This is a genomic window from Plantibacter sp. T3, from assembly GCF_902506515.1.
In the GTDB taxonomy this organism is placed as follows: Bacteria; Actinomycetota; Actinomycetes; order Actinomycetales; family Microbacteriaceae; genus Plantibacter; species Plantibacter auratus.
This window is the reverse complement of record NZ_LR733286.1, coordinates 1,164,689-1,386,908: the sequence shown is the minus strand read 5'-3', so window position 1 is coordinate 1,386,908 and position 222,220 is coordinate 1,164,689. Positions and strand designations below refer to the sequence as shown.

At 69.8% G+C, this 222,220-nt stretch carries 225 protein-coding genes and 1 tRNA gene (2 of these 226 cut by a window edge); 96 read left to right on the top strand and 130 right to left on the bottom strand.

Translation table 11 applies throughout. The features are described from left to right. Positions 1–248 carry the end of a hypothetical protein gene (locus GV015_RS06795; RefSeq protein ID WP_159877521.1) on the top strand. It extends 1,225 nt beyond the left edge of the window, so the window shows 248 of its 1,473 coding nt (coding positions 1,226–1,473); its start codon lies off the left edge, out of view; its stop codon occupies positions 246–248. 90 nt (positions 249–338) lie between these two features. On the opposite strand, the gene GV015_RS06790 is transcribed toward GV015_RS06795, so the two are convergent. From GV015_RS06790 to GV015_RS06780, 3 genes are all read right to left on the bottom strand, one after another. Continuing rightward, positions 339–1,538, bottom strand: a complete 1,200-nt coding sequence (locus GV015_RS06790) for a methyltransferase (RefSeq protein ID WP_159877519.1) — start codon at positions 1,536–1,538, stop codon at positions 339–341. Between the two features lie 39 nt (positions 1,539–1,577). Then, complete coding sequence (locus tag GV015_RS06785; RefSeq protein ID WP_159877517.1) at positions 1,578–2,219, bottom strand: hypothetical protein; 642 nt, start codon at positions 2,217–2,219, stop codon at positions 1,578–1,580. A 93-nt stretch (positions 2,220–2,312) separates the two neighbouring features. Further along, on the bottom strand, positions 2,313–2,843 hold the full coding sequence (locus GV015_RS06780) for a hypothetical protein (RefSeq protein WP_079704953.1): 531 nt from the start codon (positions 2,841–2,843) through the stop codon (positions 2,313–2,315). Between the two features lie 275 nt (positions 2,844–3,118). On the opposite strand from GV015_RS06780, the gene GV015_RS06775 reads away from it, so the two are divergent. Then, positions 3,119–3,817, top strand: a complete 699-nt coding sequence (locus GV015_RS06775) for an FtsX-like permease family protein (RefSeq protein WP_159877513.1) — start codon at positions 3,119–3,121, stop codon at positions 3,815–3,817. A gap of 73 nt (positions 3,818–3,890) precedes the next feature. Here the strand turns inward: GV015_RS06775 and GV015_RS06770 are convergent, their stop codons facing one another. From GV015_RS06770 to GV015_RS06750, 5 genes are all read right to left on the bottom strand, one after another. Next, a complete protein-coding gene (locus GV015_RS06770) occupies positions 3,891–4,307 on the bottom strand; it encodes a heat shock protein transcriptional repressor HspR (protein ID WP_064297156.1) in 417 nt (138 codons plus the stop codon). A 30-nt stretch (positions 4,308–4,337) separates the two neighbouring features. After that, positions 4,338–5,339 carry a DnaJ C-terminal domain-containing protein gene (locus tag GV015_RS06765; RefSeq protein WP_079704948.1) on the bottom strand — a complete coding sequence of 334 codons (1,002 nt, stop codon included), beginning with the start codon at positions 5,337–5,339 and terminating at the stop codon, positions 4,338–4,340. Positions 5,340–5,341: 2 nt separating this feature from the next. Continuing rightward, complete coding sequence (locus GV015_RS06760; RefSeq protein WP_079704947.1) at positions 5,342–6,016, bottom strand: nucleotide exchange factor GrpE; 675 nt, start codon at positions 6,014–6,016, stop codon at positions 5,342–5,344. A gap of 2 nt (positions 6,017–6,018) precedes the next feature. Continuing rightward, entirely contained in the window at positions 6,019–7,881 is a 1,863-nt protein-coding gene (dnaK, locus tag GV015_RS06755; RefSeq protein WP_064297153.1) for a molecular chaperone DnaK, read from the bottom strand. A 345-nt stretch (positions 7,882–8,226) separates the two neighbouring features. After that, entirely contained in the window at positions 8,227–10,809 is a 2,583-nt protein-coding gene (locus GV015_RS06750; RefSeq protein WP_159877511.1) for an ATP-dependent Clp protease ATP-binding subunit, read from the bottom strand. A 160-nt stretch (positions 10,810–10,969) separates the two neighbouring features. Here GV015_RS06750 and GV015_RS06745 point away from each other — a divergent pair, with 160 nt between their 5' ends. From GV015_RS06745 to GV015_RS06730, 4 genes are all read left to right on the top strand, one after another. Continuing rightward, positions 10,970–12,436, top strand: coding sequence for an MFS transporter (locus GV015_RS06745; RefSeq protein ID WP_086473038.1), 1,467 nt, complete (start codon positions 10,970–10,972; stop codon positions 12,434–12,436). A gap of 74 nt (positions 12,437–12,510) precedes the next feature. Beyond that, positions 12,511–13,092, top strand: coding sequence for a winged helix-turn-helix domain-containing protein (locus tag GV015_RS06740; protein ID WP_159877509.1), 582 nt, complete (start codon positions 12,511–12,513; stop codon positions 13,090–13,092). A gap of 25 nt (positions 13,093–13,117) precedes the next feature. Further along, positions 13,118–14,215 (top strand): serine hydrolase, encoded by a 1,098-nt coding sequence (locus GV015_RS06735; RefSeq protein WP_159877507.1) that lies wholly within the window; start codon positions 13,118–13,120, stop codon positions 14,213–14,215. Further along, positions 14,212–14,622, top strand: coding sequence for a hypothetical protein (locus GV015_RS06730; RefSeq protein ID WP_159877505.1), 411 nt, complete (start codon positions 14,212–14,214; stop codon positions 14,620–14,622). The genes GV015_RS06735 and GV015_RS06730 overlap by 4 nt, the downstream gene beginning before the upstream one ends. Positions 14,623–14,644: 22 nt before the next feature. Here the strand turns inward: GV015_RS06730 and GV015_RS06725 are convergent, their stop codons facing one another. Genes GV015_RS06725 through GV015_RS06710 form a run of 4 tightly spaced genes read right to left on the bottom strand, consistent with a single transcriptional unit; the run spans position 14,645 to position 18,203 of the window. Further along, entirely contained in the window at positions 14,645–15,061 is a 417-nt protein-coding gene (locus GV015_RS06725; protein WP_124768569.1) for an RbsD/FucU family protein, read from the bottom strand. A gap of 43 nt (positions 15,062–15,104) precedes the next feature. Beyond that, on the bottom strand, positions 15,105–15,968 hold the full coding sequence (locus GV015_RS06720; protein ID WP_159877503.1) for an amidohydrolase: 864 nt from the start codon (positions 15,966–15,968) through the stop codon (positions 15,105–15,107). Beyond that, positions 15,968–16,921, bottom strand: coding sequence for an aldo/keto reductase (locus GV015_RS06715; RefSeq protein WP_159877501.1), 954 nt, complete (start codon positions 16,919–16,921; stop codon positions 15,968–15,970). The genes GV015_RS06720 and GV015_RS06715 overlap by 1 nt, the downstream gene beginning before the upstream one ends. Then, a complete protein-coding gene (locus GV015_RS06710) occupies positions 16,914–18,203 on the bottom strand; it encodes an L-fuconate dehydratase (protein WP_159877499.1) in 1,290 nt (429 codons plus the stop codon). The genes GV015_RS06715 and GV015_RS06710 overlap by 8 nt, the downstream gene beginning before the upstream one ends. Before the next feature lie 180 nt (positions 18,204–18,383). On the opposite strand from GV015_RS06710, the gene GV015_RS06705 reads away from it, so the two are divergent. After that, positions 18,384–19,286 (top strand): fumarylacetoacetate hydrolase family protein, encoded by a 903-nt coding sequence (locus GV015_RS06705; protein ID WP_159877497.1) that lies wholly within the window; start codon positions 18,384–18,386, stop codon positions 19,284–19,286. Further along, positions 19,283–20,053: an SDR family NAD(P)-dependent oxidoreductase gene (locus GV015_RS06700; RefSeq protein WP_159877495.1), complete on the top strand. Its 771-nt coding sequence runs from the start codon at positions 19,283–19,285 to the stop codon at positions 20,051–20,053. The genes GV015_RS06705 and GV015_RS06700 overlap by 4 nt, the downstream gene beginning before the upstream one ends. 141 nt (positions 20,054–20,194) lie before the next feature. Here the strand turns inward: GV015_RS06700 and GV015_RS06695 are convergent, their stop codons facing one another. Continuing rightward, positions 20,195–20,851, bottom strand: a complete 657-nt coding sequence (locus GV015_RS06695; RefSeq protein ID WP_159877493.1) for a MarR family winged helix-turn-helix transcriptional regulator — start codon at positions 20,849–20,851, stop codon at positions 20,195–20,197. A gap of 53 nt (positions 20,852–20,904) precedes the next feature. On the opposite strand from GV015_RS06695, the gene GV015_RS06690 reads away from it, so the two are divergent. Continuing rightward, complete coding sequence (locus GV015_RS06690) at positions 20,905–21,666, top strand: hypothetical protein (protein WP_159877491.1); 762 nt, start codon at positions 20,905–20,907, stop codon at positions 21,664–21,666. Between the two features lie 390 nt (positions 21,667–22,056). Here the strand turns inward: GV015_RS06690 and GV015_RS06685 are convergent, their stop codons facing one another. After that, positions 22,057–23,235 (bottom strand): glycoside hydrolase family 1 protein, encoded by a 1,179-nt coding sequence (locus tag GV015_RS06685; protein ID WP_124768561.1) that lies wholly within the window; start codon positions 23,233–23,235, stop codon positions 22,057–22,059. Positions 23,236–23,404: 169 nt separating this feature from the next. Here GV015_RS06685 and GV015_RS06680 point away from each other — a divergent pair, with 169 nt between their 5' ends. The 5 genes from GV015_RS06680 to GV015_RS06665 all read left to right on the top strand — a co-directional run bounded on the left by GV015_RS06680 (position 23,405) and on the right by GV015_RS06665 (position 28,280). Beyond that, a complete protein-coding gene (locus tag GV015_RS06680; protein WP_159877489.1) occupies positions 23,405–24,733 on the top strand; it encodes a carbohydrate ABC transporter substrate-binding protein in 1,329 nt (442 codons plus the stop codon). 70 nt (positions 24,734–24,803) lie between these two features. Continuing rightward, positions 24,804–25,712 (top strand): carbohydrate ABC transporter permease, encoded by a 909-nt coding sequence (locus GV015_RS06675; RefSeq protein WP_236555355.1) that lies wholly within the window; start codon positions 24,804–24,806, stop codon positions 25,710–25,712. After that, positions 25,712–26,662: a carbohydrate ABC transporter permease gene (locus tag GV015_RS06670; RefSeq protein ID WP_159877487.1), complete on the top strand. Its 951-nt coding sequence runs from the start codon at positions 25,712–25,714 to the stop codon at positions 26,660–26,662. The genes GV015_RS06675 and GV015_RS06670 overlap by 1 nt, the downstream gene beginning before the upstream one ends. Next, complete coding sequence (locus tag GV015_RS19025) at positions 26,659–26,829, top strand: DUF6903 family protein (RefSeq protein ID WP_167620520.1); 171 nt, start codon at positions 26,659–26,661, stop codon at positions 26,827–26,829. The genes GV015_RS06670 and GV015_RS19025 overlap by 4 nt, the downstream gene beginning before the upstream one ends. Continuing rightward, positions 26,826–28,280, top strand: a complete 1,455-nt coding sequence (locus tag GV015_RS06665; protein ID WP_159877485.1) for an alpha-L-fucosidase — start codon at positions 26,826–26,828, stop codon at positions 28,278–28,280. The genes GV015_RS19025 and GV015_RS06665 overlap by 4 nt, the downstream gene beginning before the upstream one ends. Before the next feature lie 195 nt (positions 28,281–28,475). On the opposite strand, the gene GV015_RS06660 is transcribed toward GV015_RS06665, so the two are convergent. From GV015_RS06660 to GV015_RS06635, 6 genes are all read right to left on the bottom strand, one after another. Beyond that, positions 28,476–28,805 (bottom strand): hypothetical protein, encoded by a 330-nt coding sequence (locus tag GV015_RS06660; RefSeq protein ID WP_159877483.1) that lies wholly within the window; start codon positions 28,803–28,805, stop codon positions 28,476–28,478. Positions 28,806–29,109: 304 nt separating this feature from the next. Further along, complete coding sequence (locus tag GV015_RS06655) at positions 29,110–30,879, bottom strand: ABC transporter ATP-binding protein (protein ID WP_159877481.1); 1,770 nt, start codon at positions 30,877–30,879, stop codon at positions 29,110–29,112. Beyond that, on the bottom strand, positions 30,876–31,796 hold the full coding sequence (locus tag GV015_RS06650; RefSeq protein ID WP_064297140.1) for an ABC transporter permease: 921 nt from the start codon (positions 31,794–31,796) through the stop codon (positions 30,876–30,878). Before GV015_RS06650 ends, GV015_RS06655 begins: the two co-directional genes overlap by 4 nt. Further along, positions 31,793–32,764: an ABC transporter permease gene (locus GV015_RS06645; protein WP_085512196.1), complete on the bottom strand. Its 972-nt coding sequence runs from the start codon at positions 32,762–32,764 to the stop codon at positions 31,793–31,795. Before GV015_RS06645 ends, GV015_RS06650 begins: the two co-directional genes overlap by 4 nt. An 8-nt stretch (positions 32,765–32,772) precedes the next feature. After that, entirely contained in the window at positions 32,773–34,449 is a 1,677-nt protein-coding gene (locus tag GV015_RS06640) for an ABC transporter substrate-binding protein (RefSeq protein ID WP_086473023.1), read from the bottom strand. Positions 34,450–34,636: 187 nt separating this feature from the next. Beyond that, entirely contained in the window at positions 34,637–35,746 is a 1,110-nt protein-coding gene (locus GV015_RS06635; RefSeq protein WP_159877479.1) for a LacI family DNA-binding transcriptional regulator, read from the bottom strand. 205 nt (positions 35,747–35,951) lie between these two features. Between GV015_RS06635 and GV015_RS06630 the strand changes: the two genes are divergently transcribed. Next, positions 35,952–36,752 carry an isocitrate lyase/phosphoenolpyruvate mutase family protein gene (locus GV015_RS06630; protein WP_064297138.1) on the top strand — a complete coding sequence of 267 codons (801 nt, stop codon included), beginning with the start codon at positions 35,952–35,954 and terminating at the stop codon, positions 36,750–36,752. Between the two features lie 99 nt (positions 36,753–36,851). On the opposite strand, the gene GV015_RS06625 is transcribed toward GV015_RS06630, so the two are convergent. From GV015_RS06625 to GV015_RS06600, 6 genes are read right to left on the bottom strand one after another with little or no spacing between them, the layout of a single operon-like run. Further along, complete coding sequence (locus GV015_RS06625) at positions 36,852–37,718, bottom strand: prenyltransferase (protein WP_064297137.1); 867 nt, start codon at positions 37,716–37,718, stop codon at positions 36,852–36,854. Then, positions 37,715–38,095, bottom strand: coding sequence for a lycopene cyclase (locus GV015_RS06620; protein ID WP_159877477.1), 381 nt, complete (start codon positions 38,093–38,095; stop codon positions 37,715–37,717). Before GV015_RS06620 ends, GV015_RS06625 begins: the two co-directional genes overlap by 4 nt. Next, positions 38,092–38,445 (bottom strand): lycopene cyclase domain-containing protein, encoded by a 354-nt coding sequence (locus GV015_RS06615; RefSeq protein WP_159877475.1) that lies wholly within the window; start codon positions 38,443–38,445, stop codon positions 38,092–38,094. The genes GV015_RS06620 and GV015_RS06615 overlap by 4 nt, the downstream gene beginning before the upstream one ends. Continuing rightward, entirely contained in the window at positions 38,445–40,025 is a 1,581-nt protein-coding gene (gene crtI, locus GV015_RS06610) for a phytoene desaturase family protein (protein ID WP_159877473.1), read from the bottom strand. Before crtI ends, GV015_RS06615 begins: the two co-directional genes overlap by 1 nt. Beyond that, complete coding sequence (locus tag GV015_RS06605; RefSeq protein ID WP_079704927.1) at positions 40,022–40,990, bottom strand: squalene/phytoene synthase family protein; 969 nt, start codon at positions 40,988–40,990, stop codon at positions 40,022–40,024. Before GV015_RS06605 ends, crtI begins: the two co-directional genes overlap by 4 nt. Further along, entirely contained in the window at positions 40,987–42,060 is a 1,074-nt protein-coding gene (locus tag GV015_RS06600; protein ID WP_159877471.1) for a polyprenyl synthetase family protein, read from the bottom strand. The genes GV015_RS06605 and GV015_RS06600 overlap by 4 nt, the downstream gene beginning before the upstream one ends. An 85-nt stretch (positions 42,061–42,145) precedes the next feature. Here GV015_RS06600 and idi point away from each other — a divergent pair, with 85 nt between their 5' ends. Further along, complete coding sequence (gene idi / locus GV015_RS06595; RefSeq protein WP_159877469.1) at positions 42,146–42,691, top strand: isopentenyl-diphosphate Delta-isomerase; 546 nt, start codon at positions 42,146–42,148, stop codon at positions 42,689–42,691. Positions 42,692–42,751: 60 nt separating this feature from the next. Here idi and GV015_RS06590 read toward each other — a convergent pair whose 3' ends face one another. Further along, a complete protein-coding gene (locus GV015_RS06590; protein WP_159877467.1) occupies positions 42,752–43,189 on the bottom strand; it encodes a YdeI/OmpD-associated family protein in 438 nt (145 codons plus the stop codon). Next, positions 43,186–44,136 (bottom strand): EamA family transporter, encoded by a 951-nt coding sequence (locus GV015_RS06585; RefSeq protein ID WP_159877465.1) that lies wholly within the window; start codon positions 44,134–44,136, stop codon positions 43,186–43,188. Before GV015_RS06585 ends, GV015_RS06590 begins: the two co-directional genes overlap by 4 nt. A 45-nt stretch (positions 44,137–44,181) precedes the next feature. Between GV015_RS06585 and GV015_RS06580 the strand changes: the two genes are divergently transcribed. After that, entirely contained in the window at positions 44,182–44,667 is a 486-nt protein-coding gene (locus GV015_RS06580) for a MarR family winged helix-turn-helix transcriptional regulator (protein WP_159877463.1), read from the top strand. 31 nt (positions 44,668–44,698) lie between these two features. Here the strand turns inward: GV015_RS06580 and GV015_RS06575 are convergent, their stop codons facing one another. Together GV015_RS06575 and dcd are read right to left on the bottom strand one after the other, a co-directional pair. Continuing rightward, the gene (locus GV015_RS06575; protein WP_071261813.1) at positions 44,699–45,226 is read right to left on the bottom strand and encodes a hypothetical protein; all 528 of its coding nucleotides are present in this window, start codon (positions 45,224–45,226) and stop codon (positions 44,699–44,701) included. A gap of 63 nt (positions 45,227–45,289) precedes the next feature. After that, on the bottom strand, positions 45,290–45,880 hold the full coding sequence (gene dcd, locus GV015_RS06570) for a dCTP deaminase (RefSeq protein ID WP_056009122.1): 591 nt from the start codon (positions 45,878–45,880) through the stop codon (positions 45,290–45,292). Positions 45,881–46,017: 137 nt separating this feature from the next. Between dcd and GV015_RS06565 the strand changes: the two genes are divergently transcribed. Next, on the top strand, positions 46,018–46,767 hold the full coding sequence (locus tag GV015_RS06565; protein ID WP_159877461.1) for a type 1 glutamine amidotransferase: 750 nt from the start codon (positions 46,018–46,020) through the stop codon (positions 46,765–46,767). 90 nt (positions 46,768–46,857) lie between these two features. Here the strand turns inward: GV015_RS06565 and GV015_RS19020 are convergent, their stop codons facing one another. The 5 genes from GV015_RS19020 to hxlB form a co-directional block, all read right to left on the bottom strand. Further along, positions 46,858–47,022, bottom strand: a complete 165-nt coding sequence (locus GV015_RS19020; protein WP_162852292.1) for a hypothetical protein — start codon at positions 47,020–47,022, stop codon at positions 46,858–46,860. A gap of 351 nt (positions 47,023–47,373) precedes the next feature. After that, positions 47,374–47,550 carry a hypothetical protein gene (locus tag GV015_RS06560; RefSeq protein ID WP_159877459.1) on the bottom strand — a complete coding sequence of 59 codons (177 nt, stop codon included), beginning with the start codon at positions 47,548–47,550 and terminating at the stop codon, positions 47,374–47,376. 104 nt (positions 47,551–47,654) lie between these two features. Beyond that, positions 47,655–49,190: a carboxylesterase/lipase family protein gene (locus GV015_RS06555; RefSeq protein ID WP_159877457.1), complete on the bottom strand. Its 1,536-nt coding sequence runs from the start codon at positions 49,188–49,190 to the stop codon at positions 47,655–47,657. A 270-nt stretch (positions 49,191–49,460) separates the two neighbouring features. Further along, positions 49,461–50,087 (bottom strand): 3-hexulose-6-phosphate synthase, encoded by a 627-nt coding sequence (hxlA, locus tag GV015_RS06550; protein WP_064297125.1) that lies wholly within the window; start codon positions 50,085–50,087, stop codon positions 49,461–49,463. Between the two features lie 70 nt (positions 50,088–50,157). Beyond that, positions 50,158–50,769 carry a 6-phospho-3-hexuloisomerase gene (hxlB, locus tag GV015_RS06545; protein WP_159877455.1) on the bottom strand — a complete coding sequence of 204 codons (612 nt, stop codon included), beginning with the start codon at positions 50,767–50,769 and terminating at the stop codon, positions 50,158–50,160. Between the two features lie 101 nt (positions 50,770–50,870). Between hxlB and GV015_RS06540 the strand changes: the two genes are divergently transcribed. Continuing rightward, a complete protein-coding gene (locus GV015_RS06540) occupies positions 50,871–52,160 on the top strand; it encodes a LuxR C-terminal-related transcriptional regulator (protein WP_159877453.1) in 1,290 nt (429 codons plus the stop codon). Between the two features lie 23 nt (positions 52,161–52,183). Here GV015_RS06540 and GV015_RS06535 read toward each other — a convergent pair whose 3' ends face one another. The 14 genes from GV015_RS06535 to GV015_RS06470 all read right to left on the bottom strand — a co-directional run bounded on the left by GV015_RS06535 (position 52,184) and on the right by GV015_RS06470 (position 64,641). Beyond that, complete coding sequence (locus GV015_RS06535) at positions 52,184–52,597, bottom strand: phage holin family protein (protein WP_137242431.1); 414 nt, start codon at positions 52,595–52,597, stop codon at positions 52,184–52,186. Between the two features lie 117 nt (positions 52,598–52,714). Beyond that, on the bottom strand, positions 52,715–53,308 hold the full coding sequence (locus tag GV015_RS06530; RefSeq protein WP_159877451.1) for a short chain dehydrogenase: 594 nt from the start codon (positions 53,306–53,308) through the stop codon (positions 52,715–52,717). 38 nt (positions 53,309–53,346) lie between these two features. Then, on the bottom strand, positions 53,347–54,000 hold the full coding sequence (locus tag GV015_RS06525) for a hypothetical protein (protein ID WP_159877449.1): 654 nt from the start codon (positions 53,998–54,000) through the stop codon (positions 53,347–53,349). Further along, entirely contained in the window at positions 53,997–54,758 is a 762-nt protein-coding gene (locus GV015_RS06520) for a hypothetical protein (RefSeq protein ID WP_159877447.1), read from the bottom strand. Before GV015_RS06520 ends, GV015_RS06525 begins: the two co-directional genes overlap by 4 nt. Further along, positions 54,755–55,132 carry a PadR family transcriptional regulator gene (locus GV015_RS06515; protein WP_159877445.1) on the bottom strand — a complete coding sequence of 126 codons (378 nt, stop codon included), beginning with the start codon at positions 55,130–55,132 and terminating at the stop codon, positions 54,755–54,757. Before GV015_RS06515 ends, GV015_RS06520 begins: the two co-directional genes overlap by 4 nt. Before the next feature lie 113 nt (positions 55,133–55,245). Continuing rightward, positions 55,246–55,857: a DUF1349 domain-containing protein gene (locus GV015_RS06510; RefSeq protein WP_159877443.1), complete on the bottom strand. Its 612-nt coding sequence runs from the start codon at positions 55,855–55,857 to the stop codon at positions 55,246–55,248. A gap of 85 nt (positions 55,858–55,942) precedes the next feature. Further along, the gene (locus GV015_RS06505; RefSeq protein ID WP_159877441.1) at positions 55,943–56,602 is read right to left on the bottom strand and encodes a YigZ family protein; all 660 of its coding nucleotides are present in this window, start codon (positions 56,600–56,602) and stop codon (positions 55,943–55,945) included. A 41-nt stretch (positions 56,603–56,643) separates the two neighbouring features. Next, the gene (locus GV015_RS06500) at positions 56,644–57,522 is read right to left on the bottom strand and encodes a CPBP family intramembrane glutamic endopeptidase (protein WP_124768542.1); all 879 of its coding nucleotides are present in this window, start codon (positions 57,520–57,522) and stop codon (positions 56,644–56,646) included. Positions 57,523–57,571: 49 nt separating this feature from the next. Further along, the gene (locus GV015_RS06495; RefSeq protein ID WP_159877439.1) at positions 57,572–58,273 is read right to left on the bottom strand and encodes a hypothetical protein; all 702 of its coding nucleotides are present in this window, start codon (positions 58,271–58,273) and stop codon (positions 57,572–57,574) included. Beyond that, entirely contained in the window at positions 58,270–59,232 is a 963-nt protein-coding gene (locus tag GV015_RS06490) for a carbohydrate ABC transporter permease (protein WP_159877437.1), read from the bottom strand. Before GV015_RS06490 ends, GV015_RS06495 begins: the two co-directional genes overlap by 4 nt. After that, positions 59,232–60,140, bottom strand: coding sequence for a carbohydrate ABC transporter permease (locus GV015_RS06485; RefSeq protein WP_124768540.1), 909 nt, complete (start codon positions 60,138–60,140; stop codon positions 59,232–59,234). The genes GV015_RS06490 and GV015_RS06485 overlap by 1 nt, the downstream gene beginning before the upstream one ends. 96 nt (positions 60,141–60,236) lie before the next feature. After that, a complete protein-coding gene (locus GV015_RS06480; RefSeq protein ID WP_159877435.1) occupies positions 60,237–61,505 on the bottom strand; it encodes an ABC transporter substrate-binding protein in 1,269 nt (422 codons plus the stop codon). Between the two features lie 104 nt (positions 61,506–61,609). After that, on the bottom strand, positions 61,610–63,622 hold the full coding sequence (locus GV015_RS06475) for a DUF2264 domain-containing protein (RefSeq protein WP_159877433.1): 2,013 nt from the start codon (positions 63,620–63,622) through the stop codon (positions 61,610–61,612). Beyond that, complete coding sequence (locus GV015_RS06470) at positions 63,622–64,641, bottom strand: hydroxyacid dehydrogenase (RefSeq protein ID WP_198425031.1); 1,020 nt, start codon at positions 64,639–64,641, stop codon at positions 63,622–63,624. Before GV015_RS06470 ends, GV015_RS06475 begins: the two co-directional genes overlap by 1 nt. 200 nt (positions 64,642–64,841) lie before the next feature. Between GV015_RS06470 and GV015_RS06465 the strand changes: the two genes are divergently transcribed. From GV015_RS06465 to GV015_RS06455, 3 genes are all read left to right on the top strand, one after another. After that, on the top strand, positions 64,842–66,734 hold the full coding sequence (locus GV015_RS06465) for a heparinase II/III family protein (protein WP_159877431.1): 1,893 nt from the start codon (positions 64,842–64,844) through the stop codon (positions 66,732–66,734). Next, positions 66,731–67,879, top strand: a complete 1,149-nt coding sequence (locus GV015_RS06460; RefSeq protein ID WP_159877429.1) for a substrate-binding domain-containing protein — start codon at positions 66,731–66,733, stop codon at positions 67,877–67,879. Before GV015_RS06465 ends, GV015_RS06460 begins: the two co-directional genes overlap by 4 nt. A gap of 109 nt (positions 67,880–67,988) precedes the next feature. Beyond that, a complete protein-coding gene (locus GV015_RS06455; RefSeq protein ID WP_159877427.1) occupies positions 67,989–68,864 on the top strand; it encodes an endonuclease domain-containing protein in 876 nt (291 codons plus the stop codon). A gap of 59 nt (positions 68,865–68,923) precedes the next feature. On the opposite strand, the gene GV015_RS06450 is transcribed toward GV015_RS06455, so the two are convergent. Continuing rightward, the gene (locus GV015_RS06450; RefSeq protein WP_159877425.1) at positions 68,924–69,418 is read right to left on the bottom strand and encodes an FBP domain-containing protein; all 495 of its coding nucleotides are present in this window, start codon (positions 69,416–69,418) and stop codon (positions 68,924–68,926) included. A 327-nt stretch (positions 69,419–69,745) separates the two neighbouring features. Between GV015_RS06450 and GV015_RS06445 the strand changes: the two genes are divergently transcribed. Beyond that, positions 69,746–70,954 (top strand): cysteine desulfurase-like protein, encoded by a 1,209-nt coding sequence (locus tag GV015_RS06445; RefSeq protein ID WP_159877423.1) that lies wholly within the window; start codon positions 69,746–69,748, stop codon positions 70,952–70,954. Positions 70,955–71,002: 48 nt separating this feature from the next. Here GV015_RS06445 and GV015_RS06440 read toward each other — a convergent pair whose 3' ends face one another. Both GV015_RS06440 and GV015_RS06435 read right to left on the bottom strand, forming a co-directional pair. Beyond that, positions 71,003–71,284: a hypothetical protein gene (locus GV015_RS06440; protein WP_159877421.1), complete on the bottom strand. Its 282-nt coding sequence runs from the start codon at positions 71,282–71,284 to the stop codon at positions 71,003–71,005. A gap of 97 nt (positions 71,285–71,381) precedes the next feature. Then, a complete protein-coding gene (locus GV015_RS06435) occupies positions 71,382–71,864 on the bottom strand; it encodes a MarR family winged helix-turn-helix transcriptional regulator (RefSeq protein WP_079001201.1) in 483 nt (160 codons plus the stop codon). A gap of 105 nt (positions 71,865–71,969) precedes the next feature. Here GV015_RS06435 and GV015_RS06430 point away from each other — a divergent pair, with 105 nt between their 5' ends. The 3 genes from GV015_RS06430 (at position 71,970) to GV015_RS06420 (ending at position 74,271) form a co-directional block, all read left to right on the top strand. Continuing rightward, positions 71,970–72,542, top strand: coding sequence for an NADPH-dependent F420 reductase (locus GV015_RS06430; RefSeq protein WP_159877419.1), 573 nt, complete (start codon positions 71,970–71,972; stop codon positions 72,540–72,542). A gap of 66 nt (positions 72,543–72,608) precedes the next feature. After that, on the top strand, positions 72,609–73,493 hold the full coding sequence (locus GV015_RS06425; RefSeq protein WP_159877417.1) for a PD40 domain-containing protein: 885 nt from the start codon (positions 72,609–72,611) through the stop codon (positions 73,491–73,493). A gap of 79 nt (positions 73,494–73,572) precedes the next feature. Beyond that, a complete protein-coding gene (locus GV015_RS06420; protein WP_159877415.1) occupies positions 73,573–74,271 on the top strand; it encodes an IclR family transcriptional regulator in 699 nt (232 codons plus the stop codon). A gap of 6 nt (positions 74,272–74,277) precedes the next feature. Here the strand turns inward: GV015_RS06420 and GV015_RS06415 are convergent, their stop codons facing one another. Next, positions 74,278–75,651, bottom strand: a complete 1,374-nt coding sequence (locus tag GV015_RS06415; protein ID WP_159877413.1) for an MFS transporter — start codon at positions 75,649–75,651, stop codon at positions 74,278–74,280. A gap of 157 nt (positions 75,652–75,808) precedes the next feature. Here GV015_RS06415 and GV015_RS06410 point away from each other — a divergent pair, with 157 nt between their 5' ends. The 7 genes from GV015_RS06410 to GV015_RS06380 all read left to right on the top strand — a co-directional run bounded on the left by GV015_RS06410 (position 75,809) and on the right by GV015_RS06380 (position 83,404). Next, positions 75,809–76,591: a 2-keto-4-pentenoate hydratase gene (locus GV015_RS06410; protein ID WP_159877411.1), complete on the top strand. Its 783-nt coding sequence runs from the start codon at positions 75,809–75,811 to the stop codon at positions 76,589–76,591. Then, positions 76,576–77,388: an HpcH/HpaI aldolase/citrate lyase family protein gene (locus GV015_RS06405; protein WP_159877409.1), complete on the top strand. Its 813-nt coding sequence runs from the start codon at positions 76,576–76,578 to the stop codon at positions 77,386–77,388. The genes GV015_RS06410 and GV015_RS06405 overlap by 16 nt, the downstream gene beginning before the upstream one ends. 59 nt (positions 77,389–77,447) lie before the next feature. Then, entirely contained in the window at positions 77,448–78,953 is a 1,506-nt protein-coding gene (locus tag GV015_RS06400; RefSeq protein WP_159877407.1) for a fumarylacetoacetate hydrolase family protein, read from the top strand. After that, positions 78,950–79,696, top strand: coding sequence for a GntR family transcriptional regulator (locus tag GV015_RS06395; protein ID WP_124768522.1), 747 nt, complete (start codon positions 78,950–78,952; stop codon positions 79,694–79,696). Before GV015_RS06400 ends, GV015_RS06395 begins: the two co-directional genes overlap by 4 nt. Beyond that, a complete protein-coding gene (gene hpaE / locus GV015_RS06390) occupies positions 79,693–81,207 on the top strand; it encodes a 5-carboxymethyl-2-hydroxymuconate semialdehyde dehydrogenase (RefSeq protein ID WP_159877405.1) in 1,515 nt (504 codons plus the stop codon). Before GV015_RS06395 ends, hpaE begins: the two co-directional genes overlap by 4 nt. Before the next feature lie 52 nt (positions 81,208–81,259). Beyond that, positions 81,260–82,399 carry a 3,4-dihydroxyphenylacetate 2,3-dioxygenase gene (gene hpaD, locus GV015_RS06385; RefSeq protein ID WP_159877403.1) on the top strand — a complete coding sequence of 380 codons (1,140 nt, stop codon included), beginning with the start codon at positions 81,260–81,262 and terminating at the stop codon, positions 82,397–82,399. Between the two features lie 156 nt (positions 82,400–82,555). Next, positions 82,556–83,404 carry an Ltp family lipoprotein gene (locus GV015_RS06380; RefSeq protein WP_236555353.1) on the top strand — a complete coding sequence of 283 codons (849 nt, stop codon included), beginning with the start codon at positions 82,556–82,558 and terminating at the stop codon, positions 83,402–83,404. A gap of 95 nt (positions 83,405–83,499) precedes the next feature. On the opposite strand, the gene GV015_RS06375 is transcribed toward GV015_RS06380, so the two are convergent. The 3 genes from GV015_RS06375 to GV015_RS06365 all read right to left on the bottom strand — a co-directional run bounded on the left by GV015_RS06375 (position 83,500) and on the right by GV015_RS06365 (position 85,494). After that, on the bottom strand, positions 83,500–84,387 hold the full coding sequence (locus GV015_RS06375) for an exonuclease domain-containing protein (protein ID WP_159877401.1): 888 nt from the start codon (positions 84,385–84,387) through the stop codon (positions 83,500–83,502). Between the two features lie 64 nt (positions 84,388–84,451). Further along, complete coding sequence (locus GV015_RS06370) at positions 84,452–84,961, bottom strand: RNA polymerase sigma factor (RefSeq protein WP_159877399.1); 510 nt, start codon at positions 84,959–84,961, stop codon at positions 84,452–84,454. An 11-nt stretch (positions 84,962–84,972) separates the two neighbouring features. Next, entirely contained in the window at positions 84,973–85,494 is a 522-nt protein-coding gene (locus GV015_RS06365) for a hypothetical protein (protein ID WP_159877397.1), read from the bottom strand. Positions 85,495–85,689: 195 nt separating this feature from the next. On the opposite strand from GV015_RS06365, the gene GV015_RS06360 reads away from it, so the two are divergent. The 3 genes from GV015_RS06360 to GV015_RS06350 all read left to right on the top strand — a co-directional run bounded on the left by GV015_RS06360 (position 85,690) and on the right by GV015_RS06350 (position 88,068). Beyond that, positions 85,690–86,127 (top strand): HIT family protein, encoded by a 438-nt coding sequence (locus GV015_RS06360; protein WP_159877395.1) that lies wholly within the window; start codon positions 85,690–85,692, stop codon positions 86,125–86,127. A 100-nt stretch (positions 86,128–86,227) separates the two neighbouring features. After that, positions 86,228–87,457 (top strand): GNAT family N-acetyltransferase, encoded by a 1,230-nt coding sequence (locus GV015_RS06355; RefSeq protein WP_159877393.1) that lies wholly within the window; start codon positions 86,228–86,230, stop codon positions 87,455–87,457. Continuing rightward, the gene (locus GV015_RS06350) at positions 87,454–88,068 is read left to right on the top strand and encodes a DUF6578 domain-containing protein (RefSeq protein WP_159877391.1); all 615 of its coding nucleotides are present in this window, start codon (positions 87,454–87,456) and stop codon (positions 88,066–88,068) included. The genes GV015_RS06355 and GV015_RS06350 overlap by 4 nt, the downstream gene beginning before the upstream one ends. 16 nt (positions 88,069–88,084) lie before the next feature. Here GV015_RS06350 and GV015_RS06345 read toward each other — a convergent pair whose 3' ends face one another. Beyond that, positions 88,085–88,663: a TetR/AcrR family transcriptional regulator gene (locus tag GV015_RS06345; RefSeq protein ID WP_159877389.1), complete on the bottom strand. Its 579-nt coding sequence runs from the start codon at positions 88,661–88,663 to the stop codon at positions 88,085–88,087. 46 nt (positions 88,664–88,709) lie between these two features. Between GV015_RS06345 and GV015_RS06340 the strand changes: the two genes are divergently transcribed. The 3 genes from GV015_RS06340 to GV015_RS06330 all read left to right on the top strand — a co-directional run bounded on the left by GV015_RS06340 (position 88,710) and on the right by GV015_RS06330 (position 92,699). Then, positions 88,710–89,906, top strand: a complete 1,197-nt coding sequence (locus GV015_RS06340; protein ID WP_159877387.1) for a DUF418 domain-containing protein — start codon at positions 88,710–88,712, stop codon at positions 89,904–89,906. 4 nt (positions 89,907–89,910) lie between these two features. After that, complete coding sequence (locus tag GV015_RS06335) at positions 89,911–91,308, top strand: alpha/beta fold hydrolase (protein ID WP_159877385.1); 1,398 nt, start codon at positions 89,911–89,913, stop codon at positions 91,306–91,308. Between the two features lie 155 nt (positions 91,309–91,463). Continuing rightward, a complete protein-coding gene (locus GV015_RS06330) occupies positions 91,464–92,699 on the top strand; it encodes an MFS transporter (RefSeq protein WP_159877383.1) in 1,236 nt (411 codons plus the stop codon). An 11-nt stretch (positions 92,700–92,710) separates the two neighbouring features. Here the strand turns inward: GV015_RS06330 and GV015_RS06325 are convergent, their stop codons facing one another. From GV015_RS06325 to GV015_RS06315, 3 genes are read right to left on the bottom strand one after another with little or no spacing between them, the layout of a single operon-like run. Further along, complete coding sequence (locus GV015_RS06325) at positions 92,711–93,352, bottom strand: ABC-2 transporter permease (RefSeq protein WP_159877381.1); 642 nt, start codon at positions 93,350–93,352, stop codon at positions 92,711–92,713. After that, a complete protein-coding gene (locus GV015_RS06320; protein WP_159877379.1) occupies positions 93,349–94,200 on the bottom strand; it encodes an ABC transporter ATP-binding protein in 852 nt (283 codons plus the stop codon). Before GV015_RS06320 ends, GV015_RS06325 begins: the two co-directional genes overlap by 4 nt. Next, complete coding sequence (locus GV015_RS06315) at positions 94,193–94,570, bottom strand: GntR family transcriptional regulator (protein ID WP_159877377.1); 378 nt, start codon at positions 94,568–94,570, stop codon at positions 94,193–94,195. The genes GV015_RS06320 and GV015_RS06315 overlap by 8 nt, the downstream gene beginning before the upstream one ends. Positions 94,571–94,678: 108 nt before the next feature. Here GV015_RS06315 and GV015_RS06310 point away from each other — a divergent pair, with 108 nt between their 5' ends. Together GV015_RS06310 and GV015_RS06305 are read left to right on the top strand one after the other, a co-directional pair. Further along, positions 94,679–95,284 carry a class I SAM-dependent methyltransferase gene (locus GV015_RS06310; protein ID WP_159877375.1) on the top strand — a complete coding sequence of 202 codons (606 nt, stop codon included), beginning with the start codon at positions 94,679–94,681 and terminating at the stop codon, positions 95,282–95,284. A 159-nt stretch (positions 95,285–95,443) separates the two neighbouring features. Then, positions 95,444–96,907 carry an FAD-dependent monooxygenase gene (locus GV015_RS06305; protein WP_159877373.1) on the top strand — a complete coding sequence of 488 codons (1,464 nt, stop codon included), beginning with the start codon at positions 95,444–95,446 and terminating at the stop codon, positions 96,905–96,907. 62 nt (positions 96,908–96,969) lie between these two features. On the opposite strand, the gene GV015_RS06300 is transcribed toward GV015_RS06305, so the two are convergent. After that, positions 96,970–97,953 carry an alpha/beta fold hydrolase gene (locus GV015_RS06300; RefSeq protein WP_124768512.1) on the bottom strand — a complete coding sequence of 328 codons (984 nt, stop codon included), beginning with the start codon at positions 97,951–97,953 and terminating at the stop codon, positions 96,970–96,972. Positions 97,954–98,082: 129 nt separating this feature from the next. Between GV015_RS06300 and GV015_RS06295 the strand changes: the two genes are divergently transcribed. Next, the gene (locus GV015_RS06295) at positions 98,083–99,291 is read left to right on the top strand and encodes an FAD-dependent monooxygenase (protein ID WP_159877371.1); all 1,209 of its coding nucleotides are present in this window, start codon (positions 98,083–98,085) and stop codon (positions 99,289–99,291) included. Then, positions 99,288–100,040 carry a YqjF family protein gene (locus tag GV015_RS06290; protein WP_159877369.1) on the top strand — a complete coding sequence of 251 codons (753 nt, stop codon included), beginning with the start codon at positions 99,288–99,290 and terminating at the stop codon, positions 100,038–100,040. The genes GV015_RS06295 and GV015_RS06290 overlap by 4 nt, the downstream gene beginning before the upstream one ends. Before the next feature lie 8 nt (positions 100,041–100,048). Here the strand turns inward: GV015_RS06290 and GV015_RS06285 are convergent, their stop codons facing one another. After that, complete coding sequence (locus tag GV015_RS06285) at positions 100,049–100,534, bottom strand: SRPBCC family protein (protein WP_159877367.1); 486 nt, start codon at positions 100,532–100,534, stop codon at positions 100,049–100,051. Positions 100,535–100,591: 57 nt separating this feature from the next. Between GV015_RS06285 and GV015_RS06280 the strand changes: the two genes are divergently transcribed. Both GV015_RS06280 and GV015_RS06275 read left to right on the top strand, forming a co-directional pair. Beyond that, on the top strand, positions 100,592–101,137 hold the full coding sequence (locus GV015_RS06280) for a TetR/AcrR family transcriptional regulator (protein WP_159877365.1): 546 nt from the start codon (positions 100,592–100,594) through the stop codon (positions 101,135–101,137). Positions 101,138–101,230: 93 nt separating this feature from the next. Further along, the gene (locus GV015_RS06275; protein WP_159877363.1) at positions 101,231–102,271 is read left to right on the top strand and encodes a medium chain dehydrogenase/reductase family protein; all 1,041 of its coding nucleotides are present in this window, start codon (positions 101,231–101,233) and stop codon (positions 102,269–102,271) included. A 68-nt stretch (positions 102,272–102,339) separates the two neighbouring features. Here the strand turns inward: GV015_RS06275 and GV015_RS06270 are convergent, their stop codons facing one another. Both GV015_RS06270 and GV015_RS06265 read right to left on the bottom strand, forming a co-directional pair. Beyond that, positions 102,340–103,038 (bottom strand): Pr6Pr family membrane protein, encoded by a 699-nt coding sequence (locus GV015_RS06270; protein ID WP_159877361.1) that lies wholly within the window; start codon positions 103,036–103,038, stop codon positions 102,340–102,342. A 59-nt stretch (positions 103,039–103,097) separates the two neighbouring features. After that, entirely contained in the window at positions 103,098–103,571 is a 474-nt protein-coding gene (locus tag GV015_RS06265) for a DUF2000 domain-containing protein (protein ID WP_159877359.1), read from the bottom strand. A gap of 106 nt (positions 103,572–103,677) precedes the next feature. Here GV015_RS06265 and GV015_RS06260 point away from each other — a divergent pair, with 106 nt between their 5' ends. Then, a complete protein-coding gene (locus GV015_RS06260) occupies positions 103,678–104,142 on the top strand; it encodes an Lrp/AsnC family transcriptional regulator (protein ID WP_159877357.1) in 465 nt (154 codons plus the stop codon). 18 nt (positions 104,143–104,160) lie between these two features. Here GV015_RS06260 and GV015_RS06255 read toward each other — a convergent pair whose 3' ends face one another. Continuing rightward, on the bottom strand, positions 104,161–104,793 hold the full coding sequence (locus tag GV015_RS06255) for an alpha/beta hydrolase (RefSeq protein WP_159877355.1): 633 nt from the start codon (positions 104,791–104,793) through the stop codon (positions 104,161–104,163). Then, positions 104,790–105,704, bottom strand: a complete 915-nt coding sequence (locus tag GV015_RS06250; RefSeq protein ID WP_124768503.1) for a VOC family protein — start codon at positions 105,702–105,704, stop codon at positions 104,790–104,792. Before GV015_RS06250 ends, GV015_RS06255 begins: the two co-directional genes overlap by 4 nt. 167 nt (positions 105,705–105,871) lie before the next feature. Between GV015_RS06250 and GV015_RS06245 the strand changes: the two genes are divergently transcribed. The 3 genes from GV015_RS06245 to GV015_RS06235 are packed head-to-tail and all read left to right on the top strand — an operon-like array spanning position 105,872 to position 107,632. After that, positions 105,872–106,327, top strand: coding sequence for a phage holin family protein (locus GV015_RS06245; RefSeq protein ID WP_159877353.1), 456 nt, complete (start codon positions 105,872–105,874; stop codon positions 106,325–106,327). Further along, the gene (locus GV015_RS06240) at positions 106,324–106,566 is read left to right on the top strand and encodes a DUF3618 domain-containing protein (RefSeq protein WP_064297084.1); all 243 of its coding nucleotides are present in this window, start codon (positions 106,324–106,326) and stop codon (positions 106,564–106,566) included. Before GV015_RS06245 ends, GV015_RS06240 begins: the two co-directional genes overlap by 4 nt. After that, on the top strand, positions 106,559–107,632 hold the full coding sequence (locus tag GV015_RS06235) for a YihY/virulence factor BrkB family protein (RefSeq protein ID WP_236555352.1): 1,074 nt from the start codon (positions 106,559–106,561) through the stop codon (positions 107,630–107,632). The genes GV015_RS06240 and GV015_RS06235 overlap by 8 nt, the downstream gene beginning before the upstream one ends. A 95-nt stretch (positions 107,633–107,727) precedes the next feature. Here GV015_RS06235 and GV015_RS06230 read toward each other — a convergent pair whose 3' ends face one another. From GV015_RS06230 to GV015_RS06220, 3 genes are all read right to left on the bottom strand, one after another. Continuing rightward, positions 107,728–108,624, bottom strand: a complete 897-nt coding sequence (locus GV015_RS06230) for an SDR family oxidoreductase (RefSeq protein ID WP_086472962.1) — start codon at positions 108,622–108,624, stop codon at positions 107,728–107,730. Positions 108,625–108,682: 58 nt separating this feature from the next. Then, entirely contained in the window at positions 108,683–109,591 is a 909-nt protein-coding gene (locus GV015_RS06225; RefSeq protein ID WP_159877351.1) for an SMP-30/gluconolactonase/LRE family protein, read from the bottom strand. 130 nt (positions 109,592–109,721) lie between these two features. Continuing rightward, the gene (locus GV015_RS06220; protein ID WP_159877349.1) at positions 109,722–111,506 is read right to left on the bottom strand and encodes a glycoside hydrolase family 15 protein; all 1,785 of its coding nucleotides are present in this window, start codon (positions 111,504–111,506) and stop codon (positions 109,722–109,724) included. Positions 111,507–111,692: 186 nt separating this feature from the next. On the opposite strand from GV015_RS06220, the gene GV015_RS06215 reads away from it, so the two are divergent. Next, entirely contained in the window at positions 111,693–112,532 is an 840-nt protein-coding gene (locus GV015_RS06215; RefSeq protein ID WP_159877347.1) for an SDR family oxidoreductase, read from the top strand. Positions 112,533–112,554: 22 nt separating this feature from the next. Here the strand turns inward: GV015_RS06215 and GV015_RS06210 are convergent, their stop codons facing one another. Further along, entirely contained in the window at positions 112,555–113,733 is a 1,179-nt protein-coding gene (locus GV015_RS06210; protein ID WP_159877345.1) for an FUSC family protein, read from the bottom strand. A 117-nt stretch (positions 113,734–113,850) separates the two neighbouring features. On the opposite strand from GV015_RS06210, the gene GV015_RS19225 reads away from it, so the two are divergent. Then, a complete protein-coding gene (locus GV015_RS19225) occupies positions 113,851–113,979 on the top strand; it encodes a hypothetical protein (RefSeq protein WP_255467562.1) in 129 nt (42 codons plus the stop codon). A 92-nt stretch (positions 113,980–114,071) separates the two neighbouring features. Here GV015_RS19225 and GV015_RS06205 read toward each other — a convergent pair whose 3' ends face one another. Further along, positions 114,072–114,635, bottom strand: coding sequence for a Dps family protein (locus tag GV015_RS06205; protein WP_086472957.1), 564 nt, complete (start codon positions 114,633–114,635; stop codon positions 114,072–114,074). Positions 114,636–114,823: 188 nt separating this feature from the next. Here GV015_RS06205 and GV015_RS06200 point away from each other — a divergent pair, with 188 nt between their 5' ends. From GV015_RS06200 to GV015_RS06190, 3 genes are all read left to right on the top strand, one after another. Then, the gene (locus GV015_RS06200; protein ID WP_064297077.1) at positions 114,824–115,144 is read left to right on the top strand and encodes a hypothetical protein; all 321 of its coding nucleotides are present in this window, start codon (positions 114,824–114,826) and stop codon (positions 115,142–115,144) included. Beyond that, entirely contained in the window at positions 115,141–115,407 is a 267-nt protein-coding gene (locus GV015_RS06195; RefSeq protein ID WP_086472956.1) for a hypothetical protein, read from the top strand. Before GV015_RS06200 ends, GV015_RS06195 begins: the two co-directional genes overlap by 4 nt. A 181-nt stretch (positions 115,408–115,588) precedes the next feature. Next, a complete protein-coding gene (locus tag GV015_RS06190) occupies positions 115,589–115,891 on the top strand; it encodes a hypothetical protein (RefSeq protein WP_086472955.1) in 303 nt (100 codons plus the stop codon). Between the two features lie 79 nt (positions 115,892–115,970). Here the strand turns inward: GV015_RS06190 and GV015_RS06185 are convergent, their stop codons facing one another. The 6 genes from GV015_RS06185 to GV015_RS06160 all read right to left on the bottom strand — a co-directional run bounded on the left by GV015_RS06185 (position 115,971) and on the right by GV015_RS06160 (position 123,742). Then, on the bottom strand, positions 115,971–118,283 hold the full coding sequence (locus GV015_RS06185) for a glycoside hydrolase family 3 N-terminal domain-containing protein (RefSeq protein WP_159877343.1): 2,313 nt from the start codon (positions 118,281–118,283) through the stop codon (positions 115,971–115,973). Then, positions 118,280–119,332, bottom strand: a complete 1,053-nt coding sequence (locus tag GV015_RS06180) for an ABC transporter permease (RefSeq protein WP_159877341.1) — start codon at positions 119,330–119,332, stop codon at positions 118,280–118,282. The genes GV015_RS06185 and GV015_RS06180 overlap by 4 nt, the downstream gene beginning before the upstream one ends. 1 nt (position 119,333) lies before the next feature. Next, a complete protein-coding gene (locus GV015_RS06175) occupies positions 119,334–120,317 on the bottom strand; it encodes an ABC transporter permease (RefSeq protein WP_079704856.1) in 984 nt (327 codons plus the stop codon). Then, on the bottom strand, positions 120,314–121,111 hold the full coding sequence (locus GV015_RS06170; RefSeq protein WP_056009243.1) for an ABC transporter ATP-binding protein: 798 nt from the start codon (positions 121,109–121,111) through the stop codon (positions 120,314–120,316). The genes GV015_RS06175 and GV015_RS06170 overlap by 4 nt, the downstream gene beginning before the upstream one ends. Beyond that, a complete protein-coding gene (locus tag GV015_RS06165) occupies positions 121,108–121,980 on the bottom strand; it encodes an ABC transporter ATP-binding protein (protein ID WP_201299368.1) in 873 nt (290 codons plus the stop codon). The genes GV015_RS06170 and GV015_RS06165 overlap by 4 nt, the downstream gene beginning before the upstream one ends. Positions 121,981–122,083: 103 nt before the next feature. Beyond that, complete coding sequence (locus tag GV015_RS06160) at positions 122,084–123,742, bottom strand: ABC transporter substrate-binding protein (protein WP_124768494.1); 1,659 nt, start codon at positions 123,740–123,742, stop codon at positions 122,084–122,086. Positions 123,743–123,874: 132 nt separating this feature from the next. On the opposite strand from GV015_RS06160, the gene GV015_RS06155 reads away from it, so the two are divergent. The 3 genes from GV015_RS06155 to GV015_RS06145 all read left to right on the top strand — a co-directional run bounded on the left by GV015_RS06155 (position 123,875) and on the right by GV015_RS06145 (position 126,962). Continuing rightward, positions 123,875–124,522 carry a TetR/AcrR family transcriptional regulator gene (locus tag GV015_RS06155; RefSeq protein WP_159877339.1) on the top strand — a complete coding sequence of 216 codons (648 nt, stop codon included), beginning with the start codon at positions 123,875–123,877 and terminating at the stop codon, positions 124,520–124,522. A gap of 142 nt (positions 124,523–124,664) precedes the next feature. Next, positions 124,665–125,096: a hypothetical protein gene (locus GV015_RS06150; RefSeq protein ID WP_071261750.1), complete on the top strand. Its 432-nt coding sequence runs from the start codon at positions 124,665–124,667 to the stop codon at positions 125,094–125,096. A gap of 594 nt (positions 125,097–125,690) precedes the next feature. Further along, positions 125,691–126,962, top strand: a complete 1,272-nt coding sequence (locus GV015_RS06145) for an HNH endonuclease signature motif containing protein (protein ID WP_159877337.1) — start codon at positions 125,691–125,693, stop codon at positions 126,960–126,962. Positions 126,963–127,356: 394 nt separating this feature from the next. Here the strand turns inward: GV015_RS06145 and GV015_RS06140 are convergent, their stop codons facing one another. Both GV015_RS06140 and GV015_RS06135 read right to left on the bottom strand, forming a co-directional pair. Continuing rightward, positions 127,357–127,962 (bottom strand): maleylpyruvate isomerase family mycothiol-dependent enzyme, encoded by a 606-nt coding sequence (locus GV015_RS06140; RefSeq protein ID WP_159877335.1) that lies wholly within the window; start codon positions 127,960–127,962, stop codon positions 127,357–127,359. Between the two features lie 20 nt (positions 127,963–127,982). Continuing rightward, positions 127,983–128,555: a YdeI family protein gene (locus GV015_RS06135; RefSeq protein WP_159877333.1), complete on the bottom strand. Its 573-nt coding sequence runs from the start codon at positions 128,553–128,555 to the stop codon at positions 127,983–127,985. A gap of 102 nt (positions 128,556–128,657) precedes the next feature. On the opposite strand from GV015_RS06135, the gene GV015_RS06130 reads away from it, so the two are divergent. Continuing rightward, entirely contained in the window at positions 128,658–129,620 is a 963-nt protein-coding gene (locus GV015_RS06130) for a proline dehydrogenase family protein (protein WP_201299367.1), read from the top strand. On the opposite strand, the gene GV015_RS06125 is transcribed toward GV015_RS06130, so the two are convergent. The 7 genes from GV015_RS06125 to GV015_RS06095 all read right to left on the bottom strand — a co-directional run bounded on the left by GV015_RS06125 (position 129,621) and on the right by GV015_RS06095 (position 135,759). Then, positions 129,621–130,160 (bottom strand): flavin reductase family protein, encoded by a 540-nt coding sequence (locus GV015_RS06125; protein ID WP_082916284.1) that lies wholly within the window; start codon positions 130,158–130,160, stop codon positions 129,621–129,623. Positions 130,161–130,219: 59 nt separating this feature from the next. Continuing rightward, the gene (locus GV015_RS06120) at positions 130,220–130,642 is read right to left on the bottom strand and encodes an HIT family protein (protein WP_159877331.1); all 423 of its coding nucleotides are present in this window, start codon (positions 130,640–130,642) and stop codon (positions 130,220–130,222) included. A 40-nt stretch (positions 130,643–130,682) separates the two neighbouring features. Further along, a complete protein-coding gene (locus GV015_RS06115) occupies positions 130,683–131,189 on the bottom strand; it encodes a DUF6328 family protein (protein WP_159877329.1) in 507 nt (168 codons plus the stop codon). A 70-nt stretch (positions 131,190–131,259) separates the two neighbouring features. Then, the gene (locus GV015_RS06110) at positions 131,260–132,594 is read right to left on the bottom strand and encodes an APC family permease (protein WP_371416539.1); all 1,335 of its coding nucleotides are present in this window, start codon (positions 132,592–132,594) and stop codon (positions 131,260–131,262) included. A gap of 64 nt (positions 132,595–132,658) precedes the next feature. Continuing rightward, on the bottom strand, positions 132,659–133,243 hold the full coding sequence (locus tag GV015_RS06105; RefSeq protein ID WP_159877327.1) for an SRPBCC family protein: 585 nt from the start codon (positions 133,241–133,243) through the stop codon (positions 132,659–132,661). 33 nt (positions 133,244–133,276) lie between these two features. Next, entirely contained in the window at positions 133,277–134,755 is a 1,479-nt protein-coding gene (locus GV015_RS06100; RefSeq protein WP_159877325.1) for an NAD(P)/FAD-dependent oxidoreductase, read from the bottom strand. A 5-nt stretch (positions 134,756–134,760) separates the two neighbouring features. Then, positions 134,761–135,759: an SDR family oxidoreductase gene (locus GV015_RS06095; protein WP_159877323.1), complete on the bottom strand. Its 999-nt coding sequence runs from the start codon at positions 135,757–135,759 to the stop codon at positions 134,761–134,763. Positions 135,760–135,967: 208 nt separating this feature from the next. On the opposite strand from GV015_RS06095, the gene GV015_RS06090 reads away from it, so the two are divergent. The 4 genes from GV015_RS06090 (at position 135,968) to GV015_RS06075 (ending at position 138,246) form a co-directional block, all read left to right on the top strand. After that, positions 135,968–136,672 carry a GAF and ANTAR domain-containing protein gene (locus GV015_RS06090; protein ID WP_159877321.1) on the top strand — a complete coding sequence of 235 codons (705 nt, stop codon included), beginning with the start codon at positions 135,968–135,970 and terminating at the stop codon, positions 136,670–136,672. Then, the gene (locus GV015_RS06085; RefSeq protein ID WP_137242494.1) at positions 136,669–137,409 is read left to right on the top strand and encodes a GAF and ANTAR domain-containing protein; all 741 of its coding nucleotides are present in this window, start codon (positions 136,669–136,671) and stop codon (positions 137,407–137,409) included. Before GV015_RS06090 ends, GV015_RS06085 begins: the two co-directional genes overlap by 4 nt. 170 nt (positions 137,410–137,579) lie before the next feature. After that, on the top strand, positions 137,580–137,780 hold the full coding sequence (locus tag GV015_RS06080) for a DUF2795 domain-containing protein (protein WP_158596586.1): 201 nt from the start codon (positions 137,580–137,582) through the stop codon (positions 137,778–137,780). A gap of 160 nt (positions 137,781–137,940) precedes the next feature. Then, positions 137,941–138,246, top strand: a complete 306-nt coding sequence (locus GV015_RS06075) for an ATP-dependent DNA ligase (protein WP_086472938.1) — start codon at positions 137,941–137,943, stop codon at positions 138,244–138,246. 28 nt (positions 138,247–138,274) lie between these two features. Here GV015_RS06075 and GV015_RS06070 read toward each other — a convergent pair whose 3' ends face one another. Further along, complete coding sequence (locus GV015_RS06070) at positions 138,275–138,616, bottom strand: hypothetical protein (protein WP_124768478.1); 342 nt, start codon at positions 138,614–138,616, stop codon at positions 138,275–138,277. 102 nt (positions 138,617–138,718) lie between these two features. Between GV015_RS06070 and GV015_RS06065 the strand changes: the two genes are divergently transcribed. Further along, on the top strand, positions 138,719–138,919 hold the full coding sequence (locus GV015_RS06065; RefSeq protein WP_159877319.1) for a hypothetical protein: 201 nt from the start codon (positions 138,719–138,721) through the stop codon (positions 138,917–138,919). A gap of 67 nt (positions 138,920–138,986) precedes the next feature. Here the strand turns inward: GV015_RS06065 and GV015_RS06060 are convergent, their stop codons facing one another. Together GV015_RS06060 and GV015_RS06055 are read right to left on the bottom strand one after the other, a co-directional pair. Then, complete coding sequence (locus GV015_RS06060) at positions 138,987–139,136, bottom strand: hypothetical protein (protein WP_159453395.1); 150 nt, start codon at positions 139,134–139,136, stop codon at positions 138,987–138,989. Between the two features lie 60 nt (positions 139,137–139,196). After that, a complete protein-coding gene (locus GV015_RS06055; RefSeq protein ID WP_064297054.1) occupies positions 139,197–139,478 on the bottom strand; it encodes a hypothetical protein in 282 nt (93 codons plus the stop codon). A 257-nt stretch (positions 139,479–139,735) separates the two neighbouring features. On the opposite strand from GV015_RS06055, the gene GV015_RS06050 reads away from it, so the two are divergent. After that, positions 139,736–140,053, top strand: coding sequence for a hypothetical protein (locus tag GV015_RS06050; protein ID WP_159877317.1), 318 nt, complete (start codon positions 139,736–139,738; stop codon positions 140,051–140,053). A 22-nt stretch (positions 140,054–140,075) separates the two neighbouring features. On the opposite strand, the gene GV015_RS06045 is transcribed toward GV015_RS06050, so the two are convergent. The 3 genes from GV015_RS06045 to GV015_RS06035 form a co-directional block, all read right to left on the bottom strand. Further along, complete coding sequence (locus GV015_RS06045) at positions 140,076–140,342, bottom strand: Rho termination factor N-terminal domain-containing protein (protein ID WP_159877315.1); 267 nt, start codon at positions 140,340–140,342, stop codon at positions 140,076–140,078. A gap of 102 nt (positions 140,343–140,444) precedes the next feature. Then, entirely contained in the window at positions 140,445–141,191 is a 747-nt protein-coding gene (locus GV015_RS06040; RefSeq protein WP_201299366.1) for a ThuA domain-containing protein, read from the bottom strand. Beyond that, a complete protein-coding gene (locus tag GV015_RS06035; protein WP_159877313.1) occupies positions 141,188–142,324 on the bottom strand; it encodes a Gfo/Idh/MocA family protein in 1,137 nt (378 codons plus the stop codon). The genes GV015_RS06040 and GV015_RS06035 overlap by 4 nt, the downstream gene beginning before the upstream one ends. 117 nt (positions 142,325–142,441) lie before the next feature. On the opposite strand from GV015_RS06035, the gene GV015_RS06030 reads away from it, so the two are divergent. Beyond that, the gene (locus GV015_RS06030) at positions 142,442–143,638 is read left to right on the top strand and encodes an ROK family transcriptional regulator (protein ID WP_159877311.1); all 1,197 of its coding nucleotides are present in this window, start codon (positions 142,442–142,444) and stop codon (positions 143,636–143,638) included. Between the two features lie 257 nt (positions 143,639–143,895). Here GV015_RS06030 and GV015_RS06025 read toward each other — a convergent pair whose 3' ends face one another. Next, a complete protein-coding gene (locus GV015_RS06025; protein ID WP_159877309.1) occupies positions 143,896–144,900 on the bottom strand; it encodes an SDR family NAD(P)-dependent oxidoreductase in 1,005 nt (334 codons plus the stop codon). Positions 144,901–145,071: 171 nt separating this feature from the next. Here GV015_RS06025 and GV015_RS06020 point away from each other — a divergent pair, with 171 nt between their 5' ends. The 3 genes from GV015_RS06020 to GV015_RS06010 all read left to right on the top strand — a co-directional run bounded on the left by GV015_RS06020 (position 145,072) and on the right by GV015_RS06010 (position 147,351). After that, positions 145,072–145,629 (top strand): TetR/AcrR family transcriptional regulator, encoded by a 558-nt coding sequence (locus GV015_RS06020; RefSeq protein WP_159877307.1) that lies wholly within the window; start codon positions 145,072–145,074, stop codon positions 145,627–145,629. Positions 145,630–145,754: 125 nt separating this feature from the next. Then, positions 145,755–146,381, top strand: a complete 627-nt coding sequence (locus GV015_RS06015) for an MSMEG_1061 family FMN-dependent PPOX-type flavoprotein (protein WP_071261734.1) — start codon at positions 145,755–145,757, stop codon at positions 146,379–146,381. A 25-nt stretch (positions 146,382–146,406) separates the two neighbouring features. After that, the gene (locus GV015_RS06010; RefSeq protein WP_159877305.1) at positions 146,407–147,351 is read left to right on the top strand and encodes a PDR/VanB family oxidoreductase; all 945 of its coding nucleotides are present in this window, start codon (positions 146,407–146,409) and stop codon (positions 147,349–147,351) included. A gap of 225 nt (positions 147,352–147,576) precedes the next feature. Here GV015_RS06010 and GV015_RS06005 read toward each other — a convergent pair whose 3' ends face one another. Both GV015_RS06005 and GV015_RS06000 read right to left on the bottom strand, forming a co-directional pair. Beyond that, positions 147,577–148,410: a MaoC/PaaZ C-terminal domain-containing protein gene (locus tag GV015_RS06005; RefSeq protein ID WP_236555351.1), complete on the bottom strand. Its 834-nt coding sequence runs from the start codon at positions 148,408–148,410 to the stop codon at positions 147,577–147,579. An 81-nt stretch (positions 148,411–148,491) separates the two neighbouring features. Next, a complete protein-coding gene (locus GV015_RS06000) occupies positions 148,492–149,766 on the bottom strand; it encodes a CaiB/BaiF CoA-transferase family protein (RefSeq protein WP_159877301.1) in 1,275 nt (424 codons plus the stop codon). 169 nt (positions 149,767–149,935) lie between these two features. Here GV015_RS06000 and GV015_RS05995 point away from each other — a divergent pair, with 169 nt between their 5' ends. The 5 genes from GV015_RS05995 (at position 149,936) to GV015_RS05975 (ending at position 155,598) form a co-directional block, all read left to right on the top strand. Further along, positions 149,936–150,946: an iron ABC transporter permease gene (locus GV015_RS05995; RefSeq protein WP_159877299.1), complete on the top strand. Its 1,011-nt coding sequence runs from the start codon at positions 149,936–149,938 to the stop codon at positions 150,944–150,946. After that, positions 150,943–151,998, top strand: coding sequence for an iron chelate uptake ABC transporter family permease subunit (locus GV015_RS05990; RefSeq protein WP_064297044.1), 1,056 nt, complete (start codon positions 150,943–150,945; stop codon positions 151,996–151,998). The genes GV015_RS05995 and GV015_RS05990 overlap by 4 nt, the downstream gene beginning before the upstream one ends. Continuing rightward, positions 151,995–152,846: an ABC transporter ATP-binding protein gene (locus GV015_RS05985; protein WP_085512078.1), complete on the top strand. Its 852-nt coding sequence runs from the start codon at positions 151,995–151,997 to the stop codon at positions 152,844–152,846. The genes GV015_RS05990 and GV015_RS05985 overlap by 4 nt, the downstream gene beginning before the upstream one ends. Before the next feature lie 60 nt (positions 152,847–152,906). Then, positions 152,907–153,905, top strand: a complete 999-nt coding sequence (locus tag GV015_RS05980; RefSeq protein WP_159877297.1) for an ABC transporter substrate-binding protein — start codon at positions 152,907–152,909, stop codon at positions 153,903–153,905. A gap of 328 nt (positions 153,906–154,233) precedes the next feature. Beyond that, on the top strand, positions 154,234–155,598 hold the full coding sequence (locus GV015_RS05975) for an MFS transporter (protein WP_137242510.1): 1,365 nt from the start codon (positions 154,234–154,236) through the stop codon (positions 155,596–155,598). A gap of 448 nt (positions 155,599–156,046) precedes the next feature. On the opposite strand, the gene GV015_RS05970 is transcribed toward GV015_RS05975, so the two are convergent. The 6 genes from GV015_RS05970 to GV015_RS05945 all read right to left on the bottom strand — a co-directional run bounded on the left by GV015_RS05970 (position 156,047) and on the right by GV015_RS05945 (position 164,172). Further along, positions 156,047–156,835: an ABC transporter ATP-binding protein gene (locus GV015_RS05970; RefSeq protein WP_159877295.1), complete on the bottom strand. Its 789-nt coding sequence runs from the start codon at positions 156,833–156,835 to the stop codon at positions 156,047–156,049. Continuing rightward, positions 156,832–158,652, bottom strand: a complete 1,821-nt coding sequence (locus GV015_RS05965; protein WP_159877293.1) for a dipeptide/oligopeptide/nickel ABC transporter permease/ATP-binding protein — start codon at positions 158,650–158,652, stop codon at positions 156,832–156,834. Before GV015_RS05965 ends, GV015_RS05970 begins: the two co-directional genes overlap by 4 nt. A gap of 4 nt (positions 158,653–158,656) precedes the next feature. After that, positions 158,657–159,709, bottom strand: coding sequence for an ABC transporter permease (locus tag GV015_RS05960; protein ID WP_137242513.1), 1,053 nt, complete (start codon positions 159,707–159,709; stop codon positions 158,657–158,659). Between the two features lie 2 nt (positions 159,710–159,711). Further along, positions 159,712–161,304, bottom strand: coding sequence for an ABC transporter substrate-binding protein (locus GV015_RS05955; RefSeq protein ID WP_079704786.1), 1,593 nt, complete (start codon positions 161,302–161,304; stop codon positions 159,712–159,714). A 130-nt stretch (positions 161,305–161,434) separates the two neighbouring features. Further along, the gene (locus GV015_RS05950) at positions 161,435–163,039 is read right to left on the bottom strand and encodes a hydantoinase/oxoprolinase N-terminal domain-containing protein (protein WP_159877291.1); all 1,605 of its coding nucleotides are present in this window, start codon (positions 163,037–163,039) and stop codon (positions 161,435–161,437) included. Beyond that, positions 163,036–164,172 carry a DUF917 domain-containing protein gene (locus GV015_RS05945; protein WP_159877289.1) on the bottom strand — a complete coding sequence of 379 codons (1,137 nt, stop codon included), beginning with the start codon at positions 164,170–164,172 and terminating at the stop codon, positions 163,036–163,038. Before GV015_RS05945 ends, GV015_RS05950 begins: the two co-directional genes overlap by 4 nt. Positions 164,173–164,245: 73 nt before the next feature. Between GV015_RS05945 and GV015_RS05940 the strand changes: the two genes are divergently transcribed. Further along, the gene (locus GV015_RS05940; RefSeq protein ID WP_159877287.1) at positions 164,246–165,745 is read left to right on the top strand and encodes a CdaR family transcriptional regulator; all 1,500 of its coding nucleotides are present in this window, start codon (positions 164,246–164,248) and stop codon (positions 165,743–165,745) included. 152 nt (positions 165,746–165,897) lie between these two features. Here GV015_RS05940 and GV015_RS05935 read toward each other — a convergent pair whose 3' ends face one another. Beyond that, positions 165,898–166,755, bottom strand: coding sequence for an alpha/beta fold hydrolase (locus GV015_RS05935; protein WP_159877285.1), 858 nt, complete (start codon positions 166,753–166,755; stop codon positions 165,898–165,900). A 202-nt stretch (positions 166,756–166,957) separates the two neighbouring features. On the opposite strand from GV015_RS05935, the gene GV015_RS05930 reads away from it, so the two are divergent. After that, a complete protein-coding gene (locus tag GV015_RS05930; protein ID WP_159877283.1) occupies positions 166,958–167,605 on the top strand; it encodes a pyridoxal 5'-phosphate synthase in 648 nt (215 codons plus the stop codon). Between the two features lie 258 nt (positions 167,606–167,863). On the opposite strand, the gene GV015_RS05925 is transcribed toward GV015_RS05930, so the two are convergent. Continuing rightward, positions 167,864–170,755, bottom strand: a complete 2,892-nt coding sequence (locus tag GV015_RS05925; protein WP_201299365.1) for an MMPL family transporter — start codon at positions 170,753–170,755, stop codon at positions 167,864–167,866. A gap of 63 nt (positions 170,756–170,818) precedes the next feature. Further along, positions 170,819–171,466, bottom strand: coding sequence for a TetR/AcrR family transcriptional regulator (locus tag GV015_RS05920; RefSeq protein WP_159877281.1), 648 nt, complete (start codon positions 171,464–171,466; stop codon positions 170,819–170,821). A 227-nt stretch (positions 171,467–171,693) separates the two neighbouring features. Between GV015_RS05920 and GV015_RS05915 the strand changes: the two genes are divergently transcribed. Continuing rightward, positions 171,694–172,920, top strand: a complete 1,227-nt coding sequence (locus GV015_RS05915) for an MFS transporter (RefSeq protein WP_124768453.1) — start codon at positions 171,694–171,696, stop codon at positions 172,918–172,920. Between the two features lie 25 nt (positions 172,921–172,945). Here GV015_RS05915 and GV015_RS19010 read toward each other — a convergent pair whose 3' ends face one another. The 3 genes from GV015_RS19010 to GV015_RS05900 form a co-directional block, all read right to left on the bottom strand. Continuing rightward, complete coding sequence (locus GV015_RS19010) at positions 172,946–173,812, bottom strand: AraC family transcriptional regulator (protein WP_201299364.1); 867 nt, start codon at positions 173,810–173,812, stop codon at positions 172,946–172,948. A 112-nt stretch (positions 173,813–173,924) separates the two neighbouring features. Further along, positions 173,925–175,091, bottom strand: coding sequence for a hypothetical protein (locus GV015_RS05905; protein ID WP_159877279.1), 1,167 nt, complete (start codon positions 175,089–175,091; stop codon positions 173,925–173,927). A gap of 50 nt (positions 175,092–175,141) precedes the next feature. Then, positions 175,142–176,812: a 2-isopropylmalate synthase gene (locus GV015_RS05900; protein WP_159880133.1), complete on the bottom strand. Its 1,671-nt coding sequence runs from the start codon at positions 176,810–176,812 to the stop codon at positions 175,142–175,144. A 138-nt stretch (positions 176,813–176,950) separates the two neighbouring features. Here GV015_RS05900 and GV015_RS05895 point away from each other — a divergent pair, with 138 nt between their 5' ends. Beyond that, positions 176,951–177,643 carry a FadR/GntR family transcriptional regulator gene (locus GV015_RS05895; RefSeq protein WP_159877277.1) on the top strand — a complete coding sequence of 231 codons (693 nt, stop codon included), beginning with the start codon at positions 176,951–176,953 and terminating at the stop codon, positions 177,641–177,643. 33 nt (positions 177,644–177,676) lie between these two features. On the opposite strand, the gene GV015_RS05890 is transcribed toward GV015_RS05895, so the two are convergent. Beyond that, positions 177,677–178,225, bottom strand: a complete 549-nt coding sequence (locus GV015_RS05890) for an ABATE domain-containing protein (RefSeq protein ID WP_159877275.1) — start codon at positions 178,223–178,225, stop codon at positions 177,677–177,679. Between the two features lie 53 nt (positions 178,226–178,278). On the opposite strand from GV015_RS05890, the gene GV015_RS05885 reads away from it, so the two are divergent. The 11 genes from GV015_RS05885 (at position 178,279) to GV015_RS05835 (ending at position 190,017) form a co-directional block, all read left to right on the top strand. Next, positions 178,279–178,701 (top strand): carboxymuconolactone decarboxylase family protein, encoded by a 423-nt coding sequence (locus tag GV015_RS05885; protein ID WP_236555350.1) that lies wholly within the window; start codon positions 178,279–178,281, stop codon positions 178,699–178,701. Continuing rightward, positions 178,698–179,783 carry a phosphotriesterase gene (locus tag GV015_RS05880; protein WP_159877273.1) on the top strand — a complete coding sequence of 362 codons (1,086 nt, stop codon included), beginning with the start codon at positions 178,698–178,700 and terminating at the stop codon, positions 179,781–179,783. Before GV015_RS05885 ends, GV015_RS05880 begins: the two co-directional genes overlap by 4 nt. A gap of 177 nt (positions 179,784–179,960) precedes the next feature. Then, positions 179,961–180,050: a K(+)-transporting ATPase subunit F gene (kdpF, locus tag GV015_RS05875; protein ID WP_056009336.1), complete on the top strand. Its 90-nt coding sequence runs from the start codon at positions 179,961–179,963 to the stop codon at positions 180,048–180,050. Next, a complete protein-coding gene (gene kdpA / locus GV015_RS05870; RefSeq protein ID WP_159877271.1) occupies positions 180,050–181,723 on the top strand; it encodes a potassium-transporting ATPase subunit KdpA in 1,674 nt (557 codons plus the stop codon). The genes kdpF and kdpA overlap by 1 nt, the downstream gene beginning before the upstream one ends. 187 nt (positions 181,724–181,910) lie before the next feature. Further along, positions 181,911–184,076, top strand: a complete 2,166-nt coding sequence (kdpB, locus tag GV015_RS05865) for a potassium-transporting ATPase subunit KdpB (RefSeq protein ID WP_159877269.1) — start codon at positions 181,911–181,913, stop codon at positions 184,074–184,076. Positions 184,077–184,137: 61 nt separating this feature from the next. After that, positions 184,138–184,746, top strand: coding sequence for a potassium-transporting ATPase subunit KdpC (kdpC, locus tag GV015_RS05860; protein WP_159877267.1), 609 nt, complete (start codon positions 184,138–184,140; stop codon positions 184,744–184,746). Positions 184,747–184,822: 76 nt separating this feature from the next. Then, entirely contained in the window at positions 184,823–187,318 is a 2,496-nt protein-coding gene (locus tag GV015_RS05855; protein WP_159877265.1) for a DUF4118 domain-containing protein, read from the top strand. After that, positions 187,315–188,001 carry a response regulator gene (locus GV015_RS05850; protein ID WP_159877263.1) on the top strand — a complete coding sequence of 229 codons (687 nt, stop codon included), beginning with the start codon at positions 187,315–187,317 and terminating at the stop codon, positions 187,999–188,001. The genes GV015_RS05855 and GV015_RS05850 overlap by 4 nt, the downstream gene beginning before the upstream one ends. Positions 188,002–188,155: 154 nt before the next feature. After that, positions 188,156–188,608, top strand: coding sequence for an SRPBCC family protein (locus GV015_RS05845; RefSeq protein WP_159877261.1), 453 nt, complete (start codon positions 188,156–188,158; stop codon positions 188,606–188,608). Beyond that, positions 188,598–188,738 (top strand): hypothetical protein, encoded by a 141-nt coding sequence (locus GV015_RS05840; protein ID WP_159877259.1) that lies wholly within the window; start codon positions 188,598–188,600, stop codon positions 188,736–188,738. Before GV015_RS05845 ends, GV015_RS05840 begins: the two co-directional genes overlap by 11 nt. A 43-nt stretch (positions 188,739–188,781) precedes the next feature. Continuing rightward, positions 188,782–190,017: an MFS transporter gene (locus GV015_RS05835; RefSeq protein ID WP_159877256.1), complete on the top strand. Its 1,236-nt coding sequence runs from the start codon at positions 188,782–188,784 to the stop codon at positions 190,015–190,017. 10 nt (positions 190,018–190,027) lie between these two features. On the opposite strand, the gene GV015_RS05830 is transcribed toward GV015_RS05835, so the two are convergent. Then, entirely contained in the window at positions 190,028–191,482 is a 1,455-nt protein-coding gene (locus tag GV015_RS05830; protein ID WP_086472904.1) for a threonine/serine exporter ThrE family protein, read from the bottom strand. 146 nt (positions 191,483–191,628) lie between these two features. On the opposite strand from GV015_RS05830, the gene GV015_RS19165 reads away from it, so the two are divergent. The 3 genes from GV015_RS19165 to GV015_RS05815 all read left to right on the top strand — a co-directional run bounded on the left by GV015_RS19165 (position 191,629) and on the right by GV015_RS05815 (position 196,023). Then, positions 191,629–193,050: an HNH endonuclease signature motif containing protein gene (locus GV015_RS19165; protein WP_236555347.1), complete on the top strand. Its 1,422-nt coding sequence runs from the start codon at positions 191,629–191,631 to the stop codon at positions 193,048–193,050. Between the two features lie 94 nt (positions 193,051–193,144). Then, positions 193,145–194,569 carry an APC family permease gene (locus tag GV015_RS05820; protein ID WP_159880130.1) on the top strand — a complete coding sequence of 475 codons (1,425 nt, stop codon included), beginning with the start codon at positions 193,145–193,147 and terminating at the stop codon, positions 194,567–194,569. Positions 194,570–194,652: 83 nt separating this feature from the next. Continuing rightward, positions 194,653–196,023, top strand: coding sequence for an LLM class flavin-dependent oxidoreductase (locus tag GV015_RS05815; RefSeq protein WP_159877254.1), 1,371 nt, complete (start codon positions 194,653–194,655; stop codon positions 196,021–196,023). 293 nt (positions 196,024–196,316) lie between these two features. Here GV015_RS05815 and GV015_RS05810 read toward each other — a convergent pair whose 3' ends face one another. Further along, the gene (locus tag GV015_RS05810) at positions 196,317–197,405 is read right to left on the bottom strand and encodes an alpha/beta fold hydrolase (protein WP_159877252.1); all 1,089 of its coding nucleotides are present in this window, start codon (positions 197,403–197,405) and stop codon (positions 196,317–196,319) included. 315 nt (positions 197,406–197,720) lie between these two features. Between GV015_RS05810 and GV015_RS05805 the strand changes: the two genes are divergently transcribed. Further along, a tRNA-Gly gene (locus tag GV015_RS05805) sits at positions 197,721–197,794 on the top strand. Between the two features lie 545 nt (positions 197,795–198,339). On the opposite strand, the gene GV015_RS05800 is transcribed toward GV015_RS05805, so the two are convergent. From GV015_RS05800 to GV015_RS05745, 12 genes are all read right to left on the bottom strand, one after another. Continuing rightward, complete coding sequence (locus GV015_RS05800) at positions 198,340–198,684, bottom strand: hypothetical protein (protein WP_159877250.1); 345 nt, start codon at positions 198,682–198,684, stop codon at positions 198,340–198,342. A gap of 54 nt (positions 198,685–198,738) precedes the next feature. After that, positions 198,739–199,281 (bottom strand): GNAT family N-acetyltransferase, encoded by a 543-nt coding sequence (locus tag GV015_RS05795; RefSeq protein WP_201299363.1) that lies wholly within the window; start codon positions 199,279–199,281, stop codon positions 198,739–198,741. 202 nt (positions 199,282–199,483) lie between these two features. After that, positions 199,484–199,687, bottom strand: coding sequence for a hypothetical protein (locus GV015_RS05790; protein ID WP_159877247.1), 204 nt, complete (start codon positions 199,685–199,687; stop codon positions 199,484–199,486). A gap of 73 nt (positions 199,688–199,760) precedes the next feature. Beyond that, the gene (locus tag GV015_RS05785) at positions 199,761–200,213 is read right to left on the bottom strand and encodes a VOC family protein (protein WP_159877245.1); all 453 of its coding nucleotides are present in this window, start codon (positions 200,211–200,213) and stop codon (positions 199,761–199,763) included. Between the two features lie 198 nt (positions 200,214–200,411). After that, complete coding sequence (gene manA / locus GV015_RS05780; RefSeq protein WP_159877243.1) at positions 200,412–201,617, bottom strand: mannose-6-phosphate isomerase, class I; 1,206 nt, start codon at positions 201,615–201,617, stop codon at positions 200,412–200,414. Further along, positions 201,617–204,337: a CIA30 family protein gene (locus GV015_RS05775; protein ID WP_159877241.1), complete on the bottom strand. Its 2,721-nt coding sequence runs from the start codon at positions 204,335–204,337 to the stop codon at positions 201,617–201,619. Before GV015_RS05775 ends, manA begins: the two co-directional genes overlap by 1 nt. Continuing rightward, a complete protein-coding gene (locus GV015_RS05770) occupies positions 204,334–205,332 on the bottom strand; it encodes an ROK family protein (RefSeq protein ID WP_159877239.1) in 999 nt (332 codons plus the stop codon). Before GV015_RS05770 ends, GV015_RS05775 begins: the two co-directional genes overlap by 4 nt. An 11-nt stretch (positions 205,333–205,343) precedes the next feature. Then, positions 205,344–207,830 (bottom strand): glycosyl hydrolase 2 galactose-binding domain-containing protein, encoded by a 2,487-nt coding sequence (locus tag GV015_RS05765; protein ID WP_236555345.1) that lies wholly within the window; start codon positions 207,828–207,830, stop codon positions 205,344–205,346. After that, a complete protein-coding gene (locus tag GV015_RS05760; RefSeq protein WP_236555343.1) occupies positions 207,827–208,747 on the bottom strand; it encodes a carbohydrate ABC transporter permease in 921 nt (306 codons plus the stop codon). Before GV015_RS05760 ends, GV015_RS05765 begins: the two co-directional genes overlap by 4 nt. Further along, the gene (locus tag GV015_RS05755) at positions 208,744–209,703 is read right to left on the bottom strand and encodes a carbohydrate ABC transporter permease (protein ID WP_159877237.1); all 960 of its coding nucleotides are present in this window, start codon (positions 209,701–209,703) and stop codon (positions 208,744–208,746) included. Before GV015_RS05755 ends, GV015_RS05760 begins: the two co-directional genes overlap by 4 nt. 82 nt (positions 209,704–209,785) lie before the next feature. After that, positions 209,786–211,084: an ABC transporter substrate-binding protein gene (locus tag GV015_RS05750; RefSeq protein WP_159877235.1), complete on the bottom strand. Its 1,299-nt coding sequence runs from the start codon at positions 211,082–211,084 to the stop codon at positions 209,786–209,788. 154 nt (positions 211,085–211,238) lie between these two features. Beyond that, positions 211,239–212,108 carry a LacI family DNA-binding transcriptional regulator gene (locus tag GV015_RS05745; protein WP_138946119.1) on the bottom strand — a complete coding sequence of 290 codons (870 nt, stop codon included), beginning with the start codon at positions 212,106–212,108 and terminating at the stop codon, positions 211,239–211,241. Between the two features lie 29 nt (positions 212,109–212,137). Between GV015_RS05745 and GV015_RS05740 the strand changes: the two genes are divergently transcribed. Next, positions 212,138–213,406 (top strand): ROK family transcriptional regulator, encoded by a 1,269-nt coding sequence (locus tag GV015_RS05740; RefSeq protein WP_236555341.1) that lies wholly within the window; start codon positions 212,138–212,140, stop codon positions 213,404–213,406. Between the two features lie 104 nt (positions 213,407–213,510). Here the strand turns inward: GV015_RS05740 and GV015_RS05735 are convergent, their stop codons facing one another. Then, positions 213,511–214,518, bottom strand: coding sequence for a glycosyl hydrolase (locus tag GV015_RS05735; RefSeq protein WP_201299362.1), 1,008 nt, complete (start codon positions 214,516–214,518; stop codon positions 213,511–213,513). Between the two features lie 246 nt (positions 214,519–214,764). Continuing rightward, positions 214,765–215,328: a TetR/AcrR family transcriptional regulator gene (locus GV015_RS05730; protein ID WP_159877231.1), complete on the bottom strand. Its 564-nt coding sequence runs from the start codon at positions 215,326–215,328 to the stop codon at positions 214,765–214,767. Between the two features lie 120 nt (positions 215,329–215,448). Between GV015_RS05730 and GV015_RS05725 the strand changes: the two genes are divergently transcribed. Together GV015_RS05725 and GV015_RS05720 are read left to right on the top strand one after the other, a co-directional pair. Beyond that, on the top strand, positions 215,449–216,114 hold the full coding sequence (locus tag GV015_RS05725) for an SDR family oxidoreductase (RefSeq protein ID WP_159877229.1): 666 nt from the start codon (positions 215,449–215,451) through the stop codon (positions 216,112–216,114). A gap of 26 nt (positions 216,115–216,140) precedes the next feature. Continuing rightward, a complete protein-coding gene (locus GV015_RS05720) occupies positions 216,141–216,773 on the top strand; it encodes an NAD(P)-dependent oxidoreductase (protein ID WP_159877227.1) in 633 nt (210 codons plus the stop codon). A gap of 79 nt (positions 216,774–216,852) precedes the next feature. Here the strand turns inward: GV015_RS05720 and GV015_RS05715 are convergent, their stop codons facing one another. The 3 genes from GV015_RS05715 to GV015_RS05705 form a co-directional block, all read right to left on the bottom strand. Then, complete coding sequence (locus tag GV015_RS05715) at positions 216,853–217,206, bottom strand: hypothetical protein (RefSeq protein ID WP_159877225.1); 354 nt, start codon at positions 217,204–217,206, stop codon at positions 216,853–216,855. A 126-nt stretch (positions 217,207–217,332) separates the two neighbouring features. Beyond that, complete coding sequence (locus GV015_RS19160; protein WP_079704758.1) at positions 217,333–217,629, bottom strand: hypothetical protein; 297 nt, start codon at positions 217,627–217,629, stop codon at positions 217,333–217,335. A 112-nt stretch (positions 217,630–217,741) separates the two neighbouring features. Beyond that, the gene (locus GV015_RS05705; RefSeq protein ID WP_079704757.1) at positions 217,742–218,023 is read right to left on the bottom strand and encodes a helix-turn-helix transcriptional regulator; all 282 of its coding nucleotides are present in this window, start codon (positions 218,021–218,023) and stop codon (positions 217,742–217,744) included. A 107-nt stretch (positions 218,024–218,130) separates the two neighbouring features. On the opposite strand from GV015_RS05705, the gene GV015_RS05700 reads away from it, so the two are divergent. Beyond that, positions 218,131–218,952, top strand: coding sequence for a TSUP family transporter (locus GV015_RS05700; protein ID WP_124768410.1), 822 nt, complete (start codon positions 218,131–218,133; stop codon positions 218,950–218,952). Here GV015_RS05700 and GV015_RS05695 read toward each other — a convergent pair. The 3 genes from GV015_RS05695 to GV015_RS05685 all read right to left on the bottom strand — a co-directional run. Continuing rightward, on the bottom strand, positions 218,947–219,951 hold the full coding sequence (locus GV015_RS05695; RefSeq protein WP_159877223.1) for an alpha/beta hydrolase fold domain-containing protein: 1,005 nt from the start codon (positions 219,949–219,951) through the stop codon (positions 218,947–218,949). The two genes, GV015_RS05700 and GV015_RS05695, sit on opposite strands and share 6 nt — an antisense overlap. Then, entirely contained in the window at positions 219,944–221,413 is a 1,470-nt protein-coding gene (locus tag GV015_RS05690) for an MFS transporter (RefSeq protein WP_159877221.1), read from the bottom strand. Before GV015_RS05690 ends, GV015_RS05695 begins: the two co-directional genes overlap by 8 nt. A 191-nt stretch (positions 221,414–221,604) precedes the next feature. After that, positions 221,605–222,220 carry the 3' portion of a zinc-ribbon domain-containing protein gene (locus GV015_RS05685; protein WP_159877219.1) on the bottom strand. 251 nt of this gene lie beyond the right edge of the window, so 616 of the gene's 867 nt are visible here — the last part of the coding sequence; the start codon falls outside the window, past its right edge; the stop codon is at positions 221,605–221,607.

The window sequence follows — 222,220 nt, the reverse complement described above, 5'->3', positions numbered from 1 at the left end:
GCAGTATCGGTCGCCTGCACGTCGAATTCCACGCGGGCGACGACACGACGCTCGGGGCGGCGATCGGCCTGGTCAAGGCGAGCGTCGCTCCGGGAACGTGGACCAGCATCGAGGTCGAGGGTGAGCGGGGGACCTGGTGGTTCGACGCCGCGGACACCATCACCATCGACGCTTCCGAGTACGCCGACGAGTCCCCGGAGGAGACTGCGCTCCGCGAGCGCATCGAGCGCCTCTGGAACGCCGCCTGACGGTCACGACTCCTGCAACGCCCGCCCGGACCGTCGAGGACGCCGGTGTCCGAGCGGCCGGTGCCCCCGGGACGGTCCAAGCAGCAGGAGTTACGGACGCGGCTCGACGGCGGCCCGGGGGCGCGAGACCGTCACCGTGAACTTCTGGTTGCGCGCGAACTGCGTCGTCGGACCGACGAGCCGCTCGAGGGCAGCCCGGTAGCCGAGGTGCGAGTTCCACACGACGGCGAGGGTGCCGCCCGGCTGCAGGACGCGCGCGGCCTCGGCGAACAGGTCGTGGGCGACGCCCGTGTGGACGGTGGTCCCGCTGTGGAAGGGCGGGTTCAGGACGATGAGGTCGGCTGACGCGTCCGGCTGCATCGACAGGCCGTCGTCGCGGAGCACCGTGATGCGCTCGGCCAGCCGGCGGTCGGCGTCGTCGTTGGCGGCGATGGTCGCGGTGGTCGAGGCGACGGCTGCAGCGGACTGATCGGTCGCGATGACCGCGAGCTCGGGCCGGGCGATGGCGAGCGACACCGCGAGGACGCCGGTGCCGCAGCCGAGGTCGATGGCCGTCCGGGCGTCGGGCGCGATCTCCGGTAGCGCCTCCAGCAGGAAGCGGGTGCCGATGTCGAGCTTCGTGCCGGCGAACGCTGCGCCGGCGGCGGCGATGGTCAGGCCGATGTCGGCATGGTGCTCGGTGCGCAGCGCGGTCGACGCCGTGGTGTCGGCCTCGTCACGCGCTCCCTCGACGGCGGCGGTCACCGGATCGCTCGCACGGAGCACTCGGGACTTCTGCCGGGCGAGGCTCGCGGTGACGGTCGCGAAGCTCCGACCGAGGACCTCGTTCATCGCGGGCGTGAGGTGCTTCACCCGGCCACCGGCCAGGAGACGGACGTCGACGGCGCCCCAGCGGGCCACGGCGGCGGCGATCTCATGCAGGGCTTCGAGGTGCTTCGGGAGTTGGAGGAGGACGAGTGATGCGCCCGTGAACAGCTCCTCGCCGAGCGGCAGGTTACGGAAGCCACCGTCGACGCCGAGCCGTTCGGCGTTGGCCGCGAGGGCGTGTTCACCGACGGCGGCGTCCTGGTGGACCCGGACGTCGGTCGCCCCCAGGAGCGCGATGGCGCCGAGGGTCAGCGCCCCGTAGGCGTCGCCGACCACGACGATCTCGCCGGGCGTCGGCACCCGCCCGGCGAGGGCAGCGGCCGCTTCGTCGAGCAGGAGCCGGTCGGTCGCGTCGACGGCGAAGAGGTTGGGTGCCTCGTGATCGGGGAACCGGCGCAGCGCGTCGAAGGAGAACTCGGGCATCCCATCAGCGTAACCGGCCGCGCGATACGAGGAACGGCGTCACCGACGGCGGGCGCGCCGAGCCGGCTTCTCCGCCTTCACGGCTCGGAGGACGGCCGGGAAGACGAGGACGCCGAGCCCGGCGGAGACGAGGAGGTTGACGACCGTGGCGATCGCGACGCCCTGGCCGAAAGCGCGGACGGTCTCGAGGCCGCTGGCGTCCTCGGCGCGGACGGACGCGATCGCACCGAACACGATCACGAGGCTGATGACCGCGAAGATGAGCTGCAGCGGAACGGTGGCCCACATGCCCCAGTGCGTGACGGCTCCTGCGCGACGCACGCCGTGACGCCGCAGGATCCGCAGGCTGAGGCCGATGCCGCCGAGGAAGGCGACGACCCCGAGCGCGACGTACCCCCACACCCAGGCGCCGAACGGCGGTGTCAGGAAGAGCAGGATGAAGCCGAACACACGCGAGAAGCCGTCGACCCATTCGGCCTCGCCCGCACCGAGCAGGACGCCGACGAGGATGGGGGCGCCGATCACGACGAGCGTCAGCAGCGGAAGCACGCCCGCGATGACGCCGAAGTACATGAGCGGGTAGGCGGTCAGTCCGGTCAGCCGGGCGCCGCGCCGCCTCCGGGCCGTCGCGGGTGCGGTCTGCGCCGGGTCCGGCTTCGTCACCACGGGCTGCGCGCTCATGCCCCAACCCTACGCGGCCGTGGTCGCTCTCACTCGTCGTTCATACTCGTCACCGTGTAACCCGCTGACGACGCTGTGGATTCGCAGGTTCGCTCAGAATCCGATGGTCCAGGAGGGTTGCCGGCACGTTTCGTTGATGGCGCGCCAGGACTCCTCATCGGCCATTGCCCGAGTGACGTCGGATGCTCCGTAGGCCATCCACCGTTCGTCTGGATAGGAATCGAGGAATCGCTGCTTCGACGGTGGATCATCCACCTGGTAGCCCTCGGCGATGAGGCACTCCCGCGTCGCGAGTTCCTCCTCGTACAGCTCTTCGATCCCCTCTTGGGACAGGTCTCGGGTCATCTCCTCGAGTGGCGCCCAACATGCCTCGGCGTCCTGGTCGTATCGCTCCTCCTGCCCCGCGGGGACGTCATCACTGGTGATGTCGACTCCGCCGTCCCAACTGATGGTCACCGGCCAGCCTTTGTCGACGAGGCAGCGATACGCCTGGTCCGCGCGCGGAGACAGCGACAACCCTTCCTGCGTGGGTGTCGTGGAGGGTTGGTCACCGGCAGGTGCACAACCGACGATCACCACCAGCATCACTGCCGCCCCGATGGCACAAGCCACTCTCTTCAACATATGACGACTCCGTCCCGACCGCATTCTGACGATCAGCTTGGTAAATGTCAGCTGTTGAAGTATTACATAGATACCGCTAAGTTGGTCACCCACCCAGCGATGTCCTTGTCCGGTTGCAGGGTACGGATGGCATCGAGTGGGCCGGGGCGTTCTCGACGGCTGAGGACGCACGGAACACACGCAATCCAGAAGGCACGCGCGTACCCGTCAGGCATCTCCATTCCACGAACCTGGACGTCCTCGGTCTGGGGCCGGCGACCAGTCCTTCCGATGTCGTGTTCGCTTCGTCCGCGGCGCTCGAACAGTTCGGTCTGCCGGACATCGCTGGAGCGGTCATAACCTCGGACGGGAAAGTGCTCGGCGTCGGAGGAAGAATGTGGACACCCGGGTTTCTGACGGCGTTCGAACCTCTCGCAGTCGTGCCACACGATGTTCCTGCGCAACCAGAGCCTGTGGCTGTCCTGGTCGTGATCGCCTCGAGCGCAGCGCTTGTGCCCGTCATTGCCGAGTTCGCGAGAACGGTTGTCGGCTCACACGATCCCTCCAGGATCGTCGTGCAGACCAGTACCAGCCTGACGGCGATGAAGGAGCTCGTCGAAGGTCAGCTGAATACTTACTCTCGAGGCCTCGTACTCGGCCTCCTCGGTCTCAACGGTGTCGCGGTCGCCCTCATTCTGTTCGGCCTCGTGATGATGCGGAGGAAGGACTTCGGCCGGAGGCGCGCGCTCGGCGCCAGCAGGCAGCTGATCGTGGAATTGCTACTGACACAGACCGGCGCGCTCGCGGCAACGGGCGTTGCTTGCGGACTCGCCGCCGCAACGGGCTCTCTGCTGCTCTCCGGAGACCCACTCCCCGGCGTCGAATTCTGCATCGCGCTCGGAGTTGTCGCGTGGTCGACGACTGTGGTGTCAGCCCTCGTCCCTGCGATTGTCGCGAGCCAACGCGATCCGATTCACGAACTCCGGGTCCCCTAAACAGCACCCACACGAAAGCGCACTCGTGGTCGTCATCCGCGCGGGATGACGACCACGAGGGCGCTTTCGTCGGCTACTCGGAGAGCGACGGCCGCCAGACGACGACCTCGGTCCGGCGGCGGGTGCGGGTACCGCTCCGCATCGGGACGACGCTCCCCTCCATGCCGGCGGCGAACACCCGGTTGCCCGGGGTTCGCAGCAGGGCGTTGGCGAGCGCGTGCTCGAGCTCCCGCACCCGACCCTGGAGCGAGCTGACCTCGTTCTCCAGGGTCAGGATGCGGGAGATGCCCTCGAGGCTGACGCCCTCGGCACTGAGCCTCGACACCTCACGGAGCTGGGCGATGTCGCGCATCGAGTACCTGCGTGACTTCCCCGCGGTCCGCGTCGGCGACACGAGCCCGAGCCGGTCGTACTGCCGAAGGGTCTGCGGGTGCATGCCGGCGAGCTCGGCAGCCATCGCGATCGCGAAGACCGGCGAATGCTCGTCCATGTTCCCTGCCCTTCCGTGTGCTGTTGGCTACTAGCCCCGAGCCCTGGCGATGAGCTCGTCGCGGGGGTTGTCCTTCGGCTCCAGCTCGTGGAACCGTTCGAGTGCTTCCTTGGCCTCGCCGCCGAGATGGGCCGGGACGACGATCTGCACGACGGCCAAGAGGTCGCCGGTGCCCTTCGTCGTCGCGACACCGCGGCCCTTGACGCGGAGGACGCGGCCGCTCGGCGTACCGGGGGCGACGCGCAGCTTGACGGGGTCGCCGCCGAGCGTCGGAACCTCGATCGTGGCGCCGAGCGCGGCCTCCACGAAGGTGACCGGCACGGTGACGCGGAGGTTCAGGCCGTCGCGTTCGAACACGGGATGCTTGCGGACACTCACGGTGACCACGATATCGCCGGGTTCGCCGCCGTCCGGACTCGGCTGCCCCTTGCCGCGCAGGCGGATCTTCTGTCCATCCGACACACCCGCCGGGATCTTCACCTTGATGGTGCGTCCCTCGGAGGTCTGCAGGGAGATGGTGTCGCCCTGCGTGGCCGTGATGAAGTCGATCGTCGTGTGCGCGGTGATGTCGCGGCCCGGCGTGGGTCCGCCGTAGCCGCGGAAGCCACCGGAAGTCTGGCCGAAGCCACCCTGGCCGAACATGCCGCCGAGGATGTCCTCGTATCCGGGAGGAGCCTGCTGGTAGCTGTAGCTCTGGCGACCGCCACCACCACCGCCCCCACCGAACATCGTCCCGAAGACGTCCTCGAAGCCGCCCTGGCCGCCGCCGGCACCCGGGGCGGTGAAGCGTGCTCCACCGCCCATGGCGCGAACGGCGTCGTACTCCTTGCGCTGCTCGGGGTCGCCGAGGACCGAGTGGGCCTCGCTGATCTCCTTGAACTTCGCCTCGGCCTTCGCATCACCCGGGTTGGAGTCCGGGTGGTACTGCCGGGCGAGCTTCCGGTAGACCTTCTTCAGTTCCGCCGGCGTCACGTCCTTCTTGACGCCGAGGACCTTGTAGAAGTCCTTGTCGAACCAGTCCTGACTCGCCATGGCTAGCTCGCCGGGACCGCGACGACCACCTTCGCGGCGCGCAGCAGGGTGGAGCCCAGGTGGTACCCGGTCTCCACGACGTCGAGGACGGTCTCGCCCTCGGCGCCCGGCGTGGGCTGCTGGAAGATGGCCTCGTGCACGTTGGGGTCGAAGGTCTCGCCGACCGCCCCGAACGGCTTCAGCCCGAGCTTCTCGGCAGCGCCGCGGAGCTTGGCCGCGATCTGCGTGAAGGGGGCGTCGCCCTCGAGGTCGCCGTGCTTGTCAGCGCGGTCGAGGTCGTCGAGCACCGGGAGCAGGACCTTGGCGACCTCGCCGGTGGTGCGCTCGCGCTCCACCTCGCGGCCGGCCTCGGTGCGCTTCCGGTAGTTCGCGTACTCGGCCGTGACGCGCTGCAGGTCGCCGAGGCGTTCTGCAGCGAGCTGCTCGGCCGGGGAGAGGTCGCCGCCCTGCACGGGCTCCTCGGGAGCCGCGTTGAGGATGTCCTCGACGGTCAGCTCGTCGTCGGCGGCCGGTGCGTCGGCGTCGGCGGATTCGGCAGGTGCGCCCGAGGGGGCCGACGCGTCGGCGTCAGCCCCCTCGGTGCCAGGCTGACGAACCTCGCCGGTCTCCGGGTCGATCCGCCGCTTGTCGCGGATGATGGGATCGTCCTGGTTCTGGTTCTGGTTCTCGTCAGTCATGGTTACTTCTTGTCCTTGTCGTCTTCGTCCTCGACGACCTCGGCGTCGACGACGTCCTCATCGGAGGTCGCCTCCTCAGCCGGGGCCTCGGTTCCTGCGGCGGACTCGGAGGCCTGCGCCTGGGCGTAGATCGCCTCGCCGAGCTTGACCTGGCTCTCGTTGAGCTTGTCGAACGCGGTCTTCACCGCGTCCTCGTCCTCACCGGCGAGCGCGCTCTTCAGGGCGTCGACATCGGCCTGGACGTCGGTCTTGACGTCCTCGGGCAGCTTGTCGTCGTTCTCCTTGATGAGCTTGTCGATCGAGTAGGCGAGCTGCTCGGCGCTATTGCGGACCTCGGCCTGCTCGCGGCGGGCCTTGTCGTCCGCAGCGTGCTCCTCGGCCTCGCGGACCATGCGCTCGATGTCCTCCTTGCCGAGGGACGAGCCACCGGTGATGGTCATCGACTGCTCCTTGCCGGTGCCCTTGTCCTTGGCGGACACGTGCACGATGCCGTTGGCGTCGATGTCGAAGGTGACCTCGACCTGCGGCACACCGCGCGGAGCCGGCGCGATGCCGGTCAGCTCGAAGGTGCCGAGGTTCTTGTTGTCGCGGGTGAACTCGCGCTCACCCTGGAAGACCTGGATGGCGACGGACGGCTGGTTGTCGTCGGCCGTGGTGAAGGTCTCGCTCCGCTTCGTGGGGATCGCGGTGTTGCGCTCGATGAGCTTCGTCATGATGCCACCCTTGGTCTCGATACCGAGCGACAGGGGGGTGACGTCGATGAGCAGCACATCCTTGCGCTCACCCTTCAGCACGCCGGCCTGGAGGGCTGCGCCGACGGCGACGACCTCGTCAGGGTTGACGCCCTTGTTGGGCTCCTGACCACCGGTGAGCTTCTTGACGAGCTCCGCGACGGCGGGCATACGGGTCGATCCACCGACGAGCACGACGTGCGCGATGTCGGAGACCTTCACGCCGGCCTCGGCGATGACGTCGTTGAACGGCTTGCGGGTGCGCTCGAGGAGGTCCTGCGTGAGCTCCTCGAACTTGGCGCGGGAGAGCGTCTCGTCGAGGTTGGCCGGGCCGTTCTCCGTGAGGGAGAGGTACGGGAGCTGGATCGAGGTCGACATCGAGGAGCTGAGCTCCTTCTTCGCCTGCTCGGCGGCTTCCTTGAGGCGCTGCTTCGCGATCTTGTCGCCCGAGACGTCGACACCGGTCGAGTCCTTGAAGCGCTTGATCAGGTAGTCGACGACGCGCTGGTCCCAGTCGTCTCCACCGAGGCGGTTGTCGCCCGAGGTGGAGCGGACCTGGATGGTGGAGAAGTCGTCGTCCTTGCCCACTTCGAGCAGCGAGACGTCGAAGGTACCGCCACCGAGGTCGAAGACGAGGATGAGCTCGTCCTCCTTGCCGCGGTCGAGGCCGTAGGCGAGGGCTGCGGCGGTCGGCTCGTTGATGATGCGGAGCACGTTGAGGCCTGCGACCTCACCGGCCTCCTTCGTGGCCTGACGCTCGGCGTCGTTGAAGTAGGCGGGGACGGTGATGACCGCGTCGGTCACGGTGTCGCCCAGGTACTGCTCGGCGTCGCGCTTCAGCTTCGCGAGGATGCGGGCGGACAGCTCCTGCGGCGTGTACTTCTTGCCGTCGACGTCGAACTTCCAGTCGGTGCCCATGTGGCGCTTGACGCTCGCGATGGTGCGGTCGACGTTGGTGACGGCCTGGCGCTTCGCGGTCTCGCCGACGAGCACCTCGCCATCCTTGGTGAATGCGACGACGGAGGGGGTGGTGCGGAAGCCCTCGGCGTTGGCGATGACGGTGGGTTCTCCACCTTCGAGGACGGCGACCACCGAGTTGGTGGTACCGAGGTCGATGCCTACTGCACGTGCCATGTGTTGGTTCTCCTTGTGTTGACTGCCGGTTCGGAACTCGTCGACTCGGGCGGCATGCGGATGGCGTCCGGCCGACTCGACGAGCTCGGCACCGAGCTGGTTGATGGGGTGATGCTGGTGTGACGTCGAGACTTGAGCCCCGATGACTCAATGCTACCGAGGCCCGGTTTCGACGTCAAGAAAGTTGAGTCCGCCTGGCTCAACTCCCAGCGGATGGCCAGGGTGACCGCGACCCAGGTGCCCTTCGACAAGCTCAGGAACCAGGACGGGGAACGGTCCGCGAGCGACGACAGGCTCAGGGTCCGGAACGGATCCCGGACCCTGAGCCTGTCGAAGGGGTAGTGCCTACGCGGCGTCCACCAGCACCGCAGCATGCTCGGTGACGACGATCTTCCCGCCGACCGCGTCGACGTGCACGGTCGAGCCGTCGCCGACCCCACCACTCACGACGAGCTCGGCGATGCGGTCGTCGACCTCACGCTGGATGAGGCGACGCAGGGGGCGCGCGCCGTACTCCGGCTCGTAGCCGAGCTCCGCGAGGAGCGCGAGCGCCTCGGGCGTCGTCTCGAGTGACGCACCGCGCGCGGCCAACCGTTCGGTCGTGCGGCCGAGCATCAGCCCGACGATCTCCTGCAGCTGCTGCTGGTCGAGCTTGCGGAAGAGGACGATCTCATCGATGCGGTTGAGGAACTCCGGACGCATCGCCTCGCGCAGCTTGCCCATGACCCGGGTGCGCAGCGCCTCCTCGGAGCCGAAGCCCGTCGGGTCGTCGGCGCCGCCGGCCACGAAGCCCATCGCACCGGACCGGGAGGCCAGGAACTCGGAGCCGAGGTTCGACGTCATGACGACGACCGTGTTGCGGAAGTCGATCGTCCGCCCCTGACCGTCGGTCAGGCGACCGTCGTCGAGCACCTGCAGGAGCAGGTTGAACACGTCCGGGTGCGCCTTCTCGATCTCGTCGAACAGCACGATCGAGTACGGGTTGCGTCGCACGCGCTCGGTGAGCTGGCCCGCCTCGTCGAACCCGACGTACCCGGGAGGGGCGCCGACGAGTCGTGACACCGTGTGGCGTTCGCCGAACTCGCTCATGTCGAAGCGGATCACGGAGTGCTCGTCAGCGAAGAGGGATCCGGCGAGCGCCTTCGCGAGCTCCGTCTTACCGACGCCGGTGGGGCCGAGGAACAGGAAGCTGCCGACTGGTCGGTTCGCATCCCCCATGCCCGTGCGATTGCGACGGACGGCCTTCGACACCGCGGTCACGGCGTCGTGCTGGCCGACGACGCGAGCGTGCAGTTCGTCCTCGAGACCGGCGAGACGTTCCCGCTCGCCCTCCGTGAGCCGACTGACCGGGATGCCGGTGGCGCGGGACACGACGCCGGCGATCTGGGCCTCGTCGACGACCGCGTCGCGGTCGGTGCGGGCACCGGGTCCGTTGGAGGCGGCGTCGAGCTTCGCCTGCACGGCGGTGATCTCGTCGCGGATGCGCGAGGCCTCCTCGTAGTGCTCGGCCGACACGGCCGCGTTCTTCGACGCCTCGAGTGTCGCGAGCTCCTCGACGAGGGCGCTCACGTCGACCGCCTTCCCGAGCCGCAACCGCAGCCGGGCTCCGGCCTGGTCGACGAGGTCGATGGCCTTGTCGGGCAGGACGCGGTCGGGCAGGTAGCGGGCCGAGAGCTCGACGGCGGCGCGGAGGGCGTCGTCGGTGAAGCGGACGTCGTGGTGCTCCTCGTAGGCAGGGCGGAGACCGTCGAGGATGAGGACGGCGTCCTCGATCGACGGCTCGCCGACGCGCACGGGCTGGAAGCGGCGTTCGAGTGCCGGGTCCTTCTCGATCCCGCGGTACTCACGGAGCGTGGTCGCACCGATGAGGTGCAGCTCACCGCGCGCGAGACGCGGCTTGAGCATGTTGCCGGCGTCCATGCCACCCTCGCCGGAGCCTCCGGCGCCGACGACGGTGTGGACCTCGTCGATGAAGACGATCAGCTCGGAGCGGTTGGCCGCGATCTCGTCGAGCAGGCCGGTGAGGCGCTCCTCGAAGTCGCCGCGGTACCGGGTTCCGGCGACCATGGCCGGCAGGTCGAGTGAGATGACGCGCTTCCCGCGCAGCTGCTCCGGGACGCCGCCGTCGACGATCGCCTGGGCGAGCCCCTCGACGACCGCGGTCTTGCCGACGCCGGCCTCGCCGACGAGCACGGGGTTGTTCTTCGTGCGGCGGGAGAGGATCTCGATGGTCTGCTCGATCTCGTCGGCGCGGCCGATCACGGGGTCGAGCGAGCCGCCGGCGGCCAGGGCCGTGAGGTCCGTGCCGAAGCGGTCGAGCATGGGGGTGTCGGAGTCGGCGTCGTCCGCCTCGTCGTCGCTCCGGTCGTCGGTGGCGACGCCGGGGTCGCCGACGGCCTGGCGCATGCCCTGGGTCAACGCCTCCGCCGTGACGCCGGCGCGGGCGAGGACCTCACCGGCGGGCGAGTCCTGGTTGATGACGAGCGCGAAGAAGAGGTGCTCGGGGTCGACGTACGTCGATCCGGCGGCGCGGGCCACCTGGTAGGCGTGGAACAGCGCGCGCTGAGCCGACGGCGTGATGGCCGGGTCCTTGACGCTCGGCGAGGACGCCTGCGGCAGGCGCTGCTCGGCGGCCTTGGCGATGACCTTCGGGTCGACGCCGAGGCGCGCGACGGCGTCCTTCGCGGGCTCCTCGCTCACGATGACGCGCAGGATGTGCAGCGCGTCGAGCTCGTTCTGGCCGCGCTCGAGCGCGAACCGGCCGGCGCGCTGCAGGATCTCCTGCGTCCGCGCGGTGAGGAAGCGGCTGAGGTCGATGGTCCGCGCCGAACGCGCCCGCTCGCCCTCGAGGTATCGGGCGAGGAAGTCGTCGAACGACGACGATCCGCCGTCTGCTGCTGCGCCGCCCTGGGTGAAGTCTTCGGGCACGTGAACCTCCTGGATTCAAACTTGAGTGTCGTACGCTCAAGTCCAACGCGGGGCGCCCGACGCTATTCCCGGCGACGATCCGCGTCCCAGCGAACCTTCAGCCATCGCGCTACGGGACGCGCGCTACCGCCCGTTCACCACGCGGCACTAGCCTCAGTGCATGAGCACGACTCCCCCAGGTGGCACCGACGACACCGGCCGGACAGGCGGGCACGGCGACGAAGCCCCGCGTCTCGGATCCCGGCCCCGCAACTTCCCGCCACCACCGCTCGTCACCCCCGACGCCGCAGCGGCCACCGTCGACCTCGACACCTCGCAGGTCGCCGCAGTGAAGGCGCAGGCGGGCCGGAAGGGTCGCATCTTCGCGTGGAGCCTGTGGGACTGGGGCTCGGCGTCGTTCAACGCCGTCGTCACCACCTTCGTGTTCACCGTCTATCTGACGAGCGACTCCTTCGGCGAGGAGGCCGCGGTGTCGGCGTCGCTCGGGTGGGCGCTCGCCGCCGCCGGGCTGCTGATCGCGATCCTCGCGCCGGTCGTCGGCCAGCGGTCGGACTCCGCCGGTCGACGGAAGTTCTGGCTCGGCTTCAACACCTACGTCGTCGTCGCGATCACCGCGCTCCTCTTCTTCGTCGCCCCCGATCCGAACTTCCTCTGGCTGGGCCTCGTCCTCCTCGCGGTCGGCAACATCGTGTTCGAGTTCGCCGGCGTCAACTACAACGCGATGCTCGCCCAGGTGTCGACGCCCACCTCCATCGGCAAGGTCTCCGGTCTCGGCTGGGGCATGGGGTACATCGGCGGCATCGTGCTGCTGCTCATCGTCTACTTCGGCTTCATCTCCCCCGAGGTCGGACTCTTCGGCGTCACCGGCGAAGACGGCATGGACGTCCGCGTCGCGATGCTCGTGTCTGCGGCGTGGTTCGGGATCTTCGCCCTGCCCGTGCTGTTCGCGGTGCCCGAGTACCACGCACCCCAGGCTGTCGCCCGGCCGCACGTCGGGTTCTTCGCCTCCTACGGCGTCCTTGCCAAGAGCATCGCGGAACTCTGGCGCGACAGCCGACAGACGCTCTACTTCCTGCTCGCGAGCGCCGTGTTCCGCGACGGGCTCGCCGGTGTCTTCACCTTCGGTGGCGTCCTGGCCGCGGGGACCTTCGGCTTCTCACCCGGCGAGGTGATCATCTTCGCGATCGCCGCCAACGTCGTCGCCGGGATCGCGACGATCACGATCGGCCTGCTCGACGACAAGGTGGGGCCGAAACCCGTCATCGTCGCGTCGCTCATCGGCCTCGTCATCGCGGGAAGCGCCGTGTTCTTCCTCCACGAGGGCGGCGCGACGATCTTCTGGATCTTCGGGCTCATGCTGTGCCTGTTCGTCGGCCCCGCCCAGTCGGCGAGCCGCTCGTTCCTGGCGCGCATCATCCCGGAAGGCCGCGAGGGTGAGGTCTTCGGCCTCTACGCCACGACCGGCCGTGCCGTGTCCTTCCTCGCACCGACCGCCTTCGCACTGTTCGTCACGCTCGGTGGGGCGCAGTTCTGGGGGATCCTCGGGATCGTGCTCGTGCTGCTCATCGGCCTCGGACTGCTGATCCCGGTGCACGCGAAGCAGGGGCGGCTCGCCTCGCGGGTGTGACACGCGCCGCCACCGCTCGGGCCCTCGGGCCTTCTAGCTTGATTTCGTAATTACGACATTTGTACACTTGGGTCATGACGACCATCGACCCCGGCGATCACGAGGCACGTCTCGCGCGTCTCGAAGCAGCCGTGTTCGCCCGACCGGCCGACGACGACACGACCACCGAGCGAGCGGATGACGTTCCGTCCGCAGCGGTGGCGGGCGATGCCGACGACACCTTCTGGGCGCTCCGCGGGCTCGAACAGCGCACGGCCGAGCTCGAGCACGGGGCGGTCCTCTTCACCGGATCGGTCGTCACCGGCGGTGGACCCGTGCAGTGGCAGTACGCCAGAGCGACCGACGACCTCCTCGCGCTCGGCGACGACCCCGACGCCGCGGAATCAGCAGGCTCCGGTCCGCTCGCGACGGCGGCATCGCGACTCGCGGCCATCGGCTCGCCCGTCCGACTGCAGCTGCTCCTGGCCGTCGCCAACGGCACCTCCGCACTCTCGGACCTCGGCGAACTCGACGGCATCGGGACGACCGGCCAGGTCTACCACCACGTCCGCGTCCTGACGGCCGCCGGCTGGCTGCAACCAGCCGGCCGCGGACGGGTCGCGGTCCCGCCCATGCGACTCGTCCCGCTGCTCGTCGCCGTCGCCGCCATGGAATGACCACCGATCCCAGGAAGGACCCCGCATGACCGCCACACCACGCAGCACGTCCCGACCCAGACGGGTCTGGGTCGTCGCCGCCGTCAGCACCGCTGTCGCCCTCGCGATCGGGCTCGCCTTCCGGCCAGGGCCCTCGACGCTTCCCCCCGAGGCCACCGGCGACGCCGAACTCGCGGCCACCGTCCGCGAGCTCGCCGGCCCCGACCGCAAGGCCCTGCTGGCCGTCGTCGTCACCCCGGACGGCACCCGCACCGCGACGATCGGCGCCGAACCGGACACCCGGTTCGAGATCGGGTCGGTGAGCAAGGCCTTCACGGGACTGTTGCTCGCCGACGCGATCGAGCGCGGCGAGGTCACCCCGGAGACCAGGCTCGGTGACCTCCTCGAACTGGGCGACGCGCCAGCGGCGGACGTCACCCTCGCGCAGCTCGCCACCCACACCTCCGGCCTGCCCCGGCTGCCGATCGACCTCTCGACGATCCTCTCCTCGACGTGGTTCGCGCTGACGACGGCGAACCCGTACGGCGAGGACCTCGACCAGCTGCTCGAGCAGGCGCGGTCCGCATCCCTCGACACCCCGAAGGGTACCTACTCCAACCTCGGCTTCGAACTCCTCGGTGCAGCCCTCGGCTCGGCCGCCGGCACCAGCTACGCCGACCTCCTCGAGGAACGGATCACCGGTCCGATGGGGCTCGACTCGACCAGCCCCGTGAGCGATGCGGCCGAGCTCGGCGACCGCGACCTCCTCGGTGAGACCGCCGGCGGACGCACGGCCGCCGCATGGACCGGTACGGCGATCGGGCCCGCCGGTGGCATCCGCTCGGACACAGAGGATCTCGCGCGCTTCGCGGAGCGACTGGCCGACGGCAGCGCGCCGGGCATCGAGGCGCTCGACCCACAAGCGGCGTTCGGCGATCGCGAGATCGGCTGGGCCTGGATCACCGACCGGAAGGCGATCGACGGTGAGGACCTCGTGTGGCACAACGGCGCCACGGGCGGCTTCGCGTCCTTCGTCGGCGTCGTTCCGGCGACCGGCACCACGGTGGTCCTCGTCTCAGCGACCCAGGAGTCGGTCGATGCGGCCGGCGTCGCCCTCCTCGAGCAGATCGGAGCAGCACGATGATCGAGATCCTGATCCCCGCCGTCGTCGCCCTCGTCGTCGCGTGGGTGCTCGCCCTCCAGGTCGTCCACGCGTGGAGTACGGGACGCTGGGCGGCGACCGAGCGCTACCGACTGGTCGTCGACGCGGTCGACAGCATCGTGATCCTCGCCCTCGTCCGCGCCCTCGCCGCGCCGGTCGGCGTCTGGTCCTGGGCGTGGATCATCGCCGTCGCGATCGTCGGCTTCGGACTCGCCGGCGCAGCACTCCGCTGGAACACACTCCCCTGGCACGCACCCAAGCCGAGGCGGACCGTCGACGAGCACGGGGCGACGGTCGAGACAGCCGTCGAACCGCGCACCCGCGGTCGGCAGGTCCTGTCGGGGATCTACGCCGTCGTCGGTGCCGCGATCGTCGCGCTCTGCTGGTGAGCGACCGCAGCCCACGGTCGGGTCAGGCGCCCGGGAGCACGAGCCCCTTCCGCAGGGTGACGTTCCCGTACTTCCTGGTCTCGCCCGTGCGGATGATGAGGAACGCCGTGGCGGCCTCGTCGTAGTAGGCGAACCGGTCGACGAAGCGCACGGCGTCCGCGGTTGTGCCGGCGGCGGCGATGAGTTCCCGCTGGACGTCGAGCACCGTGCCGTCGGCACTCGTCATGAGGTCGAGCACGGGCTCGTCGTCGAGCGGGATCACCGTGCGCACCGCTCGGAGGACCTCCGGCGTCGACAGCGTCGGCAGCACGACGACGCGTTCGCCGAGCCGGGTGGCCGGGAAGTGCGCGTCGGCGATCACCACCGCGTCCGAATGTCCCATCGCGTCCAGGTGCAGCAGCAGTTCGCCGCTCAGCACCGGGTCGATCCCTGTCAGCATGGTGACCTCCTCGTCATGGTTCCGTGTCCATCCGTCTGCCCGATCATGTCAGTCCGTCGACGCCGACCGGCCCGCGGGGGTCGAGCCGGTAGACGCGCGTCGCCGTCCCGCCACGCAGTGCATCGCGTTCCGCCGGCGACAACTCGTCGACGAGACCGGACAGCTCGTGCCAGACCGCACCGTACCCGCCGCTCGTGACGGTCATCGGCCAGTCGCCGCCGAGCATCAACCGCTCGGGCCCGAAGCAGGCGAGTGCGGTGTCCCAGGCCCGACGCACGTCGGCCGCCACGAACGGCCGACCGGATCGATTGAGGCCCGACACCTTGGCGACCACGTTCGGTGACGCCGCCGCCGCGGCCAGCTCGGTCGCCCATCGTTCGAAGGCCTCATCGTCGCGCGGCGGCTTCGCGAGGTGGTCGACGACGATCGTCAGCCCCTCCTCCAGCCGTGCGAGTCCGGTGGCGTCACGGAGCAGCCGAGGGAAGGCGTTCGGGAGGTCGAGCGGAAGCCCCCGGTCCGCGAGGACCGCCGCCAACCGGCGCGCGGGTGCTGCCAGGAGCAGGCCGTCCCGGGGATCGTCGTGCAACAGCTGACGAACGCCGCGGAATCGTGGATGCACTCCCCAACGGTCGAGCAGTTCCTCGGCCCGCTTCGCATCGTCGATCGGTACCCAGCCGACGACGCCGACCACCCAGCTGCAGGTGTCCGATGCGTGGAGCATGGACATCGTGTCGAGCTCCGTGTCGTCGGCCTGGACGAGGATCGCCGCATCGACGCCGGCCGCTTGCAGCTCTGCGGCCGCACGCTCCGGCGTGAAGTCCTCGCGAAGCGACTCGTCGGCCGAAGCGAGCCAGTGATACCCGTCGGCGCGATTCCACAGATGGAGGTGCGCGTCGATCGTCCGCATCAGCCGAGCAGCCCTCTGGTGCGCAGCTCCGTCCAGAAGGTCTCGGGGATCGGCGCCTCGAAGCGCTCCACGTTCTGGATCATCTGCTCCGGCCGCGAGGCGCCGACCGCGACCGTCCGCACGGCGGGGTGGCGGAGCGGGAACTGGAGGGCGGCCGCGGGCAGTTCGACCTCGAACCGACGGCAGATCTCGGCGATGTCGACGGCGCGGTCGAAGACCTCCGGCGGGACGGCACCGTACTCGTAGCGTCCGTCGCGGTCGGGGACGGCGCGGGCCAGCAGGCCGGAGTTGAACACCGAGGCGGCGACCACACCGACGCCGTGTTCCAGGCAGGCGGGCAGCACCTCCTCGGCCGCCGGTTGCTCGGCGAGCGTGTACCGACCGGCGATCATGATGAGATCGGTCAAGCCCGTGCGTACCGCGGCGAGCAGAGCGGCGACGTCCATCGACCCGATCCCGACCGCCCCGACGAGTCCTTCGTCGCGGAGGGCGGCGAGCGCCGGGATCCCCTCGGATATCCCGGACTCCGGATCGTTGCGTTCCGGGTCGTGGAGGTAGAGCACGTCGACGCGGTCGAGTCCGAGTCGTTCGAGGGACTCGTCGAGCGAGCGCCGCACGCCCGACTCACTCGCGTCCCACTCACGCCGCAAGGTCGCCGGGACGACGAAGTCGTTGTCGGTGTCGAGCGCACCCGCCCCCTCGGGGTTCGGCACGAGGAGGCGGCCGACCTTGGTGGACAGGACGTACTCGTCGCACGGCTTCGTCCGCAGGAAGGCGCCGAGCCGACGCTCGGAGAGACCGAGGCCGTAGTGCGGAGCCGTGTCGTAGAAGCGGACGCCGTGTTCCCAGGCCGCATCGAGGATCGCCCAGGCCTCCTCATCGCTGAGCTCGCGGTAGAGGTTGCCGAGGTTGGCGGCGCCGTACGCGAGCCGCGGGACGAGCAGGTCAGGCACCGGCGCCCCGGAAGGTGAACTCGGCGATCGACGTCGCGAGCATCTCCGAGCCGCCGCCGGGGGCGAGCGGCGCGCGGTATCGGCCGGCGACGATCTCGACGGGCTCGACGAAGTGCTCGTGCAGGTGGTCGACGAATTCGATCATGCGTCCATCCTCGCTCCCGGACACGGCGATGAAGTCGAACATCGAGAGGTGCTGCACCGCTTCGCACAGCCCGACGCCACCGGCGTGCGGGCAGACCGGGACACCGAACTTCGCGGCCAGGAGGAGGATCGTGATGTTCTCGTTCACGCCGGCGACCCGCGTCGAGTCGATCTGGAGCACCTGGAGGGCGTCGGCCTGCAGGAACTGCTTGAACATGATGCGGTTGGCCATGTGCTCACCGGTCGCGACCGGGATCGGGGCGACGCCGCGCGCGATCGCCGCGTGGCCGAGGATGTCGTCGGGGCTCGTCGGCTCCTCGATCCAGGCGATGTCGTAGGGGGCGAGTCGGGACATCCAGTCGATCGCCTCCGCGACGTCCCACCGCTGGTTGGCGTCGACGGCGATGCGGATGTCGGGCCCCACCGCGTTCCGGGCGATGGCGAGGCGACGGACGTCGTCGTCCACGTGACCGCCGACCTTGAGTTTGACCTGCGTGAATCCGTCCGCGACCGCTTCGCGACACAGACGGTCGAGCTTCTCGTCGGAGTAGCCGAGCCACCCGGGCGTCGTCGTGTAGGCGGGGTACCCGGCTGCGAGGAGGGCCTCGGTCCTGGCCTCCCGTCCCGGTTCGGCGCGTCGGAGGATCGTGAGGGCGTCGTCCGGGGTGAGGACGTCGCTCAGGTAGCGGAAGTCGACGAGCTCGACGAGCTCCTCCGGCGTCATCCTGGCGAGCAGCCGCCAGAGCGGCAGGCCGGCACGTTTGGCCTTGAGGTCCCAGAGCGCGTTGACGACGGCGCCGATCGCCATGTGCATGACGCCCTTCTCTGGGCCGAGCCACCGGAGCTGGGAGTCGTAGACGAGTTCGCGCCAGAAGGACCCGAGGGCGTCGAGCACGGGCTCGACCTCGCGACCGAGGAGGTGCTCCCGGAGGGCGGCGATCGCTGCGACCTCGACGTCGTTGCCGCGTCCGATCGTGAAGACGAAGCCGTGGCCCTCGTGGCCGTCGTCCGCATCCGTCACGAGCCGCAGGTAGGCGGCGGAGTAGTCGGGGTCGGGGTTCATGGCATCCGAGCCGTCGAGGGTGGTCGAGGTCGGGAACCGGACGTCGTGCGTCTCGAATCCGATGATGGTACTCACGTCGGCATGCTCCTTCGGGCTGGTGCCACCGAGCTTAGACATCCGATGTCTGGGCTGTCAATGCGCTCAGCGTGGACCAAATCACCTGTTGCAACGGCGGGGTCGGGCGGTAGAGTTCAGACGTTATCGGCTACGGAGCCGGGTCCGCACGCGGGCACCGGCGGAACCGGAAGGACCAGCATGCGCTTCGCCAGACTCGGCCCCGCGGACGGGGAGACCCCCGTCGTGTTCGCGGGAGACACCGCCTACGACCTCCGATCGATCACTCCCGACATCGACGGAGCGTTCCTCGCCGGCGGCGGCGTCGATCAGGTTCGCGCCGCCCTCGAGTCGGGTGCGCTCCCCGTCCTCGACGGCGCCGACGAGCTCCGGATCGGCGCTCCGATCGCCCGGCCGAGTGCGGTCGTCTGCATCGGGATGAATTACGCGGCGCACGCGGCGGAGTCCGGATCCGCTCCGCCCGAGATCCCGATCATGTTCCTGAAGACGCCGAACACGGTCGTCGGCCCGAACGACGACGTCCGCATCCCGCGCGGCAGCACGAAGACCGATTGGGAGGTCGAGCTGGGCGTCGTCATCGGCGAGCGCACCTCCTACCTCGACAGCCCTGAGGACGCCCTCGGCCGCATCGCCGGCTTCGTCACCGCGAACGACGTGTCGGAGCGCGACTTCCAGATGGCGGCGAGTGGCGGGCAGTGGTCCAAGGGCAAGTGCGCTCCGGGCTTCAACCCGACCGGCCCGTGGCTCGTGACGCCGGACGAGGTCGACGCCGGCGCTCTGCGACTCCGCAGCTGGGTCAACGGCGAACCGCGTCAGGACTCGAGCACGGCGGACCTCATCTTCGACGTCGCCACGGTCATCTGGCACCTGAGCCAATACCTGCAGCTCGAACCCGGCGACCTCGTCCTGACCGGCACACCCGAGGGCGTCGCGCTCTCCGGCCGGTTCCCCTACCTCGCACCGGGCGACGTCTGCGAGGTCGAGATCGAGGGCCTCGGCCGCCAGCGACAGCGGTTCGTCGACCCGATCCCTGGAATCGCGCCGTCCGCCAAGCCGGCCGAGGCACTCGGAGCCCGCGCATGAGCGCCGCAGACACCGGCGAGTTCGACGGACTCGTCGCGATCGTCACCGGCGGCGCTTCGGGGATCGGTGCCGCCATCGTCGAACGTCTCGCCGCAGCTGGCGCGAGCGTCGCGATCCTCGACCTGAACCCGTCGCCCGACGAGGACTCCGCCACCCGCCTGTCGGTGCGGGCGAACGTCGCCGACGACGCGTCGGTCCGCGCGGCGATCGACGCCGTCGTCGCACGGTTCGGCCGCCTCGACATCATCGTGAACAACGCCGGTATCGGCGCGCAGGGCACCATCGAGTCCAACGACGACGACGAGTGGCACCGCGTCTTCGACATCAACGTGCTCGGCATGGCTCGCGTGACGCGCGCGGCCCTCCCACACCTGCGCGAGTCGCCGTCGGCCGCGATCGTGAACACCGCGTCGATCGCCGCGACGGCGGGACTCCCCCAGCGCGCGCTCTACACGGCGACGAAGGGAGCCGTGCTGTCCTTGACGCGAGCGATGGCCGCCGACCACCTGCGCGAGGGCATCCGGGTGAACTGCGTCAACCCGGGCACGGCCGACACCCCCTGGGTTGGCCGGCTGCTCGACAGCGCCGCCGACCCGGCCGCAGAACGCGCCGCACTCGAGGCACGCCAGCCGCATGGCCGACTCGTCGCCGCGACCGAGGTCGCCGGTGCCGTCGCCTACCTGGCGAGCCCGCGATCAGGCTCGACGACCGGCACCTCGATCGCCGTCGACGGCGGGATGCAGGAGCTCCGCCTCCGCCCCGAGTAGCGAGAGCGGGGTTCCCATGCCGCCTCACCGTTCACAACGCAGGAGCGCCCCGGCGGTTCTCCCGCGAGACGGCCATCCCCAGGCCGACACGCCTGACTCCTCCTGAATTGCGAACCCGGGGCCGAGGATCAGGCGGGCGAGCTACCGGTCGGTGTCGGGGCGCGGCCACGCGGCGACGAAGCGCTCGAGGTACGCGGCGAACTGCGCCGCCTCCGCGGGCGCGAATCCCGAGAGCGCGGTCGTGACCGCGTCGCGTCGACCCCGGTGCGCCTCCTGCAGGACCGCGCGGCCGGCGGCGCTCAGCTGCACCACGCTGCGTCGACCGTCGTTCGGGTCGACTGCGCGAGCGACCTCGCCGCGCTTCGTCGCTTCGGCCACGAGCCTGCTCGCGCGGGGTTGGTCGACACCGATCGACTCCGCGAGCGCACTGATCCCCATGCCACCGGCCGCCTCATCACGAGCGAGCGCGTCCAGCATCCGGAACCGAGCAGCCTGTGCGATCGCCTGCTCGCGCGGGTGACGGGCGCCACCGACGGGAGCCCAGGGCCCACCGAAGCCGGGTCCGAAGCCCGGACCGCGCCCGCGCCCACGTTCGTCATCAGCGCCGCCGTCGGTGCCGTGCCGATGACCGCCCCCGTGCTCATCGTGGTGGTGATCACCGGGCCCGCCGCGCCCACCGCGTCCGCCGAAGCGACGGCCGGACTGGTCCCGTCGGATCTGGACGAGGGCCTGCTCGATCATCTCCACCGGGTCGGTTGCTGTGGGTTCGCTGGGCTGCGCTTGACGATCATCGGACATACATGTCATTATACATTTACATGTAATAGAGCATGCAAATAAGGAGACCACCCATGAACACCCCCACGACTTCCCCAGAGCAGTCCACCACCCAGTCCGCCGAGCGCCCGCTCGGCTTCTGGCTCCGCACCGTCGATCACGCGGTCAAGCACTCGATGCACGAGGTGCTCGCCGAGGACGGCCTCGGCCGCCGCAGCTGGCGCACGCTCGAGCTCATCGCCTCCGGCGCGTCGAGCATCGAGGAGATCGACGCCGCGCTCCCGCCACACCGCCGCGGACCGCGCGGCCCCGAACGGTTCGGCCGCCGCGGCGGGTTCGGCCCCGGTCGCGGCTTCGGTCACCCCGAGCGCACCGCCGAGGCGACGGCTGACGCCGACTCTGCCGAGCGTCCCAGCGGCCGCGAGCACGGCCACCCCGCTCACGACCGGGCCTTCGGCCGCGGCCGCGAGTTCGGTCCCGACTTCGGTCGTGATCACCGTTCCGGCGGCGCACCGTTCGGCCCTGGCCACGGCCACCACCGCGGTCCTCGTCGCTCGACCGCGGACATCGTCATGGACTTCGCCGCGCGCGGTTGGGTCACGGTCGACGCCGACGGCATCACTCTGACGGACACCGGTCGCGAGGCGCACGACGCGCTCCGCACGAGGGTCGACGCGGTCCGCCAGACCGTCGCCGACGCCGTCTCACCCGAGGACCTCGCGACGACGCTCGCCAGCCTCGAGAGCATCGCCCGAGCCTTCGGCCGGGACGAGCACACGGCGCACGAGCACGGCCCACGCGGTCGCTTCGGTCGCGGCCCCCGCAGCGAGCGCTGACCGGCCGCCGGCGTCTTCCGCCCGTGCGGACCCCAGCCGAACACCATGCACAGAGCCCCGGGCAGCAACCGCTGCCCGGGGCTCTCTCCGTTCGACCCACCGTCCCGTTCTCAGGACTCCGTGGCGTGTCGCCCTCCCGCGAAGCCACACACACCGGACAACTCCTGAGTTGGGGACGAACGGACCACACCCGACCCCGGCGCCCCTATCTCAGGACTCCGCCGCGTGTCGCCACCCACACGAGCCCGACACACCGGACAACTCCTGAGTTGGGGACGAACGGACCACACGCGACCCGGGCGCCCCTATCTCAGGACTCCGTCGCGTGTCGCCACCCACACCAACCCGACACACCGGACAACTCCTGAGTTAGGGACGGCACCACTTCGGCTACTCCGTGAGGCCGTTCGCCTTCGCGACGTTCCCGAGCCACGCGAGGCTCGGCTTCGGCGTGCGCACGAAGGTCTCGCGATCGACGGCGATGAGGCCGAAGGTCGGTCGGAAGCCGCTCGCCCACTCGTAGTTGTCGAGCGCGCTCCAGTGGAGGTACCCCTCGAGCTGGATCCCGTCCTGGATGCAGGCGTGCAGCTCGCGCAGGGCGCCGTCCGTGTAGTCGATCCGACGCGTGTCGTCCGAGGTCGCGATGCCGTTCTCGGTGATCATGATCGGCACCCCGCCCGATAGCTCCCAGGCGCTCCGCACACCTTCGGCGGCGGCCGGAGGGTAGAACTCCCAACCGGTGAGCGTCGTCTCGACGCCGTCCTCGACGGGCAGCGGTCCCTTCGGCCCGATGAACGTGCGCGTGTACGCCTGGACGCCGAGGAAGTCGTCGCCGGCGGACTGCTCGAGGTACCAGTCGTCACGCGGGTAGCCGTACTCGCGCAGCATCTCGTCGGAGCCCGGCTCACCGTTCGACCGGAACGCCTGCGTCGCGATGGTCCAGCCTGACTTCAGGCCGGACACCTGCGAGAGCACCTCGCGCGAACGCTTGTGGGACTCGAGGAGCGCGTCGGCCACGAAGAGGTCCGGGTTCGGCAGGCCGTACGCGACGAGGTTCGCCGCGTCCTCACCACCGGCGAGCATCGCGGCGATGTTCGGCTCGTTGATGGTGCAGACGTGATCGACGCCCTCGCCGACGATCGGCAGGGTCAGCTCGGTGTACCGCGCGAAGAGGTCGGCGGCGTCCTTCGCCCGCCAGAACCCGTCGCGCTCGAACCAGCGTGGCACCGTGAAGTGCATGAGCGTGACGACCGGGTTGAGTCCCAGCTCGTGTGCGGTGTCGACCATGCGACGGTAGTGGTCGACCTCGGCACGCGAGACGATGCCGCGCTCGGGCTCGATCCGGGCCCACTCGATGCTGAACCGGTAGGTGTTGAGCCCGGCGTCGGCGAGCAGCTGCATGTCCTCGCGGTAGCGGTGGTAGCTGTCCATCGCGTCACCCGAGGGCTCGACGATGTTCGTCCCGGCTTCGTGCTCGTGCACCCACCAGTTGCTGTTGATGTTGTTGCCCTCGATCTGGTGGGCAGCGGTGGCGGCGCCCCAGAGGAAGCCGTCGGGGAAGGTCAGCACGGGTGTTGCTCCTGTTTCATGTAGAGGTGTGGCCCTTCGACAAGCTCAGGGACCGGAAGGAAGACCGGGCCCTTCGACAAGCTCAGGGACCGGAAGGGGTGGGCCCAGGGGCACAGCACACCCCACCACCCCCCTGCACCACCCACCAGCACTGGGAAGGACCCCTGTCATGAAGCGCACCAGAACCCTCGGCGTCATCGCCGCCGTCGCGACGATCGGCATGCTCGCCGGCTGCGCGGGCAACTCCGGAACGGGCGGCGACGACGCCGACACCCTGAAGATCGCCGCATTCGAAGGCGGCTACGGCGCCGAGATGTACAAGGAGGTCGTCGCTGCCTACGAGAAGCTCAACCCCGACGTGAAGATCGAGCTCACCACGAGCAAGACCCTCGCCGACGAACTCACCCCGCAAGTCGCCGCGGGTGACTACCCGGACCTCGTCTTCCTCGGTCTCGGTGCGAAGGAGGGCTTCACCGAGTCCTTCGTCCGCGACAACAACCTGGAAGACCTCACCGGTGTCCTCGACGAGAAGATCCCCGGTGAGGACGTCACGGTCGGCGACAAGCTGACCCCCGGCATCGTCGGCAACCTCAACACCAACCCCTACGGCGACGACAAGGTCTACCTGATGCCGATGTACGCGTCGCCGACCGGCCTCGTGTACAACCAGAAGCTGTTCGCCGACAACGGCTGGACCGTCCCCACCACCTGGGACGAGATGTTCGAGCTCGGCGACACCGCGAAGGCCGAGGGTATCTCGCTCTTCACCTACCCGACGGCGGGCTACCTCGACTCCTACTTCTTCTCGCTGCTGTCGGCAGTGGGCGGACCGGAGTTCCTGAACGACGTCCTCACCTACAAGCAGGACGTGTGGAAGTCGGACGACGCGACCGAGGCGCTCGAGCTCACGACGAAGCTCCTCAACTACGCGGCCCCGACCACGGTCGGCTACGCGAACGGACAGGACTTCACGAAGAACCAGCAGACCATCCTCGACGGCACGACGCTCTTCATGCCGAACGGCTCCTGGATCGCGAACGAGATGAAGGACGCCCCGCGCACCGACGGCTTCCAGTGGGGCCTCACCCCGGTCCCCGCTCCCGAGGCCGACGGCACGCGCTACCTGACGACGTTCGTCGAGTCGGCGTGGGTTCCGAAGGAGGCGGCGCACAAGGACGCGGCGAAGGACTTCATCGCGTACCTGTACTCGGACGAAGCCGCCGACATCTTCGCGAAGGCGAACGCCATCCAGCCGATTCAGGGGCTCCCCGAGCGCCTGACCGGTGAGGCGAAGGACTTCTACGCCGTCTACAGCGAGCCCGGCGTCGAGGCCGTCGTCGGTGCCTTCGCCGCGACCAAGGCGGTCCCCGGCGTCGACCTGAAGGCCACGCTCTTCGACGCGGCCAACAGCGTCCTCTCCGGCACCATGACCCTCGAGGACTGGCAGAACCAGGTCAACGAGGCGAGCAACAAGCTCACCGACCAGCTCGCGGGCTGATCCGAACCGGTGCGCCCGTCCGATCCCTGGTCGGACGGGCGCACCACCCTCTTCGCAGAAAGGACGCGCTGTGGCCAGACGCCCCGTCTCCCTCAACACCCGTGGGAAGAACCGCTTCGTGCTGCTGTGCGTCGCGCCCGCGATCATCCTCTACGTGCTCTTCATGGTCGTCCCGACCTTCGACGTCTTTCGGATGTCGCTCTACAACTGGACCGGCGTCGGCGGCACCCCCACGTTCGCCGGCTTCGACAACTTCGTCGCCCTCGCCGGTGACATGCAGTTCGTCCGGGCGTTCCAGAACACCGTCTTCCTGCTCGTCGTCGTCTCCATCGTGACGATGGCCGGCGGGCTCGTGCTCGCCGGGGTCATGACCCAGGGCAAAGTGCGGGCGAGCAACCTGTACCGGTTCATCCTCTATCTGCCGAGCGTGTTGTCGATCGTCGTCGTCGCCGCGATCTTCTCCGCCGTGTACGACCAGCAGAACGGCCTCATCAACGGTTCGTTGAACTTCCTCGGCCTCGATTCGTTGTCGCAGGTCTGGCTCGGCGACCAGAAGATCATCATGTACAGCATCGCCTTCGCGATGGTCTGGCAGTCGCTCGGCTACTACCTCGTGCTCTACATGTCGGGCATGTCGAACATCCCCGCGGAGATCTACGAGGCGTCGGCGCTCGACGGTGCCGGCCCGTTCCGGCAGTTCTTCGACATCACGCTGCCGCTCGTCTGGGAGACGCTGCGTACGTCCCTCATCTTCTTCATCATCAGCTCGATCAACCTCGCGTTCGTGCTCGTCCGAGCATTGACCGGCGGCGGCCCGGACGGCTCCTCCGAGGTGCTGCTCGACTACATGTACAAGCAGGCGTACACGAACTCGAGTTACGGCTACGGCATGGCCATCGGGACAGCGATCTTCCTGTTCTCATTCCTCGCGGCGCTCATCATCAGCCGCGCGACCAAGCGAGAGGTCCTCCAGTTCTGATGACCACGACCACCTCAGCCCCAGTCCCCCCGATCGTCACGCCGCCGTCCTCGTCGGTCCCGCCTGGTCCGACCTCCCGTCAGCGCGTCCGTCGTCGTCGGCCGGTGTCGTGGATCTCGAACCTCGTTCTGATCCTCATCTCGCTCATGATCCTGGTGCCCGTGCTCTGGGTCGTCATGGCATCGGTCAAGACCAAGGGCGAGTTCTACGGCAACCCCTGGGCGCTCCCGGAGGGCCTGCACTGGCAGAACTTCGCGGACGCGTTCGTCGACGCCAACATGGGCCCGTATCTGCTCAACTCCCTGCTCGTCACGGTTGTCGGCCTCTGCTTCGTGCTGATCATCGCCGTGCCGGCCGCCTATGCGCTGGCGCGGTTCGAGTTCCGCGGCAAGTCGATCCTCGAGACACTGCTCCTCGCCGGTCTGTTCATCAACGTGAACTACATCGTGATCCCGATCTTCCTCATGCTGCTCGGGTGGGACAAGGCCCTGCGGACCTTCATGCCGAGCGGCTTCTTCATCGACAACCTGTTCGTGCTGGGGCTCGTCTACGCGGCGACGTCGCTGCCGTTCACGATCTACCTGCTGCTCGCCTACTTCCGCACCATCCCGGTGTCCTATGAGGAGGCCGCCACGCTCGACGGTGCGTCCCGGTTCCGCACGATGCGGACGGTCATGTTGCCCATGGCGATGCCGGCGATCAGCACGGCGATCCTGTTCAACTTCCTGAGCTACTGGAACGACTACATCATCTCCCTGTCGCTCATCCCAGGCGAGAACAAGACGCTGCAGGTGGGACTGCTCAACCTGTTCCAGGCACAGCGTGCGGCAGCCGACTACGGGCGGTTGTATGCGGGCATGGTGATCGTCATCATCCCGGTCGTGATCCTCTACATCATCATCCAGAAACGCTTGTTGCAGAACGTCGGAGCCGGAGGGCTGAAGGAATGACCAAGGAACGTGTGGGAGCCGTCGTCGCGGCGGTCGTCTTCGTGATCTGCGTGGCAGCGGTGATCATCGCCAACCAGTCCGTCGGGTGGCTGAACCTCGGGGTGATGCTGCTCGGACTCGCCGGGTTGATCACGCTGCTCGCCCTCTACAACCGGAAGTTCCGATGAGCGGCGGCTCGGCGGAGACGGTCGCCGCGCGGTTGGCTGAAGCGGTCGCCGTCGTGCCGTCGCCCCGGCAGCTCGCGTGGCAGCGGATGGAGTTCTACGGCTTCATCCACTTCGGGGTCAACACCATGACCGATCGGGAGTGGGGCGACGGCACCGAGTCGCCCGCCGTGTTCGACCCGGCTGGCGTCGATGCGGCGCAGTGGGTCGCGGCGGCGAAGAGCGCCGGCATGCGCGGGCTCATCCTCACCTGCAAGCATCACGACGGCTTCGCGCTGTGGCCGACGGCCGTCAGCGACCACTCGGTGGCGTCGAGTCCGTGGCGCGACGGTGGCGGCGACCTCGTGGCAGAGGTCGCGGAAGCGTGTCGCGCGGCGGGGCTGGCGTTCGGCGTCTACCTGTCGCCGTGGGACCGCGCCGAACCGAGCTACGGCTCGGGTGACGCCTACGACGACTTCTTCGTCGCGCAGCTGACCGAGCTCCTCACCGGATACGGCGAGCTGTTCTCGGTCTGGTTCGACGGCGCGAACGGCGAAGGGCCGAACGGCAAGAAGCAGCTGTACGACTGGGACCGCTACTACGCGGTCGTGCGCGAGCTGCAGCCGAACGCGGCGATCAGTGTGTGCGGGCCGGACGTGCGCTGGTGCGGGAACGAGGCCGGGTCCACGAGGGCTGACGAGTGGAGCGTGGTCCCCGCGTCGCTGCGAGATGCCGAGCGCACCGCGGACCGCTCGCAGCAGGTCGACGACGGGCTGTTCTCCCGGGCCGTCCAGTCCGACGAGGACGACCTCGGTAGCCGCGCTGCGATCCTCGCGAGCACGGAGCCGCTCGTCTGGTACCCGGCGGAGGTCAACACCTCGATCCGTCCGGGGTGGTTCCATCACCCCTCCGAGGACGGGATGGTCCGCTCGGCCGAGGAGCTCTTCGACATCTGCGAGCGGAGTGTCGGTGGGAACGCGACGTTCCTGCTCAACCTGCCGCCCACCAGGGAGGGCTTGATCGCGGATCCCGACCTCGAGAGCCTTGCCGGTCTCGGCCGACTCATCGACGACCTGGAGCGGCTCGACGTCGCGGATGCCGCTCTGCTCACGATGTCGAGCACGCCGGTGCCGACCGCGTCGATCACGGGTACGGGTTCGCAGCTGGACTTGGTGTCCTGGCGTCCGGCCGACGACGATCCGCTGCCGACCCTGCGGCTCCGCTGGGATCGACCCCATCTGGTGTCCGGGGTGAGCGTGCGCGAGGCGATCGCGCACGGTCAAGTGATCGAGGGGGTCGAGGTCTCGGTGGTGGACGCCGCCGGTGTGCCGCGGGTGCTCGCTTCGGCGGCGACGGTGGGCGCTCAGCGGATCCTCCGGTTCGGCGCCGTCGAGACGACCGAGCTGCGCGTGACGATCACCGCATCGCGAGCCCAGCCGCGGATCGCGCGGGTCGCGGTCTTCACGACCTCCTGACGATCTCCTCCGGTGCGGGTGTGCGTCAGCGCGGTGCGCTGGCGCGAGCGCGGGTTTGCCAGGCCCGTCAGCGCGGTGCGCTGACGCGAGCGCGGGTTGGTCGGCGTGGGCGCGCCCCCGTGACGTGAGCGCGGGCCTCCGGAGGGGTGCGCTCACGCCGGTGGGGCGCGCTCACGAGGTGGACGCGTGCCGGTGTCAGCAGCCGATGGCGGGTTTGCCGGGGCGGCAGGGTTTGTCGACGCCCACGGTCGAGTTGCGGACGATCTGAACCGTGTGCGGTTCCTCGGTCGGGATCGACAGGGTTCCGACGACGGGCAGCCACCCGCTGTCGCCGATGCGGTACTCGGCGGCGTACTCGACCTCGACGGTGATGGTCTTCGTCCCGACCGTCGTGTAGCGGTGGCTGGTCGGGGTCTTGGAGAACTCCGCGAGTCCGAGCGACGCCCACGTGGATCCGCCGGTCCGGGTGGTGGTCGTGTCGCCGTCGCTGTAGTCGAAGGTGAATCCGACGGGGATGAAGTTCACCTCCGCGACCTGGCCCAACAGGGTGCCGGTGCGAGTGTGGCCGGAAGCAGCTGCGATGACGTTGGTGTGGAGCCCGCGGACACCCCAGGCGGCGGGTTCGGTCGTGACGGTGGGGGCGGCGGGGGCGAAGCTGGCGACGTCGCGGATCGTGACGGGGGCCGCCGGTGCTGCTTCGAGGTCGGTGCCGAGGTCGCCGGGGGTGAAGGTGTAACACTCGTCCGGCCGACCGGGCCCTTCGACAAGCTCAGGGACCGGAAGGGGTGGGCCCAGGGGCCGGGAGGGGGGCGCAGGGACGGGACGGGCGTCAGCGCTTGGCGCGGGCCGGGTTGGGGACGGCGTCGAGCAGCTGGATCGTGTACGGATCCTGCGGGTGCTGCAGGACGTGCGCCGTCTCGCCACGTTCGACGACGCGACCCTGGTTGAGGACCATGATGTTGTCGGTCACGAGTCGCGCCGACAGCAGGTCGTGCGTGATGTAGAGCATCGAGACGCCCCACTGCTCGCGCAGGTCCTCGAGCAGCGCGAGCACACCGGCACGCAGCGACACGTCGAGCATCGACACGGGCTCGTCGGCGATGAGCACCTGCGGGTCGCTCGCGAGCGCCCGGGCGATCACGACGCGCTGCCGCTGTCCACCGGAGAGCTGGTGGGGCAGCTTCGCCGCGAACTGCTCGACGGGCGAGAGGCCCACCGTCTCGAGGAGTTCGAGTACGCGCTTGCGCACCGCGTCACCCTTCAGCCCGGTGAAGTTCACCACCGGACGGGTGAGCGTGTACTCGACCGTGTGCAGCGGGTTGAGCGCCGCATACGGGTCCTGGAAGATCATCTGCACGTTCTTGTGCAGGTTCCGGATGCCCTTGCGGTTCAGCTGGGCGACGTCGAGGTCACCGAAGCGGACCGCACCGGAGGTCGGCTTCTCGATTCCCGTGATGAGCTTCGCGATGGTCGACTTGCCGGAGCCCGAGGCCCCCACGAGCGCGAGCGACTGACCGGGTTCGAGCGTGAACGACACGTCGTCGACGGCCGTCACCGCTGACTCACCACGGCGCGGCGGCGGGTAGACCTTCGAGACGGCGTCGACGATGACCGCCGACTCGGCCGAACGACCGGCGCGCGACGAGGCCTTGCCCGACTCGGAGCTCGCGCTCGTCGCGGTCGGGACGCTCGTCGTGGTGCCGGACACCGGAGCAGTGCCCCGGTTCGCACGCGAGGGGAAGCCGGGCAGCTCGACGACCGCGGCGCGCGGGTCGGCGTAGTGACTGAGCAGCATCCGCGTGTACGGGTCCTGCGGACGCTCGAGGATGTCGCGACTCGGGGCGTCCTCGACGATGCGACCCTCGTGCATGACGAGCACGCGCTGCGTCGCCTCGAGCACGACGCCGAGGTCGTGGCTGATGAGGATGGCGGTGAACCCCTCGGCCTGCTGCAGCTCGGTGATCGTGTCCATGATCGCGTGCTGCACGAGGACGTCGAGCGCGGTGGTCGGCTCGTCGAACACCATGAGACGGGGCTCGAGCGACAGTGCCAGTGCGATGGACACGCGCTGACGCATGCCGCCGGACAGCTCGCCGGGGAAGCGCGCGAGCACCTGCGGCGTCAGCCCGACCTTGTCGACCAGCTCGGCCATCCGCGCGTCCCAGCGGTCGCGGGAGACGTGGCCGTGCGCCTTGAAGATGTCCACGAAGTGGTTGCGGATCGTGCGGACCGGGTTGAGCGCGTTCATGCCCGACTGCAGCACCATGGCGAAGCCGCCCTGACGCTGCTCACGGAGCGCCTCGTCGCCGAGCTCGCGGATGTCCTTGCCGCCGAAGAGGATCTGCCCGCCGTTGATGCGGGCCGGCGGCTTCTGCAAGCGGGTGGCCGCGAAGCCGAGCGTCGACTTCCCGGAGCCGGACTCGCCGACGAGCCCGATGAACTCACCGGCACCGACGGAGAACGACACGTGGTCGACCGCCTGGACCGGCGCGGCGCCGACGGACTCGTAGACGACGGAGAGGTCGCGGACCTCGAGGAGCGCTCCGGTCCCGGCTGCCGGCGCGGATGCGCTCTCGGCCTGGAGGTTGACGGCGTTCATCGTGACTTCCCTTCACGGAGGCGCGGGTTGCTGATCGCGTCGACACCGAAGTTGATGAGGGTGAGGCTCATCGCGAGGAGCGCGATGCAGAGACCGGGGGCGAAGAGGAGGATCCACTGACCGGTGAGCAGGGCGTTGGAGTTCTGCGCCCAGTAGAGGATGGTGCCCCAGCTGACGATCGACGAGTCGCCGAGGCCGAGGAACTCGAGGCCGGCCTCCGCGAGGATCGCACTCGTCGCGGCACCGAAGAAGCCACCGGCGATGAGGGACGTCATGTTCGGCAGGATCTCGTTGAACACGATGCGGAACGGTCGGTCGCCGGAGAAGCGGGCCGCGGTCACGAAGTCACGCGAACGCAGCGACTGCGTCTGGCTGCGGAGCACGCGGGCACCCCACGCCCACCCGGTGATCACGATGACCGCGACGATCATCACGAGCCCACCGTTCTGGAGGTACGCGGCGATGACGATCATGAGCGGCAGGCCGGGCACCACGAGGAACAGGTTGACGATGAAGTTCACGACCTCGGCGCCGAAGCCCTTGATGTAGCCCCAGCTGAGGCCGATCAGGACGGCGACGATCGTCGACAGGATGCCGGCGATGAAACCGACCGTGACGCTGATCTGCGAACCGTAGATGAGCTGGCTGAGGACGTCCTCGCCCGCCGCTGTCGTCCCGAACCAGTGCTCGGGACTCGAGTCGGCGTTCCGGGGGAACCCGTCCTGGCTCGCGCCGTACGGTGCGAGCACCGGGGCGAAGATCGCGACGAGGATGAAGAACGCGAGGATGATGAGCCCGAGGCGGGACTTCCAGTTGGCCCAGAGCGTCGCCGCCGATCGACCGATGAAGGCGAACTTCCTCGGCGGACGCACGGCCTGGTCGGACTGCAGTGTCTTGACGTGCTGTGTGGTGGTCATCGGCGGGTCCTTGGGTCGAGTACGCCGTACAGGATGTCGACGAGGAAGTTGGCGATGAGCACGCTCACGGTGATGAGCAGGAAGAGCGCCTGCATGAGCGGGTAGTCCTGTCCGATCACCGCGTTGAACAGGAGGAAGCCGATGCCCGGGTATCCGAAGACCTGCTCCACGAGGATCGAACCGCCGACCACACCGCCGAGCGCGAGCCCGAAGCCGGTGAGGTTCGGGAGGATCGCGTTGCGGGCCGCGTACTTGATGGCGACCGTGCGACCACGGAGACCGTTCGCCTCGGCGAAGGTCACGTAGTCGTCACCGAGGGTGTTGATCATCGCGTTGCGCATGCCGATGATCCAGCCACCGAGGCTCGTCACGAGGATCGTCAGCGCCGGCAGCACCGCGTGGTACGCGACGTCGACGATGAAGTCCCAGGTGAAGGCAGGCGAAGCCGTCGGGCCGAAGGCACCCGAGGTCGGGAACCAGTGGAGCACGTAGCCGGCGAAGAACAGCAGGAGCAGTGCGGTCCAGAAGTACGGGAACGTGCTGGCGAAGGTGCCGCTCAGCGTCGGCAGGGCGTCGAGCCAGGTGTTCCGCCGCCAGGCCGCGAGCACGCCGATGAGGGTGCCGAGGATGAAGGCGACGATCGTCACGATCCCGAGCAGGATGATCGTGTATGGGAACGCCTGCCAGATGAGCTCACCGACCGACTGCGGGAAGAAGGTGTACGAGACCCCGAAGTCGAGCGTGACGACCTGGTGGAGGTACGTGACGTACTGCTCCCAGAGGTTGCCGCCGGGGACACCGAGTTGGGCCTCGATCGCCGCACGCGTGGCCGCGGAGACCGGGCCGTTCTGCGCGAGCTTCGCGATCGCGGCGTCGGTCGGGGAACCGGGCATGAGCCGCGGCAGGAGGAAGTTCAGCGTGACCGCCGCCCACAGAGTGAGGACGAAGAGGCCGAGTTTGCGCACCATGTACACGGTCACTCACCGTCCTTCCGGAGCTTGAGGTGCGTGAACACGAGGAGCGGGGTCTGGTCGTAGGTCTGCAGCGGTGCGTACGGGTTGTCCGCATCGGGCCAGCCGGTGAACTTCTTGTCGTTGTAGAGGCCCCAGAGTCCGCCGTAGTACATGCCGATGACCGGGAAGTCGCTGTAGACGATCTGCTGCATCTGGTGACTCAGCCCCAGGCGAGTGGCCTCGTCGGTCGTCTCCTTGTACTGGGCGAGCAGCTGGTCCATCTGCGGGTTGCGGTAGCGACCGAAGTTGCTGGACGTCGTCTCGCCGATCGGCTTCGCGAACTCGCTGTTGAAGCTGTTGTTGAAGCCCTGGAACATGATGCCGTTGCCCATGCCACCCATGGCGACCTCGAAGGCACCGCTCTGGATCGCCTGCTGGTACCCCGGCGGCTGCGGTTGCTTGATCTGCACGTCGATGCCGAGGGCGCCGAGCTCCTTGCGGACCTCCTGGACCGCGCGGAGCCAGTCCGCGTAGCCGTTGGCGGTCGTGATCGAGAAGCTGAACTGCTTGCCCGCCGCGTCGACGAGCTTGCCACCCTGCTGGGTGTACCCGGCGGCCGCGAAGGCCTCGAGGGCACCGGCGGTGTCCTGCGTGATCATGCCCTGGTTCGGCAGGGTCGGGTCGAGCTCGTCTTCCTGGTTGGGGAGCATGAGGCTCGACTGGCCGGCTGCACCGAGGTAGCCCTCGGTCGCCGCGTCGGCGATCTTGTCGCGGTCGAGCGCCAGGGCGATGCCGCGACGGACGTCGACGTTGTCGAACGGGGCGACGTCCATGTTGGGCACGAGCCCGATCACGCCTCCCGGCGGGAACCAGAACTTGTTGTGGTCGTTGGCCGCACCCCAGGTGCCTTCGACGTTCGACAGGAACGAGTACGCCCAGTCGAAGCCCTTCGTGACGATGTCGAGTTCGCCGGTGGCCGCGGGGATCACGAGGTGGTTGACCTCGATCTTGTCGGCCTGCCAGTACGTCTCGTTCTTGTCCATCGTGTACTGCTGCGAGGTGTAGTTGCCGAGCACGTACGGACCGGTACCGACCGGGTTCGGGTTCCGCCAGGTGTCGGGGCTCTTGACGTCCTTCCAGATGTGCTCCGGGACGATGAGCGTCTGCGAGACGATGTCGGCCGCGGGGGCGTCGTCGTCGAGCAGGTGCATGATGACGTGCTGGCCCTTCACCTCGATCGTGTCGATGTGCTGCCAGGCGCCCTTCTGGTCGAGCGTCGGGTACTGCTTGATGAGGTCGAAGGTGAACTTGACGTCCTCAGGGGTGAAGGCCTCGCCGTCGGACCATGTGGCGCCGTCGCGGATCGTGTAGTCGATCGTGCGGGCGTCCGGGAGGTCGACCTTCTCGGCGAGCCACGGCGTCTCCTTGCCGTCGAGCACGTTGATGATCACGAGCGGCTCGTAGATGTAGCTCGAGGCCGAGCGCTTGTTCACGAGGTAGGGGTTGAAGTTCCGCTCGAGCATCGGGGTGCCCTTGTCGGAGGCCAGCAGCATCGTGTCGGCCGGGATCGAGGGATCCGGCTCGCTCTTGATCTGGATGCTGCAGCCGGAGACGAGCAAGGCCGCCGCGGCGATCATCGCCGCTGCTCCGAGTCGTCTGCGCCTGCGGACCTTGGTCCGCTCGTGCGTCGTGTGCGTCATCGCCACCGTCCTTGCTGAAGTCTGTACCGGTTGAGTGTAAGCGCATACATTGCCCGACGCAACCCGTGTCGGACATCCGATCCTGTTCGCAATTCAGGAGAGCCCCGGCGTGGCGGCCTCGCGGCGGACGGACGCGTCGCGGCACGCCGCGGGCTTCCTGAATGGTGAACGCGAGGGGAGGCGATGATCAGGACGTGATCGACTCGGAGCTCTCGCGGAGGACGACCTCGACGGGGAGTCGGACGGACATCGCGGGCAGCTTCGGCTCGGCGAGGCGACGGGCGAGCGCCTGCACGGAGACCCGGCCGAGCGTCTCCATCGGCTGCCGGACCGTCGTGAGCCGCGGAGCGGACAGGCGGCCGGCATCGATGCCGTCGAATCCGGTGACGATGAGCTCGTCCGGGACCGCGACCCCCGCGATCCTGGCGGCGTCGATCACGCCGAGCGCCATCTGGTCGTTGGCGCACACGACGGCCCGCGGCAGCCCGTCGCGTCGGAACAGCTCCCGACCGACCCGCCGCCCGCCCTCGCGGGTGAAGTCGCCGCGGAGGGTCGGCTCCTCCGGGGCGTCGAGCGACCGGTCGGCGAGAGCCGCGCGGAACCCGCTCCAGCGCTCCGCGTCATCGGGCGAGCCGAGGCTTCCCGCCACGTACTCGAGCTCTCGGGCACCGAGGTCGTCGATGAGGTGCGCCGTGAGCGTGCGCATCCCCTCGGCGTTGCTCACCGAGACGTGATCGAGGTCGTCGTCGCGCCGCGGCCCCGCCATCACGACGATCGGGACGTGCCGCGACAGGCGTGCGAGCTCCTCCTCGCTGGCGCTCCCGGCCAGCACCATGAGGCCGTCCACCCGACCCGCCATGTCGCGCACCGTCTGCGTCGCCGTGGACCCGCGCCCGACGCCGACGAGCAGCGCGAACCCGCTCCGCCAGGACTCCAGCTCGCAACCGCGCAGCACCTCGTCGAAGTAGAGGTTGAGCGTCCGCGTGTCGGTCCGCTCCGGGATGTCGCGGACGATGCGCGCTCCCCCGGCCGCCGCCTCGTCACCCTCGAGGGCGATGTCCCCGAGGTCGTCCATCGCGTCGAGCCCCTGGAAGAACAGGCCGATGACGCCGGTACGGCGCGCGGCGAGCCCTCGTGCGGCTCCACTCGGGACGTACCCGAGTTCACCGACCGAGGCGAGCACGCGGTCTCGGGTGGCCGGTTTCACGTCGTCAGGGCGGCTGAGCACCCGCGAGACCGTCGCGATGGAGACGCCGGCGTGGTGCGCGACGTCGTAGACCGTCGGCGGTTTCGTCATGGGAGCGCCTTCCTTCGGCCACCAATGATACGCACGGCATCCTGCCCGCCCGGTTCACCGGCGGCGTGGGATGACGCACGAAGCGCCCTCGTCTTGCGTCACGGGAGCGACCCACAGGAGCCGGGAACCGCAGCCAACCCGAACGTTCCCTGAATTCTCGACGCTTGTCGGCTAGGCGGCCGACGTCCGCTGGCAGACTGCGGACATGACCGATCAGCATGCCAAAGCCGTCCTCCTCAACTCCCTCCACGAGCCGGGTTCCCCGCTCATCGTCACCAACGTCTGGGACGCCATCACCGCGAAGGTCGTCTCCGAGGCCCCCGGCGTCGTCGCCCTCGCCTCGGCGAGCCACTCGGTGTCGAACGTCCGTGGGCTCGAAGACGGCGGTGGCCTCGACGTCGACGAGGCGATCGCCGCCGCGAAGATCATCGTGGGCGCCGTCGACCTGCCGGTGACGATCGACTTCGAGAAGGGCTACGCGTCCGACGCGGCCGGCGTTCGTGAGAACGTCCGCCGCCTCATCGTCGAGTCGGGTGCCGTCGGGATCAACCTCGAGGACTCCGTCGGTGCTGCGAAGGCCCCGCAGTTCCCGATCGAGGAGGCCGCGGCACGCGTCGCCGCCGCTCGCGCCGGAGCCGAGGACGCCGGCATCCCGCTCGTCATCAACGCCCGGGTCGACACCCTCGCCGGTGACCCTGAGGCGTGGGACGAGGCCGTCGCTCGCGCCAACGCCTACCTCGAGGCCGGTGCGGACGTCGTCTTCTTCCTCGGACTCGGTACGGAGGAACTCGTCGCCAAGGCCATCGAGCAGGTGCACGGACGCATCTCCGTCATCGGCTACCCCGGCGCAGTGCCACTCAAGCGCCTCGCCGAACTCGGCGTCTCGCGCGTCAGCTTCGGCCCGGGCACCCTCGGCCTGACCCTCGCCGCCCTCCAGCGCGCTGCGACCGGCCTCACCGAGCTCGGCGAGTACCCCGAGGACCTCGGCTTCTCCTTCGAGCTCTGATCCTCGACTGACGACCGGTTCTCAGGAGGATCCGGGCGTGGCGCCAAGTGACCTCGGCGGCGCGCCCGGGGACTCCTGAGACAGGGTCACGGGTTCCGGTCAGGACGTCAGGAACCAGTACCAGATGATGAGCATCGTGATGAGGAAGCCCGTCAGGAAGTTGAGACGGAGGAACCGCTTCCACCCCGCGTTGGCCCGTTCGGCGTCCTCCTCGCGGAGGTTCCAGAACGGCAGCACACTCGCGGCGTAGGGCAGTGCGAGCAGGCCCGCCAACGGGATGGGCCACGGGGTCACGAGCATCAGCGCACCGCCGGCGAGGTAGGCGACGAAGGCGAACCGGACGGTCGCCGCCGCACCGATGACCGTCGCGATCGAGCCGATCCCGCCCTCCCGGTCGGCGATGATGTCCTGCACCGCACCGAAGGCGTGGCTGGCGATCCCCCAGAGGAAGTAGCCGACGAGCAGCGCCCAGAGCGCGGGCGTGAAGACCGCACCGGCGAGGACGAGGCCGTAGACCGCCGGGCTCACGAAGTGCGTGCTCGAGGTGAGCGAGTCGATGAACGGCCGCTCCTTGAACCGCAGGCCGGGTGCGCTGTACGCGATGAGCGCGAACACGCTGATCGCGAGGACGAGCCACGACAGCGGCGACCCGATGACGACGAGGTAGACGAGGAACGGGACGTTCGTCACGATCGCCGCGAAGATCGTCAACCGGTGCATCCGGCGGTCCAGGACCGCGCCCTCGACGCCGCCCTTGCGCGGGTTCCGCAGGTCGGACTCGTAATCGAAGACGTCGTTGATGCCGTACATCGCGAGGTTGTACGGGATGAGGAAGTACAGCGTCCCGAGCCAGAAGGTGAGGTCGAGCTCGCGCGTGGTCAGCAAATACGCCGCTGCGAACGGGTAGGCGGTGTTGATCCACGACAGCGGTCGGGAGGACAGCACGAGCTGGCCGAGTCGGTTCATGCCGGGTCCTCCTGGGACGGGGATGGGGAGACGGGAGCAGGGGTTCGGCGCTCGAGGAGCACCCAGAGCGACGGGAGCAGGACGGCCGCGGCGATGGCGTAGGCGAAGTCCTCGAGGGGCGCGATGCCGATGAAGGCGCCGGAGATGAGTGCGGGGTCGTAGCCGACGAGCCCGATGCCGATCATGATGTTGTCAAACAGCGCGGTCATGAGCAGGAGGACGACGAGCCCACCGCCCACCGCGAGCAGCCAGGTGCCCGCCGTCAGACCGGTGGATAGCGGTCCGTTCGCACGGCGTCGATCGAGCCGCACGACCGCGAGCAGGGCGACGACCGCCACGACGGCGAGGAACCATGCGTTGAGGGCCCAGTAGGTCATCGTCCGCTCACCTCGGCGGCGCCGGTCGTCCGGCGGGACACCCGGCCGAGCGTGTGTCGCGCCGCACCGAACAGGTTCATCGTGAGGTAGCAGAGCAGCGTCAGGAAGAAGACCTCCTCGATCGGCAGCTCGGGCGCGACCTGCAGCCCGGTCATGAACGAGGTCTCACCGCGGAAGAAGATGCCGGTGCCGATACCGAGCAGGTCCCACACGAGGAAGAACACGACGCCGATCGGCAGGATGATCGCGGCCCGCCGTCGGTCGGCCCAGAAGAACAGCCGGAACCGCCGGTCGAGCATGACCATCCCGGTGATCGAGACGAGCAGCGCCAGCAGGTACAGCAGACCCATCAGCCGGTCGCCTCGGCGCGCGCACGCAACGGCTCCGCCATCGGGCCGGTGGTGATGTCGCCGCGCATGCGCTTCACGACGAGCTCCGCGCTGATGAGGCACATCGGCAGGCCGATGCCCGGGATGGTCGAGCCGCCGGTGTAGAACAGGCCGTCGACCTTCTTGCTGACGTTGCCGCTCCGGAACATCGCGCTCTGCGAGAGGATGTGCGCCGGCCCGAGGGCGGTGCCCTTCCAGACGTTGAGGTCGGTCGCGAAGTCGGCCGGGCCGACGTCGCGACGCACCACGATACGCTCGGCGAGGTCGGGGACGCCGGCCCACTCGGCGATCTGCGCGATGGCGGCGTCGCCGATCTCCGCGACCCGGGCGTCTCCACCGCCACCGATGGACGGATCGGCCGGGACCGGGACCAGGATGAACAGGTTCTCGTGGCCGTCGGGTGCGACGCCCGCATCGGTCGCGCTCGGGCGGCAGACGTACAGCGACGCGGGGTCGGGCACGCTCGTCTCCTTGCCGAAGATGCGGCCGAAGTTGTCGCGCCAGTCGGCCGTGAAGAACAGGCTGTGGTGCAGCAGTTCCGGCAGCTCACCGCGGACGCCGAGCATGACGAGCACGGCTCCGGGGCCGGCGGTGCGCTTCTCCCAGTACTCGGCCGGGTAGGTCTGGAGTTCGCGGGGAAGCAGTGTCGTCTCGGTGTGGTGCAGGTCGGCGGCGGACACGACGCGGTCGGCGCGGAGCAGCTGCCGACGACCGTCGGCGTCGAGGTAGTTGACGCCGTCGACCCTGGCGCGGCGGCCGGCGGGCATCGTGGTGATGCCGGTGACCTCGGCGCCCGTGATGATCTCCACACCCTCGGCGCGGGCCAGCTCGGCGATCGTCTCGATGATCCGCGAGAAGCCGCCCTGCGGGTAGAGCACGCCGTCCTCGAGGTCGAGGTAGCTCATGAGGTGGTACATGCTCGGCGCTTCGAAGGGCGAGGAGCCGAGGAACACGGCCGGGTAGCCGAGGATCTGCTGCAACCGGACGTCGGAGACGGTGCGCGCGGCCAGGGTGTCGAGGTCCTCCGTGAGGAGCTTCGCGAGCTTCGGCATCCGGGCGAGGACCTCACGGCTCGCGAGCGTCCGGTACGACTCGAACGTCGTGTACAGGAAGCTCCGGATGGCGATCTCGTACGTCTCCTTCGCGCTGCGGAGGTACTCGTCCATCTTCGCGCCGGCACCGGGCTCCACCGACTCGAACAGGGCGAGGTTGCCGGCCCGGTCGGCGGCGAGGTCGAGGTGCCCGTCGCGGCCCTCCGAGTAGACGCGGTAGGCCGGGTCGAGTCGCCCGAGGTCGAGCTGCTCGGCGGCAGAGGTGCCGAGGAGGCGGTAGAAGTGGTCGAAGACCTCCGGCATGAGGTACCAGCTCGGGCCGGTGTCGAAGGTGAAGCCGTCCTGCTCCCAGGTGCCGGCGCGGCCGCCGAGCACCTCGCGTCGTTCGAGCAGCGTGACCCGCTGGCCGTCGCGGGCGAGGAGGGCTGCGGTGGCGAGACCGCTGATGCCGCCGCCGATGACGACGGTCCGGTTGTGGGAGGTGGTCATGACTGCGAACTCTCGTCGATCGTCGGGATGGAGGCGGTGGTGCCGGTCGTGGCCGGTGTGCGACCGGCGAGCGCGCCGGCGGCGATGCGGAGCTTGACCGGGTCGGGCACCCGGACACGCGTGCGGACGAGCGCCGAGGCCGGCGTCGTCCGGATGCGTCGGGCGAGTTCCGAGAAGAGCTCCTGGGCGAGGGCGACCGCGCGACGGCTCGACTTCGGCAGCCGCCCGAGGACCGCTGCCGAGCGGTCGAGATCGGCTTCGATGTCGTCGAGCAGGCTGTGCTTCTGCGCCTCGGTGAGCTCGTCGACGGCGACACCCGGGAAGTAGCTGCGGCCGAGCTCGTCGTGGTCGGCCGAGAGGTCGCGGAGGAAGTTCACCTTCTGGAAGGCGGCACCGAGACTCCTGGCGCCGACGACGAACGCGGCGCGCTGGGCGTCGTCGACGTCGTGGCCGCGCAGGAAGATCCGCAGGCACATGAGCCCGACGACCTCGGCGGAGCCGTACACGTAATCGCGGAACGTCTCCGGCGTGTGGACGGTGCGCGAGAGGTCCGCGCGCATGGACGCGAAGAACGGACGGGTGAGGTCGGCCTCGATCCCCGCCGACCGCGCCGAGATGGCGAAGGCGTGGACGACGAGGTTGCTGCTGTACCCCGTCTCCATCGCGTCCTCGGTGTCCTGTTCAAGCGCGTCGAGCATGCGGAGGACCCGCTCGGGGTCGAGCCCGGCCGCCGCGGCCACGCCGTCGACGATCTCGTCGGCGATGCGGACGAGCGCGTACACGTTCTCGACGTCCTGGCGGATGTCGCCACCCAGCAGTCTGGCCGCCAGTCCGAAGGACGTGGAGTACCGACGGATGACGATGCTGGCGGTCTCCTGCGCGACCCGGTCGTACAGCTGTCGTGCGTCGCCGACCGCCGAGGCGTCGTCGGCCGGTCGCCCGGTCCCGTCCCCTGCTGCGGTCATCGCGACCGCTCGAGCACGGTGGCGACGATGGGGCGGAGCTCGTCGCGGAGCTGCGCCGGGATGCTCGGCGAAGCCAGCTGCTCCCAGGCGCGGTTGGCGTAGTCACCGGCGAGCAGGGTCGCGTGCTGGCGGGCGCCCGTCGTCGTGAGGACGTCGCGCAGGACGGCGGCACCCTCCTCGTCGAGGTCCGGGTCGCCGAAGAGGTGCTCGACGGCGTGCCACTCGGGCTGCTCCGCCGCGAACGCCACCATGACCGTCAGCTTGCCCTCGCGGAGGTCGCCGATCGTCGTCTTGCCGGTCGTCTTCGAATCGCCGAAGACCCCGAGGACGTCGTCGATGATCTGGTAGGCGATACCGATCTGCTGCCCGAACGCTCCGAGCGCGTCGATCGTCGCCTCCGGAGCGCCGGCGAGGACGCCGCCCGACTGCAGGGGCGCCTCGAACGAGTAGTAGGCGGTCTTCAGACGCTCCATGCGGATGATGTCGTCGACCGTCGGGACGACGCCGCCGACCGTGAAGTCGACGTCGGCTAGCTCGCCGGCCGCCGAAGCGGAGATGGCGTCGTCGAGGATCTCGCGCAGACGGGTGCGGACCGAGTCGGCGCTCCCGGCGCGGTCGATCAGACGATAGGACGCGGACAGGGCGAGGTCGCCCGCGATGACGGCGACGGACATGCCGCGGTGCTCGGCGAGCGGCAGCGGGATGCCCGCGGTCTGCGCGATGTCGCGGTAGCTGCCGGAGACGTTGGGGCTGCCGCGCCGGACGAAGTCGCGGTCGATCACGTCGTCGTGGACGATCAGCGCGGTGTGCAGGAGTTCGTAGGCGGCGGCGACGTGAGCCGCGGCGACGATGTCCGTTCCACCCAGCGCCTCGTAGGCCGTCATGACCATCCGTGGGCGGAACCGCTTGCCGCCGGCCATGCTGCGCTCGATGGTCTCCCAGAGCCGCAGATAGCCGGCGCCGCCGAACGACACCGCCTGCGTCTTCGCCAGTTCGAGGAAACGCTCGAGCGCATCCTCGACCTGATGCTGTTGTCGATAGGGCGCGTCGACGACGTGGTGGGTCTCCATATCACGAGGCTACTTCACGGAGCGGCGAGATTAGTACGCTAGCTGTCCATTCGCGTTCACCCCGATCGTCGGGGAGAATGGAAGCATGTCGGTACCCGAAGAACTCGTCGTCCTGCTCGCCGAGGACGGCACCCGCATCGGCACCACGCCGAAGGCGACCGTCCACACGCTGGAGACGCCGCTCCACCTCGCGTTCTCCTGCCACGTCATCGGGCCCGACGGTCGCATCCTCGTGACCCGGCGCGCGCTCTCGAAGCTCACGTGGCCGGGCGTCTGGACGAACTCGTTCTGCGGACACCCCGGCCCGGACGAGGACAGCGTGGACGCCGTGCTGCGTCGGGCGAGTGCCGAGCTCGGCCTGCCGATCTCCGCGCCGCAACTGGTGCTGCCCGACTTCCGGTATCGCGCCGTCGACGCCTCGGGTGTGGTCGAGTACGAGATCTGCCCGGTCTACGTCGCCTACACGGACGCGACGCCCGAGCCGAACCCCGACGAGGTCATGGAGTGGGCCTGGGCCGAACCCGGATCACTCCTCGAGTCCGTCGAGCAGGCGCCCTTCGCGTTCAGCCCGTGGCTCACGCTCCAGCTGCCGCTCGTCGTGCCGCTCCTCGCGGAGACCACCGCTCGCTGAGTCGCCCGGATCTGCGCGGATCGAGCCGGTTTCCGAACAGATTCAGGCGACTGAGCGAGGTCAGGCGCCGCGAAGCGCCTCGAGGGCCGCGGCGATCCGCTTGTCGCGCGTCGCGTCCGTCTTCGCCAGTGCGACCGGCTCGGCCAGCGCGCGTTGTCTGCTGAACGACAGGGCTCCGTAGGCGGCGAGCGCCTGCTCGTCTCCCGCGAGCGCCGTCTCGAGTTCGGGCGGCAACGGGAACAGGCGCGGTGCGTCGTCGACCTCGAGGTCCACCTCGACCTCGTCGCCTCCCGCGACCCCGGCGGCGGCGCGGTTGGCGGCGCTCAGGGCGATCAGGTACCGGCCACCCATCGGGGTGATGGTGCTGCGGTACGTGGTCGCACCGACGGTGACGACGACGGGCACGCGCTTGCCGCGATCCAGGCCCTCGACGACGGCGTCGGGGACGAGGATGCCGGTGTTGTTGCCCTGGAGTTCGATGACGGTGCGGAATCTCATGCGCTCAGTATGGCCCGGGGCCGTCTCGCGGTGAAGACCAGGACGAGGGAGCCGGCGACGACCGCGATCCCGAGCACTTGTCCGAGGCTCAGCGCCTCCCCGAGGACCACGAGGCCTGCCAGCACGGCGACGACGGGACTCAGGAGGCCGAGGAACGACACCGACCCGACGGGGAGCGCGGCGATGCCGCGGAACCACAGGGCGTACGCGAGGGCCGTGCCGACGAGGGAGAGGTAGGCGTACCCGCCGATCGCCGCTGCGTCCGGGGCGTCCGACGGAAGTCCCTCGACGAGGAGCAGCACCGGCACGAGGACGAGACCGCCGGCGACGAGCTGCCAGGCGGTCAGCGCGAGGCCGGAGACCGGTGCGCCGCTGCCGGCGTTCGGGTCAAGGTCCGGGCTCGTGCGCCGGCGGGCGCCGATCCGGCAGCCGACCTGCGGCCTCCCCCACCGCTTGCTCAGCACTGATCCGAGCGACATCGAGACCGCCCCGGCGAGTGCGGCGACGACGCCGACCGCGTCGAGACGCGCGTCGGCCTGCAGCACGATGAGGGCGACACCCAGCACCCCGGCGAACCCGGCGACGACGCGGCGCACGGTCAACGCCTCCCCCACCAGCAGGCTCGCGAGCACGGCGACGAGCACCGGCCCGATCGCCCCCATGGTCGCGGCGACCCCGCCGGGCAGCCGGTAGGCGGCGAGGAAGAGGAACGCGAAGAAGGCGCCGATGTTGAGGGTGCCGAGCACGAGCGACCGCCACCACCAGCCGCCGACCGGCAGGGTCCGGGTGATCGCGAGGAGCAGGAGGCCGGCCGGCAGCGCTCGGAGCACGGCTGCCAGCAGCGGTCGTCCCGGCGGGAGCAGTTCGCTCGTGACGAGGTAGGTCGTCCCCCAGCTGATCGGTGCGATGGCGGTGACGGCGGCGATGCGGAGTTGATTGCTAAGCACTGAGCAATAATAGCTCAGCACTAAGCGAATTGCTACGCTGACTGCATGAGCACGCGCGTCGACGACATCCTGAGCCAGTGGCGGACCGAGCGACCCGACCTCGACGTCTCGCCCATGGCCGTCATCGGACGACTGTCGCGAGCGGCGACGGCGGTCGACGCACGCCTCTCCACGACCTTTGCCGAGCACGGCCTCGACAGCGCCTCGTTCGATGTGCTCGCCACCCTGCTCCGCGCCGGCTCACCGCACGAACTCGCGCCGAAGGACCTCGCCCACTGGTCGATGGTGACGTCGAGCGCGATCGCCCAGCGCGTGAACAAGCTCGTCGAGCGCGGTCTCGTGACGCGCCGTCCGAGCGAGCAGGACGGGCGCGGCACGGTCGTCGCCCTCACCCCTGCCGGCAAGCGCCTCGTCGAAGCGGCCCTGCCCGATCACCTCACCGCCGAGGAGCGTGTCCTCGATGGCTTCTCCACGGCCGAGCGCGAGCAGCTGGCGTCGTTCCTGGAGCGCCTGGCGCGCACCGACCCCTGAGTCTCGCGGTGGAGGGTGGAGGCGGATCCGCTCAGGCGATGCGGCGACCCTCGTTGTGCTCCTGCAGCCACCAGGTCACGCCCTCGTCGTCGGACACCCAGCTCTCCCAGGTGTACGAGTCCTCGGTGATGCCGCTGAAGTTCCATCGGATGAGCTTGTCGTCGTTCCGCGTGCCGTCCTGACGGATGCCGTCGGAGCGGTGCGGCGTCGCGACGAGCTGGCAGAACTCGCCGCGCCGTGGCTCGACGTAGTTCACCCGCCAGGCGCCCATCAACCGGTCGTAGACGCGGAGAGCCGTACTGACCGTCTCCCAGCCCGACGGTTCCGCGTCGTTCGCGACGAGCTGGACGTCCTGCACGGCCCGCCCCTCGAGGATGTACGACACGATCCACCGGAAGTCGGACTCGACCCACTCGCCGCTCTCATCGTCGAGGCGCTTCGAGTGGACGTCCCAGGACCCGACGAACTGGCCGAACCGGACCATGCGACGCGGGTAGAGCGGCGTCGGCCCGTCGGCGGTGATCGCGCGGGCGAAGTCGGGTCGCTCTGACGTGCTCATGGCGGGGCCTTTCTGCTGGTCCACCTGCTCGCCCGTCGTCGGGACGCCCGCCTCAGTCCTGCGTCAGCGTTGCGTCTCGCCGACGTCGGTCCGGTGGAAGTTCTGGAAGGAACGGGAGGCGGTGGGTCCACGCTGTCCCTGATACCTGGAACTGTACTCGCTCGACCCGTACGGGCGCTCGGCCGGTGACGTGAGCCGGAAGAAGCACATCTGACCGATCTTCATCCCCGGCCAGAGCTTGATCGGCAGCGTCGCGACGTTGCTGAGCTCAAGGGTGACGTGGCCGGTGAAGCCCGGGTCGATGAAGCCGGCGGTGGAGTGCGTGAGGAGCCCGAGACGACCGAGCGAGCTCTTGCCCTCGAGACGCGCTGCGACGTCGTCCGGAAGGGAGACCCGCTCGTAGGTGGACCCCAGGACGAACTCGCCGGGGTGCAGGATGAACGGCTCGTTCGGCAGCGTCTCGATGAGGCGCGTCAACTCCGGCTGATCCTCTGCGGGATCGATGAAGGGGTACTTGTGGTTGTCGAAGAGGCGGAAGAAGCGATCGAGGCGCACGTCGATGGACGACGGCTGGATCATCTCCGGCGAGTAGGGGTCGAGCGCGATGCGAGAGGCGTCGAGTTCGGCTTTGATGTCACGGTCCGAGAGCAGCACGGTGACAGTGTATCGGCCGGGAGCCCGAAGCCTCGGGCCGGTGACGACGCCCGGATTCGCTACGATGCTCGCACGGCGCGGACCTCCGCGACCCGGCGGAGACCGGTCGCGCCGCCCCAGCGACCTGGAGGCCTCCGATGACCAGACCGCACGTCCTCGTCCTGCAGCACGTCCCCTGGGAACGACCGGCGGTGCTCGGCGAGGTGCTGACGGCGTCGGGGATCGACTGGACGCTGGACACCATCGTCGAGCGTCGTGAGCTGCCGCCGGCGCGCGAGATCACCGGGTTCGACGGGCTCGTCCTCCTCGGTGGCCCGATGGGCGCGCTCGACGTGGAGGAGCACCCGGGTCTCGGGCTCGAAGCGCAGCTGGTGCGCGATGCGGCCGTGCTCGGCATCCCGGTGTTCGGGGTCTGTCTCGGGCATCAGCTCATCGCGACGGCCCTCGGAGCCACGCTTCACTCGGCGGCCGCGCATGAAGTGGGTGTCGGCTACGTCGAGCTCCTGACCGAGAGCGAACTCGGCATGCGGGGCGAGCGGCTGCCGGTGCTGCACTGGCACGGCGACGTCGTCGAGGCTCCCTATGGAGCGACGGTCCTCGCATCGTCGCCGTCGACGCCGAACCAGGCGTTCCGGATCGAGGACCGGGTCTTCGCGACGCAGTTCCACCTCGAGGTCGACCCGCCGATGCTCGATCAGTGGCTCGCGGAGCCGGTCATGCTCCGCGACCTGCCGTTCATGACGGGGACCGCCGAGGAGGCCGCCGACCGCCTGCGAGCCGAGGTCTCCGCGGTGGCGGGGCCGATGCGGGAGGCCGGCGAGCGGTTGTTCGGGGCCTTCGCCGACGCGGTGCTCCGGCGGACGAGCGTCGACCCGTCGCTGCGGTAGGGCTCGGATCGTTCCCGGACGCACCACCCCGGACACAGCGAAGCGGCCGACCCCCGGAGGGACCGACCGCTTCGTGAACTCGAAATCGAGTTAGAGGGCCTTGCGACCCGTGATCGTCCTGATCAAGAACGCGATGATCGCGATCGCGAGCAGCACGAGGCCGACCCACAGCAGGAAGTTGAGGGACTGGACGAACCCACCGGTGATGGCGAGAACGATGGCAACGACGATGACGATGATGAGCAGGATGTTCATGGTGAAGCTCCTTTCGCAGAACTCCGTCCACCGTATGGGGGCCTGACCATTCCGTCCCGGGGGTTGACATCGCTCGAAGTCGTTCCGCTACGCGCGCGGAGCGCCCCCGCGTTGCACACCTCCGCCCTCCTGCGTTTCGGCTTGCGCCAGCGCGGTGCGCTGACGCGAGCGCGGGCCACACGCGTGAGCGCGGGTCTCCAGAGGGTCGCGCTCACGCGCGTGCGCCGCAGTCAGGCCTGATCCCAGGGGCTCGGACCAGCGCACCGCGCTGGCGCCGGTTCGTGACCTCTCAGTCGGCAGCACCGCGCTGACCAGGGATTCCCGAGCTGCGAGTCGCCCCGGCGAGCTCCGCTAGAGGAGCCCCGGCTGGTCGGCGGGGTCGCCGTCGCCGGGCTCGGAGCCCGGGTCGTCGACCGTCGGCGCCGCCATCGGATCATCGCTCTCGGGAGCGTTGTCGGGCAGCGCTCGGGAGATCACCTCCTGTGCGTCGCCGATCGGGTCGTCCATCTCGTCTCGTGGGTCGCTCATGCTGATTCCTTTCCTCGTGTCCCGACGGTAACGCGGGACGCCTCACAGCCACACCCCCTGGCAGAACGGCCCGGTTCGTCCTAGGAGCCGAGTGCCCGGGCCCGTCAGACCGGTGTCGATGCCGTCGTCGACGCCGCTTCCGCGAGTCGCTTCGCCGCTGCGAGCACGCGCGCACTCGCGAACGGCTCGACCGTCGGCGCCCCGGCCGCGTCGAACACCTCGATCCCGGAGGCATCGCGGTCGGACCGCGACCAGCCCGGCGACCCGTCTCGGACGAACGCCACGACCGCGCCGTGGATCCGGTCAGCAAGCTCCTGCGGCGCGTGCGGGCCCGCCACCCGGGTGACGTCCGGGTCGTCGAGCACGTCGAAGATGAACGGGACGTCGAGGCAGTGCTCCGCGATCCCGCTCACCGCCGAGCGCCACACGAAGTCGGAGACCCACGTCTCGGCGTCGTCCCGCAGCGCCAGCCAGCGGATGACGCGCTCACGGAACATGACGTCGCTCACGAAGCGCCCCGCGACGAGTCCCGTGCGTTCGCCGGGCTGGGTCGCGACGTACGCCTCGGCGAGCGGCTCCGGCACGCCCATCAGTTCCAGGGCACGCGTCGGCGCCACGGCGTCGAACTGGTCGAGTCGACCGGTGAAGAACCCGGCGAACTCCTCTCGGGTCGCGCTGACGAGCAACGGCTTGTCCGCGCCTCGTCCCGCGATCATGCCGGCTTCGACGGTTTCGACGACCAGCTCGCCGTCGACGATCGGGCCGAGACCGAGGCGGCCGTTCATCGTCGTCATCCCGCGGAGCACGGACTCCGGGTCGGTCGCGCCGCCGGGGACGACCTCGAAGCCTTGGGCCTCGATCAGCGTGTTTTCCGGGACGCTTGCGAAGCCGGCCAGGGTCGCGGGCACCCCGAGGTGCTCGGCGAGTCGCCCGGTCAGGGCCTGCGCCTCGCGGAGCGGGACGTCGCCGGGGACGCCGGACACGGAGATCGCCCGCTGGAACAGGTGTTGCGCGGACGGCACCGTGAGCAGGGTCATGACGGACCCGCCGCCGGCGGACTGGCCCGCGATCGTGACCCGCCGCGGGTCGCCGCCGAACGCTGCGATGTTGTCACGAACCCACTCGAGCGCGAGGATCCAGTCGAGGACCCCGCGGTTGGCCGGGGCGTCGGGCAACCAGCCGAAGCCGTCGAAGCCGAGGCGGTACGACACCGAGACCGTGACGACGCCGTCGCGGTTGAAGGCCCGACCGTCGTACCAGGGGCTCGCGGGCGACCCGGCGATGAAGCCGCCGCCGTGGATCCAGACGAGGACGGGCAGACCGGCGCCCTCGTCGGTCGGATTCGGGTCGGGCGTGAAGACGTTGACGTTGAGCGTCGAGTCGCCGGGGATCGACGGTTCCGGGATCGTCGTGATCTCGGCCAGGGCCTTCCGCTGCGGTGTCGCGCCGTAGGCGGTCGCGTCGAGGACGCCGTCCCAGGGCCCCTTGGGCTCGGGGGCCTGGAACCGTCTCGCTCCGGTCGGCGGCTCGGCGAACGGGATGCCGAGGAAGGCGACCGATCCGTCGGCGCGGGGCGTCCCGCGGACCGCTCCCGAGGTCGTCTGTGCGATGGGCTGCTCTGGACTGGAATCGGTCGTCATCGGCGGATCCTCCGGGTACTCGGCCGCGCGCTCATCCGACGAGCGTCGCGTGGTGATCCGCCCAGTATGCCGCGTCACGCGCGAATCCCGTCCGATGTTCGGACTTCACCCAGCCGACCCACCCGATGCGCCAGCGCGGTGCGCTGACCCGAGCGCGCCCCGGAGCCGTGAGCGCGGGTCTCTGGAGACCCGCGCTCACGTCCGATGCACCGCGCTCACGTCAGCGGACCGCGCTGGCCAACCCGACAGGTGCGGGGTTGGCGGAGGGGGTTACGCGACGATTGCCGCGCGGAGCGCCGCTGCGGAGGCCGCCGGGTCGTCGGCCGAGTAGATCGCACCACCGGCGACGGCGACCTGCGCGCCCGCCTGCTGCACCGACGCGATCGTCGACACGTTCACGCCACCGGCGACCGAGAACGGCACCGCGGCCGCTTCACCGTCGGACAGGAGCGTCTGGAAGGTGAAGCCCTCCTCCGCCTGCTCGTCGAGACCGGCGTGCATCTCGACGAACGCGGCACCGAGAGCGGTGACCTCCTTCGCGCGCTGCACCTTGTCGGCGACCCCGATGAGGTCGACGACGACGGACTTGCCGTGCGCCTTCGCGGCCTTCACAGCGCCGACGATCGTGCTGTCACCGGCCGTCCCGAGGACGGTGACGATGTCCGCACCGGCGGAGAAGGCGATGTCGGCTTCGAGCTCACCGGCGTCCATGGTCTTGAGGTCGGCGAACACGATCTTGTCGGGGTGGGCGTCCTTGACCGCGGTGACGGCACGCAGGCCCTCGCTCTTGATGAGGGGCGTGCCGAGCTCGAGGATGTCGACGTAGGGCGCGACCTTCCCGGCGAGTTCGAGGGCTGCCTCGGTGGTGAGGACGTCCATGGCTACCTGGAGCTTCATGTGGTGCTGCTTTCTGTCGTGATGGGATGCGTCCGACGTCTGCCGGGCGCGTGGGAAGGGATCGGGGTGACTACTCGAGGTTCGCGTGGCGCGGCCACAGCTCCTCGGCGCTGACGCCGGCGGACTGCCATAGCGCATGGAAGAACGCGTCGCCGAGCAGCATGACCGCCTGCTCGAAGAGGCTCCCCGAGTACTGCACGGAACGCGTGCCACCGTGGTCGGTCTTCTGCGCGGCGGGGACGACGATCGTCTCGGCGGCCAACTCGGCGAGCGGGGATGCGGGGTCGGTCGTGATGGCGATCACCTGTGCTCCGACGGAGACGGCCGTGTCCGCAGCGCGCACCACACCCGTCGTCGTACCGGAGCCGCTGGCGACGAGCAGGACGTCACCCGAGGTGATGGCGGGCGTCGTCGTCTCGCCGACGACGTGCACGGTGAGCCCGAGGTGCATGAGTCGCATCGCGGTCATCCGGAGCGCGAGACCGGAACGACCGGCACCGGACACGAACACGCTGTCCGCCGTTCGCAGGCGGTCGAGTGCGCCGGCGAAGGGAGCCGGATCGGCCTCCAGCAGGCTCGACACGGTGCGATGCAGCTCGGCGTCGATCGCGGCGAGCGCCCCCTGGACCGTCGAGGTCGCAGGCGTCACCGACGTGGATGGAGGGACGGTGGGGTTCGTCATCCCTCCATCCTGGGCGTGATCGGGTAGGTGCACCGCTGCTCGCCCGAACGGTTTCAACTATCCGAACGGGTAGGCGTGGACCGATGGGATAGGGTGCGGACATGACCGAACGCACTGTCACCTACCCGGTCGAGCTGCTCGACAGCCTGGCCTCCGTCGCATCGAGCTCGCTGCTGCGCATCGCCGGTGCGTTCCGGGAAGTCCTCGAGCCGGTCGTCGCCCATTCCGCGCTCGTGATCTTCACCGAGGACTGCACCGGTCGCCCCCGGAAGAAGGCCGGCGACCCGGCGATCGTCGAGGGCGTCACGATCGCCGAGCTCGACGCGGTCCGACAGCGCACCCCGCGCGGCCCGGTAACCAGGGTGACCAATGATGCCGACCCCCACGCCGACCGGCCGACGTCGGCGGTGATCGCGGGCGCCGAACGTCCGATCGCGGCGTGGCTGGCCGACACCGGCGCCCTCCTCGTCCTGACCGACCCGCAGGGACCGATCGACGACCGGCTGGTCGGCGCACTGTGGGAGGTCGTCGCGGCCGGCATCCGCCAGCAGGTCGCGACGGCGGCCCCCGACTACCTCCGCGACTCGCGGGCCGCGTCGAGCGAGCGGGCTGGCGCGATCGCGGAACTCACCGACGCCCATGCGACGACGCTGGAGTCGATCCTCGCGGTCACCAGGTCGCGGCAGACGTCGCCCGAGGACGCCCGAGCGGCCGTGACCGAGATCGCCTCGGCCGCGATGGTCGAGCTGCGGGCGGTGTCCGACCGCGACCGCCAGCTGGCCGAGGAACCGGTCGCGCGCGCCTTCGCCAGACTCCGCGAGGACCTCCGCCCGCTGGCCCGCTTCGGCGGTCCGGAGGTCCAGTTCATCGAGCCGCCCGTCGACGGTCGGGCCCTCCCCGGTGAGGTGGCGCACGCCGGACGGGCGATCGTCCGCGGCACGGTCCTCGCGCTCGTCGAGCAGTCCTCGGTCGGGCGGGTCCGGGTGCAGTGGGACTGCGACGGTAGCAACCTGCTCATCGGCATCCGCGACGACGGCCCCGGCGAGTTGACCGTCGACACCCCGAGCGTGCAGCAGCTCGGCGCTCGGGTCGCGGCCCTCCGCGGCAGTCTCGATGTCCAGGCGACGCCCGGGTGGGGCTCGGAGCTGCACGTGACACTGCCGCTCGACCCGCCGCCCGCGACGCAGACCCGCGCAGACTCGGCCGCCGCGCTGACCGAGCGCGAATGGAGCGTGGCCGAGCTGGCCGCCGGTGGAGCACGGAACCGGGCGATCGCCGAGACCCTCACCATCAGCGAGAACACCGTCAAGTTCCACATCGCGAACGTCCTGCGGAAGCTCGGCGTCGCGAGCCGCGTCGAGCTGGCAGCCGCCTTGGCCGCCAACCACTGATCCCGTCCGGGCTGCGCCGCCGCCTACCGCTTCGAGCTCGTACGGCCCCGGTCGCGATCCCGATCGCCGAACCGTCGCGTGATGAGCGCCCACCCGAGGATCCAGCTCCCGAGCGCCGTGACCAGCCACACCACCAGCGGTGCGAGCACCCAGGCCAGCACCCCGCGGATGTGGAGGCCACCGGGGAGGATCGACGCGACGAAGAGCGACACGAGCGTCGTCACGAGTCCGATGCCGCCGAGGATCGCCGAGGCGTAGCGCCGCGCGAGGCGGAGGATGAACGGCCCGAGGACGCCCTGCGCGATCGTGAAGACGACGACGGCGATGATGAAGCCGCCGAGCGACAGACGGACGCCGGGCACGACCCAGTCGGCGACGAGCAGCCCGATCGCCGAGGACAGCAGACTCACGGCGATGCTGAGCAGGAAGCGGGTCATGTGCCGACCCTAGCGCTGGGTGTCGGCCGCGTCGAGAGCGCGACTGAGGGGAGGCGGGTCGTCACCTGGCGAACGGCCGGACGACGACATGCCTCCCCTCGGGAGTGCCGGGAGGGCTCAGTCGAGCGCGAGCACCCGCCCGGTGCCGACCCCCTCGACGGCACGGACGAACGCCAGGCCGACCACGTCGGAGGCGACGGGCGCGAAGCCCGGGAATGCGTCGTGGTAGCCGGTGGCCTCGGCGAGCACCGTGGGGCTGACGGCGTTGATGCGGATGCCGCGCGGGAGTTCCGGGGCGGCACCGATCACGAAGGACTCGACCGCTCCGTTGGCCATCGAGGCCGCAGCACCCGTCGCGATCGGTTCGCGGGCGAGGATGCCCGTCGTGAGCGTGAAGGAGCCGCCGTCGCGGACGAACGGGGTCCCGATGCGCACGACGTCGAGTTGGCTGAGCACCTTGCCGAGGAAGGCCGCGCGGTAGTCGTCGCGCGTCAGCTCCTCGACGGGCTTGAACGGGACCGATCCGACGGCGACGATCACCGCGTCGACCTCGCCCACCTCGGCGAACAGCGCCTCGATCGACGCCTCATCGGTGGTGTCGACGGCAGGCGCCGTCGAGCGCGACACCGCGACCACCTCGTGACGCTCCGCGAGGGCGTCCTGCGCCGCTCGTCCGACATGTCCACTCGCACCGATCAACAGGATTCTCATGCGGGCGACGCTAGCACCGGCGCCCGACGACGGCACCGTCAGTTGGCGTCGTCCATCCCGGTGACGTGGACGGCGTAGCCGTGGCACCCTGCACGAGTCCAGTCGTAGGCGTCGCCGAGCGGGGTGTCGCCGTACTCCGCCAACTCGGCCGCCGGGCTGTCCTCCGAGAGGATCATCGTTGGCCGTTCGGAGTCGAGCAGCGCACGATTGTTCGTCCACGCATACCAGAATCCCTGATCAGCCATGCACTTCGCGATGATCTGCTGCTGTGCCTCCCAGATCCCATTGTTCGCCTCGCCCCACTCGTTGGTCGGCGGGATCACGATGGACGCCGGGTCGGTGGTCGCGTCGTACCAGCCCTCCGGCGTCTGCGAGTAGTCGACGCCGGACGCCGGCGAGACGGGTTCGCCAGCGTCCGGCGTGGCAGTGGGATCCGCGGGCACCACGGGTTCGACGGGCGGGAGTTCGTCGAGCGACGCTGCGGCCTCGGCGACCGCTTCGAGGGACCGCGCGTCGTCAGCGGCCGCCTGGGCGTTCGACACCCCGATGAACACCCCGCCGGCCGCCACCGCGAGCACCCCGCTCATCGCGATGCCGAGCCCGATCCGTCGACGGAGCGTTCCGGGACTCCGGCGGACGGGTGCCGCCTCCTGCGCCGCGTCCGGCCCGTCGTGGATCTCGTTCGCGCTCATGCCGTCTTCCTCTGCGCCGACGTCGCTGCGTCCCGCTCCGTCGTTCGACGGCCCCCCGGCCACCACCACACCGCGGCTCCGATGAACCCGAGCGCAGCACCCACGCCGATCGCCACGCTCATCACCCACCACGGTTCGACACCGGCTCCGTGCGAACTCAGACGGGACACGATGAGCACGCCGGTCGCGCTGACGCGGTACATGATGTCGCCCGCGAGCACGCCGATGAGGACCGCTGCGGGCGCCAGGAGCCCCGCGCCGAGCCATCGACTGCGTCGCCGCAGCGACAGCACGAGCCCCACGACGCCCAGGACCGCGGCGACCGCCACACCGAGCGCGCCCGCCGGCACCTCGACGACGTCGCCGATGACGAGCGCACGGACGACCCGGACGAGGAGGAACAGTGCCGCTCCGGTGACCAGGACGCCGCCCGTCACCACGAGGGCTGCGAGGACGTCGCCGGCCCGCCGCATGCCGAGCGGCATCGGGTCGACGCCGTGGCCCGCGCGCAACTGCCCGGAGCGCCACGAGAGGTCGTGCGGGATCCCGCGGATGGCCCGCAGCATGATGTCCCGCCGGAGCCGCTGCGGCGTGACGCCCGCTTCCTCGGCCCAGACGGCGTGCTCGTGCAGGTCGGACGCGATCTCGTCGCGGCGCTCCCCGGCGACATCGGGCGAGAGGTCGCGCGTGTACCACCCGCACCAGTTCAGGACCCGGTGGGCGGCCGCGCGGTACTCCGGCGTCCGGATGGCGGTCATGCGATCGCCCCCTGCGTCCACGCCGCACCCGCCGGCCTCGCCGCGGCGGCCTGCTCACCGGCGATCCTCGCGTGCTCCCGATCCCGGGCCGTCGCGCCTTCACCCGTGATCCGGTACAGCCGACGACGAGGACGACCCTCCGCCTCCGCGACCTCCGGGTCCTCCCAGGTCGCCTCGATCAGGCCGGCGTCCGCCATCCGCGACAGGGCTTTGTAGAGCGTGCCGTGCGCGGTGAGGGCGGCGTCCCCGGCTTCGGCGAGCTGCTTCGCGAGGGCGAACCCGTAGAAGCTCCCCTCGGTCGACTGCAACACGGTGCCGACGTCGAGGATGTCGAGCTCGAGCGGGAAGAGCGTGCCGGGTCGTCTGCGTGCCATGAGGACACTTTAGGAAGATAGGTTCCGATACGTCAAGCTGCCCTCGCGCTGAGTCGCCCGGAACTGCACACGTACCGCCGGTTTCCGTGCAATTCCAGGCGACTCAGCGGGGGTCAGCTGCCGTCGCGGAGGTCCGTCGGGGGTGCCGCACCGAACGCGATCTCGTCGAACCGCGCCTCGCAGGGCGGACCGAGCGGCGCCTGCGAGAGGAAGCCGACGCGCACCGGAGCATCGCTGTGCAGACGGAACACCCGGACGAAGTCCCACGTGACACCGTCGTTCGAACTGTGGAACGCCCATGCCTTACCGAGACGACTGACGCGCATCCACACGTGGTCGGCCGTGACGTGCGTCGAGTTCACGTCGTCCGACCAGGTGTTCGTCACGACGCTCACCACCATCGCCTGCCCCTGCGGCGACTGCTCGAAGCAGAGCTTGGCCCAGTGCTCGTCGTCGATCCAGAGTGCGAGGGCACCGGCGTCGAAAGTGCTGCGCTCGCTCACGACCGCGATCCGCGCCGAGAGCGTGAAGTGGTCGGGTGCGTCGAAGGCGAGCGCCGTGGCACGCAACTCACGCGGCCCACCGAGCGAGCTGTTGCTCCAGTCGACGCCGGCGGCGGAGGTGAGGGTGAGCGCTCCGGCATCGGCGTCGAACGATGCGATTCCGGGGGTCGAGGTCCAGGCGAGGTCGGGAAGCCCGTCGATGCGGGTCACGTCGGTGTGCATGGTCCGACCCTATCGGGACCGCACGTTCCCGTGAGTCGCCCGGATCTGCTCGGCATCCGGCCGACTCCGTGCAGATCCGGGCAGCTCAGCGAGGCGCCGGGACGTCGACGACGCGTTCCTCCCCGACGGCTACGGCGAGCGAACCGTTGGAGGCCGACGCGACGTCCGCTTGGAGCCGCTCCAGCTCCGCCGGCGGCACCCACAGTTCCAGCTCCGCCTGCGCCCCGTAGGTCTGATCGCCGAGCGTCGCGCCGTGGCTACCGGCCCAATCGCGCAGCAGGTTGTCGTACCGCCCGGCCTCGGCGTGCGGGACGACGAGGGTCGCGCGGGTCAGCGTCTCACGGCGCACGAGCGAGGCGAGGTCGAGGGTCTCGGAGGCCGCCGAGGAGTAGGCACGGACGAGCCCGCCCGCCCCGAGCTTGACGCCGCCGAAGTACCGCGTGACGACGACGACCACGTCGGTCAGTTCCCGCCGCCGGATGACCTCGAGGATCGGCATCCCCGCCGTGCCGGACGGTTCACCGTCGTCGGACGAGCGGGCCTGGTCGCCGAGCAGCCCGGTGACCATCGCGACGCAGTGGTGTCGTGCGTCCCACGCCTGCTTCTTCACCCGCGCGATGACCGCTTCGGCGTCCTCCGGCGACGCGACCGGGTGAGCGAGGCCGAGGAAGCGCGACTTCTTGATCACGAGTTCGTGCTCGACCGGCGCGGCGATCGTCGCCGGGTACTGCCGCGCGGTGGTCATCCGTCCGAGCGTACTCGGCCGGTCGATGAGGCCCGTTCGGCCTACGGCCGCAGCACGTCGTCGGCCGGGTGGGCCTGCACGTGCCCACGGACGAAGATCAAGCCGATCACGGCCACGAGCATGATGAGCAGGTTGGCCGGACCGGCGATCGCCAGGAACACGCTCTGACCGGCGGCCGCTCCCGCGTGGTCGATCCCACCGGTCGAGAGGAAGAGCGTCGGGTCGTAGAGTCCGTGGATCAGGATCGGCCAGATGAGGTTGCCGGTCACCCGGAGCGTCAGGTACATGCACACGCCGAATCCGAAGGTGTAGACGACGGTCACGAGCACGGTCGTGACCGGTTGGCCCGACAGGAGGTTGGAGGCGTGCAGCAGGGCGAAGACCAGCGAGGAGACCACCATGACGATCCACTCCGAGCTGCCGGCGTCGCGCAGCATCTTCACGACCAGGCCGCGGGTCAGGATCTCCTCGGCGAACCCGATGAACACCCCGGACAGCATCGCGACAGCGACCACGGAACCCTCGTAGCTCCCGTAGTCGATGCCGAGCAGGCGCAGGACGACCGCGGCGAGGATCACGATCGGTGCGACCCACATCCACCACCGGCCGCGGATGGGCTGCCTTCCGAACAGCTCCCGGAACCATCCGACCGAGAGGACGAAGCCGGCCAGGAGGAGGGAGCCGACGACGAGCGGCAGCATGAGCCCGAAGAACACGCTCTGCGGGGTCGCGAAGACGTCCTCGCCGATCTGCGAGCCGAAGAGCTGCCCGACGACCCATCCGGCACCGAGGTACAGGGCGAGGTAGACGATCGCCAGCAGGAACGCCCGCCCGACACCGCCCTTCGCCCAGAAGTCGTGCCATCCGCTGGTGGTGAGTGTCCGCTGACCGCTGTGCCCGTGACCTCTGTGCTCGCCCATGCGTCGATCCAACCACTCAACCGAGCCGAGCGTCGGACAATCCGCGTCGTCAGTCGGCGAGCGCCGCCGCGGCGTTGCTCCAGACCGCGTAGAGGACGAAGCCGCCGAGGGCGAGGAGCCCGAGCACCGGCTGTGCGAGGACGATGAGGGCCCAAGCTTCCAGGAGCACGAGGGACAGGAGCGAGATGCCTGGCCGACGGACGGTCCGGACGAGCCCTCCGAGCAGCTGTGCCCGGAACCGCAGGCCCGGAGCGGCCGCCAGCCCGGCGATCACGCCGAAGGCTGCGACGATCGCGAGCAGCAGCACGACGACGAGCAGCGGCCCGAGCAGCATCGCGAACGGCGTCCCCCACACGGCGACGATGTCGATCACGACGACGAACGTGAGCGCACACACGAGCGACCACACGGCGAGCGCCGGTCGCCACGTCCGCAGGAGGCCGATCCCGACCTCCCGCAGCGGCCCGGCATCGGCGGCGTCGCGCGACCGCTGGAACGACCAGCAGCCGGCGGCGAAGGCGGGGCCGAGCGGGAGCGAGCACAGCAGCAGGAACGGCCAGCTCGCGAGCGGCTCGGCGACGAGGACGATCGCGGCCGCCAGCGGGAGCGCGCCGATCCCGACGCCGACGCCGACCATGAGGGATCGGTACACGACGCCGAACACCGACTCGAAGGTCTCCCGGCGCGGCTGCAGCAGTCCGCGCACGCCGCCGGCACGGTTGTCCGCCCGCCGCTCGGTCACCGCGCTCATCCCTTCATCCCGCTCGTCGCGATGCCCTGGATGAAGTAGCGCTGGCCGAGGAGGAAGATCAGCACGATCGGGATGACGGAGACGACGGACCCGGCCATGATGAGCGCGTACTCGGCGTCGTACTGCCCGACGAAGGAGCGCAGACCGAGCTGCACGGTCCAGAGGTCGTTGCTCGTCAGGTAGATGAACGGACCCATGTAGTCGTTCCAGGTGGAGACGAAGGTCAGCAGCGCGAGGCTCGCGAGCGCCGGCTTCGTCAGCGGCAGGATGATCCGCCACCAGATCGCGTACTCGTTGAGGCCGTCGATGCGGGCGGCCTCGCTCAGTTCGTCGGGGATGGTCAGGTAGTACTGCCGCATGAGGAACACCCCGAAGGCGCCGAACGCCTGCAGCAGGATGATCGAGAGGTGCGTGTTCACGAGGCCGGCGTTCTGCATCATGATGTACTGCGGGATCATGTAGGCCTGCCACGGCACCGCGATCGTCGCGATGTAGGCGACGAAGAGCACGTCACGTCCCTTGAAGTGCATCTTCGAAAAGCCGTAGGCGGCGAAGCTCCCGGTGAGCACCTGCAGGATCGTGATGGTGACCGACAGGAACAGCGAGTTCTTGAGGTAGGTCAGCATCGGGATGCGGGTCCAGATGTCGACGTAGTTCTGCCAGACGAACTCGGTGGGGATCCACTGGACGGGGATCGAGAACACCTCGTTGTTCTGCTTGAGCGACGACGAGACCATCCAGAAGAACGGGACGAAGATGATCGCGGTCAGCACGGTGAGCATCACGTAGATGAGCACGCGGCGCAGCGGCGAGATCGGACCGTGGCGGCGCACCCGGGTGCGCTTGCCCCCAGCACCGGGCAGCACGGGCGGGGTGATGGCGTCGGTGACCTCGGCGATCGCGACCTCCGCCTGCGACGGGACCGTGGACGAGGCACGCGTGGTGGCACTGGTCGACATCAGCGTTCCTTCCTCTGCTGCAGCTTGAACTGGACGACGGTGAAGACGAGCACGATGACGAACAGCACGAGCGAGATCGCCGAGGAGTATCCGAAGCGGTTCTCGGTGATGCCCTCGCGGTAGATGAGCTGCGAGAGGACGAGCGTGGACCGGCCTGGCCCGCCTCCCGTCATGACGACGATGAGGTCGAACACCTTGAAGCTCGCGATGGTCACCATGATGAGGACGAAGAACGTCGTCGGACGCAGCGACGGGATCGTGATGTTCCAGAACCGCTGCCAGGCGTTCGCACCGTCGACCTCGGCGGCCTCGTAGTACTCCTGCGGGATCGCTTGGAGCCCAGCGAGGTAGAGCACCATGTAGTAGCCCATGTCGCGCCACACGCTCGTGATGATCACGGCCGGCATCGCCCACGCGGAGCTCGTCGTCCAGCCGGGCGGGTCGGCGACACCGATGAGCTCGAGGAACTGGTTGATCGGGCCGGCGGTGGGGTTGAAGAGCATGTTCCACACGACGGCGACGGCGACGAGCGAGGTGATGTACGGGAAGAACATCGCGGTGCGGAAGAAGCCGAGGCCGCGGAGCTTGCGGTTGAGGAGCAGTGCCAGGCCGAGCGACGCGAGGATCGTGAGCGGGATGTGGCCGGCCGCGTAGTAGGCGGTGTTGCCGAGCGCGATCCAGAAGGACTCGTCACGCATCATGCGCGCGAAGTTCGCGAACCCGACCCACTCGGGCGGTGAGTACGAGTCCCACTTCATGAACGCGATGACGAACGCCGCGCACATCGGGATGAGGGTCAGGAGCGCGAAGCCGATGAAGTTCGGCAGGATGAAGCTCCAGCCGACGAGCGCATTCCTGCGGACGCGACTGCTGGAGCGGGTGCGTTGCGGTGGGGCTGCGATCGCCATGACGAGCCTTTCGAGGACGGTGGTGCGGGGTCGGTGGGGACGCGCCGGGCGGACGCGAGGATCGCGGGACCGGGCGTGCCGGCCCCGCGATCGCGGCTAGTCGACGAGGACGTCGTTCTTGACGCGGTCCTGCATCTTCGTGATGGCGTCGTCGACGTCCGACTCGCCGACCATGATGAGGTCGTGCTCCTCGTCGAGGATCGAGCTGACGTCGGAGGAGTACTCGCTCACCGGCATCTCGAGGACGACGTCCTTCGGCTCCTGGAACGCCTTGACCGAGAGGTCGTCGGTCGGGAGGGCCGTGAACGCCGCGGTGACGTCGTCGGACTGGTACGCGGGGACGACACCGATCGCGGCGATGGCCTTCGCGCCGGCCTCACTCGCGGCGAACTCGAGGAACGTCTTCGCGGCGGCCTGGTGCGTGGAGTTCTTGTTGACGGCGAACGCGGTCGGCGAACCGAACGTCACCGTCTCCTCACCGGCCTTGAGCTGCGGCATCTGCGCGACACCCCAGTCGACGTCGGTCGCGCCGCTCTCGATCGACTGCGCGATGCCCGCGATGTACCAGGTGCCCATCGGCATCATCGCGGCCTTGCCGGTCTCGAACATCGTGCGGTAGCTGATCTGCTGGGTCTTCGCCGTGCCGTAGTCGAGCGCGTAGCCCTTGTCCTGCAGGTCGAGGGTGAGGTCGTACTGGTCCTGCATGAAGCCGTAGTCGCCGCTGATGAGGTCGCCACCGGTCTGGGCTGCGGCGATCGACTGGACGACTGAGCGCCAGTAGTGGTTGTACGTGCCGTAGACCTTGGAGTCCCCGTCGCCCGAGGTGAGCTTCGCCGCGATGTCCGCGTACTCGTCCCAGGTGAGGTTGTCGGGGTGCTCGATGCCTGCTGCATCGAAGATGGCCTTGTTGTAGTACAGCAGCCAGAAGTCCTGGCGGTACGGCGCCGCGTAGTAGGTGTCGTCGAGGGCGAACGGCTCGATCCCGGCGAGCTTGTCCGCGCCGATGTCGTCGACGACGTCGCCCACGTCCACGAGCTGGCCGCGGTTCGCGTAGCGCGCGTAGTCGGTCACGTTCTTCATGGTGAGGACGTCGGTCTTGTCGCCGCCCGCGAGCATCGTCGTGACCTTGTCGGAGTAGTCGTCGGCGAGGATGTCGACGGGCTCGATCGTGATGTCGGGGTGCTCGGCCTCGAAGGCGTCGAAGAGCGCCTTGAACTCGGGCGTCTGATCGTAGTTCCAGACGGAGACGCTGAGCGTGACGGGGCCGTCCTCGTCCTGCTGGGCGGAGCCGGCACCTGAGCAGCCGGTGAGGGCGAGGCCGGCTGCTGCGGCGATCGCGGAGATGGTCAGGATGGGTCGCTTCATTGCGGATGCTCCTCGGTGAGTAGTGGTGCTGTCGGTGGTGATGGCGGTGCTGGTGGCGGTGCTGGTGGGACGGGGATGCTGCGGGGTGGAGCGGTCGGTGGGCGTCAGCGCGACGCGGGCAGGTCGAGCGACGTCGTCGCGCCGTCCGGCCAGGTGATCGTGCGGGCGGTGGACCCGGCGACGCCCGCCATCGCCGGGGCGACGACGCCCGGCTGCGTGGCGCCATCCAGGAGGAGCGCGAACGCGTGCCAGTGGTCCGGGCGGACGGGACCGTCGGTCTCGCACCACGGCGTGCCCGAACGGGGTCCGAGCGGGGTGGCGTCGTCGAGGTCCCGGACGCCCGACCGGAGCGCGCCGGTCGGAAGCGGGTCGTGCTCGCTCGGGAGCGCGACGACGGCCGAACGCACGCCGTCGGCGACGGCGACCGCCGAGGTCGGGTCGGTGGCGACGGTCAGGTCACGACCACTGACGGTCCACCCGCCGACACGGAGCGCGCCGAGCGGGACCTCGTCGCCGGTGCCCGGGACGACGTGGACGAACCGCACCTCCCAGGGCCCGCGGACGGCTGAGCAGAGGTCGATCCGCGCGCCCGTCCGGGTCCGGTCCGCGGCGTGGCCGTGGCCATGGTCCGGGCCGTCGGCATCGGCGTCGATCCAGCGGGCGAGACCGGAGGACGTCGACCAACCGGTGGACGAACCGTCGGAGGCCGGCAGCGGCGTCAGGGCACCTCTGGTGAACCCGGAACGGTGACTCGGGACACCCTCGGCGTCCAGGAGCACGACCGATCCGTCGAACGGGTCGCGGGCATCGGCGGAGAGCACCGGCGCGGTCGCCGTCGAATACCCGAGGCGTGCGTACAGCGGGGCGTCGCGTTGGGCGACGCCGTCGTTCGCGTGGTCCGTCCCGTGGTTGACGACGCGGACGATGCCGTCGGCGGTCGTCCCGCTGACGATCCAGCCCGGGGCGATGATGGTCCGGAGGACGTCGCCCCGTTCGATCGGCAGTGGTTCCTCGATGGCCGTCCACACCGGGTGGTCGGCCGGGAGCGCGAGCCCGAGCATGCCCTTCGATGCCCAGTAGGGCGAACCTGGGCCGGAGTAGGACTGTGCGAGCTGCCGCCACTCGTGGTGCCAGCCGAGCGTCAGGATCCCGCGGTCGTCGGGGGCGCCAGCGGCGTCGAAGTGCGACACGACACCACTGGCCGCTCGACGGATGAGTCCCGGCGAGAGCGCGGTGGACCCGGCCATGGCACCGGCCCAGAACGGTGCGGCGGCGGCGAAGCGGTAGATGAGACTCCGCCCCTGGACGAGCGGCGAACCGTTCGCGCCGACGAGTGCGACGGCGTCCTCCAGGTAGCGGTCGAGGTGGGCGTCGTAGCGGTCGAGGCGTGCCTGATGCGGGTGGCCCGGCGCGAGCATCGTGCGCCACAGCACCGGATAGAGGTGGAGCGCCCACCCGGTGTAGTGGTCGTAGGCGCGCGTGCCGCCGTCGGCGAACCAACCGTCCTCGCGGAAGAAACCGTCCGCGATCGCGAGGTCCTCCTCCAGGTCCGCTTCCGAGAATAGGCCACCGACCGTGCGCAGGAACTCCTCGACGACGATGCGGAACCACACCCAGTTGATGGGCGGGTACGGCTGGCCGATGACGGTCGCGAGCCAGTCGATCGTCGTGCGCTTGGTCCGATCGTCGAGACGGTCCCAGAGTTCGGCACGGGTGAGGTGGAGTCCGATCGCGATGGCTGCGGCCTCGACCTTGGCCTGGTCGACCTCGTCCGGCCGCGGCCACCGCTCCGGGGAGTCCGGGTCGGTGCCCGTCGCGAGGCCGGCGGCGTAGCGCTCGACGAGGTCGCCCGTCCGTGCGGGATCACCGGCGATGCGGAAGGCGGCGAGCATGAACGTCCGCGCGAACCCCTCCAGGCCGTCGATGTCGGAGCCGTAGCCGCCTGGCGCACCCGGGAACAGGATGCGGGCACGACCGGGCGAGGTGAAGGGTTCGGCACCGCCGAGCAGCCGGTCCGCGAGGTCCTCCCAGTGCCTGCGCGTCCAGCCGGTCGACGGTGACAGGGTGCGATCCAGGGCGAGTGTGTCCGACGCCGGAGCGGTCAGGAGCGCGACCATCAGGCGCTCACCCCCAGGTCGGCGACCCGGACGGCTTCGCGCGGGTGCTCGCCGTTGAGGAACCGCTCGAGGTCGTCGAGCGCCGCGTCCGTCATGCGCAGCGTCTCCCGGCCGAGGGAGCCCGCGATGTGCGGGGTGATCGAGACGTTCGGGAGGTCGAGCAGCGGCGAGTGCACGGGCAGCGGTTCCGGGTCGGTGACGTCGAGGATCGCGTCCAGACGTCCGCTCGCGCACTCCGCCGCGAGGGCGTCGGTGTCGAGCAGGCTCCCGCGGGCCGTGTTGATCACCGTGGCGCCGTCCGGGAGCGCCGCGAGCTGGGCAGCCCCGATCATGCGCTTCGTCTCCGGGAGCTCCGGGGCGTGCAGCGAGAGCACGTCGACGTTCGGCAGGAGCTCGTCGAGCGGGACGAGGCGGGCTCCCGCCGCGGCGACGGCCGTGGCGTCGGCGTAGGGGTCGGCGACGAGCACCTCGACCGCGTCGAGCTGCTGGAGCAGGGCGACGACGCGACGGCCGATGCGCGAGAAGCCGACGACGCCGACCCGGCGTCCGAGGTTGGACAGGTTCGTGGTCTCGAGCAGGGTGCGCCACTCGCGACGGTGTGCCCGCGGGTCGCGGGCGAAGACCTGTGCCCGCTTGCCGGCGAGCACGATCGAGGCGAAGGTGAACTCGGCGACCGGGATGGCGTTCGCCTCGGCGGCCGTGGTGACGACGATGCCGCGCTCCCAGACCGCGTCGGTCACGAGCGAGCGGACCGTGCCGGCGCAGTGGAAGACCGCGCGCAGCCGGGGCATGCGGTCGAGCCGCTCCGCCGTGAGCGGCGGGGTGCCCCACGAGGTGATGAGCACTTCGACCTCCGCGAGCCGTGCGGCGAGCGCCGGGTCGTCGAGGTCGCCGGTGGTCTCGTCGTCGCGGACCTCGCACAGCGCGTGGAGCCGGGCCAGACGGGCGTCGTCGAAGAGCGTCGAGAACACGTCGGGCCACATGGCGACCAGGGCTGCGGGGCGCGCGGCGTTCGACATCTGGTGCTCTCCTTCGAGTGGGCCGCGGTTGCATGCGGTTGTCAGGTAGTGAATACTCCAATCCGATCGGAGTCAAAACAGTCGATCACAAACGAACAAGCTCGATCGAAGATGATCATGGAGACCTCGTGCATCCACCCTCGCAGACCGCACCCGCCACACCGGCCACCGATGAGCGGCGTCGGTCGTATCGCCCGTTGGTGACGGCGTGGTCACAGCGCCCGGCGACCGCACTCCGGTCCATCGTGCCTGACGGCGACTGGAGCTCGATCGACCGGCGGCTGCTCGACTCCTTCATCGCCCAGGCGACGCGCGAGTCCGTGGCCACCGACCGCGCGGCGACGCCCTGGCCCCAGCCGCTCTTCTCGCAGTACAGCGCCTATCCGCTGATCGGGGAGCGCCTCTCCTACGAGACGGCGGTCGGTGACCGACTCGCACGCCTCTCCCGCGCCGTGGTCCTCGCCGCCGCGTCTGCAGCCGGTGTCGCGGTGGCCGCACCGCTCGACCCGCTCGCCGAGGTCGCCGACGGCCTGTGGCTCCTCGCGGAGCAGACGACCTGGTGCTGGGCGGCCCACGACGACGCGTTCCGTCGGTTCGGGACGGTGACGCCGTCGCTCGACGAACCGATCCTCGACCTCGGGGCCGGTGAGGCGGTCGCGGCCGTCGCCTGGGCGATCGCCGTCCTCGGCGACGAGCTCGACGAGTGCTACCCGGGGCTGACCGACCGGCTGCGAACCGAGGCCGAGCAGCGGGTGTTCCGGCCGTTCCTGGACCGCGACGACTGGCACTGGCTCGGCCTCGACGTCGACCCTGACGGCGAGCCGGTCGTCCTCCACAACTGGAACCCCTGGATCCTCGGCAACACGATCGCCGCGGCAGCGGTGCTCTGCAGCCCCGAGCGCGCCGAGCTCGTCATCGACCGAGCCGTCGACGGCATCGACCGCTACCTGGCGGGCCTCCCTCGGGACGGCGCGATCGACGAGGGCTGGGAGTACTGGTGGAACGGAGCGGCACGCGCGCTCGAAGCGGTCGAGACCCTCGATCGTCTCGCCGGAGGTCGCCTCGCGCTCGACGGCCTCGACCTGCTGCCCGAGTCACTGCGCTTCCCGCTGCGGATGCAGCTGTCCGCCGACTGGTACGTGAACGTCGCGGATGCCCGAGCACGCGGTGATCGCACGCTCCCGTTCGATCTCCTGCATCGCTGGGGCCGGCGACTCGAGCTGCCGGACGTCGTCGCGTACGCCACGGCGCATCGCGATCCCGACGCACCCGTCGCCACGGACCGGGCCGGACTCGGACGTCTCGTCCGCGTCTGCTTGGACGGTGCATGGGCGGTCTCGGACGCCCGGAACGCGACGCTGCCGCTGCCGCTGCCGGCATCGGTCGACCTGCCGTCGATCGGCATGAGCCTCGCCCGTGAGCACGACGGGCGTTCCGACGGACTCGCGGTCAGCCTCAAGGGCGGCCACAACGACGAGAACCACAACCACAACGACCTCGGGAGCGTGATCGTCGCACTCGACGGCGTCCCCGCGGTCATCGATCCCGGGCGGCCCACCTACGACGCGCGGACCTTCGGCCCGGACCGCTACGACATCTGGTGCATGCGCAGCGACTGGCACAGCGTCCCGGCACCGCGCGGTCTGCTGCAGCAGCATGGACCGGAGTTCGCGGCGCGCGATCGCCGGGGCGGAGACCATGGCGCACAGGCGAGCTGGTCGATGGACCTCGCCGCGGCCTACGGACTGGCGGAGCACGAACACTGGCGCCGGACCGCGACGCTCGACCGCACGGCGTCGCGCGTCGTGATCGAGGACGTCTGGACGCTCGACGACCCGGCGGGCACGGCCGTCACCCTCATGCTGTGGGGCGACGTGACCGAGGTCGATCCGGCGACCCTCCGCCTCCGTCGGCCGGTCGACGGCGTCCGGGACGTGATGCTCCAGCACGACGCGGATGAGGTCGCGATCGAGGTCGTCCGACTCGACGACGCGATGATGCGGTCGTCCTGGGGCGAGACGATCACCCGCGTGCGGCTGCTGCCGCGTCCCGATGCGGATCGTCTGCTCGTCACCGTGGAGGCCGCACGATGAGCGACGACGGCGTCTCCGGCGACCGGGGAGCACCGGCCGGCACCGGACCCTCGCAGGTCTTCGGCATCGAGCGCCGCGAACGGATCATGGACGAGGTCCGACGCAACGGTTCCGTCGTCGTCCGCGAACTCGCCGTCATCCTCGGCGTCACGGAGCTGACGATCCGACGCGACATCACCGCGCTCGCCGACCTCGGGCTCGTCACGCGGGTCCACGGTGGCGCGACCGCCCGGAGCTCCCTCGACCAGACGGTCGCGCGATCGGCCGACGCCGCCGGCCCCGCCAGGTACCGCATCGGCATGGTCGTGCCGTCGCTCAGCTACTACTGGCCACAGATCGTCAACGGTGCCCGCGCCACGGCCGCCCTCAGCCGCTCGCAGCTCGTGCTCCGCGGCTCGTCCTACGACCCGGCCGACCAGCGCCGGCAGATGGCCGCGCTCGTGGAGACGGGTGGGATCCACGGGCTCATCGCCGCACCCGACACCGCGGGCCAGGACGGGTACGCCCTCCTCGCCTGGCTCGATGCGCTGCCGATCCCGGTCGTGCTGGCCGAGCGTCGCGCGCCGTCATCGCTCGCGTTGCGCTCACTGGAGTGGGTGACGACGGACCACGAGTTCGGCGCGGTGCTCGCCGTCCGCCACCTGTACGAGCAGGGGCACCGCCGCATCGGCATCGCCGCGGCACGGCACTCCCCCACCTCCGACCACCTGCGGCGCGGCTGGGCCAGGGCGTCCGCGGACCTCGGGCTGGACACGGGACTGACGGTGAACGCCGAGATCGACGACGTCGAGAACGGCGCCAGGGACGCCCGGCTGGGCGCGCTCGTCGACGAATGCCTCGCCACGGGGACCACCGCGCTGTTCGTGCACGCCGATCCGCAGGCGATCCTGCTCGAGCACCACTGCCTCGACCGCGGCGTGCGGATCCCCGAGGATCTCGCGATCGTCGCCTACGACGACGAGGTCGCGGAGAACGGCGAGCCGCCCATCACCGCGCTGCGCCCACCGAAGCAGCACATCGGTCGGATGGCCGTCGAGACGATGGTCGCCCGCCTGTCCGAGGGCCGTCGCCGCCCGACGCAGCGCACCCAGGTCCTCCCCGAGCTGCAGGTCCGCGCCTCCTCCCTGACCGCGCCGCCCGCCTGAGTCGCCCGAATCTGCACGAAATCGGCGGGATTTCGCGCAGATCCGGGCGACTCAGTGGACCTGTGGAGAACGTGGACGGGGAACCACTCCTCGCAGGCACAGTGAAGGGGTGCCAGCTGAGCTTCCGGACGGACCGTTCCTCGTCGGCGACGCGCTCCGCAGCGGGATGACACCCGGCGAACTCCGCAGTCGTCGGCTCGAGAAGCCGGGTCACGGCATCCGGTCCCTCCGCCCGGTGGCGACGGTCGAGGATCGCTGCCGCGCATTCCTCCACCGCCTGTCCGACCAGGTCTTCGTCTGCGGTCCGACCGCTGCGCTCCTGCTCGGCCTGCCGCTTCCGTACCGGCTCTCCACCCCGGTACGCCTCGACCTCGCCGTGGCCGCACCGGCCCGCGCTCCGCACGCCGCCGGGATCGTAGGGCGGTCGGTCACGATCGATGACGAGGACGACGTGATCGTCCACGGCGGCATCCGGCTGACGAGTCCGGTTCGAACGTGGCTGGACCTTGCCGCGACGCTCCCGCTCGCCGATCTCGTCGCAACAGGCGACCATCTGCTTCGGACGAGTACCGCGGGCTTGGCCGAGTTGGAGGAGGCTGCAGCCCGCTATCCGAGTCGGCGCGGCCGTGGAGCCATCGCCGCCGCACTCCCGCTGCTCGATCACCGCGCGGAATCACCGCCCGAGTCCATCGTCCGCGTCGCGCTGGTGCGCGGCGGCGTCACCGGCTTCGAACCGAACCAGGAGATCCGGGCGGTGAACGGCTCGTTCCTCGCACGCGCCGACCTCTGTCACCGTGCAGCGCGGATCGTCATCGAGTACCAGGGCGACTACCACCGGGTCGAGGTGGACCGGTGGCGCAAGGACCGCGCTCGCTCCAACCGCCTTCGGGCCGCGGGGTGGACGGTCATCGAGCTGACGGCCGACGATCTCCGTGACCTCCGCGCCGTCGTCGCCTCGGTGCGCGCCGCCCTCGTCGGCCGCTGAGTCGCCCGAATCTGCGCGAAAGCGGGCGAATATCGTGCAGATCCGGGCGACTCAGCGGGTCAACCGACGCCGTTCAGGACCGAGGAGGCGAAGGACGCGGCGCGGACGCTGAGGGTCGCGATGCGCTCCTGGCGGGCCGCCTCCGCATCGAAACCGACATAGGCGAGCGGCGGCAGCTTCCGCACGTTGGCTGAGCACTGGAAGTCGGCGCAGACGAGCGTGCCGACCGTGTCGCCGTTCTTGCCGGCCTGTCCGGCCCGCTTCGCGCTGTAGAACACGACGTCGTTGCTGAGCGTGATGTCCTGGCACCACGCGCACTGCGGCCGGGTGCGGGGCATCGCGTCGGCCTGCCGGAGCAGGATGCCGACTGGTTCGCCGTCGACAATCGTGATGACATAGGCGCGTCGCGGCAGTTTCCTGTCGCGCCACCCGAGGAAGTCACGCACCTCGAAGTCGATCGTGTCGAAGTCGACGGGCAGGCTCACGTCACTGACCTCCTTGCGCGACGCGTTGACGAAGGAGGCTCGGATCTGGGATTCGTTCAGGGGGATCATGGGTTCACCGGTTTCGGCTGGGCCGTCGTGGAGACGGCGGAGAGACCCTCCGCGCGTCGGTGCGCTGCGGTGGGTGCGTCAGGGTGCGCGGCCCCGTCGTCGTCGCTCGGACGAGCGCGATGGACGAGGCCGACGTCCTCACCGGGTGGGCGAGGTGGTCGACCGGGTGCGCTGCTCTCTCGGGCCGGCGTTGCGGACGCCGACGACCTCCAGACGCCCGACACGGGGCGGAGCGATGAGCATGGACACACAGGCACTGTATCAAGCGATGGCGCGCTCGCTCCCCTGGTCCGCACGTTCAGGCTCCCGGCGCGGCAGGATGGACGCATGACCCTCGACGTCGCCCGCCTCCGCACCGCGTTCCCCTCCCTCGCCTCGGGCATCGCCCACTTCGACGGCCCCGGCGGCACCCAGACGCCGCTCGCCGTCGGCCAGGCCATCCTCGACACCCTGACGGGCCCGCTCTCGAACCGAGGGACCTCGGTCGCCTCCGAACGACGGGCTGACGACGCGGTCGTCGCCTTCCGCGCTGCGATGGCGGACCTCCTCGCCGCCGACCCGAGCGGCATCGTCTACGGTCGCAGCGCGACCCAGCTCACCTACGACTTCGCGAAGCACCTGTCCCGCGGCTGGACGGCGGGCGACGAGGTGGTGGTATCCCGGCTGGACCACGACGCGAACGTCCGCCCGTGGGTCCAGGCCGCGGAACGCGCCGGCGCGACGGTGCGCTGGATCGAGCTCGATGCCACGACCGGCGAGCTCGACCTCGAGTCGCTCGACGCGACCCTCGGCGAGCGCACCCGGCTCGTCGCCGTGACCGCAGCGTCGAACCTCCTCGGCACCATCCCGCCGGTGCGGACGATCGCCGACCGGGCGCACGCCGTCGGCGCGCTCGTCTGGGTCGACGGCGTCCACTACACCGCGCATCACGTCGTCGACGTCGAGGCCCTGGGCGCCGACTTCTTCGTCTGCTCGCCGTACAAGTTCTTCGGGCCGCACTGCGGTGTCCTCGCCGCGTCGCCGGAACTCCTCGAGTCGATCCACCCCGACAAGCTGCTGCCGTCGACGAACGTGGTGCCCGAGCGCTTCGAGTTCGGCACGCTGCCCTACGAGCTCATGGCCGGCGTGACGGCGGCCATCGGCGTGCTCGCGTCGATCGACCCCGGTGACGCCACGACGAGACGCGACCGTCTCGTCGCCTCAGCCGCAGCCGTCCACCAGCGGGAACTCGCGCTGCGCACCCGTATCGAGGACGAGCTCGCCGACCTCGGCCCGCTCGTCGAGCTGCACTCGCAAGCCGCCGAGCGCACGGCGACGCTGTTCATGACGTTCCCCGGCAGGCGTTCCGCCGACGCGGCCGCGTTCCTCGCCGCTCGCGACGTCCTCGCACCGGCTGGCTCGTTCTACGCGGTCGAGCCGTTCGCGGCGCTGGGCCTCGAGGACGTCGGCGGCCTCCGCGTCGGCGTCGCCCCGTACACCTCGGACGAGGACGTCGACCGCCTGCTCGATGGCATCAGAGCCTTCCTCGCGGACTGACCGGCTCGCCGGTTGGACGGTTGGCGAGCCGGCCCGGCGTCAGCGCCCTCAGGATCGCTTGCCGCTCTCACGTCGCAGCACGACGAACCCGGCGACCATGACGACCGCCCCGAGGACGAGGGTGATGATCCGGAAGAACCCGAAGTCGTCGACACCGAAGATCAGGGGTCCGGCGAAGAGGAACGTGGCGCCGACGAAGTACCAGACGGAGGTCGTCCCGCCGTTGAGCGAGGTGGGTGGCGGCGTCGACTCGGGCTCCGCCGCGGCGGGACCGTCCTGGGGCACCTCGTCCCCGTGTGGTGCAGGCTCGGGCTGCGTCGATCCGGTCATCATTCGCTCCGATCCGCGTCGCGCTCGGTGGTGTCCACGACGTCGAGCCCCACGCTACGCAGCCCTCGAGCGCCGCGAATCCCCCAGGTGACGGAGATCAGGCCTCGCTGGCGAACATCCGGCCGTCGGGGTCGAGCTTCGTCAGGAGGGCTGCGGAGATCTCGCCGAGCTGCTCGATCTGCGCCGGCGTCAGTGCGTCGAGGACGAGCGACCGCACATGCTCGACGTGGCCCGGCGCAGCCTGGACGACCTTGTCCCAGCCCGCATCGGTGAGCGTCACGTTCGTCGCCCGTCGATCCTCCGGGCACGGTGTCCGTGCCACGAAGCCCGCCTCCTCCAAGCGCGTCAGCACCCGCGACAAACGAGGCAGCGTCGCGTTCGTCCGGGCCGCGAGCGCCGAGGTGCGCAGCGTGCGGCCCGGGGTCTCGGACAGCATCGCGAGTGTGAAGTAGTCGAAGTGAGTCAGGTGCTCGTCCCGCGTGAGCTGGAGGTCGAGCGCGGCCGGCAGGAGTTCGAGCACCGCGGCGAAGCGCACCCAGGAGCGTTGCTCGTCGTCGCTCAGCCATCGCGTCTCGGTCATGTCTCCAGCGTAGCAATAGTTGCGCCTACAACTAACCGGTGTTACATTAGTTGTACCAACAACCAATTGACCCGTGACCAGGCGGCCACGAGAAGGAGCATCGTCATGACGAACGTCACCATCTTCGGAACCGGCAACATGGGCAGCGCCATCGCCGGTGTCCTCGCAGCAGGCGGCGCCTCCGTCGACCACCTCGGATCGGCCGAGGCCGGCACGATCACCGGCGACGTCGTCGTCCTCGCGGTCCCCTACCCCGCCCTCGCGACGATCGTCGAGCAGTACGCCGACCAGCTCGCGGGCAAGGTCGTCGTCGACATCACCAACCCCCTCGACTTCTCGACCTTCGACGGCCTCACCGTCGCCGCCGGCAGCTCGGCTGCAGCGGAACTGCAGGCGAAGCTCCCGAGCTCCCATGTTCTCAAGGCCTTCAACACGAACTTCGCCGCGACCCTCGCCGCGAAGCAGGTCGGCGACGTGACCACCACGGTCCTCATCGCCGGGGACGACGCCGACGCCAAGGCCGCACTCCAGCAGCTCGTGACCGCCGGTGGCCTCGAGGCCGTCGACGCCGGGTCCCTGAAGCGCGCCCACGAACTCGAGGCGATCGGCTTCCTGCAGCTCACGTTGGCGGCGTCGGAGAAGATCTCCTGGACCGCGGGGTTCGCGCTCGTCAAGTAGTCGTCGGATCGTGATCCGGGAGGAACGATCCTCCCGGATCACGACGGACTGGAGGACGATGGGCGCATGACCTTCCGCGCCCTCGCCCCCGGCCAGCGTTCCAGCGTCCTGCTCGGCGGTCCGCACGATGACGCGCCCGTCCTCCTCTTCGAGACCGACGAGCTCCTCGTCGAAGCGCCGAACTGGTCCCTCGACGGCCGGACGCTGTACCTCAACGGCAACGGGCGACTCTGGGCACTCACGGTCGACGACCCGACCGCGGGGCTCACGCCGATCGAATTCCACGGCCTCCCCGAGCTCAACAACGACCACGTCCTCGACCCCGACGGCGAACACATCCTCCTCTCGGCGATGGACGGTCACATCTACCGCGGTGCCCTCACCGGCGGACCGGTCACGAAGCTCACCGCCGACGACGACCGGTGGCACTTCCTCCACGGCGTCTCACCCGACGGCACGCGGATCGCGTACGTCGAACTCGAAGGCTTCGAGCACCCCGGTCGGCTCGCAATCGCTCCGGCGGTCGAGGGCGGCGGCCCCGTCACCGTCCTCGACACGGGCGACGGCCACGTCGACGGCCCGGAGTGGTCGCCCGACGGCCGGTGGCTGCTCTGCAACACGGAACACTTCGGCACGGCCCCGGGCCATGCCCAGCTCGCGCGGATCCCGGACGGCGGCGGCGAGCTCGAGCAGCTCGTCGTGAGCGACACCATCGACTGGTTCCCGCACCTCTCCCCCGATGCTCGACTGGCCTCGTACATCGCCTTCCCCGCCGGCACGATCGGACACCCGGCCGACCTCGACGTCGAGGTCCGGCTCGTCTCGACCGACGACTGGGCGACCCCGCTCCGCCGCTATCCCCTCTTCGGCGGCCAGGGGACGCTCAACGTCAACAGCTGGGCGCCCGACAGCTCACGGTTCGCCTTCGTCGCCTACCCGATCACGAGCTGAATCGCCCGATTCTGCGCGGTTTCGGCGAAGAATCGCACCGATCCGGGCAACTCAGGGGGCTCGTCGATAGGGTCGGAGCGTGACCGATGCCAGCAGCGCCCACTCCCAAACGCTCTCGCGCGGCATCCGGATCCTCGAGGTCCTGGCCGACGCACGCACCCCGCTCACGATCGACGCCCTGAGCGCCATGCTCGGTCTGCACCGCAGCGTCACCTACCGCCTGCTGCGCACGCTCGAAGACCACCGCCTGGTCGTCCGCGACGGCGCGGGACGGATCGCGCTCGGATCGCGCCTGGCAGCCCTCGCCGCCGGCATCTCCCACGACCTGCAGGCCGCCGCCCTGCCCGAGCTGACGGCGATCGCGAACGAGCTCGGCATGACCTGCTTCCTCACCGTGCTGGACGGCGACGAGATCGTCACCCTCGTCAGCGTCGAGCCACGGCACACGCTGGGGTCGATCGCGCAGCGGCCCGGCACCCGGCACCCGGTCGGCGTCGGCGCTCCCGGTAAGGCGATCGCGTCCCGGCTGCCTGCGTCGCGGTGGCCGGACGCCCTCGACGACGACCACCGCGCCGAGCTGGCCGTGGTCCGCGAACAGGGCTGGGCGTCGAGCCACGACGAGGTCATCACCGGTCTCCGCGCCGTCGCGGTTCCACTCGCTGTGCACGGCTCGCCGGCAGCCGCCCTCGCGGTCGTCTATGTCTCCAGCAGCCGCCCCGAAACCGAGATCGCGGCCCGCCTCATCGAGGGGGCCGCGACCATCGCGTCGTCGGTCTGACCGCGGCTACCTCCGCGCGCCGTAGATCTGACCACGGCTCTGCTCGTCCTCCGCCTCGCCACCGAGCGGGATACCCGTGCGGTCACGGAGGAGGAGGGTCGCCGCGAAGGCGATGACGATCATGCCGGCGATGTAGAACGCGACACTCGTCGACGACCCCGTGACCTGCACCAGCCAGGTCGCGATCGTCGGCGCGAACGCGCCGCCGAGGATGGCGCCGATCGCGTAGGTGACCGACACACCCGTGTACCGGATCGACGCCGGGAACAGCTCGGCGAAGTACGCCGCCTGCGGCCCGTAGGTGAACCCGTTGCCGATCGTGAACAGCGCGAGCCCGAGGAACAACAACCACGGGTTGCCGGTGTTCACGAGCGGGAAGAGCACGAAGACGGTGGCCAGGAACGCGACCCAGCCGATGATGTAGGTGTTGCGTCGGCCGATCCGGTCGGACAGCGAACCCGCGAACCACGTGACGATCAGCCAGACGATGGCCGACCCGGTCACCGCGAGCAGCACCGGCGTCCGCTCCATGCCGACCAGGCCACCGTCGGCGAGCGGCGTCGTCGCGTAGTTCTGGATGTAGCCGCCCGTGGTCATGTAGCCGGCGGCGTTGTTGCCGGCGAAGGTGAGCGCCGCGAGCAGCACGAGCAGCCAGTGGTGACGGAAGAGCTCGATGATCGGGACCCGGCGACGCTCCTTGTTGCGGGCGAGCGCGACGAAGACGGGGCTCTCATCGACCTTCCGGCGCACGACGTAGCCGACGATGATCAGGACGAAGCTCAGCAGGAACGGGATTCGCCAGCCCCACTCGAGGAACGCGGCACCGGGCGAGATCACGCCCGTCATGAGCGCGAGCATGCCGGAGGCGAGGAGCAGTCCGATCGGGACGCCGATCTGCGGGAACGCACCGAACCGGCCGCGGCGGCCGGTGGGGGCGTGCTCGACGGCCATGAGGACGGCGCCGCCCCACTCCCCGCCGGTCGACAGCCCCTGCAGGATGCGGAGGAACACGAGCAGGGCGGGGGCGATGATCCCGATCTGGTCGTACGTCGGCAGCAGACCGATGAGCGTCGTGGCAGCTCCCATGAGGAAGAGCGTGATGACGAGCATCTTCTTCCGGCCGATGCGGTCGCCGAAGTGCCCGGCGACGAACGCGCCGAGCGGCCGGAACAGGAAGCTGACGCCGACCGTCGCGAACGACAGCAACAGCGCGGCCTGCGGCCCTGCCGGCTGGAAGAAGAGCTGAGAGAAGACGAGACCGGCGGCGCTCGCATAGAGGAAGAAGTCGTACCACTCGACCGTGGTGCCGATGACGGTGGCGAAGGCCACGCGCCGGAGTTCCGCGGGCGTCGTCGCTCGCGCCAGTGATGCGGTTGTCATTGTCTCGAGACCCCTTTGTCCGTCGCGGCCCGTCATTGGACCGCCAGAATGTACACCACATCGTATACAATCGTGGTCACCGCGCAAGAGGCAGTCGATGACGACGCACCGTATCGTGATCGCAGGCCGCAGTCGATGCAGATGAGGACGGGACGCGATGCAGGATCACGAACGACAGGCGATCGCCGACGAGCTGGCGGCGGCGCACGAGGAGCGGAGCGTCATCCCCCTCCTCACCGCCCGGCACCCGGACATGACCATCGAGGACTCCTACGCCGTGCAGGCGCTGTGGGCCGAACGCCGCATCGCCGCCGGTCGGCGCGTCGTCGGCCACAAGATCGGCCTCACCTCGAAGGCGATGCAGCAGGCCACCGGGATCACCGAACCCGACTACGGCGTCATCCTCGACGACCAGGTCTTCGACTCGGGCGCGACGCTCGACTTCGACGCCTACTCCAACGTCCGCGTGGAGGTCGAGCTGGCCTTCGTCCTCGGTCGCCCGCTGCAGGGCCCGCACTGCACGATCTTCGAGGTGCTCGACGCGACCGACCACATCGTCCCGGCGCTCGAGGTCCTCAACTCCCACATCGAACTCGACGGCCGCACGATCGTCGACACCATCGCCGACAACGCGGCCCTCGGTGCCATGGTGCTCGGCGGAACGCCCGTCCGCCCGGACGCGATCGACCCGCGCTGGGTCTCGGCCATGCTCTACCGCAACCAGACCATCGAGGAGTCGGGCGTCGCCGGCGCCGTCCTCGGGCACCCGGCACTCGGCGTCGCGTGGCTCGCCGGCAAGCTCGCCCAGCACGGTGGGAGTCTCGCCGCCGGGGAGATCATCCTGTCGGGATCGTTCACGAGACCGATGTGGGTCGAGCGGGGCGACACCGTCCACGCCGAATACCAGGGACTGGGAGCCGTGACATGCCGATTCGAATGACCCTGCCGCCGACCTTCGGCGAGCGCCTGCGCACCGCGGATCGCCCCCTCATCGGAATGTGGGTGGTGTCGGGGAGCCCGATCGCGGCGGAGATCACTGCGGGCAGCGGGCTCGACCTGCTCCTCATCGACGGCGAGCACTCGGCGAACACCCTGGAGAGCATCCAGCTACAGCTGCAGGTGGTGGCCGCCTTCCCGGTGTGCCCACTGGTGCGGGTGCCGTTCGGCGACCCGGTCGTCATCAAGCAGGTGCTCGACCTCGGGGCGCAGAACCTCATCGTGCCCATGGTGTCGTCGGCCGAGCAGGCGGCGGCGCTCGTACAGGCCGTGCGGTACCCGCCGCAGGGCGTCCGTGGGGTCGGCAGCGCGCTCGCGAGGTCCTCCCGCTGGAACCGGGTCGACGACTATCTCGCGCAGGCGGACGACTCGGTGTCGCTCACGGTACAGATCGAGTCGGTGGAGGCCGTCGAGCAGGCCGAGGAGATCCTCGCGGTCGACGGCGTGGACGCGGTGTTCGTCGGTCCGGCCGACCTCTCGGCGTCGCTCGGCCTGCTCGGCCAGCAGGGGCACCCCACCGTGGTCAGCGCTGTCGAGCGGGTGCTCGATGCCGCCGCCGCCGCGGGCAAGCCGGCCGGTGTGAACGCCTTCGACCCCGTCATGGCGGAGCACTACCTCGGCCGCGGGGCGTCCTTCGTCCTCGTCGGTGCGGACGTGTCGCTCCTCGCACGCGCATCCGAGCAGTTGGCCGAGCGCTTCATCGACGGCCGGAGCGACGCGACCCGCGGCGACGGGTACTGACCCTTCCCCGCCGCGTGCGGATCGTATACGATTCTGGATACCGACAACGAGGACGTGTGATGAGCAGCCACCAGGGCATCGAAGGCCTCCCGAACAGCGGGGGCGGCAAGATCATCGCCGTCCACCTCAACTACCCGTCACGGGCGGCCCAGCGCGGCCGCACACCGGAGCACCCCTCGTACTTCCTCAAGCCGTGGTCCTCCGTCTCGGGTACGGGCGGCACCATCGAGCGTCCGGCCGGCGCGGAACTGCTCGCCTTCGAGGGCGAGATCGCGATCATCATCGGTACCGCGGCCCGCCGCGTCCGCGTCGAGGACGCCTGGCAGCACGTCTCGGGCGTCACCGCGGCGAACGACTTCGGGCTCTACGACCTCCGCAGTGCCGACAAGGGGTCGAACCTGCGCTCGAAGGGCGGCGACGGCTACACGCCCCTCGGCCCGTCCGTCATCCCCGCCGAGCAGATCGATCCGGCCGCCCTCCGCGTGCGCACCTGGGTCAACGGCGTCGTCGTCCAAGACGACACGAGCGACACGCTGCTCTTCCCCTTCGCCCAGCTCATCGCCGACCTCTCGCAGCTCGCGACGCTCGAGCCCGGCGACGTCATCCTCACCGGCACACCCGCCGGCTCCTCCGTCGTCGTGCCCGGCGACGTCGTCGAGGTCGAGGTCGACGCACCGACCGCACCCGGCACCCCGACGAGCGGTCGACTCGTGACGACGGTCGTCGAGGGCACCGAACCCTTCGGCGGGTTCGGCGCGAAGCCGGCCGTCGACGACCATCAGCGCATCGAGGCCTGGGGGGACGCTGCGGCGGCGGGTCTGCCCTTCGACAAGCTCAGGGACCGGGACGGTCTCGGTGATCGGGTCGCCGAACCGCTCGACCCCGCGGTCGCCGAGCAGCTCGCCTCGGTCTCGACGGCGACGCTCAGCGCCAAGCTGCGGGCCCGCGGGTACACCGAGGTCTTCATCGAGGGCGTCCACGCCTCACGACCGGGCACGCGCATGGTCGGCGTGGCCCGCACCCTCCGCTTCGTCGCCTACCGGCCCGACCTCTTCGCCGAGCGTGGGAACGGCTTCAACGCGCAGAAGCGCATCTTCGACACCGTCGAAGCCGGGGAGGTCATCGTGATCGAGGCACGCGGCGAGCGCGGCACGGGCACCGTCGGCGACGTCCTCGCACTTCGGGCGCAGCAGCGGGGAGCGGCCGGGGTCGTCACCGACGGCGGGATCCGCGATGCCGAGCAGGTCGCGGCGTTCGACCTGCCGACCTTCTCACAGGGTCCGCACCCGTCCGTCCTCGGGCGCCGCCATGTGCCGTGGGAGATCGACGTCGCGGTCACCTGCGGCTGGGCGACCGTCCTGCCGGGCGACGTGATCGTCGGGGACGGCGACGGCGTCATCGCGATCCCCCGGGCGCTCGCCGCCGAGGTCGCCGCGGAGGCGGTCGTGCAGGAGGCGGAGGACGCCTGGATCGCCGAGCAGGTCCGTGGTGGTGCCGCCGTCGACGGCCTCTTCCCGCTGAACGCCGAGTGGCGGGCGCGATACGAGAGCGAGCAGGGACGATGAGCGGACCACACCCGACGACCGGGCAGGAAGCGTCGCTCAGCAAGTCCGAGCGCGCCTACCGGTTCATCCGCGAGGCCATCGATGAGGGGCGCTTCGTCCCCGGGTACCGGCTGGTGCTCGGACAGATCGCCGGTGAGCTCGACATCAGCGTGGTCCCGGTGCGCGAGGCGATCCGCCGGCTGGAGGCCGAGGGGCTCGTGACGTTCGAGCGCAACGTCGGCGCGCAGGTCGCGATGCTGCACGAGACCGAGTACCTCTTCACGATGCAGACGCTCGCCCTCGTCGAGGGCGCAGCGACCTCGATGAGTGCCGCTTACCTCACCGACGACCATCTGGCCCGCGCCCGAGAGATCAACGAGCGGATGCGCCGCACGCTCGACGACTTCGACCCGCACGCGTTCACGGCGCTGAACCTGGAGTTCCACACCGTCCTCTTCGAGGAGTGCCCGAACCCGCACGTCCTCGACCTCGTCCATCGCGGCTGGCGGCGGCTGACCGCACTCCGCGATTCGACGTTCAGCTTCGTGCCCGGCCGCGCGCGGGAGTCGGTCGCCGAGCACGACGGCATCCTCGAACTCATCGCCGCCGGCGCGCAGCCGCTCGAGATCGAGATCGCCGCCCGCGACCACCGCACCGCGACGCTCGACGCCATGCTCGCCTACCAGGCGGAGCACCAGCCGCCCACGACGGCCCGCCCGCCGTCGTCACCGCCGTCCACCACCGACCGGAGGAACCACCCATGACCCAGCACGTTCCGGCAGCGTTGCCCGACCGTATCCGGCACTTCATCGACGGCGCGTTCGTCGACTCGGTCGACGGCGACACCTTCGACGTCCTCGACCCCGTGTCGAACGAGACCTACGTCCAGGCCGCCGCCGGCAAGCAGGCGGACGTCGACCTCGCCGTCGCCGCCGCCAAGCGCGCTTTCGACGAGGGTCCGTGGCCGCGGCTCCTCCCCCGCGAGCGCAGCCGGATCCTGCACCGGGTCGCCGACGCCGTCGAAGCGCAGGACGCCCGCCTCGCGGAGCTGGAGAGCTTCGACACCGGCCTGCCGATCACGCAGGCGCTCGGTCAGGCGAAGCGCGCCGCCGAGAATTTCCGGTTCTTCGCCGACCTGATCGTCGCCCAGCACGACGACACCTACAAGGTGCCCGGGCGGCAGGTGAACTACGTCAACCGCAAGCCCATCGGCGTCGCGGGGCTCATCACGCCGTGGAACACGCCGTTCATGCTCGAGAGCTGGAAGCTCGCTCCGGCCCTCGCGACCGGCAACACGGTCGTCCTCAAGCCGGCGGAGTTCACCCCGCTCTCGGCAAGCCTGTGGGCGGACATCTTCCGCGACGCCGGCGTGCCCGACGGCGTGTTCAACCTCGTGAACGGGCTCGGCGAGGACGCCGGCGACGCCCTCGTGAAGCACCCGGACGTGCCGCTCATCTCGTTCACCGGCGAGAGCAGCACCGGTCAGCTCATCTTCGCGAACGCCGCGCCGTTCCTGAAGGGGCTCTCGATGGAGCTCGGCGGCAAGTCACCGGCCGTCGTGTTCGCCGACGCCGACCTCGACGACGCCCTCGACGCGACGGTGTTCGGGGTGTTCTCCCTGAACGGTGAGCGCTGCACCGCCGGCAGCCGCATCCTCGTCGAGCGGAGCGTCTACGACGACTTCGTCGAGCGCTACGCCGAGCGTGCCCGCAACATCGTCGTCGGGCACCCGAACGACCCGGCCACCGAGGTCGGCGCGCTCGTGCACCCGGAGCACTACGAGAAGGTCATGGGCTACGTCGAGATCGGCAAGACCGAGGGCCGCATCGTCGCCGGCGGCGGTCGCCCCGAGGGGTTCCCGACCGGCAACTACGTCGCGCCGACGGTCTTCGCCGACGTCCCGCCGACCGCACGGATCTTCCAGGAGGAGATCTTCGGGCCGGTCGTCGCAATCACCCCCTTCGACTCCGATGAGGAGGCACTCGCGCTCGCGAACGACACGAAGTACGGGCTCGCCGCCTACATCTGGACGAACGACCTCAAGCGGGCCCACACCTTCTCGCAGAACGTGCAGGCCGGGATGGTGTGGCTGAACTCGAACAACGTGCGCGACCTCCGCACCCCGTTCGGCGGGGTGAAGGCCTCGGGGCTCGGGCACGAGGGCGGCTACCGCTCGATCGACTTCTACACCGACCAGCAGGCGGTGCACATCACGCTGAACCAGGCGCACTCCCCACGCTTCGGGACCGGCGGGCCGCTGCAGGCCGCGCACTGACCGCTCCCGGTCGACCTTCACCCAGCAACCGAGATCAGCAAGGACGCAGATCATGTCGAACCCCATCACCCCGTCGTCGGCCGAGCCCGTCGTGACCGCCGCCGACGCGATCCCCGTGCCGGTGAACCGCATCCCGACGCCCGCCGCCACCCCGCCCGACATCCTCCGCTGTGCGTACATGGAGATCGTCGTCACGGATCTCGCCGCGAGCCGGAAGTTCTACGTCGACGTGCTCGACCTCGTGGTCACGGAGGAGGACGAGCACACCGTCTACCTGCGGAGCTTCGAGGAGTTCATCCACCACAACCTCGTGCTGCGGCAGGGGCCGGTGGCAGCCGTCGCTGCGTTCAGCTACCGGGTACGGAGTCCTGAGGACCTCGACCGCGCGGTCGCCTTCTACACGGAGCTCGGGTGCCGGGTGGAGCGTCGTGCCGAGGGGTATGTGAAGGGCATCGGCGACTCGGTGCGCGTCGAGGATCCGCTCGGGTTCCCCTACGAGTTCTTCTACGACGTGGAGCACGTCGAGCGGTTGGCGTGGCGCTACGACCTGTACACGCCGGGCGCGCTCGTGCGGCTCGACCACTTCAACCAGGTGACGCCCGACGTGCCGCGGGCGGTCGCCCACCTGGAGGACCTCGGGTTCCGCGTCACCGAGGACATCCAGGACGAGGCCGGGACGACGTACGCGGCCTGGATGCGCCGGAAGCCGACGGTGCACGACACCGCGATGACGGGTGGCGACGGACCGCGCATGCACCACGTGGCGTTCGCGACGCACGAGAAGCACAACATCATCGCGATCTGCGACAAGCTCGGCGCACTGCGGATGTCGGACGTCATCGAGCGCGGCCCTGGCCGGCACGGCGTCTCGAACGCGTTCTACCTGTACATCCGCGACCCCGACGGCCACCGCATCGAGATCTACACCCAGGACTACTACACCGGCGACCCCGACAACCCGGTGGTCACGTGGGACGTGCACGACAACCAGCGTCGCGACTGGTGGGGCAACGCCGTCGTGCCGAGTTGGTACACGGAAGCGTCGCTCGTCCTCGACCTCGACGGCGAGCCGAAGCCGGTGGCCTCCCGGACCGATGACTCCGAGCTCGAGGTCACCATCGGTGCCGACGGCTTCTCCTACACCCGCAAGGGCGACGAGGCGCAGGGCTTCAAGCTCGGCAACACGCTCTAGGCCTCGGTTCGATCGCCCATCTTTGGGCGACGCAGTGTTCGCTCGCCCAAACATGGGCGAACGAACGGGAGGAGCAGGGGAAACCTCCCGAATCTCCCCCGCACTGGGGGCAACACCGCTCTCGGAAGTCGGTCGCTCGACTGCCATGCTCAGAGCGTGACCACATCTGAACCGCTGGGGGGCGGCTCGCAGCAGCCCCACCCCGCCTCCGCACAGCAGCCGACCGCGCCCTACGCGAACCCGTACGCACCGACGTCCCCGCACGCCGACACCACGGCACCGCCGCCCTACGGCCAGCAGCCGTACGGTCAGCAGCTGCAGCAGACACCGCCGCGTTCGACCTCGGCCGGGCTCGCGATCGCGGCCTTGATCGTCGGGATCGTCGCGTTCCTCATGGGGCTCCTCCCCGTCGCCGGCGCGCTCGTCGGTATCGCGGCGATCGTCCTGGCGGTGCTCGCACTGCAGAAGCGACAGTCCAAGGGACTCGCGGTCACCGGTCTCATCCTCGGAGCCGTCGCGACCCTCGCTTCGTTCGGCACCCTCATCGGAATCGGCGCAGCGGTGAACAGCGTGTCCGATGACAAGCCTGCCGCGATCGTGGAGACCTCGGCGCCGGCCGACGAAGCAGCCAAGCCCGTCGAGACGACTGCACCCGTCGCCGAGACTCCGGTTCCCGCAGCTCCGGCTGCACCCGCAGTGCCCGTCGAATACCAGTCAGCGCTGATCAAGGCGAAGAGCTACTCGGACCTCATGCACATGAGCAAGGCCGGCATCTACGACCAGCTGACCTCCGAATACGGCGAACAGTTCTCGGCAGAGGCGGGCCAGTACGCCGTCGACAACCTGCAGGCCGACTACAACGCGAACGCGCTCGCGAAGGCGAAGTCCTATCAGGAGACCATGTCGATGTCGCCCGAAGCGATCCGCGACCAGCTGACCAGTGAGTACGGCGAGAAATTCACGCCAGAAGAGGCCGACTACGCGATCCTGCACCTCAACGACTGACTTCCCACTCGCTCGAGAGCCTCGTCCGATCGGACGGGGCTCTCGAGCTGTCCCACCCGTGCCGATTCCGTCCGGAAGACGCAGTCCGGCGGGTCTCAGACGCTCAGGATCTCGAGGAACGTCTGCTCGGTGACGATCTCCACGGACTGACCGCCGGCGGCCAGCTCCTGTGCCCGTTGGATCTTCGTGCTGAGCGTCGCCCCAGGACGAAGCGTCGCCGGATCGAAGCCGCCCATGACCACCAGCGAAGTCTTCTTCGTCACGCCTGCGGAGACGGTCGCCCCGAACGATGCCACGATCTTCTGCGCTTCCGGCCTGGTGTAGCTCTCGAGGTCACCGGAGAAACAGACCACCTCTCCAAAGAGCGGATGACCCGGATCCGCCTCGAGGCTCGCCTGGGGCAGATCGGCCCGTTTCGTATAGGAACGGGCCGCTCTGGTGCGTGGGCGCGTCGGGATGGAGGACCACAGCTCCTCGACCGAACTCGCACCGCGTTCCTCCGCGATGCGCAGCGTGATGAGTGCACACGCGAGCGAGTCGGCGCCGGCCTCGTGGTGGTCGAAGTCCGGCAACCTGAAGTGGGCGACGACGAGGGGCAGCCGGTGACTGGGCAACTGACAGTGGTGCCTGACGACGGCGAGCGCATCGAGGAAGTCGAATCCGCTGGGAGTGCTGCCCGTGAGCGTGTTGGCCGCGTTGTAGACGCCTTTGTCGAACGGGCTGTATGCGACCAGCGGCACTCCGGCCGTCACCCCGGCGATGCGTTGCAGCGTCTCGGTCCACGACGGCGCCGATGCAACGTGGGCGGGTCCGATGCCGTGCAGGTAGGTATTCGTGAAGTCGAGTCCGGTCGGCGGTCGCACGAACCAGGAGTCGGTTGCGACGACTCGATCGTCGACGACCTTCGTCAGGCCGACCGCGCAGACGGATGCACGATCGAAGTTGGCGGTCTCGAAGTCGATGGCGACGAAGTTCAGGGGCACCTCCCGATTCTCGGGCGCTCGACCGACTCTGCGGAAGCGGGATGACCCCACATCCGTCTGCCGATCACGTGGTGAAGCTGCCCCGGCCAGCGTCGTGCGTCGAGGCGTCACCTGCGAGGAGTGCGCGCACCGCAAAGCGTGCTCCGACGAGGCGCGAGCGAACGGCCGAGGCTGAGATGCCGAGCATCTCCCCGGCCTCGATCGAACTGAACCCATCCCAGTAGGTCAGTCTGATGAGCTCCGCCTGCTCTTCAGGCAAGCTGGCGATCGCGTCGCGCACCGCGGACGCCTCGTCGGGCGCCGTCGTATCGGTCAGTGTCGCGTCGATCAACAGCTGCGTGGCGGCCGTTCGTCTGGCTCCAGCCCGCCGTGTCGACCGCAAGACGTTGCGGGCGATCCCGAACAACCACATCCGAGCCTGCTCGTGATCGACGGGCATCTTGCGACGCTGCTTCCACGCAACGAGGAGTACCTCCGAGAAGGCATCAGCTGCGTCCTCCCGGTCGAGCAGGCGTCGCTGCAGATAGCGAAGGAGATCGGCATCGTTGGCGGCCAGCCGCTGCTCGACCTCCACATTCGTCAACCTCATTCGCCGGCTCCACAACGCTCGCGAATGTAGACGCTCACCGGCACAGGATCTGTCGGAAAGCCCTGCTCCCGGAGGCCTTCGAACACGGTCTCCGCAACCACCGCATTAAGCGCTTCTCGCCGGAGCTGACTCGGGCCGATAGCGCGAGGCCCATCGCCCGTGGCATCGGCGTTCTCGGCGACGATGCGACGCTCGGCGGCCGAGGTGTCCAGGTCATCGAGCGAGATACCGGAGGCGATCTCCCGCGCGGCGATCATGATCGGTGCGTCGTCAGCCACTCCTTCGGGTTCGACCCGCACGCCGGCGTAACACGAGGCTCCTCGATCGTCCACCCGCGCGAAGGTGTTCTCGGCGGTCCACCCCCACGGCGTGACCAGATCGGATCCAGCGGTGGCAGCTCCCCCACCGGCGAGTAGGACGATCACCACGGAACCGCCGACGAACCAGTTCCGCCGACGCATGATCCTCGCGCGCGATCCAGCAGTCACGATGCGTCGACGGTGGTCGGCCAGCGCCAAGGGCACCCGGGTGGGCGGACCGCTCTCGCGGAGCAGTTCGGTCAGCTGGTCATCGTCCATGTCGTCCCTCGCAGTCTGTCGGTGCGTCTGGTCTGTACATGACCGCAACGCGCCGAAGTGTCCACACAGCAACGGGTCAATCGCCGACCTCGGACACACATCCGTGAGATGTCGCGGTCGGCTAGGGTCAGCCCCATGAACGCGGACGACGCTTGTGACTTCTGCACGAACATCGCTGAGGGCACGTTCGACGTGGTCGCTCGGGCAACCGGTGTCATCGCTGTCATCGACCGCCACCCGATCAATCGTGGCCATGTGCTCGTCCTGCCGACACGTCACGCAGCGGATCTCGCGGCGCTGCATCAGGAGGAGATTACCGAGATGGCTGTCGTCGCCCAGCGCGCGGACCGAGCGATCCGAAACGTCTTCGGAGACGCCGTCGAAGGGACGAATCTGTTGATGTCGAACGGCGCGGCCGCAGACCAGGGCGTGCTCCATGCCCATCTCCACGTCATCCCGCGTGCCACCGGCGACGGCTATGAGTTCCGCGAGGACGCGAGCCGTTATCCACTCGTCCCGCTGGACGCAGCTGAACGCGCCGCCCTGAGCTCGGAACTCGCCTCGCCGAACTGACGCGCTGAGTTGAGTCGAACGGTCGCACGCTCGCCGCTCATGCGACGATCTGCCTCACTTCGCGGGCTCGATGCCGCGCGCACTTCCCTATGCTGGCTGGATGATGAGCCCGGTCGGCTACACCTCGTTCACCGGATCCGCACCCGACGAGGTGTGGGGTGAGGTGACGCAGCTGTTCGTCGCGGCGTTCACCGCCGAGCCCTACAACGAGGACGCGATCGACCTCGCGACCATCCGGCAGTGGGGCCCGGAGCATCTCGGCCACCGCGGCGGACGCCTCGTCATCGCCACGGTCGACGGCCGGGTCGTGGGCTTCGCGCTCGCCCACGGCCTCGACGCCGACCCGGCCTGGCTCGGCATCCTGGCGCAGCTGGCCGACTCCAGCAGCACCGCGTCGGCTGCCCTCGCGCGTCCGGCGGACGCCGTCGTCGTCCACGAACTCGCCGTCGCTGAGGATCAGCGCGGACGTGGGATCGCCCGCGGCTGCCTGGCCGCTGTCCTGCAGGACCGGACGGAGACACAGACCTTCATCGGCGTCTACGAGCGCGCGACCGAGGCTGCAGCGATGTACCGCAGCTGGGGACTCAGTGAGATCGGCCGGGTACCGATGCCCGGCGACGCGATCGCCCTCCGCGTCCTGACCGCGCCCACGACCGAGCTGGTTTCGCGCCTGCGACCCACCAACCCCGAGTCGGCACGGATGATCCGGCGGACGCTCTGGCTCAGCCCCTGGGAGTGGGATTGTTGCGGCGGGCCGTTGGAAACCGGCCAACGGGCGACCTTCTCCGTCTGGCCCGTCGACGATGGACAGCGGACCTGGCTGACCGAGGCGATCGGGGCGGATCTGACGGCGCGGATCGACGGTGTCGAGATGCACCACGAGGAGGACGCCGCACCGGAGCGGCTGACGGGCAGGCTGGCGAAGCTGTCGAAGGTGTCGATACCCTCGCGCCGCGTCCACACCAAGCGACCACCGCTACCGCCCGGAGTCTCTTCCGCCCCGGCTCGCTTCTTCGGCTCGCCAGACAGCGCGTGGTTCGCGGAGATGCGACCCTCCGCGTACGTCACCCACCACGAGACCGTCCCCGGACCGCCCGTCGTCGAGGCGACACCGCGGATCCCACTCAAGCGCGGGATCGATCACCCCGACGCCCAAGCAGGGGCACAGGCAGCGGCGGCGGCGGCACGCGCAGCGGCGCAGGCGGCACAAGCTGCCGCTCGGGCCGCGCAGACGACCGGCCCGCCACCACCGGGCGAGGTCGAACCCCGGCTGGTCGGCTATCTCGTCGAACTCGATGTCGACGTCCCGGACACGGAGGTGGGCGCATGACGCTGCGGACCCTCTGGCTCTCCCGCTGGGAGTGGCGCTGCTGCGGCGGCCCCTTGGCGACCGGGCAGCAGGCGACCCTGTCCGTCTGGCCCGTCGACGACGGACAGCGGACCTGGCTGATCGATGAGATCGGGGCCGATCTCGCGGCGCGGATCGACGGTGTCGAGAGGCACCACGAGGAGGACCCCGCTCCGGAGTGCTTGACGGGCACGCTATCGAGGCTGTCGACGGTGTCCGTGCTCTCGCGCCTCGTCTACACCGAACGCCCTCCGTTGCCACTCGGAGCCCTGCCTGCGGCGAGGCGACTGATCGGTCCCCCAGGCAGCGGCGTGTACATCGGCGTACCGCACTCCCCGTTCGTGACGCACCATGAAACTGTGCCAGGGCCGCCCATCGTGGAGGAGACGCCTCGGATTCCGCCCCGGCGCGGGGTCGAGGGCGCCGACGCCCGGTCGGCAGCACGAGCTCGGTCAGCAGCGCGAGCAGCGGAACAGGCGGCCGCGGACGCGGAAGCCGAAGCACATGCAGCGCGCGGGACCATCCCACCACCGGGCGAGGTCGAACCACGACTTGTCGGCTACCTTGTCGAGCTCGAACTGGACGTCGACTGAGCCGGACCGGCGTGGCTCAGTCCGCGCGGCGCAGGCCCAGCAGCGTCGCGTCGATCAGGCGTTCGGCGCGCTCCGGGGTCATCCGGTCCGACTGCTCCGCTGCTCGCGCGACCGCGATGCCGTCGAGCACCGCCAGCAGGAGTGCCGCATCGTCCGCGGCCAGGCCGTCTTCCGGGAACGCGGCGACGAGCAGCCGCAGGAGGACCTCCTCGGTGCGGGCCCAGTCAGCAGCGTGGATCGCGCGCACCTCGGTCTCGGTGCTCGCCCGAGCGGCGAAGGCGACCCAGACGATCCCGTCGGTCAGGTCGTCACCCTCGACACAGGCGATCTCACGACAGAAGATCCGAAGTCGCTCCCCCTCGGAGTTCATCGCCTCGAGCCGTGCTGCCACACGCCGACGGAACCGCTCGTTGACCTCGGTCATCGCCGCGACGACCAGTCGGTCCTTCGTCGGGAAGTGATGCTGGACCGCGCCGACGGAGACACCGGCCTCGCTCGCGACCGTGCGGATGGTCAGCGCATCGGCACCGCGCGACGCCATGATCCGCAGCAGTGCATCGAGGATCCGATCCCTGTTCGTGTCCTGCTCGGTCATCGCCTCCGCTTTCGCCATCGCCCACTCGACAGGGTACGGTCTTCACATGACCAATACGAGCGTATTGCCGCCATCACCGCCGACCTCCCGACGCATCGCCGCACTCGACGTGGTCCGCGGACTCGCGATCCTCGGCACGCTCGGCACGAACATCTGGGTGTTCTCGCACCCCTGGGGTCTGCTCGGGATGCTCTCGGCCCCGGTGACGCCGGAGACCGGCCCCGCGGCGGGCACGATCCAGCTCGCCCTCATGGCGCTCACGCAGGGTAAGTTCCTCGCCCTCCTGACCCTGATGTTCGGCGCGGGACTCGCGATCCAGCACGCCACTGCACGCCGACGCGAGCAGCGCTGGCCGGGCCGGTACCTGTGGCGCGCCACCCTGCTCCTCATCGACGGTGCGGTGAACTACGTCCTCATCGCGGAGTTCGACGTCCTCATGGGCTATGCGGTCACCGGCGCCATCGTCGCCTGGCTCCTGCTCACGAGGCCCCGCGCCCAGCGCGCCATGATCGCCGTCTTCGGCGCACTGCACGTCCTCCTCATCAGCGCGATCGTCGCGTTCATCGCCACGACGCCGGCGGTGTCGGGCGACCTCCCGCTCCCCGCCGGACCGAGCCCCTACGCCACTGATTCGTTCCTCGGCCTGGCGGTCTTCCGGCTCGACAACATGGGGGTCTTCCGCGCGGAGCCCGCGCTGATCGGATTCCTCACGCTCGCGATGTTCCTCGCCGGCGCACACCTCTTCCACGCCGGCGTCTTCGGTGAGACCGGGGGGCGACTCCGACGCCGCCTGATGATCATCGGGGCGTGCGCACTGCCGGTCGACCTGCTGCTGGGCATCGCCGGAGGCACCGCGGGGCTCCTCGCCGAACGCTACCTGGCCGCACCCCTCGTGGCGCTCGGGATCCTCGGCGCCACCGTCGAGCTCTGTCGTCGCTTCGGCACCGACGGCTGGATCGTCTCACGCCTCCGCGAACTCGGGAAGGTCGCCTTGAGCGCGTACCTGCTCCAGAACCTCCTCGGCGGCGCGATCTTCTACGGCTGGGGCTTCGGCCTCGCCGAACTCGCCGCCCCGTGGCGCGTCCCGGTCACCGTCGCCGCGTTCGTCGTCATCGCCGCGCTCGTGACCGGCTTCGCCCACCTCTGGCTCCGGCGGTTCGCACTCGGCCCCGTCGAATGGCTCTGGAAACGCGGTGCGGAGCTCGGGACGAAGCAGCCGGAGGGCCGACCCTCGCTACGGTGAGACCATGACCACCGTGCACCTGACCGGCCAGTTGATCTGCGCGACACCGACCGACGTGGCGATCGTCGAGACCCATCTGCCGGAGCATGTCGCGCTCACCCGCGCCGAACCGGGGTGCGTGTCGTTCGAGGTGACGCCGACGGACGACCCGCTCGTCTGGGACGTCGCCGAGGTCTTCGAGGACGACGAGTCGTTCGCAGCACACCAGGCGCGCGTCGCGTCAAGCGAGTGGGGGCGCGCGACCGCGGCCATCGAGCGCCGCTACCTGGTGACCCGGTCGCCAGCGGGCCAGACCGTCATGGACGTCAGCGACGACGACCTCGCCGACCTCCGCCGCAGACTCCACGACACCCGCTGGCCTGACCGGTGGCCGACCGCCGGTTGGGAGGCCGGCACCGACCAGGACGAGCTGCGGCGACTCGTCACCTACTGGGCGGACGACTTCGACTGGGAGGCACAGCAGCGGGACATCAACGCCCTGCCGTGGCACCAGGCGGAGATCGGCGGGGCCGCCATCACCTATCTCCGGTTCGACGCCGAGGCCCCGGGCGGCATCCCCATCATCCTCACGAACGGGTGGCCGAGCACCGCCCTCGAACTGGTCGGACTCGCCAGGCGCCTCGCGACGCCGTCCCACTACGGCGGAGACCCGGCGAGCGCCGTCACTGTCATCGTGCCAGCGCTGCCCGGCCTGCCGTTCTCGCCGCAACGGCCGACCTTCGGTGATCAGACGCACGAGCTGTGGCACACGCTGATGCACGATCACCTCGGCTTCGCCCGGTACGCCGCCCATGGAGGCGACCTCGGGGCCGGCATCACCTCTCGGCTCGCGCAGGCGCATCCCGAGGCGGTCGCCGGCATCCACCTCCTCGCGGTCGCTGCGCCGCTCGAGGTCGACGCCGAGACGCTCACCGAGGAGGAGCAGGCGCATCTCGCGCGGGTCGAGGCCTGGGACGCCGAGGAGGGTGCGTATGAGCATCAGCACCACACGCGTCCACTCACGCTCGCTCCCGCGCTGTCCGACTCCCCCGTCGGCATGCTCTCGTGGATCCTCGAGAAGCATCGGGCCTGGAGCGATTGCGACGGCGACGTCTCGTCCCGCTTCAGCGACGACTACCTCGCGACGCTCGCCTCCGTCTACTGGTTCACGAACGCGATCGGCACCTCGCTCCGCCCGTACTACGAGTCCGCGACCGGGATCACGACGCGTGTCGACCGGGTCGAGGTGCCGACCGCCGTCGCGCTCTTCCCGCACGACCTCGCGAGCCCACCGCGCAGCTGGGCCGAGCGGAGCTACGACGTGCGACGGTTCACGACCATGCCCCGAGGCGGCCACTTCGCCCCGCACGAGGAGCCCGAGCTCCTCGCGGACGACATCCGGGCGTTCCTGACGACGCTGTAGCGGACGACAGCACGGCGCTCGTCGTTGCCGATAGGCTGCCCCACATGTCTCCAGTTCGTGATTGATCGGCCCGTGCGTCGTCCCCGACGCTCATCGTCCCGATCCTGATCACCCCGCGCGCCGTCGAGCGCGCCCGTTTCACTGGAGTTCTTCCCATGTCGTCCATCCGGACAGCGCGTTATCTCGACGTGCTCGCACTTCCCCATGTCCCGCTGACCTTCGGGTCCGCTCTCGTCGGCAGATCCGCCTACGCGCTGGTGCTGCTTCCCCTGCTCTACGCGGTCTCCGAGGCGACGGGTTCGATCGCCCTCGCCGGTGTCGCGGTGGCCGTCTACGGCGCCACGGCGAGCCTCCTCGCACCGCTTCGGGCCTGGTTCATCGACCGCCACGGCGCGCGTCGCGTCCTGGCCATCCTGGTCCTCGTCTTCGGTGGCGCCATCGCGGGCCTGGCCGTCGCGTCGCTCACCGCCGCTCCCGGGGCGCTGTTGATCACGCTCGCGGGACTGGCGGGCGCGTTCGCTCCCCCACTCGGGCCGACGATGCGAGTCGCCTGGGGTCGACTCACGCCAGACGGCGAACTCCTGCGCAAGGCACTCAGCCTGGATGCGGTCATCGAGGAACTCCTCTACCTCGCGGGACCCGCGGCGGCCGGGTTGGCCCTCGCCGTCATCGCCCCGGGGACGGCGCTCCTCGTGCCCGCCGGGTTCGTCCTCATCGGCGGACTCCTCTTCGTGAGCACCTCGACCGTCGGCAGCATGGCGCCGCAGGATCGCAGCGTCCCCCGGCAGGACCGTGGGCGGTCACTCCTGCTCGACGCCCGCTTCATCGCCATACTCCTGCCGGTGCTGGTCGCCGGGGCGGTCTCGGGCACGATCAGTGTCGCCGTACCGGTCGTGCTCGCGGAACACGGTGGTGCGGCCGCCGCGGGCATCGCCCTCGGACTCTTCGCCGGCGGGAGCGCCCTCGGCGGGCTGCTGTACGGGGCGCTCTCGGTCCCGGGGTCGGCCGTCCGCCAGTTGGTCGCGCTCGCGGGGGCGCTCCTCGTCTCGGCCTCGCTCATCGCCGCGGTGACCGGCTTCCTCGCCGTCAGCGTCGTCCTCGCGGTCGCCGGGCTGTTCTTCTCGCCGATCATGATCGTCTCCTACGTCGCCGCGCACACAGCCGGTGGGCGCTACCAGCAGAACGCCGCGACGACCTGGGTGAACACGGGACACAACATCGGTGCGGCAGCGGGCAGTGCGATCGCCGGCGTCCTCATCCAGGCGACCGGTGCACCCACCGCGGTCGTCGGCATCTGTGCGGCGGCAGCCGTCGTCGTCCTCGTCGCGGCGGCGCTCGCCCGGCTCACGCCGGGTGAGGCGTCCACCGGGGACGACTCACCGCAGGCGTGACCCGGCGCCGCTCAGAGTTCGCGCTTGCGGTACAGCGGCACGGCGACGAGGACGCCGACGACAATCCCGACGGCACCGAGCGTGAGCCCGAGGCCGACCGCGAGCGGGAGCGGAACACCGGTGGCGGCCTCCTGCGCGCCGTCCAGCACGCCGATCGCCTGCGCGAGCCAGGCGAGGCCGGCGATCAGCAGCGCCGGGGCGTAGCTGATCAGCCGGCCGCGCGTGTATCCGATCCGGAACAGGACGGGCAACTGGATGCCGGCCGACAGCCCGACGAAGGCGACCGCGACGGCCTGGATCACGAGCAGCAGGCCCCAATCGAGCGAACCACCACGCACACTGGCCATGAGCACGGTCACGGCGAACGCGATCGCCGAAGCGAGGAGGGCGAAGACGACGATCGAACCGGCCCGCCCCACCACGACGGAGGACCGCGAGACGGGGAGGATGCCGTAGAGGGTGTCGAGACGACCGCGCTCATCCCCGAGGAACGGTGTGGCGATCATGAGCGAGGTGACGATGGCCGCGCCGGTGATCGCCATGCCCGGCACGGGGAGCAGGATCCCGATCACGGCGACGAAACCGAGGAGGAGGAGCGTCTGCCGCCGGGGCAGCCAGGACGTCAGGTCGAAGCGGATGAATGAGCCGATCATGCGGAAGCCTTTCCGTGTGCTGCTGCCAAGTGGATGACGATGTCATCGACGCTGGCGGCGTCGATCACGGTCTCCGGTCCGAAGTCCGCCATCTGCGTCGTGCGGATGAGCGCGGACCACTGCTCCCCGCGCCGCTCGAGCCCGAGCACCTCGCCGGTCGGCGGCGCTCCCGCGCCACGCACCATGGCGAACTCGTCGACGGTGTCCGCGAACCGTCCGTCGTAGGCGACCCGGCCGTTCACGAGCACGAGCAGGTCGTCGGCGAGCTCGTCGAGATCCGTCGTGATGTGCGTCGAGAAGAGCACCGCGTGCTCGGGGTCGACCATGAACTCGCGGATCAGGTCCCCGATCTCGCGACGGGAGGCCAGGTCGAGGCCGCTGGACGGCTCATCGAGGATGAGGAGTTCCGGCCGCTGCGCGAGCGCCGTCGACAGCGACAGCTTCACACCCTGCCCGCGGGACAGCTCACTGACCCGCTGTTCGCGCGGCACCCCGAGGCGGTCGAGCAACGCTTCGAAGCGTTGCTGATCCCACGCCGGGTAGAACGGGCTGAGTCGTCGACCGATCGTTGCGACCCGCCACTCCGGAGCCGCGGTCGGCTGGTCGAGGACCACGCCGATGCGTGCGAGCGCATCCGGGGAGCCGGCCGGCCGGCCGAGGACCTCGATGTCACCGGCGTCGGGCGTCAGCAGGCCCAGCAGGGCCCGGATGGTGGTGGTCTTGCCAGCCCCGTTGGGTCCGACGAGACCCGTGACGGTGCCGCGTTCGACCGCGAAGGAGACGTCGTCGACGGCGAATGATCGCCGCTGGACGCGCAATCCGTCGATGCGAAGGATGCTGTCAGTCATCGGTACTCCAAGTCTGATCGAGTCGTGTCTGGATGTCGGTCCTGCTGAGGCGCGCGTGCCGAGCCGCGATGACGAGCTCGGTGATGACCTCGTCGACCCGCGACTGCAGGAGGGTGCTCGCCGTCTCGGGATCGACATCGAGGACGACGAACCCACGTCCGTGCTCACTCCGCACCAGGCCCTCGGCGACGAGATCGTTGTAGGCCCGGGTGACAGTGATGACGCTCACCCGGAGATCTGCCGCGAACTGCCGCAGGGACGGGAGCGTCTGCCCGACGGGGATCTCCCCGGCGAGGATCGACGCACGCAACTGGGTCTCGATCTGTTCGTAGATCGGTGTTCCCGAACTGTTCGAGATCACGACGCCCATGGCACCTCCATCTGTTTATAAACACCATAACAGTTGAGGTGTGAAACCGCGAGGGCTGCCATTCCCTTCCGTCGACGAACGGTGCCACGTGCTCGGTACGGTGAGAGCATGAGCACCGTTCGTGACGCCTACGCCCGACGGTCCACCGAGTACGCGAAACTGCTGGGCACGATGGCCTCGGTGCACCCGTCGGACCGGCAACTCGTGACCTCCTGGGCCGACCGGATCGCCGGTCCCGCGCTGGACGCCGGCTGCGGCCCGGGGCACTGGACGGCCTACCTCGCCTCGCGCGGGCTCGACATCCGTGGCGTCGATCTGGTCCCCGAGTTCATCGCGCATGCCCGCGCCGAGCACCCGGAGACGCGGTTCGACCTGGGCAGCCTCGACACCCTCGACGCGGAGACCGGCTCGATGGGCGGCGTCCTCGCCTGGTACTCGCTGATCCACCACCGTCCCGACACGATCAACGCCTCACTCGAGGAGTTCGTTCGCGTGCTCCGGCCGGGTGGCGAGTTGCTGATCGGCTGCTTCGAGGGTCCGGCGGTCGAGGCGTTCGACCACGCCGTGGTGACGGCATACCGCTGGCCGGTCATGGAGTTGGCCGAGCACGTGCGCCGGGCGGGCTTCGAGGTCGTCGAGACGCACACCAGGACGAGCCTCGATCAGCGACCGCACGGGGCGATCCTGGCCCGGCGAGCCGACGCGGTGAGGTGAGGTGGTTCGTCGCCCGGCCCGAGGCTGAGCGACGATCCGCCGCATCTCACTGCCGCTGCATTTCCAGAGTATGCCGGGCACCGGGGCTTGCCGCAAGACCCCCTCCGGCCTCCAGAATGGGTGGCCGCGGTCGCCTCCGACCGCGAGAACGGGGTCCTCATGCATGACGTCATCATCAGCGGTGGCGGCCCGACCGGCATGATGCTGGCCGCCGAACTCCGGCTCCACGGCGTCGAGGTCCTCGTCCTCGAGCGGGACGCCGAGCCGAGCCCTGCCGTGCGGTCGTTGGGCCTCCACCCGCGGAGCATCGAGATCCTCGACCAGCGCGGCATCCTCGACCGGTTCCTCGCCGAGGGCACGCGGTACCCGGGCGCCGCCGGTCACTTCGCCGGGATCGTCCCGCCGCGACCCGTACCGCTCGACACCGCGCACGACTACATCCTCGGTCTCCCGCAGCCGGTCACCGATCGGCTGTTGACCGAACGCGCGCTCGAGCTCGGTGCCGAGTTGCGTCGGGGGAACGGACTCGTCGGCCTCGAACAGGACGATGACGGCGTCACCGTCGAGCTGGACGACGGTGAGCGCCTGGGGGCACGGTGGCTCGTCGGATGCGACGGCGGGCGGAGCACCGTCCGGAAGAGCCTCGGCATCGGCTTCCCAGGCGAGCCCGCGCAGACCGAGTGGATCCTCGGGGAGATCCAGGTCACCCTCCCGGCCGACGAGGTCGCCGCCATCGCCGACGAGGTCCGGAAGACGCACCGTGGCTTCGGCATCGGACCGGTGTCCGACGGGTTCTTCCGCGCGGTGGCGCCCGCCGACGCCCCCGCCGACGAACGCCTGGCGACTCCGACGATCCAGGAGTTCCGGGCCCGGCTCGAGCGCTTCGCCGGGACCGACTTCGGCGCACACTCCCCGCGCTGGCTGTCGCGCTTCACCGATGCGACGAGACTCGCCGAGCGCTACCGGGTCGGCCGCGTGCTGATCGCCGGCGACGCCGCCCACGTGCACCCGCCCCTCGGCGGGCAGGGCCTCAACCTCGGAGTCCAGGACGCGTTCAACCTCGGATGGAAGCTGGCCGCCGAGCTCGCCGGGTGGGCACCGGCCGACCTCCTCGACACCTACGCGACCGAGCGCCGCCCGGTCGCCGACGACGTCCTCACGCTCACCCGAGCACAGAGCGTCCTCCTGTCCCCCGACCCCGGCCCGCAGGCGGTGCGTCGGCTGTTCTCGGACCTGATGCGGTTCGACGACGTGGCCCGTTTCCTGGGCGAGCGGATCGCGTCCACCAGCATCCGATACGACGTCGGAGATCCCGGCGCAGCGGTGGACAGCGGCTCGGACGACAGGTCGCTGCTCGGTCGACGGCTCCACGACCTCCCCCTGGCCGACGGCGGACGCTTGTTCACCTTGCTCCACGAGGGTCGCGGATTCCTGCTCGACCAGACCGGGACCCACAACGTCACCGGCTGGGCGGACCGCGTCGACCGGGTCGCCACCACGACCCCGGAGCTCGCGGCCACGGCGGTGCTCCTGCGCCCGGATGGCCACGTGGTCTGGCTGGCCGACGGGCGGGAACCACTCGAACCGGCCCTCCGGCGCTGGTTCGGCGAGCCGACACGGTGAGGTGAGGCGGTTCGTCGCCCGGCCCGAGGCGAAGCGACGATCCGCCTCAACTCAGCGAGCGCTCAGTCGTGGTCGATGGAGGCGACCGCGTCGGCCACCTGCGACTTCCCCTCGGCCACGCGGTCGTCGTCGTCGGTGACGATCCCGATCGTCTCCTCGATCCGACCTCCGACGGCCTGGATGATGGCCGCGGGCTGCGGTGCCTCCGGTTCCTTGTCGTCGCTCCCGTCCGAGTCCTCGGGGTAGACCTGGAGTCGGTCATCGTCGCCGTCCGCCACCGTGCGCCTGGCGTGGTCGACGCAGAGCTTCGCGACCTCCTCGGCGTGCGCGTACATGACGGAGTGCGCAGCACCTGGGATCTCCCAGAGGCGCGAGGAGGGCAGGAGTTCTCCGACCCGCTCCACCCACTCGCGCGGTGCGACGGCGTCGTACTCGCCACGGATGACGAGCGTGTGCGCCTGCACCTTCGGCAGGGCCTCCTCGATCGGGTAGGTCAGCATCTCCGGCAGGACCCGCGAGAACCATTTGAACCCGCAGAAGACGTAGGCGCTGACGGCGAGCACCTTCACCGTGAGCGGTTCGTGCCAACTCGACTGCAGGAACCGGACCGCCTGGGTGAGCACCCGCCGCTGACCGGGCACGACGACTGGCCCGATGAGGATGAGGGTCGACAACTCGGGGCGACGGGAGACGAGGTCGCTGACCACCTGACTGCCCATCGAGTGGCCGACGATGATCGGGTCCTTGAGATCGAGTTCGTCGATGACCCGACCGACGAGGTCCGCATACTCGCGGATCGTGAGCGTCGACGAGGGGTGCGGCACTCCGCCGAAGCCGGGGAGGTCGAGCGCGTGCACCGGCCCGAACTCGTTGAGGTGCGGCGCGAGGCGCTCGAAGTACGTGGACGAGACACCGATGCCGGGGATGAGGATGAAGGAGCGATCCCCGCTGGACCCCACGGAGTTGACCCGGACGTAGACGTCGCCGTCGTAGACGCGATCGACCCGCACACTCCGCTTGCGACGCTTGCGTTCGATCCTCGACATGCCCCCAGCGTACAAGCGGGCGACGCCTGCACCGCCGGAGCTGTCAACCATGCGGGATTCGGATCGGCGAGCGCGATGATGGAGGCGACCGGAGCGGCAATCCCACGCTCCCTGAGAGGTGGCACCACGATGACCGTTCCCCGCGTCCTGATCTCCGGAGCCAGCATCGCCGGCCCCGGCCTGGCGTTCTGGCTGAACCGCTACGGCTGGGAGACGACGGTCGTCGAGCGCGCGCCGGCGTTCCGCGGCGGCGGCCAGAACATCGACGTGCGGGGCGCTGCTCGCGAGGTCCTGCGACGCGCGGGCCTCGAGGACGCGGCACGCGAGGCGACCACCGGCGAGCGCGGAACCCGGTTCGTCGGTGACGCCGGTGAGACGATCGCCGAGTTCCCGGTCTCGGACTCCGAGACCGACGGCGCGACCGCCGAGGTCGAGATCCTCCGTGGCGACCTGGCCCGCATCTTCATCGAGGCGACGGACGGCACCACCAGCTATCGGTACGGCGACCACATCACCGGGCTCGACGACGACGGTGAACGGGTCCTCGTGTCCTTCGCACATGGCGAGGATGAGGCGTTCGACCTCGTGATCGCGGCGGACGGCATCCGATCGTCGACGCGTGAGCTGGCCTTCCCCGGCGAGGCGGTGACCCGGTCCCTCGGGCTCGAGATGACGTACCTCACCATTCCGCGCGACGACGCCGACGTGCCGTGGTGGCAGTGGTATTCGGGCGTCGGCGGCCGCAGCGTCACACTCCGACCCGACCGGCACGGCACCACCCGGGCCGTCCTCACGGAGGTCACGTCCGACCGCGGCGACGGCGTCGTCCCCGCGCGCCGCGACCTCGACGCGCAGCGACGGCATCTCAGGAACCGGTTCGTCGGACTCCCCTGGCAGGCGAACCGGATCCTCGAGCACCTCGACGACAGCGACGACGTCTACTACGAGTCCATCGGCCAGGTCAGGACGCCCCGCTGGGCATCCGGACGGGTCGCATTGCTCGGTGACGCGGCCTGGTGCGCGTCGCCCGTCAGCGGTATGGGGACGAGCCTGTCGATCGTCGGCGCCTACGTGCTGGCCGGTGAGCTGGCGGCGCACGTGCACCACCGGGACGCCTTCCGCGGGTACGAACGGATCATGCGCCCCTACGTCGAGCAGGCCCAGTCACTGCCGCCGGGTACGCCGCAGCTCGCCAACCCGACCTCGAAAGCCGGCGTCGCGGCGTTCCGCACCGCACTCCGCGTGGCCGGGTCGAAGCCGGCGAAGCTCGTCGGTGCGCAGTTGTTCTCCCCGCCGGCCGACAAGATCGACCTGCCCGAGTACGAGCACCTGGCATGACCGGCGAGCCCCGGCCGATCGCCTCGAGCGCACCGGCACTGTCCGGACCGGTGGTCGCCGCTCAGGAATGGCGGGACCTGGCATTCGTCCACTGGCGCGTCCCGGCGAGCGCCGTCGCGCCACTGCTCCCGCGCGGGGTGGTCCCCGACGTCTTCGACGGTTCCACCTGGGTCGGGCTGATCGCCTTCCAGTTGGGCGACGCCCGCATCGGTCCGCTGCCGCCGTCGCCCATCGGCGGCTCCTTCACGGAGGTGAACGTCCGGTTGTACGGGGTCGACAGCGAGGGGCGTCGCGGCGTCGTGTTCCGGTCGCTTGAGGCGTCCAGCCTGCCGGCGGTCCTCGCGGCTCGCGTGATGTTCGGCCTGCCCTACCAGTGGGCGCGGACCGCGCAGCGACCGACGGACGACGGCTGGGAGTACGCGTCGCGGCGGATCACGACGTCGCCGACGACACGAGGTCCGGGCTTCCAGCTCGGCGTCGATGTCGACCGCGCGACGACCGTCGACGACGAGCTGTCGCAGTTCCTGACGGCGCGGTGGGGGCTCTTCCAGAGCCGCTTCGGTCGGACGCAGTGGTTGCCGAACGAGCACGAACCCTGGGTGCTCCACCCGGCGCACGTCACCTCGTTGCGCGACCAGCTCTGCGCGGCGGCGGGCCTCCCGGGTGTCGTCGAGCACGAGCCCGACTCGGTGCTCTTCAGCCCCGGCGTGACCGCCCGATTCGGCATCGGCTCGTTCCTCGCCCGCTGAGTGGCGGCTCAGTCAGCTGCAACGACCGCGGCGAGCACGGCGGGATCCTCACAGCCGCGCGCGAAGCCTCGGATGCGGCGGTCGATGTCGCGCTGCAGGACGATTGCACCGATGCGCTCGGCGATCGGCGCCAGCCACCGCGGCTTGCACGTGAAGTTGTAGCGCCAGACGGCGAGGGTGCGCTGGTCGTCGCCCTCCACCGGGCTGAAACGCCAGCCGCCGGCGAGCCGCTCGAAGAACCATGAGCCCTTCGTCATCTTCATACCGACGTTGGTCGGCGGGTGGTACGAGACGTACTCGCTGACCATCCGGAACCCGAACCGCTGAACGGTGAAGGTGCGGACGCCCTTGGCGGCTTCCTTCGCACCGTCGAGGAAGTACTGCCGCCGGATGAACGGATCCCAGCGCATCCTGGTCTCGCCGGTGGTCTGGGAGATCGCGAACGCGACGTCGGGCGGGACAGGCACGGTGCAGCGGGATTCGACGACGGGCATGCCCCATCCTGACACGAGTGCTTGACGAGCATCGGTTGTTCGTGTTCAATCAGTCACATGAGCCGATCGACCGCCGAGGACCAACGCGTCCGCACCATCGCGAGTGCGGTGGAGGTCTTCTCGATCGCCGGTTACCGCGCCACCCCCGTCGCGGACGTCGCTGCTGCGGCCAAGATCTCCCCCGCCTACGTCTTCCGCCTGTTCGACGGCAAACTCGGCCTCTTCGTCGCCGCGGTCGAGCACTGCTACGAGCAGGTCGCGAACGCGATGTCCGCAGCCGTCGAGGACCACCCGGAGTGGAGCCCGGACGACAAGCTCGACGCGATGACCCAGGCGTACATCGAGCTCATCCGCGACCGCAGCCTCATCGCCCTCCAGGTGCACGCACAGAGCGCCTGCGACGTCCCCGAGATCCAAAAGGCGGTCCGCTCCGGGCTCGCACTCGTGGTGCGCGTCATGTCCCGTGACTCCGGGGCGGACGCCAGCGCCGTCCAGCGCAGTCTCGCCTACGGGCAGCTCTGTCACCTCGTCGTGCAGGCGGGCCTCGGCGACGTCGACGCCGACTGGGCGCGTGTCGTCGACCACGGCATCCGGCACGACTGATCGACTCAGAGCCACCGACCGCACCTGCTGTTTGTCGTACCCACAGATGTGACTGTTCAGTCACACACAACCATCACGAGATCGGAACACATCATGCACACCACACCATCCGCGACCACCACCCAGGTCGTCCTGCCGGGCCTCGTCGAGCCGGCCGGCCTCGAACTGGCCACCGTGCCGACGCCGACTCCCGACGCCGGCCAGCTTCTGGTCGAGATGGAGGCCACCGGGGTCTCCTTCGCCGAGCAGTCGATGCGCAAGGGCCGGTACTTCGGCCAACCGGCGTTCCCGTTCGTCCCGGGATACGACCTCGTCGGACGGGTGCTGGAGGTCGGCACCGGAGGTGACCCGACCCTCATCGGCAAACGGGTCGCGACCCTGACCAAGACGGGTGCCTGGGCGACCCATGCCGTCGTGCCCGCGCGCGACAGCATCCTCGTGCCGGACGGGGTGAGCTCCGAAGACGCCGAGTCGGTCGTCGTGAACGGCGTCACCGCGTGGCAGATGCTGCATCGCGCTGCGCGGGTCCAGCCGGGCCAGACCATCCTGTTGTTCGGTGCGAACGGGGGCGTCGGCGGAATCCTCATCCAGCTGGCGCGACTCCACGGCGTCCGGGTCATCGGTGCGGCGTCGCCCCGGCATCACGAGGCACTCCGCGCGGCGGGCGTCATCCCCGTCGACTACGCGGATCCCGAGCTCGCGACACGCGTTCGCGAACTGGCGCCGAACGGGGTCGATGCCGTCTTCGACAACGTCGGCGGCGAGACGACCCGCACGGCCTTCGGGCTCCTCGCGCGCGGCGGTACGCTCGTGACCTACTCGATCATCTCAACGGTCGGCGGTACGGGACCGCTGATGGCGCCGTTCCTGCTGGCGATCGGTCAGGCGCTGCTCTGGACGGCCCTCCCGAACGGCCGCAGCTCGACCTTCTACGACTTGTGGGCAGGCCACCGCTTCCGTCCCGCCCGCTTCCGCCGCCACCTGGAGGCCGACCTCCGTGAGGTCTTCCGACTCCTCGAGCACGGCGACATCACCGCCAACATCGCCGCGCGATTCCCTCTCACCGAGATCGTCGCCGCCATGGAGCTCGCCGAATCGCGGACGCTCAACGGGAAGGTGGTCCTGCACCCGTGAGCCGGGCCGCAGGCTGAGGTGAGGCATTCGGTCGCCCGGAACACCGCCGGGCGACCAGGTGCCTCACCTCAGCGGCGGAGCGCGGCGGGCAGCACCCGGTCGATGAGCTTGAGCAGCACGGCGAAGACGATCGCGACCACGAGCACCATGAGCGCGTTCCGGACGGCACCGTCGAAGCCGAGCCGCGTCGCATCGAGGAAGGGGTAGGGGTACCAGCCGGTGATGCCGCCACGGATGAAGGTGAAGACCACCCAGGCGAGCGGCCAGAGGAACGCCCAGGCGACGGTGCTCCAGGTGAAGCGCGGACGCGGACCGAACACGAGCCAGGCGCCGAGCGTGAGCCACGGGGACAGGTAGTGGAACCCGATCGTGATGACGAGCGCCCACCCCGTGAGGTTCACCTGCGGCGCGAGCACCACGGCGTAGACGATGCCGGTGATGACGATGCTGAGCAGGGCGTCGAGCCGTGCCACCCGCCAGAGCCGGCCGTCACGCAGGGGGTCGATCGCCAGCAGGACGGACACCGCGAACACGATGAGGTTGCTGAGGATCGTGAACGCACTGAAGATACGTGCGAAGCGGGTCGCGAGGCCGACGGACATGTCCACGCCACCCGAGCGGGCGTCGGCGCCGCCGGTGATGACGAGGACGATCTGGATGACGAGCGAGATCGCGATGATCACGGCGATCAGGAGGTAGACCACACGGCTGGCGGTGACGACGACCGCGGACGGCGCGACCTGCGTGGGATGGACGGTGGTGCTCACCCGCCAACCCTAGCCAGCCCGCCGCACCCCACCTCCCCCAAGCCCTGACGCATGCGCTTTCAGGCCAACAGCGGCAGTCGCCCGACGATCCGGTCCACCCGGTTGCGCGGCCCGACCAGGGCGACGGCCAGCGGGGCGAGGGCCTCCGACGCGGTCGCCGCCACCGCCTCGAGGTACTCGTCGTAGACCCGGGTGAGCTGGGCCGCCTCCGGCATGTCGACGACGAGCACACCGTCCGAGCCCGCCGCCTTGGTCCGGATCGCCGCCAGTTGCTCGGCCGGAGCGGTCAACACGCTGCACCCGGCCCACGGCAGTCCGGGATGAGCCGAGCCGTCGGCGTCGACGGCGTCCGGTCCGAGAAGTCCCTGCACCCGTGCTCCGATCGCCGCCGCGATGCAGGCCGCCGCATTCACGGCTCGACCGGCCGGGAGGTCCTGCTGCACGACGACGACCCACTTCAGCCGGGCGGACCGCGTGGGCGCCGCCGTGTCGATCTCCTCCGGCGCGAAGCCGACGAGCTGTTCTTCCGTCATGTCTCTCCCTGATGTCGTACGCGGATCGACTCTCAGGCTATGTCGAGCGAACTCGTGGTCGTTCTGAGCCCGTACATCGTCCGGCCGAACTGGCACAATCGACCGCATGGACGAACTTGATACGGCGATCCTGCGCGAACTCCAGCGCGACGCCCGGCGCACCAACCGGGACATCGCTGCCGCGGTCGGCGTCTCACCCACCACCGCGCTCGACCGCACCCGCGGCCTGTACCGCCGCGGCGTCGTCCGCGGCGCGCGACTCGACGTCGATCTGCCGTCGCTCGGTCGCTCGGTCCAGGCGCTCATCGCGATCCGGATCCGACCGCCGTCGCGCGTCAACATCGACGCGTTCCGCAGCTGGGCGATCACCCTCCCGGAGACCATCGGCGTGTTCGTCGTCTCCGGGAACGAGGACTTCCTGCTCCAGGTCGCCGTCACCGACAACGACGCGCTCTACGCCTTCGTCATCGACAAGCTCACGGAGCGCGAGGAGGTCGCCGACGTCCGGACGAGCGTCGTCTACGAGCACGTGCGACCGCAGGTGGTGATGCCTGCGGAGGCGACGAGCTGAGCGACTGTTGGTGACAGCTCAGCCGACGTGCTCGCCGAGGAACCCACGGACATCGTCGATCTCGGCCTGGTGGATCCCGTGGGCGAGCCCCGGGTAGGTGCGCTCGGTGAGGGTCGTGTGCAGCGGCAACCAGGCGTGGGTCCGCGCGACGGCCGGCGCGGCGATGACGCGGTCCTCGAGACCCCGTCCCCAGAACACCGCGGGTTTCGTCGCCGCCAGCACCTCGTCGCCGGGCTGCGGCGCACTCAGCACGAACCCGGCGAGGATGACCGGCGCCACGACCCGCTCGGGTCGCGTGCGCAGCAGCTGCGAGGCCATGAAGCCGCCCTGCGAGAAGCCGATGGGCACGACGCGCGCCTCGGCCGACACGTGCTCGTCGATCCAGCCCCAGACGGCGTCCGTGGCGCGGGCGATCGGCTCCGGGTCCGGGTTGCCCGGCGTCGTGATCTCGAACCAGGCCGCGCCACCGTGGCCCATCTCGAGCGGCGCGCGCAGCGACACCCAGGGCATGCCGAGCGCGAGCGGCCCGACGAGACCGGTGAGGTCGTGCTCGTTGGAGCCGTAGCCGTGGAGGAGCACCGCGACGACGGGAGCGGACGACGCGGCGTCGGCCCAGTCGGCGGAACGGACGTCGCGCAGTGCGGTGGTCATCGGGACAGCAGCTCCTCGGTCGACAGGTCGGGCAGGGCCACGGTCACGCGGGTCCCCCACGGGTCGGAGACGGTCACGGAACGACCGTCCGCGTCGAAGGGGATCGCGCGGGCGCGCAGCCTCGCGGCCAGCGTATCGAGGTTCGCGAGGTCGGGGACGGTGATCGACACGTCGCCGAGGCCGAGGGCGGCCGCGCGAGGACCGGCGCCCTGGCTGTTCCAGACGTTCATCGCGATGTGGTGGTGGTACCCGCCGGCGGAGGCGAAGATCGCGCCGGGGTACTCGGTCTGCGTCGTCTCGAATCCGAGGGCGTCGACGTAGAAGGCTCGGGCGGTCTGGAGGTCTCCGACCTGCAGGTGCACGTGCCCGACGGCACCGGCCAACGAGGGCCCGGCGCCGAGGGCGTCCTCCGTGAGGTGCCGCTGCAGGTAGGCGTTCGGGTCGAGGTAGGTGGTGGTCATGGCGATCTGGTCGCCCGAGCGCACCCAGCTGCTGCGCGGGCGGTCCGTGTACAGCTCGACGCCGTTCCCCTCCGGGTCGGTGAAGTAGAACGCCTCGCTCACGAAGTGGTCGCTCGACCCGACGAACTGTCCGCGGGGGTCCTGCGCGGCCCGATAGACCGTCGCCGAGAGGCTCGACTCGTCCTCGAACAGGAACGCCGTGTGGAACAGGCCGGCCTGCCGCCGGTCGACGGCCGGCAGGTCTGGCGTGTGCACGAGCCGCACGAGCGGGGTGTCGCCACGACCGAGCACCCGGTGCACCTCGCGGTCGCGGCTGCGCTCCTCGAGCGGCTCCATCGCGAAGGCGTTGGCGTAGTAGCCGGACATGAGGTCGAGGTCGCCGACGCGGAGCGTGACCGCGCCCATCGACGTCTCCGGGGCGAGCAGACGCTCGTCGAGCACAGCGGACATTCGGTCTCCGATCGGGTGATGGGGTCGGTACAGGCTACCCCGTTTACTTGTAGATGTAACCAATTGAGTGTCGCCGTATTCCGCGATCGGCCGACACGCCTGTCAAGCCCTTGTCTCGCGCGCGAGAGGGGTGTGGGCTGGAGGACCACAACGAGAAGAGTGCTCACATGACCGATGCCAGCAGCGCGGCCGACCGCAGACGGAGTCGCCGCGGACTTCCTCCCATGAAGACCCTCCTCACCGACCTCCGCGAGGACGTCGTCCGCCTCGTCACGGGCGAGATCGCCCTGTTCAAGGCGGAGATGACGAAGAAGGCCAAGGACCTCGGGATCGGCGCGGGAATGCTCGTCGTCGCCCTGGTGCTCGTGCTCTTCGGCTTCGGGACGCTCATCGCGGCAGCCGTCCTCGGACTCGCCACCGTGCTCCCCGCCTGGCTCGCCGCCCTCATCGTCGGCGTCGTCCTCATCCTCGTCGCCGGGATCCTGGGTCTCGTCGGCGTCAAGAAGCTCAAGGCCGGCGCGAAGCCCGTTCCCGAGCGCAGTGTCGAAGCCCTCACCGGCGACCACCTCGCGGAGCACCAGCAGCACGACTCGAAGCACGACACCAAGGAGGCCGCAGCATGAGCGACCAGGATCTCGCCCGCCCCACTCCCCCCGAGGGCGCCGGTCTGAACACCCTGCAGCTCGACGTCGAGCAGACGCGTGAGCACCTCGCGCAGACGCTCGACCTCCTCTTCCAGAAGTTCGACGTCCGCACCGCCGTGGCGTACCACCTGCGCACCACCGCCATCGTCGTCGCCTCGGTCGCGGTCGTCGGTGCCGGTGTCCTGCTGTGGCGTGCGAACCGAGGGCACCGTGTCTGAACCAACCAAGGAGGACCGTCTCGAGCGCAGCACGCCGGACGATCCGCGGAACCGCGATGCGGACCACGCGGAAGAGACGATGAACCCCCAGCGCGTCCCCGTCCCCTGGGGCTACGTCCTGAAGCGGACGCTGCACTCCTTCACCTCGAACCAGTGCACCGACCTCGCCGCGGGGCTCACCTACTTCGCGATCCTGTCGCTCTTCCCGGCCGTCCTGGCGCTCGTCTCGATCCTCGGCCTCTTCGGACAGAGCCGCAACGGCACCGACGCCCTCCTCGAGATCGTCGGCAACCTCGCCCCGGGCGACAGCCTCGGTTTCCTGACCGACGCGGTGAACCAGTTCGTCGAGTCACCGGCGATCGGCTTCGCGCTCATCGCCGGTATCGCCGGTGCCGTGTGGTCGGCATCCGGCTACGTGGGCGGCTTCGGTCGCGCGCTCAACCGTATGTACGGGGTCGAGGAGGGTCGCAAGATCTGGTCGCTGCGTCCGACGCAGCTCGGCGTGACCCTCGTCGTCCTGCTCGTCATCTCGGTGATCGCCCTCGCGCTCATCGTGTCCGGGCCGGTCGCCCAGGCCATCGGACAGGCGGTCGGTCTCGGTGAGACGGGCCTCACGGTCTGGTCGATCGCGAAGTGGCCGGTCATGGCCGTCGCGCTCGTCTTCGTCATCGCCGTGCTGTACTCCGCGACGCCGAACATCAAGCCGGAGAAGTTCCGTTGGATCAGCATCGGTGCGCTCGCCGCGCTCCTGATCCTGCTCATCGCCTCGCTCGGGTTCGGCTTCTACATCGCCAACTTCAGCAACTACGACGCCACCTACGGCTCGCTCGCCGGCATCATCATCTTCCTGCTGTGGATCTGGATCGCGAACCTCGCACTGCTGTTCGGTGCCCAGCTCGACATCGAGATCCAGCGTGGCCGCCAGCTCGCCTCGGGTGTCGCCGCCGAGCAGGAGCTGCAGCTGCCCCTGCGCTCGGACGCCGCGATCAAGGCGCTCGCCGACCGCGACGCGAAGGACGCCCTCGAGGGCCGTCGCGTCCGACGTGCAGCGGACCGCACGGACTGACCCAAACAGCCCGCGAACTGTCAGAAACGGCTAGTCGGACGGCGTCTGACTAGCCGGAACTGACAGTTCGCGGGCTGCTGTGGGATGGGACGGGGTTACGGCGTGGGCATACCGCCGTTGACGTTCAGGGTCTCACCGAGCACGTAGCTCGACTCCGCCGACGCGAGGAACACGTAGGCGGGCGCGAGCTCGGCCGGCTGGCCCATGCGGCCGAGCGGGGTGTCCTCGCCGAACTCGGCGATCTTGTCCTGCGGCTGACCGTCCGACACCTGGAGCGGCGTCCAGATGGGGCCGGGCGCGACCGCGTTGACGCGGATGCCCTTGGGCGCGAGCTGCTGCGCCAGCGCCTTCGTGAAGGCGTTGATGGTCGCCTTGGTCGACGCGTAGTCCACGAGGATGTCGGAGGGCGAGTACGCCTGGATCGACGTCGTGTTGATGATCGACGACCCTGCCGGGAGGTGCGGGAGGGCGGCCTTCGAGAGCCAGAACATCGCGTAGACGTTGGTCTTGAAGGTGTCGTCGAACTGCTCGTCCGTGAGGGTCGTGAGGTCCTCGTTGAACATCTGCTTGCCGCCGTTGTTCACGAGGATGTCGAGTCCTCCGAGGCCCTCGACCGTCTGCGCGACGAGGTCGCGGCAGTAGGACGGGTCGCGCAGGTCGCCCGGCAGCGTGAGGACGGTGACGCCGGCCTCGCGGACGATGCCGGCGATGCGCTGTGCGTCCTCTTCCTCCTCCGGGAGGTAGGACAGAGCGACCGAGGCGCCCTCGCGGGCGAAGGCGATCGCGGTGGCGGCACCGATACCGGAGTCGCCGCCGGTGATGAGCGCCTTGCGGCCGGTGAGGCGACCCGAGCCGCGGTAGCTCTCCTCGCCGAGGTCGGCCTTCGGGTCGAGCTTCGCGTCGAGACCCGGCTCGGGCTGGTGCTGCTTCTCGGCGGTGATGTGGGCGTAGAGCTTCGCCGGGTCGGTGAAGGTGTACTGGTCGTTGGCCATGGTGATGGTCCTCTCGTTCAGTGTTCGGTCGTGGTCGGACAGGTCGGAATGGTTCAGGTCAGGTGCGGTCGGTCGCCGGGTCGGGCACCGAGGTCGATCGGCGTCCGTAGGAATTGACGGGTCGGCCGGTCGCGAGCCCGTCGAATCGGAAGATGCTGCCGCTGAGTGGCGCGTCCACCAGATCCGCCTCGGTGAGGTTCTCGCGGGCCGTCCCGACGAAGAGCGTCGTGAGCTCGGGCCCGCCGAAGGCCACCGAGGTGACGCCCGGGGCCGGCACGCTCAGCTCGTCCTCGACGGTGCCGTCCGGGCTCCACCGGAGCACGCGACCACCGCCGTTGACGCCGTTCCAGAATCGACCGTCGGTGTCGAGCGCGAGGCCGTCGGAGTCGTAGCCGACGAGGAAGGGCTCCAGCGGCCCGAGTCGGCCGTCTTCTCCCGTGCTCGCCCGGTAGACCGTCTTCACGGTGGTGTCGGTCACGTACACGGTGCGACCGTCGTCGGACCACTCGAAGCCGTTGGTGACGCCGAAGCCGCCGAGCAGCGTGCGGAGTCCGGTGTCGTCGAGCAGGTACAGGGCGGCATTCGGTTCGCCGGTGGTGACGTTCATGGAGCCGACGAGGAACCGGCCGAACGGGTCGTTCTTCGCCTCGTTGCTGCGCAGGCCGGCGTGGACGTGGTCGACCTTCGCCAGGGTCTCGGCGATGAGTCCGTCGTCGTCGAGGGTGACGATGCGGTCACCGAGTGCGGCGATGTAGCCGCCGGCGGCACGCGGCTGCACGGCGCTCAGCGGCGGTGGGAGCTCGGTGACGCGGTCGTCACTGCCGTCCACGGCGCCGTCCATCCGTCCACGGTGCAGCGTGCCCGCGGTGATGTCGACCCAGACGACCTCGTCGGTGCGGGCGTCCCACCAGATGCTCTCGACGAGGATCGCGGGGGTGTCTCGGAAGACCTGTGGGTGAACATCCATTGCCTCCACGGTACGGACCCGGACGGGTGTCCCCGCGGGGCTTGCTTTCCCAGCATGGGGCGGGTACCCGCGTGCGTGCCCTTCGACACTTCGACAGGCTCAGTGCGGCGCAGCTCAGGGACCGGGGACGTCAATCCTGCTCGGTGAGCTCCTTGATCGTGAGGGCCGCGTTGATGAGCGCGAGGTGGCTCAGCGCCTGCGGCAGGTTGCCCCAGTGCGCGCCGTCGGCCGGGTCGATCATCTCGGCGAGGATCCCGACGTCGTTGGTCATGCCGACGAGCTCGTCCATGGCCGCGATCGCCTCGTCGTGACGGCCGACGCAGGCGAGCGCGGAGGCCCGCCAGAACGCACAGGCGACGAAGGTGTACTCCTCCTGCTGCACGCCCGAGTACCGGTACAGCAGCGCCCCCTCGCCGAGTTCGGCCGTCAGCGCGTCGATGGTCGAGGACATCCGGTCACCGCGGTCGAACCCGCTCATGGCGTGCAGCAGCACGGAGGCGTCGAGGTCGTCGCTCCCGGGGAACATGACGTACGCGCCGCGCTCCTCGTTCCACCCGTGCTCGTCGATCCATTCCCGGATGCGGGCCTGCTCGGTGCGCCAGCGGTCGGCACTGCCGGCGACCTGCCCGAGCTCCGCCAGGTGCACCGCGTCGCCGAGCGCCTGCCAGCACCCCATCTTCGACGACACGTAGTGCTCCTCCTGGGGCAGCTCCCACATGCCGGCGTCGCGGTTCCGCCACAGGTCGCAGGTGCGGTCGGCGACCTCGGCGAGGAGACGGCCGGTCTCCACGTCGAGGACGTTGCCGGCGTCGACGTAGGTGCGGCAGATCGCGAAGAGATCGCCGTAGACGCCGAGCTGCAGCTGCCCCTGCGCCGGGTTCCCACTGACAACCGGACCGATGCCGCGCCAGCCGGCGACGTCGTGCTCGACGACCCCGTCGGGCACACCGCCCTCGAGTCCGTAGAAGATGTGCAGCTCCGGCCCGTTCTCGCGGATGGTGCGCAGCAGCCACGAAACAGCGGCGTGCGTCTCCTCGCGGAGGCCGAAGCGGACGAGCGCGTGCGCGGTGTACGCGAGGTCGCGCACCCAGGCGAAGCGGTAGTCCCAGTTCTTGGCCCCGCGCGGGTTCTCCGGGAGCGAGGTGGTCGCCGCGGCCGCGATGGCACCGGTGGGGCTGAAGATCAGGAGCTTGAGCGCGAGCGCACTGCGCTGCACCTGATCCGCCCAGGGGCCTTCGTAGGAGAAGGCCCGGGACCAGGCGCGCCAGTTGTCGATCGTCCGATCGATGCCCACGTCGACGTTCGCGGGGACCGGCAGATGGATCGGCTCACCGTGGGTGGCGACGATGATCAGCAGGTGACGGGACTTCTCGGTCGTCGTGAACCGACCGGAGAGCTCCGTCGGCATGGCCCCGTCGACCTCGACCGCCTCAGGCCCGTACTCGTCGCCGACGACCGCGATCGTCGTCGCACCGGAGCGGATGATGGGGCCGCGCGTGCTGTCCTCGATCCAGGGCGAGGCCGTCCCCAGCGCCGTCCCGGGCCGGACACGCCAGGTGAACTCGACGCTGCCGGACACCCCGTCGATCCGGCGCGCGAGTTCGGCCCAGGGCAGGCGACCCGCGATGCCCGTGACGAGTGCGTCCGTGATCGTCGCACGCCCGTGCTCGGTCGTGAAGGTGGTGCGCAACACGTTGGTGCCGGACACGTAGCGCCGCGTGACGGTGTACTGGCCGACCGGCTCGAGCTCGATGCACCCGCCGGAGTCGTCGTCGAGCAGCCGGGCGAACACGGGCATCGAACCGAGGTCGGGGATCGGCAGCCAGTCGACCTGGCCACGGAGTCCGATGAGGGCGACGGTGCGGCCGTCCCCGATCGGTGCGTACGAACGGAGATCCTCGCCAGCTGCGGTCATGCGCTTCACCCTACGAGCCGCACCTCCGAATCGCCGGGGCTGGCGGCCCCGCCACGCGGCTGCTAGCGCGGGACGCCCGGTGCCGGGCAGGCGTCAACCCCTGGAGGCGGATCGCTCGGATCGGCTTGGGTGGACGGACCGCAACCACAGCATGCTGGCACGCACAGCAGCACAGGGAGGAACACCATGAACCAGCCCGCTCAGCAGCAGCAGCCGCCCGGGACCGAGGGAGCGCTCACGCCGCAGGCCGACCACGGCGAGACCAGCTACCGGGGTTCGGGCAAACTCGAGGGCAAGGTCGCCATCATCACCGGCGGCGACAGCGGTATCGGCAAGGCGGTTGCCATCGCCTACGCCCGCGAAGGGGCGGACGTCGTCGTCAGCTACCTCGACGAGGACGAGGACGCGGCCGACACGGTCCGCTGGGTCGAGGAGGCCGGCCGGACCGCCCTCAGCATCGGTGGGGACCTCACGAGCCCCGAGCACTGCCGTGAGATCGTCCGCACGACGGTCGAACGCTTCGGCAAGGTCGACATCCTCGTGAGCAACGCCGCGTACCAGATGACCCGGGAGAGCCTCGCCGAGATCCCGGACGAGGAGTGGGACCACACGCTCGCCACGAACCTGAGTGCGTTCTTCCACTTGAGCAAGGCGGCCGTCCCGCACATGGCTCCGGGTTCCTCGATCATCGCGACGAGCTCGGTGCAGGCCGACTCGCCGTCGCCGCAGCTCATGCCCTACGCCATGACGAAGGCGGGTCTCGCGAGCATGACCGCTTCGCTCGCCCAGATGCTCGGCGGCGACGGGATCCGCGTGAACGCGGTGGCCCCCGGCCCGATCTGGACGCCCCTGATCCCGTCGACGATGCCGCCCGAGACGGTCGAGTCCTTCGGGACGGACACCCCGCTCGGTCGTCCGGGGCAGCCCGCCGAGGTCGCTCCGCCCTACGTGCTGCTCGCCTCGGACGAGGGGAGTTACATCTCGGGCGCCGTCATCGCGGTGACCGGCGGCAAGCCGATCCTCTGAGGACCGGCGCGCCGGGCGCCGCTCAGGCGTCGGGCGACCGCTCCGAGCGCTCGATCTCGGCGTGGATGCGGCGCAGCGCGAACAGCAGGTTCTCGCCGCCCGCATCCTCCGCCGGGTCGTCGTCGTCGGGCTCCCGACCGGCCGCACCGTTCGCGCCCGCGTGGGCCGAGCGCACCGCCCGACGCAGCATCGTCAGCGCCCGGTCGGAGGCACGCAGCGCCTCGGAGAGACGCTCGTCGTCGATCGCCGCCTCGACGAGGTCGGCCGAGGCGTCGATCGCATCGGCGAGTGCACTCCGGACGCCCTCGTCGAGGTCGACCGGCACCGGGATCCCCCAGAGCGCCGCACGCAGGGCGTCACCGATCTCCACGACCACCGGCGCGATCCGCTCGAGGGCGGCGAGCGCCCCCTCATCCCCGCGGAAGTCGTGCCGGTTCCACCGCGTGCGCGGATTGGCCCGGCGGCTCTCCGCGGCGTCCTTCATCAGCCCGCGGGCTGCGTCGACGTCGTGCCGGATGGCGAGCAGCGAGCTGTCCCAGGACGGCGGGTCGTCCGGGGTCGGTGCCGACTCGGATCGGAGGGTGTCCGACATGCTCCGGAGCGCACCGACCATCCGCGACCTCGCGGCCGAGATCCCCGCTGCCGACTCGCGGACGAACAACGGCGGCATGATGAGCAGGTTCACGAGGAGCCCGACGAGCACGCCGAGGGCCATCTGCACGAGGTAGCCGACCGAGAAGTCGTTGGCGTTCGCTCCGCCGATGATGATGACGAACAGCGCCGCGATCGGGACGTAGTCACGGCCCTGTCCGAGTCCCGGCAGGCCCGCGAGCAGTGTGCCGAGCCCCACCGACAGCGAGACGGACACCCAGCCGGGCGCGGGAGAGATGATGAGCAGCCAAGCGAGTCCGATGCCGAGGCCCAGACCGATCAGGGTCTGCAGGCTCGAGCGCACCGAGTCCATGAGCGTCGGCGTGAGGCTCACGAGGGCGCCGAGCGGTGCGTAGTAGGAGAAGTCGCCGAGCTCGCCCGGGAGCAGGCTGCCGAGGAACCAGGCGGCGGTGGCCGCGATGGCCACCTTGAGCGCGAGCATGAGGCGCCACGGACGCAGCGCGGGCATGATCCACGCGCCGACCCGTTGCTTCGGTGTGCGGATGCTCCCCGTCGGGGTCTCGCGCCCGGTCACCTCATCGCCGCTCATCACAGCCGCCATGGTGGTCTGGCCCTGTCGAAGCGTCAACCCCCACGCGCCGATCAGCTCCGCGGCCTAGCGTTGGTCTGGTCATCTCCGATGGCGACAACCAGGAAGGAAGCGAACATGACGAACGCATCTGCATCATCCTCACGTCCCGACGCGGAAGAGATCCCCGACGGTTCGGGCTCCGACGGTTCCGAGCCGAACGACGGCGAGGACACGGCGTCGGGTGGCGGCGCCGACGACAAGTAGTCGTCGCCGGCCCTTGGTCGTCGACGAACGACCGGGCGGCGCTGCCGACGACGCGTGGTCGTCGGGCGCCGCCCAGGGTCACCGACTGCAGGTCAACGACTGCGGGTCGCCGTCCGGTTCTCCGCGCTGATCATCCACGCGAACTGCTCCAGCTGCTGGATGATCGCGTGGAGGATGTCCGCGCTCGTGGGGTCCTCGTCGTCGACGTCGTCGTGGACCCGACGCATCGTGCCGACGACCGCCTCGAGTCGGACGGTGATCAGGTCGATCGTCTCCGAGGTGTCGATCTCGCCCTGCGGGTACTCGGGCAGCGTCGTGGTCTCGGCGACGATGTCGCTGCGGCCGTCCGGCACGGCGTGCAGGGCACGCATGCGCTCCGCGACGGTGTCACTGAACTCGCGAGCGGCGTCGATGATCTCGTCGAGCTGCAGGTGCGTGTCGCGGAAGTTGCGTCCGATGACGTTCCAGTGCGCCTGCTTGCCCTGGATCGACAGCTCGATGAGGTCGACGAGGACGGCCTGCATGTTGGCGTCGAGTTCCTTCGACGCGACGAAGCCCTTCTCGGCGTTCTGCCGACGGGTGGGCTTCGGCCCGGATCCTCCGGGAGCCGATCGGGTCGTGCTCTCGGTCTTGCTGGTCTTCTCTGCTGTTGCCATGGTTGGCACCTCCTGCACGGCAGGTTACGCACCGTACCTGTCGATCCCGGGGCCCTTGACATCGACGCCGAAGCGTCCCATCCGCGCCCGCGCGGCCGCCAGCTGGGTTTTCGGAGCCGAGAGTCTTAAGGTGAAGCGACACCGCGATAGACACCGCGTGACGCACAACGAGGAGAGCACGGCCCGCCATGGGAAAACTGATCTACGGTTCTGAGGTCTCGATCACCTTCGAGGACCGGCTGCTTGCGCACCTGCAGTTCGTGATCGGTGCGAAGCTCCGCCGGAACGAGGCCTTCTACTTCGGTTGGAAGGACGACCCGCGCGCCGGCGACGGACGCAGCGTCATCTGGATCCACCCCTCGGTGCCGTTGCGCTTCAAGTACTCGGGAAGCGTCCCGATCGACCTCAACCGCGCGTGGATCGACGCGCTCAACGTCACGGCGAACTCCGCCCACGGCCTCTCGGTCATCGCGGAGCCCGCTCCGAGCCGGACAGGACAAGTCGCATGAGCCGCATGGAGATCGTCTACCAGGGACTTCCGTACTCGATCGCCGTCGAGGATCCGGACGAGTTCCGCGCCGAGGTGCTCGACAGCATCTCCGCCGGACAGTTCCGGTGGCTGCAGGTCGACCGCGGTGAGGGTCAGCTGGAGCCCATCACCATCTTGATCGGCCCCGGGATCGGCATCGCGATGGGCACACCGGACGGTCCTTCCCAGGACACCCCGTCCTCGGCACTCCCCCAGGGACAGGACCCCGACCTGCTGTCCTGACCGCCTCACCAGCGGAAGCCGGCATAGCGCAGCCGACACCTGGAAATCAACAGTTCAGAGCGACGATTTCAAGTTTCCTACACTTGTTCGGCGGACATTGAAGTGGGTCTCCAGGCTGGCCGCTCGACACCGGCGCATCTCGCCGTGTCGATCGTCGGAGGCCCGGAGAAGGGCACAGCACATGGGCGCGATCGTATACGGCACGGGCGAGAACCGGTTCCACCTCGAAGACCGGATGCTGGCTCACGTCAAGACCATCACCCTCATGAAGCTCCGCCGGAACGAGTCGTTCTCGGTGACCCTGCGCGACACCTCGACGGAGCGCGGCCGCGTCACGCTCTGGCTGCACCCGTCGATCCCGCTGCAGTTCAGCTTCGATTCGGATGAGACGTTCGAGATGGACCGCCCCCTGCTCGAGGACCTGATGCACGGCGCCAACGGTGGCGAGGTCACCGTCCGCGCTGACGTGGACGAACTGGCGTAGTCCTCGGGACCGCTCACGGGTGCCGCACCAAACAGGAGGGACTTCGTGCGGCCCCGTGAGGGTTCCGGCGGCCGACGGCTCAGTCGGCGATCGTGAAGCGGACCGCGCGCAGCGCATCGGCCCGTGATGAACCGCCGACCCGCAGCTCGAACTCGCCCGCTTCGACGACCCGTCGCCCCCTCGCGTCGACGATGGAGCAGTCGGCGACGGGCAGCTCGATCGTGACCGTCGCCGTGTCGCCCGGTTCGATCGCGACCTGACGGAAGGTCTTCAGCTCCTGGTCGGCCCAGCTCACCGAGGTGACGAGGTCGCTGACGTACGCCTGCACCGTCTCGAGGACGGGACGCGAACCGCTGTTGTGCACCTCGACCTCGGCGCGCAGGGTGTCGCCACGTCCGTAGACGGCCTGGTCGAGGCGCGGCTCCCCGTACTCGACGCTCGAGTAGGACAGTCCGTCGCCGAACGCGAACGCGGGCTCCTGGGTGAGGTCGGCGTAGCGGTCGCCGTGCTGGCCGCGGATCTGGTTGTAGTACGTCGGCTGCTGGCCGGCGTGCCGCGCGAAAGAGATCGGCAGGCGACCGGTCGGCTCGATGAGACCGAGCAGGAGTTCCGCGATCGCGCGCCCACCCTGCATGCCCGGGCTCGCCGCCCACACGATCGCGTCGGCGTGCAGCGCGGACGGCGGCAGGACGAGCGGCTTCGAGGCGAGCAGGACCACGACGAGCGGCTTCCCGGTGGCCGCCAGGGCGTCGAGCAGTGCCACCTGTCCGCCGATGAGTTCGAGCGTCGCGGTGGAGCGGCCCTCCCCCACGAGCTCGATGCGGTCACCCACGACGGCGACGACCACGTCGGCGTCCTCGGCCAGCGCGACGGCTTCCGCGATGAGCGCCTCGTCGGGTCGCGCGGGCGTGACGAGCGGCGGGCGCGGCTGGCCGTCGGGGAAGGTCGCGCCCGCTGGATCGGGCGAGAGCGTGAGGATGTCGGCTCCGAACGCGGTCGTGACCGTGCTCCCGGCGGGTGCGACCGCACGCAGGCCGTCGACCACGGTGGTGATCATCTCGCGGGGCTGGCCGTCGGGCAGCCAACCGGCCTGGCCGGAGTTGCCCGCCCAATCGCCGAGCTGCATCTGCGCGTCGTCCGCGAGCGGACCCACGACGGCGATGCGCTGCGGCCCGGCCTCAGGCGTCACGATCGCCCTGCCAGCCTCGTCCGCCCGGTAGCCGCCGGCGAGCGGCAGCACGCCCTCGTTGCGGAGCAGGACGAGGGAACGCCGCGCGGTCTCGAGGTTGAGCTCGGTGTGCTCCGGCGAGCCGATCACCGCGAGCTGCTCGGCGGCGTCCGGGTGCCGCGGGTGCTCGAACAGGCCGAGCGCGAACTTCAGAGTGAGGATGCGACGGACCGCCCGATCGAGGTCGGCCTCCTCGAGCAGCCCGCGCTCGAGCGCCTCCAGAGCGCCCGCGAAGAAGCCGGGCGTGGTCATCACCATGTCGTTGCCGGCACGGATCGCGGCAGCCGAGGCGTGCACGTAGTCGGGGCTGACGTGCTGTTCCCACACCATACGGCCCACGTTGTCCCAGTCGGTGATGAGCGTCCCCTCGTACCCCCACTCACCGCGCAGGACGTCGTTGAGCAGCCACTCGTTGACCGTGATCGGCACCCCGTCGATCGACTGGTAGCCGAGCATGAAGCTGGCGCAGCCCTCGCGGGCGACCCGCTCGAACGGCGGGAGGAACCATGACCGCAGTTTGCGCGGGGAGATGTCGGCCTCGCTCGCGTCGCGGCCACCCTGCGTCTCGGAGTAGCCCGCGAAGTGCTTGGCCGTCGCGAGGATGGCGGTCGGGTCGGACAGGCCGTCGCCCTGGTAGCCGCGCACCATCGCGGAGGCCAGCTCACCGATGAGGAACGGGTCCTCGCCGAAGGTCTCACCGACGCGGCCCCAGCGGAGGTCACGGGCGATGCAGAGCACCGGCGAGAACGTCCAGTGGACACCCGTCGCGGCGACCTCGACGGCCGTGGCCCTGGCGACCCGTTCGAGCAGCCCCGCGTCCCAGCTCGCGGCCATGGCCAGCTGCGTGGGGAAGATCGTCGCGCCGAGGTGGAAGGAGTGACCGTGGATGCAGTCCTCCCCCACGATCAGCGGGATCCGCAGTCGCGTCCGCCCGACGAGTTCATGGGCGACCGCGAGACGCTCCGGCGAGGCGTGCAGGATCGAGCCGACGTGCGTCTCGAGGACGTGGGCGTCGATGTCGTCGCGCGCGTCGAGTTGCATCATCTGCCCGACCTTCTCGCGGACGGTCATCCGCTCGACGAGGTCGTCGACGCGGGCCGCGATCGGCAGCGCGGGGTCGAGGTAGCGGGCGTCCTCGAGGTGGCGGACGGTGTCGGTCTTCATCGTTCGGTGGCTCCAGCGCGTTCGGTGTGGGTCGTGTCGGTGATCGTGGACGGGCCGGTCGTCTCGGTGCGGACGGCGGTGACACTCGCCCCGGGCTTGATGCCTCGCTTGCGGAGGGCTCTGGCGCGTTCACCCGCCGAGCGGAGTCTCGGGTTCACGTACTCGTCGATCCCGAAGTTGATGAGCGACAGCGCGACACCGAGCAGGGCGATGCAGACACCGGCGGGCACGTACCACCACCAGAAGTCGGGGAACGCACCGTTCTGCTGCGCCCAGAACAGGATGGTGCCCCAGTTGAGGTTCGTGATGGGGATGACGCCGATGAACGCGAGCGTGGTGAGCCCGAGCACTGCAGCGGTCACCGTGCCGACGAAGCTCGAGGCGATGATGGCGGTCAGGTTCGGCAGCATCTCGACGGTGATGATCCGGAAGAGGGACTCCCCGTTCGCCTTCGCCGCCTGGATGAAGTCACGGTTCCGCAGCGACATCGTCTGCGCGCGGAGCACCCGGCCGCCCCACGCCCACCCGGTGAGCGCCAGGACACCGGCGATGAGGAACAGGCTCGGGTTGTCGTACTGGGACGCCACGATGATCATCAGCGGGAGCCCCGGGATGACGAGGAAGACGTTCGTCAGCGCGGACAGCGACTCGCTCGTGAACCCCGAGACGTACCCGGCGGTGACCCCGATGGCGACGGCGATGATCGTCGCGAAGATCCCGGCCAGGAAGCCGACGAGGAGCACGCCCCTGGTGCCGTAGATCAGCTGGCTCAGGACGTCCTCACCCATGTGCGTCGTGCCGAGCAGGTGCGCGGCCGACGGAGCCTGGCGCAGCGCGGTGAAGTCCTTCTCGAGCGGACCGTACGGCGCGATGAGGTCGCCGAAGACCGCGACGAGGACGAAGAACCCGAGGATGCAGAGCCCCGCGATCGACTTGCCGTTCCGGAACATCGCGAACGACGACGCGAACCGGGCGGCGAACGAGCGACCAGCGGGCGTCAGCTTGGGCGCCTCGGCGGTGGCGAGGGCCTCGGTGGTGGGGATGGTCATGTCAGGACTCCATCTGGCGGGTGCGGGGGTCGAGCACCGCGTAGGCGACGTCGGCCAGGATGTTCGCGACGAGGACGGTGAGCGTGATGACGAGGAAGAGCCCCTGCATGAGCGGGTAGTCCTTCGCCGTCGTGGCGTCGAGCAGCAGTTTGCCGACGCCCGGGTAGGAGAAGACCATCTCCATGACGATCGTGCCGCCGACGATGAAGCCGAGCGACAGGGCGAAGCTCGACAGCTGCGGCAGCATCGCGTTGCGTGCGGCGTAGTCGACGAGCACCCGGCGGGTCGGCAGCCCCTTCGCCTGGGCGACGGTCACGTAGTCCTCGTCGAGGACGGTGACCATCATGTTGCGCATGCCGAGGATCCAGCCGCCGAGCGAGGCGAGCACGATCGTCGCCGCCGGGAGGAAGCCGTGCGCGATCACCTGCCCGAAGAAGTCGAGCGAGAACTCGGGCCTCGATCCCTTGCCGTAGGCGTGGGAGGCGGGGAACCAGCCGAGCAGGGTGGAGAACACCGCGATCGCGATGAGGCCCATCCAGAAGTACGGCACCGTCGAGAAGAAGGTGGACAGCGGGACGATGAAGTCCGCCTTGCTGCCGCGTCGCCAGCCGATGAGGGCGCCGATGGACGTCCCGAGGACGAACGACAGGATCGTCGCGATCCCGACGAGTCCCACGGTCCAGGGCAGAGCGGCGGCGATCACGTCGGTGACGGGCGCGAGGCCCTTCGAGAAGGACCGTCCGAGGTCGCCCGAGAAGAGGAGCCGCCAGTAGTCGAGGTACTGCTCGAGCATCGACTTGTCGGCGTCGAGTCCGAACAGGGTGCGCAGTGAGTCCGCTGCCTCCGGGCTGATGCGGCCCTGGTTCTTCGCGATGTACGCCGAGACGGGGTCGCCCTTGAGCATCCGCGGCAGGAAGAAGTTGATCGTGATCGCGGCCCACGCGGTGAACGCGTAGAAGGCGGCGCGACGGAGGAAGAAGGTCATGCGATGGTCTCCGTTCCCGCGAAGTGGCGGTCGGGGTCGGGCGACGCGTTGCGGAGGGCGAGCGTGTAGGGGTGCTGCGGGCGGAGGATCACGTCGTCGGCCGGGCCTCGCTCGACAACCTCGCCGTGATGCAGGACCATGATCTCGTCGCTGAAGTGCCGCGCGGTCGCGAGGTCGTGCGTGATGTAGAGCACACCGAGTTGCGACTCGCGCTGCAGCTCGGCCAGGAGGTTGAGGACACCCAGCCGGATGGAGACGTCGAGCATCGAAACGGGCTCGTCGGCGATGAGGAGGGACGGACGCGACGCGAGTGCGCGGGCGATGGCGACCCGCTGGCGCTGACCGCCGGACAGTTCGTGGGGCCGGCGGTCGATCGTGCCGGCCGGGTCGAGCTGCACGCGCTCGAGGAGGCGGTGCACCTCGTCCTCGACCTCGGCTTCCGGGACGACGTGGTCGAGGCGCAGCGGTCGCTCCAGGTGGTGACGGATCGTGTGCGACGGGTTCAGCGAGGCGAACGGGTCCTGGAAGACCATCCGGACCTGCTGGCGGTAGCGGCGGAGTGCACGACCACGACGCGGGATCGCCTTGCCGTCGAGCAGGATGTCGCCGCTCGTCGCCCGTTCCAACTGGGTGAGGATCTTCGCGATGGTCGACTTGCCACTGCCGGACTGACCGACGAGGGCGAGCGTCTGGCCGGACCGCAGGGTGAAACTGACGTCGTCGAGCGCGAGCATGTGACCGGAGCCACGGACCCGGTAGCGCTTCGAGACGTGTGAGAACTCGAGGGTGGTCATGCGGTCACTCCTGCCTGGGTGGCCGACGCGGCGCCACCGGTCCCACGGACGAAGTCGCCGCGCTCGCCGGTGAGGCTCGGGAAGGACGCGAGCAGCTTCCGCGTGTACGGGTCCTTCGCCTGTCGGTAGATGCGTTCCGCCGTGTCGATCTCGACGAGCCGGCCGGCACGCATGACGGCGATGCGGTCGGAGATCTCGAGGAGCAGCGGGAGGTCGTGGGTGATGAAGATGACCGAGAACCCGAACTCGGTGCGGAGCTCGGAGATCTGTTGGAGGATCTCGCGCTGCACGAGTACGTCGAGCGCGGTGGTCGGCTCGTCCATGATCATCAGCTGCGGTTTCAGGGCGAGCGCCATCGCGATCATGACCCGCTGGCGCATGCCGCCGGAGAGCTCGTGCGGGTAGGACTTCAGGCGGTCGCGGCCTACCCCGACGATGTCGAGCAGCTTGCCCGCCTCCTCGCGGCGTTCGGCGCGTGACATGCCCCGGCGGTGCGTGGTGAAGACGTCGTCGAGCTGCCGCCCGATCGAGGTGACCGGGTTGAGGGCGTTCATCGCACCCTGGAACACCATGGACGCCTTGTCCCAGCGGAACGCGCGCATCTCCTCCTCGCCCAGCCGGCCGAGGTCGATGTCCTCGCCGGACTCGTCGTGGAAGACGGCGGTCCCACCCGTGATGACCGCCGGTGGTTTGAGAAGCCGTTGCAGGCCGTAGGCGAGGGTGGTCTTGCCGCAGCCGGACTCGCCGGCGAGGCCGAGGATCTCGCCGCGGCGGAGGGTGAGCGAGACGTCGCGCACGGCTTCGACGGGAGGTTCCACGTCGTAGGTGACGCTGAAGGAGGACGCCGTCAGCAGGTCGTCGTTGGTCACTGCATGAGTCCGTTCTGTGCTGATCGCGGTGCATGCCGTTGCGCATGCGGGAGGTGACGGGCGGGACGGATGAGCGCCCCGCCCGTCGGTGTGGTGCCCGTGCTTACTTCGCGGCCTTGAGCTGCGTGAGGATGTAGACCGCGGTCGGCTGCGTCGGGTCGGCGGGCGCGTAGGGGTCGTCCTCGCTCGGCCATCCGGTGTAGTTCCGCGTGTTGTACGAGCCGATGAACGGACGCGTACCGATCGGCATCGCCGGGACGTCCGAGACGAACAGCTTCTGGACGGTCTCGAGGGCGGCTGCGCGCGTCGCGTCGTCCGTCGCGTTGGCGTAGGCCGCGAGCGCCGCGGTGGCCTCCGGGCTGTCGTAGCGACCGAAGTTGAAGTCGGCCGCCTCGCCCTCGGCGACGAGCCAGCGGCCGTCCATGATGTCGGAGTACAGGTCGTACGGCGTCGCACCGGTGTCGGTCCAGTGCAGGATGGCCTGGAAGTCGCCGTCCGACTTCGCCGCCCACCAGGTGTCCTGGTCGGGGGTGTCGACCGTGGCGGTGACGCCCAGCGTCTTGACCGAGTCGGCGATGAGGCTGATGCCGGTCACGTAGTCGTTCCAACCCTGCGGCACCGACAGCGTGAAGGTGACGGCCTCGCCGGACGGGTCGGTGAGGACGTCGTCCTCCCAGGTGTAGCCGGCGTCGGTCAGGACCTGCTTCGCGGCCTTCGCGTCGACGGTGTAGTCCTCGCCCTCGAACTCGGAGGCGATGAACGCGTCACCCGCCGGGGTCGGGAGGCCGGTCACCGAGCTGAGCTCGGGGACGCCGCCCTCACGGGCGATCTGCTGGTGCTGCTCGCGGTCGATGACGAGGTTCACCGCCTGGCGGAACGCGGGGTCGTTGAACGGCTTCGTCTGCGTGTTCACGAACATCGCGTCGACGGCGAGACCGGCGGCCGCCCAGTAGACGTTGTGCTCCTTGTCCTTGTCGAGGTACGCGGACTGAACGTTCGGGATGAAGGCCTGCGCCCAGTCGGCGTCGCCGTTGGCGAGGGCGGTGGTGAGGGCCGTGTTGTCGTTGTACGACACGTAGTAGAGCGTCGGCACGGCAGGCTGCTCACCCCAGTAGTCGTCGCGGGCGGAGAGTTCGACGCTCTCGGTGCTGAAGCTCGTGAGCGTGTACGGGCCGGTGCCGACGGGCTCCGGGTTCTCAAAGGTGGCGGGGTCGTCGACGGACTCCCACACGTGCTTCGGGACGATCTGCTTGAGGAGCACCTTGTCCTGCTTCACGAACATCGGGTTCGTGAACGACAGGGTGACGGTGTCGCCTTCGGTTGCCACCGTGGTGAGGCCGAGGGCCGAGTTGTCGAGTTCGGGGTGGTCGATGAACTGCTGGAAGGTGAACGCGATGTCGTCGGCGCTGAACGCCTCGCCGTCGTTCCAGGTGACACCGTCGCGGGCGGTCAGGGCGACGGAGGTGTAGTCGTCGGACCAGGCGATCTCGGACGCGAGCCAGGGCTTCACCTCCGCGCTCGGGTCGACGAGGTTGACGATCGCGAGCGGCTCCAGGATCGCGTTGATGTAGCCGAGCTTCATGGCGGACGAGTCGCCGACGTAGGGGTTGTTGGACTCGGTGGCGATCGAGCCGTCCGGCTTCGCGATCGTCAGGGCGGCGCCGCTCTCTGGGCCGTCGCTCGACCCGCCGCCACCGGTGCATCCGGTGAGCAGCAGGGCTGTGGCCGCGAACGCGGCCAGCAGTGGGGTTCTCAGCTTCATCGCTTTCTCCTCTTGGGTGTGCGCTGCGGCAGTGCGGCGCAAGTCGGGATTCGGTGATAACTTACTGACCATTCAGTAAGTTGGCAAGCGCGGTAGTGTCGGGCGCATCGAGGCCCCCGCGGAACGGACACCATGAGCACGGTGAAACGACAGAACACGGCGAAACGACCAGCCCAGCCACGCCCGGCGACTGTGGCGAGACGAGCCGAGGTCGTCCGCTCCGCGCTCGACGTCTTCGGCGCCAAGGGGTACGCGAACGGCACCCTCATCGACATCGCCGAGCTCGTCGACATGACGCCGGCGGGCATCCTGCACCACTTCGGATCGAAGGACCAGCTCCTCCTCGAGGTGCTCAGCTACCGCGACGCGACGGACGTCCAGGACCTCGACAACCAGCACATCCCCGGCGGTATCGACCTGTTCAAGCACCTGATCCGCACCGCAGCCGCGAACGCGCAGCGCGCCGGGATCGTGCAGGCGTTCGTCGTCCTGTCGGCGGAGTCGGTGACCGAGGACCACCCGGCCAGGCACTACTTCGACGACCGCTACCGGACCCTCCGGCGCGAGATCGCGGAGGCGTTCGAGGTGGTGTGCGCCGAGCGGGGCGTGGATGCGCCCGAGACGATCCACCGTGCGGCGGCGTCCATCCTGGCGGTCATGGACGGTCTGCAGGTCCAGTGGCTCATCGACCCTGCGGACGTCGACCTCGCCGAGACGAGCGAGTACGCGATCCGGGTCATCGTCGAGTCGGTGCTCGGGCCGGGCGCACTGGACGGCTAAGTCGCCCGAATCGGTCGGTTTTCGGGCTGATTTCGAGCGCTTTTGGGCGGCTCAGTGGGCCGAGCAGGATTCGAGAAGCGCCGTGGGGCTCGCGGGTCTACCGTGAGAGGCGGACCACAGCCCCGAACGGAAGGACGCCGACATGGCCGAGAAGCAGTCGAGCACGAAGAGCGGATTCAGCGCCGAGGAGCGCGCGGCGATGAAGGAGCGCGCCAAGGAGCTGAAGGCGGCCGCGAGTCGCGAGGAGGCTCTGCAGGCCGTCGTCGACGCGATCGCGGACATGGAGGACGCCGACCGCGCGATCGCCGAGCCGTTGCATGAGCTGATCATGGGCGGCGACTCCGGCCTCGCGGCCAAGACCTGGTACGGCATGCCCGCCTACGTCGGTGCCGACGGTAAGGCGGTCGTGTTCTTCCAGGCGGCGGCGAAGTTCAAGGCGCGCTACGCGACCATCGGGTTCAACGACTCCGCGAAGCTCGACGACGGCGACCTGTGGCCGACCGCCTTCGGGGTCACCGCCTGGAACGACGCCGTCGCGAAGCGCGTCGCGGACCTGCTCGCCCGGGCCGTCTGACCCCGTCCGGCCAATGGGCCGGGCGCCGGTCGAGCGCCGGCCCCTGAGCCCGCAGAAGGGCACATGGACCCGCGAATCGCGCGCCCTTCCCCCGTTCCCTGAGCCCATCGAAGGGCCCACGAGCGACTCCACGGACCCCGCACCCTTCCCCCGTTCCCTGAGCCTGTCGAAGGGCACACGGGGGACCTCCCGCTCCGGTGGTCTTCTCCCGGTCCCTGAGCTTGTCGAAGGGCCCACGAGGGACCTCCTGCTCCGGTGATCTTCTCCCGGTCCCTGAGCCTGCCGAAGGGCCCACGGAAGACTCCCCTAATCCGGGTGCCCTTCCTCCGGCCCCTGACCCAGTCGAAGGGCCCACGACCTCGACAATCCGGCGGACCCCTTCCGGCCCCTGAGCCTGTCGAAGGGCACACGAGGAACCCCAGGAATCCGGCGCCCTTCCACCGGTCCCTGACCCTGTCGAAGGGCCCACGGAATACCCCGCCAATCCGGCCAACCTCCCCCGGTCCCTGAGCTTGTCGAAGGGTCCACGAGCACCTTCCACAACTATGCCAACTCAGCATCTGGAATGTCAGTGGTCCATGGTGGACTTGTTCCATGACCGAGACCACCGCCTCCGCAGTTCGAGCTGGTGACGAGTACGCCGCGCAGTTGGCGGAGTTCTCGGATGCCTTCGCGGACATCCACCGCCGCCGCGCGGCTCTGGACGCCGAGGAGGCCCGGCTCCTCGCCCGCTCTGCCGCCTACGCGGACGCCTTCGCCGACGCCACGGTCCCGGCGATCTTCCCGCCGGCCGAGCGCCTTGCGCTCTCCCGCCGCTCCACCTGCGCGGCCCTCGCCATGGCGACCCGAACGCCTGAGCAGACGGTCCAGCGGGCGACGAACGACGCGGAACGCCTCGTCAATGAAGCCCCAGCAGTGCTCGAGTCGCTCGAGGCCGGGCGCATCTCGGCCCGGCACGCGCAGACGATCATCGACCAACTCAGTGACGTGCCGATCGCTGGGCGGGCAGCGTTCCTCGCGGAAGTCCTGCCGGTCGCCGAGCAGACGACCAACGCGAACCTCCGCAAGCGCGCCCGCACGCTCCGCGAGCGACTCCACCCCGAGTCCATCACCGCACGCGCCCGGCGGTCGGAGGCCGACCGCCGGGTCGAGTTCGAGCCCGCAGCCGATGGCATGGCGTGGGTGCACCTCTTCACCACCGCCCCGATCGCCCAGGGGCTCGTCGAGCGGGTCGAAGCAGCGGCGGCGAAGTCGCGAGCAGCAGGAGATACGCGCACCTGCGCACAACTGCAGGCCGACGCCCTAGCGGCGCTCGCGCTCACCGGCGTCACCCCGGAAGACGTCATGTCGAGCCCGGTCCTCCCGCACCCCATCGAGGTGCAGGAGCACATCAAGCCGACCGTGCAGATCACCGTCCCGGCGCTCACCATGGCCGGCGTCTCCGACGCACCCGGCATGCTCGACGGCTACGGTCCGATCGACCCCGAGACCGCCGCCCGTATCGCGGTGAACGCCCCCAGCTTCACCCGGATCCTCGTCCAACCGGAAACGGGTGCGGTCCTCTCCGTCGGGCGGAACCAGTACCGGGTCCCGGCCGACCTCCAGCGGGCGGTCCGGCTGCGGGACGGCACTTGTCGGGCACCGGGCTGCGGCAGACGGGCCAGAGCGTGTGATCTCGATCATTCGGTCGCGTGGGAGGACGGCGGGACGACAGGTGTCGGCAATCTTGCCTGCCTGTGTCGACATCACCACCGCATGAAACACCTGCCCGGGTGGAACCTCGAACACAAACCCGGCGGGGTCCTCGACTGGACGACACCCGATGGGAAGCAGTATCGGACCGAACCCGATCCCGCGCCCTTCTGACCAGTTTCGGTCCCTGAGCCTGTCGAAGGGGGTGGGTCCTCGTGGGCACTTCGACAGGCTCAGTGAGCGGGAGAGGTGTGCCCGGAACGATGAGGCATCCTCGTGGGCACTTCGACAAGCTCAGTGACCGGAAGAGGTTCACCGGCAACACCTCGGTCCCTCAGCCTGTCGAAGGGCAGCCGAGCCGCGCCACCTCGGTCAACCGAAGAGGTTCACCCGGATGAACCCGGTCCCTGAGCCTGTCGAAGGGGTTCCTCGTGGGCACTTCGACAAGCTCAGTGACCGGGAGAAGTGTGCCCGAACCGTTTCGGTCCCTGAGCCTGTCGAAGGGCAGCCGAGCCCAGGCACGTCGGTCAACGGGGAAGGTGCACGCGGGAGACTTCCAGCTTCCTCCTCACCTACCGGGCAACGCCAGCCCGGTCGGTCGCCCTGACACCGCGAGCAAGAGGTCGAGCGCCGATCCCCGGACCTCGTCGCCCGCACCCCAGCTCACCCCGGCGTCCTCGGCGACGAGCCGGACCCCCTGGGCGCGTTCCTTGCCACCGCTCATCGAGACGCCGGTCCGGAGCTGGTACTCCAACGCCACCAGGACAGCGGCTATCGGGTAGTCCGCGCTGATGCCGAGCGGCCGGCGGACGTCCTCAGCGTGCACGATGGCCTCGACGAGCCTGGTCGCGAGGTTCGCCGGCGGGGTGCGCCTCAGCTCGGTGGCGTCCGCCAGGGCGCGGAGCGTCTCCTGCGGATCGTTCCGCCGCTCCCGCTCGACCCCGCGTTCATTGTCGAGGTCGAAATCGAACCGCGCGGCGATGAGTCGTCGGGCGAATCCCAGCCGCGTCGTCTTCGCCGAATCGACGAGATGGGCGACGACGTCATGCACATCCCATCCGGTGCAGAGCGACGGCCTCCCCCACTGCTCGTCGCTCAGCACCGACAGGTTTGCGACGAGCCGCCGACGCTCCTCGTGGACGACCGGCCAGACGGTCCCTGGCGAGACCCTCATCCGCGCCGATCCACCCACCATCAGCGGTAGTGCTGCTCGCCCCGGGCGGCCTTCTCGACTACGTCCGCGATGCGCGCGGCCCTGATCGCGGGCGTCTTGATGTTGCTCAGGCGGAAGAACACGCGGAAGCGGTCCGTGCGGCCGAGGGTCGCGAAGTAGGCCGCCGCCTCGGGGTTCGCTTCGAGCGCCGCCTGCAGATCATCCGGTGCGACGGCGTCCTTCTGCCGGTACGCCACGTCCCACCGCCCGTCGGCCTTGGCGCGTTCGATCTCCGCGAGCCCGCCGGGACGCATCCGCCCCTCCTCGATGAGGCGGGCGACGTGCTCCCGGTTGATCTGCGACCACGGGCTGCTCTTCCGCCGCGGCGTGAACGCCTGCAGCGTGTAGTCGTCGTCGAACCGTTTGCTCTGTCCGTCGATCCATCCGTAACAGAGGGCGACGTCCAGCGCCTCCAACCAGGTGATCCCCGACGCCTTCGACGTCTTCTTCCGCAGCTTCAACCGCACGCCCGCGTCGCTCGGCGCGCCGGCGAGGTAGGCCTCCCACTCATCGAGCGTGAGGTCCAGGATCGGTTTCTCCTCGAAGCTCGCCACGTGAGCGAGCGTAGCGCGCACGGGCGACGCGGCCCAGACCCCGGTGCAGCCCAGACCCCGGTGCCGTCCGGACCGCCACCCAGGACTGGATAGGGTCGAAGCATGCTGATGAACGACGAGACGCTGTCGCGCGCCGCCGACACCCTGCGAGCCTGGGCCCTCGACGAGGACCTCAAAGCGCGAGTCCTCGCCCACCCGGAGGCTGCCGCCGTCGCCAAGCGGGCCGCCCTGCGATACATCGCCGGCGAAGACGCGGCCTCGGCCTTGCGGCTCCTCGAAGCGAACACCGATCGTGGACACCGCTGGAGCATCGAGCTCGTCGGCGAGTCGGTCCGCGACGCACGTGTCGCCGACGAACAGACCGCGGAGTTCATCGACCTCGCCCGCCGGATCAGCGAATCCGACCAGACCGCGACGATCTCGCTCGACCTCTCCCACATCGGTTCCGTCGTCTCCCGCGAGCTCGGCCTGCGCAACGGCCTGGCGCTCGCACAGGCGGCCCGGGACGCCGACACCTCGCTCATGATCTCCGCTGAAGGCTCCGACCGCACGGACCTGGTGCTGTCGCTCTTCGAGCAGATCGCCGACCGGTTCCCGGAGACCGGCATCACCCTGCAGGCGAGACTGCACCGCACCCCCGCGGACCTCGACCGCGTGCTGCATCGTCCCGGGCCGATCCGTGTCGTCAAGGGCGCCTTCCTCGAATCGACCGAGGTGGCCTACCCCCGCGACTCCGCACCGATGACCGCCGCCTACATCAGCATGGTCACACGACTCGTTGGGTCGGGTCACCGGGTCAACATCGCTACCCACGACGCAAACCTCGTCGCCGCACTCGAGGGCGCGCTCGGCGACGACCTCCGCCAGCCGCACGTGGAGTTCGAGATGCTGCAGGGACTCGGCACCGAACTGCTCGACGACCTCCACCGCCGCGGGTTCGCGACGCGCGAATACCTCGTCTACGGACCCGAATGGTGGCTCTACGTCCTCAACCGGATCGCCGAGCACCCCGAGCGGGTCATCGAGGCGATCGCGGACATCGGCCCGATCGCGCTCCTCGCCTGATCAGCCGAGCGGGTCGGACTCCAGGCGGTGGAAGTTGCGGTTCTGGTAGACGAGCGCCGGCGCGTCGGTGCCGGGCGGGATGACCTCCAGCACCTCGGCGATGACGAGCATCGAGCTGCCGGCCGGGACCGTCTGCACGATCCGGCAGCGCAGTGCCGCACGGGCACTCGGCAGGTAGGGCTCGCCGGTCGCGAGTCGCTCCCAGTGCTGTTCCGGGGTGAAGCGCGGCTCCCCCGTCTTGGCGAACGCCTTCGCGACCTCCAGGTGGTGGTCCGCCAGGAGGTGGACGACGACCGTCCCCGCACTGAGCAGTCCGCCCGCGGACCCCGTGGCCCGCGTGACCGAGAAGGACAGCATCGGCGGGTCGACGGCCACCGACGCGACCGATGACGCCGTCAGCCCGACGTCTCCACGATCGGTCGAGGCACTGATCAGCGCGACGCCCGCCGGGTGGTCACGGAACGCCGTCTTGAACCCGTCGACGGTCGCGGCGCGGGCGAGGGCATCGGGATCAGCGGACGGCGTGGTGGGAATGGTCATGCTTCAACCGTAGAACCTCAATCGGTCTTGAGGTCAACTCAAGGAGCGGCGATCTCCGACTACTCGAACATCTCCGCCAGAAGCGCATGCGGGTCGCCGTCGACCCGGTGCTTCGAGCGGCCCTCGGGCCAGAACGTGACCCCGTCGTCATCCCAGCACGGGACGACGTGGAGATGGAGGTGGGGGACGCTCTGCCCGGCGTCGGCACCGGACGCACTCAGCACGACGACGCCGGTCGCACCGAGCGCCGCCCGCATCGCGCGTCCCACCCGCTGAGCGAGGGCGGTCGTCGCCTGCAGGGCTCGCGGATCGGCGTCGAGCAGGCCGACGCTGTGCGCCCGCGGCACCACGAGAGTGTGTCCGGGCGCGAGCTCCGACTCGGGCAACGGCCGGAAGGCGACCGCTTCGTCCTCGCGTTCCACCCAGGTGACGTCGTCGGGCTCGTCACGCAGGATGCGGCAGAAGGTGCAGGTTTCGGGCATCGTCCCATTCTCGGGGCTCACCGCGGGCGCGTCGATCACCTCAGGACACGCGGTCGCGCGCACCCCGGATCAGGCGCGGGCCGACGATCCACACCAGCCCGATGACGACGACCACGACCCCACCCGCCCACAAGCCGACCGCGGGCGACACGACGAAGTCGAAGACGAACAGGACGATCCCCGCGAACAGCAGCGACGCCGCCCCGAGACACACCATGAGGATGCTGCTGGACAGCCGCACCAGCTGTGGCTTCGCCAGCTGCCGGAATACCAACCGGTGCATGATCACCGGGGCGAGCGCGAGGAGCGTGACCGTCACGGCCAGGACCACGAGGACGAGGTACAGCACATGGTCGAATCCACTGAGCTCGCTGAACCGTGGCTGGAACGGCAGCGTCAGCAGGAAACCCGCGAGGATCTGCGTGCCTGTCTGCAGGACACGGAACTCCTGCAGCAGCTCCGACCAGTTGCGGTCGGATCGCTCGTTCAGCGTCTCGTCGCGACCGTCCCCGGGCATGGCGTCGGCCGGGTCACTTGCGGCGGGCATCAGCCGACCTCGTCATCCGTCATGCCTCGTCCAGATCGCATGGAGGGATGGTACCGCCGTCAGACGCTCCTCACGCCGCTTCCGGCGCCTTCCGCCGTCGGGCCACACGCGTGATCGCGTAGAGCACGACGCCGACCGCGACGATGATGCCGCCACGCAGCCAGACCTCGGCGCTCTGCTGCGTGAGGAGGACCAGGCACGACAGGACCGCGAGGACCGGCAGGACCGTCCACGCACGGAAATGGGCGTGCTCGACATGCTCGCGCCGCAGGACGAGCACCGCGATGTTCGTGCTGAGGAAGACGATGAGCAGGAGCAGGACGACCGTCTCGGCGAGCGTCGCGATACTGCCGGTGGCCGTGAGTACCATCGCGACACCGGTGGTCACGATGATCGCGACCCACGGCGTACCGCGCTTCGGCAGCACCTTCGTGAAGACGCTCGGCAGCAGACCCTGCGAGCCCATGCCGTAGGCGAGCCGGCTCGACATGATCATCGTGAGCAGCGCACCGTTCGCGACCGCCACGAGCGCGATGATGCTGAACAACCACGCGGGGATGCCGACGCCGGTCGCCTGGATCACGGTCAGGAGCGGACCGGTCGATTCGCCGAGCTCGTCGGAGGGCACGGCGATCGAGGCCGCGGTGCCGACGAGGACGTACAGCACGCCGGCGGTCGCGAGGGCACCGAAGAGCGCCTTCGGGTAGACCCGCGACGGGTCCTTGACCTCTTCGATGACGTTCGCACTCGTCTCGAACCCGACGAAGGAGTAATAGGCGAGCAGTGCAGCACCGAAGACGGCGATGACGGGGCTGCCACCCTCAGCGAACTGCGTGGCACGACCGAGGTCGCCCCTGCCTCCACCGAGCATCATCGCGACCGCCACCACGACGAGGACAAGGCCGGTGGTCTCGATCATCGTCATGACGAGGTTCGCCCGGACGGACTCCTTGATGCCGCGGGCGTTGATCAGCGCGATCACCAGGAGGAACAGCACGGCGCCGAGGACCGGCGGCAGGTCGATGAAGGTCGCGAGGTAGTCACCGGCGAACGCCAGCGCCAACCCGGACGCACTCACGACACCCGCCGCGAGCATGCAGTACCCGACGAGGAAGGAGACGATCGGTCGCTTGTAGGCGCGCTCGGCGAACACGGCCGAACCACCCGCCTTCGGATACTTCGTGACGAGCTCTGCGTACGACGCCGCGGTGAGCAGCGCCAGCAGCAACGCGACGATCATCGGGACCCAGGTGACCCCGCCGACCTCCCCGGCGATCTGGCCGATGAGCGCGTAGATGCCCGCGCCCAGCACGTCTCCGAGGATGAACAGGTAGAGCATCTTGCCGGAGATGTCGCGCTTGAGCTGGGCGGGTGAATCGGCCTTGGCGGCGTCGGTTGCAGTCACTCGCGCAACCGTACGGGAGCGACCGGACCCCGTTCCGTGCTTGCGAATCCGACGAGGATGTGCGTCAGCGACGGGCGAGCGTGCGCGCCACCGCGACCACCGGCACGGCGACGACGAGGACCGACGCCACCCGCGCGAACAACGACCGCTTCGGGAACTCGGCGTTCTTCCGGTCTTCTGCCGTCGGCTCGGCCGCCTCCACGAGGTGGGTCCCACCGGCACCGCCCTCAGCGAGGTGGGCGAGTCGGCGCAGCGTCTCGATGTTGCGGAGGTGCAGCCCGATGTCGAGGAGCCAGACCGGGATCAGCGCACCAGGGCCCGTCACGGCGTGCTCATGCAGGTGGACGATGCACCCGCGCTCGTGCGGCTCGACCTCGACCGCGACGCGGGCCTCACCGAGCGGCCACCCCTTCGGCTGGATGACGAACCGGTGCGGAGCATCCCACTGGAGCACCGTCGTCTCGTCGTTCAGCACCGCCGGCCAGACACCGAAGGAGTGGTGCAGCTTCCCGCCCACGTGCGGCCACCGGTCACCGACGTCGCGCATGCGGGACGCGCCGACCACCCACGCCGGGAAGAGCCAGCCGTCGGCGAGGACGGCGAAGACACGGTCGGGTGGGCAGTCGAGGATCCGAGTGGTGTGGGACACGGTGGTGTTCCTTTCGCTGGAGCAGGGACGAGGTCAGGAGGTCGGACGCGGGCGGTCGGGCGCGAGCGACGGCATGCGGTCGCGGCCGAAGACCGAGCGGAGGGCGCTGCGGGCGGCGTGCCAGCCGGCGAGACCGTGGACGCCCGGGCCGGGCGGGGTCGACGAGGAGCAGAGGAAGATCCCCGGCGTCGGCGTCCGCCACGGGTCGTTCGAGAGCACGGGACGCGCGACGAGCTGCGCGAAGCTCGCAGCGCCGGCCGCGATGTCGCCGAGCACGTAGTTCGGGTTGTACCGCGCCATGTCGCGGGCGGTCATCGACGCCGACGTCAGGATCACGTCGCGGAAGCCGGGGGCGAAGCGCTCGATCTGCCGGGTGATCGCCTCGGTCTGGTCGAGACCGGACCCGCTCGGCACGTGCGTGTAGGCCCAGAGGACCTGGGCGTCACCGGGAGCGCGACCAGGATCGCCGACGTCGGGCTGCGAGACGAGGACGTAGGGCGACTCGCTGTGCCGACCGCGGGCGACGTCGCGCTCGGCGGCGGCGATCTCCGGGCGGGTGCCGCCGAGGTGGAGCGTGCCGGCCCGGGCCAGTTCAGGGTTCGTCCACGGGACGGGACCTGAGAGCGCGAAGTCGACCTTGGCCACGCCGTCGCCGTACCGGAACCGGGAGAGACGACGGAGGTAGGCGTCGGGCAGTCGGCTGCCCGCGATCTCGGCGAGCGCCTTCGGCGTCGTGTCGAACAGGACGGCGCGGGCGGACGGCAGCTCGTCGATGGAACGCACCTCGGTTCCGGTGACGATCTCACCGCCGTGGGCCAGCAGGTCGGCGGCGAGCGCGTCGATGATCGCTTGGCTGCCGCCGACGGGGATGGGCCAACCGCGGGCGTGCGCATACGCGCCGAGCGACAGGGCGGCGGCCGAGGTGGACAGGCTCGGCATCGGGCGGATGGAGTGGGCGGCGACGCCGCTGAGCATCGCCGGAGCGGTCTCCTCACGGAACCGGAGGTTCCAGGCGGGACTGCCCTGCTCGAGCGCGCGGAGGCCGAAGCGCGCGACCGTGACCGGGTGGCGCGGCACCTGCAGGAGCTTGCCACCGGTGAACTGCGAGACGCGGTCGGCGTCGGCGGCGAGCGGTCCCATGAGCGAGCGCCAGGCCTCGCCGTCGCGTCCGAGGGCCTCGGCGGTGCGGTCGATGTCGCGGTAGGCGATCCCGGCCCGTCCACCGTCGAGCGGGTGGGCGTAGGAGATCTCCGGCACGACGAGGTCGATGCGGCGCTCGAGGCCGAAGGATCGGAAGAACCCGGAGGCGAGCGCCATCGGGTGGACCGCTGAGCAGATGTCGTGGTGGAAGCCGGGCAGCGTCAGCTCGGCGGTCCTGGCACCACCACCGATCGTGTCGCCCCGCTCGACCACCTGCACGTGCAGGCCGGCCCTGGCGAGGGTCACCGCGGCAGCGAGCCCGTTGGGGCCCGCGCCGACGACCACCGCGTCGAACTGCTCGCGCCGCGCCATCGTGCTCAGCGCCGCTTCGCCGCGCCGGCCACCAGGGCGACACCCGCTGCGAGGGTGCCGGCGGCGGTCGCGTACACGGCCCGCCGGTGGCGGATCGCCCAGGTCTGCGGACTCCACGAGTGGGCCTTGTCGCTGAACACGCCACGGGCGCCGTGGTCGCCGGGGGCCGGCGTGTAGACGTTGTCGGGCATGCGCGGGTCGTGCTTGTCCGGTGCGAGCTGCCCGGAGTACCCGGTCCTGGCGAGGAACCAGTCGAGGAATCCGCCGGCGAAGCGGTCGCCGAGGATCGTGCCGACGGTGGACTCCCCCACCCAGGTGCGTCGCCTCGGTCGGTCTGCGACGTCGGCGATGGCGGTCGCACCGACCTCGGGCTGATAGATCGGCGGCACCGGCTGCGGGTGCTCGGGCAGCTGCGACTTCACCCAGCTGAACTGGATGGTGTTGAGCGCCGGCATGTCCACGGTCGAGAGCTTGACGTTGCTGCCGTCGTGGAGGAGCTCGGCGGTGACCGACTCCGTGAAGCCTCGGGCACCGAACTTCGAGCCGCAGTAGGCGGCCTGCAGCGGGATGCCGCGGTGGGCGAGGGCGGAACCGACCTGGATCACGTGCCCACGGTCGCGCGGCGTCATTCGCGAGAGTGCGGCCCTGGTGCCGTTGACGAAGCCGAAGAAGTTGACGGCGACGGCGCGTTCGAAGTCCGCCGGCTCGGTCGTGAGGAAGTCCCCGAAGACGCCGACCATGGCGCAGTTCACCCACAGCTCGATCGGTCCGAGTTCCGCCTCGACCCGGTCCGCCGCCTGTTCGACGGCCTCCCGGTCGGCGACGTCCGTCGGCACCGCGAGAGCACGACGGCCGGCCTGCTCGACCTCGGCGATGGTCGCCTCGAGTCCGTCCTCGCCGCGCGCGAGCACCGCGACGTCCCAGCCGCGCTTCGCGAGTTCACGGACGGTCGCACGACCGAGCCCTGCGGTTCCGCCGGTGACGACGGCGACCCCGCGGCTCATCGCGCCGACCGATCGGTTGCTGCGGACCGGTGGGCGGAGGGGCGCGGAGAGGTTGTCGTCGTCAGAGGCATGACGCCACGTTAGGCGAATCCACCCCGCCAAGGCGGCCCCTTGCTTTCCCAGGCAGGACGGATCGCCGCCCGGCGATCGCAGCGGGATAGCCGTACGATGAGCGGAGACCACTCTTGAGCCCGGAAGGAATGCGGACATGAGCGACACCTTCGCCATCGTGTACAGCGCACTCGACCGGGTCGACGAGGACGACCAGCTGGTGGAGCCGATCCTGCGGCTCATGCCCCTCAGCGGCGTCTCGATCGCGACACTCGGCGACACCCTGAGCCCCGAGACGATCGCCGCGAGCGACGAGCAGATCGCGTTGATCGACGAACTCCAGTTCGACCTCTCCGAAGGCCCCTGCTGGGACGCCGTCGGCAGCGGCCGCCCGGTGCTCGAGGAGGCCGTCAAGCGGAACGGCTACGACTCCTGGCCGTCGTTCACCGAGGCGATCCGCGACCATGCGGTCGGCTCCATCTTCGCCTTCCCCCTCCGCGTCGGGCCGCTCCAGGTGGGCGCGGTCGAGCTGTACGACACCGAGGAGCGTACGCTGGACACGCAGGCGGTCGAGGACATGATGTCCCTCACCCGCCCGCTCAGCCGGTACGTGCTCCGACGCACCCTCGAACTCGCGAGCCTCCCCGACACGACGCAGCTCAAACCCCACGCCCGACGCCGGATCCATCAGGCGACCGGGTTCGTGATCGCGCAACTCGGCCTCACCCCCGACGACGCCCACCTGCTGATCCAGGCTCAGGCCTTCGCCCAGAACCGCTCGATGTCGGACGTCGCCGAGGACATCCTCGAACGTCGCACCGGTTACGTGCTGCACGACGACACGATCGAAGACGAGCGATGAGCGAGCGCGGCGACGACGGGACCGGCTCCGAGCTCCGTCACTCGACCGCCCTGCTCGACGTGTTCGCGACGCTCGCCGACACCCTGGTGGACGACTATGACGTCGTCGACCTGCTCCAGGCCCTGGTCGACGCCACCGTCGACCTCCTGGACGTCCAGGCCTCGGGCATCCTCCTGGCGGACCCGCACGGCGACCTCGAACTGATCGCGTCGACCAGCGAGTCCGGGAAGCTCGTCGAACTCATCCAACTGAGCGCGGACGAAGGCCCCTGCATCGACAGCTTCCGTGATGCGACGCCGGTGTCGATCCCCGAGATCGCCGCGGTCGCAGCCGACTGGCCGAGATTCGCCGAGGTCGCGGCGACCGCGGGATTCCGGTCGGCTCATGCCTTCCCGCTGCGACTCCGCCGGACCACCATCGGCACCCTCAACCTGTTCCGCACGACTCCGGAAGCCCTCGACCGGTTCGAGTCCCAGGCCGCACAGGCCATGGCCGACGTCGCGACCATCGGGATCCTGCACGAGCGGACCCTCCGCGAGAGTGACGCGACCCGCGAGCAGCTGGAGTCCGCACTGCAGTCCAGGGTCGTCATCGAGCAGGCGAAGGGCGTCGTCGCCTACACCGCCGCGATCTCGGTCGAAGAGGCCTTCGAGCGCATCCGGAAGCACGCTCGCGGCGGACGTCGTGCCCTGGCCGACGTCGCCCGCGACATCGTGGAGCGACGTCTCGAGCTCTGACGGTGCACCTCACTCCGGCCGCGTAGCAGCTCGACGACGGAAAGGCAAGAGCGCGCCGAACGGCCGAACGGGAACGACACTCGAAGGAGGGCACGGCGGTCTGACGACCGGTCGACGCAGCCGGCCCGCCTGACATCGGGTGCCACGACGCGCCCAGAGAGGAGATGCTCGTGTTCACCGAGCTCGACGAATTCCTACGCGGCATGGAGTACCCCTGCCGCCCCAGCGACCTGACGCGTGAGGCCCGCCGCGACCTGCTCCCGACCCACCTGGTGGAAGCGCTCCGCTCACTCCCCGAGCGCAGCTACACCAGCCGTTGGGACGTCCTGCACCGCACCTCGATCGCGGAGGCGCTCCCGATCAGCGTCTGAGCGATCGCGCACCACCGCTGAGCGGCACCGGCATCGCGCCGGTGCCGCTTCGGCGTGTCAGGTCCGGCGACTCGCGCCAGTTCGCAACCCCCTCGGGGAACGTGGTGCTTCCACAGGACCGGGCCTACGGTGGAGACCGGAGAGCGGAGCAGGAGAACCCATGGGCAAGATGATCTACGACGCAGACGTGTCGGTGACGTTCGACGACCGGGTCCTCGCCCACCTGCAACAGGTCATCGGTGCGAAGTTGCGTCGCGGCGAAGCGTTCTACTTCGGGTGGAAGGACGATCCGCGGTCGGGCGACGGCCGGACGACGATCTGGCTGCACCCGGCGATGTCCCTCCGCTTCAAGTACGCGGGCAGCGTGCCGGTCGAACTCAACCGTGCCTGGCTCGATGCGCTCGCGGTCAGCGCCGACTCGAACCAGGGCCTCGTCCTCGTGCCGGAGCCGGGTCCGCGCATCTGAACCTCGCCGACAGGGTCTCCGGTCCCGCTCACCTCGAACGTTCGTCGAACTCCAGGTCGTCGATGTCCGTGAGTTCCGTCGCCCACTCCGGTCGCGCCGGTTGCAGCTCGGCGGTCCGTTGTTCGAGTTCGACGATGGTCTGTTCGTCGAACGGTTCCTCCGAGGCGTTCTCGACGGGCGTCGAGAACAGTTGGCTTGCCGGTCCGATGAGGAGGTGGGCGTATCCCAGGCTGCCGCCTTCCGAGATGGTCGGGACCATCACGATGTCGGACTCACCGCTCTGGGAGAGGGCCCGCGCATACCGGAGCAGCGCCTTGCAGGTCTGGTCAGCCATCAACAGATAGCCGCTGGCGTAGTGCAACTTCCTCATACGACCATTCTGGGAACCGAAGCGGCCGGACCGGCAGACCTTGCATCCGCAACCCGGAAGGTATACCGGAGGCACCACGCGCCCGTGCGCTATCGTCTGGGCATGACCGACAGCGACCAGACTCCCACCACGCACGACGAGAACCGCCACGACCAGCTGACGACCGCACCGAACGCGACCGAAGCGGACGCGGCTCCCCGCATCGACGTCACCGACCAGGGCGACGGCGTGACCCGGATCGACATCCGCGACGACGCGGCCGTGCGGCCGGGCGCGGACCCCGAGGAGACCGAGCAGGGCTGAGCCACGCCCGCTGCACGACGAAGCGCCGCCGACCCGAGGGCCGGCGGCGCTTCCGCGTGTGACGGACTCAGCGAGCGTCCGTGTCCGGCTGCTCGAGCACGTCCGGCTCGTCCGCCGTGTCCTCATCCGTCGACTCGTCCGGGATCTCGGTGGGCGGCGTGCCGACCACCATGTCCGGGTCGGTACCCAATGCGTCTGCTCCGGTGAAGTCGCTCATGTCGCTCCTGCTTCCTGTGGTGGTGGTTTCGATGTGGTGCTGGTGTCGGTCTGCCGCTGGTCAGGCGACGACGACGTGCAATCCGCCCGTGATCTCGATCTCCTCGAGCATCTCGGCGGCCATGCGCTCGTCGATCGGCGGCTCGAACTCGGCGTCGAACGCGAAGACGATCGGCTGCTCGGGCGACACGGTGACCGGCTCAGACGATTGGAAGCGCCCGCGGTGGAGCTGCAGTCGGAACGACCGTTCGCCGAGCATGCGCGTGAGGATCACCCGTTCCAGTTGGGCGAGCGTCTGATCGTCGACCTGAGATCGGAGCGCACCGAGGCGGAGGAATCCCATCGTCAGCCCCTTTCGCAGGTGTGCCACGCTAGCGCGGGGAGATCGGGTCGTCGGGGCCATTGCGCGGATGGCCCGGGCAGCGGACAATGCGCGTGCGCGTCGGGAAGCAGCCACCGCATTGTGGATAATCGGGCGCGCGCCAAGAATGTCTCGTATCCTGAGAGAGCGCTTCACCGACCCGGACCCCGTCGGGAGGCGCACAGCCGTCGGCCACTCGAGTCGACGGCCATCTCCGGGGTTGGAAGTCGAGGGTTCCCATGGGACAACTGGTCTACGGCACTGGCGACGCGCGTGTGCGTCTCGACGACCGCACGCTCGCTCACGTCAAGACGATCGCACTCATGAAGCTCCGACGGAACGAGTCGTTCGCGCTCACGATCCGGCAGGACTCCACCACCGACGGACGCACGACGCTCTGGCTGCACCCGGCGATCGCCCTGCAGTTCTCCTTCGACTCCGACGAGGTCGGCGAGATGGACCGCGCTCTGCTCGAAGGCTTCATGCACGAGGCGAACACCGGCGAGGTCGTCGTGCACGCGACGGTCGGCGACGACGCGACCGCCCAGGCGAAGTAGCCCGGGCGGCAGCGCCGCCTGCTCAGCTGTCGCGGAGCATCGCGATGAGTTCGCTCTTCCGCTTGCCGGAGTAGCCGGTCAGGCCGATCTCCTTCGCGCGCTCGCGGAGCTGCGCGACCGTCCAGTCGTCGTACGACCCGGCCTCGCCGCCCTTCTCCCCGATCGTCGAGCGTCCCTGCTTCGCGGCGGCGTTCGAGATCCGAGCGGCCTTGCCCTTCGACGCGCCGTCGTCGCGGAGCTTCTCGTAGAGCTCGGGGTCCTTCAGTGACGGATTCTGCTTCCCGGGCATGTCGTCCTCCCTCATCGTCCGGTGGTCGGCCGATCGGCCTGCCACCAGCCTCTCGCTGCCCGACGGATCGGTGGAGGGGCTGGTGTCAGGGACACGGACGCGCTAGTTCAGGAACCAGTCCCGTGGGTGCTGATCCGCGGTCGGCGGCGTGCGCTCGATCGTCGGGCGCGCCCACTTGGCCGCGTTCGCCAGCACTCGGCGGATGTCGGGGTGGTGGTAGACCGGGTACTCCTGGTCGCCGGGTGAGAAGTAGAACACGCGCCCGCGACCGCGGTGGTACGCGACACCGGACCGGAAGACCTCGCCGCCGGCGAAGGTGGAGAGGAACACCTCCTCGTCGGGACGCGGGATGTCGAACTGCTCGCCGTACATCTCCTGGCGGTCGATGACGATGGGGTGCGGGACACCCTGCGCGATCGGGTGGTCCGGGAGCACCGTCCAGACGAGCTCTCGCTCGCCGTCGTTCCGCCACTTGAGGGCGCAGCTCGTGCCCATCAGTCGTTGGAAGACCCGCGAGTAGTGGCCGGAGTGCAGCACGACGATGCCCATGCCGGCGTGGACGTGGCGCACGACCCGCTCGACGACCTCGTCGGAGACCTGGTCGTGGGCGATGTGCCCCCACCAGAAGAGGACGTCGGTGTTCGCGAGGACCTCCTCGGTGAGACCGTGCTCGGGATCCTGGAGGGTCGCGGTCGAGACGGACGCGGCGTCGCCGAGCGACTCCTCGAGGCCCGCCGCGATCACGGCGTGGATGCCGTCGGGGTAGTGGCCGAGCACCACGGCGTCGCCGCGGGACTCGTGGACGAACTCGTTCCAGACGCGGATGCGGATCGGTGTCGTGGTGCTCATGCGGGGACCTCCAGTTCGTGCCCGGCGGCGGCCGAGGCGTAGGCGGCGTCGATGACGCGGCTGCGGTGCAGCGCGTACTCGCCGTGGTGACCGGCGAACCGGAGCTCACCGCCGGCGGTCTCACCCGCGCGGATGGTGTCGAGGAACTCCGCGATGACCGACTGGTGGTGGCCGGCCGGGACCTGGACCGCGGGTCGTTCAATCGTCGGCGCACCGGCGACGTCGCGGTAGATCGTGACGGTCCCCTCGGTGTTGTAGTTGTCGACGTGGAGGCGGACGCCGCCCTCCGAGCCGAGGAGCTCGACCGAGATGTCCTCGTGGGCCTTCGAGTAGGACGCCCACGACGCCTCGAGGTGCAGGCTTCCGCCGTCCTCGAACCGCAGGAGGGCGGACGCGAAGTCCTCGACGTCGAAGGCGTGCGCGGACCGGCTCGAGACCGGACCGCCGCCGGAGGAGCCACCGCGACCGGCGCGGCCGAGCTCGTTGTACGCGACGGCCGACACGTGCGTCACGCGCGGCTCGCCGAGGAGCGACAGTGCGATGTCGAGCACATGGGAGCCGAGGTCGATGAGCGGCCCGCCACCGGCCGCGGCCTTGTTCGTGAACCAGGAGTCGATGCCGGGCACGCCCTGACGACGCAGCCAGGAGGCGCGCGAGTGGTAGACGCGACCGATCGGCTCCTCGGCGAGGTAGCGCGCGAGGTAGGCGACGTCGGCACGACGGCGATGGTTGTACGCGACCTCCAGGACGCGGTCGGCGGCGGTCGCGGCCTCCACCATCTCGGCGGCGAGGTCGGCGGTCGTGGCGAGCGGCTTCTCGCAGAAGACGTGCTTGCCGCTGCGGAGCGCGGCCACGGCGATCGGGTGGTGCAGGGCGTTCGGCACACCGATCGAGACGATGTCGAGGTCGTCGCGGGCGACGAGGTCCTCCCAGTCGGCGTAGGTCTCGGGGACCCCGCGGCTCTCGGCCAGCTCGGCAAGGCGCGCCGGTTCCTGGCCGGACAGGGCGACGACGGTGGCACCGGGGAGCGCGGTGAAGGCGTCCAGGTGCGTGGTCCCGGCGAAGCCGAGGCCGATGACGCCGACCCGGAGGTCCGGAGCGTCTGCTGATGTCGGGGCGGTACTGGTGCTCATGCTCGGACGGTTCCTTTCGGGGTGCGGAGCCGAGCACTGTCGTGACCGGCGGTGGTCGACCTTCGCCACTAAATATAGCGGCCATATCTAGTAATGCAACCCTGCTACAGTCACCCCATGGCGGAACCGGGGATCGAGACGGGCAGGGCGAGCGTCGAACTCGTCGCCGCCTACGCCTTCGACCACGGTGCGTTCACGGCGAGCGACGTCATGGACGAGACCGGCCTGACCCGCGCGACCGTGCTGAACGCCTGCGACGCCCTCGCCGACCGCGGCTGGATCCGGGAGCTCGACGACGCCCGGGCCGCCGGCGACTACCGGCGGGGACGACCCGCCAGGCGCTACGAACTCGCCGCGGACACCGCGTTCGTGGTCGGACTCGACGTGGGGCAGCACCGGGTCGCGGCACTCGTCGCGACGCTCCGTGGTGAGGTCGTCGGCCGGGCCGAACGCCCCATCGTGGGTGGGGACGAGGACCCAGACCTCCGCCTCGCGACCGCACGGACGGTCGTCGAGGAGGCGACCGCGCAGGCCGGCGCGACCCCGGGACAGGTGCTCGTGACCGCCGTCGGCGTCCCGGCTCCGGTGGACGCGCACGGCCGCTCCCCGCGCGGCGATCACGACTACTGGGCCCGGATGAACCCCGATTTCGCGAGCCGCCTCGGCCCCTGGGGCGACGTCGTGCTCGAGAACGACGCCAACCTCGCAGCAACGGCCGAGCGCGCCCTCGGGGAGGTGGCACGCGAGTCCATCGCCGTCCTCCTGGCCGAGGCGAGCTTCGGCGCGGGACTCATCGTCGACGGCGTGCTGCTGCACGGCGGGGCCGGCGGTGCAGGCGAACTCCGCGTGCTCGGCATGGTCGAGGGTGTCGGTTCGCCGGAGGGCCTCGACGGTGCGGCACGGTCGTGGCTGGAGGAGGATCAGCGATCCGGTGCGGTGCCGGCGACCTCCCCACTCGCCGGGATGCCGATCGGCACCCTCGACGTCGGCCGCGTCATCGACGCCGCAGCCTCGGGCGACGTCTATGCCGGCCGACTCGTCGAACGTCTCGGGGAGCGCCTCGGGCGGGTGTGCGTCCTGCTCGGCAGCCTGCTCGACGTGGACGAGGTCGTCGTCGCCGGAGGCGTGGCCCGCGTCGCCTCCCCCGTCATCGCCGCGGCTCAGACCTGGCTCGACGAGGGGACCTACGCCCCAACGCCGATCGTGCGGGCCTCGCGACTCGGCGCGGACGTCGTCGCCCTCGGGGCGATCACCCGGGCCGTCGCGACGATCCGCTCCCAGCCGTGGCGCTTCGCCGCCGCGATCCCGCGCTGAGACCACACCCGGCGCAGGGCGGCCCGGACACGGCGCAGGGCCCCACCTTCCGCCAAGATCGGTGGGGCCCTGTGAGCGGTGTCACCGCAGTGCGAACGATCGTTCCGGCCGTACTCGTTCAGACCGTTCGCAGGGGACGGGCGACGCAGAGCGGCCCGTGTGCTTCAAGATTCGCAGCAGAAACGCGTTCATCCGGCCCCGAACGGTCGTTAAGAAACGCCGTTCTTACCGATTGCTGAAGTTCTGCACGTCGGCGGCTACTGCACCGACCATCCGCCGTCGGACGGCAGGACGACGCCGTTGACGTTCACGCCGTCGTCGCTCAGCAGGAAGGTGATGGACGCCGCGAGCTGCTCCGCGGTCGCGATCGTCGGGATCGCCGCCTGGAACGGTCCGAGCCGCGCCGAACCCGCCTCGGAGACGTTCGGCGGGAAGGGGATGCCCGTCGCGACGCCGCCCGGAGCGACCGCGTTGACCCGGACACCGTGCGGGCCGTACATGAAGGCGGCGCTCTTGGTCATGCCGACGACCGCGTGCTTCGAGGTCGTGTAGGCGTTCCCCGAGGCGTTGCCGCGAAGCCCGGCCTCGGACGCGATGTTGACGACCGAACCGGATCCGGCCGCGACCATCGACGGCAGGACCGCGCGGGTCAGCTTGAAGGCGCCGGTGACGTTCACGCCCATCACCCGCTCCCAGGTCGCGTCGGAGGTCTCGTGAAGCGGGGAGAAGTCGTCGTTGATGCCGGCGACGTTGGCGAGCGCGTCGATCCGCTCCCCGGCCGCGGCGACGATCGCGTCGATGTCCTCCTGCTTCGTGATGTCGCCCGCGACCGTGACGAGGTCGGCGTCCGGGAGGCTCGAGGCGAGGTCGGCGAGCTTGTCCTCGAACAGGTCGACGGCGATGACCCGACCCCCTTCGCGGGCGACGCGCGACGCCGTGGCACGGCCGATACCGGATGCGGCGCCGGTGACGATCACGGTCTTGCCGGCGAACCGACCGACGGTGATGCGCTCCTGCCACCCCTGGGGCGCGTCGTCGACGGGTGCGACGCCGTCGTTCGCGGCGAGGACGAGCTCGTCGATGAGCGACTGGGGCAGCTTGCCCTGGCTCAGGGCGACGAGCTGCTGGAGCGGGAGGCCCGAGATCGGGGCGAGCTGCGATTCCTCGGTGCCCAGCTGGGTGAGGAGGCCGCGGATGAGCGGTCCACCGGTGGGGTCGGTGAGCCACGCGGCGATCGGAGTGTTGGCGGTGAGGGCGCTCATGGGGTTCCTTCGTTCTCGGGAGGACGATGAGCGGCGGATCGGATGGGCTTCGATCCATACCGGACATCATTGTCCGGTACACGTTACGCCGTCCATGGCGCGGCCGCCAGCCCTCACGGTCGGCTCCCAGCCGGGTCCACCGGACCGGTCGCGCGGCGTTACGCTACCGGGATGTCGTCCACGCCCCCGAAGCCGAACCGAGGCCCGAGCGCGGGACCCGAGAACCGCCGAGCGCTCGTCGCCGCAGCGCGTCAGGTGTTCGCCGCGGACGGCTTCAGCGCTCCCCTCAGTGCGGTCGCGAAGCGGGCGGGCGTCGGACAGGGCAGCCTGTACCGACACTTCCCCGACCGACTCTCCCTCGCGCTCGCAGTGCTCGACGAGAACGTCGGTAAGTTGGAGGAGCACACCGGGCGACCCGATGCCACCCTCGACACCCTGCTCGACGTCGTGATCGACCAGGCCCTCGTCACCTCGCCCTTCGTCGAGGCGATCCTCGGCGAGGGCGACGACCCGCGCGTCATCGAGCTCGGCACCCGCCTCGACCGCCTCGCGCACGCCCTGCATGCGAAGGAACTGGCTGCGCACCGCATCGCCGACCACGTCGAGCCCGACGACATCCTCATGGCGATCTCGATGGTGGGAGCGACCCTCACCCGCATCCCCGATTCCCATCGAGCCGACACCGCAGCACGCGCGAAGGCGATGTTCCGCCGCTCGTTCGGCCGATGAACCGGGGCGGGACGATCGACGCGGCTGGGTCGGTGGCACAGGACACCCGCGAACCGTGTGCCGACAGCCCATTGAGGCGCGCGAGGGACGACCGTAGGGTCGGAGGGACAGAGAAGGGGTCCGCCATGCAGGCCAGCGCGTTCGCGTCGATCGACGTCGACACCATCCGTCGGTCCCTCGGCGAACCGGATCCCGCGGCGACGGCCAAGATCATGGACGAGCTCGACGAGAACTGCCTCGCCTTCCTCGCCCACTCGCCGTTCTGCACCATCGCGACGTCCGACGCCGACGGCCGGTGCGACAACTCCCCGCGCGGGGACTACCCGGGGTTCGTCCGGGCGCTCGACACCCGCACGCTCGTGATCCCGGAGCGCCTCGGCAACCGGCTGGCCGACTCCCTCCAGAACATCGTCCAGAACGGCCACATCGGCATGCTGTGCTTCGTCCCCGGCATGAGCGAGACCCTCCGGATCAACGGCACGGCCACCGTCACCGACGACCCGGCACTCATGGCCATGCTCGAGCAGGACCACGTGACGCCGCAGCTCGCGATCGTCGTGCGTACCGAGGAGGTCTACCTGCACTGCGGGCGGGCGCTCCTCCGCGGCGGGCTGTGGGACGCCGAGATGCAGGAGCTCGCGGCCGAGGTGCCGAGTGCGGGTCGGATCTGGGCGAGCATGTCGGGCCTCAGCACCGAGGTCGGCGACGCCATCGACGAGGCGGTCGCCGTCGGGAACCAGAGCCTGTACTGATGGCTGGAAGCAAGAGGAACTCCTGATGCGCAACCGCGCGGGCATGACCCCGCTGATCGTCCAGGAGATCGTGCGCGAGACACCGACGATCGTCAGCGTCGTGCTCGCCGATCCGGAAGGTCGCCGGCTCCCGCCGTGGGACCCCGGAGCGCACATCGACCTGCAGCTCATCACCCGCCATGAACGGCAGTACTCCCTCTGCGGTGATCCGGCGGACGAGTTCCGGTATCGGATCGCCGTCCTGCGGGAGGATCACTCGCGGGGTGCTTCGCACTACATCCACAACTTCCTCAAGGTCGGTCGGAAGGTGTTCATCCGGCCGCCGCGGAACCTGTTCCCGCTCTCGGACGCGAAGCGGCACCTGCTCCTCGCTGCCGGCATCGGGATCACGCCGCTGCTCTCGATGGCGCGGCGGTTGGCGGCGGGCGACGCCGACTGGACCCTCGTCTACGCAGTGCGCACGCGGGAGGACATCGCGTTCGCGCCGGAACTCGAAGCCCTGGGCGACCATGTGCGGATCCACGTCAGCGCGGAGAGCGGCCGACTCGACCTCGCCGGCCTCCTCGCGGGACTCGAGCCGGGCACCGACGTGTCGGCCTGCGGGCCGCGCGGCTTCACCGACACCCTCACGAACCTGGCCGAGACGCTGCCCGAGGACTGCCGGTTGCACCTCGAGCGGTTCGAGCCCAAGCCCCGCTCCTACCTGCCGAACACGGCGTTCACCGTCGAGTGCGCGAGGTCGGAGCGGACCGTCGAGGTTCCCGCCGGGCAGACGATGCTGCAGGCGATGCAGGCCGCGCGGGTCGGTGTCGCCGGGTCGTGCATGCGCGGCGTCTGCGGCTCCTGTGCCGTGCAGGTGGTGGACGGGACGCCGGAGCATCGCGACTCCCTGACGACCGACGACGCGTCGATGATCATGTACCCGTGTGTGTCGCGGTCGCTGACGCCGACGCTCGTGATCGACGCCTAGGCGGCGCGGCGCACCCCCGGCCCCCGAGCACCCCATCCCGGTCCCTGAGCACCCCATCCCGGTCCCTGAGCACCCCATCCCGGTCCCTGAGCACCCCATCCCGGTCCCTGAGCACCCCATCCCGGTCCCTGAGCCTGTCGAAGGGCAGTGCACCCCGTGAGCACTTCGACAAGCTCAGTGACCGATGGAAGAGGGCTCAGTGACCGGAGGACGGCACCCCGGTAGTCAGGGGCGCCAGGTGGCGTCTGCCGAGGCCAGGACCGTACCGTCGGCGGCACGCACGACGACCGAGGTACCCTCGGGGCCGTCCGTCCCCGCGATGCGGAACGCCGTGTCGACGAGCACCGGCGCCTTCGCCCGGAAACGGACCGACGCGAGCCGACGACCACCGGCGTTCGCGGTGAGGGCGTCGAGGACCAGGATGCGGGTGAGCGGGCCGTGCACGAGGAGGTCGTCGAGCCCCTCGACCTCACGCGCCCACTGCCGGTCGTAGTGGATGCGGTGCGTGTTGCCCGTCACGGCCGAGAAGCGGAACAACTGGCGGGAGTCGAGTGACCGGGTCACGGTCCAGTCGGCTCCGGCGTCGGGATCGACCGCGTCCTCGGCGGCCACCTCGGGCGCCGCCGTCCTCGGGGAAGGCACCGCGGGCTGCGCCTCGAGGAACACGTCGTGCCAGGTGCTGCGGACGGCGACCTCGCCGTCGACGAGGTACTCGCGCACGAGGTCGGCGAAGACGAGCCGTCCGGCCCGCCCCTGCTTCTCGACGAGCGATCCGAGGCTCGTGCGCTGCGCCACCATGTCGCCGTAGCGGAGGGGCGACAGGAACTCGGTGTCCTCTCCCGCGTACATGCGGCGCGGCAGGTCGATGACCGGCAGCACGCCGTCCTCCGCGGGTGAGCCGTCCTCGCGGAGCTGCGCGAACGGCGTCTCGAACGGGAAGTGGACGCCCTCCCAGCCGACGGGGAGCTCCTCGCCCAGGACCGGTTCCGGTGCCGCGGTCGCGAAGGTGCTGCGGTACCAGGAGGCGGGGCGCAGATCGAGCTGCTCTGTCCGCTCCACGGCTCCCACTCAGATCACCCCGTCGGAACGCAACGCGGCGATGCGGTCGGCAGGCTGCTCTGTCCGGTCCACGGCTCCCACTCAGATCACCCCGTCGGAACGCAACGCCGCGATGCGGTCGGCGTCATACCCGGCGAGCGCCGTGAGCACGTCGTCCGCGTGTTCGCCCATGTGGTTCGCGGGACGGTCGGTGGTCGCGGGGGTCGCGCTCAGTTTGATCGGCTGGCCGAAGGAGCGGAGGGTGCCGAAGGAGCCGTAGTCGGTCTCGACGACCATCTCGCGTTCGGCGGTCCCGGGGTCGTCGACGACCTCGCCGATCGTCTTGACGGCGGTGAGCGGGACGACGTCGCCGGCCAGTTCCTCGAGCTCGGCGCGGGTGCGGTCCGCGAACCAGGAGACGACGAGCGGCTTGACGCGTCGGGCGTAGACCTCCTCGTCGAAGCGCTTGCGCATGGTGTCGATCTCGGGGTCGGCGATCGCCTCGGGCGTGCCGAACAGCTCGCAGCTCGCCTTCCAGAGCTTGTCGGTGTACGCGCCGAAGAACACCTGTCCGTCGGCACAGGGGAACAGCTCGTAGGGCCGGACCCAGGCGTGTTCATTGCCGGACGGCGAGGCGACCGTCCCGTCGACGGTGTAGTCGACGACGGCGGTCTCGGTCATCGCGATGATGCTGTCGACCTGGGCGACGTCGACGAGCTGCCCGACGCCGGTGCGCTCGGCGTGCCGGAGGGCGGCGAGGGTGCCGATGACGCCGAACATCGTGGCGGAGAGGTCCCCGATCGTGACGCCGACGCGCACGGGCGGCTGGTCCGCGTAGCCGTTCATCGACCAGAGCCCGCCGGCGGCCTGCGCCGTGTTGTCGAACGCGGGGCGGCGGCTCCGGGAACCCGTCTGCCCGTAGCCGGAGATGGCGGTGTACACGAGCTTCGGGTTGATGGCGGCGAGCGCCTCGTACGGCAGGCCGAGCTTCGCCATCGTCCCTGGTCGGAAGTTCTCGACGAGGATGTCGGCGCTCGCGACGAGGTCGCGTAGCACCTCCTTGCCGGCGTCGCTCGCGAGGTCGAGCGCGAGGCCGAACTTGCCGCGGTTGTACTGGCCGTAGTAGCCGCTGAACTCCTCGTCGCCGTCACGCAGGTAGGGCGGGAAGCCCCGGGAGACGTCGGGGTCGTTCGGGTTCTCGATCTTGATGACGGTCGCGCCGAGGTCGGCGAGCATCGACGCTGCGTAGGGGCCGGCGAGGACGCGGGAGAGGTCGAGGACCACCACGCCCTCGAGCGAGCCCGGCGGGACGGCGAGTCGTTCCGTGGCGGCGAGGACCGCTTCGGTGTCGGCTCCGGTCGACGGCTGCTCGGCCATGCGTGTCCTCCTGATCGCTGTACTCCGTACCGGTCAACGGTATCGGGCGATGGAGGCCCCACCCATGGGTGAACCCCACACCTCCGGTGCCGATCCATGGACCGCCCGTCCGTCACCGACGACGTCGGGTGTGCATCGCGACCGGGATAGGTGAGGCTAGGCTAACTCCATGCGCAGCGCGACCCTCCTCCGATCGAGACGCGCGCTCGCCGTCGGCACACTGGCCGCCGCGCTCCTCGTCGTCGCCCTCGCGAGTCTGATGCTCGGCAGCAACCTCATCAGCCCCGTGGCCGTCCTCACCGCACTGTTCGACCCCACCCAGGACACCGGCGCCGTCGTGTGGGGGTCGCGGGTGCCGCGCACGGTGCTCGGCGTCCTCGTCGGCGTCTGCCTCGGGATCGCCGGTGCCGTCATGCAGGGGCAGACCCGCAACCCGCTCGCCGACCCCGGCCTGTTCGGCGTCTCCGCCGGCGCGAGTCTCGCGGTCGTCGTCGGGGTCTACGTGCTCGGCACGAGCTCGGTGGTCACGACGCTCTGGCTCGCTCTGCTCGGCGCCACCGTCGCCAGCGTCATCGTGTTCTCCGTCGCCGCACTCGGCCGCGGACTCTCGAGTCCCGTCCCGCTCGCGATCGCCGGCACCGCCGTCTCGGCCCTCCTCGTCGCCCTGACCTCGTACCTCGTGCTGTCCGACGAGACGACCCTCGCCGCCTACCGCATCTGGGTGGTCGGTTCGCTGTCCGGACGATCGCTCACCGGCGTCGACGCGGCGCTCGTCTTCGCCGGGCTCGGCCTCGTGTTCGCGGTGGCCAACATCCGCTCGTTGAACGCCCTGGCGCTCGGGACCGAGCTGGCGAACGGGCTCGGCGAGAACCTCATCCGCGCGCGACTCGTGGGGCTCGCCGCGATCACCCTGCTCACGGCCGCCGCCGTCGCCTTGACCGGCCCGATCGCCTTCGTCGGACTCACCGCGCCGCACATCGCCCGCACGCTCGTGGGCGGGCATCACGGCTGGCTGCTCCCCGCCTCGGGACTCGTCGGCGGGAGCGTGCTGCTCGCGTGCGACGTGATCGGTCGCCTCATCGGTGGCACCGCCGAGGTGCCCGTGGGTGTCGTCCTCACCGTCGTGGGTGGGGTCGCCTTCATCGCCATCGTGCGCCGCGGACGGATGGCGGAGCTGTGAGCGCCGTGCGGGAGGGCAGCCGCTTCTTCGGCCGTCTGTGGCGAGGTCGGGTCGTCGGCGTCACGATCGCCTGCCTCGTCGTGGCCCTGGCGTTCGCCCTGCTCGGGATCGTCGCCGGCTCGTCATCCCTGACGATCCCCGACGTCATCACCACCCTGCTCGGCGGCGGGACCGGCGGTCAGGAACTCATCGTGTTCGAGCTCCGCCTCCCCCGGGTCGTCGGCGGTCTCCTCGTCGGTGCGTCCCTCGGACTCGCCGGGGCCCTCACCCAGACGTTCGCCCGCAACCCACTCGCGACCCCGGACATCCTCGGCGTGACCTCGGGTGCCGCGCTCGGGGCCGTGGCCGCGATCGTGCTCGTCGGCGGCAGCTACTCCGTCGGCGCCGGCGCACTCAGTCTCGGCCTGCCCGCCATGGCGGCGATCGGCGCGCTCGTCACCTCGGCCGCCGTCTACGCGTTGTCCTGGCGCGGCGGGGTCGACAGCTTCCGACTCATCCTCATCGGCATCGGTGCCACCGCGACCCTCGGCGGCATCACGAGCTACCTCATCGCCCGGGCGCAGATCACCGAGGCGGCAGCGGCTGCGCAGTGGCTCGTCGGCAGCCTCTCGGGCATCTCCTGGTCGAGCGTGTGGCCGGTGCTCGTCGCGCTGGTGATCCTGACGCCGATCGCGGTCCTGCAGACGAGCAGCCTCGACATCAGCCAGCTCGGTGACGAGCTGTCGACCGGCCTCGGCGTCGCGGTCCAGCGGCATCGGATCGTCGTCATCGCGTGCGCGGTCCTGCTCGTCGCCGCAGCCGTGTCCGCCGCGGGGCCGATCGAGTTCGTCGCCTTCGTCGCACCGCAGATCGCCCGCCGCCTCGCCCGCACCGGTCGCCCGCCGCTGCTCGCCTCCGCGCTGCTCGGCGCCGTCATCGTGACGGGCGGCGATGCACTCGTCCGTGGCGTCCTGCCGGGCGAGATCCCGGTGGGCATCATCACCGCGATCGTCGGCGCGCCCTATCTCATCTGGTTGCTGACGCGCCGCAAGGAACGGGAGACCTCCGCATGACCGACCCCGCCACGACCCCCTCGCTCGTGAAGGAACGCCCGACGCCCGCCCTCGAGGCGCGGGGCGTCTCCCTGGCCTACGACCAGACGGTGGTCTTCGAGGGACTGGACCTCCGCATCGAGACGGGCGAGGTCACGACGCTCATCGGCGCCAACGGTTGCGGCAAGTCGACGCTGCTGAAGGCGTTCGGTCGCCTGCTCACCCCGACCGCCGGCACGGTCGAACTCGACGGTCGCGGTGTGCGCTCGATCCCGACCCGCGAGGTCGCGCGCCGCCTGGCTATCCTGCCGCAGAAGCCACTGACGCCGTCGGCGACGACCGTCCGCGACCTCGTCTCGCGAGGGCGGCACCCGCACCAGAGCCTCCTCAAGCCCTGGACGCCCGCCGACACGATCGCCGTCGACGAGGCCCTCGCCGCCACCGGTCTCGAGACGCTCGCCGACCGCGACACGGCCTCCCTGTCGGGCGGGCAGCTGCAGCGCGCTTGGATCGCCCTGGTGCTCGCGCAGCGTGCCCCCACGATCCTGCTCGACGAGCCGACGACCTTCCTCGACCTCAGCCACCAGCTCGACGTCCTCCGACTCGTGCGGTCGATCAACCGCGAGCGCGGAGCGACGGTCGTCATGGTCCTGCACGACCTCACCCTCGCCGGCCGGTACTCCGACCGGCTCGTCGTCGTGGGCGGCGGCCGGGTCATCGCCGACGGGACACCCTGGGAGGTCCTCACCCCGGCCGTGCTCCGGGAGGCGTTCGACCTCGACGCCATCGTCATCCCCGACCCGAGCAGTGGCTCGCCGCTCATCGTGCCCGTCGACCCCGACGACGCGATCGCCCTCGACGCGGAGTGATCCGGGCGATCGGGCATTCCGATATCGTTTCGTGACTTAGGTTCGGCTACCCTAAGTACCATGACGATCTCTTCACGCCTCCGCCGCGCCGCACTCGTTCTCGTGCCGGCGCTCGCCCTGGTCGGCCTCGCCGGCTGCTCCCCCACCGCCGCATCCGACGCCGACAGCAGCGGTGCCTGGAGCTACACCGACGACACCGGCACCACGGTCAAGCTCGACCAGCAGCCGAAGCGCGTCGCGAGCTTCGCCGACTACGCGCTCGGCCTGCACGGCAACGGCATCGACCCCGTCGCGGTCTTCGGTCGCGTCGACGTCGCCACCGACAAGCGCTTCGCGGACTACGACCTCGGCGACACGGCCATCGTCGGCAACAGCTACGGCGAGATCGACCTCGAGGCACTCGCCGAGGCGGCACCCGACCTCATCGTGACCGGGATCTACCCGACCGACCGCGACGGCACGCTCGACCTCAAGGGTCCCTACTACGGCGTCGCCGACGTCGAGCAGCAGGAGCAGCTGGAGAAGATCGCTCCGGTCGTCGCCATCAAGGTCGGCGGCAAGGGTGCCGACGTCATCGCCTCGCTCAACAAGCTGTCCAAGGCGCTCGGAGCCGACGACGACACCATCGCCGCGGCGAAGGAGAAGTACGACGCCGCAGCAGCAGACCTGACCGCCGCAGCGAAGGAGACCGACCTCGAGGTCACGCAGATGTATGCGGACGCGAGCGGCATCTACGTCGTCAAGCCGCAGGACGAGCCGGAGACCGAGCTGTACAGCGAACTCGGCGTGAAGTACACGAACGCGAACCCGGACGGCTACTACTACTGGGACATCTACAGCTGGGAGAACGCTGGCCAGGCGATGACCGGTGACGTCCTACTCGTGAACGTCGAGGGCTTCCAGCAGAGCGACCTCGAGGCTCAAGCGACCTTCGCCTCGCACCCGGCACTCGTCGCCGGTCAGATCCACTCCTGGAACACCGCCGCCCTCGACTACACGTCGCAGGCGAAGCAGATGGAGACGCTCGCCGGGATCCTCCGCGAGTCGAAGGCGCTGTAGCGAGCACCCCCGGTCCCGCCCTTCGACAGGCTCAGGAACCGCCTGTCGAAGGGCCACGTCACCCGTGTGCACTTCGACAAGCTCAGTGACCGGAGATGGCTCAGTGACCGGAGATGGCTCAGTGACCGGAGATGGCACAGCGACCCGAGATGGGCACAGCCACCGGTCCGGGGTGGGGCGCGCCGCTCGTGCGCACCCACCCCGTGTGCTCCCGACGCACCGGATCGGCTCCGGAGTGTGCCGACCGCACATGGGCTGAGCCTCCAGACGGCCGGTAGCCTCGTCAGGCGTCCCGGCCGTCCGGGTGCGCCCAACACGAAGGAGTGCCATGGCCATCCAGAGCGCGCGCGAGAGCGACCCACGCGGATCCGACACCACCGCCGTCGGCCAGAGCGACATCGATCGCGACGGCCTCGACTCCCGGGTGCAGCGCCGCCGCGCCATCCTCGCCAGCTCGGTCGGCACCGTCATCGAGTGGTACGACTTCACCCTCTATGGGCTGGCCTCCGCGCTCGTGTTCGCACCGCTGTTCTTCCCCGGCGCAGGTGACCTCGCCGGCCTGCTCGGCGCGTTCGCCGGCTTCGCGGTCGGCTTCGGCGCGCGCCCGATCGGCGGCCTGATCTTCGCCCATTACGGCGACAAGCTCGGGCGCAAACCGACGTTGCTCATCACGCTCCTCTTCATGGGTGTCGCGACCACCTTCATCGGCCTCCTCCCCACCGCCGAGACCATCGGCATCTGGGCTCCGATCCTGCTCATCGTGCTGCGGATCTTCCAGGGCATGGGCTCGGGTGCCGAATTCGCCGGCGCGATCACGATGGCGAGCGAGTCCGCCGACGTGAAGCACCGTGCGTTCGCCGCGTCGTTCCCCGGCGCCTCCGTGTACGTGGGCATGGCGCTCGCGACCACCGTCTTCGCCGTGGTGAGCACCCTGCCGATCGAGCAGTTCCAAAGCTGGGGTTGGCGGATCCCGTTCCTCGCGAGCGTCGTCATCGTCGCGTTCGCGCTGTACTTCCGGCTGCGGGTCAAGGAGACGAAGGCGTTCGAGAGCGCGGAGGAGCGCGGCGCGGTCACCTCGGCACCACTGGTCGGCGCCATCCGCTCGCACTGGCGGGTGATCCTCTGCGGCATGGGGCTCTTCGCGTTCGCACTGCCGTGGGTCTACGTCGTGCAGGTGTTCTCGCTGTCGTACGTGACGGGCACGCTGAGCGTGAACCCGACGGAGGCGCTCATCGGCCTCATCGTCGCGGAGGTCCTGACCATCCCGACGGCGCTGCTGTTCGGTCGCCTCGCCGACCGCATCGGTCGGAAGCCCGTCCTCATGGGCGCCGCGATCTTCGGCGTGGTCTACGCGTTCCCGATGTTCCTGCTCTACGACACGGAGCAGTCGGCCCTCGTCGCCCTGGGCCTCATCCTGGGCCTCGCCGTCATCCAGGGGGCCACCATCGGCACCTCGGGAGCGCTGCTCGCCGAGATCTTCCCGACCTCGATGCGCTGGAGCGGCATCGCGCTCTCGCGTGAGATCCCGGCCGCCCTCGTCGGCGGGACGGTCCCGCTCGTCGCGACCGCGCTCGTCGCCGCGAGCGGTGGCGCACCGTGGTTGGTGGCGGCGTACCTGCTGGTGCTCAGCGCGATCGGCATCGTCGGGATCGCGTTCCTCCCGGAGACCCTGCCGCGCAAGCAGCGCGGCTGACCTGCCCCCCCCGGTCCCTGAGCCTGTCGAAGGGCCACGTCACCCGCGTGCACTTCGACAAGCTCAGTGACCGGCGGAGGTGAGCTCAGTGACCGGCGGAGGTGAGCTCAGTGACCGGAACCAGGCCAACCCGGCAGACGCGGTCCCTGAGCCTGTCGAAGGGCGGCGTCACCCGTGGGCACTTCGACAAGCTCAGTGACCGGGAGAGGTGCGCTCAGTAATTGGGAGGGCTCTGGCCCGCAGACCCGGTCCCTGAGCCTGTCGAAGGGCGACGTCACCCGTGGGCACTTCGACAAGCTCAGTGACCGGAAGAGGTGCGCTCAGTAATTGGGAGGGCTCTGGCCCGCAGACCCGGTCCCTGAGCCTGTCGAAGGGCGACGTCACCCGTGGGCACTTCGACAAGCTCAGTGACCGGAAGAGGCCGACCCGGTGACCCCCCGGTCCCTGGCTAGTCCTCGTCCCAGGTCATGCGACGGCCCATCACGGGCACGGAGGCCAGGAGCTCACGGGTGTAGGCGTCCTCGGGAGCAGCGAGGACGGTGGCCGTGGGGCCCGCCTCGACGACCCGGCCGGCCTGCATGACGCTCACCGTGTCGCACATGTAGTTCACGACGGCGAGGTTGTGGGAGATGAACAGCACCGTGAGTTCGAGCTCGCGCTGCAGCTCGCGCAGCAGGTTGAGGACGACGCCCTGCACCGACACGTCGAGCGCCGAGGTGATCTCGTCGGCGATGAGGACCTCCGGTTCGGCCGCGAGCGCCCGGGCGATCGTGATGCGCTGCCGCTGACCACCCGAGAACGCCGACGGCAGGTCGTTCGCGCGGTCCGGGTCGATGTGCACGCGCTCGAGCAGCTCGCCCACCCGGGGCCGCTGCTCCGAGCGACTCCAGGAGCGCCCGGTCGCCCGGGACCCCTCGGCGATCGACAGCCCGATCGGCATGCGCGGGTCGAGCGCGGAGTACGGGTCCTGGAAGACGAGTTGCGCGCGTCGACGCGCACGACGGGCAGCGGACGAGCGCCCGACGATGTCGGCGCCGTTCAGTCGGATGCCGCCGGCGCTCGGGATGACGAGACCGACGGCGGCCGCGGCGACCGTCGACTTGCCTGAGCCGGACTCCCCCACGAGCCCGTGGGACGTGCCCGGGCGGACCGTGAGGTCGAAGCCGTCGACCGCGGTGTGCGCGGACGCGCCGTGGCCGTAACGGACCGTGAGGCCGGAGAACTCGAGACCGGTCATGCGCGCTGTCCTTCGGTGGTGATGGGCTGGTCCCGATCGGCCAGGTCCTCCTCATCGATCGCACCGATGACCGGGAGCGGCATGGTGCGGTCGGAGGTCATGTCGGGCACGCAGGCGATGAGCCCACGGGTGTACGGGTGTCGCGCCTCGTGGAGGCGGTCGGCGTCGAGCGATTCGACGATGCGGCCGTCCTTCATGACGAGGATGCGGTCGCAGAACCCGCTGACGAGCGCGATGTCGTGCGAGATGAGCAGGATCGCGGCGCCCGTCTGCTCCTGCGCCTCGTGGAGCACGCGGAGGACCTGGCGCTGCACCGTCACGTCGAGCGCCGTCGTGGGCTCGTCGGCGATGAGCAGCTTCGGGCGTCCCATGAGCCCCATGCCGATCATGGCCCGTTGCCGCATGCCGCCGGACAGCTCGTGCGGGAACTGCTTCAGGCGCTTCGCCGGAAGCGGGATCCGCACCGACTCGAGCGCGGCCTCGGCCCGCTTGGTCGACTCGGCCGCCGACAGCCCCTCGTGGACCTCGACGGTCTCGCGGAGCTGCTTGCCGATCGTGAGCGATGGGTTCAGCGAGGTGAGCGGGTCCTGGAAGACCATCGCGAGCTCGAGGCCGAGGCGGCTGCGCTCGGCCTTCGTCAGCGGTGCGGTCATGTCGATCCCGCGGAAGCTCAGCTCCGAGGCCTGCACCGAGGAGTCCGGCCCGAGGAGGGCGGCGATCGCCATCGCGCTCACCGACTTGCCCGATCCGGACTCGCCGACGACACCGACGACCTCGCCGGGCATGATCGTGAGGCTGATGCCGTGGACGCGCTCGACGAGACGGCCGTCGCGGTCCGGGAAGGCGACGCGGAGATCGCGCACCTGCACGACGGGCTCCTGGTCGGCGGGCGTCGCAGCCGCAGCCGAGGCGGTCGCGGGAGCCGCGGTGCGACGACGCGCGGGCGCGGGCAGGCCGAGGAGCCGCTTCGACGACTCGTTCCAGAGCTCGCCGAGCTGCGTGAAGATGACGCCGCACACGACGAGCGCGATGCCGGGACCGATCGCCGCCATCGGATTGCCGTAGATGCGGGCGATCCCGAGGCCGAGGAGGCGACCCCAGTCGTACTCGGGCGCCTGCACGCCGAGACCGAGGAAGGACAGGCCGGCGAAGGCGAGCAGCGTGCCGGAGGCGGAGACCGCCGCGTTCACGAGCATCGGCGGGAGCATGTTCGGCATGACGTGCCGGACGAGCACCTCCGCCTGCCCGACGCCGGCGATCCGCGCGGCCTTCACGTAGTCGCGACCGATGAGCGACGACGCGAGCGTGTAGGTGAGGCGGGCGAAGGTCGGCACGCCGGCGAACCCGACGGCGAGCATCGCGCCGGTGGCGCTCGCGCCCCAGATCACCGAGAAGAACAGCGCCATGAGGAGCCAGGGGAACGACAACAGGATGTCGATGAGCGCGGTGACGAGTCGACGCAGCGGGCGAGGCAGGACCGTCGCGACGGCCCCGAGCAGGACGCCGCCGACGACGGAGATCGCGGTGGCGCCGAGGGTCAGCAGGACGGACACCCGCGTGGCGACCATGACCCGGGCGAAGACGTCGCGTCCGAGCTCGTCGGTGCCGAAGGGGTGGGCGAGGCTCGCACCGGCGAGGCGGTCGGCCACGGACGTCGTGTCGGCGGCGGCCCCCCAGACGGTCGGGCCGACGACCGCGACCACGATGATGAGGAGCGCTCCGATCGCGCCGGTCAGGCCGCGCGGGGTGCGGAGACGGTCGAGCACCGGGGACCGGCGTGAGGGGGTGGGACTGGAGGTGGTCGGACGGGTGCTCATGAGCTCAGCCCTCCGTGATCGAGGAGCGCGGATCGATCGTCGCGAGCGCGATGTCGATGAGGAGGTTGAGGCCGAGGACGAGGATCGCGTACACGAGCACGATGCCCTGGATCATCGGGTAGTCCTTCGAGGTGATCGACGACACGATGCTCGTGCCGAGACCGGGGATGGCGAAGACCGTCTCGATGAGCACGGTGCCGGCGACCATGCCCGTGAGGATGATGCCGCCGATCGTGAGCGTCGAGGTCACCATGTTCGGCAGCGCGTGACGGAGGTAGACGAGGTGTGTCGGGAGGCGCTTGCTCCGTGCTGTGGTCATGTACGGCATCTCGAGGACGGCCAGCATCTCCACGTGCACGATGCGGGCCAGGTACGCCATCGGACCGACCGCGAGGGCCACCACCGGCAGGATCGCCTGGTCGAAGCCTCCCCAGCCGGCGGCCGGGAGCACCTTGAGCCCGATGCTGAACACGGCGATGAGACCGACGGCGAGCAACAGGCTCGGGATGGCGATCAGCACGCCGAGCAGACCCGAGACGCCGAGGTCGGCGAGGCGGCGGCGGCCGGTGCGCGAGGACACCGCGGTCGCGACGCCGATGGGGAAGGCGCCGATCGCGGCCAGGAGGAAGGACGCGACCGCGAGGGTGAGCGTCACCGGGAAGCGCTGCGCGATCGTGTCGGCGACCGGCCGCTGCGACCCGATCGCCGTCCCGAAGTCGCCGCGGAACAGCCCGCTGACGTAGTTGACGAACTGCTCCGGCACCGGCACGTTCAGGCCGAGGTCGGCGCGCGTCCGCTCGACGAGTTCCGGGGTCGCACTGTTCCCGAGCGCAGCCCGCACCGGGTCGCCCGGCACGAGCTGCACGATCAGGAACGTCGCGACGATGACGATGGCGAGGGAGACGAGCACCCTGCCCAGTCGTCGGAGGATGAACGAGGTCCGCGGGGAGAGTCCGCCGAGGACGCCGCGACCCCCTCGACGCGCGACCGCCGGGCCGCCGGGGCCCGTGGCCGGGTCGGTGGCCTGCTCGGTGGTCACGGTCGAGGGGATCGTCATGATCAGCCGACCATCCGGATGCTCGTCGGGCGGATGAAGTTCGGACGCTCGACCTCGGCGCCGTTCAGGTACAGGAAGTCCTGCGCGTCGGCGATCGGGAACACGTCCGTCCGCTCGATGAGCTTCGCTTCGGCCTGCTGCCAGAGGTCGCAGGTCTCCTCCGGGCTGGCCGTCTTGGCCTGCTCGGCGAGCGCGTCGTACTCCGGGTTGTCGACGAACATGAAGTTGTTGCCGCCCTTGTCCGGGGTCTCGCCACCGAAGAAGGTGTTCACGATGACCGGTCCGCCCGGAGCGATCTGCACGAAGCCGGTGTCCCAGTCGAAGGTCGAGAACAGCTGCTCGGACCAGGCGTTCGCGTCGTTGCCCGAGAGCTCCGTCGTGACGCCCAGCTCGTCCCAGGTCTGCTGCACGAGCTCGGCCGCGGCCGCGTGGCTCGGGGTGGCCGCGTCGTAGATGAACTTGATCGTCAGCGGCTCGCCGTCCTTCGAGCGCTTGCCGTCGGAACCGAGCGTCCAGCCCGCCTCGTCGAGGAGCTCGCCGGACTTCTCGACGTCCGTCTCGGGGAGCGTCCACTGCGGGCCGTCGGCGACGCAGAGGTACGGGCTCTTCACGACGAGCGACTTGGACTCCTCGGCGGTGCCGTCGGTGACGACCTCACCGACCTGCTCGCGGTCGATCGCGGTGACGAGCGCTTCGCGGACGAGCGGGTCGGAGGTGGGGCGCTCCGGGCGCTCGTTGAAGAGCATCTCGCCGATCGGGTTGCGCACGCCCTCGCTGCCGAGACCGGCGGCCTCGACGCGGTCCTGGTCGGCGCCGCCGATGCTCGCGGCGTTCACGTCACCGGAGAGCAGCAGGTTCGCGGCGGTCCCGGGGTCGGTGACGACGCGGACCTCGAAGGTGTCCGGCAGGCCCTTGGTGTCGCTCGTGACGTCCTCCGGGCCCCAGGTGTAGTCGTCGCGCTTGGTGAAGGTGTAGCTGGAGCCCGGGGTCGCCTTGTCGAGGGCGAAGAGGCCGGTGCCGTTCATCGTCTCGACGAGGGAGTCGGGGTCGTCGAGCCCGGCCTGGCAGACCATCTCGACGGTGCCCGTGTTGGCGAGGATGAACGGGTCGGGCGTCGTGCTCGTGACGGTGAGCTGATTGCCGTCGGCGGTCGCGGTCATCCGCTCGGAGACCTGCGCGCCGTAGTAGAAGGTCGCGTTGGCCGGGTCGGCGTTGTAGGTGATGTTCGCCGCGGCGGTCTCCGCGGTGAACGGCGTGCCGTCGGCGCAGGTGATGCCGTCCTTGAGCGTGTAGGTGATGGAGGTGGAGCTCGCGTCCTCCTCCCAGCTCTCGGCCAGCCAGGGCAGGAGCTCGCCGTCGGCGTTGACGTACACGAGCGACTCGTAGTGGAAGCTGATGATCTCGCGGGCCTCGAGGCTGATGCCCGTCATGGGGACGAGGCTGCCGGGGTCGCCGCTCATCGCGGTGACGAAGGTGCCGCCGGAGACGTACTCGCCGGAGGAATCGGAGGATTGCGAGGAGGTGCACGCGGTGAGGGCCACCGCGGTGAGGGCCGCGGTGGCGAGTGCCGCCGCGGCTTTCCGCTTGCTGTTCATGCTGGATCCTTCGTACTCGGGTGGCCGTGGTGCGCGGGTGGCCGGATCAGATGGGGTGAAGTGCCGTGCTGGTGCTGGTGCTGGTGCTGGTGCTGGTGCTGGTGGAGAGCTGTGCTGGTGCTGTGGTGCGTCAGATGCGCTGTCGAGTCGCCGTGCCGATGCGGGCGAGGGGACCCGCCGCCTTCACGGAGACCTTCAGGGTGGGGCGGGTCGCGTACGAGACGGGGGTCTCGAGCACGTCGACGATCTCGACCGAGCGCGGGTCTGCGCCGGCCTGGATCGCCTTCTCGATCGCGGAGCGTCCTGCCTCCTCGATGGCGGCTGCGCGGTCGGCGAAGTCGCAGAGCTGATCGGAGCGCCCACCGGCGAGCGCGATGGCCGCGCCCACGGCGTTGGCGACGTTGCCGCGCGCCGGGCGCAGGACCTCGCTCGCGCCGAGGACGGCGTCCGGGACGAGGAATCCTCCGCCGCCGACGACGACGAGTGGGAGGCCGGTGCGGCCGAGCGACATGCGCTCGACGGCGGACTCGATGCGTTCGTGGGCGACGCCGAGCGCGTGCTCGAGTGCTTGGCGGGTCACGCGGTCGAGGGGCGGCAGCTCGCGGTCGGCGATGCCGAACTGGAGCGAGGCCGCGTCGGTGAGGGTCGGGGTGGTGCCGCCGAACAGCAGCGCCTCCTCGGTGAGGCGGTAACCGACCGAGTCGTGGCGCGGGACACCGGTCGCGGTGTCGACGATCGTTCCGCCGCCGAGGCCGACGCTCAGGATGTCGGGCATGCGGAAGTTCGTCCGCACGCCACCGACCTCGCGGGGCAGGGTCGACTCGCGGGGGAACCGGTCGACGAGCACGCCGAGGTCGCTCGTCGTGCCGCCGACGTCGATGATGATCGCGTTGTCGGCACCGGAGAGGAAGGCGGCGCCGCGGATGGAGTTCGCCGGCCCGGAACCGATCGTGAGCACCGGGTAACGCGCCGCGTACTCGACGGCCATGAGCGTGCCGTCGTTCTGGGCGAAGTAGGTGGTCGCGTCGAGTCGCTCCTCGGCGACGACGGTCGTGAGCGCGTTCGTGACGTCGCGGGCGACGGCGTAGAGCGACGCGTTCAGGACGGTCGCGTTCTCGCGCTCCAACAACCCGAGCGCGCCGATCTCGTGGCTCAGCGACACCGGGATGTCGACCCCGACGTGGTCCTGGACGAGCGCCTCGACCTCGAGCTCCTGCTCGGGGAACGACGGGCTGAAGATCCCGCAGACGGCGACCGCGTCGAAGGTGCCGGCCAGGGCGTCGAGCTCCCGGCGGATGAGGTCGCGGTCGAGCGGGGCGATCGGGTAGCCGTCGACGAGGTGGCCACCGCCCGCGAGGATGCTCCCCGCGAGGACGACGTCGCGCAGTTCCCGCGGCCAGCCGGCGAGCGGCGGGAGCGAGGTGGCGGCAGGCGAGCCCAGCCGGATGACGACGACGCGTCCGAGGTCGCGGCGGTTGACGATCGCGTTGGTCGCGTGGGTGGTGCCGAGCATGACGCGGGTGACCAGGCCCCGGTCGTCGCCCAGCTGGTCGAGGACCTCGGCGAGCGCGGCCCGGATGCCGCCGGTGACGTCGCGGGTCGTGGGCTGCTTCGTCCACGAGACGACCTCGCCCGTTCCCGAGAGCGCGACGGCGTCGGTGTTGGTCCCGCCGACGTCGATACCGATCGCGAGTTCGCCCGAGGTGTCGGTGACGGTGCTGGTGCCGGCGCTCATCGGGTCGCTCCAATGGTCTCGTCGGCGCTCACGCCGAAGGGCTCGTAGTCGAGGTCGTAGCCGAACGCGCGCGGGCCGGCGAGTTCGAGGCCGCGCTCGGTGCGCCACAGTGGATCGCACGCCCAGGCGAGGACGCTCACCCGCTGCCCGAAGCGCAGCATCTCGGTGGAGATCGCGTCGCCCGTCTCGGAGTCGACGATCGTGACGAGGTCGGGGACGCTGACGATCACCGCTCCGTCCTCCATGACGACGAGGTTCTCGTTCTGGATCTCCACGCGGGTGAGGCGACCGCGGTGCTCGCCGATCCCCTCGACCGTGACGGAACCGCGGGTGAACCCGCCCTCGGTGCGGCGCTCGATGTCGACGACCTTGCCGCCCGTGATGAGGGACGCGCCGAGTTCGTCCGTGAGCGCGCCGACGGGGTCGGTGGCGGTGAGGAGCCGGCGCCCGACCTGCACGGCGCGGCTGACGCTGCCCTCGATGACGGCTCCGCGGACGGTGTCGCGGTCCATGACGTAGTTGGCGCCGATCGAGATCGCACCGCTCGCCACGGTGAGGGCGCGGGCGTGGCGCTCGAGCCAGGCGAGGCTGACGGGACGCAGGATCGAGACGTTGCCGATCACATCGCTCAGGACCGCGTATCCGGGCGGGAGGTTCGCGACGTTCATCGCGGTCATCGGCGCTTCCGGGAAGGCGCGTCCCATGCCGTCGGCGTCGAGGATGCTGAGGCCGAGGCTCGCGGCCCAGCCGACGGGGCCGACGCCGTTGCTGCCGCCGATCTCCGTCGCCATGATCGTGGTGATGCGCTTGCCCGTGAGGCGCTCGATCTCCTCGACGATGATCTCGGCCTGGCCGCTCGCGCCGAGCATCTCGAAGCCCACCGACGGGGCGCCGATGCCGGACATGGCGACCACCACGTCGTCCGCGTCGAGGTCGGCGACCTGTTTGACAGGGACCGGACCGAATTGCTCCAGGGCGACCTCGACGCCGAGCTGCGGGGTCTGCACCGCGCCGCCGCCGCCGGTACCGAAGATGGCGCATCCTGCGGCGAGCGCCGGCACGTCGGCCAGGGTGATGCTGGTGATCGGCGTGGCCGACGCTGCGGAGCGTGCAGCGGGGTGGTTCGTTGACATGTACCGAGCGTAGGCAGGGTCGGGAAGCACGACAATGTTCCCGCGGCCCACACAATCGGGGCAGAATGTGCTCATGGCCCAAGTCACCGTTGCGGACGTGATCCTCCAAGCCGAGCATCTCGGCGCCCGCTGCGTCGCCGGCGCCCCTGCAGGCGTCCCGGTCACCGGCGTCGAGATCCTCGCGCTCGACGAGCTGAACGACGCGACCGAGCACTCCATCGCCATCGTGACGACCCCCGACGGCGCCGTCCCGAGGCCATACCAGGTCGACATCGCCATCCGCCGGGCCATCGCCGCGGGCTGTGCCGGCCTCGTGTTCGTCGGTGCGTTCCCCGTCGCCGAGACCTCGCGGGCCCTCGCGGACCGCGGTGGCCTGCCGGTCATCATGAGCGAGGGCATCGCCTCCGACCTCGCCGTGCTCATGGACCGCACGATCCGCGGTGGAGCGGAAGAGGCGATGTCGCGCGCCGAGTTCGCGATCCAACGGGTGATCAGCGCGTCCGCGGCCGAAGCGGAGCAGGCGTCGGGTGTCGGCGTGCGGGAGGCGATCCTCGAGGTCGCCAGCACGACCCTGGGGGTGCCGGTCACCCTCGTCGAGGACGCGAGCGCGAGCTGGCTCGAACCGGACGCGGTGTGCATCGGTGAGATCCCGATCGGCCGGGTCCATGCCGAGCGCGACGACCCGGCCGCGGCGATCGCCCTCCCGGTCATCGCCTCCGTCCTCTCGCGCGCCCTGCAACGGGAACTGCACGGACGCTTCGGTTCGGTGCGCTCGCGGGCGGAGCTCATCATCGAGCTGATCTTCGCCGAGTCGTCCCGTATCGACGGCTTCGCGATGGACGCGGTCCGCGCCGGCCTGCCGCTGCAGCTGTCGCACGCGGTGGCGTGGCTGACCCCGAAGCACGCGAGTGATCCCGACCGCCGCGCACCCACCGTCCTCGCGCCCTCCGTCGAGCTCTTCGCGCTGCAACTCGTCGACCAGCGCGAGGAGCAGTGGCACCTCGCGATGCGGCGCGACGAGATCGTCGTCATCTCCTCGGAGGAGCTCGGCGCACCCGACCACCAGCGACGCCTGCGCGACGTGATGGAGCGGATCGTCGCGCACGCCTCGACGATCGCGGGGCCGGAATGGACATTTACCGTCGGGCTCGGGACACCGCAGAGCGGAGCGGCAGGGCTCCGGCAGTCGGCGACCGAGGCGCGGGTCGCGGCTGAAGCCGCCATTGCGGGTGGTCGTTTCGGCACCATGGAGGCGACGGACGTCACCGGGCTGCGGCGGGTGCTCCTCGACTTCTACGCCTCACCACTCAGTCGGACGCTCCTCGACGACATCCTCTCGCCACTCGACGCCCTCGGGCTGGAGCGGGCCACGATCTCGGTGCGGACGCTCCTCTCCTACCTCAGCCATCGGAACTCACTGGCGCGTGCCGGGGCCGAGCTGAACCTGCATCCGAACGCGGTGAACTACCGGATCCGGCGCATCGAGCAGTCGCTCGAACTCGACCTCGCCGACCCGGACGTCCGCTTCGCCGCGGAGCTCGCCTGCCGGGTGCGGCTCATCGGGATGCCGTAGGCCCGCCCCGCTCCGGTCCCTGAGCCTGTCGAAGGGCCACGCGGTGCCTTCCCGTCGGCTACACGCCCTCCGTGCCGCATTTCGACAAGCTCAATGACCGGACGAAGGTGCCCCGGTCCCTGAGCCTGTCGAAGGACAGCCCCTCGACGACCTCACCGACCGGACGCGAGCGTCTCCGCGTGCCTCGCCGTCCGCACGACGCCCGCGACGAGCGTCGGCCACAGCTGCGCCGGGATGAGGTGCCCCATGTCGGGCAGGACGTGGAGCTCGGCCGCCGGCATCGCCTGGGCGATGTCCACGGCGGAGGACCAGTGCAGGACGTCGTCCTCACGACCGTGGAGCACGAGGGTCGGCACGGTCACGTCGCGCAGCCGCTCGAGTCGCTCGGGCGCACGCAGCAGCGCCGCCCACTGCCGGCTGAACCCTTCCGGCGCGTACCCGCGGTCGTAGGCCTCGCCGGTCGCCCACACCTCCCACTCGGTGTCCGGCTGGTAGCGGGCGCCGGGGACGGGCGCGGCGAGGACGGCCATCGCGGCGACCGACTCCTCCCGGCTGTACCGCTCGGGCTCGACCTGCAATTCGGCGCGGTCTCCGTGCAGGATGTAGCGCGGGTCCTGGCCGGGGATCGTCGACAGTAGGCCGAGACTCAGCACCCGCTCGGGGTGTTCGAGCGCGACCATCTGCGCCATCATCCCGCCCATGGAGTGACCGACGAGGTGCGCTGCCTCGACCCCGAGGTGGTCGAGCACCCGCAGGACGTCATCACCCATGTCGGCGAGCGAGTACCCGCCGTCGAGGTCGGTCTCGCCACCGAACCGCTGCGAGAAACCGACGTCGCGGTTGTCGAACCGCACGACGCGGAAACCCTCGTCCACGAGCATGGCCCGGAACGGATCACGCCAGGTGAGCAGCTGCGCGCCGCCGCCCGCGATGAGGACGATCACCGGATCGGCGGGGTCGCCCTCCACCTCGTAGTAGATCGAGACGTCGTCGGTGTCCGTGTACGGCATGCGGTGCTCACTCTCTCGGTGGTGCGCCCTGGCGGGCGTTTCGAGGCTAGCCCGCACCACGAGCGATCACCATGTGCCCCGGACCCAGGATTCCCGGCCGAGCTGTGCCGAGCGCCCAATCCTCTGAGGTGAGGCAGCTCGTCGCCCCACAGCCTGCCGGGCGACGAGATGCCTCACCTCAGCGCACGGGTAGGCTCGCGACATGAGCGCCGAACCCCTCTCCGGAGACGACACCCTGCAGCTGCCCGAGTTCGAGACCCCGCCCGCCGAGCCCATGCTGCTCGCTCAGCAGTGGCTCGCCGCAGCGATCGAGCGGGACGTCAGCGAACCCCGATCGATGACCCTCGCGACCGCCACCTCGGTCGGTGTCGTCAGCGCGCGCACCGTTGACGTGAAGACCCTCGACGATCGCGGCCTGATCTTCGGCTCCTCGACCGAGAGCCGCAAGGGCGGGCAGCTCGCCGAGAACCCGAGCGCCGCCCTCCAGGTGTACTGGCGCGAGACGATGCAGCAGCTCCGCTTCGAGGGCCGCGTCGAGCAGTTGAGCGACGAGGAGTCCGACGCGCTGTTCGCCGACCGCTCGCCCAAGTCACGAGCGGCGACGGCGGTCGCCCACCAGTCGACGCCGTTCCGCGACGGCCCGGAGGAGACCCTCGACGCCCTCATCGCGCAGGCGAACGCGTTGCTCGAGCGCGAGGGCGACGACGTCCCGCGGCCGGCCACGTGGGTCGGGTTCCGGCTCGTCCCCGACATGGTCGAGTTCTGGCACGCCAGTCGCGACCGCATGCACCGGCGCCTCCGCTACCTGGCGGCCGACGGCGGCTGGATCGTGGACCGCCTGCAGCCGTAACGGAGGGGCGACCACCGGCCGCCGCCCCACCCCGGTCATTGAGCCCTGACCCCGGTCATTGAGCCTGTCGAAATGCAACCGGACGAACCGCGCCCTTCGACAAGCTCAGGGACCGAGTAGTCCCGGTCATTGAGCCTGTCGAAATGCACCCGGACGAACCCCGCCCTTCGACAGGCTCAGGGACCGAAAGGCCCAACCCCGCCCTTCGACACTTCGACAGGCTCAGTGCGGCGCAGCTCTGGGACCGGGCAGACCGCGCTACCTCGGCGCGCGGACGACCACGACGCCACCGACGGGCGGCTCGACGACCGCGGTGCCGTTGTCGGCGTCGACCGCGATGACGTAGGCACCGACGGCCACGCGCTGCACACCGGCGGTCGCCGGGTGCACGATGACGTCGAGCCCGGGCTCCACCCGGGAGACCTGCTGGTCGGCCGGGTCGGGGTCGGTCGTGAGCACGTGCGCCGGGTGCGTCCGCTCGGCGGCCGCCGCCTCCCGGCGGGTCAGCTCACTCGACGGTGCGGCCACGTGTGCCGCCGTCCCCGCGGTCACGCCGGCACCGAGGGCCGCCGTCTCCGCGCCGTCGACCGCGTTCCGCGGCTCGCCGCTCGACGGGGCGGTCGCGACCGAACCCGTGTCACCGGCCTCGACGTGATGCGCCGGGTGGCTGCGCTCGAGCGCAGCACCCTCGACGTCGACGTTCGGCAGGATGCGGTCGAGCCACTTCGGGATCCACCAGGCGCTCTTCCCGAGCAGGTGCATGACCGCCGGGATGAGGAGCATACGGACGACGAACGCGTCGACGAGCACACCGAACGCCAGACCGAACCCGATCGACCGGATCATCGCCGAGTGGGAGAAGATGAACCCGCCGAAGACGGAGATCATGATGATCGCCGCCGCCACGACGACCGTCCGGCCGGCGTGCAGCCCGCGCTGGACCGCCAGGCGCGCCGGGGCACCGTGGGCGAACGCCTCACGCATGCCGGACACGAGGAACAGCTGGTAGTCCATCGCGAGCCCGAAGAGGATGCCGATGAGGATCGTCGGCAGGAAGCTCAGGATGGGCCCCGGGTCGTGCACGCCGAACACCGGTCCGAGCCAGCCCCACTGGAAGATCGCCGTGATGCCCCCGAAGGTCGCCGCGAGGGACAGCATGAAGCCGAGCGTCGCGGTGAGCGGCACGAGGATCGAGCGGAACACGAGGATCATGATGATCAGCGACAAGCCGACCACGAGCGCCAGGTAGAGCGGAAGGGCGTCGGAGAGCTGCTTCGAGACGTCGATGTTGCCGCTCGCGCTGCCGGCCACGCCGAGCTCGACATCGCCCGACAGCGGCGAGAGGTCGCGCAGGTCGCGGACGAGCTGTTCCGTGGAGACGGCGTTCGGCCCCTCCTTCGGGATCACCTGGAAGGCGAGGACGGAGTTGTCGTCCGATGCGCCCACCGGCGCGACGGCCTTGACGTCGTCCTGGTCGGCGATCTCCTGGCCGATCCGCACCTGCTCCTCGAGGACTTCCTCGTCGGTGGCGGCGTCGGGCAGCGTCGCGACGACGAGCAGCGGACCGTTGACGCCGGCACCGAACTTGTCCTCGATGAGCGCGTAGGACTGGTACTGCGTCGAGTCGACGGCCTCCGAGCTGCCGTCCGGCAGGCCGAGACGCATGTCGAGCGCGGGGATCGCGACGACGCCGAGCACGACGAGTCCGGCGACGAGCGTGCCGACGGCGCGCAGGGTACCCATGGGCTTGGTCGGGACGGCGTCCGGGCGCGGCGTGCCGATGGTGCCGCGTGCCTTCCGGCTGAGGATACGGAGACCGAGCAGCGACAGCAGGGCGGGCGTCAAGGTGACCGCGAGCAGGATCGCGACGGCGACGCAGATCGCGCCGACGGTGCCCATCAGGCCGAGGAACGGGATCCCCGTGACGTTGAGCGCCAGCAGCGCGACGAGGACGGTCGATCCGGCGAAGACGACCGCGTTGCCCGAGGTGCCGTTCGCCAGGCCGATGGACTCGTGCAGCTCCACGCCCGCGAGCAGCTGCTTGCGGTGCCGGTTGAGGATGAACAGCGAGTAGTCGATGCCGACCGCGAGCCCGAGCATGACGCCGAGCACCGGCGTGATCGAGAGCATGTCGACGACGCCCGAAAGGGAGAGCGACGCGGTGACGCCGACACCGACGCCGACGATCGCCGAGACGAGCGGGAGCGATGCGGCGATGACCGTGCCGAGCATGACGAGCAACGTGATCGCCGCGATGATGAGGCCGATCGCCTCACCCACGCCGAACAGCTGCGGCAGGCTCTGCGCGAGCTCGTTCGAGAACTCGACCTCGACGCCCGACGGGACGTCCTCCTTCACCTGGTCGATGACCGACTGCTTCGTCTCCGGCGTGACCTCCTGCTGGCGCTTGTCGAAGACGACGTTCGCGACCGCGGTGGTGTCGTCGGTCGAGACGGTGCGGATACCCGAGGAGAGGTCGAGGAGCTGCGAGGAGAGCTCGAGCTTCGTGCTCTGCTCGTCGAGCTTCGCGAGGTTCTCGGTGATGGTGGCCTGCTGGGCGTCGAGCGCCGTCTGCTGCTGCGTGATCGCGGTCTGCTGCGCGTCGAACTGGGCCTGTGCGGCGGCCGGGAGTGTGCCGCCCGCGGCCTGCTGCGCCTGGGCGAGCGCGGCACTCAGCTGGGTCTGCGCGTCGGTCAGCTGCTGCTGTCCGGCGTCGAGCTGCGTCTGGCCGTCGGTCAGCTGGGTGCGGCCGTCGTCGATCTGCGTCTTGCCGTCGGAGATCTGCTTCGCCTGGTCGGCGATCGTCTCCTGCGTCTCGAAGGGGTTGACCGTGGAGTCGACGCCCTTGAGGTCGGCCGTCTCATCGAGCAGCTCACCGATCGCGGTCTTCTGGCTGTCGGTGAAGGCGTCACCGTCCTTCGTGTGGAACACCATCGCCCCGGTGCCACCGGAGGCGCTCGGGAACGATTCCTCGAGCTGGTCGGTGACCTTCGCGGTCGGTGTGCCCGGGATGGTGACGGCGCTCGAGAGGGTGCCACCGAAAGCGAGGAACGCACCCACCGAGATGCCGAGGATCACGATCCAGGAGATGAGGACGGCCCACGCGCGACGCGCGGAGAAGCGTCCGAGGCGATACAGCAGTTCAGCCAAGGGAGTCTCGATTCTTCGGGAGGTGGTGCTGGTGACGTGTGCGGGGACGGAGCGGGAAGCGGATCAGTGCGTGGACGCGTAGCCGGTGCGGACGCTCGCGATGAGCCGTTCCAGCAGGTCGGTCCAGAGGGCACGGGCTTCATCGTCCGTGGTGGCGCCGGTACTCGCGATCCAGTGATGGGCGAGCACTTCGACACCGTGCATGAGGGAGGACACCAGGAAGCCGGCCTCGAGTTCGTCGACGTCGCTGTTGCGCTCGGCCAGTTCGTGGGCGAGCTCCTGGGTGGTGCGGGAGAAGGTGGCCTGGAACAGCTGCTGCGGGCGCGAGTCGTCGGGTGCGAAGCCGCCGAGCGCGTTCCAGAGGAAGGCGATGACGCGGGGGATGTCGGTCGTGCGGAGCGCTGCGGCGACGTCCTCGAACATCGAGACGCGCGACCCCGGGCCCGCCGGTCGTGCGTTGACGGCGGACCGGAAGCTCTCGATCACGACGGCCAGCTCCTCGGTGCATGAGGTGGTGACGAGGTCGTCGATCGAGGAGAAGTGGTTGAACACCGTGCGGCGGGAGACGTCGGCGCGCTCGGCGATGACGTCGACGTTGAACCCGGCGATGCCCTGCTCCGCGATCATGACGCGGGCGGCGTCGAGGATCGCCCGATGGTGGCGCGCGCGGAGGGCGGCGCGTCGATCCTCGGCGGGGGCGGTGGTGGACACGTGGGTACACTACGTGCACCGATGCACTCAGTGCAACTTGTTGACGCGGTGTTCACCGATCTGCCAGGAAGGGGCGCTGACTCGCCCGAATCTGCACCAATATCCGCGACTGTCGTGCAGGAACGGGCGACTCAGCGACGCCGGGACGGGTGCCGGGGTGGACGGACGGTCGGGTCGGGTGGACTGGGCGTCGGGTGGAGGGGTCACGGCTCCGGCAAGCTGAGAGCATGACGACAGACGAGAAGCTCGACGCACCACGAACGGGCTCGGTCCCCACGACGAACGCAGCCGCGTCCGATGCCCCGCGCACGCGGACCGCCTGGGCGGCCGTCGCCGTCATGATGGCGACGAGCTTCGTGCTCGTGCTCGCCGAGTTCCTGCCGCCGAGCCTGCTGCCGTCGATGGCATCGTCGCTCGGGATCACCGAGGGCCAGGCCGGCCAGGCCGTCACCGCGACGGCGTTCATCGGCTTCCTCACCGCACCGACGATCGGGATCCTCGTCCCGCGACTCGACCGTCGCCTCCTGCTCGTCCTGCTCGCGGCCGCCGCCGCGGTGTCGAGCGCGCTCGTCGCGATCTCCGCCGACTTCGTGATGCTGCTCATCGCCCGACTCCTGCTCGGCGCGGCCCTCGGCGCGTTCTGGGCGATGTCGATCGCGATCGCCGCCAGACTGTCCGCGCCGCACCACCTCGGCCGGGCGATCATGCTCGTGAACACCGGCACCACCGTCGCGACGGTCGCCGGCGTCCCGGTCGGCACCTACCTCGGTTCGGTCATGGACTGGCGCCTCATCTTCGCCGGTGTAGCGGTCATCACCGCGGTGGTGGCCGTCGCACTGCGGCTCGTCCTCCCACCCGTCGCGCCGGCTCCGTCCAGCGGTGGTCTGCGGTCGCTCGTCGACACGCTCCGGGTCCCCGGCATCCGCGTCGGCCTCACGGGGCACATCCTGACCGTCCTCGGCCACTTCATCGCCTTCACCTACATCCGACTCGCGATCGAGCGGGTGCCCGACCTCGACGCGGCCGGTGTGGCCGTCCTCCTCGCGGCATTCGGCCTCGGCGGCGTGGTCGGCAACTTCGTCATCGGGCTCCTCGTCGACCGCCACCTCGCAGCCCTGCGCTACGTCGTCCCGGCCTTCATCGGCATCTCGATCGCCCTCGTGACCCTGTTCCCGGGGCAGCCCTGGATCGTGACCATCGCGATCACCACCTGGGGCATGGGCTTCGGCGCCTGGCTGACGACCCTGAGCACCTGGATGGGTCGCCTCGTCCCGGACCGCATGGAGTCCGGTGGCGGACTCGTCGTCGCAGGGTTCCAGCTCGCCATCACCGTCGGTGCCGGAGCGGGTGGACTGCTCGTCGACGCGGTCGGCATCGTCCCGGCGCTCACGGTCGCGGCGATCTCCGCGATCGTCGGTGGCATCGTCTTCGGGTCGGCGCGCACCGCGCGGTGAGGCCGAAGGTTGCCCGGCCGACCGCCTACGCGGCGAGCGCCGCCTCGGCACGCCAGCGGGCCGGCGTCAGGCCCGTGTACCGCTGGAAGGCGCGCGCGAAGCCGTCTTCCGACACGTAGCCGAGCGCGCCGGCGAGCTCGGCCACGGACGCGTCGCCCGTGAGGATGAGCCCCTTGGCCGTCTCCATGCGAACGGTCGTGAGGTAGGCGCGCGGGGTGTGCCCGACGACCTCGCGGAACCGCTCGGCGAACGCCGACCGCGACATCATGGCGATGCGGGCGAGCGTCTCGAAGGTCCACGGGCGCCCCGGTTCGGCGTGCAGGGCGTCGAGGACCGCGCCGATGTGCGGGTCGCCGATGCGTTGCAGCCAGCGATCCGGCGCGCAGCCGGCCTCGTTCCACGTGCGGAGCGCGGCCGACACGATCGTGGTCGCGATGCGGCTGCAGATGACGGTGTCGCCCGGCCGCGGACGGCCAGTCGCCTGCGGGCAGCCCATGCCCTCGATGAGCGCCACCATCGAGGGCTCCTGCCCGGCGAAGTCGGCGACGTACAGGTGCTCGGGCAGCGTCTCCGCCACCTGTTGGCGCTGACCCGGCCGGGTGAAGGCGACGTCGAGGAGCTCGGCGTCCTCGAGCGCGACCACCGTCGTGGCGTGGGCGCGGGGGAAGAAGACGAGGTCGCCGGCGTCGAGGTCGCGGGTGCCGTCGGCGGCGGTGAGGCGGACGCGTCCGCTGGAGAGGTAGACGAAACCGGACGCCGTGTGCGGTCGCCGCAGCGGTGTGCCCGCGGCGAGGCGGTCGCGGTCGGTGCCGTGGATCGTCCACTCGAGGCTCGCGAGTGCGCGATCGAAGGTGTCGATCGTCGACGCTGGAGGGGTCGCGGTGAGGGTCACACCGATGCGAACGCGAAGGCGCCGCCGGATGTTCCACGACCTGCCCGCTGAGTCGCCCGGATCTGTCCGATTTCGGCGTGGATCCGAGCAGAATCGGGCGACTCAGTCGCGGCTAGCGCCCGTCCACCACGGACATGAACCCCGCGAAGGCGAAGGCGGCGGGGATGAAGTAGAGCAGCGTGCGGGTGACGAGCCAACTGACCGCACCGACGGCCACCCAGATCGCATGGAAGCGCGCCCGCACCGTGAGGCGACGGCCCTCCTCGCCGACGACCGTCTCCTTCCGGGTCCAGACCTGCTCAGCCTCCATGGCGTCTCGCGCCGCCTCGAGGACGCTCTCGGCGTCCTGTCCCGCCACCCGTTCGTCGCGGTACCGTTCGGCCCTCGTGATGAGACGCGGCACCAGGTCGGTGAGGATCGCATCGATGGCGACCCAGGGGGCGGCGTAGGCGAAGTCGGCGGCCGGCTTACTGAAGAAGACGACCCGATCGTCGACCATCTCCACGTTGTAGTAGGCCGCGGTGCTGACGAGCGACGACATCACGTCGGGGGTCAGCACGTATCGCGCGTCCGCTCCGTACCCGGACGGCGCGTATACGCGGAACCACCGGTCGAAGTCGCCCTCGAGGGAGATCTGCAGACCCCGGTCGACGCCCGGCGGCAGATCGCTGCGCACGGTGTCGTTCGTCGTCGCATCGAGCAGCAGATGCGGGAGGGGTGCCGGCAGCCGCACCACGAGGTAATGCCAGTCCCTCGACCGCTTCACGTCGTCGACCAGGTTGCCGAACTCGATGTTCCCGCGGACGAATCGCGGATACGACTGCACCTGTGGTCCCGGCACGGTGATGAAGGCGTTGTTGTACTTCCCCGTCGTGGTGATGAGCGAGGAGAACATCGCCCGTCCTTTCGACTCCTCCTCGAGGCCGTTGGCCACCGCCGTCAGGTGGGTCCGCCATCCGGCGAGACGCGCCTTCGGCGACGGCGGGCGTCGCGACCAGTGGTACAGGAACCAGGCACCGACGAGCAGCCCGACGAGGACGAGCGCGGCGACGACCAGGCCGATGACGTCATCAGGCTCGACGCGACGGTCGTGGTATTCGTCGACGCTGACCCCGACCGAGACGAGCGCGATCGCCAGGTACCAGAGGACGAGGCTGAAGTAGAGATGGAAGAGCACTCTCCGCCCGGTGGGCACCCGTTTGGGCCGGCCGGAGCGACGCTCGTCCGCCATCGCCGCGGCGACCTCGTGTTCGGGCGCCGTCAGCCACCGCAGTTCCACTGATCCAGATCCCCTCGACGCCCTCAGCCTCCCAGCGTAGGGCAGGGCGACTACCGGCTCGCAGCGTTGACGACGGCGCGGACCGACGCCTCCAGCACGGAGCGATGGCGCCCGGCTGCCCACACCGTCTCCGCCCCGCGGCGGATCTCCAGGAGCGTCAGGGCCTCGGCGCCACTCCCGGCACTGAGCGAGGTCTGATGCAGGGAGACGATCTCGACGTGGACGCCGTGGTCGGCGAGGAGACGGGTCGCCGCCTCGACCGGACCGACGTCGGCGAAGGTGGCCTCATGGCGGTCCCCGTCGATCCGCAGACTGATCGTCGTCCGCGAGGTCTCGCCGGTCGTCGCCACATCGACCTCGAGCAGCTCGACCCGAGACGGCGTCGCCGACAGGTAGCTGCGCTCGAACGCCGCGAGCAACGCCTCGGCGTCCAGTTCGCGACCGGTCTCGTCCGCCTGCTGCTGGACGCGACGCGAGAAGTCCACCTGGAGACGACGGGGCATCTCGATGCCGTAGTCGCGTTCGAGCAGGTAGGCGATGCCGCCCTTGCCGGACTGCGAGTTCACGCGGATGACCGCCTCGTAGCTCCGACCGAGGTCCGCGGGGTCGACCGGCAGGTACGGCACCCGCCACGGGAGGTCCTCCGGGCGGCTGCCGGTGGCCTCAGCCCGCGCTCGGTGTTCCGCGAAGCCCTTCTTGATCGCATCCTGATGCGTCCCCGAGAACGCGGTGTGGACGAGCTCGCCGACGTACGGGTGGCGCGGGTGGATCTCGATGCGGTTGCTGTGCTCCACGACCCGACGGATGTGGTCGATGTCGGAGAAGTCGATCATCGGGTCGACCCCCTGCGCGTGCAGGTTGAGCGCCAGGGTCGCGAGGTCGACGTTGCCGGTCCGCTCGCCGTTGCCGAAGATGCATCCTTCGACGCGTTGGGCGCCAGCGAGGACCGCGAGCTCAGCGCACGCGATCCCTGTGCCGCGGTCGTTGTGCGGGTGGACCGACAGGATGACGGCGTCGCGGCGGTCGAGGTTCCGGTGCATGTACTCGATCTGGTCCGCGTAGACGTTCGGGCTCGCCGCTTCGACGGTGGCGGGCAGGTTGAGGATCACCGGGCGGTCAGGCGAGGCGTCCCAGAGCGTCGTCATGGCGTCGCAGAGTTCGAGGGCGTAGTCCGGCTCCGTCAGGTTGAAGACCTCCGGGGAGAACTCGAACCGCACCCCGTCGAGATCGCCGGCGAACTCGAGGACGTCGGCGCCGCCGGCGAGGATGAGCGCGCGGAGCGAGTCGCGGTCGTGTCCGAGGACGACCTCCCGCCAGAGCGGCGCCGTCGCGGTGTACAGGTGGATGACGACCGGGTTCCGGATCCCACGGATCGACTCGACGGTGCGCTCGATCAGGTCGCGGCGGGCCGGCGTGAAGACCACAATCGTGACGTCCTCGGGAGCGATGTCGGTCTCGGCGATCAGGCGGACGAAGTCGTAGTCGGTCTGCGAGGCGGAGGGGTAACCGACCTCGATCTCCTTGTACCCCATCGTGACCATCAGCTCGAAGAAGGCCCGTTTCCGCTCGGGGTCCATGGGTTCGGCAAGCGCCTGGTTCCCGTCGCGCAGGTCCACCGGCACCCAGAGCGGCGCCTCGGTCAGTCGTCTCGATGGCCAGGTGCGGTCGAGGAGGGGGACGTCCACCCGCGAGTACAGGTCCTGGTAGCGATGGGACGGCATCTGGGAGTGCCGCTGTCGGTTCCAGCTCGGCGCGGAGGACGGAACGGGGCCGGCGGGGGTGGAGAGTCGGGAGTCTGCGGGGATCACGCGGCAACGCTAACACAACTTGTCAGACAAGCTGAGGACTATGATCGAGTCATGGACACGGTGCACCGCGAATCGCTCTCCGACCAGGTCGCACGCTTGCTCCTGCAGCGCATCCAGGCCGGCGAGTGGGAGATCGGCCAGAAGTTGCCCGGGGAGACGACCCTGGCACCGCAGCTCGGCGTCGGCCGCTCGACGATGCGCGAGGCGATCCGCCAGCTGGCCGGCCAGGGCGTGCTGTCGACCCGGCAGGGATCGGGGAACTTCCTCCAGGCGCGCACGCCGGTCCAGGATTGGGATGCGCTCGTCCTGCGGACCGCGATCGGCTCGGTCGTCGAGGCACGCATCGCCATCGAGTGCGAGGCGGCTGCCCTCGCCGCGCAACGCCACACGGCGTCCGACCTGGCCGCCATCCGCGGGGCGCTGGCACATCGGAACGCCGATCGCGCGACCATCGAGGGGCGGGTCGACGCCGACACGGCACTCCATCGGAGCATCGTCGCCGCGAGCGGGAACGAGATCTTGACCGAACTGTTCGACACCTTCGCCGAGCGCAGCCGCGAGGCGATGATCCAGATGCTCCGCCTCAGCGGCGAGCCGGGAACGGACCACGACCAGCTCGTCCACGAGCACATCGTGCAGGCGGTCGCCGATCGCGATGCCACCGCGGCGTTCGACCGCAGCCGCACCCACCTCGTCGCCCTCCGCGACGGGATGGCCCGCCACCGGAGTGACGGCCCGTCGTGACCGACGCAGCGGGATGAGCCCATGGGCGCCGGGTCATCCGGCGCGAGAACCCCCCTGCCGCGCACGGTGGGCGCGGACCCGACCCCGACTGGCACAGGCCGGCGACGGGCACCAGTGACGCCGACCCGAGGTGTCGAGGAACACCCAGCGGCAGTCGACCTCGGCACACTGACGCAACAGCTCCCGGTCCGGCCCCTGCAGCATGACCAGCGCCTGGATGGCGATCGCGGCGAGCGCCGCGTCGAGCGGGACGCCATCCGGAGCGGGACCGCTCCACAGCGCTCCGGCCGACCTCGACGCGTGCCCACGCACCTGCGCGAGATCATCCGGGGCCGGTTCGCGCCCGGCGACCGACGCCATCGCCAGCTCGCGGAGTGACTCCCGCAGCCGCACGAGGCGGTCGAGGTCGTCGGCGCTCAGCTCGCCATCCACACCGAACCCGACCAGGCCGAGCCACCGATGCGCCGCCTCGGGCGTCCCGATCCGCTCCACCGGCCGCGTTCCGAAGCTCTGTCCCTGCGTGGCGAGCAGGTTCAGCCAGGTGGCTCCGCCGTCGAAGCGGAAGTCGGTCTCGGTCGTCATGGTTCGAGTGTAACGTGTCAACCGTTACACCAGGGACGAGCGAGGGAGCGACGATGCGGGGAGAGACGATGCACGAGGTGTTCGATGTGGCGGCCGGCCGCGAACGACTGGCGGAGCTGCAGGACGAGACGACGACCGCCGCCTGGCGCGCGACGGTCGATGCGGCTGCGCCGGGCTTCGACGAGTGGATCGTCGGCGCCGTGTTCGGTGGGACGTACCAGCGCGAGGGCCTGACGCCGCGCGACCGACAACTGCTCATCATCGGCGCGCTGACGGCGCTCGGTGGCGTCGACCCGCAACTCAGCGGTCACCTCACGACGTCGCTCCGGATCGGGATGACCCGGACGGAGCTCGCCGAGGCGCTCGTCCACCTCGTGCCGTATGTCGGGCTGCCCCGGGTGATGGCGGCCCTGCGACTCCTCCGCGAGCCGGCGGCCGAACCACCGGCGACCGACCTCGACGCCGACGCCCGATGACCCGGGTGCGACTCGAGACCCGGGTGATCCGCACGGTGCGCGGCGACATCGACCCGGCCACGGCGGGCGTGGTCGACTCCCACGACCACCTCTTCCTGCGGACACCGGTCCTGGCCGGTGAGGACCTCGTCGAGGAGCCTGACGCCACGACCGCGGTCGAGCGGTTCGCGGCGGCGGGCGGCAGGACCGTCGTCCAGTGGACGCCTCGAGGTCTCGGACGCGGCCTCCCGGCACTCCGGCGGATCAGTGCGTCGACAGGGGTCCACGTCGTGGCGGCGACCGGACGACATCTGCGACGCGTCTACCCCGCCGGCGCTGCGGAACCCACGCGCTCGGCCGACGAGCTCGCAGCGGCGTTCATCGACGACGTCGACCGGCACGGGTGCGGACTGATCAAGATCGGTGTCGGCCCCGACCGCCTCGCCGAGGACGAGCGGGACGCGTTGCGGGCCGCCGCTATGGCGCATCACGCCACCGGTGTACCGATCGCGGTACACCTCGAGCAGGGAGCGGCGGCCGACCTCGTCCTGGCGGCGCTGGATGCCGACGAGGTGGACCCGAGGTCCATCGTCCTCGGACATCTCGGCCGGAACCCTCACCTCGAGCAGATCCTCGAGGCGGCCCGCTCCGGCGCGTGGGTGTGCCTCGACACGCCATCGCCGGCTCATCCGATGGACCCCGCTCGACTGGCGCGGATCCTCGAAGCCCTCATCGACGACGGGCATCTGCCCGCACTGCTCCTCGGCGCCGACACGACCACGTCCACCTCCCGCGCTCGGCCGGAGGAGGACGGTCCGGCGGCGCTCCTGACGACCGTCGTACCGCAGCTGGGGCGGGCCCTCGGCGCCGAAACGGTGTCGACGATCACCCGCGACAATCCCGCCCGCGCGTGGGCGTTCGAGCCCCGGGTTCGACGCCCGAACAGAAAATCAGCCCGCGCCTTTCGGCAACGGGCTGATCATGATGACTCCAGCGTAACGGACGGAGACGTGCCGAGGAGCCTGGCGGCATTCGGCCTGTGGACAACACCACCCCGTAGGGAGGTCGTGAGGATCCACGCGGAAGGCGTATGGAAACCGTGAGGACCGCCGTCGGAGGTCGCTGACGGGTGTTGGCTCTGAGCTGTCCCGAACGGGACGCAGTACCACGCACCCGCACCACGCACCCACTGGAGTCCTCTTGCTCGACCTCGTCTACGTGCTCGGCGTCATCGCCGTGTTCGCTCTGGTCGGCCTCGTCGCCCGGGGAGTGGAGAGACTGTGATCGTCTTCGAACTCCTCGCCGCCGTCCTGGCCGTCGCCGCCGTCGTGTACCTCGTGTACGCGCTCGTGAAACCCGAGAGGTTCTGATGCAGACCCTCTTCGCGATCCTCCAGGTCTCGACCCTCGTCCTGGTCCTCGTGCTGCTCTACCGTCCGCTCGGTGAGTACCTCGCCCGGGTCTACACCTCGAGCAAGGACTTCGTCGTCGAACGCGGCTTCTACCGCGTGATCGGTGTCGACGCCCGCTCCGAGCAGACCTGGCAGGCCTACCTCCGCGGGGTGCTCGCCTTCTCGCTCGTCGGCGTCCTGTTCGTCTACGCCCTCCAGCGTGCGCAGGCCGTCCTCCCCTTCGCACTCGGCCTCCCCGCCGTCCCCGAGGGCCTGTCGTTCAACACGGCAGCGTCGTTCGTCGCCAACACGAACTGGCAGTCGTACTCCCCCGAAGTCACGATGGGGTACACCGTGCAGCTCACTGGCCTCGCGGTGCAGAACTTCGTCTCCGCCGCCGTCGGCATCGCCGTCGCCATCGCCCTCGTCCGCGGGTTCGCGAGTCGCCGCAGCGGCACCATCGGCAACTTCTGGGTCGACCTCACCCGCGGCACCCTCCGCGTGCTGCTGCCGCTCTCCGTCGTCATGGCGGTCGTGCTCATCGCGGGCGGGACCATCCAGAACCTCAACGGCTTCACCGACGTGACGACCATCACGGGTGCGACGCAGACCATCCCCGGCGGACCGGTCGCCTCGCAGGAGGCCATCAAGCTCCTCGGCACGAACGGCGGCGGGTTCTTCAACGCGAACTCCGCGCACCCCTTCGAGAACCCGACCGCGTGGACGAGTCTCGTCCAGAACATCCTCATGCTCGCGATCCCGTTCTCCCTGCCGCGCACCTTCGGCCGCATGGTCGGCGACCACAAGCAGGGCTACACGATCCTCGCGGTCATGGGCGTCATCTTCCTCGCCTCGTTCTCGATCCTCACGGCGCTCGAAGCCCGCGGCCTCGGTGCAGCACCGATGGCGGCCGGCGGCGCGATGGAGGGCAAGGAGCAGCGCTTCGGTGTCTTCGCCTCGACGCTGTTCGGCTCGACCTCGACGCTCACCTCGACGGGTGCCGTCAACTCGATGCACGACTCCTACACGGCACTCGGCGGCATGATGCCGATGATCAACATGATGCTCGGCGAGATCGCCCCCGGCGGCGTCGGCTCAGGCCTGTACGGCATGCTCGTGCTCGCCGTCATTGCCGTGTTCATCGGTGGGCTGCTCGTCGGCCGGACCCCGGAGTACCTCGGCAAGAAGATCGGCCCACGGGAGATCAAGCTCGCGAGCCTGTACATCCTCGTGACGCCGACCCTCGTGCTCGCCGGCACCGCACTGAGCTTCGCCATCCCCGGCGTCCGCTCGGACGTGGAGACGACGTCGATCTGGAACCCGGGCCTCCACGGCCTGTCCGAGGTCCTCTACGCCTTCACCTCCGCCGCGAACAACAACGGTTCCGCGTTCGCGGGCCTCACGGCGAACACCCCGTGGTTCAACACGGCCCTCGGTGTCGCGATGCTCCTCGGCCGCTTCATCCCGATCGTGCTCGTCCTCGCGCTCGCCGGTTCGCTGGCCGCACAGGACCGGGTGCCGTCGACCGCCGGAACGCTCCCGACCAACCGGCCGCAGTTCGTCGGCCTCCTCACCGGTGTCGCCGTGATCATCACCGCACTCACCTACTTCCCCGTACTCGCGCTGGGTCCCCTGGCGGAAGGGCTGTCATGAGCCACGTCCACGACGCACACCGCGTGATCATCACCGCACTCACCTCCTTCCCCGTACTCGCGCCAGGTCCCCTGGCGGAAGGGCTGTCATGAGCCACGTCCACGACGCACACCGCGTGATCATCACCGCACTCACCTCCTTCCCCGTACTCGCGCCAGGTCCCCTGGCGGAAGGGCTGTCATAAACCATGTCCACCACGCACACGCTTCCCGCCCCGGCGGAACCCGAGCAGGAGCAGGACCACCACCACGAGCCCGCGAAGGCCGCGTTCGGTCCGGCACAGCTGCTCGCCGCGACCCCGGGCGCCTTCCGCAAACTCGACCCGCGGCTCATGGTCAAGAACCCGGTCATGTTCATCGTCGAGGTCGGCGCGGCACTGACCACCGTCCTCGCGATCGCCGAACCGTTCCTCGGTGGTGCGCAGGAGTCCGGCGGCTCGGCCGTGCCGGCGTCGTTCACCTGGGGCATCGCGATCTGGCTGTGGCTCACGGTCGTCTTCGCGAACCTCGCTGAGTCCGTCGCCGAGGGACGCGGCAAGGCGCAGGCCGACAGCCTCCGCAAGACGCGCACCTCGACCATGGCGAACCAGGTCACGGACTACGACGGCTCGGCGGATCCGTCCGCGGAGCACGCCGCCATCGGCCAGGTCTCCTCGGCCGACCTCACCCTCGGCGACGTCGTCGTGGTGACCGCCGGCGAGCTCGTCCCGGGCGACGGCGACATCGTCTGGGGCATCGCCTCGGTCGACGAGTCGGCGATCACGGGCGAGTCGGCCCCGGTCGTCCGCGAGTCCGGCGGCGACCGCAGTGCCGTCACCGGCGGCACCCGCGTGCTGTCCGACCGCATCGTCGTCCGCATCACCTCGAAGCCCGGCGAGACCTTCGTCGACCGCATGATCGGCCTCGTCGAGGGTGCGGCGCGGCAGAAGACGCCGAACGAGATCGCGCTCAACATCCTGCTCGCGAGCCTGTCGATCGTCTTCGTGGTCGTCGCGCTGACGCTCAACCCGATCGCTTCGTATGCGGCGGCTCCCGTCAGCGTCCCGGTCCTCATCGCCCTGCTCGTCTGCCTCATCCCGACGACCATTGGCGCCCTACTCTCGGCCATCGGCATCGCCGGCATGGACCGACTCGTGCAGCGCAACGTGCTCGCGATGTCCGGCCGCGCGGTCGAGGCCGCCGGCGACGTCACGACCCTGCTGCTCGACAAGACCGGCACCATCACCTACGGCAACCGCCAGGCGGTCGAGTTCATCGCCCTCCGCGGTGTCACGCCGGAGGAACTCGCGCAGGCCGCAGCCCGGTCCTCGCTCAGCGACCCGACGCCCGAGGGCAAGTCGATCGTCGACCTCGCGGCCGAGCGGGGCATCCACCTGGACGGGTCCGTGGCAGGCGAGATCGTCCCGTTCACGGCGCAGACCCGCATGAGCGGCCTCGACCAGCCGGACGGCGCACAGATCCGCAAGGGCGCAGGCTCGGCCGTGCTGGCCTGGGTGGAGTCGTTCGGCCCCCTCGCCGAGGCGACCCGCGCCGAGCTCCAGGAGCACGTCGAGGCGGTGTCCGCCGGCGGCGGCACCCCGCTCGTCGTCGCGCAGACCGACACCAGCGGCACCGCGCGGGTGCTCGGCGTCGTCCGCCTCAAGGACGTCGTCAAGGCCGGCATCGCGGAGCGGTTCGCCGAGCTGCGCGCCATGGGCATCCGCACGGTCATGATCACGGGTGACAACCCGCTCACCGCGAAGGCGATCGCCGCCGAGGCCGGAGTCGACGACTTCCTGGCCGAGGCGACGCCCGAGCAGAAGCTCGAACTCATCCGCAAGGAGCAGGAGGGTGGCAACCTCGTCGCGATGACCGGTGACGGCACGAACGACGCTCCGGCGCTCGCACAGGCCGACGTCGGTGTCGCGATGAACACGGGCACCTCCGCTGCGAAGGAGGCCGGCAACATGGTCGACCTCGACTCCGACCCGACCAAGCTCATCGACATCGTCCGGATCGGCAAGCAGCTGCTCATCACGCGAGGCGCGCTCACGACGTTCTCGATCGCGAACGACGTCGCCAAGTACTTCGCGATCATCCCGGCCATGTTCGCCGGGGTGTTCCCGGGGCTCGCACTGCTCAACATCATGCAGCTGCACTCCCCCGCGTCGGCGATCCTCTCGGCGATCATCTTCAACGCGATCATCATCGTGATCCTGATCCCGCTGGCCCTCCGCGGCGTGAAGTACCGACCGCTCAGCGCCTCGAAGGTCCTCAGCCGCAACCTGTTGGTCTATGGACTCGGCGGCGTGATCGCGCCGTTCATCGGCATCAAGCTGATCGACCTCGTCGTCACCCTGATCCCCGGCTTCTAGCCGGACCCCGTCCCCTCACCCCAGCACCGCACCCCCAGCACACGAAAGCAGACAGAACATCATGAGTGCATCCCGCAGCGGCATCGCCCAGTACTGGGTCGCCATCAGGGCCATGCTCGCCCTCACCGTCGTCCTCGGCGTCGGATACCCCCTCATCGTCACCGGCATCGGGCAGGCGACGATGTCCTGGCAGGCGAACGGATCCGCCGTCACCGAGGGTGGCACGACGGTCGGCTCAGCGCTCATCGGGCAGTCGTTCACCGACGCCGACGGCAAGCCGCTGCCGCAGTGGTTCCAGTCGCGTCCGTCGGCGGCCGGCGACGGCTACGACGGTGGCGCGTCGAGCGGCAGCAACCTCGGGCCGGAGAACACCGACCTCGTCGCCTCGATCGAGGAGCGCCGCGCGGCCATCGCCGCCTTCGAGGACGTCGATCCGTCGAGCATCCCCGCCGACGCGCTGACGGCCTCCGCGTCCGGTCTCGATCCGCACATCAGCCCGGCCTACGCGCTGCTGCAGGTGCCCCGTGTCGCCGCCGAGCGCGGCCTCGACGAGGGCCAGGTCCGTGCCCTCGTCGAGCGCCTGACGCAGGGCCCCGACCTCGGCTACCTTGGGGAGTCCACGGTCAACGTCCTGCAGCTCAACCTCGCCGTGGCAGGACTGGACGGATAACCATGCAGCGCGGACGACACAGCGCGGCCCCCGGGGTCGGCAGGCGGAGCGCCATGCTCCAGGAGAACTGAACACCATGCAGCGCGGACGACTCCGGGTGCTCCTCGGCGCGGCCCCCGGGGTCGGCAAGACCTACGCCATGCTCGAGGAGGGGCACCGCCTCGCCGGGGAGGGCGTCGACGTGGTCGTCGCGGTCGTCGAGACCCACGGTCGGGCCGCGACCGCCGCCCTGACGGAGGGGCTCGAGACGCTGCCGCGTCGGGGCGTCGAGCACCGGGGCGTGACGCTCGACGAGATGGACCTCGAGGCCGTCCTCGCACGCCGCCCCGGACTCGCGCTCGTCGACGAACTGGCCCACACGAACGCCCCCGGCTCCACGAACGACAAGCGCTGGCAGGACGTCGAGGCCCTGCTCGCCGCCGGCGTCTCCGTGCTCTCGACGGTCAACATCCAGCACATCGAGTCGCTGAACGACGTCGTCCGGCAGATCACCGGGGCGCCGCAGCGGGAGACGATCCCCGACGCCGTGCTGCGGGCGGCCGACCAGATCGAACTCATCGACCTCGCTCCACAGGCCCTCCGCGACCGGCTCGCCGGCGGCCGGGTCTACCCGGCCGAGCGGATCGACGCCGCACTGTCCAACTACTTCCGCCTCGGCAACCTCACGGCACTGCGCGAGTTGGCGCTGCTGTGGCTGGCGGACGAGGTCGACTCCGCCCTGCGCGACTACCGCGCCGAGCACGGCATCGACAGCACCTGGGAGGCGCGTGAGCGGGTCGTCGTGGCCCTCACCGGCGGCCCGGAGGGCGAGACCCTGCTCCGACGCGGCGCCCGGATCGCCGCCCGTTCCTCCGGTGGCGAGCTCATCGCGGTGCACGTGACGACGCAGGACGGCCTCCGCACCGCGAACCCCGGCGCGCTCGCGCAGCAGCGGGCGCTCGTCGACACCCTCGGCGGCACCTTCCACCAGGTCGTCGGCGACGACGTGCCGCGTGCGCTCGTGGACTTCGCGAAGGCGGCGAACGCGACGCAGCTCGTCATCGGTGTCAGCCGGCGCAGTCGCCTGTCCGCCGCGGTCACGGGGCCCGGCATCGGCAACACGGTCATCCGCGAGTCGGGCAACATCGACGTCCACATCGTGAACCACGAAGCGGCCGGCGGACGGTTCCGGCTGCCGAAGCTCGGTGGCGCCCTGAGCGCACGGCGCCACATCGCGGGCTTCGCGCTCGCGCTCATCGGCGGGCCGCTCGTCACCTGGCTCCTCCACCTCGCCCGCACGGAGGAGTCGATCACGAGCGAGGTGCTGTCGTACCAGCTGCTCGTCGTGCTCGTCGCGCTCGTGGGCGGGTTCTGGCCGGCGGTCTTCGCTGCCGTCCTGTCGGGCGTCACGCTCGACTTCGTCTTCGTCCAACCGCTCTACACCGTGACGATCGACGATCCGGCGCACCTCGTGGCGCTCGTGCTGTACGTCGTCATCGCCGTGATCGTGAGCGGGGTCGTCGACCTCTCGGCGCGACGGGCTCGCACGGCGAGGCGCGCGGCCGCGGAGTCCGAGCTGCTCGCGACGGTCGCGGGCAGCGTGCTCCGCGGCGAGGGCGCCCTGCAGGCGCTCGTCAGCCGGACCCGCGAGTCCTTCTCGCTCGCCGGGGTGCGCCTCGTCGCGGGTGAGCAGGTCCTCGCGGTCGACGGCGAACCGACCCGCGGCGGCGACTTCACGAGCATCCCGATCGGCACCCGCGCGGTACTCGAACTGCACGGCGGGGTGCTCGCCGCGTCCGACCGCCGCCTGCTCGCCGTCATCGCAGCGCAGCTCGACGCCTCGCTCGAACACACCGATCTGCGCGCCACCGCCCGGGAGGTCGGCCCGCTGGCTGCCACAGACCGGGTGCGGAGCGCGCTGCTCTCGGCGGTCAGTCACGACCTCCGGCGCCCCCTCGCCGCCGCGACCGCCGCCGTCACCGGTCTGCGCGCGACCGACGTCGAACTCACCACGGCTGACCGCCAGGACCTCCTCGAGACCGCGGACGACAGCCTGCGCACCCTCGCGGCCCTCGTCACGAACCTGCTCGACGTGAGTCGTCTCCAGGCAGGTGTCCTCGCCGTGACCGTCGCGCCGATCGACGTCGAGGACGCGATCCTGCCGGCCTTCGACGAGCTCGGTATCGGGCCGCACGACGCCGAGCTCGACCTCGCGCCCGATCTTCCACCCGTCCTCGCGGACGCCGGCCTCCTGCAGCGCGTCATCGTGAACCTCCTGACGAACGCGCAGCGCTTCAGCCCAGACGACACCCCGGTCCGGATCGCGACGAGCGGGTTCCGCGACGCCGTCGAGATCCGCATCGTCGACCACGGCCCGGGCATCGCACCCGACCGGCGGGAGGACGTGTTCGTCCCCTTCCAGCGGCTCGGCGACACCGACAACCTCACGGGTCTCGGCCTGGGACTCGCGCTGTCGAAGGGCTTCGTCGAGGGGATGGGTGGCACACTCGAACCGGAGGACACGCCGGGTGGGGGCCTCACCATGGTGGTGTCACTGCCGGCGGCACGTGATCAGGAGGGGACCGCTCGATGAAGATCCTGATCGCCGACGACGACCCGCAGATCCTCCGGGCCCTGCGCATCACGCTCACCGCCCGCGGCTACGAGATCATCACGGCCGAGGACGGGACCGCTGCGCTCAACGCGGCGACGACGCACCGGCCCGACCTGTACCTGCTCGACCTCGGCATGCCGGGGCTCGACGGGCGGCAGGTGATCGAGGGCCTCCGCGGCTGGACCGACGCGCCCATCCTCGTGGTGTCCGGTCGTGCCGGCTCGACCGACAAGGTCGAGGCGCTCGACGCCGGAGCCGACGACTACGTGACCAAGCCGTTCGCGATCGACGAACTGCTCGCCAGGATCCGTGCGCTCACCCGGCGGGTCCCTGGCGCCGAGGCCGAACCCACCGTGCGGTTCGGCGACATCGTGGTCGACCTCGCCGCGAAGCAGGTCACCAGGCAGACTCCTGGTGCGTCCCCGGCCACCGTCCGCCTGACGCCGACGGAGTGGCAGGTGCTCGAGCTGCTCATCCGGAACGCCGGCAAGCTCGTGACCCGACAGATGCTGCTTACGGAGATCTGGGGTCCGACGCACGTGACCGACACCGGCTACCTGCGCCTCTACATCGCGCAGCTGCGGAAGAAGCTCGAGCCGGAGCCCGCCACCCCCCGCCACCTGCTCACCGAGGCCGGCATGGGGTACCGCTTCCAGCTCTGAGCGAGCGCTCGCGTCGAGCGGGGCAGGGTAACAGGTTGCAGCGCCCGAGGCCATGCCCCCGGAATCGCAGCTTGCACGCGTACCGTCGCAGTCGCGTCCGGGCTTTCCGGACGAGACCCATGCAGGTACCGCAGAACCAGAGAGGATGGCGCCCATGACCCAGGTCATCGAAACCATCGACGTCGACGTTCCCGTCTCCGTCGCCTACAACCAGTGGACCCGCTTCGAGGACTTCCCCAAGTTCCTCGACGAGGTCGACTCCATTACGCAGGTCACCGACACCCTCACGGAGTGGACGGTCAGCGTCGCCGGACAGACTCGCACCTTCGAGGCGGAGATCACCGAGCAGCACCCCGACGAGCGCGTCGCCTGGAACAGCACCGGCGGCGAGGCGGACCACGCCGGCGTCGTCACCTTCCACCGCCTCGAGGACGCCAAGACGCGTGTCACCGTGCAGCTGGACTGGGAGCCCAAGGGCCTCCTCGAGCACCTCGGCTCAGCTGTCGGAGTGGCCGGCCATGCAGTCAAGAAGGACCTCGGCAACTTCAAGCAGCTCGTCGAGACCGAGGGCCAGACCGGACAGGGATGGCGTGGCGATGTCAAGTGACGGCCCCCGCCCCGGTCCCCCGCACACGCACGACGACGACGTGAAGCACGACGTGCCGAAGCCCGAGGAGGTCGACCCCGAGACGGGGACCGACGCCGAGGGCGACCCCGTCGAGAACCCGTCGGGCTAGCAACACGCCCGTCACACCGCATCACCGCCTCTAGGCTCGGAGCATGAGTGCTCGCGCCGGTCAGGCGAACCCCCGCCCCGCGCTGTCCGCCCCTCTTCGGCGGCGGCGCGGGGCGATCTTCGTCTTCATGCTCACCGTCGGCGTGGGCCTGTCGTCCTTCATCGTCCGGACGCCCGCCGTCCGCGACCTCGTCCACGCGAGCACCGCCGAGATGGGACTCATCCTCTTCGGCATCTCCGTCGGGTCGATGACGGGCATCCTGTCGTCCGCGGCGCTCGTCCGTCGGTTCGGTGCGCGTCGTCCGATCATCATCGGCGGGGCGGCGTTCGTCATCGGGCTCGCCCTGCTCGCCCTCATGGCGGGTGCCGGGCAGGGCGTCGGCGTCTTCTTCGGGCTGATCGGCATCGGTCTGGGCTTCGGCCTCGCCGAGATCGCGATCAACATCGAGGGCGCGATGATCGAGCAGCTGTCCGGGCGGTCCATCCTGCCCGTGCTCCACGGCTGCTACAGCCTCGGGTCCGTCATCGGCTCCGTGGCCGGCATCGCGCTCACGGCGATCGCCTTCCCGGTGATGATCCATCTGCTGATCGTCGCGACCGTCGCCCTGGTGGCGCTGCTGTGGGCGATCCCGAAGATCCCCGCCGAGACGGGACGACAGTCGGACACGGGTGCCGGCTCCCCCGGGATCCGTGCGCAGCTCGCGGTGTGGCGGCAGCAGCGCGTGATCTTCCTCGGGCTCATCGTGCTCGCCCTCGCGCTGGCCGAGGGCGCCGCCGGCGACTGGTTGCCGCTCATCATGGTCGACGGGCACGGCACCACAGCGGCCGTCGGATCGATCGTCTTCGCCGGGTTCGCGCTCGCCATGACGATCGGTCGCTTCGCCGGCGAACCACTCCTCACCCGCTTCGGCAAGGCCAACGTGTTGCGGGTGAGCGCGCTGGTGTCGGCGGTCGGGATCGCGCTCGTCGTGTTCTCCGACAGTGTGCTCGTCGCGGGGCTTGCGGTCCTGCTGTGGGGGCTCGGCGCGGCGCTCGGCTTCCCGGTGACCCTCTCGGCCGCGGGTGAGAGCGACGATCCGACGACGACCGTCGGCGCCGTCGCTTCGGCCGGCTACGTCGCGTTCCTCGTCGGGCCGCCGTTGCTCGGGTTCCTCGGGGAGCACTTCGGTCTGCGCGGCGCGATGATCGTCGTGCTCGCCGTCGTCGTGCTGGCGTCGTTCCTGACGTCCGCGGCGAAGCCGCAGGAGCGGCAGCGGACGGCCTCGCCTACCGGTCCCTGAGTCGTTCCGCTCAGCGCGGGTGGCGCTTGGAGCGCCGGATGTACCCGGGCAGCAGCACGCGGCCGGAGACGCCCGTGCGGCGCGCGAGGATCTCGCCGAGCGTGACGCCGGCGGCGAGCGCGAGGCCGGTGAGGCCCGCCTGCAGCAGCTGTTCGACCCCCTCGGAACCCTGCTCGCCGTTCACGAGCGCGAGCATGCCGCGGTAGATCGCGAGCCCGGGCAGCAGCGGCACGATCCCACAGATGGTGAGGATGATCGCCGGGATGCGCAGCCGCGGGCCGAGCGCCTCCGCGGCGAAGCCGATGATGAGCGCGGCGAGCGCACTGGCTGCGGCGGGCGCGACGCCACTGCCGGACACGAACACGAAGACGGAGAACGCGATCGCGCCGGTGACCCCGGCGAAGAACGCTGCACGGAGGGCCGCCTGCGACGCCATCGCCCAGGCGGCGGAGGCCACGGCCGCGCCGACGATCTGCACGGCGACGGGCCACGGGCTCACCGGGAGGTCGAAGAGGACGAGGGAGATACCGAGGCGCCGGGCGAGGTCGAGGACGCCACCGATGCCGACCACGATCCCGATGGTGAGGAGCATCACCTCGACGAGCCGTCCGCTCGCGGTGACGGGGAACCCGTTGATCGCGTCGTCGGCAGCTCCCACCAAGGATGCCCCGGCGAGGAGGACGACGATGCCCGACGCGACGATGAGGGCCGGCGGCAGGGCGGAGAGGTCGTCCGGGACGTAGGGGCTGAGGATCGAGATGAGGACGGCGACGGTCGTGGCGATGGCCGCCCCGGTGAGTTGGAGGAAGAAGACCGGCAGCTTCCAGACGTTCAGTGCGCGGAAGGCGCTGTCGATGAGCGCGGTGGTGGCGGCGGCGAGCAGCATCGAGACGACGCCACCCCCGAGGAGGACGGCGACGGCCGCCGCCATGGTCGACAGCAGCACGGTGACGAAGCCGCGGCGGTAGGTCCGTCTTGCGGTGAGGATGCGGTCGAGGTCGCGGTGGGCGGCGCCGAGGCGGGCGTGCAGTTCGTCGCGGAGGTCGGCCTCGTCGTCGCGGGCGACGTCGGTGACCGTCATGATCGGTTCGGATCGGTTGGTGATGCCCTCGGCGACCACGACGACCTTAGCGAGGCGGTCGAAGTCGGCGGAGGGCGAGCGGACCACGCGGAGCACGGTGACGCCCGGCGACAGCTCGGACCCGTCGTGCGCGATGAGAATGGAGGTGAAGGTGAGGTCGACCTGGCATTCGAGGTCGAACGCGCGGCACACCCGGCGGATGGCGTCGGTGACCTCGGCCGCTGCTGCTCCGAGTGCCAGCATCGACTCGCCGATCCGGCCGGCCAGCTCGAGCACCTCGCGCACGGGCCGTTCCGCATTGAGGCGGACGACCGCCTGCTCGTCGACGCCCTCCGGCGCCGCTCCTCGGACTCCCCCGGCCAGCTGACTCAGCAGCGAACGCATACCCACCCGCTCATCGTACGAGCCACGGGCGACGGCGGGCTCGCCCTGGTGTTCGGCGGTCGTCTGTGCGAGGCGATGGGCGGGTCCGAGCGGCCCGGATCCTCGTGATCATCTCGAATGTCAGTGGTCCATGTTGGACTGGAGTCATGACCGAGACCGCCACGTTCGAGGGCCCCGAGGTGCACGAGCGCTCGGGGTATCCGGAGCACCCGGAACACCCGAGCGATGCCTTCGCGGCTCGGATGGTGTCGTTCACCGACCGCTTCGTCGATCTCGCCCGCCGACGCTCGGCGCTCGACGCCGAGGAGGCGCGGCTCCTCGCCGAGGCTTTCGCGTATGCCGACGCCACCGCGTCCGCACTCGTCTCCGCGAGCACCACCTCGACCGACGCCCGTGACCTCGCGAGGCGCTCGATGTGCGCGTCGCTCGCGATCGCCACGAGGATGTCCGAGCCGACGCTCCAGGCGCGGGTCGGCGACGCAGAGGCGCTCGTCCACCACGCACCCAGCGTGCTCGAGGCGCTCGCGCAGGGTTCCATCAGCGGCGGTCACGCCCGCGCGATCACCGACCAGATGCGCGACGTCCCGGTGGAGGGCCGCGCGGTGTTCCTGGAGCAGGTGCTGCCGGTGGCCCGCCGCTCGACGACCGCACGCCTGCGTCAGCGCGCGAGGGTCGTGCGGGAGCGGCTGCACCCCGAATCGATCACCGCCCGACGCACGCGCTCGATCACCGACCGCCGTGTCGAGCTCGAAGCCGCTGCCGACGGCATGGCCTGGGTGCACCTGTTCACCACGGCCCCGCTGGCGCACGCGATCAGGAACCGCCTCGACGCCGTCGCGGTCCCGGCGCGGATCGCCGGCGACACCCGCACACTCGCCCAGCTGCGTGCCGACGCCCTCGCGTCGCTCGCCGTCGCCGGCACGGTGCACGACGACGTCGGTCCCATCCCGGTCGACCCGGAGACGACCGGGACGTTCACGTGGCTCCCCGGTTCCGCGCCGCTCGACGACGCAGCGAAGATCGCCGAGGAGGCGGTCACCGCCGGGGCCGACCCCCTGCTCGCCGAGCCCGTCGGCATCGAGGCCCGCATCCGGGCCACCGTCCAGATGACCGTCCCGGCACTGTCCACCCTCGGCGTCACCGACGAACCCGGCGTGCTCGACGGTTACGGCCCGATCGACCCCGACACCGCCGCCCGACTCGCCGTCACGGCCCCCTCCATGACCCGCATCCTCACCCAACCGGAAACGGGAGCCGTCGTGTCCGTCGGCCGCGAGCAGTACCGGGTACCGGCAGATCTCGCGCGTGCCGTCCGCCTGCGAGACACCACGTGTCGGGCTCCGGGCTGCGGTCGAGCAGCCCGGAACTGCGACCTCGACCACTCGATCGCTTGGCAGGACGGCGGCACCACAGCTGTCGACAACCTGGCCTGTCTCTGCCGACATCATCACCGGCTGAAACACTTGCCGGGTTGGAACCTCGAACACCGTCCCGGCGGCATCCTCACCTGGACCACACCCGACGGCCGACGACACGAGACCAGACCCGAGCTCGCCGAGACGGGGTGAGTGCGAGCGCGCCCGACGCTCCTCGCACCCACGGTTACCATGGGTACCCGTGACCAACCGCCGACTCCCGCTCCTCGCGCAGCTGCGCCGGCGCATGCCGCTCGTCCGACTCGGGACGGATCCCGCCGACTCGGGGACGTCGCTCCGCCGATCGCTCGGGGTCTGGCAGCTCACGATGATCAGCGTCGGCGCGACGCTCGGCACCGGCATCTTCGTCGTGCTCGGCACCGCCGTCCCGCTCGCCGGACCCGCCGTGTGGATCGCGTTCGCGGTAGCCGGGCTCGCTGCACTCCTGTCGGCCCTGTCCTACGCCGAGATGGCCGGTTCGGTGCCGGTCTCCGGATCCAGCTACTCCTACGCCTACGCGACCATGGGTGAGGGCGTCGCCTGGGTGTGCGGGTGGTGCCTCGTGCTCGAGTACGGGGTCTCCGTCGCGGCGGTCGCCGTCGGTGCCGGGCAGTACGTGAACGAGGCGCTCGCGGTCTTCGGTCTGGGACTGCCGCCGGCACTCGCGAACCCGATCGGCGTCGCCGACGGCCTGATCAACCTCCCGGCCGCGGCCCTCGTCCTGCTCGCGATGCTCCTGCTCGTCCGCGGCGCGAAGGACAGCGCCTGGGCGAACACGATCATGGTGTTCGTGAAGCTCGCCGTGCTCCTCGTCTTCGTCGTCATCGCGTTCTCGGCGTTCTCCCTCGGCAACTTCGAACCGCTCGCACCCATGGGCGTCGCCGGTGTCGCGGCAGCCTCCAGCCGGCTGTTCTTCTCCTACATCGGCTTCGACGCGGCGTCGACCGCTGGCGACGAAGCGACGAACCCACGTCGCGACCTGCCGCGCGCGATCATCCTGTCGATGGTGATCGTCACCGCCGTCTACATCCTCGTCGCCATCGCCGCGATCGGTGCCCGGCCGTGGACCGCCTTCGCGGACGACGAGTCCGCGTTCGTCGGCATCCTCACCGAGATCACCGGACAGCCGATCGTCGCCCTGTTCTTCTCCATCGGCGCGGTCATCGCCATCGCGAGCGTGGTGCTCACCGTCTACTACGGGCAGACGCGCATCCTGTACCGGATGGCGCAGGACGGCATGGTGCCGCGGGTGTTCTCGCGCGTCGGTCGCCGCAGCGGGACACCCGTCGCCGGGACCGTCATCGTCGGAGCGGTCGTCGCCGTGGTCGCCGCCCTCATCCCGCTCGGCGAGCTCGCCGACGCCACGAGCATCGGCACGCTGTTCGCGTTCGCCCTCGTGAACCTCTCCGTCATCCTGCTGCGTCGCCTGCGTCCCGATCTCGACCGCAGCTACTCCGTCCCGCTGTTCCCGGTGGTCCCGGCGCTCGGCATCGTCATGTGCCTCGGGCTGATGGTGTCGCTCGGCGGGACGACCTGGATCGTGTTCCTCATCTGGATGCTCGTCGGCGCGGCGCTCTACCTCGGGTACGGGCGTCGGCACTCGACGGTCGGTGCCCTCAGCGACGCGGAGTACGCCGAGGCGATCGCCGCGGAGGACACCTCGCGCAGGTAGTGCGCTGCGCCCAGATGACGCACTGTTACGGGCGAGGCCGATTGCCAGGCGACGTCCGGGACTCGTGATGCAGGATCGTGCGTATGACCCGACAGATCCGCTTCAACGCCTTCGACATGAACTGCGTCGCCCACCAGGCGTCGGGCATGTGGCGTCACCCCGACGACCGCTCGAGCACCTACAAGGACCTCTCCTACTGGACGGACCTGGCGCAGCTGCTCGAGCGCGGCAACTTCGACGGCATCTTCATCGCCGACGTCCTCGGCACCTACGACGTCTACGGCGACAGCAACGAGGCGGCGATCCGCAACGGCGCGCAGGTGCCGGTGAACGACCCGATCCTGCTCGTTTCGGCGATGGCCGCGGTGACGAAGCACCTCGGCTTCGGCGTCACGGCCGGCACCGCCTACGAGCACCCGTACCCGTTCGCGCGGCGTATGTCGACGCTCGACCACCTGACGAAGGGGCGGGTCGGCTGGAACGTCGTCACCGGCTACCTGCCGAGTGCGGCGCGCAACATGGGGCACGACGACCAGCTCGAGCACGACGAGCGGTACGACGTCGCCGACGAGTACCTCGAGGTCCTGTACAAGCTGTGGGAGGGCTCGTGGGAGGACGACGCCGTCGTGCGAGACCGCGAGACGGGCGTGTTCACCGACCCGACGAAGGTCCACGAGATCGGCCACTTCGGCAAGCACTACACGGTGCCCGGCATCCACCTGTCCGAGCCGTCCACGCAGCGGACGCCGGTCATCTACCAGGCCGGTGCGTCGCCGCGCGGCATCCAGTTCGCCGCTGGCAACGCGGAGGCGATCTTCGTCGGTGCGTCGACGAAGGCCGGGTTGAAGGCGACGGTCGGCCGCATCCGAGACGCCCTCGAGGCCGCCGGTCGCGACCGCTACTCGGCGAAGATCTACACGCTGCTCACGATCATCACCGACGAGACGAGCGAAAAGGCCCAGGCGAAGCACGAGGACTACCTGCAGTACGCGTCGCAGGAGGGTGCGCTCGTGTTCATGTCGGGCTGGATGGGCATCGACCTGTCGCAATACGACCCGGAGGAGCCGATCGGCAACGTCAAGAGCAACGCCATCCAGTCGGCGGTCGCCAACTACCAGGCGGCCAACGAGGAGGGTGGCGAGTTCAAGGTGAAGGACATCGCGCGCATGGGCGCGATCGGTGGGCTCGGTCCGCGGATCGTCGGCAGTGCGTCGGAGATCGCCGACACCCTGCAGGAGTGGGTGGAGGAGACCGACGTCGACGGCTTCAACCTCGCCTACGCGATCACGCCGGGCACCTTCGAGGACATCGTCGAGTTCGTCATCCCCGAGCTGCGTCGGCGCGGTGCCTACCCCGAGGAGTACGTCGAGGGCAGTCTCCGCCACAAGCTCCACGGCCGTGGCGACCGTCTCCCCGAAGAGCACACCGGGGCCCGCTACCGCTATACGAGGTAGGTCCGGCCCCGCCGGTCCCTGAGCCTGTCGAAGGGCACCACGCACCCAACCGCCAGCGCCCCGCTCCCCCAACCACCCCGGTCCCTGAGCCTGTCGAAGGGCACCACGCACCCAACCGACAGCGACCCGCTCCCCCAACCATCCCGGTCCCTGAGCCAGTCGAAGGGCACCACGCAACCAACCCGCTCCGTACGCCGTCCCGCTCCCCCAACCACCCCGGTCCCTGAGCCTGTCGAAGGGCGCCTGGACTCACCCCGCCCCTCGACGAGCTCAGGCACCGAGGAGCACTCCGATCAGCGCGCCCCGAGCCACTCCCGCACGGCCGCTTCGAACGCCTCCGGCGCGACGTTCCACTCCAGCCCGTGCGGTGCCGCGTCCACCTCGACGAGCTCGAACGACGGTGAGCGCCGAGCGACGGCCCGCGTGAGCTCCACGGGGATCGTCGTGTCGCCGGGCGAGTGGATAGCGAGCGTCGGCAAACCGTCGATCGGCCCGGCGGACAGCGCGCGGACCGGAACCGCGCCGCGCACCCCGGCGGATCGCGCCAGCACCGGCGTCGAGAGTACGGCGAGCGCCGAACGCACCAGCACCCGCGGCACCCCGGCGACCTCGGCCGCGTGCAGCACCGTCTCGCTGAGGCCGAGCATCGGCGAGATGAGGATCGCGCCCTGCACCACATCGGGTCGCTCGCGTGCCGCTGCGAGGCTCAGGGCAGCACCGTAGGACCACCCGCAGACGATGACCCGTCGCGCACCGAGCGCCACGGCGTCGTCGATGGCCGCGATGACGCGGTCGACGTCCGTGGCGTCAGCCCCGGAGCGACGCTCGGCGAACGCGGACCCGAGGCAGGTGACGAGCGACGGTATTCCCGCGCGCTGCACGGCCTGCACGGAGCGAAGCGTGGCCAGTGGCGATGCCCCGAGTCCGTGGGTGTGCACGACCCAGGTGCCGTCGCGGGCCTCGCTGTCATCGCCGTCGAATCGCCACGCCCCCGACCGTGTCCTCGGCACTCGCGCCTCGTCCTCCCCCAGGTCCGCAGGTGTCACGGCCGCGCCGGTGAACCGCGCTCGGTTCGCCGCTGCGGGAACGCGGCCGCTGACCACAGCTCGCATCACGGAGCCATCCGCCGTCTCGCGACCGATCACGGGCCCGACGATGACCCGCGAGCCGTCGTCGAACTCGAGCCCGTATCGTCCCGGCAGCACCGTGGCCGCGTTCCGTTCGAGCCGTACGGTCTTCGGCGACGAGGTCGGCAACACCTCGCTGTAGTGCACTCGTCCGGCCCCGATGACGCGCCGGGCGACCATGGCGCTCGCGATCCCGAACCCGGCGACGGCAACGGCGGCGAGGCCGGCCACGACGACACCTGCACTGCGCTTCACGTCACACCCTCGATCCCGTCCCGCTCGGGGAACGGTGAACCAGCCTAGCCGCGGGCGCCCCGGAGGTCCCTGGCACCCCCGACCCGACCCCGACGACCTCACCAGTCCTGGTCCCTGGTCCAGCACCAACCCCCGGTCCCTGAGCCAGCACCAATCCCCGGTCCCTGAGCTTGTCGAAGGGCATACGACGACACCCCGCCCTTCGACAAGCTCAGGGACCGAGGGTGAGACTCACGGGCCGAACGGTGCCCGCACGCAGGGACCGGACGAAGGCCACCTCTTCATGTACGATTACTCAGGACGCTCCGGCGCCACGCGGATGTAGTTCAATGGTAGAACTTCAGCTTCCCAAGCTGATAGCGCGGGTTCGATTCCCGTCATCCGCTCCAAATCCTCGGTCAGAGTGAAAGTTTGATGCACTAGCCGACATCGGACTGCTTGCCCACCTCACTGTTTACTCACCAGTTTGATTGCGTTGCGAGTGCGAGCGATCTTCACCGATAGCCCAGGCAGCCGGCCTCGACATGCGTTCAGGCTCGTCTGCCTCACGATGCGTTAGCGTTTGCCGCTGGTCATCGAGCTGGCTGGCCAGGACTCATCGTGCATCGCTAGAACAACGTCTGGCGCGTCGAGATGTAAGCGATCAACGAGGCGGGCAGTTTCCAGTTCATTGACGATTTCTGGATGCCACAAACTCCGGAAAATCGACCGGCCCTATCCCGCCTGGGGCATAGAAGTGGTGGACAAAAGCTGTGACTTTCGCCTCCAGCTCTTCCGTCGAGAACTCACTGGATGAAGACGTCGACCCGATAGAGAAACCGTAAGGAGGCTCACTCGGTCCGTTGATCCATGAGAAGTCATAGACTCGACGTCCGTCTGGGCCTAGGCGCACCTCCACAGAGAAGCGGTCGCCCTCAACGTCAATCAACATCGATCACCACGGTACGCCCTCACTGCGAGCGAACAACTCCGGCACGACGAGGTTCGCGTTCGAGTGGACAGCACGTTCGGCGTTACCGAAGTAGTTCGCCCGTGTCAGCAACCAAGCAACGCTCGTACACAGTTTGGACACCGCGAAGAACGAGGCATTCCATCGCGCGATCGGGGGCGGCATCGAGTTCGGCGAAACCGCGGAAGCCGCCGTGAGCCGGGCCATGAGATCGCCCACATCTTCGGCGTCGAGTCCGCCGAGATCGATGCCATACCGCTCGACGCCCGCCTCCACGTCCTGGACGAGGGAAGTCCGGTTCGGTGGGTGTCGATCAGCGAGACCGATCACCCCTTCTACCCGGCAGGTGTCACACGCCTCCTCCGTTACCCGGCGCTCATCACCTCATCGCACCAGGCCGTTCGCCACATCGACTCGCCGTGACAACACCTGGCCCGGCCATGCGTCAGCCCCGTCGCCGACCATGAACGTCACGTCACGCTCGTAGCCAGCGGCCTCATAGAAGCGGACGAGATCCCCCGAGCCACCCGCGTAGCAGTCGACCCGCATGCGACCGACCCCGGCGGTCTGCGCGCGCTCCTCGGCGAATGCCAGCAAGCGGCGACCGGTGCCTTTCACGCGTGGATCGCGCGAGCCGATCAACACGCGGACGTAGACCTCCGGCTCGGTGGCGGCCGGCACGTACTCGAGCGCCTCGCCCAGCACGAGCGCTCCGCAAACCCCGACCGTGGGATGCTCGGCGACCCAGGCATCGGATGAGGCACACCACTGCTCGACACGCGTGATCCAGCGCTCCTGCCCAGATGCAGGTTCGGTACCCCACTGCCGCGTGTTGCCGATCCGCACGAACCATGCGATTGCTGCATCGAAGAGCGCCAGCACTGCGCCTGCGTCCGCCGGAACGGCCCGACGGATCTTCAGCTGCACCCGATCGCCCATGCTCGACGCAGGCTCCAACCCACCCGTCATCGAGCTTTCCCAAAACGCTTCGACATGTCGCCTGCTCTCTCCATCCGATGCCAGGTTGGCATGAGTCTCCCACGGGACGCCAACACCGCCGGGGTTTGAGCCGGCTCATCGCCGTGCGCCGGAGGTCGCCGGCACACCGAGCGGACTCGACGAGCTCGGGTCAGTCTGTCGAGCGTCGAAGGATGACCCACCAGATGAGCCCGGCGAGGCCGATCACAAAGAACACCGCACTGAGAATGTAGCCTTCAGCGCTACCTCCCCCCATGGCCGTGGTGACTGAAACGAGGAACGCTGGCAGCAGTCCGAGGACAGTGATCCAAGCGGCGATCCGACGCTGCAGCATGCGCCTGCGCGTGGTGGTCATGAGTGGCCCCTCCGGTGTTCGTTCGAGCATCCGTGTCAGACGTCTCCGCTGGACGATCCTCTCATCAACGCGCTCAGCTGTGCGTCGTGTTCGCGCGCATCTCCTCGACGGTCATCTCGGGCGCGCCGCCGGCGGCCGCCTCCGGGTCCATCCAGACGAGGTCCCAGTGGTGGCCGTCGAGGTCGTCGAAGCTCTTCGAGTACATGAAGCCATGGTCCTGTTCGCCGGCAGGCGTAGCCCCGCTCGCGATGGCCTTCTCGACAATCGAATCGACGTCGGCTCTGCTCTCGGCGCTGAGAGCGAGCTGCACCTCGGTGGACGTGGTGGCGTCGATGATCGACTTGCTCGTGAACTCCGCGAAGAACTCCCGCGTGAGCAGCATCGCCGTGATCGTGTCACTGATGACCACGCTGATCGCGTTCTCGTCGCTGAACCCCTCGTTGATCGAGTACCCGAGCGCCTCGAAGAACACCCGTGACCGGTGCAGGTCGCTGACGGGAAGGTTGACGAAGATCGTGGTGGACATCGGGGCCGTCTCTCTCGAGGGTGCCGGCGGCCCGTTGCCGTCGATCGTTTTCGAATCATGACGAGGATGGTCGACGACGTCAAGAGTCATCCGACGCGAAGCGGCTTGAGCAGCGCACGCCTGTGGTCACGACGAACCGTCCGCGCATGGATTCACGCCCCCATGTGGCGGACAGCAGCCACCGACAGTGTCGGCCGGTCAGCCGGTGGCGACGAAGGCCCGACCGTCCGTGGACACCGTCACCGGCTCCGGGCCCGGAGAGACGAACACCGCTGTCCCGCGCTCGAGCACGACGGTGTCCGCACCCTGTTCCACCCGCGCCGTACCACCGGTCACGAGGATCACCGCCGCCTGGCCGCGAGCAAGGTCGGTCGCCGTCCCGGGATCGATCCGGACGAGCCGGAAATCGTCGACCGGCACCGGGTACATGACCCCACCGCCGGTTCGCACGATCGGCTCGACGAACGGGACCGGCGACGGTTCGAAATCGAGAACCGCGAGAAGCTCCGGGACGTCGACGTGTTTCGGCGTCAGTCCGCCGCGAAGCACGTTGTCACTCGAGGCCATGACCTCGACCCCGAAGCCGGAGAGGTAGGCGTGGATGTTGCCCGCGGGCAGGAACAACGCCTCACCCTCCCGCAGCGTCACGAGGTTGAGGAGCGCCGCGACGACGATGCCGGGGTCCCCCGGGTACTCTTCGGCGAGCTGCAGGATGAGCTCGCGCTCGGCCAACCAGCGCGATCGACGGTCGGCGTCCGGGACCGCTCCGCTGCCGGTGCCGACACCGGCGGCCGTCACCAGGGCGGCGACCACGCCGGGCGTCCGTCGTTCGAGCACCGCTCGCACCGTCGGTTCCAGACCGGCGTCACGGAGCTCCGCATCGAACGCCTCGAGCACCATCCGGTCACGCCCCTCGACGTAGGCGGACAGGTGCAGGAGGATTGCGCGCGACTCCTCGACCGCCCGGAATCCGCAGAGGGCGCGGAAGCCGTCCTGCAGGGCGACGATGATCTCCGGCTTGTGCCAGGCGTCCTTGTAGTTCCGATGCGGTGCATCCAGCGGCACGCCGCGGCGGTCCTCGTCCGCGAACCCCGCCCTGGCCCGGTCGGGCGTGGGGTGGACCTGGAGGGAGAGCGGCCTCGCGGCGGCCAACAGCTTCACCAGGAACGGCATCCTGGAGCGCCCACCGAGAGCCGCGTCGGGGTCCGACGCGATCCAGTCGTTGAGGCTGTCGGGACGACCGTGACCCGGCTCGACGAACTCGGTCACGCTGCCAGGGTGTGCCCCGAGCCAGAGCTCCGCCTGGGGCGAACCGTCGGCGGGCACCCCCAGCAGCTCCGGGATGGCCGTCGTCGACCCCCAGGCGTACCGCTTGGGGTCGCTGGTGATGCGGTGCAGCGCCATCAGAGAGCCCGCCGTCGACCGCGGACCAGCAGCAGACCACCCGTCGCGAGCAGCGCGAACGCGCCGACGATCCAGGGCGTGGCGTCCAGGCCGGTGCGGGCGAGGTCGTCCGTCGGCGCCACCGGGTCAGCGCCGTCAGACCCACCCGGCTGTCCCGTGCCCGGTTCCGGCTCCACCGCCGCGACCGTCGTGACGACGTCGTCGACCAGCAGGGTGCCTGCCCCCTCACCACCGAGGTAGAACCCGATCTGGGTGACGGAGGTCGGGTCGAACGCCGCCTCGCCGGCCCAGGCCGGTGGGGCGAAGGCCGAGAACGGGATCTCGATCAGCTGCCAACCCTCGCCCTCGATGGGCGCGACCGTCTCCCAGTACGTCCCACGCGTCACGAACTGGACGGTGACGTCGTCGCCCGGTGTCCCCTGCACCCAGAGCTGGAGCCCGGTGTAGCCCCACCAGTCCTGCGGTGTCTGGAAGGTGCGGACGACGCCGGCATAGCCGGGACCGGCGAGGTCGTACGCGGCCGACATCGCGTTCGTGCCGGTGTCGGGGTTCGGCGTGAGCGTCGGTGTCACGGCGCCGCCCCCGGTGTTCCGCACGTAGGCAGCCTGCAAGGCGGCGTCATCGGCGTACGACTCGAAGTCCTCGACGACGAGCGGTTCGCTCGGCAGCGCCTTCATGAGGAAGTCCGCCGCTCCCGTGCTCGAGGCGGTCGTCCCGGCTCCGTTGACCGCGGTGACCGACCACCAGTACCGCTGTCCCGGCGTGAGGGAGACCGTCGGGGTGACCGAGGGGGTTCCGACACCGTCGACGACGACGACCGGGTTTCCGAGGTCGGCCTGCGCGGCGAGCGTGAAGCGGTAGTAGGCCGCACCGGCCGCCGACTCCCAGGTGAAGGTCGGCGTCGCGGTCACATCGACGGTGCCGGGCGCCGGTGAGACGGATGCGAACGCCGCCGGCGGCCCGCTCGGAGCGTCCACCGCCGACCAGATGGTGGCCCGCGACACGGTCGCGTCGGCGGCGAGGGTCACCCGGAGGTACGGCCCCGCCAGATCGCGAGCGATCACCGTGCCGCCGGGTCCGACCTCGGCCGCGGCGGTCACCCAGGCTGAACCGTCAGCGCTGGACTCGACCACGACCGATCCGGAGACGATGAACGACGCCGCCGAGAGTCGGTCCTGTTTCCAGGTGACGCTGGCTCCATCGGAGGCGGCGACCACGCTCGTCCCATCTGCGCGTGGAACGATCGTCGCACCGTCGTGCGCCTCGGTGAGCAGCCAGGACTCGAGCGGGTCGACGAGCACGCGGGTGTCGGTCTCGGTCATGACCGGGTCCGACAGCGCCGCGTCGGCCCCGGCCCCGTCGATCGCGACGACGCGGTAGACCGCTCCCGTCGGCGAGGCGAAGTCCGTCGCGGACCCGGCATCGGCCCGGAGCGCGCCGGTGTCGACCGCGGTCCACGAGATCCCGTCGAGCGAGCGTTCGAGCCGGTACGAGACCGCGCCGCCGGCCCCGCGCCATCGGACGGTGTTGATGCCGTCCGCGCGGTCGACCGCTGTGATGAGCGGTGTCCCGACGGCGGGAGCAGCCGGCACGGCACCGATCGCAGCGGCATAGGCGGTGATCGCGGAGACCCGGGCGCGCTCGGCATCGGTCGCACCGGGTGCATGGATCGTGAACCCGTCGTCGTGCGGGACGAGCCCACCACGGTCGCTGTTGCCGAACAGCGACCAGAACAGCATGCCGGTCACGTTCGGGTCGGCGACGAGCGGTTCGAGCAACGCCGGGCTCGCAGCAGTGGAGGCGTACTCGCCGGCCAGGTAGACCTTGCCCGCGGCGGTGACCGTGGCCGCGTCCGCGGACACGCGTGCGGCGGTGGGCGGGTAGTAGTGCACATCGACGATGTCGAGCCCCGGCGCCGAGAGCGTGTCCGGGTCGATGTCGAATCGACGACCGGCCGCGACGAGCTGCTGCGGGGCGCGTTCCTTGATGAACGCGACCTGCCGGTCGATCCACGGCGCGGTCATCCCCTCCAACTCGTTCCCGAGCTCCCACGCCATGATCGTCGGGTCCTCGGTGTACCGGACGCCGGTGAGCGCGTTCGTCCGCTGCAGGATCGCGTCGACGTAGGCCTGGTACGCGGCGATCGGCCGCTCGTCGGTGTAGAAGTCGGCCGACGTCAGCCCGTACGGGGTCGTGAAGTCGCGATGCCCGCCGTGGTAGTACTCCCACTCGTCGGTGAGCGGGAGCACCAGCCGGATGCCGAGCTTGCCGGCGTACGCGACGGCGAAGTCGATCGTCGCGAACGCCTCGTCGTTCATCTGCCCGAGGGCCGGCATGATCGCCAGGGGGTTCGCACCGTCCTGGCCCGTCGAGGTCATCATGTGCGTCCGCACGACGGTCGAACCCATCCTGGCCGCCGCATCGAGGGTGTCAGCGATGCGGAACGCAGTCGGGTAGTCGACCCCGCCCACGTTCTCGTCCAGACCGAGCCAGTAGATGTTCGGACCGCTGAAGCGGAAGGTTTCGCCGTCGAGCACGAGGCGGGAGCCGTCACGCTCGACGAACGAGGTGTTGAGCGAGGTCCAGTCGGCCGGGGCGGCAGCTGCCGGCGCCGCGAGCGCCGGGAGCAGTGCGGCGGTGACGGCCGCCGCGAGCATGCCGGCGGCGAGGCGGCCGCTCGTGTCGCGGTGCGATGGGCGGGGGTCGGGGGTGCGATTCATCGTGCCAGGCTCCTTCGTCTGGGATGGTGCATCGGGTCGAGCGGTGGGAGGCCGAGTGCCTCCGGTCGGTGGATGAGTGCTGCGGCGCCGAGGATCGGACCCGCGCCGTCGAGAGCGGAACCGGTCACGACGAGGCCGGCCGCGTAGTCGAGGACGATGGCGTCCTGCACCGCGGCACGGACGAGGTCGAGATAGTCGGTGCTGACGGCGGTGAACCCGCCGCCGACGGCGACCGCCTCCAGGTCGAGCAGGGTCGCGGCACTCGCGATCGCCTGTCCGACCGCGGTGGCCGAACGGACGACGGCGGACCGCGCGACGGGATCCCCCGCCGAGGCGTCGACGGCGAGCTCCTCGCCGGTGCGGCCGTCCCAGCCGTGGGCCCGCGCCCAGGCGACGCTCCGTGGTCCGGAGGCGATGCGCTCGAGCGTCGCGTCGTCGGCGGACTCTCCAGGTACGCGCGAGGCGATCTGCACCTGACCGATGTGGCCGGCGTTGCCGCTCCGGCCGGCGATCAACCGCCCGTGCAGGATGATCCCGCCGCCGACACCGGTCGAGACGATCATCGCCATCGAGTTCTCGGTGCCGCGGGTCGCTCCGAGCCAGTGCTCCGCGAGCGCGATGCAGGTCCCGTCGAGACGGACCACCACCGGGGCGTCCGGTAACAGCCGCGCGACGTGTGTCCGGAGGTCGAAGCCGTGCAGTCGCGGGAGGTTCTTCGGGCTCACGGTGCCGCGGCCGAGGTCGACGGGACCCGCCGAACCGATGCCGACGCCGACGAGCGCGGAACCGTCCGGCAGGTGCGCGATCGAGGCGAGGACCACTCGGTCGACGGCGTCTTCCAGTGCACGGCGCCCTGCATCGGGCCCCGTCGGCGCCCGATGCGCGCTGCCGTCGACCACGACGCCCTCGGCCGTGACGAGCGCGGCCTCCACTTTGGTGCCGCCGAGGTCGACCGCGAGCGCGACCGACCCCGACGGATCCCGCTCGGCGGTCATGTCCGCCAGGGTCACCGTGCCCAGTCCTCGACCAGCTGGTTCGCGGTGCGCACGACCCGGGTCGACAGGAGCTCGTCCTCGCCGAGTTCCACCTCGGTCCGCACGTGGAACGTCACGCGCTCTCCCGGCAGGAGGGTCACGAGCTGGTCGTCGACGACGGCGGCCGGGTCCAGCTTGTCGACGAGCAGCGTGAGGTCGCGAAGGAACGACTCGGCCGTGATGGTCACGGCGTAACCGTCCTCCTGGCGGGCGACCTCGGCGCTGAACCGAGGGGCGGGGATCGTTGAATCACGTGCCTCGGCGAAGGACCAGAAGCCGCGTTCCGCCCCGACTGTGGCGACGAGCACTTCATCGGGTGCCGAGCCCGCGACCGCGACCGCTTCGGGGATCTCGACGAGCGTCGAGGAGCGTCGGTCCAGGTCGACCGGGACGCGCACCGAGGCGAGTTCGGTCCCGTCGAACCGGAGGCGCCGGATGACGAGGTCGTCCGCCCAGGCGTCCGGGCCGTCGTTGAGCACGGCGACCACGAGGGACTCCCCTCGCGGCTGCACGGTCACGAGCCGGTCGGCGTAGACGTGTCGCAAGGCGTAGAGCAGCGGCTTCGCGCGCTCGTCGCCGTCGACGGCCGCCCAGGACGTGACGGGCCAGCAGTCGTTCAGCTGCCAGACGATCGACCCCATGCAGCGTGGGCTCCACGACCGGAAGTGCTCGATCGCGACGGTCACGGCGTTGGCCTGGTTGAGCGACATCGCCCAGTGCCAGTCCTCGGTGTCGTCCGGCAGCGGCAGGTGCGCGACGAGTCCGTCGGTCAGTTTGTCGTTCCCGTCCGTCGCCTTCTGGTGGTGGATCATGCCGGGCGACTCCGGCGTGAGCGGGGAGTCCGAGATGGCTCGATCGATCGTCGACCACGTCGCCGGCCCCTGCCAACCGAACTCGGCCACGAAGCGCGGCGAGACGTCGCGGTAGGCGGGGTAGTCGACGCGGTTCCACAGCTCCCAGAGGTGCACTGATCCGTGGTCCGGATCGTTGGCCGGGATGTCCGGCGTTCCCGACCATGGGCTGCCCGCGGTGTAGTTGCCGGCCGGGTCGAGCTCGGCGACGAGCCGTGGCAGCAGATCGAGGTAGTAGCCCATGCCCCACGTGCGGCCCTGGACACGCTTCTCCCAGCCCCACTCCTCGAAGCCCCAGATGTTCTCGTTGTTGCCGTTCCACAGCACGAGGCTCGCGTGCGGCATGATGCGCGTGATGTTGTCGCGCGCCTCCGCCTCGACCTCGCTCCACAGCGGCTCCTCCTCGGCATAGGCCGCGCAGGCGAAGAGGAAGTCCTGCCAGACCATGATCCCGCGCTCGTCGCAGAGCTCGTAGAAGTCGTCGGACTCGTAGTAGCCGCCGCCCCAGATACGGAGCAGGTTGAGGTTCGCAAACTCGGCCTGGTCCATCCGGCGCGCGAGCCGTGCGCGATCCACGCGGGTCACGAAGGCGTCATCGGGGATCCAGTTGGCGCCTCGCACCCAGACGGCCTCGCCGTTCACGACGAAGCGGAACGAGGTGCCCTCCGCGTCGGGTTCGAGTTCGACGGCGACGGTCCGGAACCCGATCCGCTTCGACCACTCGCCGAGGCGTGCCTCGTCCTGCCTGAGCACGACGTCGAGGTCGTACAGTGGCTGCTCGCCGTACCCGCGCGGCCACCACAGTTCGGCATCCGCGACGGTGAGCTCGACCACGGCGGTGTCGGCACCGGCCGCGAGGACGACATCAGTGCTCGCATCGGCGACCGTCGCTGTGAGCGCGAGGGGCGCGTCACCGTCGCCGGCGCGTTCCACGTCGACGTGCATGGCGACCCGGCCCTCGCCGCCGTCGACGGTCACGACCGGACGCACCGAGGCGAGCCGGGCCGTCGACCACGACTGCAGGCTCACGGGCTTCCAGAGCCCTGACGAAGCGGCGTCCAGTCCCCAGTCCCAGCCGAAGTTGCACGCGGCCTTGCGGATGGCGTTGAACGGGTGGGAGTAGGTGTGGGGGCGGTAGCCGATCTCGAGGCTGGCCAGGTCGGCAGCCGCGACGGGCGAGGCGAAGTGCACGACCAGCTCGTTCTCACCCTCGCGCAGGACGGCACCGACGTCGATGCGGTAGGTGCGGTGCTGGTTCCGCGTGGTCGCGACGACCGAGCCGTTCACGGTCACCGTCGCCACGGTGTCGAGTCCCTCGAACACGAGGTCGTGCCGCTCGTGGCCGTCCGGCTCCCACGTGAAGGTGGTGCGGTACTCCCAGTCCGTCGATCCGATCCACGTCACGAGGTGCTCGTTGCGGTCGAGGAAGGGGTCGGGGATGAGCCCGGCGTCGAGGAGGTCCGTGTGCACGAGGCCGGGCACCGTCGCGGGCACGCTCGTCCCGACGAATGCCTCGGGGATCGCGCCACCGACCGCACGCAGACTCCACCCCTCGTGCAGGAGGCGGGTGGTCAGGGGACGGACGGTGGCGGTGTCGATGATGCTCACTTGGTTGCTCCAGAGGTCAGGCCGTTGTAGATGTATCGCTGCAGGAAGAGGAAGGCGACGAGCGTCGGGATGATCACGAGGATCGTCCCGGCCGCGATGATCTGCCACTGGGCGCCGAACGGTCCCATGAACCGGAACAGCGAGGTGGAGATCACCCCCAGGTCCTGCGACGGCATGTACAGGAAGGGGATGTAGAACTCGTTGTAGATGGCGATGCCCTTGATGATGACCACCGTCGCGACAGCGGGCTTCAGCAGCGGGAGGATGATGCGCCAGTAGATCGTGAAGCGGTTCGCGCCGTCGAGCATCGCGGCCTCGTCGAGGGAGACGGGAATCGACTGCATGAACTGCAGGAAGATGTAGATCGCGACGATGTCGGTCCCCATGAAGAGCAGGATCGCGGCGCCACGGGTGTTGAACAGCTCGAGTGCGGACACCACCTGGAACGTGGCCACCTGGGTCGTGACCGACGGCACGAGCGTCGCCAGGAGGAACAGGCCCATGACGAGCTTCCGTCCGCGGAAGCGGAACCGGTCGAGTGCGTAGGCCGACATGGTGCCGATCAGGATGGTCCCGGCGACGGACACGAGCAGGATGATCGCGGTGTTGAGGAAGCCGGTGACCATGCCGCCCTGGTCGAAGGCGACGACGAAGTTGTCGAAGTTGAACCAGTTCGACGGCGGGGTGAGGGGACCGGTCGTCCGCTGTTCGCGGTCGGTCTTGAACGCGAGCATGAAGATCGTGGCCAGGGGGACCACCGCGAAGAGGCTCGCGATGATGAGCGAGGCGTACTTGATCGTCGTCGCGGTGAGGGCGGCGGCACCCTGTGGGCGCTTCGGCCCGCGCCGCGTCCGTCGCAGTGCGCGTCGGGGCTCGGGTGTGGCAGCGGAGACCGGTCGGTCGGCGGTGGCGGTCACGATTCGCCTCCCTTCTCGTCGGGGAAGACCCGGCGTTGGACGAAGGTGATGATCAGGACGATCAGCAGCAGGACGACGGCCATCGCGGACGCCAAACCCACCTTCGAGAACTTGAAGGCCGTGTTCACCGTCTGGATCACGAAGGTCTCGGAGCCGTTGGCACCGCCGGTCATGACGTACGGCATCTCGAAGGCGGACAGTGCTCCGGCGATGGCCAGGATGAACGAGAGGCCGAGGATGCGCCGGATGCTCGGCAGGATGATGAAGCGGAACTTGTGCCACGAGTTGGCGCCGTCGAGGTCCGCGGCCTCGTACTGCTCGGACGGGACCGACTGGATCGCACCGAGGAACAGGACGAAGTTGAGGCCCATGTACCGCCAGACGGACGTGGCGGCGAGGGAGGCGTTCACGAACGAGGGGTCGCCGAGCCACTGCGGGGTGTCCTGCATGCCGACCGCCGCGAGGAGGGCGTCGAGGGTGCCGCCTGGGCGGAGGAAGTAGAGGAAGACCAGCCCGATCGCGACCCCGTTGATGAGGTAGGGGAAGAAGATGACGCCCTTGAAGAGGTTCTTGAAGCGGGTGCGGAAGCTCAACAGCGTGGCGAGGTACAGCGCCAGGACGAGCTGGGCGACGGCCCCGACGAGGTAGTACAGGCTCACGAAGAAGACCTGGAAGATCTCCGGCTTCGTGAAGATCTGCACGAAGTTGTCGATGCCGACGAACTCCTGCTCGGGTTCGAGTCCGTCCCACGAGGTGAGGCTGTACCAGAACATGTTCGCGACCGGCACGTAGGTGAGCACGATCAGGAAGGCGAGCGGCACCACGAGGAAGAGCCAGGGGGTGACACGCGACCCGGTGGCCTTCGGGGGTCTGCCCGGGCGCAGGGTGCGCGGCGGGCGTGGATGGTTCGTCACCACCGCTCGGGTGGCGGGTGACGCTCCCTGGACTGTGACCATGCTGGTTGCCTTCTTCGCTGCGCGGGGTGGAGGACACCCGGGCCCGCCGTGGGGACGGGCCCGGGTGTCGATCGGATGGGTGCTACTCGGCGACGTCCGCGCGGGCGGCCGCCCAGCGATCGTTGAGGTCGGCGAAGGCGCTCTCCTTGTCGCCGTCGGCTGCGCCGCGGGCGATGTCGATGAGCTTCTGGCGGTAGGTGTTGCCGAAGAGGTCGATCTCGGCGGCGTTGGCGATGTCGTTGATCACGGCCTCCTTGCCCACCGGGTCCGGAGCGAGCTCCAGGTAGGTGACGCCGAGATCGGAGAAGTCGGCCAGCGTGTCGGGTGCCGGGTCGCTGATGACGGGGCTGATGGCACCCTGGCTCGCGGCGAATCCGGACTCGTTCGTGAACCAGTCGATCCAGGCCTTCGCGGTCGCCTTGTTCTTCGAGTACTTGCTGACCGCCAGGAACTTGTCGGAGGCGGTGACGGAGGTGAAGCCGTCGTCGGTCTTCCACGGCATCGGCCAGAAGCCGATCACGTCGCGGGGCTCGCCGGCCTTCTCGGCCGCGTCCTGCATCTGCGAGACGGCCCAGGAGCCGAGCACCATCGAGCTGATCTCACCGGAGGCGAGGAGGTTCTTCGACTCCTCCCAGTTGGTGGTGGTGGGGTCCGGCTCGCTCAGGCCGGCGGCGACGGTGTCGAAGAGGAGACCGTCGATGTTGTACTGGTCGTTGCCCTCGGTCCAGGGGCTGTCGGTCGCGATCATCTCGGTGCGGACCTTCGGGCCCTGCACGGCTCCGAGGTTGCCCTCGAGCGTCGCGAGCGGCCAGCCGTCCTTGTAGTTCGTGTAGTACGGGATCGAGCCGGTCGCCTTGATCTTCTCGAGTGCGGCGAGGTACTCCTCCTCAGTGGCCGGAGGCTCGGTGATCCCGGCCTTGGTCCACACGTCGCGGTTGAAGACGTAGCCCATGGCGGAACCGAAGGTCGAGACGCCGTAGGCCGTGCCGTCGAAGGAGGCCTCGTTCGCGAAGCGGTAGGTCTTGGACTGCTCGTCGGTGCTGCCGAGCGGCTCGAAGAAGTTCGCGTACTGGTCCTTGGTGACGTTCGACGAGGGGATGAGGAGCACGTCGCCGTAGTCCTTCGAGTTGAGCCGGATCTTGGCATCGCCCTCGTAGTCGGTCAGAGCCTCGAACTTGACGGTGGTGCCGGGGTACTGCTTCTCGAACTCGGTCGCGTAGTCCTTGAAGGTGGTGTCGACGAGGTCGGTGCGGTTCGTGAGGACGGTGATCTCGCCGCTCGGGTCGCCGTCGTCGTTGGCGGCGCCACCGGAGCAGCCGCTGAGGACGAGTGCCGCGGCCGCAGCCGTTGCGGCGAGGCCGATGATCGGTCTCCGGGACATGGGAACTCCTTCGTTCATGGGGGCGAAGGGCCGGGTCGCCTCGTCGCTCGCTGTCCAGCATCGTCTGCCGTCTCACGCCCGTCAAGACTAAACATTATTAATTTATATAACAAATCGATCACAGGGAATCCACCTCACTCGCGCCCTCGAAACTTCAAGCGACGGGGACGGGACCCGAGGTGGAGCGCTCGATGACCACGGCGTGCGGCGCTTCCCGTGTGGTACCTGGGCGACCCGCCAACAGCTCGAGCAGCTCCTCGCCCGCCATCTCGCCGATGCGTTGCACGTCGTGGCTGAGCGCCGACATCGGCGGGTCCGACAGCTGGCATTGCGCCGAATCGTCCCACGCCACGATCGACAGGTCGTCGGGCACCCGCAACCCGGCCTCCTGCACCGCCTGCAGCCCGCCGAGCGCCATCACGTCGCTGTCGAAGACGACCGCCGTCGGTCTGGGCTCTCGGGCGAGCAGCGTCTGCATGGCCTGGTAGCCGGACGTCCGCGAGTAATCGCCGCCGATCGAGACCGTGTCCACGTCGGGCAGGTCGGAGGCGAGGGTGAACGCCTCCATCCGGGACAGCGTGTGGGTGAGCTCGCGCGGACCCGTGACGTGCGCGAGACGCCGGTGCCCGAGCGAGACGAGGTGGTCGACGGCCTCGTGCATCGTGACCGCGTCGTTGGTCCAGACCGCCGGGAGCCCCTGAGCCGTCGTCGGAGCGCCGATCACGATCGCCGGGATCGCGGACCGCTCGACGAAGGCCACCCGCTCGTCGTCGTCGATGAGGTCCACGAGGATGACGGCGCTCACCGTTCCGTCCTGCTGCCAGCGCCCGAGCTGCAGCAGCTCCTCCTCCCGCGTCGGCAGCACGCGGAGCAACACGGACAGGCCGTGCGGGCGGACGACGCGATCGATGCCGGCGATGAGCTCGTGGTAGAACGGCTCCGCGCCGTAGATCTCCGAGGCCCGGAACAGCGTGAGGCCGATCGGCCGGGGCTGCGCGATAGTCTGTTCGGCATCGAGACCCATCGGGACGCGGCCTTTCGTGAGGAGTGGTCGTGTGGCCCTCACACTACGCGCTCGAAGATCGCCGGGAGGGACAGTTGGCCAGACGTGAGTCCGTGCAGTCGGGTCCCGGCAGCCAGGCGCTCATCGTCGACCTCATCCGCTCGGCCGGCACCATCAGCCGCACCGAGCTCACCGAGGCGACGGGTCTGACCCAGCCGTCGATCTCCAACATCGTCCGCCGCCTCATCGAGGACGGACTCGTCCGCGAGACCGGTCGGGCCGCGCCCCGCGGAGGCAAGCCGCGGACCCTCCTCGAGATCAACGCGAGCGCCAAGTACGCCGTCGGGGTCCAGCTCGGATTCGAGTCGATCACGCTCGTCGCCACCGACGTCCGCGGCGGCGTCGTCGGCCGACAGCTCGTCGACGGCGCAGGCTCGGCCACGCCGGAGCAGGTGACCGACCGACTCGTCACGCTCTACCGCGACTTCGTCGCCGGCGTCGGGCTCGCGGCCCCGTCGATCGCGGGCGTCGCCGTCGTCGCTCCCGGTCCGATCGCCCAACTCGGCGGTGTCCTCCTCGGTCCGCCCACGCTCGTACGCTGGGACGACTTCCCCCTGCAGCAGGCGTTGCAGGAGAGCCTCGACGTTCCGGTGGTCGTCGACAACGACGCTGCCGCAGCGGCGGTCGGCGAGTTCTGGAGTCGCCAGGTGTCGCGCACGGAGTCCTTCGCGTGCGTCTACATGGGCACCGGGATCGGCGCAGGAATGGTGCTGGGCGGTGCGCTCTATCGTGGTTCGAGCTCCAACGCCGGTGAGCTGGGTCACATCAGCATCGAGGTCGACGGCGTCCCCTGCCACTGCGGGAACCGCGGATGCCTGGAGCGCTACGCGGCACCGGCAGCCGTGATGGCGGCGGCTGAGGCCTCGCGGGATCGCCTCGACGGACTCGGGCTCGGCTTCGCACCGGAGACGCTCAGCCGCGACTTCGACCAGCTCGCCCGAGCCGCCGTCAGCGGCCATGACGTGGCGCTCGACCTGATCCAGAACTCGGCCGACCGGGTCGCCGCGGCCACGGTGACACTCGCGAACCTGCTCGACCTCGATCGGCTCGTCCTCGCCGGCCCTGGCATGGCGGTGGCCGGTTCGCTCTACGCCCGCGCGATCCGCGAACGTCTCGAGCAGCGGTTCTTCGCCCGGCGGGCCCACCCGATCGTGGTCGAGCTCTCCGCCAACCCGCGCGACGCGGCAGCGATCGGCGCCGCGTCGCTGGTCCTACAAGGCACGATCGCCCCGGGACACGGGCCGGCGCTCACACGCTGAGTCGCCGGTTCGACGACGGCCCGGCCTCCCAGCTCGTTCAGGAGGTCGCCCCGACGGCCGCGCCATCGTAGCGGGCGCGGACCGACGAGGTCACGGCATCCCGCCTACGGCAGGACCACTTCGCCCTGATTGAACACCCGCGGATGGAAGTACGCGTTCTGGATCTCGGCGTTGGAGTTGTTGCCACGCAGTTGCTCCGACCAGATCATGAAGTACGACCAACGCGTCTGCGACTGCAGGAGGTTCGCATCCGGCGCCTTCCCCAACTCCGCGATCGCGATCGGCTTCGTACCGGCGATCGTCTGCATCTGCTGGTAGTCGGCCGCGCTCGGATAGTTCTTGTACCAGACGTCGAGTGAGACCACGTCGACGTAGGAGTTCCCCGGGTAGTAGTTCGCCCACCCTCCCGCCGGGTTGTCCTGCACGTTCCACACCCAGATGAGGTTGTCGAGCCCCTGTGAGTCGAAGTAGTCACGCATCTGCTGGAAGATCTTCGCCCCGCCGTTCGCTCCCGATCGGCCGCCCCACCAGTTCCAGGTCTCGTTCATCTCATGGAAGGGCCGGAAGAGGACCGGGACTCCGGCGTCCTTGAGCTGCCGCAGATATGGGACGACCTCGGCCATCCGCTGCCGCCAGGTGGTGTTGAGAGCGGTGCCGCCCGTGACGATCTGCGTGAACTGCGCGTTGGTGATCTGCGTCTTGACACCGCCGTCGAACTCACAGGTCGAGGGGCCGGTCGGTGAGCATGCATGCCACGTCAACGCGACGAGCGAACCGTTCGCCCACTCGGTCTTCGCCTGATCGATCACTCGCTGACGGTTGGCCGCGTCCTGCGCTCGGAACATCAGGTCACCGCCCCAGAGACCGGGATACTGACCGGTGATGTCCTTCATTTGCTGGGTGTACTGGCCCGGCGCACTCGCGGGCTCCTTGTTGTGCTGGCCCGACACGACGTTCGAGCCGGTGATCGAACGGAGGTACTGGATCACCGACGCTTTCGTCTTGGCCGGGAACGCCTCAGCGGGTGCCGGTTGCCCGACCGCCGCTCCTGCCAAGCCGAGCACGAGCGCGGTGGCGAGCGCCAGTCGTCCGGCACGAACATGTGATTTCATCATCGTCTCCTCCCCGCGCTTCCTCGTTGAAGCGGCGGTCCCAACAGGCTCCCCTGTCTTCCTTCAGAGGTCAAGAACTTTCATGACTAATTAATCAAAGTCGTCATCAGGTCAGCACAACGATGACGAGGTCCACGAGCGCCCGCAGGCGGAGGTCGAGAGCTGAGGCCGCCACCCCGGCGCCCAGCTGCAGCCGCACGGACCCGTGAACGTCGCGCTGGTGACGGCGACCGTCAGCCGCCGGATCTACTCGATCCAGGCGGCAGCGACACCACGCTCGACGAGTCGTCGCCATCCGGAAGGCGCTCTCGGGTCGTGACTCGCCGTGCCCGCCATCCACAACACCGCCATGAGGTCTTCGGTCGTGAAGTCCTGGGAGAGGACACCGGCGGCGTGCGCATCCTCGATGAGTTCCGCCCCCAAGGCCGTTGACCGATCGCAGGCGTTGATGAGCGCCGTTGCGTCGGGGAACCGCCGGAGCATCGCGTCGTTGAGGGCCGGATCGCTGAGCTGCAGGTCGATCATGCAGGTGACGAACCTCTCCAGCCGCGCTCGCGGAGTCGGCTCCGCCATGGTCCATTCTTTGACCGCAAGGAGCTTCTCCCCCACGACCGCGGGGATGACGGCATCGATCAACTGATCGCGCGACCCCACTCGGTTGTAGAGCGTGCCGATGCTCACCCCGGCTGCTTTCGCGATGTCCTCCAACGGAGCGGACAGACCTCGATCCGAGAACACCGCCAGCGCCGCAGCGTGCAGTTTCTCGACGTTCGACTGAGCATCGCGACGCAGACTCCGTTCCGCGGTCATGCCGGCTCCTATGGATATTGAGGGTGGTCTCAAGTTATGCTCGAGCTTGTTTGAGGACACCCTCAACTTAGCTCAACGACGCAACGCCCCACGAACCCGTGGGATTCGAAAGGACACATCATGCCGCTCATCACCATCATCGGAGCCGGCCCAGGCCTCGGCCTCGAGATCGCCCGCGCCTTCGGACGCAGGGGCTTCGACGTCGCGCTGGTCGCACGTACGCAGTCCAAGCTCGACTCGCTCGCCCAGACCCTCGCGGGCGAAGGCATCACCGCTCACGGGTTCGCTGCCGATGTGAGCCGACCGGACACCGTCACCGCCGCCCTGCGTTCGATCACGGACACGCTCGGCCCGATCGACGTGCTCGAGTTCTCGCCCGCAGACCCGTCCCACACGCCCGTCGACGTCCTCGAGGTGACGACGGAGAACCTGCAACCACAGATCGACTTCTATCTCGGGGGCGCGCTCGCCGCCGTCGGGGCAGTGCTGCCGGACATGATCGCAGCAGGCAAGGGGACCGTCCTCATCACGACCGGCGGCGGATCCATCAGCCCCATGCCCTTCCTCGGCAACGTGAACATCGCCGCAGCGGGACTTCGCAACTGGGCCCTCAACCTGCACAACGCACTGCAACCGAAGGGCGTCTACGTCGCACACCTGGGCATCACCGCACTCATCGGAGGCGGCCACCCCGACGCCGAGCCCGAGGTCATCGCGGAGGCCCTGGCGCAGTTGCACGACGAGCGTCAGCAGGCCGAGCTGCACTACGTCGCCTACAACGGCTGACCCGCAGGCTTCGCAAGGGAGACGTCATGAAGCTGATCATCTTCGGTGCCACCGGGCGCACCGGTATCCACCTGGTCGAACAGGCACTCGCCGCCGGGCATGACGTGGTGGCGTTCATCCGCAATCCGGCGAAGCTCGACCTGCGCCACGACCGACTACGGGTCGTGCAGGGCGAGCTGACCGACGCGGTCGCCGTTGAGGACGTCGTCCGCGGTGCCGAAGCCGTCCTGGCCACCCTGACTCCACAGATCGTCGGCGGGTCCAAGGACATGCCCGTCGCAGCCGGAACGCGCAACATCGTGGCCGCGATGCGCACGCACGGGGTCCGCCGACTCGTCTTCAGTTGGGGGCCGAGCATTCTGATCCCCCGCAGCCCGCTGATGCGGGCATTGAGCAGAGCGAGCTACAGCCTGCTCAGGTTGGGGCCCGAGTCCACCGAGGTGGGCGAGGCCATTCGCGGCTCTGATCGCGACTGGACGACCGTGGTCGTCACGATGCCTCACGACAAGCCCGGAACGGGAACGGTCAGGGTGCGCACCGCGAGCGGATCCGGCGACCGGGTCCGTTTGCGCATCGCTCGCACCGACCTCGCCCGGTTCATGCTCGCCCAGGCCGATGACCTGCGATACGCCCAGCAGGAGCTCCGGATCAGCAACTGACAACGCTGCTCCATGCCCCGCCGTCGGCGATCCCGACATCGGGCCGTGGTGGCCCGGAGCGTGCGGGCCACCACGCCGCTCAGCGAGGCAGTGGTCGCAGCTGGTCCTCGGTCACGGGGAAGGACACCTCGTAGTAGAGCTGCGTGGCGGTCATGTCGCCCCAGTCATCCTTCTTCACCCGAATCCCGGCGGTCGAGACCTCGGCGATACGAACCCGCAACCAGGAGCCGTCCTCCAGACGAAGCTCGTGCGGGTCGGCGAGATAGCCCATGCCGATCTCGTCGAGCACCTCCTCGGCATGGAACCAGTCCAGCGCATCGGTTCGCTGACGGCCCAGGAGATCGATGACGACGAACCCCTCACCGACAGGCTTCATCCACCCCAGCCGCTCTCGGTCCTCCGAGCGCCGATGTTCGATCCAGTCCGGTTCCATGCAGCGAGCGTAACGGCCATCCAGGAACAACGCCTGACGGATGACTGACCGAACGCCAGCCCACCAACAGCACGAGGGGGCCGACTCGAAAGCCGACCCCCTCGTGCGTCGTACGACGACGAGCGATCAGTGCTCGTCGTAGTGCTCGCCGTGCGCCGCGTGCTGGTGGCCGTCGTGAACGTAGTCGACGTGACCGTCGTGGTCGACGGCGTCGTGACCGCACGCCGCACCGTGCTCGTGGTCGGCGACGGTGTGCTCGGCGACGCTCTCGTGCTCGTCGTAGTGACCGTCGTGCAGAGCGTGGTGGTGCGTGCCGTGCACGTAGTCGGTGTGGTCGTCGTGCTGGACGGCTTCGTGGCCGCAGTCCGTTCCGTGCTCGTGCTCGGTGACGGAGTGCTCGGCGTGGATGTCAGTCGTGCTCATGATTGCCTTTCGAAGGAAGAGATCGGGTGTCGCGACGGGCGGCGACGCGTCATCAGTACATCTCATTCATAAGCGAATTGCAATACATGCAGCTAATCGATAGTGGTTCTCGCTATCCCTCGAGGGCGTGCTGCACGGCATCGTCGACGATGTGCGAGACGTGCACGTCAGCGACGTCGTAGTGCGCCTCTCGGCCGATCCGCTGCACCGAGACCAGGCCGGCTGATCGCAGCGTCCGCAGGTGCTGCGAGACCAACGGCTGCGACAACTGACTCTGTTCCGCGAGCTGACCGACCGTGGACGTGCCGGCGGCCAGGATGCGCAGCAACCGCAACCGCGAGGAGGAGGACAGGGCCTTGAACAACTCGGCAGCGGGTTCGAGATCCTCGTTCATCTGTATATATAAGCAGATGTGAATGCATCAGGATCGCCTGAATCCTCGAAGACCCCGTTCGACGTCCACCCGATGGATCATCACTCTGACGATTAGGCTGGGCGACTGTGCTCGATGGACCGCTGATCGCCGAATGGCTCCCCGTCTCGGTGGCCGCGCTCGTCCTCCTCCTCGTCGCGGCGGGAGTCGCCGGCTGGGTCGACGCGGTCGTCGGTGGCGGCGGACTGATCCAACTGCCCGCGCTCGTCATCGCCGTACCGAGCGATGTCGCGACCCCCTTCATCCTGGGTACGAACAAGCTGTCGTCGTTCTTCGGCACCCTGTCGGCGAGCTGGGTGTACCTGCGCAAGATCAGGGTGCAGTTCGTGCTCCTGGTGCCCCTCGTCGCCGGTGCATACGCCGGGTCGACCGTCGGTGCAGCCTTGTCGCGGTACGTCCCTCGCGACGTGTTGACGCCCATCGTGCTCGTGGCCGTGATCGCTGTGGCGCTGTACACCCTCTTCAAGCCGACCATGGGCCTGCACCACGAACCCCGCCATGACCGCGCCACCGCCGTCGCCTGGCGGGCGGCGTTGATCGGGCTGCTGGTGGGCTTCTACGACGGCATCCTCGGACCGGGAACGGGTTCGTTCTTCGTCATCCTCATCGTCGGTGTGCTCGGGTACGGCTTCCTGCAGGCCAGCGTGAACGCGAAGATCGCCAACCTCACCACGAACCTCGCCGCTCTCGTCGTGTACGGGGTGCATGGCGAGGTCCTGCTCGCGCTCGGTCTCGCCATGGCCGTGATGAACATCACCGGCGGGTTCATCGGCGCCCGTATGGCGACGAAACGCGGAAGCGGCTTCGTGCGGATCGTGTTCCTGGTGACCCTGTCCATCCTCATCGTGAAGCTCGCCTGGGACACCGTGGTGCAGTTCACCGGTTCATGATGCACCCGGCAGAGCGACCTCGCCGGCGGGTGTTCCGAGCAGTCGCCTCGTCCAGTCGGCCAGGGCCGCGATGGCGGCCCGCGAGATGGCGGCACTCGGAACCATGATCGTGAAGCCGTGGAACGCCCCCGGCCAGACGTGCAGTTCCGCGTCGCCACCCGCAGCCCACATCGCACTGGCATAGGCGACCGTCTCGTCGCGGAACACCTCGGCGCTGCCACAGTCGAGGTAGGTGCGCGGAAGGCCGGTGAGGTCGGTCGCCCGCGCCGGTGCGGCGGAGATCGACACGTCTTCACCGGCACGTCGGGGTCCGAGGTAGGCGTCCCAGCCGAACCTGGTCAGCTGCCGGTCCGCGACCCCGACCCCGTCGATCTGCTTCGTCGACACGGTGGCATCGCGGTCGTCGAGCATGGGCGAGACGAGGATCTGCCCGAAGAGGGCCGGCCCACGCCGGTCTCGAGCGAGCAGGGCGGTCCCCGCCGCGAGCCCGCCGCCCGCGCTCTGCCCGGCGATCACGATGCGCTCCGGGTCGACACCGAGTTCGTCCGCGTGCTCCGCGACCCAGACGAGTCCGGCGTAGCAGTCCTCGACCGGGTACGGGTCAGGGTACTCGGGGGCGAGGCGGTAGTCGACGCTGATGAGCACCACGTCGTGGTCGTTCAGGAGCCAGTCGTCGTAGGACTCGAGGTTGCCGAGGTGATGGCCGAACATCATCCCGCCACCGTGGATCGTGTAGACCGCCGTCGTCGCGCCCGAGCGCCCGATCCGCTGGATGACGGCGAGCGTGATCAAATCCCCGAGATGGCCGGGCACCGTGAGGGAGCGCCGCTCGTAGCCGCGGGACCGCAGTCGCTCGTCGAGCACCTCCTCGGTGACGTCGAGGCCACGCATTAGCGGCAGCATCTCGGTGGTCAACATGAACGGCCCGCGCGCGGCCATGGCATCGAGGAACGGGGTGAATTCGGCGTCGAACGGGGGACGAGGCATGAGGTCAGACATGGGAAGGCTCCTGGGTTGCGGGCTGAGATGGGAGGTGATGTGAACGGAGGACACCGACAGCCACCAGGGCTGCAGCGAGGACGGAGATGGTCGATCCCGCAATGAGGATCGCTTGCTGGAACGACGCGACGAGGGCCGGGGTGAAGTACTCGGTCGTGATGCCGCCGCCGACGACCGCAGCGAGGATCGTCCCGGTCGCGGCGATCCCGACAGCGGTGGCGATCTCGCTCGCGGTGTCGACCAGGGCCGCACCGATGGACGTGCGGTCCGCCGGGAGCCCGCGGAGGACGTTGTTGCCGGCGACGACTCCGACCACCCGCATCCCGGCGGCGACGAGGACGAGTGCGACGAGGACCCAGGGGTAGCCGAACCGGCTCAGGAGCGCGAACACGGCGAGCCCCGAGACGACCGCGGCGGCGCTCATCCATGCCGCACGATCGAGTCCCACGCGGTGCACGAACGGACCGACGAAGCGACCGCTCGCCAACAACACCACGACCTGCGGGAGCATCGCGACAGCGGCCAGGGCGGGCGGCCACCCCCAGGCGAACTGCAGCTGCAGGGTCGCCAGGTACGACAGCCCGGCCATCGCCAGCCCGGCGGCGGCCTTGTACGCCAGTCCTGAGGCCACGAGCGGCTGAGCCACGAGACGGAGATCCAGCAACGGGTGGCGAGCGGTGCGCTCCCTGACCACGAAGCCGATCGCGGCGGTCACCGTTGCCGCCGCCGCACCCCAGGCCGCATCGACGTCGGTGCCGGCGACGAACAGGGTCGGGGTGAGGAGGACGCCGACGACGGTCGCGGTCCCGAGCACAGCGCCGAGCACGTCGATCCGGTCCCGGTGCAGATGCGACCGCTCGTCGGCTCCGATTCCGGCGCGGATCCCGATCCAGGCGATCACCGCGATCGGGGCGTTGGCGACGAGGAGCACCTGCCACGGCGCCACGGCGAGCACGAAGCCGCCGATCGTCGGCCCAGCGGCGAGGCCGACCAGCCCGGCGGTCGAGATGACCGTCAGCGCGCGGACACGCAGGTCGTCCCGGTCGAACAGGCGGAACGCCAGAGCCATCGATCCCGGAGTCGTCATCGCCGCGGCGACACCCATCAGGGCGCGCACGGCGATCAACTGCTCCACCGAGACGACGAACACGGTGAGCACGCTGACGACGGCGAGCAGCGTCAAGCCGATCAGCATGACCCGACGCCGGCCGAACCGGTCCGCGACCGCACCGAAGAGCAGCATCAGTCCACCGAACGCGACCGAGTACGCGCTCGACACCCACTGCAGTGATGCGGTGGACGCAGTGAGGTCACGGCCGATGGTCGGGAGTGCGACGTTCAGGACGGAGTTGTCGAGCATCTCGAACAGGAACACGGCCGAGAGGCCGGCAAGCGCGACCCACGCGTCGCGGAGGCGCGGCGGCGAGTCTTCGACAGCCGCGGAGGTTGAGGGTCCGAGCATGGGCGCACTCCTTCGATGAAGAAGTGGCGACTCCCACGAGACGCTTGTGCGTTTCCGCCGGCCGAAGCACGACGGGATTTTTCCCTCTGCGACGAGGGTAGCGCATCATCGCCGCTCCCGCGAGAGTGCACAAAACGCTCCCAAACGGTGCTCATGGGAGCGTTTCGCGCACTCTCGTCCTGCCGATGGACTCAGCGCAGGTACGCGTCGACCAGGAACGGGCCCCGGATGGCCCTGAGCGTGTCGATCAACCGGTCGAGTGCGCGTCGGTTCCACGAGGAGAGCTGGAGATCGAAGGGGCCGAGCGGCTCGAGCTTGCCGGTGCGGAGGCGGACGACCTCCCAGCCGGCGGACCGCAGCGCGCGGTCCTTCCGTCGGTCCACTTCCTCGCGTCGTCCGACGTGCTCGAGACCGTGCCGGCCGATGCTGTCGTACTCGACGGCGATGCGCAGTTCCGGGTAGACCAGGTCGGGCCACACCTCCAGGTGTTGGAAGAACGGACGCTGCACCCGCACCGCGTTCAGTCCTTCGGTCAGCGCGAGTCGCTCGTGGACGTCTGCGCGCAGCTGAGCCTCGACAGCGGACGCCGGTTTCGGCGCGCACACGGACGTGAACGCCTCCCCCACCGGCAGGTCAGGGGTCTTCTCACACAGCGACGGCTTCGGGCGCGCACGACGCTCCCGGATGATCCCGGCCATCGCGGGCACCGGATCGGTCACCGACTCCCGCATCGGCAACGCGACGACCCTCGACGGATCGGCCGCATCGGAACATTCGGGACACCAGGCGCTGCGGCGACGCTCGCGT

Excerpts from the sequence above, each read along its gene's own strand:
- GV015_RS06330 (WP_159877383.1), top strand. The coding sequence starts at position 91,464 with ATGTCGTCCATCCGGACAGCGCGTTATCTCGACGTGCTCGCACTTCCC.
- GV015_RS06650 (WP_064297140.1), bottom strand. The coding sequence starts at position 31,796 with ATGACCACCACACAGCACGTCAAGACACTGCAGTCCGACCAGGCCGTG.
- GV015_RS06520 (WP_159877447.1), bottom strand. The coding sequence starts at position 54,758 with ATGACCGCCATCCGGACGCCGGAGTACCGCGCGGCCGCCCACCGGGTC.
- GV015_RS06175 (WP_079704856.1), bottom strand. The coding sequence starts at position 120,317 with ATGACCTTCTTCCTCCGTCGCGCCGCCTTCTACGCGTTCACCGCGTGG.
- GV015_RS05975 (WP_137242510.1), top strand. The coding sequence starts at position 154,234 with ATGGCCATCCAGAGCGCGCGCGAGAGCGACCCACGCGGATCCGACACC.
- GV015_RS06415 (WP_159877413.1), bottom strand. The coding sequence starts at position 75,651 with ATGACAACCGCATCACTGGCGCGAGCGACGACGCCCGCGGAACTCCGG.
- GV015_RS06350 (WP_159877391.1), top strand. The coding sequence starts at position 87,454 with ATGACGCTGCGGACCCTCTGGCTCTCCCGCTGGGAGTGGCGCTGCTGC.
- GV015_RS05715 (WP_159877225.1), bottom strand. The coding sequence starts at position 217,206 with ATGGAACCGGACTGGATCGAACATCGGCGCTCGGAGGACCGAGAGCGG.
- GV015_RS19020 (WP_162852292.1), bottom strand. The coding sequence starts at position 47,022 with ATGAACATCCTGCTCATCATCGTCATCGTCGTTGCCATCGTTCTCGCC.
- GV015_RS05745 (WP_138946119.1), bottom strand. The coding sequence starts at position 212,108 with ATGGGTCTCGATGCCGAACAGACTATCGCGCAGCCCCGGCCGATCGGC.
- kdpA (WP_159877271.1), top strand. The coding sequence starts at position 180,050 with ATGCAGACCCTCTTCGCGATCCTCCAGGTCTCGACCCTCGTCCTGGTC.
- GV015_RS06130 (WP_201299367.1), top strand. The coding sequence starts at position 128,658 with ATGCTGATGAACGACGAGACGCTGTCGCGCGCCGCCGACACCCTGCGA.
- GV015_RS06070 (WP_124768478.1), bottom strand. The coding sequence starts at position 138,616 with ATGAGGAAGTTGCACTACGCCAGCGGCTATCTGTTGATGGCTGACCAG.
- GV015_RS06040 (WP_201299366.1), bottom strand. The coding sequence starts at position 141,191 with ATGAGCACCACGACACCGATCCGCATCCGCGTCTGGAACGAGTTCGTC.
- GV015_RS06480 (WP_159877435.1), bottom strand. The coding sequence starts at position 61,505 with ATGAAGCGACCCATCCTGACCATCTCCGCGATCGCCGCAGCAGCCGGC.
- GV015_RS06635 (WP_159877479.1), bottom strand. The coding sequence starts at position 35,746 with ATGACGAAACCGCCGACGGTCTACGACGTCGCGCACCACGCCGGCGTC.
- GV015_RS05770 (WP_159877239.1), bottom strand. The coding sequence starts at position 205,332 with ATGACCGCCGAGCGGGATCCGTCGGGGTCGGTCGCGCTCGCGGTCGAC.
- GV015_RS06400 (WP_159877407.1), top strand. The coding sequence starts at position 77,448 with ATGAGCAGCCACCAGGGCATCGAAGGCCTCCCGAACAGCGGGGGCGGC.
- GV015_RS06730 (WP_159877505.1), top strand. The coding sequence starts at position 14,212 with ATGATCGAGATCCTGATCCCCGCCGTCGTCGCCCTCGTCGTCGCGTGG.
- GV015_RS06025 (WP_159877309.1), bottom strand. The coding sequence starts at position 144,900 with ATGAGCGCCCTCACCGCCAACACTCCGATCGCCGCGTGGCTCACCGAC.
- GV015_RS06555 (WP_159877457.1), bottom strand. The coding sequence starts at position 49,190 with ATGACGACCGATTCCAGTCCAGAGCAGCCCATCGCACAGACGACCTCG.
- GV015_RS06045 (WP_159877315.1), bottom strand. The coding sequence starts at position 140,342 with ATGCCCGGGAAGCAGAATCCGTCACTGAAGGACCCCGAGCTCTACGAG.
- GV015_RS06435 (WP_079001201.1), bottom strand. The coding sequence starts at position 71,864 with ATGACCGAGACGCGATGGCTGAGCGACGACGAGCAACGCTCCTGGGTG.
- GV015_RS06450 (WP_159877425.1), bottom strand. The coding sequence starts at position 69,418 with ATGATCCCCCTGAACGAATCCCAGATCCGAGCCTCCTTCGTCAACGCG.
- GV015_RS05940 (WP_159877287.1), top strand. The coding sequence starts at position 164,246 with ATGGCCCAAGTCACCGTTGCGGACGTGATCCTCCAAGCCGAGCATCTC.
- GV015_RS06185 (WP_159877343.1), bottom strand. The coding sequence starts at position 118,283 with ATGAAGACCGACACCGTCCGCCACCTCGAGGACGCCCGCTACCTCGAC.
- GV015_RS06190 (WP_086472955.1), top strand. The coding sequence starts at position 115,589 with ATGGGCGCGATCGTATACGGCACGGGCGAGAACCGGTTCCACCTCGAA.
- GV015_RS06035 (WP_159877313.1), bottom strand. The coding sequence starts at position 142,324 with ATGAGCACCAGTACCGCCCCGACATCAGCAGACGCTCCGGACCTCCGG.
- GV015_RS06790 (WP_159877519.1), bottom strand. The coding sequence starts at position 1,538 with ATGCCCGAGTTCTCCTTCGACGCGCTGCGCCGGTTCCCCGATCACGAG.
- GV015_RS06625 (WP_064297137.1), bottom strand. The coding sequence starts at position 37,718 with ATGAACCGACTCGGCCAGCTCGTGCTGTCCTCCCGACCGCTGTCGTGG.
- GV015_RS06705 (WP_159877497.1), top strand. The coding sequence starts at position 18,384 with ATGCGCTTCGCCAGACTCGGCCCCGCGGACGGGGAGACCCCCGTCGTG.
- GV015_RS05755 (WP_159877237.1), bottom strand. The coding sequence starts at position 209,703 with ATGGTCACAGTCCAGGGAGCGTCACCCGCCACCCGAGCGGTGGTGACG.
- GV015_RS05725 (WP_159877229.1), top strand. The coding sequence starts at position 215,449 with ATGCCGCTCATCACCATCATCGGAGCCGGCCCAGGCCTCGGCCTCGAG.
- GV015_RS19225 (WP_255467562.1), top strand. The coding sequence starts at position 113,851 with ATGACGAACGCATCTGCATCATCCTCACGTCCCGACGCGGAAGAGATC.
- GV015_RS05830 (WP_086472904.1), bottom strand. The coding sequence starts at position 191,482 with ATGCGTTCGCTGCTGAGTCAGCTGGCCGGGGGAGTCCGAGGAGCGGCG.
- kdpB (WP_159877269.1), top strand. The coding sequence starts at position 181,911 with ATGTCCACCACGCACACGCTTCCCGCCCCGGCGGAACCCGAGCAGGAG.
- GV015_RS06785 (WP_159877517.1), bottom strand. The coding sequence starts at position 2,219 with ATGAGCGCGCAGCCCGTGGTGACGAAGCCGGACCCGGCGCAGACCGCA.
- GV015_RS06540 (WP_159877453.1), top strand. The coding sequence starts at position 50,871 with ATGACCGAACGCACTGTCACCTACCCGGTCGAGCTGCTCGACAGCCTG.
- GV015_RS06125 (WP_082916284.1), bottom strand. The coding sequence starts at position 130,160 with ATGACCATTCCCACCACGCCGTCCGCTGATCCCGATGCCCTCGCCCGC.
- GV015_RS05935 (WP_159877285.1), bottom strand. The coding sequence starts at position 166,755 with ATGCCGTACACGGACACCGACGACGTCTCGATCTACTACGAGGTGGAG.
- GV015_RS06250 (WP_124768503.1), bottom strand. The coding sequence starts at position 105,704 with ATGTCCGCTGTGCTCGACGAGCGTCTGCTCGCCCCGGAGACGTCGATG.
- GV015_RS06140 (WP_159877335.1), bottom strand. The coding sequence starts at position 127,962 with ATGAGGGTCTCGCCAGGGACCGTCTGGCCGGTCGTCCACGAGGAGCGT.
- GV015_RS06535 (WP_137242431.1), bottom strand. The coding sequence starts at position 52,597 with ATGACCCGCTTCCTGCTCAGCATCGCCGTGAGTCTGCTGTCCTCGGCG.
- GV015_RS06680 (WP_159877489.1), top strand. The coding sequence starts at position 23,405 with ATGAAGCGCACCAGAACCCTCGGCGTCATCGCCGCCGTCGCGACGATC.
- GV015_RS06615 (WP_159877475.1), bottom strand. The coding sequence starts at position 38,445 with ATGGGTCTGCTGTACCTGCTGGCGCTGCTCGTCTCGATCACCGGGATG.
- GV015_RS06255 (WP_159877355.1), bottom strand. The coding sequence starts at position 104,793 with ATGACCACCGCACTGCGCGACGTCCGTTCCGCCGACTGGGCCGACGCC.
- GV015_RS05815 (WP_159877254.1), top strand. The coding sequence starts at position 194,653 with ATGACCCGACAGATCCGCTTCAACGCCTTCGACATGAACTGCGTCGCC.
- GV015_RS05820 (WP_159880130.1), top strand. The coding sequence starts at position 193,145 with ATGCCGCTCGTCCGACTCGGGACGGATCCCGCCGACTCGGGGACGTCG.
- GV015_RS06205 (WP_086472957.1), bottom strand. The coding sequence starts at position 114,635 with ATGGCAACAGCAGAGAAGACCAGCAAGACCGAGAGCACGACCCGATCG.
- GV015_RS06320 (WP_159877379.1), bottom strand. The coding sequence starts at position 94,200 with ATGACTGACAGCATCCTTCGCATCGACGGATTGCGCGTCCAGCGGCGA.
- GV015_RS06780 (WP_079704953.1), bottom strand. The coding sequence starts at position 2,843 with ATGTTGAAGAGAGTGGCTTGTGCCATCGGGGCGGCAGTGATGCTGGTG.
- GV015_RS05945 (WP_159877289.1), bottom strand. The coding sequence starts at position 164,172 with ATGTCAACGAACCACCCCGCTGCACGCTCCGCAGCGTCGGCCACGCCG.
- GV015_RS06565 (WP_159877461.1), top strand. The coding sequence starts at position 46,018 with ATGACCAGACCGCACGTCCTCGTCCTGCAGCACGTCCCCTGGGAACGA.
- GV015_RS06440 (WP_159877421.1), bottom strand. The coding sequence starts at position 71,284 with ATGACCGGATCGACGCAGCCCGAGCCTGCACCACACGGGGACGAGGTG.
- GV015_RS05995 (WP_159877299.1), top strand. The coding sequence starts at position 149,936 with ATGCGCAGCGCGACCCTCCTCCGATCGAGACGCGCGCTCGCCGTCGGC.
- GV015_RS06180 (WP_159877341.1), bottom strand. The coding sequence starts at position 119,332 with ATGACCATCCCCACCACCGAGGCCCTCGCCACCGCCGAGGCGCCCAAG.
- GV015_RS06700 (WP_159877495.1), top strand. The coding sequence starts at position 19,283 with ATGAGCGCCGCAGACACCGGCGAGTTCGACGGACTCGTCGCGATCGTC.
- GV015_RS06600 (WP_159877471.1), bottom strand. The coding sequence starts at position 42,060 with ATGGAGACCCACCACGTCGTCGACGCGCCCTATCGACAACAGCATCAG.
- hpaD (WP_159877403.1), top strand. The coding sequence starts at position 81,260 with ATGTCGAACCCCATCACCCCGTCGTCGGCCGAGCCCGTCGTGACCGCC.
- GV015_RS06430 (WP_159877419.1), top strand. The coding sequence starts at position 71,970 with ATGACGAACGTCACCATCTTCGGAACCGGCAACATGGGCAGCGCCATC.
- GV015_RS06295 (WP_159877371.1), top strand. The coding sequence starts at position 98,083 with ATGACCGTTCCCCGCGTCCTGATCTCCGGAGCCAGCATCGCCGGCCCC.
- GV015_RS06340 (WP_159877387.1), top strand. The coding sequence starts at position 88,710 with ATGACCAATACGAGCGTATTGCCGCCATCACCGCCGACCTCCCGACGC.
- GV015_RS06725 (WP_124768569.1), bottom strand. The coding sequence starts at position 15,061 with ATGCTGACAGGGATCGACCCGGTGCTGAGCGGCGAACTGCTGCTGCAC.
- GV015_RS06740 (WP_159877509.1), top strand. The coding sequence starts at position 12,511 with ATGACGACCATCGACCCCGGCGATCACGAGGCACGTCTCGCGCGTCTC.
- GV015_RS06245 (WP_159877353.1), top strand. The coding sequence starts at position 105,872 with ATGACCGATGCCAGCAGCGCGGCCGACCGCAGACGGAGTCGCCGCGGA.
- GV015_RS06670 (WP_159877487.1), top strand. The coding sequence starts at position 25,712 with ATGACCACGACCACCTCAGCCCCAGTCCCCCCGATCGTCACGCCGCCG.
- GV015_RS06620 (WP_159877477.1), bottom strand. The coding sequence starts at position 38,095 with ATGACCTACTGGGCCCTCAACGCATGGTTCCTCGCCGTCGTGGCGGTC.
- GV015_RS05845 (WP_159877261.1), top strand. The coding sequence starts at position 188,156 with ATGACCCAGGTCATCGAAACCATCGACGTCGACGTTCCCGTCTCCGTC.
- GV015_RS05835 (WP_159877256.1), top strand. The coding sequence starts at position 188,782 with ATGAGTGCTCGCGCCGGTCAGGCGAACCCCCGCCCCGCGCTGTCCGCC.
- GV015_RS06495 (WP_159877439.1), bottom strand. The coding sequence starts at position 58,273 with ATGAGCGCGGTGACCGAGCGGCGGGCGGACAACCGTGCCGGCGGCGTG.
- GV015_RS06220 (WP_159877349.1), bottom strand. The coding sequence starts at position 111,506 with ATGACCGCAGCTGGCGAGGATCTCCGTTCGTACGCACCGATCGGGGAC.
- GV015_RS06275 (WP_159877363.1), top strand. The coding sequence starts at position 101,231 with ATGCACACCACACCATCCGCGACCACCACCCAGGTCGTCCTGCCGGGC.
- GV015_RS06405 (WP_159877409.1), top strand. The coding sequence starts at position 76,576 with ATGCCGATTCGAATGACCCTGCCGCCGACCTTCGGCGAGCGCCTGCGC.
- GV015_RS06030 (WP_159877311.1), top strand. The coding sequence starts at position 142,442 with ATGGCGGAACCGGGGATCGAGACGGGCAGGGCGAGCGTCGAACTCGTC.
- GV015_RS05735 (WP_201299362.1), bottom strand. The coding sequence starts at position 214,518 with ATGAAATCACATGTTCGTGCCGGACGACTGGCGCTCGCCACCGCGCTC.
- GV015_RS05890 (WP_159877275.1), bottom strand. The coding sequence starts at position 178,225 with ATGACGACCGAGACCGACTTCCGCTTCGACGGCGGAGCCACCTGGCTG.
- GV015_RS06345 (WP_159877389.1), bottom strand. The coding sequence starts at position 88,663 with ATGACCGAGCAGGACACGAACAGGGATCGGATCCTCGATGCACTGCTG.
- GV015_RS06525 (WP_159877449.1), bottom strand. The coding sequence starts at position 54,000 with ATGAGCGCGAACGAGATCCACGACGGGCCGGACGCGGCGCAGGAGGCG.
- GV015_RS06015 (WP_071261734.1), top strand. The coding sequence starts at position 145,755 with ATGCAGGCCAGCGCGTTCGCGTCGATCGACGTCGACACCATCCGTCGG.
- GV015_RS06215 (WP_159877347.1), top strand. The coding sequence starts at position 111,693 with ATGAACCAGCCCGCTCAGCAGCAGCAGCCGCCCGGGACCGAGGGAGCG.
- GV015_RS06485 (WP_124768540.1), bottom strand. The coding sequence starts at position 60,140 with ATGGCGATCGCAGCCCCACCGCAACGCACCCGCTCCAGCAGTCGCGTC.
- GV015_RS06665 (WP_159877485.1), top strand. The coding sequence starts at position 26,826 with ATGAGCGGCGGCTCGGCGGAGACGGTCGCCGCGCGGTTGGCTGAAGCG.
- GV015_RS06325 (WP_159877381.1), bottom strand. The coding sequence starts at position 93,352 with ATGATCGGCTCATTCATCCGCTTCGACCTGACGTCCTGGCTGCCCCGG.
- GV015_RS05880 (WP_159877273.1), top strand. The coding sequence starts at position 178,698 with ATGACCCGGGTGCGACTCGAGACCCGGGTGATCCGCACGGTGCGCGGC.
- GV015_RS06310 (WP_159877375.1), top strand. The coding sequence starts at position 94,679 with ATGAGCACCGTTCGTGACGCCTACGCCCGACGGTCCACCGAGTACGCG.
- GV015_RS06240 (WP_064297084.1), top strand. The coding sequence starts at position 106,324 with ATGAGCGACCAGGATCTCGCCCGCCCCACTCCCCCCGAGGGCGCCGGT.
- GV015_RS06460 (WP_159877429.1), top strand. The coding sequence starts at position 66,731 with ATGAGCGACGACGGCGTCTCCGGCGACCGGGGAGCACCGGCCGGCACC.
- GV015_RS05930 (WP_159877283.1), top strand. The coding sequence starts at position 166,958 with ATGAGCGCCGAACCCCTCTCCGGAGACGACACCCTGCAGCTGCCCGAG.
- GV015_RS06260 (WP_159877357.1), top strand. The coding sequence starts at position 103,678 with ATGGACGAACTTGATACGGCGATCCTGCGCGAACTCCAGCGCGACGCC.
- GV015_RS06150 (WP_071261750.1), top strand. The coding sequence starts at position 124,665 with ATGGCCGAGAAGCAGTCGAGCACGAAGAGCGGATTCAGCGCCGAGGAG.
- GV015_RS06510 (WP_159877443.1), bottom strand. The coding sequence starts at position 55,857 with ATGCACACCGACGTGACCCGCATCGACGGGCTTCCCGACCTCGCCTGG.
- GV015_RS05895 (WP_159877277.1), top strand. The coding sequence starts at position 176,951 with ATGGACACGGTGCACCGCGAATCGCTCTCCGACCAGGTCGCACGCTTG.
- GV015_RS06530 (WP_159877451.1), bottom strand. The coding sequence starts at position 53,308 with ATGAGAATCCTGTTGATCGGTGCGAGTGGACATGTCGGACGAGCGGCG.
- hpaE (WP_159877405.1), top strand. The coding sequence starts at position 79,693 with ATGACCCAGCACGTTCCGGCAGCGTTGCCCGACCGTATCCGGCACTTC.
- GV015_RS06500 (WP_124768542.1), bottom strand. The coding sequence starts at position 57,522 with ATGGGCGAGCACAGAGGTCACGGGCACAGCGGTCAGCGGACACTCACC.
- GV015_RS05705 (WP_079704757.1), bottom strand. The coding sequence starts at position 218,023 with ATGAACGAGGATCTCGAACCCGCTGCCGAGTTGTTCAAGGCCCTGTCC.
- GV015_RS06265 (WP_159877359.1), bottom strand. The coding sequence starts at position 103,571 with ATGACGGAAGAACAGCTCGTCGGCTTCGCGCCGGAGGAGATCGACACG.
- GV015_RS06170 (WP_056009243.1), bottom strand. The coding sequence starts at position 121,111 with ATGACCACCCTCGAGTTCTCACACGTCTCGAAGCGCTACCGGGTCCGT.
- GV015_RS06590 (WP_159877467.1), bottom strand. The coding sequence starts at position 43,189 with ATGAGATTCCGCACCGTCATCGAACTCCAGGGCAACAACACCGGCATC.
- GV015_RS06360 (WP_159877395.1), top strand. The coding sequence starts at position 85,690 with ATGAACGCGGACGACGCTTGTGACTTCTGCACGAACATCGCTGAGGGC.
- GV015_RS06000 (WP_159877301.1), bottom strand. The coding sequence starts at position 149,766 with ATGGCCGAGCAGCCGTCGACCGGAGCCGACACCGAAGCGGTCCTCGCC.
- GV015_RS06315 (WP_159877377.1), bottom strand. The coding sequence starts at position 94,570 with ATGGGCGTCGTGATCTCGAACAGTTCGGGAACACCGATCTACGAACAG.
- GV015_RS05985 (WP_085512078.1), top strand. The coding sequence starts at position 151,995 with ATGACCGACCCCGCCACGACCCCCTCGCTCGTGAAGGAACGCCCGACG.
- GV015_RS06195 (WP_086472956.1), top strand. The coding sequence starts at position 115,141 with ATGAGCCGCATGGAGATCGTCTACCAGGGACTTCCGTACTCGATCGCC.
- GV015_RS06120 (WP_159877331.1), bottom strand. The coding sequence starts at position 130,642 with ATGCCCGAAACCTGCACCTTCTGCCGCATCCTGCGTGACGAGCCCGAC.
- GV015_RS06735 (WP_159877507.1), top strand. The coding sequence starts at position 13,118 with ATGACCGCCACACCACGCAGCACGTCCCGACCCAGACGGGTCTGGGTC.
- manA (WP_159877243.1), bottom strand. The coding sequence starts at position 201,617 with ATGGCGCTGCACCGCATCACCAGCGACCCCAAGCGGTACGCCTGGGGG.
- GV015_RS05955 (WP_079704786.1), bottom strand. The coding sequence starts at position 161,304 with ATGAACAGCAAGCGGAAAGCCGCGGCGGCACTCGCCACCGCGGCCCTC.
- GV015_RS06160 (WP_124768494.1), bottom strand. The coding sequence starts at position 123,742 with ATGAAGCTGAGAACCCCACTGCTGGCCGCGTTCGCGGCCACAGCCCTG.
- GV015_RS06075 (WP_086472938.1), top strand. The coding sequence starts at position 137,941 with ATGGGCAAGATGATCTACGACGCAGACGTGTCGGTGACGTTCGACGAC.
- GV015_RS06690 (WP_159877491.1), top strand. The coding sequence starts at position 20,905 with ATGAACACCCCCACGACTTCCCCAGAGCAGTCCACCACCCAGTCCGCC.
- GV015_RS06655 (WP_159877481.1), bottom strand. The coding sequence starts at position 30,879 with ATGAACGCCGTCAACCTCCAGGCCGAGAGCGCATCCGCGCCGGCAGCC.
- GV015_RS05785 (WP_159877245.1), bottom strand. The coding sequence starts at position 200,213 with ATGTCCACCACGATCTTCGTCAACCTTCCCGTCAGCGACCTGCACCGG.
- GV015_RS05850 (WP_159877263.1), top strand. The coding sequence starts at position 187,315 with ATGAAGATCCTGATCGCCGACGACGACCCGCAGATCCTCCGGGCCCTG.
- GV015_RS06145 (WP_159877337.1), top strand. The coding sequence starts at position 125,691 with ATGACCGAGACCACCGCCTCCGCAGTTCGAGCTGGTGACGAGTACGCC.
- GV015_RS06225 (WP_159877351.1), bottom strand. The coding sequence starts at position 109,591 with ATGGATGTTCACCCACAGGTCTTCCGAGACACCCCCGCGATCCTCGTC.
- GV015_RS06050 (WP_159877317.1), top strand. The coding sequence starts at position 139,736 with ATGGGACAACTGGTCTACGGCACTGGCGACGCGCGTGTGCGTCTCGAC.
- GV015_RS05915 (WP_124768453.1), top strand. The coding sequence starts at position 171,694 with ATGACGACAGACGAGAAGCTCGACGCACCACGAACGGGCTCGGTCCCC.
- GV015_RS05750 (WP_159877235.1), bottom strand. The coding sequence starts at position 211,084 with ATGTCCCGGAGACCGATCATCGGCCTCGCCGCAACGGCTGCGGCCGCG.
- GV015_RS06745 (WP_086473038.1), top strand. The coding sequence starts at position 10,970 with ATGAGCACGACTCCCCCAGGTGGCACCGACGACACCGGCCGGACAGGC.
- GV015_RS06305 (WP_159877373.1), top strand. The coding sequence starts at position 95,444 with ATGCATGACGTCATCATCAGCGGTGGCGGCCCGACCGGCATGATGCTG.
- GV015_RS06765 (WP_079704948.1), bottom strand. The coding sequence starts at position 5,339 with ATGGCGAGTCAGGACTGGTTCGACAAGGACTTCTACAAGGTCCTCGGC.
- GV015_RS05960 (WP_137242513.1), bottom strand. The coding sequence starts at position 159,709 with ATGACGATCCCCTCGACCGTGACCACCGAGCAGGCCACCGACCCGGCC.
- GV015_RS05775 (WP_159877241.1), bottom strand. The coding sequence starts at position 204,337 with ATGAATCGCACCCCCGACCCCCGCCCATCGCACCGCGACACGAGCGGC.
- GV015_RS06010 (WP_159877305.1), top strand. The coding sequence starts at position 146,407 with ATGCGCAACCGCGCGGGCATGACCCCGCTGATCGTCCAGGAGATCGTG.
- GV015_RS06425 (WP_159877417.1), top strand. The coding sequence starts at position 72,609 with ATGACCTTCCGCGCCCTCGCCCCCGGCCAGCGTTCCAGCGTCCTGCTC.
- GV015_RS06695 (WP_159877493.1), bottom strand. The coding sequence starts at position 20,851 with ATGTCCGATGATCGTCAAGCGCAGCCCAGCGAACCCACAGCAACCGAC.
- GV015_RS06290 (WP_159877369.1), top strand. The coding sequence starts at position 99,288 with ATGACCGGCGAGCCCCGGCCGATCGCCTCGAGCGCACCGGCACTGTCC.
- GV015_RS05790 (WP_159877247.1), bottom strand. The coding sequence starts at position 199,687 with ATGACCACCACGCGCAGGCGCATGCTGCAGCGTCGGATCGCCGCTTGG.
- GV015_RS06515 (WP_159877445.1), bottom strand. The coding sequence starts at position 55,132 with ATGGCACGCAGACGACCCGGCACGCTCTTCCCGCTCGAGCTCGACATC.
- GV015_RS06095 (WP_159877323.1), bottom strand. The coding sequence starts at position 135,759 with ATGAGCCGCGGGGTCGCCGTCGTCACCGGCGGAACCGCAGGGCTCGGT.
- crtI (WP_159877473.1), bottom strand. The coding sequence starts at position 40,025 with ATGACCACCTCCCACAACCGGACCGTCGTCATCGGCGGCGGCATCAGC.
- GV015_RS06285 (WP_159877367.1), bottom strand. The coding sequence starts at position 100,534 with ATGCCCGTCGTCGAATCCCGCTGCACCGTGCCTGTCCCGCCCGACGTC.
- hxlB (WP_159877455.1), bottom strand. The coding sequence starts at position 50,769 with ATGACGAACCCCACCGTCCCTCCATCCACGTCGGTGACGCCTGCGACC.
- GV015_RS05695 (WP_159877223.1), bottom strand. The coding sequence starts at position 219,951 with ATGTCTGACCTCATGCCTCGTCCCCCGTTCGACGCCGAATTCACCCCG.
- GV015_RS06300 (WP_124768512.1), bottom strand. The coding sequence starts at position 97,953 with ATGTCGAGGATCGAACGCAAGCGTCGCAAGCGGAGTGTGCGGGTCGAT.
- GV015_RS06575 (WP_071261813.1), bottom strand. The coding sequence starts at position 45,226 with ATGAGCACGTCAGAGCGACCCGACTTCGCCCGCGCGATCACCGCCGAC.
- GV015_RS06490 (WP_159877437.1), bottom strand. The coding sequence starts at position 59,232 with ATGTCGACCAGTGCCACCACGCGTGCCTCGTCCACGGTCCCGTCGCAG.
- GV015_RS06605 (WP_079704927.1), bottom strand. The coding sequence starts at position 40,990 with ATGACCGCAGCAGGGGACGGGACCGGGCGACCGGCCGACGACGCCTCG.
- GV015_RS06100 (WP_159877325.1), bottom strand. The coding sequence starts at position 134,755 with ATGGCGCGGCGCGAGCAGTTCGACGCGGTGGTCGTCGGCGCGGGCCCC.
- GV015_RS06445 (WP_159877423.1), top strand. The coding sequence starts at position 69,746 with ATGACCCTCGACGTCGCCCGCCTCCGCACCGCGTTCCCCTCCCTCGCC.
- GV015_RS06470 (WP_198425031.1), bottom strand. The coding sequence starts at position 64,641 with ATGTCGAACGCCGCGCGCCCCGCAGCCCTGGTCGCCATGTGGCCCGAC.
- GV015_RS05690 (WP_159877221.1), bottom strand. The coding sequence starts at position 221,413 with ATGCTCGGACCCTCAACCTCCGCGGCTGTCGAAGACTCGCCGCCGCGC.
- GV015_RS05855 (WP_159877265.1), top strand. The coding sequence starts at position 184,823 with ATGCAGCGCGGACGACTCCGGGTGCTCCTCGGCGCGGCCCCCGGGGTC.
- GV015_RS05900 (WP_159880133.1), bottom strand. The coding sequence starts at position 176,812 with ATGCCGTCCCATCGCTACCAGGACCTGTACTCGCGGGTGGACGTCCCC.
- dnaK (WP_064297153.1), bottom strand. The coding sequence starts at position 7,881 with ATGGCACGTGCAGTAGGCATCGACCTCGGTACCACCAACTCGGTGGTC.
- GV015_RS06335 (WP_159877385.1), top strand. The coding sequence starts at position 89,911 with ATGACCACCGTGCACCTGACCGGCCAGTTGATCTGCGCGACACCGACC.
- GV015_RS06020 (WP_159877307.1), top strand. The coding sequence starts at position 145,072 with ATGTCGTCCACGCCCCCGAAGCCGAACCGAGGCCCGAGCGCGGGACCC.
- GV015_RS05840 (WP_159877259.1), top strand. The coding sequence starts at position 188,598 with ATGTCAAGTGACGGCCCCCGCCCCGGTCCCCCGCACACGCACGACGAC.
- GV015_RS05980 (WP_159877297.1), top strand. The coding sequence starts at position 152,907 with ATGACGATCTCTTCACGCCTCCGCCGCGCCGCACTCGTTCTCGTGCCG.
- GV015_RS19165 (WP_236555347.1), top strand. The coding sequence starts at position 191,629 with ATGACCGAGACCGCCACGTTCGAGGGCCCCGAGGTGCACGAGCGCTCG.
- GV015_RS06640 (WP_086473023.1), bottom strand. The coding sequence starts at position 34,449 with ATGACGCACACGACGCACGAGCGGACCAAGGTCCGCAGGCGCAGACGA.
- GV015_RS06630 (WP_064297138.1), top strand. The coding sequence starts at position 35,952 with ATGACCGATCAGCATGCCAAAGCCGTCCTCCTCAACTCCCTCCACGAG.
- GV015_RS05885 (WP_236555350.1), top strand. The coding sequence starts at position 178,279 with ATGCGGGGAGAGACGATGCACGAGGTGTTCGATGTGGCGGCCGGCCGC.
- kdpC (WP_159877267.1), top strand. The coding sequence starts at position 184,138 with ATGAGTGCATCCCGCAGCGGCATCGCCCAGTACTGGGTCGCCATCAGG.
- GV015_RS06055 (WP_064297054.1), bottom strand. The coding sequence starts at position 139,478 with ATGGGATTCCTCCGCCTCGGTGCGCTCCGATCTCAGGTCGACGATCAG.
- GV015_RS06645 (WP_085512196.1), bottom strand. The coding sequence starts at position 32,764 with ATGGTGCGCAAACTCGGCCTCTTCGTCCTCACTCTGTGGGCGGCGGTC.
- GV015_RS19160 (WP_079704758.1), bottom strand. The coding sequence starts at position 217,629 with ATGAGCACGACTGACATCCACGCCGAGCACTCCGTCACCGAGCACGAG.
- GV015_RS19025 (WP_167620520.1), top strand. The coding sequence starts at position 26,659 with ATGACCAAGGAACGTGTGGGAGCCGTCGTCGCGGCGGTCGTCTTCGTG.
- GV015_RS06720 (WP_159877503.1), bottom strand. The coding sequence starts at position 15,968 with ATGCGGACGATCGACGCGCACCTCCATCTGTGGAATCGCGCCGACGGG.
- GV015_RS06065 (WP_159877319.1), top strand. The coding sequence starts at position 138,719 with ATGACCGACAGCGACCAGACTCCCACCACGCACGACGAGAACCGCCAC.
- GV015_RS06505 (WP_159877441.1), bottom strand. The coding sequence starts at position 56,602 with ATGACCACCGCGCGGCAGTACCCGGCGACGATCGCCGCGCCGGTCGAG.
- GV015_RS06395 (WP_124768522.1), top strand. The coding sequence starts at position 78,950 with ATGAGCGGACCACACCCGACGACCGGGCAGGAAGCGTCGCTCAGCAAG.
- GV015_RS06475 (WP_159877433.1), bottom strand. The coding sequence starts at position 63,622 with ATGGTCGCGCTCCTGACCGCTCCGGCGTCGGACACACTCGCCCTGGAT.
- GV015_RS06155 (WP_159877339.1), top strand. The coding sequence starts at position 123,875 with ATGAGCACGGTGAAACGACAGAACACGGCGAAACGACCAGCCCAGCCA.
- GV015_RS06230 (WP_086472962.1), bottom strand. The coding sequence starts at position 108,624 with ATGGCCAACGACCAGTACACCTTCACCGACCCGGCGAAGCTCTACGCC.
- GV015_RS06560 (WP_159877459.1), bottom strand. The coding sequence starts at position 47,550 with ATGAGCGACCCACGAGACGAGATGGACGACCCGATCGGCGACGCACAG.
- idi (WP_159877469.1), top strand. The coding sequence starts at position 42,146 with ATGTCGGTACCCGAAGAACTCGTCGTCCTGCTCGCCGAGGACGGCACC.
- hxlA (WP_064297125.1), bottom strand. The coding sequence starts at position 50,087 with ATGAAGCTCCAGGTAGCCATGGACGTCCTCACCACCGAGGCAGCCCTC.
- GV015_RS06355 (WP_159877393.1), top strand. The coding sequence starts at position 86,228 with ATGATGAGCCCGGTCGGCTACACCTCGTTCACCGGATCCGCACCCGAC.
- GV015_RS05965 (WP_159877293.1), bottom strand. The coding sequence starts at position 158,652 with ATGAGCACCCGTCCGACCACCTCCAGTCCCACCCCCTCACGCCGGTCC.
- GV015_RS05970 (WP_159877295.1), bottom strand. The coding sequence starts at position 156,835 with ATGACCGGTCTCGAGTTCTCCGGCCTCACGGTCCGTTACGGCCACGGC.
- GV015_RS06200 (WP_064297077.1), top strand. The coding sequence starts at position 114,824 with ATGGGAAAACTGATCTACGGTTCTGAGGTCTCGATCACCTTCGAGGAC.
- GV015_RS06090 (WP_159877321.1), top strand. The coding sequence starts at position 135,968 with ATGAGCGACACCTTCGCCATCGTGTACAGCGCACTCGACCGGGTCGAC.
- GV015_RS05950 (WP_159877291.1), bottom strand. The coding sequence starts at position 163,039 with ATGAGCGCCGGCACCAGCACCGTCACCGACACCTCGGGCGAACTCGCG.
- GV015_RS06085 (WP_137242494.1), top strand. The coding sequence starts at position 136,669 with ATGAGCGAGCGCGGCGACGACGGGACCGGCTCCGAGCTCCGTCACTCG.
- GV015_RS05720 (WP_159877227.1), top strand. The coding sequence starts at position 216,141 with ATGAAGCTGATCATCTTCGGTGCCACCGGGCGCACCGGTATCCACCTG.
- GV015_RS06210 (WP_159877345.1), bottom strand. The coding sequence starts at position 113,733 with ATGAGCGGCGATGAGGTGACCGGGCGCGAGACCCCGACGGGGAGCATC.
- GV015_RS06760 (WP_079704947.1), bottom strand. The coding sequence starts at position 6,016 with ATGACTGACGAGAACCAGAACCAGAACCAGGACGATCCCATCATCCGC.
- GV015_RS06580 (WP_159877463.1), top strand. The coding sequence starts at position 44,182 with ATGAGCACGCGCGTCGACGACATCCTGAGCCAGTGGCGGACCGAGCGA.
- GV015_RS06060 (WP_159453395.1), bottom strand. The coding sequence starts at position 139,136 with ATGAGCGACTTCACCGGAGCAGACGCATTGGGTACCGACCCGGACATG.
- GV015_RS06410 (WP_159877411.1), top strand. The coding sequence starts at position 75,809 with ATGCAGGATCACGAACGACAGGCGATCGCCGACGAGCTGGCGGCGGCG.
- GV015_RS06115 (WP_159877329.1), bottom strand. The coding sequence starts at position 131,189 with ATGCCCGCCGCAAGTGACCCGGCCGACGCCATGCCCGGGGACGGTCGC.
- GV015_RS05730 (WP_159877231.1), bottom strand. The coding sequence starts at position 215,328 with ATGACCGCGGAACGGAGTCTGCGTCGCGATGCTCAGTCGAACGTCGAG.
- GV015_RS06770 (WP_064297156.1), bottom strand. The coding sequence starts at position 4,307 with ATGGACGAGCATTCGCCGGTCTTCGCGATCGCGATGGCTGCCGAGCTC.
- GV015_RS06280 (WP_159877365.1), top strand. The coding sequence starts at position 100,592 with ATGAGCCGATCGACCGCCGAGGACCAACGCGTCCGCACCATCGCGAGT.